This window comes from Sphingomonas degradans (assembly GCF_053502645.1).
Genome location: NZ_CP177172.1, coordinates 280,012 through 505,327, shown reverse-complemented (window position 1 = coordinate 505,327; position 225,316 = coordinate 280,012). Strand labels below are relative to the sequence as shown.

Sequence of the window (225,316 nt, the reverse complement as noted above, 5' to 3'; positions counted from 1 at the left end):
GTGGCGGCGGCGGTGGCCGTCGCGATGCGGACTTCGGCCTCGGCGATGCGCGCCTCGGTCTCGGTACGCGCCGCAGCTGCGGTGGCGGCAGCCGCCTCCGCGCCCCTGGCACGGGCTTCGGCGATGCGCGCCTGCACGGCTTCTCGCGCGGCGTTTTCCTGCGTGCGCCAGCGCGCCTCGGTTTCGTCCGCAACGGTGCGCGCGGCCTCCGCGGCGGCCAGGTCGCCCGAAATGGTGTTGTCGCGTTCGTCGACGGTCGACAGCACCTTGGGCAGGATGCCCAGGCCGACGACGAGGAAGACGAGGCCGAACGTCACCAGCACCCAGAAGATCTGGGACGCATAGGTAGCGGCGATCTGTTCAATCTGAGGCATTGCTATCCTTGCCCGATACGGGCCGGCACACGGGGCCGGCCCGGACGGAAAGTGTTACGCGACGAAGATCAGCAGCACTGCAACGACGAACGCGAGCAGGCCGAGAAGCTCGGCTGCGGCGAAGCCGATGAACATGTTGCCCTGCTGGCTCGCAGCCGCACCCGGGTTGCGCAGCGCGCCTTCGAGGAAGGCAGCGAACACGTTGCCCACGCCCAGTGCCGCCAGGCCCGCACCGATTGCCGCCAGACCTGCACCCAGGAACTTGATCGTGTCACCGTCCATTGATTCAACTCCTTTTAGAATACGAGAAACTTAAAACCTAAATTCGGGATCAATGATGGTCGTGCAGGTGCACGGCGTCATTGATGTACAGCGAAGTGAGCAGCGCGAAGACATAGGCCTGCACGCCCGCCACCAGCATTTCGAGCGCCGACACGCCAGCCATCAGCAGGAAGCTCGGCACGCCGACCAGGATGCCCAGGCCCGCGCCGGCATTGCCCGCGTTGATGATGAAGCCCGCCAGCACCTTGAGCAGGATGTGCCCCGCCGTCATCGCCACGAACAGTCGCAGCGCGAGGCTGAACGGGCGCACCATGAACGACACGAACTCGATCGGCGCCACCAGCAGCAGCACGGGGATCGGCGTGCCCTTGGGCGCGAACAGCGAGAAGAAGCGCAGGCCATGCTTGGCAAAGCCGACGACGAGCACGATCGAGAAGCTCAGGATCGCCAGCACGCCGGTGACGGTGAAGTGGCTCGTCACGGTGAACGGGTGCACGCCGACCAGCCCGAACGGCATCAGGCCGAGGACGTTGGCGAACAGGATGAACATGAACAGCGAGAAGACATAGGGGACGAACTTGCGCCCGTCCTTGCCGACATTCGCCTTGAGCAGATTGTCGATGAAGCCGGTGAAGGTCTCCACCATCATCTGCCAGCGGCCCGGCACCATCTGGCGCTTCAGCCCGCCGAGCATGAACACCCACAGCACTACGGCTGCAACGCACATCCACAGCGCCGAGTTGGTGAAAGCGATCTGATGGCCGGCGATGGAAAAGCCGTCCCAGATCGTCTGCACCTCGAACTGGTGCATGGGGTCGATCTTGCCTGATTGCGCCGCCACGATAGTTCCCTGGGCCCCGTATTAGCCAAAGCGCCCGAAGATCACTCCGAGCGCTGGTTTGAAATCCGTATGATGTTCCTGAACGCACTCGCAATTCCGAGGAAAAGGAGCCCGAGCAGGAGCCAAGGGGTGGTACCAAACAACCGATCGAGCACCCACCCGATCAGCGCACCACCGATCATTCCACCGATCAGTTCGGCCAGCACGCGATTCCCGGTGCGATACTGGGTATCGCCCTCGGGCATTGCGGCGCCGGTCCTGATCGCCTCTTGCGATTTTGCCCGTTTCAGCCGCTCGTCGAGCGAGCTGATCCGCACATCCTCTCGGAGGGGTTCCAGTCCGGGCTCGTTTTCGGCCATACGCTCCTCCCAAACGCCGTCACCGGCAGGGCCTAGCATCTGTGCCTAAGGGCGAGCCCGCCAAGGCAGGGGCCGTTTAGGAAGGGGGGACGCCCGAGTCAACCTTTGCAACAATTCCCTTTCGCGCCCGCATGACGCGGGCCGAATCGCTGCTATAGTCGCGGCCATGCTGACCGACCCCGACAATGCCGGACACCGCGCGCGGCTGCGCCAGAGGCTATTCGACGGGGGCCCCGATGCATTGCTCGACCACGAACTGATCGAATACCTGCTCGCGCTCGCGATTCCCCGCCGCGACACCAAGCCGCTGGCCAAGGCGCTATTGCAGGAATTCGGCGGGATCGCCGGGCTGCTCACCGCCGACGCCGCCGCGCTGGCGCGAATACCGGGCATGGGCGAGACCAGCGCCGCCGCACTCAAGACCGCCCACGCCGCCGCGCTCCGCCTGCTCCGCGCGCAGGTGGCCGAGCGCCCCGTACTGGCCAACTGGCAGGCGCTGCTCGATTATCTGCGCGCCGACATGGCGCACCACGCGATCGAACGCTTCCGCGTCCTCCACCTCAATTCGCGCAACATGCTGATTCGCGACGAGCTGATGAGCGAGGGGTCGATCGACCAGGCGGCGGTCTATGTCCGCGAAGTCATCCGCCGCGCGATCGACCTGGGCTCCGCCGCGCTGATCCTGGTCCACAACCACCCCTCGGGCGACCCCGCCCCCAGCCGCGCCGACATCGACATCACCCGCAGCATCGCCGAGGCCGGCCGGCGGATGGAAATCACCGTCCACGACCACATCATCGTCGGCACCGAAGGCCATAGCAGCCTGCGCGCACAGGGATTGCTGTGAAGGCGCAGGATTCGCTCGCGCGGCGCCTGCTCTGGTTCGCGGGGCTATGGCTGGCGGGCGTGCTGGTGGTCGGCGCGGCGGCGTGGGCAATACGGCTGGTGGTGTAGGGGTTGGGTGGGTGAAAGGCGTAAAATTGGCGGGAGCGGCCATCGGCATGGCGCGCGGAGAGCGCTTTCCTCGATCCTCCCCCGGAGGGGGAGGGGGACCAGCCGCAGGCTGGTGGAGGGGTAGTCTCCGCATGCTTTACCGTATGAATGAAACGCAGGACTTCGCCGGTCAGCTACGCCGGTGAAAGACCGATGGCTGGCTCCCCACGCAGGGCGTTCGGCTATTCCACCTTCCCGCGCGAATGATCGCGCCCGACCCGCAAGCCGTGACCGCCACATCCTAGTAGCCGCCCGGGGAGAATACCCCTCCACCGGCTTCGCCGGTCCCCCTCCCCCTCCGGGGGAGGAACAAGCATCGCGTTTTGCGCGCGCACGGGAGCGCTAAAGGACTTCCCCGGGCCAATCGGCGACAACCTCGAACATGATGTCGTCTGCGCAGTGCGCTGGCACAAATGCAATCGCCTCCGCCACTGCCGCCTCGGGCGTGATGGGACGCACGGAGAGATCAAGGATGAGGTCGAGGCGACCGATATAGCCTTTGGGAATTATCTGAAACCCATCGACTCCCAGCACCTGCCCGCCCGAAGCAGTACAGGACCCGATGCGCGCGATGGCGTCGCCCGCGCTCAGCATTTCAATCGACATTGGCCCCTCCCCTTCCGAGGAGAATGACGAAGGGCAAGCTTGTCGGCAACTGATGCCCCACCCCAAGCAAAACGGCCGCCGATCTTCTTTCGCCCTGACTGTTTTGCGCCCCACTCGGCCCGCGTCAGCAGGGGCCATGCCAGTACATACCCTCGCCTAATTCCGACCAGCACTCGGCGAGCATACCCAGATCGCGCTTGTCCCGCGCAAATCCATAACCCCACCCTCCGTCGAAGAATGGCTTTGTCGTAATCTCCACCGCGCGGTGGCTGACGATCACATATGCCGGCCTCAAGCGGGCGATAGCGGCTGGCCATTTCCCTTTCGGCAGCCACAACGAGCGATCGGATGGACCAAGCGGATAGGCCGCCATCAGGCGTTGGGCATCTGCCGCAATCGCCTTCAATTGCTCTCGATTATGCGTCGGGTGCGGGAACGCGCAGTATATTGCCAGCGCGATCAGGACGAAGATCGGAAGAACAACGCTCAGGCACCCTCTCACCCGCCTTCTCCCTATCCGGCGCTTATCGCGTCTCAAGCGTAGAGTGCATTCGAGTGCGACAAGAAGGCAATGGCGGTTTCATGCTCCAATGCCTCCCTATTCATGCGACGTGCTTCCCACGCAAAACGGCCGCCGGAAATTCCGGCGGCCGCTGGATACCGCGCCCTGCGTGCGGCGCGGTGGAGGGATGCTCGACCCGTGGGTTACTGCGCCTTGGGCGTCAGGAACACCGTGAGTTCTTCCTTGCTCACCGACTGGTTCTTGTCGGTGTCAGTGGCGGCAAAGGCCTGGCCGACCCAGGTCTGGGCTTCGGGCGATCCGGGGGCGAAGGCGGGTTCGGCGGCCTTGCGCAGCGTCACCATCCACATGCCGAATTCGTCCTGGTTCAGCGCGCCATTCGAATCCTTGTCGTAATTGCCGAAGTCGCGCGTCACCGCCTGGCTGACCTGGTCGACCGTCGCCGCCGGGGCTGCCGCAGGCTCGGTCGCGCTCGGCTGCACCGTATCGGCGGCGGGTGCCGTGCTTGCGGCGTCCGCCGGAGCCGCCGCGTCGGGAGTCGCGGCATCGACGGTCCCCGCACCCTGGGTGCCGGTCGCGGCTTCCGACGCGGTCGTCGGGGCGTCGGTCTGTTGCGGCGCAGTCGATTGCGGCGCGGTTTGCATAGTATCCTGCGCGGGCGCTTCCTGCGCAACAGCAGGCGCGGCGACAAGGATAGACGAGGCCAACAGCAAAGTCTTCAACATCGTACCAAACTCCTCTGTAGTTCTATGCCTATAGTGCAGCGTAATTTCGCTGGTCGTCATGCAATCTGCGGTATAAACGGGGATACTGGGCGCGTTGTTCCCGATTTCCGGCGTTGCGGCTTCGGCTCGCCTTTGCTAGGTGGCGCCTCGTCGCATTTCATTTGCCGTGTTGCCGCCGCGCCACGGCCTCCGAAAGGAAATCCATGGTTCCCCGTTATTCCCGCGCCGAGATGACGGCGATCTGGTCGCCCGAGACGCGCTTCGGCATCTGGTTCGAGATCGAGGCGCACGCGACCGAGGCACTCGCCGAGCTGGGCGTGGTGCCCAAGAGCGCCGCCGACGCGCTGTGGAAATGGTGGGCGACCAAGCCCGCGATCGACGTCGCTGCGATCGACGCGATCGAGGCCGTGACCAAGCATGACGTGATCGCCTTCCTCACCTGGGTCGCGGAAAATGTCGGCGAGGAAGCGCGCTACATGCACCAGGGCATGACCAGCTCCGACGTGCTCGACACCTGCCTTGCGGTCCAGCTGGTCCGCGCGTCGGACCTGCTGCTCAAGGACCTGGACCAGCTGCTGGCGGTGCTCAAGCGCCGCGCGCTGGAGCATAAATACACGCCCACCATCGGTCGCAGCCACGGCATCCATGCCGAGCCGACCACCTTCGGGCTCAAGCTGGCCGAGGCCTATGCCGAGTTCAGCCGCAACCGCGACCGGCTGGAGGCCGCGCGCGCCGACATCGCCACCTGCGCGATTTCGGGCGCGGTCGGCACCTTCGCCAATATCGATCCGCGCGTCGAGGCGCATGTCGCCGCCAAGCTGGGCCTGACCCCGGAGCCCGTCTCCACCCAGGTCATCCCGCGCGATCGCCATGCGATGTTCTTCGCCACGCTGGGCGTCATCGCCAGCTCGATCGAGCGCCTCGCCACCGAAGTCCGCCACCTCCAGCGCACCGAAGTGCTCGAAGCGGAGGAATATTTCGCGCCGGGGCAAAAGGGTTCGTCGGCGATGCCGCACAAGCGCAACCCGGTGCTGACCGAGAACCTGACCGGCCTGGCCCGCATGATCCGCGGCTATGTCACCCCCGCGCTCGAAAACGTCGCGCTGTGGCACGAGCGCGACATCAGCCATTCCTCGGTCGAGCGCTATATCGGGCCCGACGCCACGATCACGCTCGATTTCGCGCTGGGCCGGCTGACCGGGGTGATGGACAAGCTGCTCGTCTACCCGGAGCGGATGCAGAAGAATCTCGATCGCATGGGCGGGCTGGTCCATTCGCAGCGCGTGCTGCTGGCGCTCACCCAGGCGGGAGTCAGCCGCGAGGACGCCTATCGCCTCGTCCAGCGCAACGCGATGCAGGTGTGGGAATCCGACGGCCAGCTCTCGCTGCTCGAACTGCTCAAGGCCGATGCCGACGTCACCGCCGCGCTTTCGGTCGCGGAGATCGAGGACAAGTTCGACCTCGCCTATCACTTCGCCCAGGTCGACGCGATCTTCGAGCGCGTCTTCGCTTGACGCCATCGCGGAAGGCGCTGCGGGAGGCCACGGCGGCGGCGCATGACCGCGTCGACGCCGCCTTCGGCGCCTTCGACCTTGGCGATCGCGCAGGCTATGCGGCGTTCCTGCGCGCGCATGCCGATGCGATCGGCCCGATCGAGGCGGCGCTCGACGCGGGCGATGCCGCGCGGCTGTTTCCCGACTGGCCCGAGCGCCGCCGCGCCGGCTTGCTGGCCGAGGATCTGGCGATGCTCGGCCACCGCGCGACACCTGCGCCTGCGCCCCTGCCCCCGCTGTCCGATCCCGCCGCCATCGCCGGGACGCTCTATGTCCTCGAAGGATCGCGGCTGGGCGGACGCTTCCTCGCGCGCCAGCTTCCCGCCGATTTTCCCCGCGCCTATCTTAACGCAGATCAGCGCGCCGAGAAATGGACGCAATTACTGGAGCATATCGAAAAACTCCTGCAAGATGCGTCGGCGCTCGAGGCGGCACGATTCGCCGCGCTTGCGGCGTTCTCGCGTTTCGAGCGTTCTGCGCAGGAGTGGCGGGCGAAAGGGTAAGTTTGGCGCATTCCGATCAGTTCGAGGTTGACCTCACCAATTGCGATCGCGAGCCGATCCACGCATTGGGGGCGATCCAGCCCTTCGGCTTCCTCCTGGCCCTGTCCACCGACTGGCTGGTGCGCCGCGCCTCGGCCAACAGCGAAGCCTTTTGGGGCGTGGCCGCAGAGGATCTGCTCGGCACCTCGGCGATCGACATCTTCGGCGAAGATGCGGTCCACGCGCTGCGTAACCGGCTGGCGGTGCTGCGCGGGGCGGACGCGGTCGAGCGGGTGTTCGGCGTGACCGTCGCCAGCGGGCGCCGCTTCGACATCGCGATGCACATGCACGCCGACGCGGTGATCATCGAAGGCGAAGAGAGCAGCGAAGAAGCCACCGCCGATGCCGGATCGGCGATCCGCGCGATGATGGCGCGACTGGATGAGACCGCCGATGCCGTCGCCTTCTATCGCGAAGGCGCGCGCCAGGTCCGCGCATTGACCGGGTTCGACCGCGTCATGGTCTATCGCTTCGACACCGATGGCGCCGGCGTCGTGGTCGCCGAATCGGCCCGCGCCGGGATCGGCAGCTTCCTCGATCTGCGCTACCCCGCGTCGGACATTCCGCAACAGGCGCGCGCGCTGTATCTGCGCACCCCGTTCAGGATCATCGCCGATGTCGATGCCGAACCCGTGCCGATCCTGCCGCGCCGCGACGAGAACGGCGCCCCCATCGACCTGTCGCTGTCGGTGCTGCGCTCGGTCTCGCCCATCCATATCGAATATCTGAAGAACATGGGCGTCGGCGCCTCGCTGTCGATCTCGATCATCGTCGAGGGCAAGCTGTGGGGCCTGTTCGCGTGCCACCATTACGGCCCGCGCCGCCCCAGTTTCGAGCGGCGCTCGATCGCCGAGCTGTTCGGCCAGATGTTCGCGCTTAAGCTGGAAAGCCGCGAGCGCAAGGAACTGTCCGCCTATGAAACCGCCGCCCGGGCGAACAGCGACCGGCTGCTCGCGGCGGTAGCGGGCGATGCGACGTTGCTCGACAACCCCGAATGGCTGGGCGCGATGCTGCGCGAGACGGTGCGGTGCGACGGCATCGCGATCTGGATCGACGGCAAATGCGCGCACAGCGGCATGACTCCGCCCGACAGCGCGCTGCCCGGCATCGTCCGCCGGCTCAACGCGATGGCGGCGGGACGGATCTATGCCACCGATCGGCTGGCGGAAGCGCTGTCGTCGGCGGAGGACTATGCCGATATCGCCGCCGGGCTGCTCGCCATCCCGATCTCGCGCTCGCCGCGCGACTATGTGCTGCTGTTCCGCCAGGAAAAGATCCGCACGGTCAAATGGGCGGGCGATCCCAACAAGCCCGCCGAATACGGCCCCAACGGCCCCCGCCTCTCGCCGCGCCAGAGCTTCGCGCTGTGGACCCAGGAAGTGCGCGGCCGCTCCGATCCCTTCACCCCCGCCGAAGTGCGCGTGGCGGAGATGCTGCGCGCGTCGCTGATCGAAGTCGTGCTGCGCCTGTCCGACGATGCGCAGGAGGAACGGCGGCGCTTTTCCGAGCGGCAGGAACTGCTGATCGCCGAGCTGAACCACCGCGTCCGCAACATCCTCAGCCTCATTCGCGGGCTGGTGCGCCAGTCGCTCGACCCCGATGCCGATGCGCGCAGCACGATCGCGCTGCTCGAAGGGCGGATCGAAAGCCTGGCGCGCGCGCACGACCAGATCACGCAGGACAATTGGAGCGCCGCCCCGCTCGGCCGCCTGATCGAGACCGAAGCCGCCGCCTATCTGGGCGGCAAGAGCGAGCGGCTGCACTGTTCGGGCACCCCGGTGCTGCTGCACCCCGCCGCCTTTTCCACGCTGGCGCTGGTGTTCCACGAACTGATGACCAACTCGGCCAAATATGGCGCGCTGTCCGACAACGGCGGCGTGGTGATCGGCTGGCATCTGAATGCAGAGGGCGACCTCAACATCGAATGGCGCGAGCGTGGCGGGCCTGCGGTCCAGGCGCCCCGCCGCCAGGGCTTCGGCACCACGATCATCCAGCGATCGATTCCCTATGACCTCGGCGGGCGCGCGACGGTGCGCTATGCGCTGGGCGGCGTGGAGGCCGATTTCTGCGTCCCCGCGCGCCATGTCGTGCCCGACACGCGCACCCGCGTGCCCGCGCCGGTCGCCCCCGGCCCCGAAACGGCGCTGACCGGGCCGGTGCTGTCGGGCACCGTGCTGCTGGTCGAAGACAGCCTCATCATCGCGATGGATGCGGAGGATATCCTGTCCCAGCTCGGCGCAGACCGCGTCGTCACGGCGGGAAGCACGCGGCAGGCGCTCGACGAACTGGGCCGCGATTCCTTCACGATCGCGGTGCTCGACGTCAATCTGGGGTCGGAAACCAGCCTGCCGATCGCCGATCGCCTGCGCGCCGACGGCATCCCCTACGTCTTCGCCACCGGCTATGGCGAACAGCTTCGCCTGCCCGACGACCATGTCGGGGTCCAGGTGATCCAGAAGCCCTATACCCTCGCCAGCCTGGGCAGCGCGCTGGAGCGGCTCGTCCGGGGCTGAGCGCGCATTTTCCTACAGGGGGAAACGCGGCTATACCCATGCCCCGCAGCATCGCGGGGGCGGCGGCATGGCAATCGGGGCTTCGGTCGGCAAGGGCGCGACCAACGAACTGGCGGACGTGCTGGTCGTCCAGCATCTGCTGAACACCTGGCTGGGCGCGACCGGGCAGGCACTGCTGCCCCCGACCGGCACCTGCGGGCCCCAGACCATCGCCGCGATCCAGTCCTTCCAGGCGCGGGTGCTCGGCGCTCCGGCCCCCGATGGCCGCATCGATCCGGGCGGCCGCACGTGGAATGCGCTTACCACCGCCGCCGCGCCACCGCCGCGCAGCGGGGCCGCATGGTGGGATGCCAACCAGGCCAAATACCCCAACAGCGCGGCGCTGGCCGATCTGATCCCGCCCTTTCGCGAAAACGCGACGGCCTTCGTCAAGGCGCTGCGCGACGCGGGCGCCAGCGTCACCATTTCCGCCACGCGGCGCAACCGGACGCGGGCCCAGCTGATGCACTATAGCTGGCGCGTCGCGAACGGCAGCCTCGCGCCGCGCGACGTTCCGGCCCTTCCCGGCTGCCCGATCCTATGGGACCACGGCACCGCCGCCGCTTCGCGCAAGGGCGCGCAGGAAATGGTCGATCGCTTCGCCATCGCGTTCCAGCCCTCGCTCACGTCGCGCCATATCGAAGGGCGCGCGATCGACATGACGATCGGCTGGACCGGCACGATCCAGCCCCGCGACAAGGCCGGCACCCCCCGCCCGCTGGGCACCCCCCGCTCGGGCGAAACCAACACGGACCTGCACAGGATCGGCGCCAGCTACGGCGTGATCAAACTACGCAGCGACCCGCCGCACTGGAGCGACGACGGGCATTGAGGGGGGGGCTGGGATTGTTAATTAGCCGCCGCCGCCAGGTTGCAAAGTGCTTTCGTTAATCCTCCCCCGGAGGGGGAGGGGGACCAGCCGAAGGCTGGTGGAGGGGTAGTCTCCACATGCTCCACGGCCCGAAGAAAACGCGGGATTTTGCCCGGCATCTGCGCCAGCGAATGACCTTGCCCGAAGTTCTCCTGTGGCAGGCGCTTCGAACCCGCCCTGCAGGCTTGCGCTTCCGCCGTCAGCATCCGGCAGGCATCTATGTCCTCGATTTCTTCTGTCCGGCGGTCAAACTTGCTGTCGAAGTCGATGGTGAGGCGCACGCGCGCGGCGATCGGCCAGAGCGAGACGCGGTCCGCGATGGCTGGCTTCGCAGGCAGGGCGTTCGGGTCCTCCGAATTCCCGCGCGGATAATCCTGTCCGACTTGGAAGCCGCGATCCGCCACATCGTCTTTATCGCTCGCGGAGAATACCCCTCCACCGGCTTCGCCGGTCCCCCTCCCCCTCCGGGGGAGGAATGAGTACAGCTTCCAGAGTCCGCAACGCGGCGCAATCGGTCAATCGGCTTTGCCCGCACCCATCGTGTAAAGTGCGGCCCGTCCAACCGCCTCGGCGAGAAACATCCCGATTGCAGCGGCGCGCTCGCCAAGGGCCCAAAGCAACAGCGCGATGACCGCGCCAACGATCAAGCAGGATGCGGCTGGGCCCGGCAGTGTTATACGGTGACAGTGCATCAGTCGTTCAACGCCTGCAATGGGCCCACACTCCCCGCGCTCAAGGGCCGTTTCACACCCCGCGGTTTCCCCAAAGGGGTTGTGACGCACCACCCCCGGCCCCTAGGGTGCCCCCACACAACCGGGGATAGTATTTGGAAGCCGTATCGATCAGCCTTTTCCTGCTGCTGGCCGTCGTCGTCAGCGGCGCCGTCGCGCGGATGTTGCCGGTGTCGATCCCGACGCCGCTGGTCCAGATCGCGCTGGGCGCGGTCATCGGGCTATCGACGTCGTACCGTGTCGTACTCGATCCCGAACTCTTCCTGTTCCTGTTCCTGCCGCCGCTGCTGTTCCTCGACGGGTGGCGCATCCCCAAGGACGAGCTGCTCAAGGATTTGCCCGCCGTGGTCGAGCTGGCGCTGGGGCTGGTGCTGCTCACCGTGGTCGGCATGGGATTCTTCATCCACTGGATGATCCCCGCCATGCCGCTCGCGGTCGCCTTTGCGCTGGCCGCCGTCGTCTCGCCGACCGATCCGATCGCGGTGTCCGCCATCGCGGCGCGCGTGCCGATCCCCAAGCGGATGATGCACATCCTGGAGGGCGAATCGCTGCTCAACGATGCGTCGGGGCTGGTCTGCCTGCGCTTCGCCATCGCCGCCGCGCTCACCGGCACCTTTTCCGCCAGCGGCGCCGCGCTCAATTTCCTGTGGGTCGCCGGCGCGGGGCTCGCGACCGGCGTGTTCGTCACGCTCGTCGTCACCCGCGCCAAGGCGTGGGTCACCCGCCGCTGGGGCGAGGAGACGGGCTCGCAGATCCTGGTCAGCCTGTTGATCCCGTTCGGCTCGTATCTGCTGGCCGAACATTTCCACGCATCGGGCATCCTTGCCGCCGTCGCCGCCGGGGTCACCATGACCTATGCCGAAATCTCGCGCCAGGCGATGGCGGTCACGCGGATGCGCCGCAATTCGGTGTGGGATACGGTGCAGTTCGCGCTCAACGGCATCATCTTCGTGCTGCTCGGCGAACAGCTGCCCGCGATCCTCGCCGGCGCGCAAAAGACGGTGGCGGCGACGGGCCATACCTCGCCCTGGTGGCTGGGGGCCTATGTCCTCGCGATCGTCGCGGGGCTGGCGCTGCTGCGGTTCGTCTGGGTGTGGGCGTCGCTGCGCCTCACCATCCTGCGCACGCGCGGCGCCGCCGATGGCCTGCGCAATCCCGGCTGGCGGCTGGTGGCGGCGATGTCGTTCGCGGGGGTGCGCGGCGCGATCACGCTGGCGGGCGTCGTCACGCTGCCGCTGGCGATGGATGACGGCACGCCCTTTCCCGCGCGCGACCTGGCGATCTTCCTCGCCGCCGGAGTCATCATCGTGTCGCTGCTGCTGGCCAGCGTCGCGCTGCCGGTGCTGCTCAAGGGGCTGACGATGCCCCCCGAACCCTCGAAGCTCGCAGAGGAGAACGCCGCCCGCATCGCCACCGCCGAGGCCGCGATCCGCGCGATCGAGCGGCACCAGCACGCGCTGGCCGAGAATCACGACGACCCCGATCTCTATGCCGCCGCCGGCGCGCGCGTGATGGACACCTATCGCGAGCGGATCGAGGGGCTGGCGGGCGACACGCCCAATCTGGCGCGCGCCCATGACAAACTCACCGCCGAATTCCGCCTGATCGGCGTCCGCGCCGAACGCGCCCGGCTGGTCGATCTGGCCCGCGATCGCCGGATCGGCAGCGAGACGGGACGCAAGCTGCTGCGCGAACTCGACCTGTCGGAGGCGCGGCACAGCGGGTAGGCCGCCGCCTGTTCAGACCAAGGTTCATTGGCATGAACCCATGCACCGCCCGCCCCGCCTCCCCACCCGACCACCATAGCCTGATGGTATCCTTGGTGGTCGGGTGGGGAGGCGGGGCGGGCGGTCTGCGTCGCGGGCACCGCGACTTGGCATCAATCCTTCGGAAAGCGCCCGATGATCGCGCGGCCCACCAGGTCGGGCAGCGCGACGGTCTTCTCGCCGTCGCCGCCATAGGTGGCGCCATAAATATAGTGGAGCAGGTTCTGGTCGCGCACCGGCAGCACCCGGCCGTCGCATTCCATCCATCCGTCGGGGATGGTGTGCCCGGCAAAGGCGATCACTTCGCCGAACACACGCTCGTCCTCATAGAAATAGCCCGAATCGCGGGTGCCGAAGATGCCGTTGATCGCCAGCATATAGTGCATCCCCACGCCCGGAATCGGCCCGTCGACGCGTTGCCCCGCCGTCACCACGCGGTCGCCGCGCGTGCCCACGCCGATCGGCGCGGCACCGCTCAGGTTCGGCAGCGCGAACTTCCGCACGCCGTCGCCACCATATTGGTTGCCGATCACGCTGTACAATTGCTCGTGCCCTCCGATGTCGAGCAGCCGCCCGTCGCACGTCATCCAGCCTTCGGGCACATAGCGCCCGGCAAACGCCATCACCGCGCCCAGCATCGGCGCGCCATAGGCTATGTAGGCACGCGACGCGATCAGATAGCGTACTGGCGCGGCCTCCGCCGGCAGCGCCGCAGGATCGCCGCCCCTGCCCACCAGCACCTTGCCGCGAAAATCGGGTAACTGGAACAGCGGCTTGGTCCAGTCGTCGTCGCGCGGGCCGATCACAGCGTACAGCGCCTGATTACGCTCCACCTTTAGCACCGGCCCGTCGATCGGCGTTTCAAAGATCGAATGGAGCCCCGAATAATGGTGGATCAGCCCCAGGACATAGTTGGCACGCTGCCGGTCGTCGCCGTCATCGTCCCCATGCGGCGGAAACGCCCCTACGGTCTGCATGATATGCACCAGCGGCACGGTATCCATCGTCGCCTCCCTCGCCCGCGCCCCGGATCTTCGGAGCCGAATCACAGGGTCGCAAAGCTAGAGCGACCGGGAAGCCTTTGGAAACACCCGCTGTGTCGAATATCGACATACCGTGGCTTTGAACCCCGTCGCCGGGTGGGCGCGGCGGGGGCGAACGGTTGCCGGCGCGCGATGACGCGCGCCGGCCCGGGTGTTCAGCCCAGCGCCGCCTTCAGCTTCGCGAAAAAGCCGGTGGATTCGGGGCATTCCTCGCCCGTTTCGGTCGCGCGGAATTCTTCGAGCAGTTCGCGTTGGCGCGCGGTCAGCTTGGTCGGCATCTCGACGTCGAGCTGCACCACCATGTCGCCGCGCCCGCGCCCCTGGAGCACGGGCATGCCCGCGCCGCGATGGCGGATCTCGCGGCCGCTCTGGGTGCCCGGCGCGATCTTGATGACATGCTGCTCGCCGTCCAGCCCGGGGATGGTGATGTCCCCGCCCAGCGCGGCAGTGGTGAAGCTGATCGGGGCATGGGCGAACAGCGTCGTCCCCTGCCGCTCGAACAGCGCGTGCTTTTTCACATGGAGGAAGATGTACAGGTCGCCCGCCGGCGCCCCGCGCGCGCCCGCCTCGCCTTCGCCGGTCAGGCGGATGCGCGTGCCCTCGTCCACGCCGGGGGGCACGTTGATCTTGAGCGTCTTGGTCTTGTCGGTGCGCCCCTCGCCGCGACAGTCGCGGCACGGATCGGCGATCACCTGGCCCGCGCCGTGGCAGATCGGGCAGGTCCGCTCGACCATGAAGAAGCCCTGCTGCGCGCGCACCTTGCCATGGCCGTGGCAGTGCTGGCACGTCTTGGCCTGGGTGCCGGGCTTGGCGCCGGTGCCGTCGCACGTGTCGCACACGCCGGACACGTCGACCGTGATCTCGGTCGCCTTGCCGTCGAATGCTTCCTCGAGCGTGATTTCCATGTCGTAGCGCAGGTCGGCGCCGCGCGGATTGGCCCGGCCGCCGCCGCGCCCGCCCATGAACTCGCCGAACACGCTTTCGAAAATGTCGCTGAACGCGCCGAAATCCTGCGCGCCGCCGCCCTGGCCGCCGCCCATGCCGCCATTGCGGAACGCCGCATGGCCGAACCGGTCATAGGCCGCGCGCTTCTGCGGGTCCTTCAGGCAGTCATAGGCTTCGCTGATGGCCTTGAACTTGGCTTCGCTGTCCTTGCACCCGGCATTCTTGTCGGGGTGATAGCGCATCGCGAGCTTGCGGTATGCGGACTTGAGCGTCGCATCGTCGGCGGTCCGCTCGCATTCCAGCAGCTCGTAATAGTCGATTTCGGTGGTCATCTAGTCAGGCCCCCGCCTCTCGCCGTCACCCCGGCGAAAGCCGGGGCCTCAGGCCGCCTCTGGTGCGGCCCGAGATACCGGCGTGCGCCGGCATGACGGAGAAGGCTCATCCAGTTACGCCTTGTTGTTCTCGTCCACTTCGGAGAACTCGGCATCCACCACGTCCTCGGCACCCGCTTCGGGGCCGGCCGCGGCGCCCGACTGGGGCGAGGCATTCTCGGCGGTCTGCTTCTCGTAGATCGCCTGGCCCAGCTTCATCGCGACCTGCGCCAGTTCCTGGCTCTTGGCCGCCATCGCATCGGCGTCGCCGCTCTCGACCGCTGCCTTGGCCGCATCGACCGCCGCCTGGATTTCGGCCTTGAGGCTCTCGTCGACCTTGTCGCCGTTTTCGGCAAGCTGGCGCTCGGTCGTGTGGATCAGGCTCTCGGCGTTGTTCTTCGCCTCGGCCGCCGCACGGCGCTTCTTGTCGTCCTCGGCGAACTGCTCGGCGTCGCGGACCATCTGGTCGATGTCCGCGTCGCTCAGGCCGCCCGATGCCTGGATGCGGATCTGCTGTTCCTTGCCGGTGCCCTTGTCGCGCGCCGAGACGTTGACGATGCCGTTGGCGTCGATGTCGAACGTGACTTCGATCTGCGGCACGCCGCGCGGCGCCGGCGGAATGCCGACCAGGTCGAACTGGCCCAGCATCTTGTTGTCCGCCGCCATTTCGCGCTCGCCCTGGAACACGCGGATGGTGACAGCCTGCTGGTTGTCGTCCGCCGTGGAGTAGGTCTGCGACTTCTTGGTCGGGATCGTCGTGTTGCGGTCGATCATCCGGGTGAACACGCCACCCAGCGTCTCGATGCCCAGCGACAGCGGCGTCACGTCGAGCAGCAGCACGTCCTTGACGTCGCCCTGCAGCACGCCCGCCTGGATCGCCGCGCCGATGGCGACGACTTCATCCGGGTTGACGCCGGTGTGCGGCTCCTTGCCGAAGAAGTCCTTCACGACCTGGCGCACGCGCGGCATGCGGGTCATGCCGCCGACCAGCACGACTTCGTCGATCGCGCTCGCCTTGACGCCGGCATCGGCCAGCGCCTTGCGGCACGGCTCCAGCGTGCGCTGGACCAGGTCCTCGACCAGCCGCTCCAGCTCGGCGCGGTTGATCGTCTTCACCAGGTGCTTCGGCCCATTGGCGTCGGCGGTGATGAAGGGCAGGTTGACTTCGGTCTGCTGCGCGCTGGACAGTTCGATCTTGGCCTTTTCGGCGGCTTCCTTCAGCCGCTGGAGCGCCAGCTTGTCCTTGGTCAGGTCGATGCCCTCGGCCTTGCGGAAATCTTCCGCCAGGAACTGGACCAGCTTGGAGTCGAAATCCTCGCCGCCCAGGAAGGTGTCGCCGTTGGTCGCCTTCACTTCGAACACGCCGTCGCCGATTTCCAGCACCGACACGTCGAACGTGCCGCCGCCAAGGTCATAGACCGCGATCGTCTTGCCGTCGTTCTTTTCCAGGCCATAGGCAAGCGCTGCCGCCGTCGGCTCGTTGATGATGCGCAGCACTTCCAGACCCGCAATCTTGCCGGCGTCCTTGGTCGCCTGGCGCTGCGCGTCGTTGAAGTATGCGGGAACCGTGATGACGGCCTGCGAAACGCTCTCGCCCAGATAGGCCTCGGCGGTTTCCTTCATCTTCTGCAGGATGAACGCGCTGATCTGGCTCGGCGAATATTCCTCGCCGCCGGCGCTGACCCATGCGTCGCCGTTCGAGCCGCGCACGATCGAATAGGGAACCAGCTCGGTGTCCTTCTTCGTCACGGGGTCGTCGAACCGGCGGCCGATCAGGCGCTTCACGGCGAAGATGGTGTTGTCGCCGTTGGTCACGGCCTGGCGCTTGGCCGGCTGGCCGATCAGCCGCTCGCCGTCCTTGGCGAAGGCGACGATCGACGGCGTGGTGCGCGCGCCTTCTGCATTCTCAATTACCTTGGGCTTGCCGCCCTCCATCACTGCAACGCAGCTGTTGGTCGTACCCAGGTCGATACCGATAACTTTTGCCATGGTCCCTCGTTGGCCCCCAAAGTTCAAAATCAAAGACTTGCCCCCCGAGCCCCTGCAATTAGGCGACCCGATGCGGCGATGTGAGTGCGGATATAGGTGCGGTTCCGCTTGCCGCAAGAACCCTGCGATTCTAGGGTGCTTCCCAGATTGGGAGCAAGACAGATGCGTGGATTTCCGGGGATCGTTGCGGCAGCGTTACTGGTGGCCGGATGCCAGCAGCCCGCTGAACTCAAGGCGGAAAAGGCGTGGGTGCGCCTGCCCGCCGTCGCCGGCAACCCCGGCGCGGCCTATTTCACGCTGTCCGGCGGGGACAAGCCCGACACGCTGCTCAGCGTCTCGACGCCCGCCGCGCTCAAGGTCGAGCTGCACGAAAGCATGAAGGGCGAAGGCGGCATGATGGCGATGCGCCCGCTCAAGGATGTCGCGGTCCCCGCGCGCGGCACGATCGCGTTCGAACCCGGCGGTCGCCACGTGATGCTGTTCGGCGTCGGCCCGAATGTGAAGGTGGGGGACAAGCTGCCGCTGTCGCTGGCCTTTGCCGGCGGCAAGACGCTCACCGTGCAGGCCGACGTGGTCGGCGCGGGCGATCCGGCGCCTGGGCACGAAGGGCATTGATCGCGCGGCATTAACCACCCGCACCGCGCTTCTGGGCCCGTCCGGCACCCTCCGGAAAATCCCCTAGACTCGGGGGCTGGGCCCGCCGCGCCTCTATAACACCTGCAGATAAGGGATCGCAGGAGTTATAACTGGTGGCATTTTTGGCGCGGATGAAAATCGGAACGCGCGTCCTGGTAATCGGGGCGGCGTCGCTGATCGGGCTCATATTGGTGCTCGGCCTCTCTATTCAGCGCCTCGACAGCGCGCTGGAAGAAGGGTTCAACAACCGCACCAAGCAGACGCTAGACGTCGCCTATAGCCAGTTCGACCGTTTCTATGCCGAGGAACAGGCTGGCCGCATGACGCGCGCCCAGGCGCAGCAAGCCGCGCAGGACGCGATCCGCGCGATGCGCTTCGGCAAGGGCGGCAAGGACTATTTCTTCATCCTCGACACCAACCACCAGATGCTGATGCACCCGGTCAAGCCGGAGTTGCAGAGCACCAACGTGGCCGACAAGCCCGACGCCAGCGGCAAGTTCCATTATCGCGAGATGGTGGAAAAGGTGAAGGCGACGGGCGAGGGCTTCGTCCAGTATGACTACAAGATGCCCGACGGTTCGGGCAACAAGCCCAAGCTCTCCTATGTCCGTGGCTTCAAGCCCTGGGGCTGGCTGGTGGTCACCGGCGTGTTCAACGAGGAAATCCGCGCGACCGTCAGCGCCGCCGCATGGCGCCTCGGTTCGGTCGTGTTCTTCGTCCTCGTCGCGCTGGTCGGCGTCATCGTCTTCATCAGCCGCTCGATCACCGGCCCGCTCGCCAAGATCACGGCACGGATGCGCGATCTGGCGCAGGGCAATACCGGCGAAGACATTCCCGGCATCGAGCGCCGCGACGAAATCGGCGACATGGCTGCCGCGCTCCAGGTGTTCCGTGAAAACGCCGTCGCCAAGGCCGAGGCCGAATTCGCCAAGGCGCAGTCCGACGCCGACCAGAAGGCGATCGTCACGGTCCTGTCCGAAAAGCTCAAGGCGCTGTCCGAAGGCGATCTGACTGCCTCGATCCCCGGCAACGTCCCCGCCGCCTATCGTTCGCTCGCCGACAACTTCAACACCGCGCTGGTCAACCTGCGCGACCTGATCGCCGCACTGGCCGAAGCGACGCAGAGCATCGAGACCGGCTCCAGCGAAATCGCCGCCGCCTCGGACGATCTGGCCCGCCGCACCGAAAGCAACGCCGCCAGCCTCGAACAGACCTCTGCTGCGCTGTCGCAGATGAACGCCCGGCTCAAGTCGAGCGCCGACGCCGCCGACCGCACCGTGGGCTGCGCCCAGGACGCGATCGGAATCGTCGAATCGGGCCGCGCGACGGCAGAGCAGGCAACTTCGGCGATGGACCGTGTGGCCAACAGCTCCAAGGGAATCGACAGCGTGATCGAGGGCCTCGACAAGATCGCCTTCCAGACCCGCGTTCTCGCCATGAACGCCGCCGTCGAGGCGGGCCGAGCAGGCGAAGCGGGCCGGGGCTTCGCAGTCGTCGCCGACCTCGTCTCGGCGCTCGCGATGCGCTCTGAAGAGGAATCGAAGCGCGCTCGCGACCAGCTCACCGCCACCCAGGCCGATATCGTCGTCGCCGTCAGCGCCGTAAAGAAGGTCGATGAATCGCTCGCCGAAATCACCGGCAGCGTGGGTCAGGTCCACCAGTTCGTCGAAACCATGGCCAGCGACAACCGCGCCCAGTCGTCGACGATCGGAGAGATCGCAACGGCAGTCAACGTGATGGACCAGTCGACGCAGCAGAACGCCGCGATGGTCGAGGAAACCTCGGCGGCCGCGCGCAACCTGAACGGCGAAGTCGCCACGCTGTCGACTCAGGCCGCGCGGTTCAAGGTCGGCAACGACGCAACGCGCCGCGCCGCCAGCCGCGCGACCGCGCCCGCCTACACCCCTGCCCCCGCCGCGAGCAGCCAGCCGCGCGTCACTGCCGTCCCGGCAGCGGCGATGGCAAACGGCTCGGGCGACGACTGGGCCAGCTTCTGATCCCCGCCTGCGGGCGCCGCCCCCACGGCGCCCGCATTGTTTGAACGACCAAGACTGCAAGCCGGGCCGCGTTCTGGGCCCGGACGGGCCTTTGCACCCCGCTGTGGAGAGTGACGATGTACCAGCCGACCCCCCTCACCGCCCTTGGCGTCTCGCTGCTCGCGGCAGGCGCGATTCCCGGCTGTGCCTTTGCGCAGGTCCGCACGGGCGCGGACGCGACGCCGCTGTCCGGCGATGGCGTGACGATGGCATCGACGAACGTACTCCCGGCGGCGCAGGACGCGAACATCATCGTCGTCGGTTTCAAGCCCGGCCAGGACCAGTCGGCGCCCCAGCCCCCCGCACAGCGCGCCGTGCCGCCCAGCGAGAAGACGCCCGAGCGCGCCCCCGCAAACCCCGCCATCCGCACCTATCCCCGCCAGGCCGACGGCCACGGCGTCAAGCTCAGCGGCTATAACCCGTCGCGCTGGGCCGAGGACTGGACGGTCATGCGCAACCCCAAGAAGCGCGACGACTTTCTCGACCGGCTGAAATATCTGCCGATCAACGCCAAGGGCGACATCTACGTCACGCTCTCGGGCGAGGCGCGCGTCCGCACCACGCTGACCAGCAATCCCAGCCTCACCGATTCCCCCTATCGCCGCGAGGACATGCTGCGGCTGGTCGGCGGCGCCGACGTCCATGTCGGGCCGGTGCGCGTATACGGCGAAGTCGTCCATGGCGGGCTGAGCGGCATCAACTACGGCACCGCGACGGGCAAGGCGCGCAACGACCTGATGGTCTCGCAGGCGTTCGCCGAAGTGAGCGGGACGGTGAAGGGCGTGGGCCTGGGCATCCGCTATGGCCGCCAGGAATTTACCGACGGCCCCGCCGCGCTGGTCTCGGTCAAGGACAACAACACGATCCGTACCGTGGAGCAGGGCGTCCGCGTCTGGGGCTCCCTCAGCAAATACCGTATCGACGCCTTCGATTTCCACCATGTCGGGCTCGGCCTGGACGGGATCAGCGACGACAAGATCGACAAGACCACGCGCTTTTCGGGCGTCACCGCCGGCGTCGTGCTGGCCGATACCAAGACCCGCAAGCTGTTCCTCGATCCGTTCGCCTGGCGCGAACGCAACGACAAGCTGAAATGGGGCACCACCACCGGCAAGGAAGTCCGCCATTACTACGGCGCGCGGCTGTGGGGCAGCCTAGACAAGCTGACGATCGACTGGACCGTCAGCCACCAGACGGGCGACTTCAACGGGCGCAAGATCGATGCGTGGAGCGCCTTCGTCGCGCAGACGTACCAGATCTCGCCCAAGGGCCTGGCGCCAAAGCTCGGCATCCATTTCGATTACGGCAGCGGCGGCGGCACCTATGGCAAGGGCACGGTCAAGGCCGCGCGCACCGTCACCGCGGGCACGATCGCGTACAGCTATCAGGGCGCATTGAGCCCGACCAACCTGTTCCAGATCTCGCCCAACGTCACGGTCTCGCCGATCAAGACGCTGGACATCACCGGCGAATATCAGCGCAGCTACCGCGTCACCGATACCGACGCGATCTACAAGGGCAGCGGCAGCGCCTATGCCGGCAGCCAGCTGATGCACGGCGGCCATATCGGCGACGCGGCGCGGCTCCAGGCGAGCTGGAAGATCACGCCGCGCCTGTCACTGACCACGCGCTACGAATATTTCCAGCCCGCCGGCGCGCTGGAAAAGTCGAAGGCGGCCAAGTCGCATTATTTGTCGAGCTGGGTCAGCTTCCGCTTCTGAGCAGGGTAATCGCTTGGCAGCAAACACGCCGTCATCCTGACGAAAGTCAGGATCCATTCGGCGCTCCGTCCGCACTTTTCACCCAGCGGAGCGGAAATGGATCCCAGCCTTCGCTGGGATGACGGAATTTGGGCTTGCCCGCTAGCATAGCCGGTAGTGCGGCGCGGGAACGGCGGGCTTTCCGTTTCCCTCGTCATCCCGGCGCAAGCCGGGATCTCCGGCGGGCCTCTCCAACGCGCGCGGTCACCCCGCGGCGGCCGGATTGCGCCCTCGCAGCATTGTCGCGTCGCGCGACACGATACGCCTCGGGTCGCACCAAGGCGCGCGGGCAGGTGACATGCCTGCCCGCGAACGCCATGATGGCGCGATGTCCGCGCCGCGCCCCCTCACCCCCGGCGAGATCCGCCTGTCCGCCTCGGTGTTCGGCGACGCGATCGACTATGCCCGCGCCCGCGTGGCGCACCGCAAATGGGCATTCTTCCAGCCGGCCAACACCACCATGGCCCCGCGCGGGACGATCCATTTCCATCCGCAGGGCGGGCTGTACCACGATGATTTCAGCCAGGCGCAGCTCGGCGTGCAGGCGCTTTTCATCCACGAGATGGTGCATATCTGGCAGCATCAGTGCGGCATCTTCCTGCCGCTGAAGCGCCACCCCTTCTGCCGCTATGCCTATGCGCTGAAGCCCGGCCAGCGGTTCGAACGCTATGGGCTGGAGCAGCAGGCAGAGATCGTCCGCCACGCCTTCCTCCTGCGCCACCGCGCCGTGGTCCCCGGTGCCCCGCCGCTGGCGCAGTACGAGACGCTCCTCCCCTTCCGCCCCGGCTGACTATTTTCCCTCTCCCCTTGGGGGAGAGGGAGGGAGCCGCACAGCGGCGGAAGGGTGAGGGGGAGTGGACCAGCCCCCCTATTTGTCGTCCACGCGCCCGGGCCGGGTATCGCGTCCCTTGACGCCGCTGTTGACCGGCGGCTGGGCGCGCGGCGGGGGAGGCGGCGCGGGCTGTGCAGCAGGCGCAGGGCGCGGGGGCGGCGGCGCTGCCTGAGCGGGCGCGGGCTGGAAGCTCGGACGCTCGGGGCGTGGCATCGGCGCGCCGTCCTCGGGCTGGAAGCGCCGTCCACGCATCCAGCCACCGTCGGGACGTGGCGCCGGCGGCGCCGCATCGGGCGCGGGCGGGCCGGCCACCGGGCGCGGACGCTCGGGGCGCGGCATCGGCGTGCCGTCCGGCTGGAACCTTGGCCGGCGCATCCATCCACCCTCGGGACGCGGCGGCTGCGGAGTCGCCACGGGAGCTCCCGGCGCGGGCGCAGGCGCCGTCACCGGCACCGGCGGTCCGCCCTCCGCGCGCGCGCGATCGCGCCATCCCCGGAAGCCGTCGCCACGATCCGGACGCGGCAAGGGCGCGGGCCCGGCGTCAGGCGCGGTCTGGACCGGCGGCGGGCCGGGGCGCGGGCGATCGGGCCGCCCCGGACGTCCCGGCGCGGGCTCGATCACGGTCGGCAGGTCGGGCGCGACCCCGCCGTCCGGCTGCTCCAGCCCCGGCTTGGTCGGCGGCATCCCCGGTCGGCCCGGAAAGGGGCGGCCCGGTGCGGGCCTGCCGGGCATCGGGCGTCCCGGTGTCTCCATCCCAGGGCGCGGCCAGCCAGGGCGGCCGGGCGTGCCAGCCCCCGGCTCCGGCGGACGCCCCGCCCCCGGCCACCCCGGACGACCGGGCCGGTCGGGCCGGTCGGGCCGCCCCATGCCGGGCTGGTGCGGGCGTCCGGCGCCGGGCCGGGGGCGATCGGGTCGCCCATAATGCCCCGGCGGCGGCCCCTGAAACCCGCCCTCGCGCCAGCGGCGGAAACGATCCGCCGCGATCAGCCGCAGCGCGCGCTCACGGTCCAGCCGCCGGCGCCATTCGCGCGCCGCATCGCGGTCGCGGTGCTGGCGCCATACGGGATTGCGGTACAGCCCCTCGTCCCATTCCTGGCGGAACCCGAAGATCCACGGCACCGCTTCGACCCAGGCCAGCGTGTCCACCGCCACGCGATTGCGCGCCTCCATCGCGCGCAACAGCCGCCGCCCGCGCTCGTACAGCGCATTGCCCGACGCCAGATACCCGCCCCGCGCGCCCGGCGGCAGCGGCGTGCCATCGGCGCCATAGACCACCGCCACCACGCCGCCGTCATAGCCAAAGCTCAACCCCGGCTCGACCGCCAGGAACGGCCCGCGTGCGCCGGGCTCGAAATAATAGCTGCGGATATCCTGCCCGGTATCCTCGACGACGATGCGCCAGCCATCGGCGGCTTCCCACGCCCAGGGCTCGCGCCCCTCGAAGGCAAAGGCATAGTCGGGCGGCGCGTCGCCGATCGCGTCCCACAGCACGTCCGCCCGGTCGATCCAGGCATAGGCGCCGGTCGCATCCGGCCCGCGCTCGGCCCGCGCCGGCCGCACGCCCTGTGCCTGTGCCGCCATCGGCGCGGCCCCCAGCGCGGCGACCATCGCCACCGCCTGCACTGCCTTCAAATGCGTCCGCACGGGCTTCTCTCCACCTGTTGTTGGCGCCGACTATGCGCACGCCGCGGTGAACGGGCGCTGACTGGCAGGTGTTCCAGTAAAGCCGCTCGCTGATCCTGTGCTGATCTTGGCTAGATCCGGGGTTTAACCCCGCATCGCCGCCAGTCGCTTGCCCGTCACCATCGTCTGGATGACGAACAGCACGATGAACAGCGTGCCCACCGCGCCCACGAACAGGTCATACCCCGAAATCTCGCCAAACCACTCGGGCTGCGGCCCGCGCGCCATCATGGCAAAGGTCATGCCGATCAGGACGAAGCGCAACTCGGTCGGCCCCGCCGACAGATAGGAAAGTTTGAACTCGCCCAGCGCCTGGGTCGACAGATAAGCGTGGATCGACAGCAGCAGATAGCCGGCAAGCGCGACCAGTGCGACGTCCAGCCGCACGAACGGGCTCGCCCCGATCCCCGCCAGGATCAGCAGCGTCGTGATCCCGTCACAGCTATGGTCGATGAAATAGCCGAACTTGGGCCGCTCGATCTTGCGATACCGCGCCAGGCTGCCGTCCAGCGAATCCCCGAACCACTGGATGCAATACCCCGCGATGCTCACCCACAGCCACAGCACGCTGAGCCCGGAGGCCGCATACCCCACAAAGATCGCCCCCGCCCCGGCCACGCCGAGTCCCGTCAGAATGTCGGGCGTCACCCAGCGCGGCAGGCGGGCACACAGCCAGTTCAGCAGGCGGCGTTCAGAGACGGCAAGCACGTTCTGCTGAATACGAACAACCGGCTTCGCAGCGCGGTGGGGGGAGTCTGTCATACGATTGTCTTATCTGCGTCATGTGCGGGATAAGCAACCGGGGTTGCGATGGGTGGGGCCGGGGGGGGGGGGAGGTGGCCGTAAGCACTAATCCCGGCTTTAGGCGCCAAAGAAGGAAAGTGACGAGCGGAATGGTTCCTTCGCGTCTTCTCGCCCACGTAACCGGGCGCCGATGATAGCTCGCCCTTTCATCGCCATTGCGATATGCTAGCAATACGGAATGAAGAAGCCGAATCAGTCAGAATCCTCGCCCTTCCCGGACGTGTTTTATCCGAGCCCTGACACCGTCTGCACCGAGGCTTTCAGTCACTTTCTTGGCGAGTATCACGCAAATTTGGATTTTTTCTTTTTCGTCGTTCAGCTCGTTGGACGGCTTGATGAAAATCGTCTTACCGCATCAAAGGCGCTCCTCACTACTGAGACAGACCCGGTAAAGAGGGCTTACTACGAGCAGAGCATAGCCGCACCCGACGCTACTTTAGATCAGCTTAAGAAGCACTCGACGGTTCAGTCGCGCAATCTCACCAATGGCATTGTGAATGCATTCCAACGCTACTTTTCCGCCATCATAAATGCAGCCGCACTAAAAAGACCAGAATTGATTTCATCATCACAAACTGTTAGAATAGATGATGTCCTTCGTTTTAAAAAACACAAGGATTTGGTTTCTTTCATAATAGATAGAAAAATAAACGATTTATCATACGGTGGCTTATCAGACATGGAGAAGTACTTCAGCGACCGCCTAGGCGTTCGCATGTTTGACAATGATCGCCAAAAGGATCTTTTGCGATTTTTCTTCGAAGTGCGAAATATAAATGTGCACAATGGAGGAGTCGTTAATGATCTATTCTCTAGTCGCGTCAAAACGGTTGACGGATTTCCTTACACTAACGGCCGGGCCCTACACGTTGACATGGAAGCGCTCGTAGCGTTGTCGGATAATGCGATGAGGGTTGCCATGCGCATCGACTCGGCGATTGGAGGCAAGTTTGGCCTGCAACGAAAGGCGCACCGAAGCTGGAAGAGGATGGAAAAAGCGGCAAATGGAAAGACAGCCGAATCTAAATATCAATCTGATGCAGACCAAACAGACTCGAAGCACACATAGAATATTCTCGCTGTAAAATCTAAATTTACCAGAAATACTCATATAACATAGCCTATAATACCCCCTCACCCCTCCCTTAACGCCCCATACAATTCCATCCACCGCGGGTTGATCGCGTCCAGTTTCGCCTGGTCCTCCGGCGTGATTGCGTGGTCCACGCCCGGCTCGCCATAGGCGTTGAGGATCGCGGTGCGCGCGTTCGCCACGGCGATATATTCCGCCGCCGTCGCGTTCCCCGCCTCTGCGCCCAGGATGTTGGGGCGATAGCGTGTCGGGTCGAACACCGCGCCCGGATCGCTCAGGAACAGGATGCGCGTCTGGCCGTACAGCATCGGCGTCACATCGCGCAGAATGCCCTCGGGGCTGCGCCAGATCGCGTGGTGCTCGGCTTCGAAATACCGCCCCGGCCAGCGCCAGATCGCCCAGCCATAGGCGACTTCGCCCCCGGCCCGCGCCGCCTGTTCGGTCGCGTTGGTGAAGCAATAGGCCACGCGCGCGCCCTCGCCGGGCACCACGTCCACATATTCGGGCACTGCCGGCGCGATCGTCGCGCAAAAGGCCAGAACGGCATCATCGATGGTCTTGGGGGTATCGGTCGTCATTCTTCGCCCTTGCTCCTGCACGGTCCGCCACCATCTTGGAGCTTGCCCTTGACCTAACGAACAAATCTGGAACAAACCAGCCTTATGAGCCTAACCCATATCAGCGTTCGCGGCGCGCGCGAACACAACCTCAAGGGCGTGGATATCGATATCCCGCGCGATACGCTGACGGTCATCACCGGGCTGTCGGGCTCGGGCAAGTCCAGCCTGGCGTTCGACACCATCTATGCCGAGGGTCAGCGCCGCTATGTCGAATCGCTGTCGGCCTATGCGCGCCAGTTCCTGGAGATGATGCAGAAGCCCGATGTCGACCATATCGAGGGGCTGAGCCCCGCGATCAGCATCGAGCAGAAGACCACCAGCCGCAATCCGCGCTCGACGGTCGCGACCGTGACCGAGATCTATGATTACATGCGCCTGTTGTGGGCGCGCGTCGGCGTGCCGTACAGCCCGGCAACCGGGCTGCCGATCAGCGCGCAGACGGTCAGCCAGATGGTCGATCGCGTGCTCGCGCTGCCCGAGGGGACGCGCCTCCTCCTCCTCGCCCCGGTCGTGCGCGGGCGCAAGGGCGAGTATCGCAAGGAACTGGCCGAATGGCAGCGCGCCGGCTTCCAGCGCGTCCGCATCGACGGCGAAACCTACCTGATCGAAGACGCCCCCGCGCTCGACAAGAAGTACAAGCACGACATCGAAGTGGTGGTCGACCGCCTCGTCGTGGGCGGCGACATCGCGACGCGGCTGGCGGAGAGCTTCGAGACCGCGCTCAAGCTGGCCGAAGGGCTGGCGTATGTGGATCTGGTGGATAGTACCGTCGCCGAGATTGGCGCTCCCCTCCCGCTCGCGGGAGGGGTCGGGGGAGGGTCAGTGCGGGAGGCCCCCCAGACGTTCACGGTTGAAACCCCGGACACGCCCTCCCCCGACCCCACCCGCGAGCGGGAGGGGAGCAAGAAAGGGATGAAAAACACCGGCATCCCCGACAACCGCATCGTCTTCTCCGAAAAATTCGCCTGCCCCGTCTCGGGCTTCACCATCCCGGAGATCGAGCCGCGCCTGTTCAGCTTCAACGCGCCCCAGGGCGCCTGCCCGGCCTGCGACGGGCTGGGCGAAAAGCTGGTGTTCGACGAGGACCTCGTCGTCCCCAACCACGAACTCAGCCTGAAGAAGGGCGCCGTCGTCCCCTGGGCGAAATCCAACCCGCCCTCGCCCTATTACATGCAGGTGCTGGGCAGCCTCGCGCGCGAATTCGGGTTCAGCCTCGATACGCCGTGGAAGGACCTGCCCGGCGAGGTCCAGCTCATCATCCTCCACGGCACCGGCGGCAAGCCGGTCACGCTCACCTTTGTCGACGGCAAGAAGTCGTACGACGTGCGCAAGCCGTTCGAGGGGGTGATCGGCAACCTCAACCGCCGGATGCTCTCCACCGAAAGCGCGTGGATGCGCGAGGAGCTGTCCAAGTACCAGGCGTCGCACCCCTGCGACACCTGCCACGGCGCGCGCCTCAAGCCCGAGGCGCTGGCGGTCAAGGTCGCGGGCCAGCATATCAGCCACGCCACCCACCTCTCGGTCGTCGATGCGCTCGATTTCTTCAAGACGCTGCCCGAAACGCTCACCCCGCAACAGCGCGAGATCGCCCGCGCGATCCTCAAGGAAATCGACGAGCGGCTCGGCTTCCTCAACAATGTCGGGCTCGATTACCTCAACCTCGATCGCACCAGCGGCACGCTGTCCGGCGGCGAGAGCCAGCGCATCCGCCTCGCGTCGCAGATCGGGTCGGGCCTGTCGGGCGTGCTCTACGTCCTCGACGAGCCGAGCATCGGCCTGCACCAGCGCGACAACGACATGCTGCTCGCCACGCTCCGGCGTCTCCGCGATCTCGGCAACACCGTGCTGGTGGTCGAGCATGACGAGGATGCGATCCGCACCGCCGATTATGTGATCGACATGGGACCCGGCGCGGGCGTCCATGGCGGCCAGGTCGTCGCGCAAGGCTCGCTGGCCGAAGTGCTGGCGACCGAGGGCAGCGTCACCGCCGATTACCTCAACGGCACTCGCGAAGTCCCGGTGCCCGCGAAGCGCCGCAAGGGCAATGGCAAGAAGCTGACGGTGCACAATGCCACCGCAAACAACCTCACCGGCGTAACCGCGTCGATCCCGCTCGGCACCTTCACCTGCATCACCGGCGTCTCCGGCTCGGGCAAGTCGAGCTTCACGATCGACACGCTCTACGCCGCCGCCGCCCGCGCGCTCAACGGCGCGCGCGTATTGGCGGGCAAGCACGACAGGATCACCGGGCTCGAACATCTCGACAAGGTGATCGACATCGACCAGTCCCCCATCGGCCGCACCCCGCGCAGCAACCCCGCGACCTATACCGGCGCCTTCACCAACATCCGCGACTGGTTCGCGGGGCTCCCCGAAGCGCAGGCGCGCGGCTACAAGCCCGGCCGGTTCAGCTTCAACGTCAAGGGCGGCCGGTGCGAGGCGTGCCAGGGCGACGGCGTGCTCAAGATCGAGATGCACTTCCTCCCCGACGTCTATGTCGAGTGCGACGTGTGCCACGGCGCGCGCTACAACCGCGAGACGCTGGAAGTGAAGTTCAAGGGCAAGTCGATCGCCGACGTGCTCGACATGACGGTTGAGGACGCGGTCGAGTTCTTCAAGGCCGTGCCCCCGATCCGCGATCGCATGGCGATGCTCGCCGAAGTCGGCCTGGGCTATGTCAAGGTCGGCCAGCAGGCGACGACGCTCTCGGGCGGCGAGGCCCAGCGCGTGAAACTCGCCAAGGAACTCGCCCGCCGCGCGACCGGCCAGACGCTGTACATCCTGGATGAGCCCACCACCGGCCTGCATTTCGAGGACGTGCGCAAGCTATTGGAAGTGCTCCACGCGCTGGTCGAACAGGGCAACACCGTGGTGGTGATCGAGCACAATCTCGACGTCATCAAGACCGCCGACTGGGTGCTCGACCTCGGCCCCGAAGGCGGCGTCAAGGGCGGCGAAATCGTCGCGCAAGGCACCCCCGAGCAAGTGGCGAAGGAACCGCGCAGCTATACCGGCAAGTATCTGGCGCCGCTGCTGGAAAAGCGGAAGGCGAAGGCGGCATAGCAAAAGCCCTCTCCCCTTCGGTCAGGGCTATCGCATATGGCGGTCGGGCAACCATAAACTCCGTCATCCCGGCGCAGGCCGGGATCCATTACCGCTCCGTTGCAACAACAAGCGCAGGCGGAGCACCCAATGGATCCTGACTTTCGTCAGGATGACGCTGTATTTCATATGCGATAGCCCTCTCCCCTCCAGGGGAGTTTAGGGCCGATCATGCCCCCGGCATGATCTGAATATCACGGGGTGATATTCACCCTAAACTGGTTGGGTGAGGGGGAATGCAGTGCCGACAGGCTATCGCCCGGAATTCGAAGCCGCCCTCCGCCTCTTCGCGCGGGTAAGCGAGGCGATGAAAGCGCGTGGCTTCCTTGCCCCCGTCCTCGTCGGTGGTGGCGCGGTGGAATTCTACTCCGCCAGCGCGATCAGCACGGGCGATTTCGACATCGTCACCGCACGCCAGCCCGAGTTCGAGGAGGAACTGCGCGCGCAGGGCTTCGTCCGCCCTTCGGGACCCGGCGTCGCGACACGCGGCTGGGTACATCCCGATCTCCGCCTCGGCTTCTAAGTCGTCGCGAGCAGCCTCCATGGCGGCATGGCCGATCGCGACCGGGTGGTGCTGGTCGAACTGGGCGCGGATGGCATCGCGGCGATGGTTTCGGTCGAGGACATGATCGCCGACCGCATGGGCCAATACGCCTCGGGAACCGCCCCCGAAATGCTGGATCAGGCCCGTGCGCTGTACCGCCTGTATCCCGACGCCGATCGGGACTATATGGATAGACGTATCCGGCACGAAACGGTGGGCGATTATGGTATCGAAGCGCTTGGGAACTGACGGCGAGCCGGCCACGCTCGAAGCCTTCGCCCGCGACATCGCCGCCCGCCGCGAAGCGCTGGGCGAACCCCTCGTCCTGCCCCGCAACAGCGGCACCCGCCGCACCGCCAGCAAGCGCGCGCTGCTCAAGGCGATCGATGCGGTCGGGGGAAAGTGGTAGCGGCGGCACCGCCAGCGCCCGCCCGATGTGCCGCCACCTTCTCGCGCCACCCGATATCCGCTATAGTATCGCCATGACCAAGCTCTCGCCCATCGAGTCCGAGTTCGAATCGACCGAAGCGGCCGAAGCCTATGACGCATGGTTCCGCGCCAAGGTGGAGAAGGCGATGGCCTCCACTGCCCCGCGCATCCCGCACGACGAAGTGATGGCGCGGATGCAGGCCATTCTTGATCGCCGCAAGGCCGGCTGACGCCCCGGTCGCATATGGGCGGCCAACTGCCATATGCGATAGCCCTGCCCGCAGGCGCAGCCCCTAAAAAAAGAACAAACCAGCAACAAAACCCTGTCCTACAGCCCCCGTTCCGGCATATCTGGCGAGTCCATCCGCCCCGGCGAAAGGACACCGCATCATGACTGCCCATCGCGAAATCCTCCCCGACTATGCCGCCACCCCGTCGCAGCGCAGCGATGGCTGGACTGCCGATCGCCAGCGCGTGTTTCTCCAGGCGCTGTCCGAAGGGTCCAGCGTCACCCACGCCTGCACCCTTGTCGGGCTGTCGATCCAATCGGCCTATGCCTTTCGCCGCGCCGCGCGCGGGGCGGGGTTTGCGCTGGGGTGGCAGGCGGCGCAGCTGCTGTCGCGCGAAGTGCTGGCCGACACGCTGATGGACCGCGCGCTCCACGGCGTCGACGAACGGCGCTTCCACACCGACGGCAGCGAGACGCGCTATCGCCGGCACGACAATGTCCTCGCGTTCAAGATGCTCACGCGCATGGATCGCATGGCCGATACCGCGCATGCCGAAGCGACCCATGCCGCCGCCCGGCTCGTCGCGGGTGAGTTTGACCAGTATCTCGACCTGATCGGGCGCGACGCCGGGCCGGCGCGCGCCGGGCTGTTCCTCGGCGCGCGGCTGGGCGCACCGGGGGTTCCGGCGGGCGAGGACGATCTGGCGCCGATCCGCACGCTGGCGCGCGCCGATCACTGGCTGCGCACGCATACCGATCTGGCCGAGCCGCTGGCGACCGCCGATCTCGATCCCGCCGCCCGCGCAAGCTGGACCGCCGAGCAATGGGCGCGCGCCGAGGCCGCCGGACTGGTGGCGCTCGCACCGCCGCCCGCACCCGAGCCCGCGCCCGCGCCGCTCCCGGAGGACCCTAAACTTCCTCAACATTTCCACCCCGACAATCCGGATGGCGCGCCGGTATGGTGGGATTCGACGCGGCAGGAATGGCGCACCAGCTTCCCCGCCCCGGAGGGGTTTCTCGACTTTGAGGAGGGCGTTTTCGGCGACCCCGACTATGAACGCGCGCTGACGCCGGAGGAAGAGGAAGTGATGGCGCTGGAAGAGGAACAGGACACCGAACTGGCCGAGCGCCGCGCGCGCGAGTCGAACGACCGCGACCGCTGGTTCGGCTTCACGCGCGAGGCCGCGCCCTGCGACACTGGCGACGACGCGCCCGATGCGCCGCCGACCCCATCGACTTTGTTGCTTGCGTCCTGAAGCAGCCCTTGAGCCGATTTCTTGCGGAAACTAACGTGGCATCACTGCTTCTTGCCGAAAAGACTCCGTTACTGATTCCAACCGCCCTAACCGCTGGACGCCCCATGCCCCACCTTCCGACGCACCCCGCGCATCTCGGCCTGTCCGCCACGGCATCGGTGGAACCCGAATTCACCGGCATGGACTGGTACGCCGCCTATGGCGCGCGCCACGCCGCCGACGGGGTCGAGGGGCGGCTGGTGTCGCAATACAGCTTCGCGGAGAGCTGGGACTCATGGGAAATGCACCCGCACGGGGCGGAGCTGGTGATCTGCACGGCGGGCGCGATCACGCTCCATCAGGAGCATGCCGACGGCACCACCGAAAGCGTGACGCTCGCCGCGAACGACTACGCCATAAACCCGCCCGGCACCTGGCACACCGCCGACATAGCGCCGGGCGAGAGTTGCACCGCGATCTTCATCACCCCCGGCATGGGCACCGAACACCGCCCGCGCTAAAGGACTGTCTGGAAATTCGCGGAAGCGCGAATTCCGGGGCGGTGCCGGCCCGCTCCCCCACCCGGCCACCCATAGAATACACTGCCGTTGGGTGGCCGGGTGGGGGAGCGGGCCGGCACCGCGAAATACACTAGAGCCCGCCCTCCGCAACTCACCGGAAAGCCCGACGATGCTCCCGCTTCTCCTCGCCCTGCTCCCCCTCCCCGCCGCACCGGCGCAGGACCAGGCCCAGCCCGACCCCGCGATCGTCGTGCGCCATGCCGGGCCCGACGCCGAAAAGCGGGCGCGCGCGCTGGTCGATGCAGTGTCGCCGCCGCTCCGGTTCGATGAACCGATGCCGCGCTTCACCGATCCGATCTGCCCCGGCGTCGCCGGGCTGCCGGCGGCGGCGGCGCAGGCGATCGTGGATCAGCTGGGGCTTATCGCCGATTCGGTCGGGCTGCGCGTGGGCGAGCCCGGCTGTGCGCCCAATCTGCTGGTGCTGGCGGTCCCCGATGGCAAGGCGGCGGTGCGGCGGATCGAGCGCACCCGCCCCGGCGCGCTCAATGGCAAGCAACCCGCCGACATCGCCCGCATCCTGGCCGAACCCGGCCCCGCCCGCGCCTGGACCAGCACCGAAACGCGCGCCCGCGATGGCGACGCGCCCTCCTATGCGCCGGGCTCGCCGCCGGTGCTCGCGGTGTCCACCTCCAGCCGGATCGCGGCGCCGGTACGCACCGATATCGTCAACGCGATCGTGGTGATCGATCGCGATGCGGTGGCCGGGCGCCCGCTCGATCAGGTCGCGGCCTATGTGGCGATGCGCGGGCTGGGCAATGCCCGGCCCCAGGACGTGGCGGGCGCGCCGTCGGTGCTGACGCTGTTCACGCCAAAGGGCGATGCCGGCGCACCGGCCACGCTGACGGCGTTCGATCGCGCCTATCTCAGCGGGCTCTATGCCTCGCGCGGCGACATGCCCGGGGCATGGGCGCGGGGCGCCATCGTGGCACGCGCGGTGGAGGGCGCCGATTCGCCCCAACCACGCTGAGCCGGGGCGAAGGCACGCCGGGCGCACCTTGTATTTCCCGGCCGATGCGTCCATATGCAATCCGGCTACAGTCGCAAATTGACGGTCTCTGGCGCTTTGCGGCCCTTTTTCCTTCTCTCTGCCCTCGCAGCACGAGGGATTCCGACGCTCGGAATCCCGCCAACAAGAAGGAATTCCGCATGACTATCCAGGGAACCGTAAAGTTCTTCAACGCCGACAAGGGCTATGGCTTCATCGCTCCCGACAATGGTGGCCAGGACGCATTCGTCCACATCACTGCCGTTGAGCGCGCCGGCCTGTCGACGCTGAACCAGAACCAGCGCGTCTCGTACGAGCTGGAAGCCGACAAGAAGGGCAAGATGGCGGCGACCAACCTCCAGGCTGAATAAGCCGGCGGTTATCGCTTGCGATCGGGCGGCGCGCACTGCGCGTGCCGCCCTGTCTTTCTCGGGTTGAAGGAATATGTCGATGGCCGATCTCGTTAACGCCTATCGTGGCCACGCCGAAAAGGCACAGGCCGAAGCCGACGCGGCAACGCTCGACAATGTCCGCAACCGCAATCTGCGCGCCGCAGAGGCCTGGACGCAAATGGCAGACCGCCAGGAGCGCACCGACCGCGCCCGCGCCACGCGTGAGGGGCATGCCCCCGCGAACGAACCCACCCTAGCACAGGAAACTACGTGAACTTTTTCAATAACATCAATGAGACCCAACTGACTCGCCGATCCATTCGGCCGCTTGCAACTTCCCCCTCGCTGCCGCCGCGCTCGCGCCGCGCCAGCCCGCCGCGCCGCTCCGGCCCGGCCGCCCGCATCGCCCGAGCCGCCGTGCTCGAAGTGCTGGGCTGACAGGGGGAACACCCCCCGGCCCCGCCCGTTGATCGCCTCACACCCTATAGTGAAGGAACAACGCGCATGGCCGCACCAACGAAAACCCGATCGACCAGGGGCAGCGCCGCCAAGGCGAAGCCCGCATCGAAATCCGGCGGCACTTCGGTGCTCGCCGGGACGCTGTCGATCGGCGCCGTGCTGGGCGTGCTGGCCGCCGGCATATTCGGCCTGCGCCGCGCCCGCCGCGCGCCCTCGGGCGGCGAACATGTGCCGACCGACCTGCTCGGCGACACCCGCCCCGACCCACAGGACCGCGCGATCGACGCCTTCCGCCCCGATCCCACTGCGCCGGTGCCCGCCAGCGAACGCGACGCCCTCCGCCCCGCGCTGCTCGACGAACGCCCGGTGAACTGATTTGAGGGTTCATTGACATGAACCAGGCGCCACCCGCCCCGCCTCCCACTCGACCACCATAGCCTGATGGTATCCTTGGTGGTCGGGTGGGGAGGCTGGGCGGGCGGTCCGCGTCGCGCCTAGCGCGACTTGGCACGCCCAACGCAACCTTCGCGCGCCCCGCGCATTCACTCGCCATCACAGGCTTTGGGAGACACAGGATGCGCGCGATCGTTCTTGGATTGCTGGCAGCGGCGACGCTGGCCGGCTGCACCGATTATGAAGGCGGCGGACCGCGCCGGATGGGCGGCGGCTATGGCGGCTATGACTATAACCGCCCGGATCCGTCGTACGGCGGCTATTATGCCGATCGCTACTACCGCGACGACCGCCGCTACCGCGAACGCCGCCTCAGCCGCAACGACCGCGTCTATCGCGGCCAGGACGGTCGCTATTACTGCCGCCGTTCGGACGGCACCACCGGCCTGATCGTCGGCGGCGTGGCCGGCGGGTTGCTGGGCAACCTGATCGCACCGGGCGGTTCGGACACGCTGGGCACGCTGCTCGGTGCTGCGGCGGGTGCCGCGGTCGGTCGCTCGGTCGATCGCAACAACAGCGACGTGCGCTGCCGTTGAGCGCGCACCAGACCCGGCGGTCGCTCCGCCGGGTCCGGTTATACCAGGGTGTAGCTTACCGCGCCGGGCACCACGCTCTAGTGCGGGGAAGAGCAACCCAGATGTGAGGATTTCGGCATGACGACACGCACCGCCACCGCCCGCTATGATGGCTTCGGCAAGGCCGGCAAAGGCCATCTGACCAGCCCGTCCGGCGTACTCGATTCGACGCCGTACAGCTTCAACACGCGTTTCGGCGATGAAAAGGGCACCAACCCCGAAGAGCTGATCGCCGCTGCGCATGCCGGCTGCTTCACCATGGCGCTCAGCTTCGCGCTGGCTCAGGCCGGGTTCAGCGACGGCTCGCTGGAGACGACGGCGGCGGTAAAGCTGGACTCGGACGGCCAGGGCGGCTTCACCATCACCGAATCCGCCCTGACGCTGAAGGCGAGCATCCCTGGCATCGCCGAGGAACAGTTCGAGGCATTGGCCAAGGGCGCAGAGGCGAACTGCCCGGTGTCGAAGCTGCTCAAGGCGAAGATCAGCCTCGACTGGTCGCTCGCCTGATCACACCGCGCCGGCCACTGCGCCGGCGAGGATGAGGCCGATGATCGTGGCGAGCAGGGCGACGTTGGTGCGCCGTGACTTGACCACGATCAGCGCCACCAGCAGCGGGATCGGCAGCAGCGCGGAGAGGATCGAGACCAACGCGGCCACGCCCTCCACCTGCGGCTGTCCCGCTCCACTCGCCGCCACGATCGCGCTCAGCCGCTCGTTCATCGCCACCACGATCGAAGTGGCGAACATCAGCAGGTTGATCGCCAGCATACCGCCCAGCACCAGTTCGTTGTGCTGGTCGTACCACAGGTCGAAATCCGGCCACTCCGCCGGGTCGTCGGGAAACACCAGCGTCGCGAACAGATAATACCCCCCGACCAGCGCGAGCATGACCACCAGCGTCAGGTAATTCGCGGCCACCAGGTCGCGATACTCCCATGCCGCCAGCCACAGCGTCATCAGGTCGAGCACCACCAGCACGCCCAACAGCGGCGTCAGCCACCCGATCCGCACCTTGCGCCGCAGCTTCAGCGTGCGCGCAAAACCGCCCAGCACTTCGGCCACGGCCAGCCCCAGCAGCAGCGCGAACACCGCGAAGACCAGCTCGAAGGGCGACATCGTCAGCGCCTTCCCAGCACGCGGCCGATGCCCTCGTGCCGGCTCGGGTCCTCGCGCCCGCATTCGCGCTCCAGCTGGTCGCGGATCGCGATCAGCTCGCGCTCGCCCAGATGCTCGATGCCGATGAACTCGTTGCGCCCGGTGTCGAGCGCGCGGATGATCTCGTCCAGCTTGGCCTGGATCGCGGCGGCGTCGCGGTTCTGGGCGTTCTGGATCAGGAACACCATCAGGAAGGTGATGATCGTGGTGCCGGTGTTGATGACCAGCTGCCAGGTGTCGGACCATTTGAAGACCGGCCCGGTGACGCCCCAGATCACGATGACCATGAACGCCAGCACGAACGCCGGCGGACGCCCCGCCCATCCGGCCACCATCTGTGCAAACCGCTCGAACAACCGCCCCATGCCCGATCTCCCCTTTGCGTCATGGATAGCGGCGGAATGGCCCAATGCAAAAGGGGGCCGGCATTGCTGCCAGCCCCCATGTCGCTCCTGCCGATGGCGCGGGCCGGAAGGTTCCGCGTCGCCGGTTCGGCGGCATGCTCGGCCCGTGCCGGCAAGGGCGACGGGCTCTGCGTCGGCCTCCGCCCGCCGCGGCACTGGCCTTGCGGACAGGGCAGCGCGCCGGCAGTCGAAAGCCCGCTTCACGGCGCCGAAGCGCGTGAAGCCTTGCTGGAGCAGGCATCGGCCCTGCGAATTACGGTCGCCCGCCGCTTTCGCTGGCCGGCATCGGCAATCGCTGTCCCTCATCCCTCGGCAGGACGCTTGCGCATCGGCTCCGGCATCAGGTCGCCCATGGTCGGGTGGTTCGGTGAAACGCTGCCACGCTTGCGCGCCACAGGATTTCAAGGAACGCCGTCTTCCTGGCTCCCGTCTCGTCCGCCTGCGGTTTCCGAATGGCACCAGCATGCGTTCGATCCGTGTAAGAGCTTGATCCTGCTACCGTTTTACCGGAGCCCGATCGCGCCTTACCCCATGATGGTCTCACCCTTGCCGAGTCGCGCAAAGCGGGATTCGCACGGCCGCCCCTGTTGATAACGTGGATAACGGGGACAGAGTCAGCCGCCCGGCGCCCATCCGGCGGGCGCGAGGGTGAATCCCGCAAAGTCGAACCCCGGCACGACGATGCAGCTGACCAGCGCCCAGCCGTGCGGCGCTTCGGTCGCCTGCCACTGCGTCGCGGGCACCAGCAGCTGCGGCGCGTCCCCCGCCAGCACGTCGCCGCCCAGCCGCGTGATCACCGGCGCCGCCCCCTCGTCCGCCGCGACATGCAGCTCCAGCGGATGCCCGGCGTGCCACAGCCACAGTTCGTCGGCATCGACGCGGTGCCAATGCGATCGCTGCCCCGCATCCAGCAGGAAATGGATCGCCGTCCCCGCCGCCCGCGCGCCCGGCCCCGCCGCCGCACGCCACGTCTCGCGATACCATCCGCCTTCGGGATGCGGCGCCAGCCCCAATGCGGCGATGATCCTGCGTGGTTCGTCCATCCTAACCCTCCGATGACTGCCCTGTAGTTTCAGGTTCATGCAACCCCCGCTAAGCCAAGGACGTTACGCTGTCAGTGCAACGAAACCGAATTTGAAAGGGAGTTATCTCCATGCGTAAGGTTATGATGGCGCTCGGCGCCATGTCGCTTCTGGCCCCTGCGGCCATCGCGTTCCCGGCGGCCAAGGCCGAAGCCAAGTCGTATGACTATAAGTACGACACCCAGCGCCGGCATCGCCGCCACGAATATCGCGAATGGCGCGGTCGCGACGGCAAGCGCTATTGCCGCAAGCCCGATGGCACCACCGGCCTGGTGGTCGGCGCGGTCGGCGGCGCCCTGGTCGGCCGCACCATCGACACGCGCGGGGACCGCACCGGCGGCACGGTGCTCGGCGCAGTCGCCGGCGCGCTGGCGGGCCGCGAGATCGAGCGGGCCGGCAGCAATAACCGTCGCTGCCGCTGACACCATCCGATGATGCACGCGGAGCATTAACCTTCCCCTGCTAGGGAAGGGGACATGCTCCGCGTTCTCGTTCTTTCGACGCTGTTTCCCGATGCGTCGCGCCCCAATTTCGGGATCTTTGTCGAGCGCCAGACGCGCGCGCTGGCGGCCCGGCCCGATGTGCAGGTCCGCGTCGTCGCCCCGCTCGGCATCCCGCCCTGGCCGCTCGGCCACTTGCCCCGCTATCGCGCCCTCGCCGCCCTGCCCCGTGCCGAACAGTGGAAGGGCCTGTCGGTCGATCGCCCGCACTTCCTAAATCTTCCCGCGACCGGCGGCCGCTTCCACGCCGCCGCGCTGGTACGTGCCCTCACGCCACGCCTCCACCGTATCCGCGCCGACTTCCCGTTCGACGTGATCGACGCCCAGTTCTTCTTTCCCGATGGCCCCGCCGCGGTCGAGCTGGGGCGCATCTTCGGCGTGCCCGTCTCGATCAAGGCGCGCGGTTCCGACATTCATGGCTGGGGCAAGGACCCGCGCATCGGCCGCCAGATCCGCGACGCCGGCTGCGCCGCCGATGGCTTGCTGTCGGTGTCCGATGCGATGCGCGACGACATGATCGCGATGGGCATGCCCGCCGATCGCATCCAGTGCATCGTCACCGGCGTCGACCTCGATCGCTTCGCGCCGCGCGACCGTGCCGAGGCAAAGGCCGCACTGGGCATCGCCGGGCCGCTCGTCGTCTCGGTCGGCGCGCTGATTACGCTAAAGGGGCATGAGATCGTGATCGACGCCGTGGCGGCACTGCCGGGCGTCACGCTGTGGATCGCGGGTGAAGGGCCGCATCGCCCCGCGCTGGAGCGCCATATCGCCGCCGCCGGGCTGGGGGAGCGGGTCCGCCTGCTCGGATCGGTGCCCCATGCCGACCTCCCCGCCATCCTCGCCGCCGCCGATGCGATGGCGCTGGCGTCGGAGCGCGAGGGGCTGGCCAATGCCTGGCTCGAGGCGCTGGCGAGCGGCACGCCGGTCGTGATCCCCGACATCGGTGGCGCGCGACAGGTGGTGCGCGGCCCGGCGGCGGGCACCATCGTCGCCCGCACGCCTCCCGCCTTCGCCACTGCGCTCGCCGCGCTGCTCGCCGATCCGCCCCCGGCCGACGCCGTCCGCGCGATGGCCGAGCCCTTCACCTGGGCGGCGAACAGCGCGCGCCTCCATGCTTCGCTCCAGCGGCTGGTCGATGCCCGCGCCGTACGGCCCGTCGCGTAGAAGCGCACGCTCGTCGCAAATCCGTCGCGCAGCCGGAACGACTCTCCCCGGCCCCGGTTGTCCCGCGCGAGCCGGGAAACAGAGGAATGACGATGGCCGACCGCTATCTGGTGCAATATGCCCAGCCGATCCGCGTGGATACCACGCGGCCCGATCCGCTCCCGCTCTTCGCGAATGCGGTCGAGGAAGACGATGAAGGCCTCGACATCCTGTTCGAATTCGACCTCGAAGCGCCGACCAACGGCCCCCACTGATTGCGCGATTGACTTTACCTGCCCGTGTCCGTGACACTGGCTGCGGATCGAGTGGAGGCAAGGCGATGGCAGGGAAGAAGAAAAAGGACGACAAGCCCGAGGTGGCCAAGCCTTCGGCGGTGCCCAAGACCATCGCCGGGGTAAAGGTGCCCAAGTCGATCCGCGCCAAACTGACCGAACTTGCCAAGCACCCGGTCGTCTCCGATCTGCTCGCCGCCGGGCTGGTCGCCATCGCCAACCGGCTGAAGCACGAGCCCGAAGTTACCGAACCCGCGCCGGCCCCCGCCGCCGAGCCGGAACCCGCCCCGGCTGCCGAGGCCGCAGCGGCAGCCCCCGCCAAGCCGGTGGCCCGGCGCACGCGCAAGCCCGCTGCGCCCGGCGCCAAGCCCGCCGCCAAGCCGCGCGCCAAGGCGACCGCCGCGCCCGCAAAGCGCACCACCACGCCCAAGGCCGACGCAACGGCGACGCCAGCCCCCGCCCCCAAGCCCCGCGCCAGCCGCCGCGCTACGCCGCGCGCACCCGCCAAGCCAAAGACGCCCAAGGCCGAATAGGCCGCTCGATCAGGCGAGTATGCCCACCCGCGCCGCCCAGTCGAGGAACAGCGCGGGCCAATGTTCGACACTCTTGCCGCGCGCCAGCCGCACGCCGAAGCCATGCCCGCCATCGGGGAACAGGTGCGTCTCGGTCGCGATACCCCTGGCCCGCAGCGCCGCGCGCAGCAGCAGCGTGTTCTCCACCGGCACCACCGCATCGTCCTCGGCATGGAGCAGGAAACAGGGCGGCGCATCGGCGGGCACGTTGCGGTCGGGCGCATGCGCCTGTTCGCGCGCCGCATCGGCGTTCGCGCCGATCAGCTTCTCGCGCGATCCGCCATGCGCCACCGGCGCGGTCATCGAAATGACGGGATAGATGGGTGCGGCGGCATCGGGGCGCGCCGACAGCGCATCGGCGGCATCGACCGGGGCATAGACCGGCACGGCGAACCGCGTCAGCAGATCGGCGCACAGATGCCCGCCGGCGGAATAGCCCATCGCGCACACCCGCGCCGGATCGATGCCATAGGCCCGGGCGCGGTGCCGGATCAGCCGCATCGCCCGCTGCGCATCGGACAGCGACGTGTCGGGCCCCGCCGCCCATCCCTCGCCCGGCAGGCGATAGAACAGCACGAACGCCGTGATGCCCTTGTCCGCGAGCAGGCGGGCCATCTCATAGCCCTCCTTGTCGACCACGATCCGCGAATAGCCGCCGCCGGGCGTAATCAGCACCGCCGCGCCATTGGGCCGCTGCGGGCGGAACACCACCATGCGCGGCCGCGCGACGCCTTGGACAGAGCGGTCGTTATAGGCGGGATCGGCGCTCCGCTCGGTCGTCACTTCGACAGGCAGCGTCGCCGGGGCGCCCGGCGCGGTGCCCGGCCACAGGTCGATCGTCTCGGTCGGATCGGGCAGCGCCAGCCCGCGCCCGGGCGCCGCAGTCGCAGGCGGGCTGGTCTGCGCCAGCACGCCGCTGCTCCATCCCGCGGCGGCAAGCCCCGCGACCAATGCCGTCCGCCGATCGATCACGCGCATATCCTCTCCCCGGGGCGGCTTTGCGCCGCTGCCCTTATTTCGCGCAGGTGGTCAGCGTCGTCGCTGCATCCGACTGCACCGTCGCGGTCCCCGGCTTGACCTGATAGAGCTGCGGCCAGCGCTTGCCCGTCAGGAACAGCCGCTTGCCGCCCGCGTCATAGGCGATGCCGTTGGCCACATCATCCACGCCGCGATTCTGCGGCCCCAGCGTGCTGATGTCGAGGAAGCTGCGCACCGCGCCGCTCGCGGGATCGATCCGCGCGATCAGGTTGGTCTGCCAGACATTGGCCCAGATCTCGCCGTCCACCCATTCCAGCTCGTTCAGGTTGCGCAGGGGGCAGCCATTGGCGGTCACGTTCAGCGTCGAGACCACGGCCTGCGTCTCGGGATCGAGGAAGCGCAGCGTCGCGGTGCCGTCGCTCAGGATCAGCGCCTTGTCGTTGTGCGTCATGCCCCAGCCTTCGCCGGCATAGGTAAAGCTGCCCAGCGGCGTCAGGTCGTCGGCATTGTAGATGAAGCCCGCCTTGTCCTTCCACGTCACCTGGAACAGCCGGTCCTTCCACGCGACGATCCCCTCGCCGAAATAGGGCGCGGGCAGTTCGTCCTGCTGGACGATCTCGCCCGTCTCGGGCTTCACCTTGCGGATGCCCGAGGTGCCGACTTCGCCGGTGCTTTCGTACAGCACGCCGTTGCGGAAAAAGAGGCCCTCGGTGAACGCCTGCGCATCGTGCGGATGCGTCGCGACGACGGACACGCCGTACACCGGAACCGCCTGTGCCGGCGCGCGAAAGAACAGGAACCAGGCCGCAAGGCCCAGCAGCAACAGCGCGACCAGCGCGAGAAGGATGCGTTTCATGGCCGGCGCACAAGAGCCGCCCCCGCCGCGCATGTCAAACCCCGCCGCGAAAAGGGGGGCTCTTCAGTTCCTGCCATGCATGACGGCGGAAACAAATCGTTCTTGCCAGCGGCACGCATTCCCTGCTTTTCCGCAGCCACCCAATTATAGTATTAATTGAAGTCCCGCGCGGCCCCATGGCCGCGACACGCTGCAGCCAAGGGCCGTCCATGACCATCCACACCGTCCCCACCACCACTCCCTCCACGCGCACGGCGCTGATCGCACGGCTGCGGGAAATCGTCGGCGGTGGCCAGGTGCTGGTCGGCGATCGCGCGACGCATCGCTATCGCACCGGCTTTCGCTTCGGCAGCGGATCGGCGATCGCGGTGGTGCGTCCGGGCTCGCTGGTGGAGCTGTGGCGCGCGTTCCGCGCCTGTGCCGATGCCGGGGTGATCCTGATCCTTCAGGCGGCAAATACCGGCCTGACCGGCGGCTCGACGCCCGATGGCGACGCCTATGACCGCGATGTCGTGATCGTCAGCACGCTGCGGCTCACCGGCATCCGGCTGATCCGCGACGGGCATCAGGTGCTGTGCCTGCCGGGCTCGACGCTGTACCAGCTGGAGGACGTGGTCGCCGCCGCCGGGCGCGAGCCGCATTCGCGGATCGGATCGTCGTGCATCGGCGCGTCGGTGCTGGGCGGGGTGTGCAACAATTCGGGCGGCGCGCTGATCCATCGCGGCCCGGCCTTTACCCAGATGGCGCTGTACGGTCGCATCGACGAGAACGGCCACGCCCAGCTGGTCAACCATCTCGGCATCGCGCTCGGCGACGATGCGGAGGCGATGCTGGCGCGGCTGGAGAACGGCGACTTTGCGGAGGCCGACATCGCCGACGACGCCGATCGCCACTGCTCCGACCCGGAATATCAGCAGCACATCCGCGACGTCGATGCCGACACCCCCGCCCGCTTCAACAACGATCCCCGCCGGCTGTACGAGGCGGCGGGCAGCGCGGGGCATGTCGTGGTATTCGCGGTCCGGCTCGACACCTTCCCCAAGCCCGAGCAGACCGCCGATTTCTATATCGGCACCAACGATCCCGCCGAGCTGAACGCGATCCGCCGCCATATCCTCAGCACCTTCGACACGCTGCCGATCCAGGGCGAATATATCCACCGCTCGGCCTTCGATCTCTCCGCGCGCTATGGGAAGGACACGTTCCTCGCGGTGCGCCATCTCGGCCCCGAATGGCTCCCCCGGCTCTACGCGATCAAGGGCAAGGTCGACGCCCTGTGCGCGCAGCTGCCCTTCGTCCCCGATACGCTGGCCGATTGGGTGATGCAGGGCGCCTCGCGGCTGTTCCCCCAGCATCTGCCGGCACGGATGCGCGATTTCCACGCGCGCTACGATCACCACCTGATCCTGCGCATGGGCGGCGCCGGCATCGAACAGGCGCGCGCGCTGCTGGCGCAGACCTTTCCCTCGGCACAGGGTGACGCCTTCGAATGCACGAAGGACGAGGGCGAGCGCGCGTTCCTCCACCGCTTCGCCGTCGGCGGCGCCTCGGTCCGCTACCGCGCGCTGCACCGCAAGCAGATCGTGGACATCGTCGCGCTCGACGTGGCGCATCGCCGCAACGACGATGACTGGGACGAACAGCTCCCGCCCGAACTGGCCGAGCAGATCGTCGGCGTCAGCTATTGCGGGCATTTCTTCTGCCGCGTCTTCCACCGCGACTATCTGGTGCGCACCGGCCATGATCCGATCGCGTTCGAACATGCGATGTGGCGGCTGCTCGACGCGGCGGGCGCCGAATATCCGGCCGAGCACAATGTGGGCCATCTCTATCCGGCAAAGCCGGCGCTGGTGGCGCATTATCGCGCGCTGGACCCGACCAACAGCCTCAACCCCGGCATCGGGCACACGTCGAAACACGCGCACTGGCGCTGAAGGGTCCCGCCGAGATCGTGGGACGGGCATGAACCTAGGTATGAAAGCCGGCGCGCCGCCGCCGCGCTAGAACGGGCACTCGCTTCCCCGATTGCAGAGGCCCGCCATGCGCATCCCGTTCGTCCTGCCCTTCGCCCTCGCCCTCGGCGTGATCGCACTGCCGGCCGCCGCCCAGACCGCCCCGGCGCCCGTCGTCTCGGTCGCCCCGCAATATGACACCACCCATGTCTATGTCGCGCCGAAGGACGTCGATGCGTTCGTCGCCGCCTTCACCGCGACCTTCGGCGGCGCATCGACCGCGCAGCACACCACCAATGTCCTGCCGACCGACAGCAGCACCACCACGCAGCTGGTCCAGACGCCGGTCGGCACGGTATCGCTGTTCGGCTTCCTCACGCCGATCCCCTGGCCGTTCGGCGCGGAGCGCACCGGCTGGCTGGTGACCGACATGGACGCGGCGATCCGCGCCGCCCGCGCGGCGGGGGCCGCCGTCGTCGTCGCGCCCTTCCCCGACCCGATCGGGCGCGACGCGGTGATCCAGTGGCCCGGCGGCGTGACGATGCAGCTCTATTGGCACACGACCAAGCCCAGCTACGCCCCGTTCGCGACGGTCCCGGAAAACCGGGTCTATGTCTCGCCCGACGCGGTCGATGCCTTTGTGCGCAGCTTCGCGCGCTTCGCCCATGCGCGCACCGTGTCGGACGATCGCGCCGCGCCCGGCGTCGAAGTCGGCGCGCCCGGCGCCACCTATCGCCGCATCCGGCTGGAATCGCCGTTCGGGCGGATGCGCATCGCCGTCACCGACGGGCATCTGCGCTGGCCCTATGGCCGCGAGCTGACCGGATACGAAGTCGCCGATCTCGACGCGACGCTCGCCAAGGCCACGGCAGCCGGCGTGGAAACGCTCGTCCCCGCCTTCACTGCCGACGGCCGCCGCAGCGCGATGGTGCGCTTCCCCGGCGGCTATATCGCGGAGATCCACGCCCCCGTGCGGTGAGCCCCTATACGCGGCCCGCGCGCGCTCAGCCGAGCGTCAGCGGCGCCGCGCCATGGGCCGCCGGGTCGGAGAAGGACGGCGCGCCGTCCTCGATATGCCCCGCCAGCCGCAGCGTATCGCCGCCCGCCTCGACCTGCATGTCGTACCAGCCATGGCTGCGCGCCAGATCGAGCGCCACGGCCTTCACGCCGCGCGCCGCCAGCGTCACCACGCGCGGTGCCGCGCCATAGGCCTGGTCGCTGAGCGCGACGCGCAGCGGCTCGCCCGAACGGTTGCGCAGCCATAGCACCGCACGGCTGCCCTGCTGCTCCAGCGCTGCGGAGAACGACGCCGCCTTACCGGTCAGGCGCCGGTGAAATCCGTTCGGCCCGATCAGGAACAGGTCATAGCTGCCATCCGCCGCGCGCGGCAGCGGCGCCGTCACGCTCGCCTTGGCGCCCACGGTATAGCGTGCAGGGTCCGCCTCCAGCGCATCGGTGCGATAGACGTGGAACACCGCCGCCCGCGCCTCGCCAGTGTTGGCCAGGCGCAGCACCGGCCCGCCTTCCGCCTCGGCAATATGCGCGTCGAGCCGATAGGGGGTCGGGCGGCGGCGGCGCAGCCCGGCCTCCTGCACCGGCGCGGCCAGCGCCTCGGGCAGCGGCGGCCTGATTTCCTTGAGCGTCGCCGCCCGCTCGGACAGCGCGCGCGTCGCCGGCAATTGCTTCAGGAAGCTGCGGTCGTCCGGCTTGGCGAAGTCGAAGCACGAGGTCAGGTCGCCGCACACCGCGCGCCGCCACGCGCTGATATTGGGCTCATGCACCCCGAACCGCGTCTCCAGGAAACGGATCACGCTGGTATGGTCGAACACTTCGGACGCGACATGCCCGCCGCTGCTCCACGGTGAGACGACATACATCGGCACCCGCGGCCCCAACCCATAGGGGCGACCCAGATAGGCGGCATCGACGGGGCGCTGCGAATGGCTGTGATACTCGTCCTGCGCCGGCACCGTGGTGGCGCCGATCAGGCGGGTCGGGTCCGCCTTGTCGCGCGCGGGCGGCGCGGGCGGGGGCACATGGTCGAACAGCCCGTCATTCTCGTCGAAATTGATGAGCAGCACCGTCTTCGCCCACACCTCGGGATTGGCGGTCAGCGCGTCGAGCACCTGCGCGGTATATTCGGCGCCCTGGAGCGGCGTCGATACGCTGGGATGCTCCGAATAGGCCGTCGGCGCGACGATCCACGAGACCTGCGGCAGCTTGTCGGCCAGCACGTCTTCCTTCAGCCCGTCCAGCGCGCGGGTGGTCATCGTCCGGCGCACCAGCTCGGCATCGGGGCCGCTCGTCGCCTTGCGCGCCTCGCGATAGCGGCGGAAGCCGACCAGCGGGTTGTCGCTGAAATTGTCCGCCATGTCCTGATAGATCTGGAAGCTGATGCCCGCCTCCAGCAGCCGCTCGGGATAGGTGGTCCAGCCATAGCCGCCATGACCGCGCGGGTCCTCGAACCCGTCATAGTCATTGTCGATCGCCGGGCCGTTGGCGCGCCCCATCGGGTCGTGCGTCGCGGTCCAGATATACAGGCGGTTGGGATTGGTGCTCAGGTGCAGCGCACAGTGATAGGCGTCACACAGCGTAAACGCCTCGGCCAGCGCATATTGGAACGGGATGTCGGCGCGCGTGAAATGCGCCATCGCATGGTTGTGCTTGTGCCGGGGCCACGCGCCCATCCGGCCATTGTCCCATGCCGCCTGGCTGTCGGCGAAGCCATGGGGCGTGCCCAGCGGGCGGATCAGCCGGAAATCGCGCTCGGTATCCAGCCGGAACGGCGCGATCAGCGCCGGGGTGGCGCCATCCTTCTCATTGGGCTGGACGAACACGGTGCGCGCCGGCGCGCCGGGCAGCGCGGGCGCGGGAATCGCGAAACGGTCACCGAAACCGCGCACGCCGTGCATCGTCCCGAAATAATGGTCGAACGCGCGGTTCTCCTGGGTGAGGATCACGACATGCTCGACATCCTGGATCGTGCCGGTCCGCCGGTTCGCGGGAATGTCGAGCGCCCGCGCGATCGACGGCAACAGCCCCGATGCAGCGCCCCCCGCCGCCATCATGGCCTTGATGAAAGCGCGGCGGTCCTGGAGCGAATGCGTCATGTCTGCGTGCCCTGTGTCGGCGGGAAAAAAGAGGAGGAGGCGGGCCGACGCCGCCTCCTCCTGCAAGAGGATCAGAACTTCAAGCCAAAGCCGACGAACACCGTCCGGCCGCTCTGCGTTTCGTTGTGCAGGCGGTGGTAGATGCTGTTGTACTGGACTTCGGTTTCGTTGGTCAGGTTGATCGCGTCGATCGTCACGCGCAGCGTGTCGGTGACGTTGAAGAACGCCGCCGCATCGACATAGACCGTGCCGTCGAAGCCATCCTCGCTGTCCGGCTTCTTGCCGTCATACGACGTGCGCAGGTACGACGAGCGATAGTTCGCCGATCCGCGAATGCCCCAGCGCTTGGTCTCGTAATACAGCGTGCCGTTGGCGTTCGTCTTGGACAGGCCCGGGATCGCGCCGTCGAAGCCGCCGACATTGGTGTTCGAATCGAGCACCGTTACGTTGGCGGAGACGCCCAGCTTGTCGAACGGCGCCGGCAGGAAGCTGAACGCGGTCTGCGCCGCCGCTTCAAATCCGGTGACCTTCGCCTTGGACAGGTTCACGGGCCGCGAGAATTCGGCGACGATCGTGGTCGGCGTAACCCCGGCCAGCGCCCCCAGCGGCAGCCCGGTCTGGCTGAACGGAATGTTGCGCAGCGTCTCGGTGCCGATCAGGTTGGTGATGTCCTTGTGGAACACTCCCAGCGAGACCATGCCGACCTGACCGAAATACCATTCGGCCGACAGGTCCAGCGCAGTGTCCTTGTACGGCTTCAGGTCCGGGTTGCCGGTGCTCGCGGTGATCTTGCCGCTATCGGCATTGGCGCTGCCCGAGCTGGCGAGCGACCCCAGCGACGGGCGGTTGAGGTTCTTGGCCGCCGCGATGCGCACCAGGAAGCTCGGGCTGATCTCCAGCGCCGCGTTCATCGCCGGCAGCACGCCCGAATAGTTCGAGTTGCTGCGATTCTCGCCGATCGGGGTGTCGCTGCTGTTGGTGATGAACCCCTTGCTGGCGATGTCGGTGAAATAGGCGCGCGCGCCCACATTGCCGCGAAAGCGCATGCCGCCCAGCGTGCCGTCCCAGTCGAGCTGGCCATAGCCCGCCTTCGTCGTCTCGGTGACGGTGAAGGTGTTCTCGATATCGGTCGCGCCGGCGGTGGTGTGCTGGGCATTATACTTGGCGAACGCCTTGGCATAATCGCCCGCGATCCAGCTCGCATCGTTGTTCTGCGAGAAGACATAGCCGTAATCGGTCACCGGCGTGCCGGTGAATTCGCGGAACTTGCCGTCGTTATACACTTCCGAACCCGACGTGCTGTACCGGCGATAGCTGCCGCCCGCCCGCAGCTTGAACACGTCGTTCAGCGCCAGGCTGGCATTGCCCGCGCCGGAATGCAGCGTGGTCTTGTTCCAGAATTCGCGGAAGTAAAATTCCTTGAACTCGTACTTCGACGGGTCGGTCGTGTCCCAGTGGTAGACGTTGCTGGCCGAGGTGCCGTCCGCCGCATAGGTGGTCGACATGCCGCCGTACGCGCGCAGGTACAGCTTGTCGTCATACGGCGTGGTGTAGGTCGATTCCTCATAGCCGATATGGCCGTCGAAGCTCAGCCGGTCGTTCGCATCCCACTTGCCGGTCAGCGCGATCTGGTTGAACTTGTTCTTGTTCAGCGAACGGCGATGCTCGCTGGCATAGGTGGCGTTGTTCACGTCGATCGCGTCGACGAAGTTGGTGCTGTCCCAGTGGATCGAATTGATCTTCGACGTGGTGTCGAAAATCACCGAGCCCGACGTGTTGTTGGGCCGCGTCGCCAGGTGGTATTCGTCCCGCTCGGTGCGGAATTCGCCGTGCAGCGCGTCGAGCGTGAACAGCAGATTGTCCGCCGGGCGGAACTGCGCCGCCAGCGTCAGGCCCAGCCGCTCCTGCTTGGCATCCCACACCGACAGGCGGTTGCCCGATGCGAACACCAGGTCGCCCGACTTGAACTTCGCCTGCTGGTCCGCGCTCAGCGCCGAGATGTCGAGGCCCTTGGTCAGATAGCCGGCGATCTGGCTCGCGCTCAGCTGCGTCGGCGAATAGGTGTTGTAGCCCTGTTCCTCGGTCTTGCGCTTGGAATAGGCGGCGGAGACCAGGATGCCGAAGGTGTCGCCCCAATTCTGGCCGATCATCGCGGCAACGCGCGGCTGCGCATCCTTGGTATAGCTGTTGGTGCCCAGCTTCGCCGAAATCGCGCCGCTGATACCCTGTTTGTAATCCAGCGGCTTGGCAGTGAACAGGCCGACCGTGCCGGCCATGCCGCCTTCGTTCTGCGCCGCCTGATAGGTCTTTTCGACTTCGACCTTGGAGAAAAGCTCCGACGCGAAGATGTTGAAATCGAACGCCCGGTCGCGCGAACGCTGGCCACGGCTGTCCATCGCCGAATCGACGTTGCCCAGCACTTCCATGCCGTTCAGCTGGACGCGCGTGTAATCCGGCCCCAGCCCGCGCAGCGTGATGCGGCGGCCTTCGCCGGCTTCGCGGTTGATCGCGACGCCCGGCAGGCGCTGGATCGATTCGGCCAGGTTCAGCTCGGGGAACTTCGCCATGTCCTCGGCGACGATCACGTCCTTGACGATGTTCGCCTCGCGCTTGGCCTCGCGCGCCTTGGCGAGCGACCGGCCATAGCCATAAACGACGATCTCGCCGCCGTCCTCTGCGGGCGCCTGCGCCTGCGCGGCGTCGCCCTGCGGCGCGGTTGCGGTCTGCGCCATGGCGGCGGTCGCCAGGATGCTCGTCCCTGCCGCCAAGAGCGACAGTATCGTCCTGCTGGTCGTTTTCATGTTCTTGCCCCTTTGTCCCTGATCGACGCAGTTCCGCGCCGAACCCGAGCGGGCCTCTAGGTGCATCGCGTGACAGCGATGTGACATTGTGTGGCTTTATGTGGTTTTCATGCCGCTTCGTGTGGGTTCAAATCCCGCTCGGGGTTTGATACGATCCGCGGATGGATAGCGCAGACACGATCGACATCCCCGCCTCGGCGCGCGTCAGCCAAAGCGAGCGGCTCAACCGGATGCTGGCCCTGCTCGACGAGCGGGCCTTCTGGTCGGTCGCCGAACTCGCCGCGCGATTCGACGTGTCGGAAGAGACCATCCGCCGCGACGTCCGCCAGCTCGAACATTCGGGCCGGGTCCAGAAAACCCATGGCGGCGTCAGCCTGCCCAGCGGCGCGATCGAGGCGCCGTACCGCGTACGGATGCGCGAACAGGCCGAGGCCAAGCAGCGAATCGGCCGCGAAGCCGCCCGGCTGGTGACGCCCGGCATGACGCTGCTGCTCGATTCGGGCACTACCAGCTTCTGGCTCGCCCGCGCGCTGGCGCCGATGCGCGACCTCAGCATCGTCACCAACAGCATCGAGATCGCGCACGAAGTGCTGGGGCGCCCCGGCCAGAACCTGTTCTTCGCCGGCGGGCGGATCAACAGCGATTACCATGCGGCATTCGGCGCCGATGCGATCGCCTATGCCCGCTGCTTCGTGCCCGATCTGACGATCCTGTCGATCGGCGCGGTCGAGGCCGAGCGCGGCTTCCTCGATTTCGACGCGGACGAGGCGATGTTCAAGCACGCCCTGCTAGAGCGCGCCCGACGCGTCGTGATGCTGGCGGATGGGACCAAGTTCGACAAGACCGGCTCGCTCCAGGTCGCGGGCTTCGGCCAGGTCAACGATCTGGTCACCGACCGCGCGCCCCCACCCCCGATCGCGCGCGCAGCAGCGGCGGCGGGCACGACGATCCGCGTGGTGAGTCGGGACTGAGCAGCGCCCCAACCGACACCAAAAACGCCTGTCGGGGCTCGCGAATCCTACGTACCTTGTGCCCTTCCAGCAGGAGGCTACACGTGACGACAATCATATTCCGCGGAGTTAGCGAAGCCCAATACGATAAAGGCGAATGGGGGACCCCGAAGGGAATAATCACAAAAGAGCGCCCATTTATGGGTGGCCATAATCCCGATGGCAGGCGAATGACGCACAGCTATTACGGCAGCGGTCAAAAACTCGACTCCAGCATGACAAACTCGATATTTCTACACCAAATAGACTCATCGAAATTTAAAAGAGGCTATGTTTCTTTTTCGACCAAATTTGGGGTGGCAAAAAATTATGCACTCGCAACGGACGATCAGGGCAACCCCAGAAACGAGGTCGGCCACGTCCTTGAGGTGGATATCGCGAAACTACCCCCAAACGTGGGATTTGTGAGTGTAGCCTCCATTTTAGCGAATCCCAAAAAGCCGGAGGACTGCGAGGTGCTCATTTACCCGATCGACGGCACGCCAATCCCCCTGAGCATCTTTGTCAGGCATCATTGGGTCTACGCCAACGACCTGAGTGCAAGGGCCCCCGTCCCGGGGTAGCGCCTCGATATAGCTGAAAAGGTGTGGAATGATTGGTCGGGGCGACAGGATTCGAACCTGCGACCCCCACACCCCCAGTGTGATGCGCTACCAGGCTGCGCTACGCCCCGACCGAGGTTGGGCCCTCTATGCTGGTCCGGCGCGAGATGCAAGCGTCTGTGACAATAGTTGCGTGTATGGACCGCGCATGATAGCGCGCCGCCCTTGTACGGGGCCGTTTCGCGCCTCCTTAATCCAGGCATTTTGAAACCATGTTCGCAACTCCCGCATATGCACAGGCCGCTGGCGCGGCAGCCCAGGGCGGAAGCACCGCAGGCGCGATCGTGTCGCTGCTGCCGCTCGTCCTGATCTTCGTCGTTTTCTACTTCCTGATGATTCGCCCGCAGCAAAAGCGGATGAAGGCCATGCAGAACGCCGTCGCCGCCGTGAAGAAGAACGACACCGTCGTCACCGCCGGCGGGCTGATCGGCAAGGTCACGCGCGTCGAGGACACTGAAGTCGAGGTCGAACTGGCCCCCAACGTCCGCGTCCGCGCGATCAAGAGCACGCTCGCCGAAGTGCGTCCGTTCGGCTCGAAGCCCGCGAACGACTGATGCTCGATTTCCCGCGCTGGAAGGTCCTGACGATCGCCATCGGCCTTGCGCTGATGGTGTCGCTGTCGATCCCGAGCTTCATTCCCAAATCGGTCCGTGAAAGCTGGCCGAGCTGGGTACCGAAGCCTGCGGTGAACCTGGGCCTCGATCTCGCCGGCGGCAGCTATCTGCTGCTCGAAGCCGATACGGCCGACGTCGCCAAGGCCAAGCTCACCCAGATGGAAGAGCAGATCCGCAGCGAAATGCGCCGCGATCCGCGCATCGAGATCGGCGACGTGTCGGTCCAGGGCGGCAAGCTGAGCTTCATGGTGCGCGACGCGACCAAGGTCGATGCGGTGCGCGAGCGTCTGCTGACGATCACCGGCACCGGCGTCGGCACCACCGGCCAGCGCCAGTGGGACATCGCCGTATTCGATACCAGCCGCTTCGTCCTGACGCCGACCGAGGCGGGGCTGAAGGAAGCGGTCGACACCGCGATGAACGACGCGCGCGAAGTCGTGGACAAGCGCATCAACGCGCTCGGCACGCTGGAGCCCACCGTCGTCCGCGAAGGCGGCAGCCGCATCGTCGTCCAGGTCCCCGGCCTGAACGATCCGACCGCGCTCAAGGCGCTGCTGGGCAAGACCGCGAAGCTCGAATTCCGGCTGGTCGATACCACTGCCGATCCCGCGCAGCTGGCTGAAGGCAATGCCCCCGCCGGCTCGATCATCCTCCCCTATGCCGAAGGCGGCGGGCGCATCGCGGTCCAGCGCCAGGTGATGATTACCGGCGACATGCTGGTCAACGCCAGCCAGAGCTTCGATCCGCAATCGGGCGCGCCGGGCGTGACGCTCCAGCTCGACGGCGCAGGGTCCAAGCGCTTCGCCAAGGTCACCCAGGAAAATTCGGGCAAGCCCTTCGCGATCATCGTCGACAACACCGTGATCTCGGCCCCCCGGATCAACGAACCGATCCTGGGCGGCAGCGCGGTCATCAACGGCGGCTTCACCGTTCAATCGGCCAACGAACTCGCCATCGCGCTGCGTTCGGGCAAGCTGCCCGTCGACCTGAAGGTCGTGCAGGAAAGCACCGTCAGCCCCGAGCTGGGCGCCGATTCGATCCGCGCGGGCGTCACGGCGTCGATCATCGCGGTGGTCGCGGTCATCGCCTTCATGATCCTCACTTATGGCCGCTTCGGCATCTATGCGACGTGCGCGGTGGTCATCAACGTGCTGGTCATCCTGGGCGTGATGGGGCTGCTCAACGCCACGCTGACGCTGCCGGGCATTGCCGGTTTCGTGCTGACGATCGGCACCGCCGTGGACGCCAACGTGCTCATCAACGAGCGTATCCGCGAAGAGCGGCGGCGCGGGCGCAGCGTGATGCAGGCGGTCGAGCTGGGCTACAAGGAAGCCAGCCGCACCATCTTCGAAGCGAACGTGACGCACGCCATCGCCGGCTTCATCATGTTGATCCTCGGCTCCGGCCCGGTGCGCGGCTTCGCCGTCGTGCTGCTGATCGGCATCGCGACGTCGGTGTTCACCGCGGTGGTCTTCACTCGCATGCTCGTCTCGATCTGGATTCGCCGTAACCGGCCGTCCGAGATCAACATTTAACGGAAGCGCGAACCCATGCGGCTCCTCAAGATCATCCCGGACAACACGAACATCGCGTTCGTGCGCGTCCGCCACATCGCCTTCGCGATCACGGCGCTGCTCACCATCGCGGCGATCGGCATCACCTTCGCGCGCGGCCTCAACATGGGCGTCGATTTCGTCGGCGGCGTCTCGATCGAGGAAAAGTTCGTCACGGCCCCGCCGCTCGACGAAGTACGCTCGACCGTGAACGCGCTGGGCGTGGGCGAAGCCTCGCTCCAGCAGCTGGGCGGCGCGAACACCGTGACCATCCGCCTGCCCCTGCCCGAATCGGAGGCGCCCGACGCCGTCGACGCGATGGTGGAGCGCGTGAAGACGACGCTGGCGGCGAAGTTCCCCGGCGCCTCGTTCAGCAACTATTCCACCGTCTCGGGCAAGGTTTCGGGCGAGCTGATCCAGAACGGCGTGCTCGCCGTGGTGCTGGCGATCATCGGCATCGCGATCTTCTCGTGGTTCCGCTACGAATGGCAGTTCGGCGTATCGACGGCGGTGGCGATCATCCACGACGTGCTGATGACGATCGGCTTCTTCGCGCTGACCCAGATGGTGTTCGATCTCAACATCGTCGCGGCGGTGCTGACGATCATCGGCTATTCGATCAACGACAAGATGGTGATCGACGATCGTATCCGCGAAAACATGCGTAAGTACCGCAAGATGGGGATGCGCGAGCTGATCGACCTGTCGGTCAACGAAACGCTGCCCCGCACGGTGATGACCTCGCTGACGATCATGCTCGCGCTCGCCGCGCTGCTGATCTGGGGCGGGCATGTGCTGCGCGGCTTCACCGCTGCGATGATGCTGGGCATCGTCGTCGGCACCTATTCGTCGGTCTATGTCTCGTCGTCGCTGCTCATCACGCTGGGCCTCAAGCCCGGCTTCCGCGACGACAAGGCGGAGAGCGACGCCGAGCGCATGGCGCCGAAGCAGCGCCCGTAACCGGCCCGCACCGCACATGAAAATGGAACGCCGCAGCGCCGATGGCCCGGTCATCTCGGGCTTTTCGGGCCGCGGCTTCCGCGTGGACGAGGGCGTGTACGAAGGCCTCCTCATCACGCCCCAGCGCGCCGATGGCTGGGCCCCGCCCCCCATCGCCGAACTGACCGAGGACGCGCTGGCCCCGCTCCTTTCGCTCGATCCCCGGCCCGAATTCCTCCTGCTCGGCACCGGCGCCACGCTGGTCCGCCCGCCGCTTTCGCTGGTCAAGGCACTGGGCGCGCGGGGCATCGGCATCGAATCGATGGACAGCCGCGCCGCCGCCCGCGCCTGGGGCGTGTTGCGCGCCGAACTCCGCTGGATCGCCGCCGCGCTCTACCCGCTGGACTGAGGGCCCCAGTTCACTCGCCGTCCCCAAAAACAGCGTTACCCATTTCTTAGGATGCCGCTGGCATCACTCGTCCCGGCGCAAGGGGAGCGCGACAACAAGGGGCCGGGACCGGGGAATGCACAAGCTACCATTGATCGCGGCGCGGCCGCCCCGGCTCAGCGGCATGGCCGACGCGCTGCTCGAAATCGAGCAATCGGGCATCTACACCAATGGCGGCCCGGTCGTGCGCCGGTTCGAGGCGGCGGTGACCGAGCAGCTGTTCGGCGGCGTGGGCGATTGCCTTGCGGTGCCCAGCGCCACGCTGGGGCTGATGGTCGCGATCCGCCACGCGCGCCAGGGCCGCACCGGCACCTTCGCGCTGATGCCCAGCTTCACTTTCGCCGCCACTGCCCATGCGGCCATCTGGGCCGGCCTCACCCCGCTGTTGATCGACAGCGACGCCGACGACTGGTCCGCCTGTCCGGGCGCGGAAGAATCCGTGCTCGCCCATTATGGCAGCCAGGTCGCGGTGATCGTGCCCTATGACACGTTCGGCACGGGCATCGACCTCGATCGCTATGCGTGGCTGTCGCGCAGGCACGGGGTCGGCGTGGTGGTCGATGCAGCCGCCTCGCTCGGCAACCACGCCGCCGATGGTCGGGGCTTCGGCACCGGCGCGCCCTTCCCCATCGTCTTCTCGATGCACGCGACCAAGCCCTTTGCCACCGCAGAGGGCGGGCTGATCTACAGCGCCGATGCCGAACAGATCGCGGCGATGCGGCGGATGAGCAATTATGGCTTCGGCCCCGATCGCTCGGCGCAGGGGCCGGGCATCAACGCCAAGCTGCCCGAGATACTGGGCGCGATGGCGCTTGCCCGCCTGTCGGAGATCGACGCCGTCGCCGCGCACCGCGCCACGCTGGTCGCGCGCTATCGCGAGCACCTGCGCGGACAGTTCGTGTTCCAGGCAGGGCATGCCCGCCGCCCGATCGCGCAGTTCATGCCGATGCTGCTCCCCCCCGATCTCGCAGCCCACCGCGCGACGATCCTTGCGGACCTTGCGGAGCAGGACATTGGCGGCGGCCATTATTTCAGCCCGCATCTGGCCCAGCAGGCCTATTTCCAGGAAAGCTGCATCGCCGCCGCGACGCCGGTCGCCGATGCGATCGGCGCGCGGATGCTGTCGCTGCCCGTCACCGATGCGATGACGGTCGAGGACGTCGATACCATCTGCACCGCGCTGCTCGATGCCTGTGCCCGCGCCCGCCACGCCCGGATCGCCGCCGCGCCACGCGCGGACGATCCGGTCGCCTCGACGCTGCTCGTCGGCGGCGGCCCCGCCGGCGTGGCGATGCTGATCGCCGCCAGCAAGCAGGACCGCCTCGCCAGCCTCGCCGCATCGGGGCTGGTCGTGGTCGAGCGCAACGTCCGCCTCGGCTGCGGCGAGCTGGGCGACTATGCCATCACGTCGGACAGCACGGCGGAGACGTTCCTCAGCGCGGTCAAGGACAACCCCCATCCCGAAATCGCCGCGCTGGTCGACCATCCCGGCGCGCAGGAGATCGCGCGCCATATCGGCCGGCTAGGCGTGCCGCTGGCGCGCACCGCACCGTTTCTGGAAGCGATGGGCGCCGCCGTGCGCACCGTCGTCGCCGAGCATGGCGGCACGCTTCTCACCGGGCACGACGCGCTCGAATCGCGCCGCACCGCCGACGGCCTGTGGCAGACCCGCGTGCGCGACCGCGCCAGCGGATGCGAGCGCACGGTCCTGTCGCACCATATCGTCGTCGCGACCGGCGGCTATCAGGCGGCGGAGGACGTTGCGGGCACCCTGGTCGCGGGCCAGCCGCTCGGCACCCGGCTGGGCGACCGCCTGCTCCCCTCCGACGCCTTTCTCCGGCTCGGCGGCGTGGCGGCGTTGCGCGAACGGCTGGCGGGAGTCGCCGCGCCGCGCATTGCGATCGTCGGCGCCTCCACCAGCGCGCTGGCCTCTGCCGCGCTGCTGCTCAAATCCGAAATCCCGCTGGGCGCGGGCGCGCTGACGCTGCTCCACCGCGAGCCGCTGCGCCCCTTCTACCCGTCCGCCGAGGCCGCCCATGCCGATGGCTTCACCGATTTCGGCCCCGACGACATCTGCCCCCTGAGCGGCTTCGTCTATCGCCTTGCCGGTTTCCGGCTGGAAGCGCGCGAGCTGGTGCTGCGGATGCTCGGCATCGGCGGGCGCGTGCCCGATCCGCGCTTCCGCCTGCACCGGCTGGGCCCGGACGACGCGGAGGCCGGCGCGTTACTCGACAGCGCGGACATCGTCATCGGCGCCACCGGCTATCGCCCGCACGCGCTGCCGCTGTTCGACGCAGGGGGCCATCGCATCGCGCTGTCCGCCGACGGCCCCGGCCGCCCGCGCATGGTCGACCAGCAATGCCGCGTGATCGACGCGCACGGCACCCCCGTCCCCGGCGCCTATGGCATCGGCCTTGCCGCCGGTTTCGTCCCCGAAGGGCGGCTGGGCGGCGAACCCAGCTTCCGGGGCAAGGCCAACGGGCTGTGGCTGTGGCAGAACGATGTCGGCCAGCTGATCGTCGATCAGCTGCTGGGCGACTCGGCGGTGCAGCGTGCGCGCAAGGCGGCATGAGCACACCCACGGTCAGCATCATCCTGCCCGCCTATAACGGCGCGGCGCTGATCGGCGCGACGATCGACTCGGTGCTGGCGCAGAGCTTCGCCGATTTCGAGCTGGTCGTGGTCGACGATTGCTCGACCGACGATACGTGGGACGTGATCGCGCGTTATGCCGATCCGCGCATCCGCGCCTTTCGCGCGAGCGCCAATGGCGGCCCGGTGCTGGCCCGCAACCGTGCCTTTGCCGAGGCGCGCGGCACCTATATCGCCGGGCTCGACCAGGACGATCTGTGCGCCCCCGATCGCCTCGCGCGCCAGGTCGCGTTCCTCGATGCGCACCCGCAGGTCGCGCTGGTCGCCAGCGATTGCAACCTGTTGAGCGAAGGCAAGATCCGCCCCTGGCCCGGCCCGGGCACGCTCACCCCGCCGGTGATCGACTGGCTGCTGATGCTCCAGAACCCGCTGGTCTGGTCGTCGGTGCTGTTCCGCGCCGATGCCGCGCGGCGCCTGATTCCGTTCGAGCGGCCGCAGGTGCGCTATGCCGAGGATTTCGACCTCTATCACCGCATCCGCGCGCATGGCGAAATCGCGCGGATCGACACGCCGCTGCTCATCTATCGCTGCCACCCCGGCGGCGCGTCGAAGCGGTTCCGCGACGCGATGGCGACCAGCGCGGCGCAGGTGCTCGCCGAACGCTATGTCCCCGTGTTCGCGGGCGACGCCGAAGCCCACGCCGCACTGGTCGTCCGCCACCTGATGGCGCGCGATCCGGTGCCCGATCTGCCGACGCTGGCGCGCGTGCTCGGCACGCTCGATGCGCTCCACCGCCATTTCGGGGACAGCCGCGCGCTCGACGCCGACACGCGCGCGCGGATCGAGCGCGAATATGTCCGCCTGTGGTGGATCGTCGCCCGCCCGGCCCTGCGCCACCGCATCGCCCGCCTGCGCGACCTCCTGCCGCTCCGCCCGCCCCCGGTGCCGCTACGCGCGCCCGACTGGCTGGTGTCGCCGCTGATCGGCCGGGCACGAGCGCTGGCCCGCGGCTGAAGGCGCGCGCGGGCCGCGTCCTTCGAGCCCTCAGGCAGCTGGGATGCTGTCGTCAAGCTCCCGAAGCCGCGCTTCGATTTCCGCTGTCAGGCGATATATCCCGGTCAGTTCCGGCATAAGGTGCCGGGTTTCGTCCTTGCCCTGAAACGTGCCGAAGTGCCGCGTCGTGGAGGAATTGAACCACATCCGCGCGATCGTCTTCCTGTTGTTGTCGTCCAACAGGATCGCGCAATAAGATTTCCCGTCGCGGATAACGACTCGCTTGGGATCGACCAGCCGCGAACAAATCGCCTGTACGATACGAAAGCCGCTGATCTCATCCTCGGTAGTGACGATACCGTCCGCCTCGCCAGCAGCCTCGACCTCCTCCACTGCTTCGACCGCAGGCGCCGTCGCGTTCAGCGCGGATGACAGCCGATCATTCACTCTGTCGCGGATTATGGACGCGATGGTCCCCGGAATCAGGCGCGACACGCTCTCCTTCGCGGCAGGGGTCAGTCGCCCTTCCACCACGCGTGCCGCAAACAGTTTCACGAAATCTTCCGACGGTTCAGCGAATTCCTGCTCCACCGCCTTTCGCAAAAGCGACTGGAGCTTGAGATTGCCGGCCTCCTGTATGATCTTCTCGATGTCGAAATCCGCTTTGACGAACTTCTCCAGCGTACGAACGTCCGTGGTCTTAATCGCATCCATGCTGAAGGTGAAAAAGGGGCGGTCATCCATCTTGTTCGGTTTCTCGACGTCCGAGAAAAACTGATAATTCACGCCATTGGTCAGCACGGCGAGGCGCGCATCGGTGACGCTGAAATATCGAAACAGCTGGCCCGCATGGTTCACGTTCAGCTCCGACGAGGACGGCTTGCACTCGATCAGGATGTTGACCGATCCCTCTGCGCAAATCGCATAATCGACTTTCTCGCCCTTCTTGGTCCCGACATCTGCGGTAAATTCCGGAACCACCTCTTTGGGGTTGAACACGTCATAACCAAGCGCCTGGATAAAGGGCATCACAAGCGCCGTCTTGGCCGCTTCCTCGGTCAGCAATGCTTCGCGGTGTTCAATCGTTCGTTTTTGCAGTTCCGCCAAGCGCGTTGCGAAGTCCATCTTTGCCCCCCAATATCCGACTGCCCAGATTGACCGTCGCAATACAGATGATCAAGATGCTTAATCGACACCTAATCCGACAACAGTTGCGTCCGACTGGGACGATTACAGCCCCGCCCAGTCGATCGCCGCATGCCGGTCCAGGAAGCGCGAATGGTCGGCCAGCGGGTATTTCAGTCCGGTCGCGCAGTTGAACAGCACCGCGCGTTCCTCCGCGTCGACCAGCCCGGTGGCCAGCGCGTCGCGATACGCCGCCAGCGTGGCGCCGCCTTCGGGGCACAGCAGCATGCCGTCGCGCTTCGCGGTGTCGTCCACTGCCTGGACCAGCGCGGCGTCGCTTACTGCCATCGCGCGCCCCCCGCTCGCGCGTACCGCGTCGAGGATCAGGAAATCGCCGACTGCCTGCGGCACGCGGATGCCCGCCGCGACGGTGTGTGCGTCTTCCCAGCGCGTGGCGTGCCGCTCGCCCGCCTCGAACGCGCGGACGATCGGGGCACAGCCTTCCGCCTGCACCGCGTACATGCGCGGGCGCTTGGGCCCGATCCAGCCCAGCGCCTCCATCTCGTCGAACGCCTTCCACATCCCGATCAGCCCGGTGCCGCCGCCGGTGGGGTAAAAGATCGCGTCGGGCAGTTCCCAGCCGAGCTGCTCGGCCAGTTCCAGCCCCATCGTCTTCTTGCCTTCGATCCGATACGGTTCCTTGAGCGTGGACAGATCGAACCAGCAGCGTTCGGCCTTGCCCGCCCCGACGATCTTGCCGCAATCGTCGATCAGCCCGTTGACGCGGTACACCCGCGCGCCCTGCGCGGCGATTTCGCGGACGTTGATCTCAGGCGTGTCGTCGGGGCAGAAGATCACAGCCTCGATCCCCGCCCGCGCCGCATAGGCCGCCGCCGCCGCGCCGGCATTGCCGTTGGTCGGCATCGCGATCGTGGTGACGCCCAGTTCCTTCGCCATCGCGATCGCCATCACCAGTCCGCGCGCCTTGAACGATCCGGTGGGCAGCCGGCCCTCGTCCTTGACCCAGACATTGCCGGGCTCGTTCTCCAGCGGCACGATCGGCGTCGCGGTCTCGCCCAGGCTAACGATATGCGCGGTCTCCCGCACCGGCAGCAGCTCGCGATATTTCCACAGGTCCGCCGGGCGCGCCGCCAGCATCGCGGGCGTCAGCGCCCCCGCCACTCCCGCCAGGTCATAGCGCACCAGCAACGGCCGCCCGGCCCGCGACAGCCCATGCAACTGATCCGCTGCGTACCGCTCGCCGGTCAGCGAACATTCCAGGTGGCTTACGAACGTAGGCCGGTCGGTCGTCAGGTTCTCGTCGTGCATGGCTTTACCGCTTAGGCCATGCGAGCACCGCCACCACCGGAAAATGATCCGACGTCTGCACCGCGCCCTGATGCTCGGTGAGCGTCGTCACCCGCCTTGCCGTGAAGCCGCGCGTGAAGATCCAGTCGATCCGCTTGGTCGGCACGCCGGTAAAGGCATGGAACGTCGCCTCCGGCCCTTGCTTGACCGGCGCCGTCTCGCGCGCGTCCTGCATCTGCGTCGCCAGCAGCGCGTGCGCGGCGCTGCCCGGTTCGGTGTTGAAATCGCCGGTCAGCACCACCGGCAGCGCGCCCGCCATTGCCTGCACCCGCTTCAGGATCAGCGCCGCGCCCTTTTCGCGCGCGCCCTCGTCCTCGGCGCGATAGGGCAGGTGCGTGTTGAACGCATAGAAGCGCCGCTTGTCCGAAATCCGCTCGAACAGGCCCCAGGTGACCATGCGCGGCAGCGGATGGCCCCAGCTGATGCTACCCGCCACTTCGGGCGTGTCCGACAGCCAGAAATTGCCCGACTGCACCAGCGTCAGCCGGTCGCGGCGATAGAACAGCCCCATATGCTCGTCATCGTCGCCGCCCCGACGCCCCACGCCGATCCAGGCATAATCCTTGAGCCGCGCGGCCAGGAAATCGCCCTGCACTTTCAGCAGCTCCTGCGTGCCGATGATGTCGGGCGCGGCCTTGTCGAGCATCGCCGCGGTCACGTCGCGGCGCTTGCTCCACGCATTGGCGCCGTCATTCTCGTTCGCATAGCGGATGTTGAAGCTCATCACCGTCAGCGGCGCCTGCGCCATCGCCGGGGTGGCCGCAGCAAGCATCGCCGCCAGCGCCAGGCCGATCGTCTTCAACACCGTCATCGTGATTCGCTTCCCTCTTGGTTTTACGCGCCGCTTAGGCCCGATGATTGTTTCACCCGCATGGCCCCTTTGCGGCGGCGGCCACCCTACCCATATCGCCTGCCTATGAGCGACAAAAGCAATGCGTGGCACGGCACGACGATCCTCTCCGTGCGCAAATCGGGCAAAGTGGTGATCGCGGGCGATGGCCAGGTCTCGGCCGGCAACACCGTGATGAAGCCCAATGCGAAAAAGGTCCGCCCGCTGGGCGATGGCAAGGTGATCGCGGGCTTTGCCGGCGCCACCGCCGACGCCTTCACCCTGTTCGAGCGGCTCGAATCCAAGCTGGAGCGGCACCAGGGCCAGCTGCTCCGCGCCGCGGTCGAGCTGGCGAAGGACTGGCGCACCGATAAATATCTCCGCAATCTGGAGGCGATGCTGATCGTCGCGGACAAGGACGTGACGCTGGTGGTCACCGGCAATGGCGACGTGCTGGAGCCCGAAGGCGGCGTGGCCGCGATCGGATCGGGCGGCAATTTCGCGCTCGCGGCGGCGCGTGCGCTGGTCGATTACGAAACCGATCCCGAAAAGATCGCGCGCCAGGCAATGAAGATCGCCGGCGAGCTGTGCGTCTACACCAACGACCGGCTGACCGTAGAGACGCTGGACGCGGCGTGACCCTTCTTGGCCCCTCCCCTTCAGGGGAGGGGTCGGGGTGGGGGACTCTCCACGAGCGCCCCGCCCGCTTCCCTGACTGCCCCACCCCCAACCCCTCCCCTGAAGGGGAGGGGCTTGAGAGATCAAAATGAACCAGAACCTGACCCCCAAGACCATCGTCGCCGCGCTCGACGCGCACATCATCGGCCAGACCGATGCGAAAAAGGCCGTCGCCGTCGCGCTGCGCAATCGCTGGCGCCGCCAGCAGCTCTCGGCCGATCTGCGCGACGAGGTGACGCCCAAGAACATCCTGATGATCGGGCCCACCGGCTGCGGCAAGACCGAGATCAGCCGCCGCCTTGCCAAGCTGGCCGACGCGCCCTTCGTGAAGGTCGAGGCGACCAAGTTCACCGAAGTCGGCTATGTCGGCCGCGACGTCGAGCAGATCGCCCGCGATCTGGTCGAAGAAGCGATCCGGCTGGAAAAGGAACGCCGCCGCTCCGCCGTGAAGGACAAGGCCGAGGAAGCGGCGATGGGCCGCCTGCTCGACGCGCTGACCGGCAAGGATTCGAGCACCGCGACGCGGGAGGCGTTCAAGCAGCGCTTCCATGACGGCGTGCTCGACAACACCGAGATCGAGATCGAAGTCGAACAGGCGCCGCAAATGCCCTTCGACATCCCCGGCGGCGGCGCCCAGATGATAAACCTGGGCGAAATGATGAAGGGGCTGGCGGGCACCCCGCTCAAGCGCCGCAAGCTCAACGTGCGCAGTGCCTGGGAAAAGCTGGTCGAGGAGGAAGCCGACAAGCGGCTCGACCAGGACGAAGTCAGCCGCGTCGCGCTGGCCGATGCGGAGGCGAACGGCATCGTCTTCCTCGACGAGATCGACAAGATCGCGGTCAGCGACGTGCGCGGCGGCTCGGTCAGCCGCGAGGGCGTCCAGCGCGACCTGCTGCCGCTGATCGAAGGGACGACGGTCGCGACCAAGTATGGCCCGATGAAGACCGATCACATCCTCTTTATCGCCAGCGGCGCGTTCCACGTCGCCAAGCCCAGCGACCTGCTGCCCGAGTTGCAGGGCCGCCTGCCGATCCGGGTGGAGCTGAAGGCACTGACCGAGGCCGATTTCGTCGCGATCCTGTCGGACACCAAGGCGAGCCTGGTCGCGCAATATGCGGCGCTGCTCGGCACCGAAGGCGTCAGCATCGACTTCACCGAAGACGGCATCCGCGCGGTGGCGAAGATCGCGGCGGAAGTGAACGCGGAGGTCGAGAATATCGGCGCCCGCCGCCTCCAGACGGTGATGGAAAAGCTGCTCGAGGAAGTGAGCTTCGAAGCGGAGGACCGCAGCGGCAGCACGCTGACGATCGACGCCGCCTATGTGAACGCCCAGCTCCAGAGCATCGCCCGCAACACCGATCTCAGCCGCTACGTGCTGTGATCGGGTAGCGCCGAGCCCCTCTCCCCTCCCGCTTGGCGGAGGGGACGAGGGGCAGAAAACACGGCGTCATCCTGACGAAAGTCAGGATCCATTAGGGGCTCCGTCTGCGCTTCTTGCCGCAACGGAGCGCCAATGGATCCCGGCCTTCGCCGGGATGACGGAATTTATGCTGGTCCCGCTACCCTATGCGATAGACCTCCCGCATGCGGAGGGGCCGGGGGAGGGCCAGAGGTGGAAGCAACCCCGTCATCCCGGCGAAGGCCGGGACCTCAGGCCAACACCCGTCATCCCGGCGAAAGCCGGGACCTCAGGCCAAAACCCGTCATCCCGGCGAAAGCCGGGACCTCAGGCCAACACCCGTCATCCCGGCGAAAGCCGGGATCTCAGGCGATCACACCCGCCCTCACCGCGCCTTCACATACGGCACGAACTTGCCCATCCGGCAATACGGCCCCGGGATCGCCACCCCCGGCTGGATCATGCGAAAGCGATCGTTGCGGCACAGCTGCGATCCCTGCATCTCGACGAGCAGCGTATTATACGGCGCCAGGCCGGGGCAGCCGCCTTCCACATCGACGCGGTAGAGCGTCCGCCCGCTCGAATAGAGCAGCGTGCGGTCGCCGATGATACGCGGCCCCGACAGGCCCGTCGGGCTGATGCAATCCTGCGGCGTGCCCGCCACGCGCCCCTCCAGCGCCTTGGTCAGTTCGCGATCGTCGGCGGCGCGGCTTGCGGCTTCGACCTTCGGGTCCACCGTGCATCCCGCGACCATCCCCGCCAGCACCACTGCGCCCGCCGCCATCCAAAGTCCGCGCATCGTGCCTCTCCTTACCGGGTATAGGGAACGAAGCTGCCCAGCGAACAGCTTCCGGTCATCATGCCGCCGTTCGGGCTGCGGGTCTGGAGGATGTCCCCCCGGCAATAGTCGCCGCCACCGCTGCTGAACGACACCACCACATCGTCGCGCTTCAGCCCCGCGCAATGCCCGACCACGTCGTTGCGGTACACGCGGTTGCGCCCGCCAATGTACAGGATCACGCCGTCGGCGGTCTGCATCTCGGTAACGCGCGCGCGGGGCAGGCAGGTCATCGGCTTGCCCGGGGTCAGCCCCGCAAGGGTGCGCTCCACGCGCGCGGTGGCGGCATCGGGCTTGGGCTTTTCCTGCATCGTCGCGGCGGCAACGCCACCGGAGGCGAGCAACAGGGCGGGCAGGACAAGGCGGATCATCGCATTCGCTCCAAAAATACAGCCCCCGGGAACAGGTTACACCCGATCAGCCGCGAAAGACATCCTTCGCCGCGCGGCGCTCGGCCAGCATTTCCACGCTGTCGGCGCGCAGGAACGGGTTGGTCGCCCATTCCTCGGCAATCGTCGTCGGCACGGTCGCCTCACCCGCCGCCCGCGCGCGCTCGACTACCTCCATCCGCGCCGCGATCGCCGCATTGTCCGGCTCGGCGACCAGCGCATAGCGCCCGTTCGACGCGGTATATTCATGCGCGCAATAGACGCGCGTCTCGCCGGGCAGTGCGCCCAGCCGCTGCATATTGGCGAACATCTGTGTCGGCGTCCCCTCGAACAGCCGCCCGCATCCCATCGCGAACAGCGTGTCGCCGACGAACACCACGCCGTCCCCGGCAAAGTGATAGGCGATGTGCCCCGCCGTATGCGCCGGCACCTCCAGCACCACGGCTTCGTGCGCGCCCAGCGTCACCACGTCGCCCTCGCCCACCAGCCGGTCGGCAGTGGGGATCTTCGCGGCTTCGGCGGCGGGGGCGATCACGGTCGCGCCGGTCGCCGCCTTCAGCGCGGCATTGCCGCCGGTATGGTCGGGGTGCCAGTGCGTGTTCCAGATCGCCGACAACGCCCATCCGCGCGCCTCCAGCGCCGCGAGCACCGGCGCAGCCTCCGCCGGATCGACCACCACCGTCGAGCCCGAGGCGGCGTCATGGACCAGCCAGATATAATTGTCGCTCAGCGCCGGGATGCGAACAATCTCCAGCATCACCACTCGCCGGTGTTGGGCATCGATGCCCAGGGCTCCTGCGGCGCCAGATAGCCGTCCTGGAGCAGCTCGATCGAGATATTGTCGGGGGTGCGGATGAACGCCATGTGCCCGTCGCGCGGGGGGCGATTGATCGTCACGCCTGCGTCCATCAGCCGCTGGCACGTCTCATAGATATTGTCGACCTGGTACGCCAGATGCCCGAAATTGCGTCCGCCGCTATATGTTTCGGCGCTGCCGTCCTCGGCGGGCCAGTTATAGGTCAGCTCGACTTCGGCCTTGCCCTCCTCCCCCGGCACCGCGAGGAAGATCAGCGTGAAGCGCCCCTGCTGGCTCTCGATCCGCTTGACTTCCTTCAGCCCGATCAGCTCGAAAAAGCGCACCGTCGCCGCCGGATCGGTGACGCGGATCATGGTATGGAGATATTGCATGGGGGGCTCCGGAATGGCTGTTCGCCCTCCAGATAGGGCGCGGCGCTAGTTCCCGGTAGTCCCGAATTGCGCCAGCGCGCCGTTCGCCGCCGTCGCCAGCGGCGTACCGGGGGCCAGCGTGCCCACGCGCGTCCATGCCGCCCGCGCGCCCGCCTCGTCGCCCGATGCGGCGGCGACATTGCCTGCCTCCAGCTGCACCGATGCGTCGTCGGGGGCCAGCTTCACGGCCTGTGCGATGTCGGTGCGGGCGCGCTCCAGGTCGCTCGCCCGTCGCGCCAGCGTGGCGGAAAGCAGCCACGCCAGCGGATCGTTCGCCGCGTCGCGCAGCGCCGCATCGATGTCCGCCCGCGCGCCGGTAGTGTCGCCGGCGGCCACCAGCACGCGCGCGCGGTCCAGATGCGCCTCGCCCAGCGCCAGCCCCGTCAGCGCGCCCGATGCCAGCGCCGCGTCCAGATCGGCGCGCGCCTTGGCGATATTCCCCGCCGCCAGCCAGGCATTGCCCGCCTGCGCCCAGTAATTGGCGCCGCGCCCGGCATCCTTCGCCGTCTCGGCATCGTGCGCGGCTTCCTCGAACGCCCCCGCCGCCGATTCCCAGCGCTTCTGGTTGGCATAGGACACGCCCAGGCACTGCCGCGCCAGCATCCCGCCGCCCTCGGCCCGCCAGCGCGTCGCGTTCTGCACCCCGCTGGACGGGTCGCCGGTCGCCAGGTCCATGCACTCGGCAAAGCGCGCGGGCTCCTTCGCGGTGCCCTCGGCTACGGCGGGAACGGTCTGGAGGGTCAGGAGCAGGAAGAACATAGGCCGATCACATCCTCTGCGGCGCGCAGCAACAGCGCGATGTCGCTATCGCGCGACAGCCGGTGGTCGCCGTCCTTGACCAGCACTGTCTGCACCGCGTCTGAACGGATCAGCCCGGCCAGCGTCACGGCGCGCTCCCACGGCACTTCCTTGTCGCGCTGGCCCTGGAGCAGACGTACCGGGCCGTCGAAGCCGATCGGCCCGATCATCATCCGGTTCGCCTCGCCCGATGCCCAGAAGGCGCGCGTCGTCACCGTCGGCGCATCGCCATAGTCGTTGGGTTGTTCCAGCCGCCCGTGCTGGAGCAGGTGCAGCTTCTGTTCCTGGGCAAAGCCCCAGTCGGTGAAGTCGGGCGCGGCGGCGATGCCGATCATCCCCACCACCTGCTGCGGCCGCGCCTTGGCGACCATCAGCATGATCCACCCGCCCATCGACGATCCGGCGAGCACCACCGGCCCCGGCACCAGCGCGTCGAGGATGCGCAGCGCATCGTCGCGCCACAGCGCCAGCGTCTGGTCCTCGAACGCGCCCTCGCTAGCGCCGCACCCGGCATAGTCGAACCGCAAAAACGCCTGCCCCCGCGCCCGCGCCCATGCCTCCAGCGCCAGCGCCTTGGTCCCGTTCATGTCCGACGCATAGCCGCACAGGAACACCAACGTCGGCCCGGTGCCGGGCGAGTGGTGATAGGCAAGGTTGGGGCGGGCGGCGGGGGTGCTGGGTTCGGTCATGCCGGGGTCTTAGCCCGGTTGGCGGGCGGCGTCATCCTTGGCGGGCACAGGACGATGCTAGTCCTTTCCACGGTTCGGCATCACGTTAAGGTGTGAGGGCTTAAAACGATTGAAAATGCTCTCCCGCAACGCGGAAAGGGAACGTTTACACCTAGAGCCCCACTGTCCGGATGCTATGATGCACGGCCCAACCGACATGTGGAACAACGATAACGCCATCTACGATGATGGCGAATGGATCACCTGGGACGAGATTAACTCGCGCCTTGAACTGCTTGAGTTTCAAGCTCGTTTCCCCGACCTCGATTGCGATCTCGTGCCAATTTTCCAAGCCCTGCTCGGCGCAGCACAGGAATACCACGACCTCACGGGCAAACACTTACAGGTCTATGGTGATCTTGGAGAACTCTACGGCGCGATTACGCACGGAATCAAACTTCACAAAAATTACGCGCAGGGGTCAGACGGCAGGCTGGGCAACCACTTTGTCGAGGTGAAGACGATCACGTCTTTCAAAAGCGCCGATCAGATCACCTTGAATCTCAAAGGTAATTTCAGCAAGGTTCTGATCGTGAAGATCGATGCGGCCTTTGAGGTGCACGGCAAGCTCATCGATCGAAAGGCCCTGCCGAAGGTCAAGGGCGACAAGCTAACGCTGCATTGGGATGATATTGAGCAACCCAAAGCGCCAACGCCCTGACGTAAAGCGCGCTGGGGTCTCACCCGCGCCGCTTCGCCCCCTCAAAACCGCATCGCGTCGCGCCATCCCTGCTTGGGCCGCCCGGCGCAGATCGTGCGCAGCGCCTGCCACTGCGCCGCCGTCAGCGCCGGAGTATAGGCCCCCTTGGTCGCCGCCTCGAACCGCGCCTTGCGCTCAGACGACATCGGGTGGCTGGAAAGATAGGCCAGCACCGTCCCCGCCCCGCGCACCGTCACTTCGGTCTTGGACAACCGGGCGAAGAACCCCGCCGCGCCGGCGGGCGAGACCCGCGCCGCGTTCAGCGTGTCGATCGCATAGCCGTCCGCCGCGCTTTCCGCCGCGCGCGAATAGCCGGCGGACAGCACTGCGTTGGTATAGCCCCCGACATTGCCGTCCAGCCCGCCCAGCACGACGCTCAGCCCGAACTGGCGCAGCAGCGACTGGAGCACGTCGCGATGCTCGACATGCCCGATCTCGTGCCCCAGCACGCCCGCCACTTCGTCCGAAGACTCGGCCTGATCGATCAGCCCGCGAAACAGCAGCACATGCCCGCCCGGCAGCGTGACGGCATTGACGATCGGGACGTCCACCACACGCACATCGGCTTCCAGCGGCGAAATGCCCAGCCGTGCCGAAAGCGCCATCAGCGCCGCATCGCCCGCTTCGGTGGAACAGGTCCGCCCGCCGAAATCGCCGACCATCAGCGCGCCGATCCGCTGCTCCACCGATTGCGGGATCAGCCGCACGAGCAGCGCGGGCGTCATGCTCACCACGAACACGACGACGGCCGACACCAGCGCAAAGCCGATCGCCGCCGGCCACAGCCCGATCCGGTCGATCACGCCGCCATAGCGCCGCCCCTGCGGCAGCCGCGCGGCAATCTCGGGCGGCGGCGGTGTATCGAACCCGATCCGCCACCCCGGCTGCCCCTTCAGCCCATAGCCCGCGCCCACCTCCGGCTGCGCAGTCAGGTCGGCAAAGGCGAACGGCCCGTCGGCCACCCCCTCCTCGACCAGCAGGAAGCCGTCGCCCTGCGGCACCAGCACCGGCGCGCGCCGCACGGCACTGCGCCCGTCGAAATGCCAGACGCGCGGCGCCTCGGCGTCAGAAGGCGCCGACATCGAACGCATCCAGCAACCCCTCGCCCTGCCCCGGCTTGCGCGTGGTCGACTGGGTCAGTTCGCCCAGGTCGATCTCGCCATAGGCTTCCAGGTGCCGGACGAAGAACGCCCAGTTGCGATAGCCGAGGAAGATCGCGCCGATCCCCAGCGTGCACACCACCAGCGCGAAGCTGCCCAGCACCAGCTTGAGCCAGTCGACCGTGCGCGCGGTGAAAGCGAACTCCAGCTGCCCGAGCGACAGATTGCCCACCACTTCGCGGAAATAGGCCGCGTAGAAGAACAGCGCGATCAGCCCGAACAGCACGAAGAAGATGAGGTAGAACAGCGCGATCCCGACAAACACCGTCGCCTGGATGTCCTCCGGCGTCGTCTCCGGGTCGACGCCGACCGCCATCATCACGACGAACGCGCCGATGAACAGCACGATCGGCAGCAGGTAATAAAGCAGATAGCGCTTCATCAGCGGGCTCGAATCCGCCACCGATTCGAACGCATAGGGGCCGAAGCTCATCGCGTTCCACCGCTTGTTCCAAAGGCTCACCATCGCCCACGGCACCATCAGCCCCAGCGCGAGCGACCCCAGGATCGTGCGCCACACCGACGACCAGGCATAGCGAAAGCCCTGCGCGTCGCTGCCCCCGCGAATGCCCCGCCAATAGGTGCGGCTGAGGCGATAGCGCAGCGCCCGGAACACCGCGAGCCCGATGACATAGAACAGCAGCAGGTAAAGCCCGAGCAGCAGCAGCCCCGCCGCGCCTTCATGCCCACGCAGGATCAGCGCCTGAATCGCGAACTGCAACAGCCCCAGCGGCAGCAGGAACACGAAAAACGCGAGGATATAGCCAATGAACAGCTCCATCCCCGTCCCCGCCCATTCCAGCGGATCGCCGATGAAGCGCGTCCGGCCCCACAAATAGCGCCGCTCGCGCGCGCGTGCCCAGAAGCTGTACACCCCCAGCGTGACGATCGTCAGCAACAGGTTGGTGAACGCAATCGGCGCAAACTCGCGCCACGTCCCGCCGAACGCGAACGCGCTCGAATCCTTAGTGTTGTCGTGCATGAAGTCCCCCCAGCGGCGAACCTGAAGCCGGGGCGGTGCGGCGTCAAGAAGAAGAAGGAAGAAGGCCTCTCCCCTTCTTTCCCCTCTCCCGCAAGCGGGAGAGGGAGGGGCCCACCGCGAAGCGGTGGGAGGGTGAGGGCCCGCGCCCACCGCGCCGCCGCCCGGAAGAAGAAGAAGGCCCTCACCCACCCCTCTCCCGCAAGCGGGAGAGGGCTAAACGAAGCGCCGCCCCAAATCCCCTCTCCCACAAGCGGGAGAGGGAGGGGCCCGCCGCGAAGCGGTGGGAGGGTGAGGGCCTTTCCTTCCCCGATTACATCGCCGAAAACGTATCGCACTGCGCCGGGTCGCCGCTGTCGAGCCCGCGCTTCAGCCACTGCATCCGCTGTGCCGACGTGCCGTGCGTAAAGCTGTCCGGCACCACCTGCCCCTGCGCCTGCTTCTGCAGCGTGTCGTCGCCGATCGCGTTGGCTGCGGTCATGCCTTCCTCGATGTCGCCGGGTTCCAGCCGGTCGCGGTTGCGCGCGGCCCAGACGCCGGCGAAGCAATCCGCCTGCAGTTCCAGCTTCACCGACAGGCGATTGCCCTCGGCCTTGCTGCTCTGCGCCTGCATCCGCGAAACCTGTTCCGACGTGCCGAGCAGGTCCTGGACATGGTGCCCCATTTCGTGGGCAATCACATAGTCGCGGGCAAAATCGCCCTTCGCGCCAAAGCGCGTCGCCAGCTCGTCGAAAAAGCTCGTGTCGAGGTACACGCCGTCGTCGCTCGGGCAATAAAAGGGCCCGACGGCAGAGGTCGCAGCGCCGCACCCGGTCTGCGCGCCGCCCTGGAAGAAGTTGATCGTCGCCGGGGTATAGCGCTGGCCCGATTCCTGGAAGATCTTGGCCCAGGTCTGGTCGGTGCTGGTCATGACCTTGCACGCCTCCAGCCGTTCGGGGTTGACCTGGCACACCGCCGCGCCGCTCTTGCCCGCTGTGGGCGACGTGCCCGCGCCGCCGCCGGTGCTCAGCAGCCCGCCGCCGCCCGACAGCGCCAGATAGGCAAGGCCGACGATCGCCACCAGCGCGATGCCGCCGCATCCCATGCCGCGCCCGAGCAGCAGCGGCAGCAGCCCCAGCAGCCCGAAGCCGCCCCCGCCGCCGCCCGATCCCAGGTCGCGGGCATTGTTGGTCGGGTCCAGATCGTCGAGCCGCATCGCAAAAATCCCCTTGTCGTTCGTTGTCCGCAACAATGCCTCAGCACGCCAAGCGTTGCACGCCGCTATCGCGCGCCCTGCCCCCAACTTTCGCCCACCCCCAACTTTCGTTGGTGCACTGCGGTGGCCGGTTGAACCCCGCCGCGCGATGGCGCAAAGGATCGCCATGGCCGATGCCGAGTCCCGCCCGCGCCGCAAGGCAAACGGCCTTCCCCTGCCGGATACGGTGGCACTGGTGCTTCAGGGCGGCGGCGCGCTGGGCAGTTTCCAGGCCGGCGTGGTCGAGGAACTGGCAAGCACCCATATCGCAATAGACTGGGTCGCGGGGATTTCGATCGGCGCGATCAACGCCGCGCTGTTCGCGGGGAACCCGCCCGAGCGGCGCGTGGCGGCGATGCGCGCCTTCTGGGACGAAGTGACGGCGGCGCTGCCCGACTTTTCCTTCCCGATGCACGACATGCTGCGCGAGGCATCGCACGAATGGTCGGCGGCGATGGTCGCGATCAACGGCGTTCCCGGCTTCTTCAAGCCGCGCCTCGTGCCTCCCACCTTCGCCGTGCCCGGCACGCCCGAGGCGCTGAGCTATTACGACACGGCACCGCTGAAGGACACGCTTGAGCGGCTGGTCGACTGGGATCTGCTCAACAACGGCCCCGTCCGCCTTTCGGTCGGCGCGGTCGAGCTGGGCAGCGGCAATTTCCGCTATTTCGACACGCGCGACGAAGTGCTCGACGTCCGCCACATCATGGCGTCGGGCGCGCTGCCGCCGGGGTTCCCGCCGGTCGAGATCGACGGCAAATATTACTGGGACGGCGGGCTGGTGTCGAACACGCCGCTCACGCATGTGCTCGACCGGCAGGACGCCGACATGCTGGTGTTCCAGGTCGACCTGTTCTCCGCCACCGCGCAATTGCCGCGCACGATCATGGACGTGATGGCGCGCGAAAAGGAAATCCGCTTCTCCAGCCGCACCCGCGCCGTCTCCGACGAACGCATGCGGCTGCGCAAGGCGCGCGAGACGGTGCGCCGCCTGCTCGACAAGGTGCCGCCGGAGGTTGCCGAGGACCCCGATGTCCAGGCCGTGCGCGCGCTGGTCGCGGAACATGCCGTCAGCCTGGTCCAGCTGATCTACCGCGCCGAGGCGTGGGAAGGCGGCAGCCGCGACTATGAATTCTCCGCCCGCTCGATGCACGAGCATTGGCAGGCCGGGCGCACCGCGGTGGCCGAGACCATGGCCAATGCCCAGCTCGTCGCGCAGAACATCCTCAGCGGCACCACCGCCGCGTTCGACCTCACGCACCGCCAAGCTACATCGCAGGAGTAACCCCATGTTCCTCAAGGGCAAGTCCGCCATCGTCACCGGCTCCACCTCGGGCATCGGCCTCGCCTATGCGAAGGCGCTGGCGGCAGAGGGCGCGAGCGTCGTCATCAACGGCTTCGGCGATGCCGCCGCGATCGAGACCGAGCGCGCGAAGCTCGCCGAGACCAGCGGCGCGCAGGCGCTGTACGATGCCGCCGACATGACCAAGCCCGATCAGATCGCGGCGATGGTCGCCCGCGCCGAGGCCGAACTGGGCAGCGTCGACATCGTCATCTCGAACGCCGGCATCCAGCATGTCGCCCCGATCGACGAATTCCCGATCGAGAAATGGGACGCGATCCTCGCGATCAACCTCAGCTCGACCTTCCACCTGATGCGCGCCGCGATTCCGGGGATGAAGGCGCGCAAATGGGGCCGCATCATCTCGACCGCCTCGGCGCACAGCCTGGTCGCCAGCCCCAACAAGGCCGCCTATGTCACCGCCAAGCATGGTCTCGCCGGGCTGACCAAGACCGCCGCGCTCGAAGTCGCGACGCACGGCATCACCGTCAACTGCATCTCGCCGGGCTATGTCTGGACCCCGCTGGTGGAAAACCAGATCCCCGATACGATGAAGACGCGCGGCATGACCCGCGATCAGGTCATCAACGACGTGCTGCTCGATGCCCAGCCGACCAAACAGTTCGTCCTGCCGGAACAGGTGGCGGCGCTGGCCGTATTCCTGTGTCGGGACGAAGCGGCGCAGATCACCGGATCGAATTATTCGATGGACGGCGGCTGGACCGCCGCCTGAAAACGGTGGAAGCGTGAAGGGCGGAAAATCTTGAAAGAGCGTGCGACGATGAAGTGGATGCTGCCCGTTACCGCCCTCTCGGCGATGCTGGTCTCCGGGTGCAGCGTCTATCGCGAGGCGACGTCGGCACGCCCGCCCACCGACGTCCGCTGGGAACGGATCGCCACCGATTCCGATCGCAACCGCATCCGCAACTGGCGCAAGACCTGGGACCTCGCACTGCCGCTCGCGAAACAGGCCGATGGCGGCGCGATCGCGCGCGATCCGGCGCTGTTCGATCCCGATCGCGCGCTGGGGGACGCGTCGCCGCCGCAGGGCGCCTATCGCTGCCGCATGTTCAAGCTGGGCGCGAACGGCACCGCGACCCGCGATTTCAGCGCCTATCCGGCTTTCGATTGCGAAGTCGTCGACGAAGGCCCGGTCAAGAGCATGCGCAAGACCGACGGGCCCCAGCGCCCCTCGGGCCTGCTCTATCCCGACAGCAATGCCCGCGCGATCTTCCTCGGCACCATGGTCTATGGCGACGAGACCGCGGCGCTGCGCTACGGCATCGATTCGACGCGCGACATCATCGGCTATGTCGAACGCATCGCGCCGCGCCGCTGGCGGATGGTGTTTCCCAGCCCCAGTTTCGAATCGCTGCTCGACATCGTGGAGCTGGTCCCGGCGAGCTGATCGCCCTTCCCCTCCGTTGACACGGGGTTCCCGCGCGGGTGACACTCGCGCCTCCATGATACGGGAATCCCTATGCTCCTCCGCACGCTCCTGCTCGCCGGCGCCATGACGCTCGCTGTCCCCGCCGCCGCCGATCCCGTGCACGAAGCCACCACCCGCGCGCTGCCGGCGCTGATGGAGCTGTACCGCGATTTCCACGCGCATCCCGAACTGAGCCTCCACGAAGTCCAGACCGCGGCCAAGCTGGCGGCGGAGGCGCGCAAGGCCGGGTTCGACGTGACCGAAAAGGTCGGCGGCACCGGCGTCGTCGCGGTGCTCAGGAACGGCCCCGGCCCGGTCGTGCTGATCCGCGCCGACATGGACGGGCTGCCCGTGATCGAGGACACCGGCCTCCCCTTCGCCTCCAAGGTCCGCGCCGTCACCGATGAGGGACAGGAAACCGGCGTGATGCACGCCTGCGGCCACGACACGCACATGGCCAGCTGGATCGGCACGCTGCGCAACCTTTCCGCGATGAAGGGCCAGTGGCACGGCACCGTCGTGATGATCGCCCAGCCCGCCGAGGAACGCGGCATGGGCGCGCGGATGATGCTAGAGGACGGGCTGTTCACCCGCTTCCCCAAGCCGCAATTCGCGCTCGCCTTCCACGATGCGGCCAATATCCCGGCGGGGGTCATCGGCGTCCGCTCGGGCTATGCGCTCGCCAATGTCGATTCGGTCGATCTGGTGGTGAAGGGCGTGGGCGGCCACGGCGCCTATCCGCACATGACCAGGGACCCGATCGTCCTCGCCGCGCGCATCGTCACTGCGCTCCAGACGCTGGTGTCGCGCGAAGTCGATCCGCAGCAGCCCGCCGTCGTCACTGTCGGCAGCATCCAGGGCGGATCGAAGCACAACATCATCGGCAGCGAAGTCACCATGCTGCTCACCGTGCGCAGCTACACCCCCGAAGTGCGCCAGCAACTGCTCGACGGCATCGCCCGCATCGCCAAGGGCGAGGCGATCGCGGCGGGCATTCCCGAAGACCGGATGCCGGTGATGCAGGTCAAGGACGAGTTCACCCCCTCCACCTTCAACACCGAACCGCTCACCGGCCGCCTCCAGGCGCTGTGGACCGGCCTCTTCGGCAAGGACCGCGTGATCGAGACGCCCGCCGTGATGGGCGGCGAGGATTTCGGCCGCTTCTATCTGGCGGACAAGAGCATCCAGAGCACGATCTTCTGGGTCGGCGGCGTGCCCCGGGCGAAATGGGACGCGGCGCAGGCGAACAAGACCCCCCTCCCCTCGCTCCACAGCGCCTATTGGGCCCCCGACGCCGAAGCCGTCATCGCCACCGCCACCGAAGCCATGACCGCCGCCGCGCTGGACCTGCTCAAGAAATAAGCGGCCCCTTCTTCCCCCTCTCCCGCAAGCGGGAGAGGGCCTTCTTCTTCCCTCCTTCCCCCTCTCCCGCGCGCGGGAGAGGGCCGGGGTGAGGGCCTTCTTCTACTTCTTCTCCCGGAACAAGGACCCCCATGCCCGCCATCCGCCGCAGGACCAGCCCCCACGCGGCAACCCTGCGCCGCACCGCCACCGACGCCGAACGCGCGCTCTGGGCGATCCTGCGCAACCGGGGGCTCGCCGGCGCGAAGTTCCGGCGCCAGGCATCGATCGAGCCCTATGTCGTCGACTTCCTCTGCATCGAGCACCAGCTCATCGTCGAAGTCGACGGCAGCCAGCACACCGAGGATGTGGACGCGGCGCGGACGGCGTTTCTGGAGGCGAAAGGCTATCGCGTGATCCGTTTCTGGAACACCGATGTGCTGGAAAACCTGGAAGGCGTGGCGACGACGATCGCGGCGGCGCTGGAGGAAAGGTAGAAGAAGGGCCCTCACCCAACCCTCTCCCGCAAGCGGGAGAGGGCAAGAAGAACGCGCCCCACTCCCCCTTCTTCCCCCTCTCCCGCTTGCGGGAGAGGGCCGGGGTGAGGGCCTTCTTCTTCTTCTACCCCCCACCCCACGCCTACCCCGCCAGCCGCCCGATCTCCGCCAGCATCGCCTGGCGCATCGCAGGGCCGCCTGCGGTATCTGCCGGCACCGCCGCGCCGCCGCCAAGGCGCGCGAACACCAGCCGGCGCGCGCCCTTGTCGGCCCATCCGACGAACCAGCCCAGCGGACTGCTGCGATCGATGGCCCCCGCCGTATCCTGCAACCATCCGCTCCCGGTCTTGCCCCGCACGCGCCAGCCGCCCGCCCCCTCGAACGTCGGAATGATCGCCTCCGCCTGCGCATGCGCCGCCGCCGACACCAGCTTGTGCGCCAGCATCCGCCGCAGGAACGCGACCTGCTCGTCGGGCGAAATCTTCAGGCTGCTCATCAGCCACGCCTCGGTCAGCCCGTCATTCTTGCCGGGATTGCCGCGCACGTCGCGATTGCCGTAGCCGAAGCGGTCGATATAGGCTTTGAACCGTGCAGCCCCCAATTTGCGCGTGAGCTGCTGCGAATACCACAGCACCGAATTGGCCTCCCAGCTGGTCGGATCGGTCGGCTGCTTGTCGATCGCGCGCGTCGCCTTGTGCACCGCCGGGTCATAGGGCCAGCGCGGATCGTGCGGCCCCTTCAATATCCCCGCGTCGAACCCCATCAGCGCCAGCGGCACCTTGAAGCTCGAACACGGCGCAAACTGCGCCGCGCAGGCGCCCGAGCGGTGCAGCACCTTGCCGCTCCCCAGTTCCACCACCAGCGTCGCGCGGATCGAGCGGATCGCCGCGACCCGGCCCAGCGTCTCCGCGATCGCCGCCCCCGTACCCGACAGCCCCGCCGCGACCGCCCCCGCGCCCAGCAGCATCGTGCCCGCAAATTTCCGTCGATCCATCGTCATCGCATCGCCTCCTTAGTTGCCATGGGCACATGCCTAGGCGCGACGAGGCCTCACGCACAAAAGATCAAAGCTGGCATCAGCCCTTAGGAAATCTTATGGATAGTGGCATGGTCGCTCAGGGATTTGCCACGCCTGTATCCCGTCATCCCAGCGAAGGCTGGGATCCATTTTCCAGTTCGCTCCGAACAAGAAGCCCAGGCGGAGCACCGAATGGATCCTGACTTTCGTCAGGATGACGACGTCTTTTGATATGCGTCCCCTGCCCCCCAAAGGAGCGGACGGCGCTTGGGTTCATGCCAATGAACCCCAGAGATAAGGATACCCCATGGTCCGCCCCCACCTCCCCCTCAATGCCCTGCGTGCGTTCGAGGCGAGCGCCCGCCACCTCAGCTTCACCCGCGCCGCGATCGAACTGTGCGTCAGCCAGGCGGCGGTCAGCCACCAGATCAAGGGGCTGGAGGCGCGGCTGGAAGTCCAGCTGTTCCGTCGCTTGCCCCGAGGACTGGCGCTGACCGACGAGGGCCACGCGCTGCTCCCCGCGCTCACCGACAGCTTCGATCGCATCGCCGAACTGGTCGAGGGGATTGCCGAGGGCACCGCCGCGCAACTCCTGTCGGTCGCCGCGGTCGGCACCTTCGCGTCGGGGTGGCTGCTGCCGCGCCTTCCCGCATTCCGCAGCGCGCACCCGCGCATCGACCTGCGGCTGTTCACCAACAACAACCGCGTCGATCTGGCCGGCGAGGGGCTGGATTACGCGATCCGCTTCGGCGACGGCGCGTGGCACGGGACCGATGCCGTGCCGCTGATGCAGAGCCCGCTGACGCCACTGTGCACGCCCGCGCTCGCCCGCGATCTCGGCCATCCGCGCGATTTGCTCGCCGTACCGCTGCTCCGCTCGTACCGCGCCGACGAATGGCCGCGCTGGTTCGCCGCCGCCGGGCTCGCCCCGCCGACGCTGCGCGGCCCGGTGTTCGACAGTTCGGTGGTAATGGCGGAGGCGGCGCTGCACGGCGCCGGCGTGGCGCTCGCCCCGCCGCTGATGCTGGCCCGCCATCTGGACAGCGGCGCGCTGGTCCGCCCCTTCCCCGAACAGGTCGCGACCGGCCGCTATTGGCTCACCTGGCTAAAATCGCGCGCCCCCGGCCCGGCGATGACGGCGTTCCGCGACTGGCTGGTCGCGGAGGCAGGCTGAGCGCGGATTGGGAACAGGAAACACCGCTCCCCCCCTCCGTCATGCTGAATTTATTTCAGCATCCAACGCGCAACAGGCTGTAGCATTGCCCGTGGAGGGTTGGCCCCTGAAACAAGGTCAGGCTGACGGGGTAGTTTTTGATCGCCTGGGCCGGGATCTCCATCCGCCGTGAGCGCCTACCCCATCACGACGGCGTCGATCGCGTTCTCGCGCTTTTCGGGGCGGATATAGATCGAAGCGAGCTGCGGCGATTGCGCCTTCAACACGCGCTCCAGCTTCTCGATCAGCGTCTCGGCATCGCCCATCCGCAGCGTATCCTCGAAATCGACGCTGATCGCGGCGAAGACATGGTCGGGCGAGGTGTGGATGGTGCGGACATGGTTGACCGCCGTGATCAGCGGCTCTGCCTCCAGCGTGTTGCGGATCGCGCGGATCAGCGCGGGGTCGGCGCGCTCGCCGATCAACAGCCCCTTGGCCTCGCGCGCGAGCAGCATCGCGACGGCCGCCAGGATCACCCCGATCACAATCGATGCCATCCCGTCGATCCGCGAATCGCCCCAGTAATGGCTCGCCCACACGCCGATGCCGGCCACCACCAGCCCGGCCAGCGCCGCCGAATCCTCGAACAGCACGATGAACCCCGCCGGGTCCTTGGATTCATGGACCGCTTCCCACCAGCCCATGCTGCCGCGCCCGGCATTGAATTCCTTGAGCGCGATGGTCCACGACGTGCCCTCCAGCGCAAAGGCGACCGCAAGCACGATGTAATTGACCACCGGGCTGTGCAGCGGCTCGGGCGCGGCGATGTGCTTCCAGCCTTCATAGATCGACACCCCCGATCCCAGCCCGAAGATCAGGATCGCGACGACAAACGCCCAGAAATACAGTTCGCGGCCATAGCCAAAGGGGTGTTCGGCATCGGGCGGCCGCTTGGCGCGGTGCTGGCCGTACAGCAACAGGCCCTGATTGCCGGTATCGACCAGGCTGTGCACGCCTTCGGTCAGCATAGACGACGAACCGGTAATCGCCGCCGCGATGAATTTCGCGACGGCGATGCCGAGATTCGCCGCCAGCGCGGCATAGATCACGATATTGGCGCGCCAGCCTTCGCCGGCGCTCGGGGCTTTGGACACTTAGGCGCTCAGTCCCTGAAAGGGGGCGGCGCCCATGTGGTTCAGCGCAGCCCGATTTTCGACAGCACCTTGCCTATCACGCCCTGTTCGCCGTCGGCACGCTTCTTTTCGGCGGCGGCGTTGTAGCCGGAGCTTTCGGGCGGCTGGTGGTTGTGGATCGGCTGAGTCGAGGCGGGCGGGTCCGACGCGTCCATCGATTCATCCAGCGCGCGGTCCAGCCGGGCCTCCTTGCTTTCGGGGTTGCGCTCCAGCCGCTCGACGATCGAGCGGTCGGTGCCGGCATCGCTGGAATTGACGACGCGGCGTTCGGGTGCGGGCGCGGCGTCTTCGGGGCCGGGGGCGATCGACATCTTGTCCATCGCGGTTTCGATCGGGTTGGCGGTCATGGTCACTCTCCTGAGCGTTGCCCTGTTGTAACAACCATGGCGGCGTTCGCGTTCCACTGCGCCGACACCAACCGCCCAAAACGCCAACGGCCCGGCGGATTTCTCCGCCGGGCCGCTGTTTTCCCGCGATTGCGGGGGTTTAGTTGCGCTGGCTGCCGAACAGACGCAGCAGGAACAGGAACATGTTGATGAAGTCGAGATAGAGGTTCAGCGCCCCCATGATCGCGACCTTGCCCTGTTCGCGGGTGCCCGCGACATAGGCGTACATGCTCTTGATCTTCTGCGTGTCGTACGCGGTCAGGCCCGCGAAGATCAGCACGCCGATCACGCTGATGACCAGGCTCATCACGCTCGACTGGAGGAACAGGTTCACCAGCGATGCGACGATAAGGCCGACCAGGCCGATGATCAGGAACGTGCCGAACGCCGAAAGGTCCTTCTTCGTCGTATAGCCCCACACGCTCAGCGCCGCGAAGCCGGCCGCCGTGCCGAAGAACACCTGCGCGATCGACATGTCGGTATAGGTCACGAAGATCGTCGAGATCGACGCGCCGAGCAGCCCGGCATAGGCGAAGAACAGCGCCTTGAGCGTGCTTTGCGACATGCGGTTCTGGCCGAAGCTCATCCCGAACACGATCGCCAGCGGCGAGATCATGACGATCCAGCCGAGCAGCGTCGGCGCGAGCGATGCGCCGCGTGCGCTGAACTGCACGGTGAACAGCAGCTGCTGCAGCGCCTCCACCTTGCCGAACGCCAGCGCGACGATGCCCGTCAGCAGCACGCCCGACAGCATGTAGTTGTACACCGAAAGCATGTAGGACCTGAGCCCCGCATCATACGCCTCCGAACGCGCCGCCGAAGCGCCGTAGGTCGCGGCGTTCGCCCGGGGATCCGACCAATTAGCCATTTCAAACTCCATTTGTCCGGCACTCTTCACCGGCTCATCGTGGAATATCGCCCTCGGGGACGGCGTTTTCAAGCGAAACCGCTCCCTTTCGCGCGCAATCCGTGGTTAAACCGGGAACATAATGTATCGTCTTTTTGCTGGATTACGGCTGCCCGCAGCGATTTCCGCGCAACTCCTTGCGACGATGGGCGGAATCGCCGGCGCACGGTGGCAGAGCGCGGAGCAGCTCCATTTGACGCTGCGCTTCATCGGCGAGGTGGACGGGCGCATGGCAGAGGATATTTCCCTCGCGCTCGCGCAGGTCACCGCGCCGCCGGTCACGCTCGCGCTGGACGGCGTGGGCCAGTTCGACAGCCGGGGCCGCCCCAATGCGGTCTGGGCCGGCGTCCGCCCTCACGCCCCGCTCGCCGCGCTCCACCGCAAGATCGACCAGGCGCTGGTCCGCACCGGCCTTGCCCCCGAAGGCCGCGCCTACCTCCCCCACATCACCCTCGCCCGGCTGAACGCCGCCAGCGGCGCGACCGACCGTTTCCTGGAAACCCACGCCGGCCTGACCAGCGCACCGTTCACGATCGGCCATTTCCATCTGTTCGAAAGCACGCTCGGGCACGGCGGGGCGGATTATACCGCGATCGAACGCTATCCGCTGGGGTAGAAGGCAGAAGGGCCCTCACCCCAACCCTCTCCCGCAAGCGGGAGAGGGAGCAGAAAGACCCCCCCCTCCCCCGCTTTCTTCTTCCCCCTCTCCCGCAAGCGGGAGAGGGCCGGGGTGAGGGCCGTCTTCTTCTTCCACCAACAGGAACCGCGCCCATGCAGCACCACGCCGTCGCCATCATCCCCTGCAACGACCTCGACGCCAGCGCGGCATTCTATCGCCGCCTGGGGTTCGCCGTGGCCAGCGATTACGGCCATTACCGCATCCTGGCGGACGGGCGGGGCTGGCACCTCCACCTCACCCACGCCCCCGGCTGGCCGCCGCATATCGAGGGAAATCCGTTCGGCCTGTACCTGTATGTCGAGGATGTCGATGCGGTCGCCGCCCGCGTCGCCGACCTGATCCTCGCGCCCGGCAAGCCCGAGGCCAAGCACTGGGGCACCTATGAATTCGCGCTCAGCGACCCCAGCGGGCTGCTGGTCCGCATCGGCCGAGCGCTCGCGGGCTGAGGCAGAAGGGCCCTCACCCCAACCCTCTCCCGCAAGCGGGAGAGGGCCGGGGTGAGGGCCTTCTTCTTCTTCTCTCTCCCCAATTCCCCCTTTCGTAAACCGGGTATGCTCTGCTAGCCTCACCCCAACCCGTGCGCCACACGCGCACACAAAGGGAGAGGATCATGTCTGACGCCGCAGCGCCCGCCGGGGTGAAGGCCGGGCCGTATTCCTGGTACGTGCTGTTCGTGCTGTTCCTGGTCTATGCGCTCAACTTCATCGACCGCCAGATCCTGACGATCCTCGCCCCGCATATCCGCCGCGACCTGGGGCTCAGCCATGCCGATATCGGCTTTCTCTATGGCACGGCGTTCGGCGTCTTCTACGCGCTGTTCGGGATTCCGCTCGGGCGGCTGGCGGACAATTGGCACCGGGTGCGGCTGATGACGCTGGGCCTTGCGCTCTGGTCCACCATGACCGCCGTGTCGGGCCTCGCGCGCAGCGGCATCCAGCTCGCCGGCGCCCGCATCGGCGTGGGCGTGGGCGAGGCGACCGCCAGCCCGGCGGCCTATTCGCTGATCTCGGACTGGTTCCCCAAACACCAGCGTGCCACTGCGCTCGCGCTCTATTCGGCGGGCATCTATTTCGGCGGCGGCTTCTCGCTGTTCATCGGCGGGTCGATCGCCGAGCATTGGGACGCGGCCTATCCCGGCGGCGGCCCCGGCGGGCTGGTCGGGTGGCAGGCGGCATTCATGGCAGTGGGCCTGCCGGGACTGCTGCTCGCCTTGTGGGTCGCCACGCTGCGCGAACCGTGGCGCGGCCGCTCCGAAGGGCTGCGCACGCCCCCACACCCCGCCCCGTTCCGCGCCTTTGCCGCCGATCTCGTGACGATCCTGCCCCCGCTGACGCTGATCGGCGCGGCACAGACCGGCGCGCGCGCACTCGCCACCAACCTGCTCGTGCTGGGGCTGGTCGTCGCCACCGTCGCGGGGCTGGTCCATCTGGGCGAGCCGCTGCCGCAATGGGCGGCGGTCGGGATCGGAGTCTATGCCGTATTCTCCTGGGCAAGCGCGCTGCGCCGCCGCGATGCCCCCGCCTTCCGCCTGATCCTCGGCACGCCGGCGTTCCTGTGCGTGGTGCTGGCCTATGGGCTCAACACCTTCCTCGCCTATGCCGTCGCCGGGCTCGCCCCCAGCTATGCCGCGCTGACCTTTGGCGTGTCGAGCGCGGAGGCGGGGCTGTGGATCGGCGGACCCGCGATCCTCGCCGGGTTCCTCGGCGTGACGCTGGGCGGGCTGGCGGCGGACCGGCTGCGGCGGCGCTATCCCTCGGGCCGGATCATGGTGGTGCTGTTCGGATCGGTCGCGCCCGTGCTGCCGATGATCGTCGCCTTCACCACCAGCGACAAGACACTGTTCTACGCAATGCTCCCGCTCACCCAGATATTGGCGAGCTGCGCGCTGGGATCGGCGGCGGCGGCGACGCAGGACCTGGTCCTGCCCCGGATGCGCGGCACCGCGACGGCGGCGTTCTTCATCGGCACCACGCTGATCGGGCTGGCGATGGGGCCGTATCTGGCGGGCCGCGTCGCCGACCTGACCGGCAGCCTGTCGACCGGCATCCTCTCGCTGCTGCTCAGCCTCCCGCTGGCACTGGCCGCCGCGATCGCCGCGCTACGGCTGGTCCCCGCAGCAGAAGCCAGCCGCACCGCCCGCGCCCGCGCGGCGGGGGAGCCGGTGTAGGGGGGCACTGGGCAGAATGGGAAGGTCAGGTCACGCCCCAAACTCGGCCATTCGCGGCAAGCATTGCGCTTCCAAATTGCCGACCCGCCATAGGGGTGACATGGTGGTTACATGACAAGCCTCGCTTCCGTGTTGAGCCTGCTGTTTCTCCAAACCGTTCAACCAGAGGCGAAGACGCAGACGCAAAAGACCTCTGTGCTGGTGATAAGTCTTCCGAGCGTGCCAAACCCGCGTGAACATGATCATTACGCCGGACGGCTTTTTCGGGGAACGTGGCGCTGGGTCGATCAGAAAGGCCGACCGGAAGCCGTTGATCCTGTGCGCGCCTTGACGGAGGCAGCATTGAAATGCGGTCAGCGACGTTTTCAGTGGCGCGGCTTAGACACTGACCACGGCAACGAAATGCTTTTCGCAAACGATCAGGCGGGCCAACGCGCGCTCACCTGCATGGGGCGTAAGGTGTCCTTTGACTTCTACGCCCGCGTCGAACGCATCACCGCCAACTAAGCCCGCCGCGATGTCTGAAAGCCGACTGTCCGCTTTCCACCAGAATACGAAATTCCGCACAGGCTGCCGCCTCCCCAGGAGCGGATTTTGCGAGCCGTGCTCATTCCTCCCCCGGAGGGAGCGCCGGGTTGGATTGCCCCCGGCAATCCAAGATCGTGCCGGGGGCACGATCGACCTGCGCTGGGGACCGGCGAAGCCGGTGGAGGGGTAATCTCCACGGGCGACAACGATGATGTAACGGATCGCGACTTCCAGGTCGGACAAGACCACCTGTGCTGGAATGCGAAGTACCCGAACGCCTTGCGCGCGAAGCCAGCTGTCGCGCATCGCGTCTCGCTCTGGCCGATCACCGCGCGCGTGCGCCTCCCCATCGACCTCGACGGCAAGTTTGGCCGCCGGACAGAAGAAATCCAGGACATAGATGCCTGCGGGATGCTGACGGCGAAACCGCAAGCCTGCAGGGCCGGTTCGAAGCGCCTGCCAAAGGAGAACTTCGGGCAAGGTCAACTGCCGGCGCAGATGACGGGCAAAATCCTGCGTTTTCTTCGGGCCGTGGAGCATGCGGAGACTACCCCTCCACCAGCCTGCGGCTGGTTCCCCTCCCCCTCCGGGGGAGGATTAAAGAAAGCGCCATCCGCGCACCCGCGCAATGGCGCCTGGCCACCAACTCCCGCTATCCCCTCCCCCACACGCCCGGCAAAGGGGCCACGCCACCAGCGCGCGCCCCCCCCCCATCACATCGCGTGGAACACCCCACACGCAATCCGCCCGCCCGAATTGCCCGAAGGGTCGGTCTTATAGTCATCCGGCCCGGCATGAACGACCAGCGCCGCGCCGTCCGCATCCAGCAGCCCCTGATACGTCCCGCCCGGCAGGGTGAAGATCGTGCGGTCGCGCCCGTCCTCGCCGACCTGCAGGTTCGGCATGTCGCCCGCGTGCGGGCCCATCGGGTTTTCCTTGCCATGCTGGTGCTGGGTGGGGTTCCAGTGCCCGCCCGCGCTGGCGAAGTCGGGCCCCTCGCACTTGCCGACGGTGTGGACATGCGTGCCGTGCGCGCCCTTGGGCAGGCCGTGCGTCTCCACGATCACGCGGATCGCGCCGTCGACTTCCTCGGCCACGGCCTTGCCGACATCCTCGCCGCTCGGCGTGCGCAGATCGGCCTGGGCGCGGTAATGCCCGGCCATATAGCGCGCATTCTTCTCGGGCGAGGTGCAACCGCCCACCAGCACCGCCGCCGCCACGGCTGACGCCGCCACAATCCGCATGTTCACCATCGATCCAGCTCCTCGAGTCCCTGATCCCCCCTCAATGGACCGTGCGGCGCGCGGTTCCAAGGGGGGCGTGCGTCAGGGCGCGGGCGTGGCCGGACAGGCGCCGCCGCGCACCCCGCTCACGCTGCCGACGCCCAGGACGATCTTGGCCCGCCGCTCGAACGTCAGCGCCTGCCACCGCCCGCTATTGCCCACCGCCGTGCGGCTGCGCAGGAAGGTGAGGTGCAGCATCTCGTATTGCTCGGGCTCGATCATGCCGAAATCGATCATGCAGCCCCATTTCTCGACATTCCACGCCGCGTCGCGCTGCACCCCGTCCTGGTCGATCGTCGCGGCCAGCGCGCCATACCAGCCGAATATCGCGCGCAGCCTGCTCCACCGCTCGCCCGCCGGCATCGCCGCCAGCTTGGTGCGCAGCCGCGCCAGGTCCTCGTCCGAGGGGAAAAATCCCTGCTGCACCTTGGTATCCACCGCCCAGCGCACCTTGCGCATCGTGATCGGCTGGCCGGGAAACACGCGGAGCAAATCCAGCCGCACCGCCTCCAGCAGCGCGACATAGGCGTTGGTCTGCACCTGGAGCATCGCGTCGCTTTCGAAAATCGCGGTCAGCTCGGCGAGGATGACGGGGTTGAGCTTGCCGTCGGCCCCATGCGCCGCAAGGATGCCCGCACGGCATTTGTCGCCCACCGGCACCTTCATGCAGTCCTTGGAAAACAACAGCTTGCCATAGACCGGCGCCAGCGCCTTCAGCCCGCGTTTGAACCGCCGCCGCGATCCGAAACTGTCCTTCCACGCCGCCAGCACCGGCTGGAGGCTGCCGGTGCCATAGTTCCACTGCGACATGCCGACCGAGACGAGCTGGCTGTCGAAATTGCCCACCGGCATCGCCCAGCATCCCATCGTCTCGGGGATCGAGGTTTCGTGCATCAGCGCAAAGATCGCCGCGCGGTCCACGCCGATCTCGCCCAGCCGCGCCGCGCTTTCGGGCGCGATCGTCAGGAACGGCGCATCGCCGACCGGGCGGCAGGGCAGCGGCACGGGGGCTGCGGCGATCATCGGCGGCGGAGGGGGCGCCGCCTGTTGCGCGGCCGCCGTCCCCGCGACCACCAGCCCCATCGCCCCCAGCACTCCGGCCAAAATCCCGCGCAACGCCCGTCCTCCCGATAGCGTCGCCACGCTGGCACAGCCGCACGCGGCCCGCCAATCCTCTCGCGGCTGCCGGCAATAGCGTCAGGCTATGGCGCGGCGCGGCGGGCACCCCTCAAAATATAGCCGTCATCCCGGCGAAAGCCGGGACCTCGTGCCACTAGGCGACGCGCCTCACTCCCCCTCGCCGACCCGCGCCCCAATATGCGCCTGCCCGCGCTTCGCCGCCAAAGTCGCCTGCCGATGCCGCTCGGCATAGCGGGTGCGCTGTTCGTCGGTGCGCGCGTCGTGGCAGGCGGGGCAGCTGACCCCCTCGACATATTCGGGCATCGCGCGCTGTTCGGGGCTCACCGGCATCCGGCATGCGCGGCACAGCGCGTGGCTGCCCGTCGCCAGCCCGTGGAGCACCGACACCCGCTCGTCGAACACGAAGCACTCGCCATGCCAAGTGCTCTCCGCCTCGGGCACCTGCTCCAGATAGGCCAGGATGCCGCCCTTCAGGTGATAGACGTCGTCCAGCCCCTCGGCCTTGACGAACGCCGTCGCCTTTTCGCAGCGGATGCCGCCGGTACAGAACATCGCGACCTTGGGCGCCTTGCCCTGCGCGATCAGCGCGTCGCGCTGCGCCCGGAACCAGGCGGGGAATTCGCGAAAGCTCCGCGTCTTCGGGTCGATCGCGCCGTCGAAGGTGCCGATCGCGACTTCGTAATCGTTGCGCGTGTCGATCAGGATCGTGTCGGGCTCGGCGATCAGCGCGTTCCAGTCCTGCGGCGCGACATAATGGCCGACATCGGCCAGCGGATCGATGTCCGGCTCGCCCATCGTCACGATCTCGCGCTTGAGTCGCACTTTCATCCGGTGGAACGGCATGGTCGCCGCGCGCGAGGTCTTGACCTCGATCCCGGCGCAGTCGGGCAGCGTGCGGACATGGTCGAGCACTGCCTCGATCCCCGCATCGCTCCCCGCGATCGTCCCGTTGATCCCCTCGCGCGCGAGCAGCAGCGTGCCCTTCACCCCGTTCGCCCGGCAGCACGCCTCCAGCGGCCCCTGGAGCGCGGCGGGATCGTCGAAACGGGCAAAGCGATACAGGGCGGCAACGCGAAAAGGGGCAGGCTCGGACACGGAATTTCCCAGGGGTCGCCGGACCACCCGGCGCGCGGCCGCCCTTAGCGCAAACCGGGCCGCCGCGCCAAATCGCCGCGCAGGACCGATGCCGCGCGCCGGGGCTGCCCCGTCGCGCGGCGCCATCGTCCCGGTCGCGCGGTTCAGGGCGCAGTGACGTTGATCGTCGGGTCCCAGGAATAATAGCCCACCGTCGCGGGCAGGTTGTTCGTGGTCGTTACCAGCATGAAATAGATCATGTACTGCTCGGGCGAAGTACCCTCATTGCTCGCGATCGTCGCCTGCATGGTATAGTAATATTGTACGGCGTCGGTATACGCCGGGCCGGTATTCGGAATAGGCACGGTCATGATCGGCATAGACGGCTGAAGCTGGAGCGGGATCGGCGTGGTCATCACATTGGTGCCGCCGAACGTCGTGATCTGATACGGCAACGCGTACATCATCGTTTCTTGCGACAACGTACTGAACGTCCAGCGGATATTGTCGCCGACATTGGCGACGATGCTCAGGTCTGCCGTCGCCTGCGTTGTCGGGGTGGTACTTGCCACATACTGCGGCTGTGTCACCATGTAGATATATTCGTGCGGAATTGGCGTCGGCGTTGCAAATGTTCCGGGATTATTGTCATTGAAAATTGTCTGCGCGTCGATGACGACATCGATATTGATCGTAGCCATGTCATTTCCCCTCACGAGCCCCTGGATCGGCTCGGCATTTTATTTGTCGGGGTATTTATTGCCGGTCAACGCCACCGCTAAAGTGTAAGGTCATCATTGGAGGTTATTATATTTCCGCCAACATTCCGTTAGAGCAATTTCACATTGACCGTTGATATCCAGCGGCCTGGAAGAAGTTGGCACATTCGCAGGGCGGGAAGCGATCAAGGAGTTCGCCGATGCGCTCGACAAGAGCATCGACGGTTCGGGCTGGCTGCTGGCGCAGGAGTGCCTTGAGCTTGGCGAAGGCCATCTCGATCGGGTTCATGTCGGGGCTGTAGGGAGGCAGGTAGAAGAGCTGGGCGCGCCGGGCGGTGATCGCCTCGCGGATGCCGGCCACCTTGTGGGCGGGCAGATTGTCGAGCACCACGACATCGCCGCGCCGGAGCGTGGGGGCCAGGACGTCGCGGACATAGACCCGGAAGGCATCGCCATCCATCGGCCCATCGAGCACCCAGGGCGCGGTCATGCCGGTCAGGCGCAGGCCGGCGATGAACGTCATCGTCTTCCAGTGTCCGAACGGCACGTGATCGCGGCAGCGCTCGCCGACCGGCGCCCAGCCATAGAGCCGCGCCATCTTGGTGTTCACCCCTGTCTCGTCGAGGAAGACGAGGCTTTCAGGGTCGATGAACGGCTGGGCTGCCCGCCACAGCTTGCGACGTGCCGCCACGTCCGGCCGCTCCTGCTCGGCTGCGTGCAGGGCTTTTTTTAAACGACAGGCCGAGCCGCCGAACCGCGTTCCACATCGCGCCGGTGCTGAGCCCGATCCCATGTTCGGCCAGCAGCCACGCCTGCGCCTGCGCCAGCGTGATCCCAGGCCGCGAGCGGATGTGCGCCGCCAGCACCAGTTCCTGTGCCGGGGAGAGTTTGCGCGGAGGACGGCCGCGGTTCGGGTTGATCCCGGCATCACCGGTCAGCCGCCGTCGAATCCGCGCCTTGTAGATATAGGCAATACTGACCTTGAAGATTACTGCTGCCGCGCGGACCGGCATCCCGCTGTCCACCGCCGCCAGCACCCGATCACGCAAATCCTGCGAGTAACTCTGCCCAGGTCGCCAACCCATCGCCGCCTCCTTCGTGACGGCTGCCTATGAATCACACGATCAGCGAAAAGGGAATCCCCCGTGATTCCACCCGTCGTGAACCCGCTCTAGCAATACTTCGCCGCATACTGCGCCGACAGGATCTAAAGATTTACGGTTACCGAACCCTCGATTACGGACGCGATCCTCAATGCCCCGCCCCGCCACGGGGCGCGCCGCGATACCGGGAAATCCTGGCTGTTCAGAACAAATGCGCGCCCCCCCCCCGCCCCAAGCGGCGGAAAACCGCGCCGGCCCAGCGCATTCGCACGTCCAGCAACATAACAAAATCTGGCCCGCAAACCACAACCCGCCGCGATCCCACTATACAGCGTCAATGGGGATTTCTGGCTGCAGTGTCGCCCGCGATGTCCCGCTGACGGTTCGGCTGAAAAGGTAGTTGCAATGCTGTGGTTTGAGAAGAAGGCGCCCATCCGCCGCAAGACGCTTGTCGCGTTCGGGACGATGATCGGGCTGATGGCGCTCGTCGCGCTGGTATCGCTGTTCGGCGACAACTGGATCACCTTCGGCATCCAGCTCGCGCTGGTGGCGACCGCCGCCGTGCTGGCGCACCGTTTCCGCGAAGCGATCTGCGTGCCCTATGTCAACACGGTGGTCCGCATGGAGGCGCTCGCCGCCGGCGACCTTGCCTCGCCCATCGCCTATACCGACTATGAGGACTGCGTCGGTCGCATGACCAAGGCGATGTTCACTTTCCGCGACACCGCGGTCGAGCAACAGCGCCAGGCCGCCATCCAGGCCGAGATCGTCAAGACGCTGGGCGAAGTGCTCCAGCAGCTCAAGCAGGGCGATCTCACCGCGAACATCGACGCCGATTTCCCCGGCGGCTATGCGGCCCTCAAGTCCAACTACAACGACGCGCTCGCCACGCTGCGCACGCTGATCGGCGCGGTGATGGAGTCGACGGAAACGATCCGCACCGGCGCGAGCGAAATCGCGCAGGCATCGGAAGACCTCGCCCGCCGCACCGAAGCCAACGCCGCCAATCTCGAGGAAACCTCGTCCGCCGTGACGCAGATGGACGGCCGGCTCAAGGCGACCGCCGAAGCCGCAATCCGCACCGTGGCGCGTGCCGACGGCGCGATCACCACCGTGTCGGGCGGACGCCAGATTGCCGACGACGCGGTCCAGGCGATGATGCGCGTCAGCGACAGCGCCAAGGGCATCGACAGCGTGATCGAAGGCCTCGACAAGATCGCCTTCCAGACCCGCGTCCTCGCCATGAACGCCGCGGTCGAGGCAGGCCGCGCCGGTGAGGCGGGTCGCGGCTTCGCGGTGGTCGCCGACCTCGTCTCCGCCCTCGCCATGCGCGCCGAGGAAGAGGCCGGCCGCGCCCGCGACCAGCTGACCACCACCCAGGCCGAAATCGGCACTGCCGTCGAAATGGTGCAGAAGGTCGACGGCGCCTTTGCCGGCATTTCGAGCGATGTGGGCGAAGTCCACGCGCTGCTCGGCAACATCGCCTCCGACAACCAGGCGCAATCTTCCGCGATCACCCAGATCAGCGCCACGGTGGGCACGATGGACAACGCCACGCAGCAGAACGCGGCGATGGTCGAGCAGACCTCGGCGGCGGCCCGCAACCTCAGCAGCGAAGTGACGGCGCTGGCCGAGCAGGCATCGGCCTTCACGATCAGCCGGGGCACCCGCCGCGCCGCCCCGCGCCCGTCCCCTGCGCCGACCCGCGCGCTGCCCGTCGCCGCGCTTGCCCATGGCAAGGCACATGCGGAGTGGGCCAGCTTCTGACCGCACGGGCGGCCCACGCGCCGCCCGCCCGTTACTCCCCGCTCCCCTCGCCCTGGCGCGCGGGGAGCAGGGGCCGTCCCCCCGCCCCCTCGCGCGCGATGCGCCCGCGCTCCGCCGCCTGCGCCGCCCGGTGCCGGTACAGCGCGTCGAGCTTCTGCATCAGCGCGGCGTTGGTCTCGTCCTCGGTCGCGCGCGTCGCGAAAATGCCGCCCGCCGCGCGCGCCGCCGCACGGGCCCGCTCGACCAGCCCCTCCTTGTCGCCCGCCTCGACCGCCGCCGCCTGTTCGCGCTGGAGCAACAGCCGCAGCAGACCGTCCGAATAGCGCCGCCGCCGCGACAGCTCCACGCCGTCGCGCGTCACCACATCGTCCCAGCCCTTGACCGCGCGCTCGAACGCGGCCTGCTCGATCGTCGGCACCGCCTGCGCCAGCGCCCGCCGCCACGCCCGCGCGAACTCGGGCGCGGCCCGCCGCAGCCGATAGGCCGAGGTGCTGGAGATCCGCACCCGCGCACAGGCATCGCGCACGCACCCCGTCTCGCTCAGCGCCCGAAGGAACGCGCGCTGGCGCAGCGGCGTCCAGCCATCGTGGCGCACCCGGTAATCCTGCCCGCAGAGACCTTGCGCCGGCAGCCGCGCCTGCATCCGCTCCGCCCGCGCCGCCCGCCAGCGCGCCAGCGCCGCCGCCCATTCCCCCGCAAAGTCCGCATCGCGCCCGCGCAGGGCATAGGCGCTCGCCACCGTCAGCCCGGTGGCCGCACAGGCCCGCCGCACATTCCCCTCCACCGCCAGCCGCGCCAAAAACACGCCCCGCGCCTGCGCATCCCAGTTCGAACTCCGCCCCATCCCGAATCCCTCCGACTCGCCAAGGGGGAATCAGTTATACACGGAAATCCTACTAGTAAAGAACAAATGTAGAACATTTGGAGAGATTTTGTGGATGCGGTGGAAGCAGACGACCATAGACGGTCGTTCAAACCAGGTTTCACGAGTGCCTGCTCCTGAAAGAAGCTGCCGATGGAACGCTCCGAAGCGGAAGGTTCTCCTCAAGCGTCTCACCGCTGCAGTTGCTTACTCGCTTTGTGATTGCCAATCCGGTCGTGCATGGGCATCAAGTCAGACGGGGGATGAATATGACCTTGTCGGCCGACCTTATCAGCAAGCCACTTCGGGAGAAGTCAGCGACTGGAGGGCGTTACGAATATCAAACGATGTGGGGCTTGGCCTTGTTGTTCGAGCAACATGGTACGCAGGATAACTACGCCATCGTTTTCGAGTTTCACGACGATGTCATTCTGCTGAATAGTGCGACGGAGCCGACGACAGCCAGATTCTATCAAGTAAAGTCCAAAGCGACGAATGGCGGTTGGTCGCTGACCAAACTCCTCCAGCGCGAGAAGGTGAAGACTGAGGCGGGGACGAAGGAAAAGCCTTCCCACATTGATAAGATGTTCGACAATGTTGCCAAATTCCCTGACGCGGCCCTGTCAGCGGATTTTATTTCAAATCAGCTTTGCGGCTTCAATACGAACACGACCTTCCGCCTGAAGGAGTGCGAGCCAGCCGACTTCGAGAAAGTCGTCAAGTCTGTCCGGGAGGCCTATCCATCGGCCACCAATGCCCAGATTGGGTTGTTGGGCTTCCAGCACACCAATCTCAGCGTGGGCGACGTCGTTTCGCATACGAAGGGAAAGCTGCAGACCTTCATCACCGAGAATCTGGGCGAAGTATGGTTCAGCCCGGAGGCAGTGTATCGGGCGATCGCCGAAGAGTGCCGACGAAAGGCCAACTTCCAAGGCGAGATAGTTTCGCTGCAACAAGCGATTAAGGACAAAGGCTTGACTAAGGTCAATGTCCAGGAATGGCTCGACGCCATCGCGAACAACAGCAGATCGCCCGAGTGGGGCGAAATTGCTCCGAACCTGACCTACGCATTCTCGGACCAGCGCCTGATTAGCCGAGAATACGGGGTCTATCGGACGGTCGCGCTGAACTCGGCCGATCGAGCCGTACACCGAGTTCGGATGGCGATCACGGCGACGCTGGCACCCGTCATCGAAGATGCGAGCCTGACCCTCACGCAGATGGTTGAGGCGGTTTTCGTGCAAGTGGAAGAAACCGGACAGAAATACCTGTCACCGTTCAGCCCGGCCCGGCTGAGAGCGATGATCATCTATGAAATATATGCGCATTAAGCGGCAGGATCGGTTCAAGCGTCTGGTAAGAAGCCTCAGAAAGAAGTCGTATGAAAAGCTTGAAGTTGCAAAGGCTTCTGCTCCTCTCCCGGATCGAGAAGAAGGCACGTCAGGAGAGGTTTGACGCTGAGTCCACGGTGATTTTCGGCGAAAACGACACCGGCAAATCGCACCTCATGAAATCGATCTATGGCGCATTCGGCGCGGACTCTTCTGTGATCAACGAGAAATGGTCCAACGCCTCGGTCACGATCATGCTGCGATTCTCCGTCGGCGACGAATACTACGCGATCCTTCGCATGGACGACCAAATCGCGCTGTTCGACGGCAATGATGCGTTGCTCTGGAGCGCTTCCGGCCTGGTCAAAGAAGTAGGTCCTAAAATCGCCGAGCTGCTTGATTTCAACATCATGCTTCCGACCAAATATAACGACTTGATCGTGCCGCCCCCGCAATTCTGCTTCCTCCCCTTCTATCAGGATCAGGACCGGGGTTGGGATGACACTTGGGGCTCCTTCAAGGGGCTGTCGATGATCTCGGACTTCAAGCGCGGGATTCTCGAATACCATACCGGCATCCGCCCTCGAGAATACTACGAGGCCAAGGCCAAGCGGGGGGAAGCCCAGCGCGAGCAGAATGAGCTCAAGGCCGAGCGCCGCGCCCTGGACCGCGCGACCGAGCGCCTGCGCAATGGACGGTCTCCGGTCACTGTGACCTTCGCGCCCGAAATGTTTGGCAGCCAGATTGAACAGCTGCTCGCGGAGCTAAACGAGCTACAAGCAGTCTATGAGGGCGTGAAGCGAAAGATTTCCGAACTCCAGTCCCGGCGGGCCGTGCTGGTCGAGGAGATCGAGATTGCACGTGTCGCCCTTCAGGAGCTGGACGCCGACGTGAAGTTCTCGCAGAGCTTGACGGACGAACAGGTTGTTTGCCCGACCTGCAACACCGTTCACGACAACGACTTTGCCAGTCGGTTCAGCCTGATCAACGACGCCGACGCGTGCCGAGGGTTTCTGGCAAGCGCTCAGCATTCGCTAGCCCAAGTCGAGGGGGATGTGGCGCGCCAGATGGAGTCCCTTGCAAGCTATGGGGACAGGATCGCGCGCATCGATAAACTGCTCGATGATACACGCGGCGAGATCAAGCTTCGCGACATGCTGAAGGATGAAAGCGAGCGCATCGTCGATGCGACCATCGCTGCAGAGCGCGACGTGATCGACGTGGGCATTTCAGGCTGGTCCGAGAAGGAAGATACCGCGAACGCTTTGATGAAGGAGCTCAGTGACTCCGAGCGCAAAGCCAAGATCGTGTCATTCTATGCCGAAAAGCTCATCGCATTTGCGTCGGATCTGGGCGTGGACTTCGGAAAGGCAGCGAGGAAGAGCGTCTCACCCAAAATCAACGAAACGGGGAGCTATGGGCCGCGGGCGATCCTAGCCTATCACTTCGCCCTGCTGCACACGATTCGGGAGTTCACGACGTCCTGCCTTTGCCCGATCATCCTGGACACCCCCCTGCAGCAGGACCAAGACGAAAAGAACGCTGCGGCAATAATCTCATTCGCACTGAAGAATCGTCCGAAAGACATGCAACTCGTGCTGGGAACGGTATCGATGCACGGCGTCGAGTATGAGGGCCACTCGATCAATCCAACGGTGAAGGAGTCTCTGCTGCGCCGCGAGGATTTCGATGAGGTCAGCGACTATTTGCGGCCGTTCATCAACAGGATGCTCGGTCAGGATCAAGGCGAGCTGATTTAGGCCGTGAAGCCATCGAGAGCCCAACGCAAATACCGTATGTCCGCTCCCGACTGAACCTGCCGTTCGACGCGTAGCTTGGAAACGGCAGCGAAGTCCCAAACCCCTCCCCCCACCCCACCCGGCGTAGGAAGCCCCCCCCCCAAACCCCACCCCTTCCCCCCACCCCTTCCCCCTGCTATCGGCTCCCTCGAATCTTCGCATTCGCAGCACCCCGGTGCGCCCGCGCGGCCCCATGGCCGCGTCCCCCGAGCGCCCCGGACCGGACAGACAGGGAAGGAACCCGCGCCCCATGACCGCCATCGGCAAGGACAGCCTCGGTACGCGTGACACGCTCACCGTCGGCACCAAGGCTTACGCATTTTACTCGCTGCCCAAGGCGGCGAAGAAGCTGGGCGATATTTCGCGCCTGCCCTTCAGCATGAAGGTGCTGCTGGAAAACATGCTCCGCTTCGAAGACGGCACCACCGTCACGCGTGAGGATGCGCAGGCGATCGTCGACTGGCAGAAGGATGCCCGTTCGAACCGCGAGATCCAGTATCGCCCCGCGCGCGTGCTGATGCAGGATTTCACCGGCGTTCCCTGCGTCGTCGATCTGGCGGCGATGCGCGATGCCATCACCAAGCTGGGCGGCGATGCGGCCAAGATCAATCCGCAGGTGCCGGTGCACCTCGTGATCGATCACTCGGTCATGGTCGACGAATTCGGCACGCCCAAGGCGTTCGAGGACAATGTCGAGCTGGAATATGAGCGCAATGCGGAGCGTTACGAGTTCCTGAAATGGGGTTCGAAGGCGCTCGACAATTTCTCGGTCGTGCCGCCGGGGACGGGCATCTGCCACCAGGTGAACCTGGAATATATCGCCCAGTCGATCTGGTCGTCGGTGGCGCCGGATGGCGCGACGATCGCCTATCCCGATACGCTGGTCGGCACCGACAGCCACACCACGATGGTCAACGGCCTGGGCGTGCTCGGCTGGGGCGTGGGCGGGATCGAGGCGGAAGCCGCGATGCTCGGCCAGCCGGTGTCGATGCTGATCCCCGAAGTCGTCGGCTTCAAGCTGACCGGCGCGCTGGCAGAGGGCATCACTGCCACCGATCTGGTGCTGACCGTGACGCAGATGCTGCGCGCCAAGGGCGTGGTGGGCCGCTTCGTCGAATTCTATGGCCCGGGCCTGCATTCGATGACGCTGGCCGATCGTGCGACGATCGCGAACATGGCGCCGGAATATGGCGCGACCTGCGGCTTCTTCCCGATCGACGACAAGACGATGGACTATCTGCGGCTCACCGGCCGCCCGGAAGAGACCGTCGCGCTGGTCGAGGCCTATGCCAAGGCGCAGGGCATGTGGCACGACGTCGACAGCCCCGAGCCGATCTTCACCGACACGCTCGAACTCGACATGGGCAGCGTGCGCCCGTCGCTGGCGGGCCCGAAGCGTCCGCAGGACCGCGTCAGCCTGGATACCGTCGACGAAGTGTTCAACGGCGACCTGACCAAGGTGTATCACAAGGATCACGCCGTGCGCGTGGCCGTGGAAGGCGCCGCGCATGACATCGGCGACGGCGACGTCGTGATCGCCGCGATCACCAGCTGCACCAACACGTCGAACCCCTCGGTGCTGATCGCCGCGGGCCTGGTGGCGCGCAAGGCGCGGGCGCTCGGCCTGACGCGCAAGCCCTGGGTAAAGACGTCGCTGGCCCCCGGCTCGCAGGTCGTGACCGATTATCTGAACAAGGCGGGGCTGTCCGAGGATCTGGACGCGATCGGCTTCAATCTGGTCGGCTATGGTTGCACGACCTGCATCGGCAATTCGGGCCCGCTGGCAGAGCCGATTTCGGCGGCGATCAACGGCAACGACATCGTCGCCGCGTCGGTGCTGTCGGGCAACCGCAACTTCGAAGGCCGCGTGTCGCCGGACGTGCGCGCGAACTTTCTCGCCTCGCCGCCGCTGGTGGTCGCCTATGCGCTCAAGGGCACGGTGACGCAGGACATGTACGAAACCCCGATCGGCGAAGGCACCGACGGCCCGGTGTACCTGAAGGACATCTGGCCGACCAACGCCGAGGTCGCGGGGCTGATGGCCGCCAACATCGACGACCAGATGTTCCGCACGCGCTACGGCAACGTGTACCAGGGCGACCGCCACTGGCAGAACATCACCGTCGAAGGCTCGGACACCTATAAGTGGCCGGCTTCAAGCACGTACATCCACAACCCGCCCTATTTCGAAGGCATGTCGATGACCCCGGCCCCCGTCCAGGACATCCTCGACGCCAAGCCCCTCGCCATCCTCGGCGATTCCATAACCACCGACCACATCTCCCCCGCCGGCAGCATCAAAGCGGACAGTCCGGCCGGAACTTTCCTGCAAAATCATCAGGTTAGCAAGAAAGACTTCAATTCCTACGGCGCCCGCCGGGGCAATGACGAAATCATGGTTCGCGGGACTTTTGCGAATATACGGATCAGAAACGAGATGGTCCCCGGCGTCGAAGGCGGCATGACCCGCTATGGCGGCCAGGTCATGCCGATCTATGACGCAGCCATGCGCCACAAGGCCGACGGCACGCCGCTGGTGATCGTCGCCGGCAAGGAATACGGCACCGGCTCGTCGCGCGACTGGGCGGCAAAGGGCACCAACCTGCTCGGCGTCCGCGCGGTCATCACCGAGAGCTTCGAGCGTATTCACCGCTCGAACCTGGTCGGCATGGGCATCCTGCCGCTCCAGTTCGCCGAGGGCGTGACGCGCGAGACGCTGAAGCTCAAGGGCAGCGACGTCTTCACGATCACCGGCGTCGCCGGCCTGCGCCCGCGCCAGGACGTCGAAGTCACGCTGACTCGCGAGGACGGCACGGTCGAGACGTTCCTCACCCGCTGCCGCATCGATACCGTCAACGAGCTGGAATATTTCCTCCACGGCGGCATCCTCCAGTACGTGCTGCGCAACCTCGCCGCCTGAGCCGCGCCGTACCGGAACAAGAAAGGGAGGGGTCCGCCCCTCCCTTTTTTTGTGCGCCGTTGCCAAGGCTGTACGCCGGATGAACCAAAAAGGGCGGAGATGCCCCATTGCGCCGCATGGCCCGATCCCTGCCCCAAAAGGTCACGGTATCGCCCCATTGCTGCAACCCGCCGAAACCCGCACGCAGGGTTCGGCCGCAATCTCCTGACCACGCGCCGCCGGCCCCGGCCCTGTGCGGCGCGCAGTTAGTCAGGAGTACCGCAATGAACGCTTTCCGTATCACCCTCGCCGCCACCGCAATGGCCGCCAGCGCCCCCGCCTTCGCCCAGGAAGCGACCGACTTCGCCGGCCCGCGGGTGGACGCCAGCATCGGGCTGGACCAGCTTCGCTTCGATCTCGCCTCGGTCGGGCAGGACGGCCGCGCGAAGCAGAGCGACCTCGGCTATGGCCTGACCATCGGCTATGACGCCGCCGTCGCCCCGCGCGTGCTGCTGGGGATCGAGGGCGGGGTGAACCTGTCCGATAATCACTATGTCACCGGCGACGCCACCACCGGGGGCGAACTGCGCCAGCGCCGCGAACTGACGCTCGCCGGACGCATCGGCACGCCGCTGACCGCGAACACGCTGCTTTACGGCAAGGTCGGCTATGCCAACCTCCAGGTGCGTGAGGACCAGACGGTGGCCGGGGTCACCGCCAGCGACCGGCGCGACCTGGACGGCGTGCTGCTGGGCACCGGCATCGAAGTGAAGATGTCGCCGACCACCTATTGGAAGAGCGAATATCGCTACACCAACTATGCTGACGGCGTCGCAAGCAACAAGGTGACCACCGGGGTCGGCATCCGCTTCTGACCCGGCAGCGGACAAAAAATGGGCGGCCTCCGCAAGGAAGCCGCCCGGAGTTCGCGAGGTACCAAATATCAGAAGCGGAACGACGCCCCCGCGCGGAACTGGCGCCCGATCAGCCCGGCATAGTGCCAGGTGGTCAGGAAGTTCGGCGCGCTGGAATAGGCCGCCGGTGCGATCGGCGCGCGTGCGTCGAGCAGGTTCTTCACATTGACGTAGAAGGTGAAGTCGTCGTTCACACGTACCGTCGCATTCAGATCGTTGCTGATGAACGAATTGACGTAGCAGAACTGGTTGAGATCGGTGGAACGATACAGGCTCGCCGAACATGCCGTGGTGTATGGCGCGGTCGGTGGGCCGGCCTGCTGGTCGGTCGACACTTCCTTGATCCGCCCGACATAATAGCTCGTCAGGCTGAGCGAGAAATTGCCGAAATCGAGCGTGTTCTGCCAATTGCCGCGCCAGCTCGGCGTACCGTTGCCCGACGACAAGTCGTAGGGCCCCAGCGTACCGGCATATTTCTGCACCCCGTTGGCGACGTGCAGATCATAGTTGAACACATGCGTCGCTTCGATTCGGCTGGTGAACTTCACACCCGGCGCGATCTCGAAATTCGCCGTTGCGGCCAGATCGATGCCCGAAGTGATCGCGTAATTGGCGTTCACATAGGGCACGTTGATGATCAGCACGCGGGGCAACGCATTGGGGAACAGCGGATCGGCGCCGTCCACCGTGTTGACCGAATAGCCCGGACCAATGGCCGCGACCGCCGCCTGTGCCCCGGCAAGAGTCGAGGCACCGTAATAGGCGCGGACCGCATCGCTGATCGCAGGACCGGCGATGATGAGCTTGGACTTCTTCACATTATAGTAATCGGCGGTGAAGCTCAGCCAAGGCTGCGGCTGGAAGATGATCCCGCCGGTAAAGCTGCGCGAGGTCTCGGGCTCGAGATCAGGATTACCGGCAACGCCCCGGCCCAGCGAATAGGCAAGGCTGTACGGGTTGGTCGTGCCGCCATGCGCGGTCTGGAAGCTGGACGGCGGCGTGGTCGTCACGAAGCCGGCGTACTGGCTGCGCGGGCCCGATTCCGCGAACGTCGGTGCGCGGAATCCCTGCGAATAGGTGCCGCGCACCGCGAACTGCTTGATGGGCGAAAACTTCACGCCGATCTTGGGCGAGAAATGGCTGAAGCCTTCCGAGTAATGGTCATAGCGGCCAGACGCGCTCACATCGAGCGTGTTGAGCACCGGCGCATCGATTTCGAAATAGGCCGCCGAAACCGTGTGACTGCCGAATGCCGACGCGGTGGTCAGGCCATAGGTGTCGAGCGTGGCATTCTGGTTGTTGTTTTCCAGCTTTTCGTGACGAACCTGGCCGCCGATGGCGAGCTGCAGCGTACCACCCGGCAACTCGGTCAGCGCCTTGCTGATCGACGCGTCCACGCCGTACATTTCGGAGAAGGACGGCGTGGTCTTGTCCGGCGACAGCGCCGCGCGCACCGTCGCGCTGTTCGCCGACGGATTGACGAAATTATAGGAGCCCGTGTTGATCGCGGTGCGCAATGCCGCGATGTTGATCAGCCCGTGCTGGGTGATGCTCAGATTGTCGCGGGCATAGACGCCCTCGACCCGCCAGTCCCAACCTCCATCGAAGCTGCCGTTCAGCCCCGCCGTAGTGCGATAGACTTCGTTGGTGCGCTCGCTGCCCCCGGGAATATCGCTGAACAGATAATAAATGCGCGCGGCACCATTGGCGGGATCGTTGGCATAGGCCTGTGCATAGGGATTGTTCGGATTTAGGCGGCGGTTGGTCAGGTCGGTCGCGCAATTGTTGCCCGTCGGGCAGATATAGACCGGCAGCACGACGCCGGGATTGCTCGTCGCGACCAGCGGATTGGCGCCAAATGGCTGCGTCTGCCGGATTGCCGACGGCAAACCATGGATGCTGACATAGGAACGGCTGTAGCTGCCGGTGACATAGCCTTCGATCGTGTCGGAAACGCGATAGCTTACGCGACCGTTGACCGAATAGCGCTCCTGATAGGGCTGGAGCTGGCGATACATGTCGGTGAGGTTGTATTTGCAGCCCGTGCCGCGCGCGGAGCCGGTAGTCACCGTGAAGGTGCCGCCCGAGCAGTTTGCCAGGCCCAGCGCATCATATTGCGTGGTCGTGGCCGCGCCCGTCTGGCCGGTGAGCGGATTGTTGAGGTCGCTCTGGCTGACGCGCGTCACATAGGCAGTCGGCACGTTGACGGTGAGCGACTGGTCGGCGGAGTTGTTATCTATCCCGCCGATCGAAGAAAGGTCCTGATTATTGTACGGAAAGCCGCGCTTGCTGCTGAGCACGCGGTTATCGCGCTGGTACTCGCCGTTGATATAGACGTTCCAGCCCGCGGTTTCGTAGTCGCCATAGCCTGCGGTCAGTTCGGCGCGAACGTTCCCGGCATCGCCTCTGCCTGCGGCGCCGCCCTCGATCGAGCCCGCCACGCCCGTAAACTGCTTCTTGAGGATCAGGTTGACCACGCCGCCGATCGCGTCGGCACCATAGCTGGACGAGGCACCGTCCTTGAGCACTTCGACGCGGTCGACCAGGCTGAACGGGATACTGTTCAGGTCGACATACGCGTTGTGGCCATCGTCATTGATCGGGAAATTGGTCGAACGCAGGCCATCGACCAGCACGAGCGTGGACGAAACGCCCAGCCCGCGCAGCGATACGGCGGAGCCGCCGGCGGAGAAACCCGTCTGGAAGCCAGTGCCGATCGAGCCAGCGCTGTCGGCCGAGATCGAGCGGATCGCGTCGGCGATCGTCGTGATGCCCGCCTTGTCCAGCGTATCGGCGGTCAGGACCGTCACCGGCGACGGCGTCTCGGTGTCGGTGCGACGGAACAGCGAGCCGGTAACGACGATCGGCTCGTCCGACGTGGTCGTCGCCTGCGCATCCTGCGCCGCGGGCGCCTTTGCGGCGTCCTGCGCCATCGCGGGCTGCGCGACCATCGCAAGTGCGAGGACGAACGGTGCCGCGCTGCGGCTTAAAATGGCGATACGCGAACGATCCAACTGCATGTGAAACTGCCCCCCGAACCGCGCCGAGCGCGGAATCGCTAGTGAAACGGCGCCCGCATCGAGCGCCTTGTTTCCAAGGGTGCAGTTCCAGACACACTCTGTAAAGATACAGACACATTTAAGAACGGAGTGTTGTGCTGGAGCAACACAGCTGGCTAACCCGTTGTTTTCAGGCCAATGCGCGCCCCGCCACAGGGTCCAGCTTCGCCAACAACGCTGCATCCCGCGCGTGCGGCGCCGTGATCAGCGCGGTGTCGAGACATGTGTCGATCGGCGATGCCGGGCGCTCTTCGGGCAGGTTGCGCAGCAGGTGCATCACCATCGCCCGCGCCTTTGCTGCATTTGCGGAAAGCTGGGCGATCACCTGCGCCACATCGACCGCTTCCTCGCCTTCGCGCCAGCAGTCATAATCGGTCACCATGCCGACCAGCGCATAGGGAAGCTCTGCCTCGCGTGCGAGCTTTGCCTCGGGCATCGCGGTCATGCCGATAATGTGGCAGCCCCAGCTGCGATACAGGTTGCTCTCCGCACGGGTAGAGAATTGCGGCCCCTCCATCGCCAGGTATGTGCCGCCGACATGCGTCTGCGCCCCCGCCGCGACCGCGGCCTCCGCCGCCAGCGCCGATAGGCGCGGGCACACCGGATCGGCCATCGAGACATGCGCGACCATCCCCGCGCCATAGAAGCTCGACGGGCGCCCCTTGGTCCGGTCGATGAACTGGTCGGCGATGGTGAAGCTGCCCGGCGGGCGATCCTCGATCAGGCTGCCGACCGAGGATACCGCCAGCACGTCCGTCACGCCCAGGCGCTTGAGCACGTCGATATTGGCGCGCGCGTTCAGATCGGACGGGCTGATCCGGTGCCCCCGCCCGTGGCGCGGCAGGAACACGACGCGGACGTGCCCGACCCGTCCGACGAAGCAATCGTCCGAGGGCGTCCCCCAGGGGCTTTCGCTCGAGACCCATTCGCCGTCCTCGATACCCTCGACGTCGTACAGCCCCGAACCGCCGATGATCCCGATCGTCCAACCTGCCATGTCGCCCTCCGCTGTTGCTGCCTCGCGCCATAGAGGAGCAGTGGGGACGCACCAAGCCTTTGGTTGACGGCGGCCTGCCTGCCCGGCCATGCCAGCGGCGAACCAGCGAAAAGGCTCTTGGCGATGGCACAGGTGATCCAGTTTTCCCGCACCGGCGGCCCCGAGGTGCTGGAATGGGCAGAGCGCGAAATCGCGCCGCCCGGGCCCGGCGCGGTCACTTTCCGCACGTCTGCGGTCGGGCTGAACTTCATCGACACCTATCATCGCTCCGGCCTGTACGCCGTGCCGCTTCCCAGCGGGCTCGGGCTCGAATCATCCGGCGTCGTCACTGCCGTCGGCGAGGGCGTGACCGGCTTCGCACCGGGGGACCGCGTGGCGAGCTTCGGGCCCGAACTCGGCGCCTATGCGACCGAGCGCACCGTGGCCGCGACCGGCCTGTTCAAGCTGCCCGATACGATTTCGGACGAAGTCGCCGCCGCCGCGCTGCTGAAAGGATGCACCGCCGAATTCCTGATCGAGCGCGCCGCCCAAGTGCAGCCGGGCTGGACCGTGCTGGTCCATGCCGCGGCGGGCGGCGTCGGGCAGCTGCTGGTGCAATGGCTCAGCCATATCGGCGCGACGGTGATCGCCACTGTCGGCACCGAGGAAAAGGCGGCGCGCGCAAAGGCCGCCGGCGCCGCGCATATCCTGTTCTCACGCCAGGATGACATCGCCGCGCGGGTGCGGGAGATTACCGGCGGCACGGGGGTGCAGGCAGTGTTCGACGGCGTCGGCGCCGCGACATGGGAAGCATCGCTCGCCGCCACTGCGCGGCGCGGGCTGATCCTCAGCTATGGCAATGCCAGCGGCCCGGTGCAGGGCGTGAATCTCGCGACGCTCAACCAGCATGGCTCGCTCTTCGTCACCCGGCCCAAGCTGGGTGACTATTATGTCACGCCCGAAGAGCGGGCCGCAGGATCGCAGCGCGTGTTCGACCTGATCGCCGCGAACGTCCTGCGCCCCGAGATCGGCCAGCGCTTTGCCCTGCGCGAAGCGGCAGAGGCGCATCGCCAGCTGGAAGCGGGCAAGACCGAGGGATCGACGATCCTGCTGCCTTGAGGCGGGTTCAGCCGCGCCCGGCGGCGCGCTCGGCCATCCATTCCTCCAGATTGGTATAGCCGTCGCCATTGCGGTCGGCATTACCGTCGGCGGCATTGCGCGGGTTCAGGCGATGTGCCCGCTCCCACGCATCGGGGATGCCGTCGCCGTCGCGGTCCGGGGGCGCGGGCAGCCTGCGCAGCGCGGGCCAGCCGCCCATGTCGCGCTGGCTGTCGATCTGGCGCCCGGTGCGGTCGCGCACCCCGGCGACGATCGCCGTGTCGATCGCATCGCGCGCCAGCGACGCCCCCGCCCCGGCCAGCACGCGCGTATAGGCGATGTCGGCCGGATCGGCCGTGACCGGCGGCATCGCGACCGGCGCGGTCAGCACATATCCCTCGGGCCGCACCCCGGTGACGAGGCTCCACGGATCGGGCGGGATCACGCCGTTCATGCTGTTGCCCGCGAAATAGGCCCGGGCGAGCAGGTTCGATTCATCGAATGCGATCGGTTTTCCCGAGTTCGGCCCGGCGACATAGGCGTTGTCGACGAAATTGTACCGGGCCAGCGTCGCCTTGTCGGCATTGTACCCCGAATGCCCGCCGCCCCAATTGTAGAACAGGTTCGATCGGAAATCGAAAAAGGCGCCGACGGGATCGACATCCGGCCCGCTATAGTTGCCGGGACGCGGCATCCGGGCGGCGTGGTTGGCCCAGAGATTGTGGTGGAAGCTGATCCGCGCACCCCGCCCGCCCCGGATCAGGCTGCCATAGCCATGCTCGCCCTTGGCATGGAGCGAATGAGTGAGCGAATTGGCGATGATCGACCATTGCACGGTCAGGTCGAAATAGCCCTGTTCGGGATCGTCATAGCGGGCCGATGCCGACAGCGTCTCGTCCACCGACCAGCTGGCGGAGACATGGTCGAGGATGATCCGGCGCCCCTTGTTGATCCAGATCGCGTCGGATTCGGTGCGCGATTCGTCGCCCAGCCGCGACCGGACATAGCGGATGACGACATCGTCGGCGGACACGACCAGCGGATGATCGCGCAGCGTGATGCCATCGCCCGGCGCCGACTGGCCCGCGATCGTGACACGCGGCTCGCGGATCACCAGCGGCTTTGTCAGCGCGATCGTGCCCGATATGCGGAACAGGATCGTGCGCGGCCCCTTTGCCTCCACCGCCACGCGCAGGCTGCCCGGGCCCGCATCGTTGAGATTGGTGACGAACAGCACCCGCCCGCCGCGCCCGCCGAGCGCGCTCGCCCCTGCGCCCTCGGCACCGGGAAACGCGGGTATATCCGCCGCCTGCGCAGGCACCGCCACGCACAGCAACGCCGCCCCCGCAAATGCTGTAGAACGCCTGCCCATCGATCCTGCCTTTCGCCAGAGCGCGGTCGGCGAGGCCGGAGCCCCGCCGTCCGCCGCGATCAGAATACCAGCCGCACGCCGCCGGTGATGATCCGCCCGGTGCTGCCATAGGTCTGCGTGACCGGGTTGGCCGCGTACATGGTCCGGTATTGCGGCTCGTTCGTCATGTTGCGGCCTTCCAGCGTCAGCTTGGCGAATTTGGTCACGTTGAGCGCGATCGCGAAGTCGATGTTCAGCTGGTCCTCGTTATACCCGAAATCGCCGATCACCGGCGAGTTGCACGCCGCGCCTGCATTGGTGGTCGTACCCACCGAACAGGTGCCGCTCGAAAGCGGGAAGCGATTGACGTAGCGGGTGCGATACGCGCCGGACACGCGCGCCGAGAACACGCTGTCCTCGTAATAGAGCGTCGCGTTGAACGAATCCGGCGAGGTGTTGAGGAACGGCCCCTCCGCATAGGTATTCGTCGCGGTGGATCCGCCGGTCTGGGTGGTGTTGAGCACTGCGCCGGTCAGGTAATTCAGCTTCGAATCGATATGGGTGTAATTGGCCGTGATGCCGAACTTGTCGAACGGCGCGGGCAGGAAATAGAAGTCGCTCTGGACGTTGACTTCGATGCCCTTGATCGTGCCGCCGGGCGCGTCCTTGAACTGGCGGATCGCCCACACGCCGCCCCGGCGGGTGTAGTCGAGCAGCGTCGGGCTGGTGATCGAGGTCAGTATCTGCTGGTACACCGCCGGCTCGAACACCGTCGACAGCGCCGCCTCGCCCGCGATCTGCTGCGGGAAACTGTCGATGTCCTTCTTGAAAAAGGCCACGCCGATCAGACCGTTGTGCGAGAAATATTTCTCGAAGCTCAGGTCGAGGTTGGTGGCGCGGAACGGGTTCAGATAGGGGTTGCCCACCGTGACCGCCGGCGCCGCGCCGTTCGCGTTCAGCCCGTTGGCGAATGACGTGGTGCCGGGGGTTAGACTCGACAGCTGGGGACGCGACATCACCTTGGCGGCGGCGAAGCGGACCAGGAAATTGTCCGCCACTTCCCAATTCGCGTTCATCGCCGGGAGCCAGTCCCAATATTCGTTCTTGGCGGTCACGGCGAGCCCGGCGACACCGTCGCTTCCGCCGACATTGCCCTGCCCGGTCACGCGCGTATTCGCGACGCGCATGCCCACATTGCCGCGCAACGGACGCCCGAGCAGGTCGACATTGTAATCGACCTGGAAAAAGCCCGAGAAATCCTTCTCGGTGATCGCCGAGCGCTGGCGCCCGTCCACCACGGCGCGGAAATCGCCCCATTTGTTCACGCAGTTGCAGTCGATGCCGAACTGGTTGACGAACTTGTTCAGGTCCGGCGCATAATAGCTGGTGGGCGTGCCCGACGACACGTTCAGCCCCTGACCAAAGCCGATCGTCTGGCCCAGATCGGTGATGTTCAGCTTGGCTTCCGCCAGCGTCGGGTTGATCGCCTCGATCGTCTGGTTGCGCCTGCCCTGGTCCGCGGCATAGTCGAACTGCTTGGCCGTGACGCCGAACTTGATCGACATCTCGGGCAACGGTTCATAGGTGAAGTTCAGCCGCGCGACCTTGAACTCGTTTTCGACGATATTGTTGAAATAGCGGATCGTCGACAGGCCCTTGACCAGCGTCCAGCTGTTCGGGTTCGCCACGTCGAAGCCGGGGTTGAACACCGGCATGATCCCGTCGCCGCGCGCATCGAAGGTGTAGCCGTCGCGGTCGATCGCGTTGAACTCCGCCAGCAGCCCGGTGGCGCGGAATTCGGACTTGGACCAGCCCAGCGTGCCGTCGACGTACAGCCCGTCGAGCAGGTCCTGATGCACGTTCATCGTCGCCTGCTTGAACGTCGTCGAGCCATATTGGGCATCCGACGAGCTGCGCCAGTCGACATCGTCGAGCACCAGATAATCGGCCTGCCCCGCGCTGTTGACGTTGGCGGCGCGGATCTTGGTGTTGGGGCGGCCGATCAGCTCGGCATAATAGCCCGTGCCGTTCGACGTCGCGACATAGCCGGGCGACGCCGGGTTGTTGTAATAGTCATAGGGATTGAGATTGTTGGGATTCATGCTGTTGTAATAGCCGGGCAGCACGGCGTTGCCGGTCGCCGTCCCGTCGCAATCGATCACCGCGCTCGGCACGCAATTGGGATAGAGCGCGACGCGATCGGTGTAATAATTGGCGTTGCCCACGGGGCGCAGCCCCGCGCTGCCCGTCTGGGCCGCGCGGGTGTTGGTGCCGTTGCGGTTCAGGCCGATCGTGGTGATGCCGGTGGTGGTGCTATCCTGGTCATATTTGGAATAGACGCCGTCGAACGTGATTTCGGTATGCTCGCTCGGCTTCCACTGCGCCGTCGCCGTCGCGCCGATCCGCTCGTAGCTGAGCCATTGGCGCCCGATCGTGGGAAGTCCCGGGATGATCGTGGTCGGCGTGACCGCGGCATAAGCCGCCGGGTCCGAGCCGAACGTGGCGCCCGTCCCACCGGGCCGGGCAAAGCCATAGGTCAGCGGCGTGACGCCGTTCAGCTGCGAATTGCGATAGGCATATTCGAACGAACCGATGCCGCGGCTATAGCGATCGAGCTGCTGCTCCTGCTTCTGGTACGCGCCCGAGACGAGGACGCCGAACGTGTCGCTGAGCTTGATCGACGCGAGCCCGGTCAGGCGGGGATTCCATTTCTTGCCGTTCTCGCGATATTCGCCCTCGGCGCCCAGCGCGAAGCGATTACCCTTGTACGCCAGCGGACGCCCGGTGGTGAGGTCGATGATCGCGCCCAGCGAGCCTTCGTCATTCTCCGCCGCGGTCGATTTGGTAATCTTGATCCCGCCGAACAATTCGGAGGCGAAGGTGTTGAAATCGAACCCGCGCGAGCGGTTCGCGCCCGAATCCGATGCGTTGCCGCCCGCGACGTTCTGCGCGTCCGCGCCGTTCAGCCGCACCGCCTGGAAATCGCCGCCCAGCCCGCGCACGGTGATCGAGCGGCCCTCGCCATTGTCGCGGTCGATCGAGATGCCGGGCAGGCGCTGGATCGATTCGGCCAGGTTGGCATCGGGAAAATCGGCGATGTCCTCCGCCGTGATCGCATCGACGATCTGGTTCGATTGGCGTTTCAGGTTGAGCGCATTCTGGAGCGAGGCGCGGAAACCGGTAACCACGATCTCTTCGTTGGCCTGGACGTCCTGCGCGGGCTCGGCCTCCTGCGCATGGGCTGCCAGCGGTGCCGCGAGCGCAATGATGATCGCACCCAGCGCGGAAGTCGCGCGAAGTGCACGGCCAGTTATGGCGCGCGATGCTGCGCCAGACCCGCCAAATACCTGATAATATGGAAACATAACGACAATCCTCCCCAGCCCATCGTAAAGGGCCAAGCCAGGTCATCGCGTCACGCAGCCGGACGAATTGGTCACTTTGGAAACGCGCCCGGGCGCCATCGCGCCTGGACTTCCCCCTCATCCACTCCCACTGCCCACGGATCTATGCCCGCTGGACGCAAGCCTGTTGCTTGGTTGCGTGGATATTGTTCGCAACGATACGGCTTAGTCAACCGGTGTCATAAACCCGACGCGAGAAAGCGCAGACTGCGGCAAACGTGCAACACCCGTCGATTGGCCCGGCGTCAGCCCTCGCGCGGGGGCGCGACCGACGCGCGGTGGATCAGCGTCGAGGGGAACAGCGACGGCTCTTCCACGGCATGGCCATCGCCGAAAAAGTCGGCGAGCAACTTGAGCGCGGCGGAGCGACCCATCGAAATGATCGGCCAGTGCACCGTCGTCATCGGCGGCCAGATGTGCGAGGCGATCGCGGTATCGTCGAACCCGATGATCGACAGGTCGTCGGGCACGGTCATGCCCCGGCGCCGCGCCGCGTGCAGCGTCGCCGCCGCCATTTCGTCGTTCGACGCGAAGATCGCGGTGGGGCGCGGCGACAGGTCGAGCAGCCGGTCGGCCGCCGCCAGGCCGCTTTCGAACGTATAGTTGCCGTCCGCGATCAGGCTGCGCGGCAGGCGGATTCCCGCCGTCGCCAAAGCCTGCTCGAACCCTTTTCTCCGCTCGCGCGCGGAGCGAAAGCCATGCGGCCCGGCAATCAGTCCGATCCGCGTGTGCCCCAAGGAAATCAGATGGTTGACCGCTTCGGTCACGACGTCGCTGTCGTTGGACGCGACCATATGTTCGGCGGTATCGAGCGCCGTCGAGCCCATGCGGACATAGCGGCACCCGACCTCGCGGCACACTTGCGCCAGCATGTCGTTTTCCGACACCGGCGGCAGGATCAGCACGCCGTACAGCCGCTGCCGCTCCAGGAAGTTGCGCACGTCCGCCAGCATCGTCGAGGAACCGCGATCCACCGGGCGCACGATCAGTTCGAACTCGGTGTCGCGGATCGCCTCCAATATGCCCGCCTGGACGTTCATCACCATCTGGGCATTGGGGTTGTCGTGGATCAGCCCCAGCAGGAAATTGCGCCGCAGCGCCAGCGCACGCGCCTGGACATTGGGGACATAGCCCAGGTCCGCAATCACTGCCTCGACCTTGGCGCGGGTATCGCCGTTGAGCAGCGGCGAGTGGTTGATCACCCGGCTGACGGTCTTTTTGGAGACGCCGGCCAGTCGGGCGACATCGTTGATCGTGGGCTTGCCGGGGCGGTGCATCATGGCGCTATACTGGCTCACGGGACAAAAGGATACTGTCCACGAGACAAGAGATGTATCCGCGCATCAGCTGCCCGGCTGGATATACGGGACGCGCGCGAACAGCTCGCGCTCCCATTTGCGCGGGTCGTTGACGGCGCGGCTCTTGGCATCGAACACCATGGTCGCCCGCTCCGGCACGCGATAGGCGGGCCAGGCCGGAGCCCCCCGCACCGCCGGGCTGCCGGAGCGCGCCAGCGCGGCAAAGGCGCCCATCATCTGCCGGCTCAGCCGTTGGGCCACCGCGCCGGTTCCCGTCAGCGAGCCCTCCGCCGCGAGCGTGCCGAACACCAGCGGGATATCATGGGTGTGAAACGCGCCGCGCTCGGGCTTAACCGGCGAGGGGAAGTCGAGCTGATACACCCATGTCGCCGCCGCGCCCGCCGCCGCGCGCGCGTCCGCTTCGATCACTTGCCCGCGCCAGCTGCGCCCGGCGGTGGTCGCTCGGTAGAAGATGTCGGACGGGCTGTCGGACGGGAAATGCGCGCGATACTGGGCCACCACCCATTCGGGCAGGATGTCCACGCGCATGTCGGGCGCGATTTCGGCGGCCAGATTGTCCCAGGTCAGCGCCTTGATCCGCGCCGAATCGGGCGCGATGAACCCGCGCGTCTCGTCGCGGACATTGCCGAGGAGCATCGGAATCGCGTTCGATTGCGGATTGGCATCGGGCCAGAACGGGTGGCGCGTCAGCCATTTCATGTCGAGCACCGGCCCGAAATACACGCCCCCGCCCAGGATCGGATCGGTCGCGCCCAGCGCATCGACCAGCTTCTCCACCGGCATGTCGAGCAGCGGCGCCAGATTGTCCTCGCGCACGCCCAGCCGGTTCAGATAGGCGCGCGCCCGCGCCGTCGCGTTCAGCGGTCCCGATGCGGTGACCTGCTGCCCGCTCATCGTCGCGGCGGCATGGAACAGCCCCCTGGCCGCCGGCATCCCCATCAGCGTCGCGATCTTTGCGCCGCCGCCCGACTGGCCGAACAGCATCACGCGCCCGGGATCGCCGCCGAACGCCGCGATGTTCCGCCGCACCCATTGCAGCGCGAGGATCAGGTCGAGCTGCCCCAGATTGCCGCTATCGGCAAAGCGCGCGTCGAACCGCGCGAGATAGAGATAGCCCAGCGCGTTGAGCCGGTGGTTGACCGTGACCACCACGACATCCTCGGTCGCGGCCAGCGCGGCGCCATCGTTCAGCGGATCGGTGACGCTGCCGTTGGAATAGGCGCCGCCATGGATGTAGAGCATCACCGGGCGCCGCGCGCGCGCATCCGCCCCCGGCGTCCAGATATTGAGGAACAGGCAATCCTCGGACTGGGGGGCGTAGTTGCCCTTTTGCGGCGCGACCGGGCCAAAGCCGCGCACCTCCACCGGCACGCCCGGCGTCGATACCGCCACCGGCGCGCGGAACCGCTCGGCCCGGCCATAGCGGATGCCGCGAAACCGCCGCACGGCGCCGGCGCTGTCGCCCAGATAATCGCCGTCGGGCGCGCGCACCGGCGTGTCGGCGCTCGCGCGCGCCGAGCCGGCGAGGATCAGCGCCGCACCGGCGCCGATCAGCGTCCGGCGGTCCAGCTCAGCGCCGGACATCCATCCCGCCCGCCTCGAACGCGGCCAGATCGGCGCGGCTGAACAGGCTGGCATCGCCCGGCAGCGAATGCTTGAGGGCGGTCAGCGCCAGCCCCGCCTCCGCCGCCGCGCGCGCATCGCCGCCGTCGAGCAGCGCGTGCAGCACGCCGGTCGCAAACGCATCGCCCGCACCCAGCCGGTCGACGATACCGGCGACCAGCGTCTCTGCCGTCTGGTATCCATTCTCGCGCGTGTCGATCCGCGCGGCGATGCGATGGCTGTCGGCATCGTCAACATGCCGCGCCGTCGATGCGATCAGCTGGAGCTTGGGGAAGGCCGCGAACGCCGCCTCCGCCGCCTCGCGCCGCCGGTCCGCCCCCTCGCCCGAAAACTCGCGGCCGAGCAGCAGCGATATGTCGCGGTGGTTGCCGAACAGGACATCGGCATGGCCGATCAGCCGCGTCAGCACGGTGCGCGGGTCGCTGTCCCATGCTTCCCACAGCCGGGCGCGGTAATTGCCGTCGAACGACACCGGAATCCCGCGCGCGCTGGCCGCTTCGGCGGCGGCGATGGCGGCATCGGCGCTGTTCGGGCCGATCGCGGGGGTGATGCCCGACAAATGCAGCCGCTGGCACCCGTCGAGCGCCTTGTCCCAGTCCCAAGCATCTGCCGGGCGATCCGCGAACACCGAATGCGCGCGGTCGTAAATGACTTCGGAGGCGCGCAGCCCGGCGCCGGGCTGGAGGAAATACAGCCCCTGGCGGCCCGGCGCGACCTCGATCGTGGACGTGTCCACCCCGCGCCCGCGCAGTTCGCGGATCACCGCCTGCCCCAACTGGTTGTCGGCCACTGCCGTCACCATGCGCGTGGCATGGTCCAGATTGGCGAGCCCGGTCGCGACATTCGCCTCGGCCCCGCCGACATGGATCTGGAGCTGGTTGGTCTGGAGCAGCAGCTCGCGCCCCGGGGGCGACAGCCGCAGCATGACTTCGCCGAAGAACGCGATGGGCCGGGTGTCGATCATCGCGCCAGCCACCCGCCATCGACTGCGAGCACATGGCCCTGGACATAGTTGGACGCCGACGAGGCAAGGAACACCGCCGCCCCACCCATGTCGTCGGGCGATCCCCAGCGGCCTGCCGGGATGCGTTCCAGGATCGAACGGTTGCGGTCCGGGTCAGCCTGCAGCGCCGCAGTGTTGTTGGTGGCGATATAGCCCGGCGCGATCGCGTTGACGTTGATGCCCTTGCCCGCCCATTCATTGGCCATCAGCTTGGTCAGCCCGCCAATGCCCGATTTGGACGCAGTATAGCTCGGCACCCGGATGCCACCCTGGAAAGTCAGCATCGACGCGATGTTGATGATCTTGCCGCCGCCGTTGGCAACCATGTGGCGCGCCGCCGCCTGGCACAGGAAGAACACCGATTTCAGATTGGTATCGATTACTGCGTCCCAGTCTTCCTCGGTGAAGTCGAGGCTGTCGTTGCGGCGGATGATGCCGGCATTGTTGACCAGGATGTCGAGCCCGCCGAGCTTATCCACAGCCTCGTCCACAACCCTGTTCACAGGTTCGATGGTCGACAGATCGGCGGAAATGATCTCGGCGCGGCGGCCGAGCGCGCGCGCCTTTTCCACCGTCTCCTCGGCGGGCGAGCGGCCCACGGCGGCGATGTCGGCGCCCGCTGCGGCCAGCGCCAGCGCGATGCCCTGGCCGATGCCGGTATTGGCGCCGGTGACGACCGCGACGCGGCCGGTGAGGTCGAAGGGGTTCTGCATACACTCTCCCATACCCGCCGCCTGCGCTCCCCTCCCGCTTGCGGGAGGGGTCGGGGGAGGGCCTGAACAATTCGGGACAGGGCGTCGCGTCGCGCCCTCCCCCAGCCCCTCCGCCAAGCGGGAGGGGAGCAAAGATTTACGCCAGCTGGCAGATGTCCAGCACGTTCATGTCGGTATAATCTTGGTTCTCGCCCGCCATCGCCCAGATAAAGGCATAGGCCTTGGTCCCGGAACCCATGTGGATCGACCAGGGCGGGCTGATAACGGCTTCCTCGTTCGCCATCACGATGTGCCGCATCGCCTCGCCTTCGCCCATGTAATGGAAGACGCGGTCATTGGGGCCGTCCAGCTCGAAGTAGAAATAGATCTCGCTGCGGCGCTCATGGATGTGCGGGGGCATGGTGTTCCACACGCTGCCCGGCTTGAGCACGGTCAGGCCCATCACCAGCTGCGCGCTGTCGCAGATGCCGGGGATCACCATCTGATAGATGGTCCGCTCGTTCGATTCCTCCAGGCTGCCGCGCTCCAACGTGGTGGCGTCGGCGACCGAGATCACGCGCGTGGTGAACGCCTTGTGCGCCGGGCACGACGCCAGATAGAAGCGCGCGCCCTCGCCCGAGAACTGCACGTCCTTGGCGCCCATCGTCACGTACAGGCAGTCCTTGTTGCCCAGCGTGAAGGTCTCGCCGTCCACGGTCACGGTGCCGGTGGTCTTGCCGACATTGACCACGGCCAGTTCGCGCCGCTCCAGGAACGGGTGCCCCGCCGCCGATGCCGGCGCGGTCTGGTCGGGCAGCTTCACCGCCGCATCGCCCACTGCCACGCCGCCGATCACGAAGCGTTCGGCATGGGTATAGTTGAGCACGCATTCCCCGGTGCGGAACAGGTCGCCGATCAGATAGCGGTCGCGCAGTTCCTCGTTCGAGACGCACTCCATCATATCGGGGTGCGTGGCATAATAGGTGCGATCGAACATCACAGGCTCCGTAGGTTCAAGAGGATTCAGGCCGCAGCGGCGACGGGCGCCGGCGCGGGAGTATCGAGTTTGTAGGCGCGCCGGACCAGGCCGTTGGTCAGTTCATAGGCCAGCTCGGCAGCTTCCCAGTCGAGCAGCCGCCCTTCGGCGACCAGTCGCGCCAGGAACCCGCAATCGACGCGGCGCGCGACATCGTGCCGCGCCGGAATCGACAGGAAGGCGCGAGTATCGTCGTTGAAGCCGACGGTGTTGTAGAAGCCCGCCGTCTCGGTCACTTGCTCGCGGAAGCGGCGCATCCCCTCCGGGCTGTCGTGGAACCACCAGCTCGGCCCCAGCTTCAGGCACGGATAGTGCCCGGCCAGCGGCGCGAGTTCGCGGGCATAGACCGTCTCGTCCAGCGTGAAGAGGATGATCGACAGCCGCGTGCTGGTGCCGAACCGGTCGAGCAGCGGCTTGAGCGCATGGACATAATCGGTGCGCATCGGGATGTCGGCGCCCTTGTCGCGTCCATGGCTGGCGAACAGGCCGCCATTATGGTTGCGGAAGCTGCCCGGATGGATCTGCATGACCATGCCATCCTCTTCGGACATGGCCGCCATTTCGGTCAGCATCTGCGCGCGGAACAGCTCGGCATCCTGCGGCGTCCAGCTGTCGGACAGGATCGTGCGGAACAGCCGCTCGGCCTCTTCGTAGGATAGGTTGGCGGTCTGCGCCGTGGGGTGGCCATGGTCGGTCGCAGTGGCGCCCGCCGCGCGGAAATCGGCCCGGCGCTTGCGGTGCGCGGCCAGATAGCCGTCCCACGAATACACGTCCTCGCCAGTCTTTTCGGCAAACACCTTCATCGCGCCGGCGAACTGCTCATGCTCGACATCGATCACGGCGTCGGGGCGATAGGTGGTGACGACGCGCCCCTTCCAGCCCGAAGCGTGGATCGCATGGTGCGGCGACAGATCGTCCTGCGGCCCCTCGGTCGTGGCGAGGAAGGCGATGTTGAAGCGATCGAACAGCGCGCGGGGGCGGAACGCATCGCTCGCCAGCTTGGCGTTGATCGTGTCGTAATAGAGATCGGCAGTCGACGCATCCAGCGCAACGTCGAACCCGAACACTTCGCCGAACACATGGCCCAGCCACATCGCCGACGGCGTACCCCGGAACAGGTGGATATGCTCGGCAAAGGTGCGCCATGCCGCGCGCGGATCGGTGGCCGGCATGCCCGCCTTGCTCGGCACGCCCAGATCGTCGAGCGCGACACCCTGCGAATAGAGCATCCGGTACAGATAATGGTCCGGCGACAGCAGCAGCTCAGTCGCGTTCGACCAGTTCGCATTGGTCGAGAACCAGGTCGGGTCGGTGTGCCCGTGCGGGCTGACGATCGGCAGCCCGGCGACGTCGCGGTACAGCGCCCGCGCGATCGACCGGGTCCGCTCGTCGGCGGGGAACAGGCGATCGGGGTCGGGCTTCAGCGGCTTGGTCATGACAGTCTCACAGGGCCTTTTTACGCACGAAGATGTTGGCCAGGATCGCCAGCACGACGACGGCGGCACAGGCAAGCAGCATCGTATAGTAGGTGCCCGGCGCGAAACAGGGCGACGTCGCCCCCATCCACACGGGAATGCACCCTTCCGCCGCTTTCTTGCCCGATGCGAGGAAGATCACCACGCCGACCAGCCCGGCGGCCACCGACACGATCACTGCCCAGGGCGTCGATGCGCGGAACCGCTCGACCCGCGCCAGGCGCGGCGAGAGCAGGTGGACCGCCAGCAGCGCGAGGAAATAGGCAGCACCCGCCGAGATGAACATCGGCGCATAGCTGCCCACCCGATCGAGGATGTCGCCAGAGTATTTGGAGAACAACGCCCCGCCGATCGCGCCCAGCGTACCGCCGATCCCGATCACTGCGCCCACCGCAAAACGCGGGAAGGTGTCGGACGGCAGCGTGTAGAGGTTGGCGGAAAAGCCCTGGTGCGCGGCGGCGGCGATGCCGATGATGAGCACGCTCAGCCACAGGCTCGGCACCGACGTGGCGAACACCACCGGCAGCACGCAGAACGCGCAGATCAGCATGGTCAGCTTGCGCGCCTTGTTGACGCTCATTCCCGCCTTCATCAGCCGGCCCGACAGCCAGCCGCCCGCGACGCTGCCAACGTCCGAAATCAGATAGATCGCCCCCAGCGCCAGCGCGGCGGTGGGCGTCGACCAGGTCTTGAGGTCCAGGCCATATTGCGCGCCCAGATAGCCCGGCAGCCAGAACAGGTAGAACCACCAGATCGGGTCGATGAAGAACTTGCCCAGCGCGAAGGCCCAGGTCTCGCGCGTTGCGAGCAGGCGCAGCCACAGGCCCGGCGTCTTCACTTCGGGGTCGGCCGGGTCCTGCGTGATGTGCGCGACTTCCGCCGCGCCGACGCGCGGATGGCTGGCGGGATCGTCGCGATAGATGGCGAGCCACGCGACCAGCCAGATCGCGCCGAACACGCCCGTCAGAATGAAGGTCATGCGCCAGCCCACGGCCGGCACCATCAGGAAGCACAGCAGCGGCGCGGCGATGGCGCCGACGTTCGATCCGGCATTGAACACGCCGACCGCGAAGGCGCGCTCCTTTTGCGGGAACCAGGTGGCGACCGATTTGACGCCGGCGGGGAAGTTGCCGGATTCGCCGATGCCCAGCCCGAACCGGGCCAGCGCGAACTGGGTGACGCTGTACGCGCCGCCATGCGCGACGTGCGCAATGGTCCAGATCACGACCGCGACGGCATAGCCGATCCGCGCGCCGATCATGTCCACCACCTTGCCAAAGCCCAGATAGCCGACGGCATAGGCGACCTGGAACCACACGACGATGTCGGCATAGGTCCGCTCGTCCATGCCGAGCGCGGGGTCGCTCATCATCGTCGGCTTGAGCAGGCCGATCATCTGACGATCGATATAGTTGATGGCAGTCGCGGCGAACAACAGCGCCACGATCATCCAGCGATACCGCCCTACCCGTTCGCTCGCTTTGGCGATGATCGCCTCACCCGATGCCGGCATTACCCTCTCCCTTAATCGCTTCGCCGGCTCAGTCGCGGCGATTGTCGCCGATCGTGCACCGCACCCGCATGGCTTCACCGAAACGCGCCTCCACCAGCGCGCCGGGGCGCACCGGATGGACGCCCGTCACGGCTCCCGTCGAGATCCACTGGCCCGGCGCCAGCGGCAGCGGGCGGCTGGCGGCCAGCTCGAACAGGAAGCGCACTGCGCCGAACGGCCCGTCGAGCATGTTGCTGGCGATTCCCGTGCCGGCGGTCTCACCGTCGATTGTTAGCGCTACCGGCCACGCTTGGAAATCCTCCCCGCGCGACAATTCCGTCCCGATTACAAGGCCGTTGTTATTGCCGAAATCCGATATGGTGACGGCGGGGCCGTGATCGTTGATCCCGACAAAGGGCGAGCTGGCGATTTCGATGCCGACATGGATCACGTCGACATAGGGCGCCACGTCCTCGTTGGTCCATGCGCGGTCGAAGCGCTCGGGCAGGTTGCCGACGCGGAGCAGATACTCGGCCTCCGCCGCGGCGAACCCGCCGGCGAAGACCGGCATTTCGGGGACATCATCGGGGCCCGCGGTCACGACGCTGCCCGCGAAAATCGGCCCGGCCAGCCGGTTGTTGCCATAAGTGGCGACCAGCGGATCGGGGATGCGGCCGACTTTCCATCCGACGATCTGCGTGTCGAACAGGCGGATCGCATGCTCCTGGATGGCATAGGCATCCTCGAGCGAGCCGGGTATCGCGCCCGGATAGTCCGTCAGCGCACCGCTCGCCCGGCGGGCCTGGACAAACGCCTCTGCAATCTCGTCGGCGGCACTCTGGGCGCTCATCGGCTTCCCCTCCCCTTCACAAATCGGAGCCCGGCGGGTCTCGGGGGAAAGGCGCGCAGGGAAACGACCGACCCAGGCACAGCCAGGGCGCGTCGATCATGGCACGGCAACACCTTCATCATCCTCGAAAACCGTCACTTTTCGCCGAAGACGCGCGCCTTCGGCCACAAAAATCCCACGGAAGCGAGGTGTCGGATCGACGCATCATGCACCGGTTCGGCGCAGGGCTGCGCACGCTCGGCGCATCATCGACCACCCTCTCCCTCCGTAGTTCCGCCGAGTTCAATCCCGGCTGTGAACGCTGTACTGCTACCGGTGTCAAATTGTCGCGTCAATGCGTTGACACGCGGAAAATGAGGCGATAGCGTTAATTTGACACCGGTTACCAGCGAAACCGGTTTTGGGTGAGTCGCCGCAGAAGCGACCTCCCAGGGGAGGCTTAATTACGCTGGGAATCATGCGCCTCCCTTTCGAGCCAGGGTCCTGTGCCATTCGTGCGCAGGCCCCGAAAGAACCGCCGTACCCGGCGTCTAGGAGGGAAGTATGCGATCCACGGTTTCCACGCCCGTCAACACGCTGATCCGCAGCGCCGGAGGCGCCTCGATGGCAGCGCTCGCGCTCGGGCTCTTGCTGCCGTCCGCCGCCCATGCGCAGGACACCGCCGCCCCCGCAGCCGCCACAACGCAGGACGATAGCGCGCAGGACGAGATCATCGTCACCGGCTTCCGCCAGTCGCTCCAGGCCGCGCTCAACGTGAAGCGCGACTCCGTCTCCGCCGTCGACGCAATCGTCGCGGAGGACATCGCCAAATTCCCCGACCAGAACCTGGCGGAATCGCTCCAGCGCATCCCCGGCATCTCGATCCAGCGCGACGCCGGCGAAGGCCGCGCGATCACCGTGCGCGGCCTAGGTGCGCAATATACGCGCGTCCGGCTGAACGGCCTGGAAACGGTCGCCACGTCCACCGACGGCGCCAGCGCCAACCGTGACCGCGCGTTCGATTTCAACGTCTTCGCGTCCGAACTGTTCACCTCGATCGTCGTCCACAAGACCGCAGAGGCATCGCTGGACGAAGGATCGCTGGGCGCGGTGGTCGACCTCAACACCGGCAATCCGCTGGGCGGCAAATACGGGCTGACACTCGTTGCGTCGGGCCAGGCGAGCTACAACGATCTGTCCAAGAACTGGGGCCCGCGCCTTGCCGGTCTCCTCTCGTGGAAATCGCCCGATGGCAGCTTCGGCGCCGCCGTGTCGGCCGCCTATCAGAAGACCAACAATCTCGAACTCGGCAACAACACCGTCCGCTGGGCACAGGCGCAGTTCGATTCGGTGAACGGCACGCCGTGCTTCTACAACACCACCGGCAGCGGCTCGACGCTGGCCTATACCAATGTCGCGCGCCCCAACAGCGGCGGGCGCTATCTGCCCAGCGCCGCCTGTGACAAGGCCACCCTGTCCTTCCACCCGCGCATCCCGCGCTATGGCGAGGTGCGCCACGATCGCGAGCGGCTGGGCATCACCGGCAGCGTGCAATGGGCACCGACCGAAGCGACCAAGATCTCGCTCGACGCGCTCTATTCGCGGTTCAGCGAAGTGCGCGAAGAGAAGTGGGGCGAAGTGCTGCTGCGGTCGAACGAGCGCTCGATCGACGTGGTCAACCCGGTCTATGATTCCAACAACAACATGATTTCGGCGACGCTCAACGACGCCTGGGTCCGCACCGAGCATTACTGGCGCGAGTCCAAGACGACCTTCTACCAGATCGGCGGCAGCTGGGATCAGGAACTGGGCGACAATTTCCGCTTCACCCTGCTCGGCGGCCTGTCCAAGTCGAACGCGGACATCCCGGTCGAGACGACGATCGTGTTCGACGATCGCGACGCCCAGGGCTATTCGTTCGACTATACCGACTCGCGCTCGCCGAAGCTGACCTTCGGCACCAGCGTCACCGATCCGGCCAATTTCCAGCTTGCCGAGATCCGCGACCGCCCGTCGAACGTGGTCAACAAGTTCCGCACCGCGCAGCTGCGCACCGAATGGGATGTGACCCAAGGGTTCACGCTCAAGACCGGCGGCATGTACCGGCGCTTCGACTTCGACGTCGAATCCTATCAGCGCGATACCGCAGTGTGCGGCAATGGCGGCAAGGATCTGGTGCTGGGCACGCTCAATTGCTCCACCACCAGCACCTTCGGCCCCACCGCCGTTTATGGCTTCCCGGCGACCGCGCAGCTGTCCGAACTGTTCACGCTGGGCAATGCCGGACAGCCGAGCGGCAACACCAACAGCTGGCTGATACCCAACATCCCCGCTGCGGCCGCCTACACCAATCTGTACAGCCGCCCCAAGGTGCTCGACGTCGGCAACAACCGCAGCGTGACCGAAGAGGTCAAGGGCGGCTATTTCCAGATCGACGCCAACGGCGAATCCATGGGGCTGCCGGTCCGCGTCAATCTGGGCGTGCGCTATGCGCATACCGACCAGTCCTCGACCGGGATCAACAGCGGCCAGACCGTCACCGTGAAGCGCAACTATGACGACTGGCTCCCCGCCGCGAACGTTGCGGTGGACCTGACGCCGAAGCTGGTGTTCCGCGCCGCTGCGGCAAAGGTCATGACGCGCCCGACGCTGGGATCGCTCACGCCGGGCGGGTCGGCCGATGGCTTCAACTACCGGGTGAGCTTCGGCAACCCGTTCCTGGAGCCTTATCGCGCCACCTCCTATGACGCCGGGCTCGAGTGGTATTTCGCGCCGCAATCGATCGCCTCGGTCGCGGTGTTCAAGAAGGAAGTGAGCAGCTTCCCGGTATCGCGCACCCTGACCGAACAGACCTTCCTGTCCACCGGCCTGCCCGCCTCGGTGCTCGCCGCCTCCTCGCCGGCGGCGCTCAACCCTGCGCAGCAGGCCGCGCCGATCTGGTCGGTCACAACGACGGTGAACGGCACCGGCGCGACGCTGGAGGGGATCGAATTGTCGCTCCAGGCGCCGTTCCGCTTCCTGCCCGGCTTCCTGCGCAACTTCGGCGGCATCGCCAACGCCACGTTCATCCGGTCGAAGGCGGATTACACCCAGACCGGGCCGTTCACCTCCGCGTGCAGCGGTGCGAACTGCACCATCGGCGGCGCCAGCTCGATCACGCGCGAGTCCACGTTGCAGGGCCTGTCCACCCGCGCGTTCAACGCGACGCTCTATTACGAGGACAGCCGGTTCAGCGCGCGCGGCTCGGTCAGCTATCGCGGCGGGTTCTTCGATGCGCTGTCGGGCACGGGCAATTTGTTCGAAGGCTATAACGCGATCACCAATGTGGATGCGTCGATCCGCTACAAGCTGACGCCCCAGATCGAGCTGTCGATCGAAGGCAACAACCTGACCGATGCGTATCGCGATCGCTACGTCGATATGGACGCCAACCGCGCGTACGAGAACAACCATTTCGGGCGCACCTTCTTGATCGGCGCGCGCTTCAAGCTCTGATCGCTTCTCCACGAGCCGACTGGGCCGTCGCAACCTTGCGGTGCGGCGGCCCTTTTCTTTGGGGGCGACCGTGCCTCACCGATCGGCGAGCGGCGCGGGGTCGATCGCGAGCAGCAACCGCGTCTCGCCCGTCTGGGCGATCGGCGGCGAACGGTGGAGTATTCCGGGCGGGTCCGCCGCCAGCACGCCCTTGAAGATCGCGACATCGCCGGTGCGCATCTGCCGGATCGGGCCTGCCCCCTCGGGGTCGCCCAGCACCCATTGGGTGCCCGGCCCGACCAGTGTCGTCAGCAACCGCGCGGTCACATAATCCGCATGGAATTTGCGGCAGGCGTCGGTTTCGACCACCTCAAGCCGGATCGCCACCGCTGCCACCGACAGGATCGCCGCAAACCGCCGGGCCAGCGCGACGATCTCGTTGCGCAGCACCCCGCACGACGGGGGATAGCCTGCCTCGACCAATGCCGCCTCCACCGACGTCGGCAGCGCGTCTAGCGCAGCCACGAAATCGAGATCGGCGATCGTCGACCAATCGAGTTCGGCCAGCCAGCCCAGCGCCCCCGGCAAGCGCCGGTTCCACAGCGCAAGGTGCACGTGCGGCCTGCCCGCCAGGTCCAGAATGGCCGGGTCCGCGCGTTCGGCAGCAATCCCGCACGGCGCCCGCACGATCGTTTCAAACGCGCTCATTCGGCCGCCTCGACCACCCGCTCGCCCCAGGCGGGGAACGGATCGCGCATCCCCATCCACAGCGCGGGGGTGAAGGCCTTTACCGGCAACAGGCACGCGTCCAGCGCGCGGCGGATGCGCGCTTCGTCCATGTCGATGCCGATGAACACCAATTCCTGGCGCCGATCGCCCCAGACCATATCCCAATGCCCGGCGACGAAGCGCTCGAACCGGTCGTCGTCGGGCCACTGGTTCTTGGGAATGCTCCCCCACCAACGGCCCATGCGCGACGTCATCGTCTGGCTGCCCGCCACTGCCAGCTCGCCCACCCAGTCGGGGCGCGTTGCCAGCCAGAAATGCCCCTTGGCCCGCACCACCCCATCCAGCCCGCCTTCGGTGAGGAAGGCGTAGAATTTGCTCGGATCGAACGGCGCGCGGGCACGATAGACAAAGCTCTCAATGCCATATTGCTCGGTCTCGGGCGTGTGGCTGGCATAGCCATAGAGTTCCTTGGCCCAGAGCGGGTGCTGCGCGGCCTTCTCTTCGTCGAACAACCCGGTGTCGAGGATCGCATCCAGCGGCACCCGGCCATGGTCGCAGGTCAGGATACGCGCATCGGCGTTGAGGCTGGCGACCAGCTTCTTCACCGTCGCAAGCTGCTCGGGCGCAACCGCGCTCGCCTTGTTGACGATGACGACATCGGCGAACTCGATCTGCTCGACCAGCAGGCTCACCAGGCTGCGATCATCCTCCTCGCCAAGCGCTTCGCCGCGATCGGCCAAGAAATCCCGGCTCGAATAATCGTTGAGCAGATTGAGCGCATCGACGACGGTGACCATCGTATCCAGCCGCGCCACGTCGCCCAGCGACACGCCCGCCTCGTCACGGAACGAAAAGGTGCTGGCGACCGGCAGCGGCTCCGAAATCCCGGTGCTCTCGATCACCAGATAGTCGAACCGCCCCGCCTCCGCGAGCGCGCGCACTTCCTGCAACAGATCGTCGCGCAGCGTGCAGCAGATGCAGCCATTGGTCATCTCGACCAGCGCTTCCTCGCTGCGGGACAACGCCGCGTCGCCGCCGCGCACCAGATCGGCGTCGATATTCACTTCGGACATGTCGTTGACGATCACGGCCACGCGCAGCCCCTCGCGATTGGCCAGGATGTGGTTGAGCAACGTGGTCTTGCCCGCGCCGAGAAAGCCCGACAGCACCGTCACGGGCAAGGGGGATGCTGTCGCGACCTTCGGGGATTCGCTTTCGGACACGATCGGCTCCTTGAAAAGATGCGATGTTGTATCATCTCTTACGCAGCTTGTCCGTCAGGCTCAAGCCTCTCCCGCCGAAGGAACCACGGAATGCGATATGACGGCTGGCGCGATGCGCGCTGGGAACAGCGACTGGACGGCTTTGCCCTGTGTGCATCGACGCTGTGCATGCTCCACTGCCTGGCGCTGCCGCTGGTGCTGGCCGCGTTGCCCGCGCTGGCGACGCGGCTGGAGGTCGGCGAGTCCTTCCACGCGATCGTGCTTGCCTTTGCAGTTCCCACCAGCGCGCTGGCGTTGATCGGCGGCTGGCGCCGGCATCGCGCCGCCGCGCCGATGCTGGTCGGTGCGGTCGGACTGACGCTGATGGCATCGGGCATTGCCTTTGCCACGCGCGAGGCGCTGGAGACCGGGCTGACGGTGGCGGGCAGCCTGTTCGTCGCGGGCGCCCATATCGGCAACTGGCGGCAACGGCGCGCGCACTGCCGGGTGGACGGCCAGCGGGCCGCTACAGCCCCATCCGCTTGAGCTTGGCGTCGATCGCGGCGGAGACGGCAGTGCCGCGCGATGCGCGGTGGAGCAGCGTGCGAATGCGCGACGCCGCGTTGCGATAGGCCTGCCACCGCGTCCGGCGCGCGGTGCGCGTGACATAGGGCGCGGGCGATTCCAGCTTGCCCGCTTCCGCCTCGATCATGGCCTCAACGAGCGCCAGCGCGTCGCGAAGCCCCTCGGCCCGGCCCGCCCGGAAATCGGCGCTTTCCATCAGCCCAGCTTGGCGGTGAGCATATAGCGCGCCCGGCTCTCCGCCGCGCGCTGCTTGAGTTCAGCGATGTCGCGCTGTTCGGTCACGTCGAGCATGACTTCCAGCAGCCGGCTGAAATGCTGGCGCATCGCCTGGCGCGCCGCCTGCGGATCGCGGCGGGCGAGCGCATCGACGATCGCGCCATGTTCGTCGCGCCGCTGGTTGCTGTCGTGATGGCACACCGACGAATGCGTCAGCCGCACCTCGGGCAGTTCGGTGCGCAGCCGCCACAGGGACTCGACGACGTGGATGATCGCCTTGTTGCCCGATACCGACGCGATGGTCAGGTGGAACGCGCGGTCGACGGCGGTGACTTCCTCATCGCTCATATTGTCGCGCGACATCTGGTCGAGCAGGTCGCGCAGCACGGCAATATCGGCATCGGTGATGATCGGCGCGGCCAGTGCCGCCGCCTCGGATTCGAACAGCGCCCGCGCCTCGGTCAGTTCGAATGCGCTGACGGTCGGCAGATGATCGCCGCCGTTCGCGCCCTGGTCGGCGACATAGACCCCCGACCCCGTCTTGATCCGCAGCCGCCCGCTCGCCTGCAGCGCGATTTCCGCCTCGCGGATCGTCACGCGGCTGACGCCGAACCGCTCCGAAAGCTCGCGCTCGCCGGGCAGGCGCGATCCGGGGGGGAACGCGCCCTGTTCGATCAGCGCGACGATCTGCTCGGCGACATCCTGGAAGAGGCGGCGGCTGGTCATTCGGACTAACAATTCCCTGCAAGGTGACTGGAATTGTCATACCACTCGCCGGGACGGACGCAAGCCGCCCCGGCGGGGCGCGGTTACAGTCGCACGCGGGCGCCGATGAAGTATTTGGCGCCGTAATAATGATATTGCCGGCTGCTGCCATAGACCGGCATGTCGGTGATCTTGGGATCGTTGAACACGTTGAGCGCTTCAAACCGCAGCGCGACATTGCGGTTCAGATTATACGACGCGCGCAGGTTCACCAGGTTCGACGGCCGCACGAAGCGCAGCTGCGAATTGCCGCCGACAAAGTCCTGATAATAGCTCGACCGATAGGTATAGACGCCCGACAGCGTCACCGGCCCGTTCTGATAATAGAGCTGCCCCGACGCCACATGCTTGGACGATCCCGACAGTCCCGCCGGCGCGATAAGCCCGGGGGTGACGGTGCCGCTCACCGGATCGAGCACGTCGCCCAGCCGGATGTCGTAATTCTTGAACCCCACATCGGCATAGCTGTAGCTCAGCTTCACGCCGAAACCGTCGAGCGGTTTGGGCAGCCAGGTGAAGCGGTTGGACAGCGTGAAGTCGAAGCCCAGCACGCGGCTCTGCTCGTCGCTGTTGGTGCGCTGGGTCACGGGCACGGTGACATCCTGCCCGTCGATCGCGAACTGCTCGTCGATCAGCACCGGCACGAAACCGCCGCCGAACCGCTTGTAGAAGAAGGTCGCGGCGACGATCGTGTCGCGATTGGGATACCATTCCAGCGACAGGTCGCCGTTCCACGACATGATCGGCTTCAGGCTGGGCGAGCCATCGGCAACGATCTCGCCGATCGCGTCCTGGATCGAGGTGAAGGCCGTGCCGTCCTCCAGCGTGATCGTCCGCCCCGCCGCCAGGTCGCTGGGCGCCGGACGCGACATGCCGCGATAGCCGGCGACGCGCGCGATCAGCTTGGGCGTCAGCTCGAAATTGGCGTTGATGCTCGGCAGCACGCGGAAATAGCTGTTGGTGAGAACCTGTGTGTCGAAATCGCCGTTTTCGACCAGCCGGATCGAACCGTCCGAATTGTTGATGACATCCAGCCCCGATCGCAGCCCGACGGAACGCAGGTCCGTCTGCACAACGCGGACGCCGAAATTGCCGCGGATCGGCAAGTCGCCGAGCGTGCTGGCATAGGTGCCCATCACATAGCCCGCCCAGACCTTTTCCGTCACATCGGCATTGTCCACCGCGCGCAGATCCTCATGGGCCCCGGGATCCTCGGTGCCCAGATAGCCCCGGAACTGGCAAAGCGTGTCGAAGGTCGCCCACTGGGTGATCGACTGCGCCGGCGCATCCTCCAGATACCCCGTCTGCGGGAAGGCGCGGCGGCACGCGAGGTTGACGTCGCGATCGACCGTGCGGGTATCCTGGGTAATTTCGACCAGGTCGTTGATGTTCTGATAGCGCCGGTGCGAATAGCGCCCGCCCAGCTCGACGCGCTTCAGGAAGCCGCCATCGACGTCATAGGCCGCGTCCACGCGCGTCGCGAAGATCTTGTCTTCCTTATATTCCAGGTCGCGCCGCAACCGCGCGTCGTCGCTGTACAGCGACCAGTTGTTGACGTCGAAGCGCGGATCGAGCGTGATGATTGCCGCATAGCCGCCGCTCGCGTCATAGGTGAACGGCACGCGCTGGTTATTGATCGGCGTGCGGACATTGTCGATGTCGAACGGATCGGTGCGCAGCCGGGTGCTGCGCTGGAGCGTCGTGCGCTTGGTCTGCGAATAGGAAATGTCGGTCGACAGCGTCAGCCGATCGGTCGTCTTCCACGACACCGATCCGCCGCCGCCCAGATATTCCTCGTTGCGGTCCAGCACGGTGCCGTTGGCCTCAAGCGAGGTCAGCCCCGACATCGAGATCAGCCGGTGCTGGTCGTCATACACCAGGTTGCGCAGCTGATAGCGGGTTTCCGACAGGTTCAGGTCGTGCCGGTCCTCGCGATAGTCGCGGTTCGAATATTGCAGGTCCAGGTTGATGTCGAACCGGTCGCTGGGCTGCCACTGGACCGATCCCATGAACGCATCACGCTTGTCGCTCTCCGTGATCTGGCGAAAGGTGATCGAATTGGGCACCAGCACGAACGGGGTGCCGGCATTGCCCTGTGCCCGCGTCACTTCGGTGCAGTTGCCCGATGCATTGATCGTCGGATTGCACGCGACCCAGGTGCTGCTGGCGGCATAGGTTTCCTCGGGATTGTTCACCTGGTTGCGCTGGAAGCCCAGCGCCACGCCGAACTCGCCCAGGCTGCCCAGATTGAACTGGTCCACATAGGAAATCGTGCCGCGCCAGCCCCAGGCGCTCTGGCCGGTGATCTTGTCCTGATAGGGGTTGTAGTTGGCCTTGGCCTCGGCCTGGATCGAGCGCTTGCCATAGTCGAGCGGGCGGATCGTGCCGAGTTCGATCGTCCCCGAAACGCCGCCTTCGATCAGATTGGCCTGTTGCGACTTGTAGATCTTGATGTCGTTGACCAGCTCGGACGGGAACTGGTTGAAGTTCACCGCGCGGTCGCCGCTGCCGTTGCTGGCTTCACGCCCGTTGAAGGTCGTCGCGCTGAGGAACGAGCCGAGCCCGCGCAGCGAAATCTCGGTGGCGCCGCCCTTTTCCTGGTGGCTGGTGGCGCCGGTGATCGTCTGGATCGCCTCGCCGATCGACAGCGCGGGAAGGTCGCCGATCTCGGTCGAGCTGAGTGCGTCGACGATCGCATTTTCCTCGCGCTTGACGGCGTTCGACGTCTCGATCGTCTCGCGAATGCCGGTCACGACGATCGCGTCATTCTCGGCCGCCTGTTCCTCCGCGGCCGGCACGGTCTGCGCCAGCCCCGGCGCAGCTGCCGCCAGGCACCACAGCGCCGCGCCGCCCGCGAACATCGCCTTGATCGCGACAGGTCGCCGCTGCTGGGTTTCGCCCCTCATCCTATCTCTCCACGTTATTTTTATGGCCACTGGATTGATGAATCCCACTCGCAATGTCAAGGCGGATTTGCATACCAATCATCAGGCCAACTGGTATGCACATTAGGCAGGAGAGTGTATTGCGGGACGCAGCCTTGATAGGATTTGGGGAGATATTGCTACGGCTGAACCCGTGCGATCATGCACCGCTGGCGCAGGTCGACCGGTTTCAGGTCCATGCCGGCGGCGCCGAGGCCAATGTCGCCGGCGCGCTGGCCGCGCTGGGGCATCGGACGGCGATGATCAGCGCGGTCGCCGATCAGCCGCTGGGCGAGCGGGCACTGCGCGCACTGCGCGCCGCGGGGGTGGACAGCCAGCGCGTGCGGCGCGGCCCCGGCCGACAGGGCCTGTATTTCCTGAACCCCGGCGCATCGCTGCGCGCGTCGGAAATCCTCTACGATCGCGACGCCAGCAGCTTTGCCCATGCCGACTGGTCCACCGCCGACTGGCCGGCGCTGCTTGCGGGGCATGACTGGCTCCATGTCTCCGGGATCACGCCCGCGCTGGGGCCGGCACTGGCCGATGCGACGCTCGCGGCGATGCGCGCGGCGCGGGCGGCGGGGATGCACGTCTCGTATGACGGGAATTACCGGCCACAGCTCTGGGCGCGCTGGTCCGATGCGCCTGCCCCGATCCTGCGCGCGCTGGTGGCACAGGCCGACCTGTTCTTCGGCAACCACCGCGATTTCAGCCTGTTGCTGGAGCGCGATTTCCCGGGCGACGGCCTGAACCGCCGGCGCGAGGCGGCCGAAGCCGGGTTCGCGGCCTTCCCCAACCTGCGCTGGATCGCGTCGACCGCGCGGCATGTCGAGAGCGTCGGCGAACACCGCCTGCGCGCCCGGATCGACACGGTGGAGCAGGCCTTCGTGACCGAAGAGCGGGTGATTCCCGGCATCATCGACCGGATCGGCACCGGCGACGCCTTTGCCGCAGGCGTGCTCCACGGCCTGATGCGCGGCACGGATGCGCAGACGGCAGTCGAGCATGGCCTTGCGCTGGCCTGCCTAAAGCACAGCGTGCCCGGCGACATGACGCTGTTCGACAGCGCGGCGCTGGCGGCGTTCGACGCAGGGATGGACGTGCGCCGCTAAAGGCGTGGCGCGCCCGGCTGCGGGCGCGCCACCGATTTTCAGGGCACCAATTGCCCCCGCAGCGCGGGCACGGCCTTTGCCAGCCCGTTGGCGACCACCCGCGCGAACACGCGCGCGCCGGCATCGCCGACATGGGTATAGTCGAACTTGCGCGTGATCTGCCCGCGCGGCCCCTCCGGCGTGGTTGCCACATCGGGCAGCCGCGCCGCCTCGGCCGGGCGCGGCTTCATCGTGGTGCCTGCCTGCGCCGCCGCCAGTTCCTCGGCATTGGGCTCCGCCTGGGCCAGCTTCGTCGCCGCCACGGGGCCCAGCTTCTGCACCAATGCCGCGCTGTCGGCGTTCAGGTCGACCAGCGGCGCCTTGGTCGCCGCCGCCACCTTGCGCACCTGCGCCGACCACGCATCGAGCGTGTTGTTGAGCTTGCCGCCCTTGAAGTCGCGCCGGGCCAGCGGCGTCAGCAGCACCGGGATGCCCCCCGCTGCGCGGACTTCCTCGACATAGCGTGTCAGGTTCGCCGGAAACTCGGTCTCGATATGCGTCCAGCGCTCGCTGGCGGAGGACTGGTCGTTGTGGCCGAACTGGATCAGCACATAGGTGGCGTCATAGCCCTTCACGCCGATTTCGCCCCGGACGATGTCCCATGATCCTTCCTGGCGATAGCTGCGCGTCGATCGCCCGCCGCGCCCCATGTTGAGGCACGCGACGGTGGACTTCACATGCTGGGCGCAGAATGCCGATGCCCAGCCGCTGCCGGTCGCCATCGTCGAATCGCCGACTAGGATGAGCTTGATCGCCTTGATCGGCGGAGCATCGGTGCGCGTCTTGGGCACTTCGCCCGCCGCGCGCGGCTCGGCCGGCGCGGTCTGGGCTTGCGCCGCCGGCACGGCCAGCAGCGCCAGCGGGAACAGGATCTTCAGCATCCACAGCTCCTATGGTTTCGCGTCATGAAAAGAACAGCCCGCCATTGATGTCGAGGTTCACCCCGGTCAGGAACGACGCCTCCTCCGACAGCAGATACGCGACCGCCGCCGCGACTTCGTCCGGGTGCCCCTCGCGGCGCAGCGGGGTGTTGCCGGCCACGGCCTTGCGCCCCTCGGGCTTGGAGAAGATGTCGTGGAAGCTGGTGCCGATCAGCCCGGGGCACAGCGCGTTGACGCGGATGCCCTGCGGCCCCAGCTCCTTCGCCCAGCCGCGCGTCAGCGTCATCAGCGCGCCCTTGGCCGCCGCATAGATCGTCGCCCCCGGCCCGCCGCCGTCGCGCCCGGCAAGCGAGGCGAGGTTGACGATCGCGCTGCCGCTTTTCAGGTGCGGTGCCGCCGCCTTGGTGACGAGGAACGCGGACTTGAGGTTCAGGTCCATCACCAGGTCGTAGAACGCCTCGTCCATCTCGGCGAGCGTCTTGCGTGCGACCATCCCGCCGGCGCAATTGACCAGCAGGTCGATCGTGTCGCCATAGGCCCCGGTCGCGGCGGCGATCAGCCCGGCGACCTCTTCCGCCTTGGTCACGTCGGCGCGGTGGAGCAGCGCAGTGCCGCCGGCGTTGACGATGGCGTCGGCGGTCGCCTGGGCCGAGGCGGCGTCGCTGCGATAATTGACGACGACCTTCGCCCCCTCTGCCGCGAGCCGCATCGAGATCGACTTGCCGATGTCGCGCCCGCCGCCGGTGACGATCGCCACCTTGTTCTTGAATTTCACTGCTTAACCCCTTGGTTGGAAATGATAGTCGGATCGCTCAGCGGTGCCTCGCGCCCGCCGAGCAGCCAGATCGCGGCCACGCCCAGCGGCACGATCGCCGCCGCCAGCGCAAAGATCGGCGCATAGCTTTGCGCCGTCATCGCCGGGACCAGCCAGGTAGTGACCAGCGTACCCGCAACCGCCGCCGTCCCGCCAATCCCGGCGAGCGAGCCCACCGCGCCGCCGGCGAAATAGTCGCTGGGCAGCGTCTGGATGTTGTTGATCGCGACCTGGAACCCGAACAGGATGACTGCGATCAGCAGCACCGCGTACAGCGGGTCCGCCGCCTGCATCGTCAGCAGCAGCGGCGGCAGCATGATCGCGCCGCCCGCCGTGATCGCCGCCCGCCGCGCGCGCAGCGCGGGCCAGCCGCGCCGGATTAGCGCGCCCGATGCCCAGCCCCCCATCAGGCTGCCCAGCATCGCCCCGACGAATGGCACCCAGGCGAACAGCCCGATCTGCTTCACGTCGAACCCGAAGGTCTCGGACAAATAGATCGGCAGCCACGACACGAACAGCCACCAGACCGGATCGAGGAAGAAGCGGCTGACCAGGATCGCCCAGCTCTGCTTGTGCCGCAGCAGCGCCGCCATGCCGGGCGCATAGCCCGCGACCGGGCGGCCCGTGCTTTCGCCGGCCCCCACAATATGCGCGCGCTCCTCGGCGCTCAGCCACGGATGCGCGTCGGGATCGCTGCGATAGACGAACAGCCAGGGCAGCAGCCACAGGAAGCCCAGCACGCCGATCACCACGAACGTCGCGCGCCAGCCGATCGCGACGAAGAGCAGCGCCACCAGTGGCGCCGACACGATCGCGCCGATCGCCGCACCGGCATTGAAGATACCCTGCGCCAGCGCGCGCTCACGCGGGGGGAACCAGGTGGCGTTGGCCTTGGCCGCGCCAGGCCAGTTGCCCGCCTCGCTCACGCCCAGCGTCAGCCGCAACAGCGTCAGCAGCCCCAGCGAGCGGACCAGCGCATGGCCCGCGATCGACAGCGACCAGATGCCGATCGACACGACGAAGCCCAGCCGCGTCCCGATCACGTCGAGCACGCGCCCGAACAGCGCCTGTCCCACGGCATAGGCGATCATGAACATCGTCACGAGCAGCGCGTAATCGTTCTTGTCTGCGCCGATGTCCTTCGACACGGCGGGCCACATCACGGCGAGCGCGTTGCGATCGATATAGTTGATGACCGTCGCGACCGCGATCAGGCCGATCACCAGCCAGCGCAGCCCGGCAATTTTGCGGCTCAATTCGCGTCTCCGTCAATGCGCGCGAAGTGTCCGGTCCAGCGGATCGTGCGGCCGTCGATCGTGGCGCTGTGGGTCTTGGCCGGATCGACATCGTCGGCGATCGCGACGATCACCGACGCGCCCTTGATCGGTTCGATCCGCACCAGATCGCCGTCGCTGCCACGCACATGGCGCAGCGCCTTGACCTGGCTCTCGCTGCCGATGGTCGTCTCCGCCGCCGGATCATAGGCGCCGTGCGGCTCGAGCAGCGACACGAAGGTCGCCTCCGCCCTGCCGGCCGCGCGCTGGAGCAGCATCGGCTCGCGGCGCAGGTTGAAGCGGGGATCATTGGCCCCCGTCTCGCCCAGGAACAGCTGCGTGCCCTCGGGCGGGAGCATGCGATAGGTGTAGAAACGCTCGCCGTTGATCCAGGTCAGCGTGGTGCCGCCGGCGCCCGTCGTGCCCACCGCATCGACCCAGACATGCTGATACCCGTTGGCCGCGCCCAGCACGGGGCGCTCCGCCGCGTTCGCCTTGGTCGGGAACCCCACTTCGACGATATGCCCGGCATAATGGAGCGGCAGGTCATAGGTCGCCGGCTTGTCGCCCCTGGCGCGCAGCAGGTCGAGCACCAGCGGGCTGCCCTTGCCCAGCGGCAGCTGGACGAGCGTGCGGCGGAAGGTAACGCCCGGATAGGCGTCCGCCATCTCGGCGGTGCTCACCTTGGTCGACCCGTCGCCGGCGAAGAACAGCTGGCGCGGCGCGTATTTCTCGCCATCGCGCCACTTGCCCGCGAAATGCGATGCCTGGTTCACCACCAGCGTGTTGTGCGCGACGGTCTGCTTGGCCCAGCTCTCGTTTTCCCTGAGGTAGCGCCCGCCGTCCTTCGCCTCGATATTCAGGAAGCGCGCCGATCCATAATCGGTGACGATCGTCTTGCCCGCGTCGTACAGGATCCAGTTGAGCTTGTCGAAATGGCCATGGCCCATGCCCATCGCGCTGTTCTTTGCCACCAGCACTTGGGCATCGTCGCCCTCCCCGCTGCGCATCACCGCCAGCGCGCCGCGATTGCCGTCCGGCCCGTCGCGATACAGCCGTGAGGGAAAGGGAAAGGGCGTGGCCTTGCCCGCCGCCAGGTCGCGCGCCACGGCGATGCCGTCTGGCGTCAGCGTGCTGCGCCCCTGCCACTGCGCGATCGACAGGAAGCTGGGGTCGCGCGTCGCGGCATAGCCGATCGCTACGGCCTGATAGAGTTCGTCGGTCTTCAGGCTCTTGTCGCGCATCGCGTCGTTGAGCGGGAAGAAATAGCCGCCCTGCGTCAGCTCGATCGTCGTGCGGATCGCGCGGGGCAGCACGCCGTCGCGCCGCTTCCAGATGCCCAGTTCGGGCTGGTTCGCCGCAATCGCCGCCGCGAACACGACAAAGGGCTGGATCGCGTAGCGCTGGTAATAGGGGCCTTCGGTATAATAGCCGTCGGGCGAAAAGAGCTGGTCGACCTGTGCCAGGAAGCCCGCCTTGCCGGTCTTGTCGGTGCCCTTCAGCGCGCGGGCGACCAGTTCGGGATCGCGCAGCACGTAGCCGGTCATCCCTACCCCCGCCGCGGCCCAGGTCGCGTGGTTGTGGATGCGATCGAACGTCGCCGCATTACCCACCGACAGGAAATCGGCCATCGGGCGGAACACCTTGTCGTCGATCGTCTTGCGATCGGCGGGGCTCAGCGTGTCGCGGATCGCGTCATAGCCCTGCACCCCGTACACCAGCCACACGCTGTCGTTCAGGCTCTGCCAGAACAGCCGGCCCGCCGCCTCGTTCGCCTTGGCCGGGTGCGGCCCCAGCGTCGGGTACAATTCGGCATAGGCGAGCAGCAGCCGGCGGCCATAATCGGCATAGGCCGCGTCGCCAGTGATCCGGTACAACAGCCCGGCGCCGTACAGCGCCATATAGTTCCGCTTGTGCTGCTCGTGCGTGGCGCCGCCGCCCGCATCCTTGGGCACGGGCACCTGGATCGGCGCGCGCATCGCGGCATCGACCTGCGCCTTCACGCGCTTCAGCTCGCGCGCGAACAGCGGCGGCGGCGCGGTGCGCACGCCCGCATAGGCGGCCGGATCGAGCAGCACCGGCGCGGCGGACTGGGCGAGCGCGGGCGCCGCCGCGACGATGGCCGTCACGGCCAGCAGGGAACGGATCACAGGCACGTCTCCATCACATTGTCTTGCAGCACGGCGCGCGGCGCGCCCCGATAGTGTAGCTCGCGCACCTCCGGCGCCGGAGTGGCGGCAAAGCGATTGCCCTCGATCCGGGTATCGGGCGCGCCGACGCTGTGCGTCACCTGCACGCCCGCGCTGCGCGTGAACTGGTTGCCACGCAGCGCCGCCGTCTGCACGCCCGACAGGACCACCGCGCCGCTATCGGTCACGCTCGATCCGGTCATCGCAAAGCGCGGGCCGAAGGTGCTTTCGTCGGTGCCGCCGCGAAACAGATCGGCGACCGTGCCGACCCGGTCGAACCGGCTGTCGGCAATCGCGACCTGCTCGGCGCTGTACAGCCCGGCGCTGCCGGTCTCGGCATGGGCGGCCACCACGGTGCCGGCGACGCGCTGGAAATCGGCGTCCTCAATCTCGATCGTCGCCGCCAGCGTGGCCGGGGTGGTCGCGATCACGTCGCCCGGCACATCGGCGATGCGGCTGTGCGCGATCCGCACGCGATAATTGCCCAGCATCGGCCGCGTGCTCGCGCGGATCACGGTGCTGCCCGCCGGCGCGCCGCTCCCGTCAATCGCCACGCCATCGAGCATCAGCGAACCGCCCTCTTCCAGCTGGAACAGCGCCCCGCCCATCCCGATCGTCGCGGTGCCCGGCGTCGCGCGCAGCGTAAGCGGCCGATCGATCACGATCGGCTGCACGACCGTATAGCGTCCCGCCGCCAGCCGCAGCGCATCGCCCGGCGCTGCCCGCGCGACCGCCTCGCCCAGCGTCGCGCCGGCGCGCACGTCGATCGTCGCGCCGCTGTCGAACGCCACCGTGCGCCGCGCGGGCCTGGCATACCAGCGGACGCCCACTTCCTCGCGCGTCACGGGGCGCAGGTCGCGCCGCACGCCCACCGCCAGCGTCCGGTCGCGCGGATAGAGCAGCCCGTTGGCGGCGCGCTCCATCGGCACGGCACGGGCATCGATCCCGGCGACGGCGCTCTTCGCGCCCGCCAGCACATTGCCCGCGAACGTCACGCCCGAGGCATCGGCTTCGATCCGCACCGGATCGCTGCCCTTCGCACCCGAAAGCAGGTTGCCCGCAAAGCGCACGTCGCGCGGCGGCTGCGAACGCTCCGCATCCGCGCCCGCGCCGATCGTGATGCGTGCGACATCGACGATCGTGTTGTCCTCGATCACCACGTCGCGCACCGGCATGTAGCGGTTGACCGGCGAATTGGGCACGCCGTTCATCACTGCGATCGCGCTGGTGAAGCTGGTGCCCGCGAGCCCCTCCAGATAGTTGTTCCGGATCAGCTGGCGTTCGTTGATTACGCGGATGCCGCCGCTGTGCGCGACGCCGCGCCCCAGGAACACATTGTCCTCGATCACATTGCCGCTGCCGTGGCGCAGCACGAGCGAACCCTGCGATTCCAGGAACAGGTTGCGCCGGACGATGTTGCCGCCCGACTTTACCGAGACGATCTCGACTTCGCCGTCGCACCGCTCGAACAGATTGTCCTCGACCACCGTGCCCGAATCGCTGCCCGATTCGGTGCTGGTGCCGATACGGATAGTCTCGCCGCCATTGGACCCGAGGGGCGGTCTGGGACCGAAATAATTGTGATCGATGCGCGCGCGGTTATCGAGCGGCATGCCCGCCTGCCGGATCACCACCAGCATCGCGCCGGCATTCGCCTTGCCTTCGAAATGCGACTGGTCGACGCGGTTGCCCCGGCCATAGATCGCGACCCAATGATCTTCCTTGCGCCGGTCGGGCTGGTTGAAGCCGTCGATCACGATCCCGGTGACGCGGCTGTCCTCGGCCCATGCCTTTGAACTGGTACGGAACGCCACCACGCTGTCGTCAGGCGAATGGCCATCGCGGAAGATCAGGCCAGACACTTCCAGATGGCGCCCGCTGAGCTTCAGGTTGGATGCGCCGGTCAGCACGACCCGGCCCGGCGTCTGTGCGGCGAGGCGGATCGGCGCGTCGCTGCGCCCCTGCCCGGTCAGCCGGATCTGGAAATCCTTCCACTCGCCATCCGCCAGCAGGATGCGATCCCCCGGCACGACGCGCTTTGCTGCCGCTTCATATTCGCCCGGATTGTGGACCAGCCAGTCGCGCGCCTCCGCCGGCACGCTGGCCGCCGCGACGATACCCAAGGCGATAAAGGAAATTACGCGCACCGATCCTCACCCTTGCTCGCGGCCTGTATCGACCGTCTGTCGCCAATGTCAGACCGGACTATCGCCGAATGATAGCATCATGTCTATACCAATTGCGGTGACCAGTTGCAGGCATGGCGCGCGGGTCCGGCCCGCAGGCGCGCGATGCGCGCGCAGCCGGGTGTCTGTTGAGGGTCTGGGGAAAGTCGCCAATGGTCCGCGAAACGCGCGCGGCAAAACCACCGGCCGTATGCAAAGGCACGCGAATCCGATGGTGCGAGATGCCCTTGACCCCATCTGGATGAAAACCCCAGAAACGGCTCGCAGGGCATTGCAGCGCATCAGGACCGCGTTGGACTACGCCCATATCCGCAGCCGACCTGGCGCTCATGCGGCGGATCGACGAGTTGCACCTGCTTTAGCGTCGCCGCAACGGACAGATGCGGCGCAATATGGTAGCCGAATTCTGCGGTGATCGTCGTGTTGTTCGAAAGCCTGCCGTCGGCACCCACCAGGGGGTGCCTGGCAACCTGAATCCTCGCCTTTTCATCGAACGTTATCCTGCCGAGGGCAACGCGGGCATACCAGCTTGGCGACGCAACGATCGCTTCCCGCGCCAGCGCGCCGGTCGGCAGGCAAGTGACGACAAGCGCTACGCCCGCCAAGATCGGCAGCTTCATATCTTCCTCTCCCTTGTGCCCATACGGGCATAGCTTCGGCCGATGGGTCGGCTCCTGGAGTGAAGTTTGCGGATCTGGGTTTGACGGGCCCAAGACTGTATCGATATCCTCGCGATACCTTCAAGGTGTGGGAGTATCCGGCATGGCGAGAGCGTCAGCGCTCAAGCCAGCTAGTTTCAGAACCTTGTCCGGCACCGGATAGTCCCACCGGCTGTACATGCGCGCGACGATCTCGGCCATGAGCGCGAGTTCTGGCGTATGGTCCTCCGCGCGATGGCTCATGATGATCGGCGAGGTCGCGGGTTCAGCAAGATCGTGGAAAGTAACGCCGTCGATCAGCGACTTCCGCACCGATTCCGGCACGATGCATAGGCCTTCCTCGGCAGCGACCAATCCGATCGCGATCTGCAACTCACGCGCTTCATGGGTCACGCGCGGCGAAATGCCGTGGTCCCGGAACAGGCTCAGCACCTGGTCCGCGTAACTGGGTCGGGGTTGGCGCGGATAGAGAATGAGGGGTTCGCCAGACAGCGCTTCGAAGGACAAGGGTGAGGTCGCGGTTGCTAGCGGGTGCCCGGATGGAACCGCCACGACCAGCCGCTCCTCGCGCAGTACGATCCGCCGCACGGCGTCATCCTCGAACCGGATGCGGCCGAAGCCGACATCGATCCGCCCCTCCTTGAGAGCGGCGATTTGATCGAGGCTGACCAGTTCTCCGAGCGAAAGATCCACGTGCGGCGCTCTCCGGCGGAACTCGCGGATCAGCGGGGGCAGTCGCGCATAGATGGTGGAAGCAACGAAGCCGATCGCGAAGCGACGTTGCTCGGCCTTCACCGCGCGGGCCACCATATCGCGCATTTCGCCCATTCTTCCCAGCAATTGCGTGGCCTGTTCGAAGACCAGCCGCCCGACCGCGGTAAGCCGCAGAGGCCGCGCCGCGCGGTCGAATAGCGGGGCGCCGATTTCGGCCTCGAGCTGCTGGATCTGCCGGCTGAGCGGCGGCTGCGCGATGTGCAGCCGCTCTGCCGCGCGGGTGAAGTTCCGCTCTTCGGCGACGGCCACGAAATAGCGGAGCTGGCGAAGGTCCATCATACGATCATACCTAATAGGTATCATGTGAAGACTGCAATAGTCTTGGGCTCCGCCTCTTTCACCACTTACCTGTTCCACATCGACGCGCAGTACAGGAAACGCACGTGAAGCTTGCCCTTGAGTCGATCGAAGCCATTCTCGTCGATCTGCCGACGGTCCGCCCGCATGTGCTGGCGATGGCCACGATGCACAGCCAGACCATCGTACTGGTCCGTATCCGTACCGACGACGGTATCGAGGGCATCGGCGAAGGCACGACGATCGGCGGCCTCAGCTATGGCGAGGAAAGCGCCGAGGGTATCAAGCTCGCGATCGATACCTATGTCGCGCCCGTGCTCGCAACCTGCGATCCCAGCCGGGTTGCGGAGACGATGGGCGCGATCGGTCGCCATGTCGTCGGCAACCGCATCGCCAAGAGCGCGGTGGAGAGCGCGCTGCTCGATGCGGCGGGCAAACGCCTGGGCATTCCGGTTTCGGCCTTGATCGGCGGGGGGCGCGTGCGCGACAGCCTGCCGGTCGCCTGGACGCTGGCCAGTGGTGATACCGGGCGCGATATCGAGGAAGCCGAGGCGATGATCGCCATGCGGCGCCACAACATCTTCAAGCTGAAGATCGGCAAGCGCGATGTGCGCGCGGACGTGGCGCATGTCGCCGCGATCAAGCGCGCGATCGGCGATCGCGGCAGCGTGCGCGTCGACGTCAATCAGGGCTGGGACGAGACACAGGCCGATCTGGGCATGGCGCTGCTCGCCGACGCGGGATGCGATCTCGTCGAGCAACCGGTGGCAAGGGATGCGCTGGCGGCGATGGCGCGCCTTTCCGCACGCCATTCGGTTCCGTTGATGGCGGACGAGGCATTGCACGGGCCGCGCTCGGCCTTCACGATCGCCGCCCAGGCCGGCGCCCGCGTCTTTGCACTAAAGATCGCCCAGTCGGGCGGGTTGTTGCCGGCGCGCGACGTCGCTGCGATCGCCGATGCTGCTGGCGTAGGCCTGTATGGCGGCACGATGCTGGAGGCGGGCGTGGGAACGGCGGCTTCCGCGCAGCTCTTCGCCACGCTGCCGCGCCTGGCCTGGGGGACCGAATTGTTCGGGCCGCTGCTGCTCACCGAGGAGATTCTCGAAGCACCGTTGGCCTATGCCGATTTCGCCTTGCAGGTTCCTGATGGACCGGGCCTTGGCGTCGCCATCGATGCGGACAAGCTTGCCCGCTTCCGGCGCGATCGCACGGCACCGTTGCTCCATGCCGTCGAGGGGCGCCGCTGATGCTGTTCCAGGTAGAAATGGATGTCGCCATCCCGCTGGGGTTCGATCCCGCGGAAGCACAGCGGCTGAAGGACGCGGAGAAGGCGCGGTTCCAGGAGCTGCAGCGCGCGGGGACCTGGCGGCATATCTGGCGCGTGGTCGGGCGCTACGCGAACGTCAGCATCTTCGACGTCGAGAGCAACGCCCACCTGCACGATCTGCTGATCACGCTGCCGCTCTACCCCTTCATGACGATCCGCGTGACGCCGCTCTGCCGGCATCCATCCTCGCTGCACGACGACGATCGCTGATCCACGACCAAATGACGGGCGTCTCAGGCGCCGGACGACAAGGAGAGAGAAATGGACGCAAGTTTCGTCAAGACCCCGGAGGTCCAGGCCCTGTTTGAAACGGCGGCGGGCATCGCCAGCGCAGACGGGTCGCCGCGCGCCAAGGCGATCCTGCGCGACATCCTCGAAGCTGCCGGTGCGATCATCGTCCGTCATGATGTCAGCGAAAGCGAATTCTGGCGCGCCGTCACCTTCCTGCAGCAGGGTGCGGACGAGTTCGGCCTGCTCGTCGCCGGCATCGGGCTGGAGCATTTTCTCGATCTCTTCATGGACGCCAAGGATGCCGAGGCGGGACTTACCGGCGGCACGCCGCGGACGATCGAGGGGCCGCTCTATGTCGCCGGCGCGCCGCTGGTGGAAGGCGACGTCAACCTGAGCAAGGATCCGGACGAGACCGGCGCGCTCTACATGAGCGGGCGTGTCGTCGGTCCGGACGGCGAACCGGTGCCAGGCGCGATCCTGCATGTCTGGCATGCGAACTCCAAGGGCTGGTATTCGCATTTCGACCCGACAGGCGAGCAGACGCCCTTCAACAATCGTGCTCGCATCAAGCTGGGCCTGGACGGGCGCTACAGCTTCCATTCGCGCATGCCCAACGGCTACAGCGTGCCGCCGGGCGGCGCGACCGACGTACTGATGCGCGCGCTGGGCCGCCACGGCAATCGCCCCGCCCATGTCCATTTCTTCATCGAGGCGCCGGGCTATCGCACGCTGACGACGCAGATCAACTTCGGCGACGATCCGTTCGCCAAGGACGATTTCGCCTTCGGCACCCGCGAGGGGCTGCTGCCGGTGCCGCAGCGCCAGGGCGACAGCGCCTATATCGCCTTCGATTTCCATCTCCAGCGCGCCGCGGGGGCCGAGGACGAGCAGCTCTCCGCCCGCAGCCGCGCGGCTGCCGAGCCCGCGCTGGCCTGAGAGGAGTAGGATCGTGACTTCGACCCTTGCCGAACGCATCGCCAGCGCGGTTATCGACGACCCCGAGGCAGGCCTGTTCCGCTGCCGCCGCGACGTCTTCACCGATCCCGCGCTGTTCGATCTGGAGATGACGCACATCTTCGAGGGCAACTGGGTGTATCTGGCGCATGAAAGCCAGATCCCCGAGCCGAACGACTATTTCACCACCTGGATCGGGCGTACCCCGGTCGTCGTAACCCGCGACAAGGGCGGGGAATTGCACGCGTTCGTCAATGCCTGCGCACATCGCGGCGCGACCTTGTGTCGCCGCAAGCATGGCAACAAGGGCAGCTTCACCTGCCCGTTCCACGGCTGGACCTTCAGCAATACCGGCCGGCTGCTCAAGGTGAAGGACGGCAAGAGCGGAGGCTATCCCGAGGCTTTCGACACCGGCGGATCGCACGACCTGACACGGATCGCGCGCTTTGAAAGCTATCGCGGTTTCCTGTTCGGCAGCCTGCGCGCCGAGGTGCAGCCGCTCGCCGACTATCTCGGCGCGACGCGCACCATCATCGACCAGATCGTCGACCAGGCGCCGGACGGTATCGAAGTGCTGCGCGGCAATTCGACCTATGTCTATGACGGCAATTGGAAGCTCCAGATCGAGAACGGCGCCGACGGCTATCACGTCAGTACGGTCCATTGGAATTACGCCGCGACCATGGCGCATCGGGATTACGATGCGGAAGGCACGCGCACGGTGGATGCCAATGGCTGGTCGAAGAGCGTCGGCGGTGTCTATGGCTTCGAGAACGGTCATATCCTGCTGTGGACACGACTGCTGAATCCCGAAGTACGGCCGATCCATGCGCATCGCGAGGCGCTTGCCGCGCGGCTGGGGGAGGAACGCGCGGGGTTCATCGTCAAGCAGACCCGGAACCTTTGCCTCTATCCCAATGTCTATCTGATGGACCAGTTTTCCACCCAGATCCGGGTGGTGCGGCCGATCGGCGTGGATCGCACCGAAGTGACGATTTACTGCTTCGCGCCGAAGGGCGAGAGCGCCGCCGAGCGCGCGTTGCGGCTGCGCCAATATGAGGATTTCTTCAACGTCAGCGGCATGGGTACGCCGGACGACCTGGAGGAATTCCGTGCCTGCCAGACCGCCTATGCCGGCGCAGGCGCGCTGTGGAACGACCTGAGCCGCGGCGCCACGCGCTGGATCGAGGGGCCGGACGACAATGCCCGGGCGATGGGGCTCGAACCGATCCTCAGCGGCGAGCGCAGCGAGGACGAGGGCCTGTTCGTGCGGCAGCACGAATATTGGGCGAAGGCACTTCTTGCCGCGATCCAGGCGCAGGGCGGCGGAGGCGGCGATGGCGCGGCGGTGTCCCCCGTCGCCAGCTTGAGGGCCGTGGCATGACCGCCCTGCTGCAACGCCCGATCACGCGCGAGGACGTGCTCGCATTCCTCCACCGCGAAGCGCGGCTGCTCGACGATCGCGAATGGGACGCATGGCTCGATTGCTATGCGCCGGATGCAACGTTCTGGATGCCGGCCTGGGACGACGACGATCGCCTGGTCGAGGATCCGCAGCGTCATATCTCGCTGATCTACTATCCCAATCGCCAGGGGCTGGAGGACCGCGTCTTCCGCATCAAGACCGAGCGGTCGGGCGCGAGCACGCCCGAACCGCGCACCTGCCACATGATCGCCAATGTCGAGCTGCTGGCCCAGCGGGACGGCGCGGTCGATCTTCGCTTCAACTGGCACACGCTCAGTCATCGCTACGCGACGACGAGCCAGTTCTTCGGCACCTCCTTCTACACGCTCGACGTGGCGGGCGAGACGCCGGTCATCACCGCCAAGAAGGTGGTGTTGAAAAACGATTATATTCACCAGGTCGTGGACATTTATCACCTGTGATCCGCGACGCTGGCCCGGAGAGGCTGGAATGACCTATCGCATCGCGCTCACCTTCGAGGATGGCGCCACCCGCATCATCGACTGCAATCCCGGTGAGACCGTGCTCGACGCGGCCTATCGGCAAAAGGTGAACCTGCCGATGGACTGTTCGGACGGGGTCTGTGGCACCTGCAAGTGTCGCTGCGAGCAGGGACGCTACGATCTCGGCGACGACTATATCGAGGAAGCGCTGAGCGCCGACGAAGCCGGCGAGGGGCTGGTGCTGACCTGCCAGATGGTGCCCGCCTCGGACTGTATCGTCGCGGTGCCGGTGCCCTCGCAGGCGTGCAAGCTGGCGCCGGCGACGCACGACGGCACGGTGGTTGCGGTCGAGCTCGTATCCGACAGCACGATCCAGTTCCGCGTCGCGCTGGATCGTCCCGAGGCGCTGGCCTTCCTGCCGGGGCAGTATGTCAATCTGTTCGTACCCGGCACCACCGAGTCCCGCTCCTACTCGTTCAGCTCGAAGCCTGGAGCTGCCGAAGCGCAGTTCCTGATCCGCAACGTGCCGGGCGGGCGGATGAGCCGCTGGCTGGTGGAGACGGCCCGCGCCGGCGACCGGCTGTCGATGGTCGGCCCGCAGGGCAGCTTCTTCCTGCGCGATGTCACCCGGCCGGTGCTGTTCCTCGCCGGCGGCACCGGGCTCGCGCCGATCCTGTCGATGCTGGAGGTGCTGGCAGACCGCGGGTGCGGCTCGCCGCTCCATCTCCTTTACGGGGTCACCGAGGATCGCGATCTGGTGGAAACCGATCGGCTCGCCGCACTCGCCGCGCGGCTGCCCGGCTTCAGCTGGAGCGCCTGTGTCAGCAGCCTCGATGCCGGGCATCCGCGCAAGGGCTATGTCACCGACCACCTCGACGGCTTGCCTTTCGACCTGGGGAATTGCGACCTGTATCTGTGCGGCCCGCCAGCGATGGTGGAGGCGGTGCGCTCCGCGCTGCGCAACGGGGGGACGACACCGGCCCATTTCCACTACGAGAAGTTCGCGCCGACCGAAGCGGTGCCGGCATGACCGTCCAGCCGCGCTTTGCCGGCAAGGTTCTGGTGGTAACCGGCGCGGCGCAGGGTATCGGCCGCAGCGTCGCGGAACGGGCTGCCCTGGAAGGCGGGCGCGTGCTGTTCGTCGATCGCGCGCCATTCGTGGACGAGGTCGCCGCAGCGGCCGGCGGCGAAACCGCGGCGCTGGTCGCCGATCTGGAAAGCCACGAAGGCGCGTCTGCGGCGATGGCCGAGGCGATCGCCCGGTTCGGGGCGCTCGATATCCTCATCAACGGCGTCGGCGGCGCGATCCGGATGCGGCCCTTCGATGCATTCGAGCCCGCGCAGATCGAGGCCGAGATACGGCGCTCGCTGATGCCGACCTTGTGGTGCTGCCACGCCGTGCTGCCGCATTTCCTTGCGCGCGGGGGCGGCACGATCGTCAACATCTCGTCCAACGCGACGCGGGGCATCCACCGTGTTCCCTACTCGGCTGCCAAGGGCGGGGTGAACGCGCTGACCCAGAGCCTGGCGATGGAATATGCCGCGCACAACATTCGCGTCGTCGCCACCGCCCCGGGCGGGACCGAGGCGCCGCCGCGCCGGGTGCCGCGCAATCCCGAAGGCGATACACCGCAGGAACGCGCCTGGATGGCGGACGTCGTCGAGCAGGTCACGCAATCCGCGCTGCTCAAGCGCTACGGCACCATCGCGGAGCAGGTCGCGCCAATCCTGTTCCTCGCCTCGGACGAGGCTTCCTTCATCACCGGAACGGTGCTGCCCGTCGCGGGCGGCGATCTCGGATAACGGATCGGATCATGACCAGCAAACTCTATGACAGCCCGGCCGCCGCCCTGGAGGGGCTGCTGTCCGACGGCATGACGATCATGTCGGGCGGCTTCGGCCTGTCGGGCAATCCCGAAAGCCTGATTCCCGTCATCCGGGCATCGGGGGTCCGGCAGCTGACCGTCATCTCCAACAATGCCGGTGCCGACGGGTTCGGGCTGTGGATGCTGCTGGAAAGCCGGCAGATCCGCAAGATGATCTCGTCCTATGTGGGCGAGAACAAGCTGTTCGAGCAGCAATATCTCTCCGGCGACCTGGAGCTGGAACTGACCCCGCAGGGCACGCTGGCCGAACGCATCCGCGCCGGCGGCGCTGGGATCCCGGCCTTTTATACGCGCACCGGCGTCGGCACCGTCGTCGCCGAGGGCAAGCCGGTCGAGACGTTCGAGGGCGAGGACTATGTGCGCGAAACCTGGCTCCGCGCCGACCTTTCGATCGTCAAGGCCTGGCGCGCCGACCCGGCAGGCAATCTGATGTTCCGCAAGACCGCGCGGAACTTCAATCCGAACATGGCGACCGCGGGCCGCGTGACGGTCGCCGAAGTGGAGGAGATCGTGCCTGAAGGCAGCTTCGATCCCGACTGCATCCATACGCCGGGCATTTATGTCGATCGCATCGTGCGGGCGACGATAAACGAGAAGCGAATCGAGAAGCTGACCACGCGCGAAAGGGAGGACGCCTGATGCCCGGCGACACGAACGGCTGGGCCCGCGATGCGATGGCGGCGCGGGCCGCGCAGGAACTGAAGGACGGCTACTACGTCAATCTCGGTATCGGCATCCCGACACTGGTGGCCAATCATGTGCCTGCCGGGATCACCGTGACGCTCCAGAGCGAGAACGGGATGCTGGGCATCGGCCCCTTCCCGTATGCCGGCGAACAGGATCCTGACCTGATCAATGCCGGCAAACAGACGGTGACCGCACTGCCGACCTCCAGCTTCTTCTCCTCGGCGGACAGTTTCGCGATGATCCGCGGCGGGCATATCGACATGGCGGTGCTCGGCGCAATGGAAGTGGCGGCCAATGGCGATCTCGCCAACTGGACGATCCCGGGCAAGATGGTGAAGGGCATGGGCGGGGCGATGGATCTTGTCGCCGGCGTCCGTCGCGTCGTGGTGATCATGGATCATGTCGCGAAGAACGGTGCCCCGAAGATCCTCGAACGCTGCACCCTGCCGTTGACCGGCCGCGCCTGCGTCGACCTGATCATCACAGACCTGGGCGTCCTGGAGGTGGATCGGCGACAGGGTAGACTGACCCTGACCGAGATGGCGCCGGGCATTACAGTCGAGGAGATTTTCGCGAAGACCGCGGCACCGCTGAGGGTCGGACTCAAGCCGGAGGCCACGCTTTGAAGGCCGCGTTCCTATGCGATGCGCGCCGGACGCCGATCGGACGCCATGCGGGTGCGCTATCGTCCATCCGGGCCGACGACCTCGCCGCGATTCCGATCGCCGCGCTGATCGAGCGCGCCGCCATCGATCCCGCTGCGTTCGACGACGTGATCCTAGGCTGTGCAAACCAGGCCGGGGAAGACAATCGTAACGTCGCGCGCATGGCAGCTTTGCTTGCCGGGCTGCCCGAAACAGTGGGCGGCGCGACGATCAATCGCCTGTGCGCCTCGGGCCTGGACGCGGTCGGCACCGCCTCGCGTGCGATCCGGGCGGGTGAGGCCGACCTGCTGATCGCGGGCGGCGTGGAGAGCATGAGCCGCGCGCCGTTCGTCCTGGCCAAGGCCGAAAGCGGCTTCTCGCGACAGGCTGAGATTCACGACACGACGATCGGCTGGCGGTTCGTCAACCCGCGGATGCGGGCGCAATATGGCGTCGACTCGATGCCCGAGACCGGCGAGAATGTCGCCACCGACTTTGGCATCTCGCGGTCGGATCAGGATCTGTTCGCGCTGCGCAGCCAGCAGCGCGCCGCCGCGGCACAGGCCGCCGGCTTCTTCGCGGATGAAATCGTGGCGGTGACGGTCACCGACCGCAAGGGCCGCGAGACGCGTGTCGACACCGACGAGCATCCCCGCGCGGACACCACGATCGACACGCTGTCCAGGCTCCGCCCCGTGGTCCGTGCCGACGGAACGGTCACGGCGGGCAATGCCTCGGGCGTGAACGACGGCGCGGCGGCGATGATCATCGCCAGCGAGACGGCGGTGCAGGACCATGGCCTTACGCCGCGCGCGCGCATCCTGGGCATGGCGAGCGCAGGCGTCCCGCCACGGATCATGGGCATCGGCCCCGTGCCTGCGACGCAGAAGCTCCTCTCCCGGCTCGGACTGTCCCTGGCGGCGATCGACGCGATCGAACTGAACGAAGCCTTCGCCGCGCAGGGGCTTGCGGTGCTGCGCGGATTGGGGCTGGCGGACGATGACCCTCGCGTCAATCCGAACGGGGGCGCCATCGCGCTGGGGCATCCGCTCGGCATGTCGGGCGCGCGTCTTGCCATGACGCTGGTGCACCAGCTCGAAGCCTCGGGCGGCAAATTGGGGCTGGCGACGCTGTGCGTTGGTGTCGGCCAGGGCCTGGCGCTGGCGGTCGAGCGGTTATGAACGCGCAGCACCTCGTGCTGGGCGACGGCTGTCGCCTCGCCTGGACCAGCGATGGCAATCCGGCCAAGCCGGCGCTGGTCCTGTCCAACTCGCTCGGCACCGATCGCGCGATGTGGGCGCCGCAGATGGAGGCGCTGGTGCAGCGCTTCCGTGTGATCCGCTACGATACGCGCGGGCATGGTGCGTCGGACGCACCGAAGGGCGACTATGGCCTAGACCGGCTGGGTCGCGACGTGCTCGAACTCGCCGACGCCCTGGAGCTCGACCGGTTCGCCTTTTGCGGCCTCTCACTCGGCGGCATGACGGCGCAGTGGCTGGGGGTTCAGGCGGCGGGCAGGCTGAGCCGACTCGTCATCGCCAACAGCGCGCCGTGCATGGGCCCGGCCACGGCGTGGGACGCACGGATCGCGACCGTGCGCAGCCAAGGCATGGCGGCGATCGCGGACGCCGTGGTCGAACGCTGGTTCACCCCGGACTTCCGCGCCGATCCGGCCAATATCGCGGCTATCCTGGCGACGCTGCACGCCACCGATCCGGAGGGGTATGCCGGCTGCTGCGCGGCAATCCGCGACATGGACATGCGCCCGCTGCTGGGGCTGATCCGCACGCCCACGCTGGTGATCGGCGGCACGCGCGATCCGGCGACGCCACCGGTGCAAACGACAGCGCTGCTCGAAGGCATCCCGCGCGCGACCTGCGTGATGCTCGATGCGGCGCATCTGTCCAATCTTGAACGGCCCGAAGCCTTCACGGCCGCGCTGCTCGATCATCTCAAAGGTACCAGCGGAGAGTGATATGACGTCCCTGTTCGACGATGAACATCTTGACGGCCGCCTGTTCGACGGCGGCTGGGTGAAGGCGGACGAAACCTACGATGTGCTCGAGCCAGCGACTGGCGCAGTGCTGGCACGCGCCGGCTCGGCGGATGCGGCCATCGTCGCTCGCACGACGGCGACGGCACGCGCCGCGCAGGCGGGTTGGGCCGCCGCCGCACCGGATGCGCGCGCGAACATCTTCCCGAAGGCCGCCGCGCTCGCCCGCGCACACTGGGACGCGATCGTTACCTGGATCATGCGCGAAAGCGGCTCCGTGCGCGCCAAGGCCGAATTCGAGCTGTCGATCACGGTCAAGGCGATCGAACTGGCCGGTGCGATGCCGCATCAGGCGCAGGGGCTCGTCCTGCCCAGCGAAGCGGGGCGTCTGAGCCTCGCCCGGCGTCGTCCGCTTGGCGTGGTCGGCGTGATCGCTCCGTTCAATTTCCCGCTCTACCTCGCGATGCGGGCGGTGGCGCCGGCCCTCGCCGTCGGCAACGCAGTGGTGCTCAAGCCCGACCCCCGCACGGCGGTGTGCGGAGGCTATGTGATCGCGCGCCTGTTCGAGTTGGCCGGGTTGCCGGCCGGCGTGCTCGCGGTGCTTCCGGGCGGCGGGCCGGCCGGAGCAGCGCTGTGCGAGGATCCGAATGTGGCAATGATCCAGTTCACCGGATCGACCGGTGCCGGACGGAAGGTGGGTGAGGTAGCGAGCCGGCATCTCAAGAAGGTTTCGCTCGAACTCGGCGGAAAGAACGCCCTGATCGTCCTCGACGATGCCGACCTCGATCTGGCCGCACGCAACGCCGCATGGGGTGCCTGGCTGCACCAGGGCCAGATCTGCATGACGACCGGGCGGATCCTCGTCCATCGCGCCATCTTCGATGCCTTCGCGGTAAGGCTGGTCGAGAAGGCGCGGGCACTCCCGGCGGGCGACCCGATGTCCGACGCGGTGGCGGTTGGCCCCCTCATCAATCAGTCGCAGCTCGACCATGCCCGCGGGATCATCGAGCGCAGCGTCGCGTCGGGGGCGCGGGTGGCGGCGGGCGGCACCGTCGACGGGCTTTGCATGGCGCCTACCGTGCTGGAGGGCGTCCTGCCTGGCATGGCGGCGTTCGACGAGGAGATCTTCGGGCCGGTTGCCGTGCTGGTTCCCTTCGATACCGACGAACAGGCGATCGCGATGGCCAACGACACCGACTATGGCCTGTCCGCAGCGGTGATCTCGAACGACGTCGGTCGCGCCATGGCGATCGGCGAGCGGCTCCGCGCCGGGCTGGTCCACATCAACGATCAGACCGTGAACGACGAGGTGGTCAATCCCTTTGGCGGCGTCGGCGCGTCCGGCAACGGATCGTCGATCGGCGGCCCGGCCAATTGGGAGGAATTCACGCATTGGCAGTGGCTGACCGTGAAGGGCGCCGCCCCCGCCTATCCGTTCTGACCGCCTCGAAAACGGGCCAGAATTTCCAGGAGATGACGATGACTGAATTGCGTGAAATCACCGCCGCCGTAACCCGCGAGCAGGGCGCTCCCTTCGCGATCGAAACGGCGACGATCGCCGCGCCTTGCCCGGGCGAAGTGCTGGTCCGTATCGTCGCGGTGGGCGTCTGCCACACCGATATCATCGTGCGCGACCAATATTATCCGGTGCCGCTCCCCGCAGTGCTCGGTCATGAGGGATCGGGCGTGGTCGAGGCGATTGGCGCCGGCGTGACCGCGGTCGCACCGGGTGACCATGTCGTCCTCAGCTTCGCTTCGTGCGGTGTCTGCCATCCGTGCCTCTCCGGGCACCCCGCGCATTGCGCCGAGTTCTTCGGTTTGAACTTCGGCGGCGGGCGGAAGGACGGCTCCACTGCCACCTGCGATGCCCACGGGCATGTGCTGCACGATCATTTCTTCGGTCAGTCGTCGTTCGGCAGCTTTGCGATCGCGCAGGAACGCAACGTCGTCAAAGTCGCGAAGGACGCGCCGCTGGAACTGCTAGGTCCGCTGGGCTGCGGCATCCAGACCGGCGCGGGAGCCGTGCTCCGCGCGATGAAGGTGCCGGCCGGTGCCCGTTTTGCCGCCTTCGGCTCAGGCGCGGTCGGCCTGAGCGCGATCATGGCAGCGCGTGTGGCCGGTGCGACGCAGATCATCGCGGTCGACGTAACGCCGAGCCGGCTGGAACTGGCGAGAGAACTCGGGGCTACCCACATCGTCAACAGCCGGGAAACAGACCCGGTGGCTGCGATCCAGGATATCACCGGCGGCGGCGCCGATTTCACGCTCGAGAGCAGCGGGCGGCCCGATGTTCTGCGCCAGGCGATCGATGCTCTCGCCATCCTCGGGACCTGCGGGATCGTCGGTGCACCAAAGCTCGGCACCGAAGCCAGCTTCGACGTGAATATGGTGATGGTGCCGGGCAAGCGGATCATGGGCATCGTGGAGGGGGACGCGGTGCCGCAGGTCTTCATCCCGGAACTAATCGCGCTCCACGCCCAGGGGCGGTTCCCGTTTGACCGGCTGGTCAAATTCTACGACTTTGCAGACATCAATCAGGCGGTCGCCGACAGCGAGAGCGGGAAGACGATCAAGCCGATCCTTCGGCTGCCGGCCTGACCGAAGCGGCGAGGCTGCCCTGCGCAGCCTCGCCAGCCCCGAATGCGCAGATCAACCGATTCAAGGTGCCCGATATGTCGATTAACCCGACGAATTCCCCCGATCTTCTCGTCGAGACCCGCTCGGGCGTGGTACGCGGCGTCGTTGAAGACGGCGTCCGCACCTGGCGCGGCATCCCCTTTGCCGCGCCACCGATCGGCGATCTGCGGTTCCGGGGGCCGCGCCCACCAGCGCCTTGGCAGGGTATCCGCGATGCGCGGGCATTCGGACCGCTCCCCATGCAGAAGCGCGGTTTCGAGGCGATCGGCGGCGCTGGGGCAGCGGCACCGATGGACGAGGACTGCCTCAGCATCAACGTATCGGCGCCGCTCGACGCACGTAAAAGTCCGCGGCCAGTCGTGGTCTGGATCTATGGCGGCGGCTTCTCGTTGGGCGGGAGCCGCGCGCCGCTCTATCGCGGCCAGCATCTCGTCGACCACGGGGATGTCGTCTTCGTCAGCTTCAACTACCGTGTCGGCATTTTCGGCTTTTCAGATTTCAGTGGCTGGTCGACCGACGCGTACCCGATCGACAGCAATCCCGGTCTACGCGACCAAGTGGCTGCGCTCACCTGGGTGCAGGAGAATATCCACGCCTTTGGCGGCGATCCCGGCAACGTCACGATCGTAGGGCAGTCTGCGGGGGCGATGTCGGTGGTTACGCTGATGTGTGTTCCCGCAGCACGGGGGCTGTTCCACCGCGCATTCGCGATGAGCGCCGCCGGCATAAGCGTCAATGGGCCGGGGCGACACCAGCAGTTCGCACACGAGCTTTTGACGATGCTGGGCATCGATGCGGGGGACAAGGACGCGGCGGCGCGTGCGCTCCGGCACCTGCCGGCGGAAGACTTGAACGCGGTGGCCGCGCGTTTCTTCTACGACGTCGCGCCAGACCGGTACCCTGGCTTTCTGCCGAGTTCCCCGGTGGTCGACGGTGATTTCCTCCCGCAGCATCCTATCGACGCCTTTCGGGACGGCACCGCCCATCCCATCCCTTTGGTGATCGGTACCATGTCGCGCGAAGGCGCCATGCTGGACAAGGCCCTGCCCGTGCTCTGCAGCCGGGTGAACCGACTGGAGGCAATGTTTGCGCGCGAAGCGCCGGCGCTGCGCGCTCGCATCGCGGCGGCCTATCCCGGGTATCCGTCGCCGCGTACAGCTATCGATATCGCCGGAGACCTCAATTTCTGGGTGCCAGCCATCCTGATCGCGGAGGGACATGCGCGGTTTGCCGATTGCTGGGTCTATCGTTTCGATTACGCCACGCCCCTGACGCGCTTGTTGTTCGGGAAGGCCACGCACGGCCTCGATCTTCCGATGTTGTTCGGCACCACCGGAGAGGGGGAACTGGGTCGCCTCGATCTCCTCCGCTGGCGGCGCTCAAGGACGGTGAGCCAACGCTTCCAGCGAGCCTTCCTGCTTTTCGCACAAGGCAATCCTCCCGCATGGCGCCGATACGATGCGGCATACCGAGTCACGCATGTCTTCGACGCCCGCGACCGAGACGAAAACGATCCCCAAAAGGCGCGGCGAATCGCATGGGGTGGGTATCGCGGGCCAGAGTAGCGGGCGATATCAGCGTCTCTGAGACACTCCTAACGCTCGATCCACCCGGTCTTCCGAACGGCCCGATCCGGTCGCCATAAGAATCTGTGAACGTGGTGACCAGCGTCAAACTGGGGCGTTGCGAGGTAGTCGCCACCCGCCGACCCCATTTCGCATTGACATGGGATAAGCCCCGCACTGCGGGAGGTCTCCTTGACGCGACGATGCGCAAAATGGAACATGGTTTGCGTAGCTGGAGCCATCTCCTCATCTTGAAGCACGCAGGGCCGAACGTGTTCCTCGCCAAGTCGATCGAGATGCACGGATCAAGTCTCGAACCGAGAAAGATGGTGGGGCATTCGGCGGAGATGCCACGCTCAAACCTCCAGTCTCCAGCGATACACTCGAAGGTGCTGTCGCGAACGTAGAAGAGGAAGTGCCGCTGCCCTGGTGTCGTCGGCGCAAGCTCGTGCCGGAGCGGTGGGCGCGAGGCGACGGTCATCTTCGCCGAGCAGCGCGTAAAACTCGCCCCTAGCCGGAGCAGCTTCGTCATAGGTGCACTTGGCCAGCATACCAGCCCTCGTCACTGGTTGCGCCCAGCCGCCACATCGAGCAATGCTCGAAGGTCAGGCATCCCTTTTCGTCCTATTCCAGCTCGTAAGCCCACGGATTTAGGAAGAACGTCAGCCTCACGGCGGTGCGCTCACCGTCACCTCTTGGTGAGCCGCCTTTCGGTGGTGGAGACCTGTGGTTGGTGAGATCTCCGCACATGGGCGGGAGCCGCCAGTGCGGAAATCGATGCCCGGGCACACCACCTAACAAGCGATTGGAGAAGCGAATGGCCGCTTTCGGCCCGAGCGGTCGTTCCAAACCGGCATGGGAACGGCGTAAGTTGATCGACTGCTGTCGGAAGCCACCGAGCATAATTGCGCTAAACCACAGGGCGCAATCGGAGTACCAATCAACGATTTTTCGCTGACCAGCTAATATCCCACACCGGTGCACTGAAGCCCACCGTTTGTGGTACGAAAATGTGGGACGGACTTGATGGGGTCCCCGAAGGGACTGCTTATTCAAGCATTTTTTGGTGGCGTGGTGGAGCTGAGGGGAATCGAACCCCTGACCTCTGCAGTGCGATTGCAGCGCTCTCCCATCTGAGCTACAGCCCCGCCACCGTTCCGGCGATGCCGGAAGGCGCCCATTAGCGGCAGCCGAACCGGGATGCAACTGGGTTTGACGATCGGTTTTCGCGCTTCGACCAGCCGCCGCGAAGCCGCGCCGAACCGCCCCAGCGCCCGGAACTCCGACACGCATTCACTCGCTTTACTCCCCGGAAGGCGCGGCGATGCCCATGCATGCCGACGCGCCTGTGTCCGAGAGAAAGCAGGAGAGCGAAGATGAACGATCGCAATCGGCGCTATGGCCGCGAAAATGGCAGCGACTATCAGGAGTATGGCCGCGATTTCGGGTCGGGCCGCGACTATACCTATTCCAGCGCGCGCGACTATGCCGCCGCCGGCGAACTGGGCCGGGGCCGGCGCGACCGCGCTGCCTATGGCGCGGGCGCACACCGCGACGACGACCAGTGGAGCAGCCGCGACTACACTCAGGCGCGCGACACCGGTGCGCGCGGCCAATGGCGCGACGGGGACCGCGAGCGCAGCGGCTATGGCCGTGAAACCTATGCCAATCGTGCGCAGCGCCCGGACGACGATCGCGGCTTTTTCGAGCGCGCGGGCGACGAAGTCCGTTCGTGGTTCGGCGACGAAGAGGCGGAGCGCCGTCGCGAGCGCGATGCCCGCTATGACGCGCAATATGGTGGGGACCGCGACGGGGACGGCCATTATTCGTCCTGGCGCCGCCAGCGGATCGCCGAGCTGGACCGCGACTATGACGAATATCGCCGCGAAAACGCCCAGCGTTTCCACAACGAGTTCACCGGCTGGCGGACCGAGCGCCAGACCCAGCGCGACAGCCTGGGCCGCATTGCCGAGCATATGGACGTGGTGGGGTCGGACGGCACGCATGTCGGCACCGTCGACAAGGTGCGCGGCGACCGTATTGTGCTGACCAAGTCGGACAGCGCAGCCGGCGGGCATCACCATTCGATCCCGTCGCGCTGGATACAGTCGGTCGACGACAAGGTGACGCTGCGCAAGACGGCGGACGAAGCCAAGGCGCATTGGAAGGACGAGGAGCGCGGCGCGCTGTTCGGCGAGGACCGGAACGAGACGGCCGGCGACCGCGATGCACAGTGGCGCGGCGGCAACCTCAGCCGGAGCTTCTCCGGCACCTATTGAAGCCAGGACGGGCCCGGAACCGCAGTTCCGGGCCCGTTTCGGTTCAGCGCAGGAACGCGGCCAGCGCGGCGCGGAATGCCTCGGGCTGGTCGAGCATCACGAAATGCCCGCTTTCCGGCACGCCCTGGATCGTGAGATTCGGGGTGCCGCCATATTGGGCGCGATAGAAGTCCAGCGTCGCCGCCTCGCCGCGCGCGGCGCTCCAGGGCACCATCACGGTGATCGGCGCGGCGATTTTGGGCAGGTCGGCGCGCACATCGGTGGTCATGTCCTCATAAACCGCCTGCCCGCTCACCCGCATGTCGGCCTGCATGGACCAAACCGCCACCTTTTCGCGAGCGTCGGGCTTCAGCGCCATCTGCTGCGCGAGCATCTGGGCGACCTGCGCCGGAAAGGGCTTGCCGTAAAAGCCCGTCATCTGCGCGCGCATCATCTCGGCCTGTGGCTTGATGGATTCCGCCGTAGCGGCGGGCGCGAATACGACGCTGTAGAAGGGTAGCGCATCGACGATCAGTGCCTTCTGCACGTCCCCCGGATGCGCGCGCGCCAGCATCAGAGACACCAGCCCGCCCATCGAATGCCCGACCACCGCCGTGCCGGTGAGCTTTTCCTGCGCGATCAGCGCACGGAGTTCCTCGACTACGCCCGCCAGCACCCCCGGCTTCAGATTGGCGCGCGGTTCGTCGCCGCCAAAGCCGTTGACCTGGATCACGTACACGCGGTGCGTCTTGGCCAGTTCGGGTGTCACGCCCTCCCACACCGCGCGGGGGCTCGACAGGCCCGGGATCAGGATCACCGGGCTGCCGGTGCCGACCACTTCGGCGGAGATATGCTCCATCTGAATGATGCGCGCCGGCGTGGTCGCCTGGCACATCGCCGGCGCCGGATGGAGCAGGGCGGGAAGCGTGACGGCGGCAAGCGCGGCATAGGCAAGCTGGCGGATCACTGGTCATTCTCCTTGGAAGGATTCTCGAAAATCGCCTCGATCGGCATGCCGAACAGGTCGGCGATCCGGAAGGCGAGCGGCAGCGAGGGATCGTAGCGCCCGGTCTCGATCGCATTCACGCTCTGGCGCGACACCTCGAGGCGTTCGGCCAGATCCTGCTGGCTCCACACGCGCTCGGCGCGCAGGACACGCAGGCGGTTTTTCATGCGCGCCTTCCCGCCAGCAGGTCGCGCAGCGCGAGCACGCCCTGCGACACGCCCAGCCCGAACGCCCAGAAGGGAAACGCCACCCACAGGGGCAGATGCCCGACAACGCCACCTTCCTCCAGAAAGCCCCAGACGGTCGCCACCGCCAGCAGAAGCCCCAGCGCACCCAATGCCGCCGTGGCGTTCCGGCTGCGAATGAACTCGTCCTTCTCCTCGGTGAGATAGAGTCCGATCGCCGCGATCGCCGCGAGCAGCGGCAATGCCGGCGCCAGCGAAACGAGGAGCAATAGCGCCCCTTCCGGATGCCAGGCGCGCATCGCGAAACTGGAGCCGACAATGACGACCGAATACACCCCCATCGCCGGGAGGAAACGCCACATGTACCGGCGCTGGGCAGCGTTCATGGACCCGCATTGCATGTCAAGTCTCCTTTCGAATCAGACAAGCACGCTTTACGTAAATGACCCTTTACATGTCAAGGGTGGTTTACATGCTCTCGCAGCCACAAAAGTTCCCCTCCCGCTTGCGGGAGGGGCTAGGGGAGGGTCAGTGAGGGCACGACTACGCCGCAGCCCATGTTCGCGCGAACGCCGACACACGCCCTCCCCCGACCCCTCCCGCAAGCGGGAGGGGGGCGAAAGAGTCGCAGAGGATCGTTTACCGGAGAGGGCTGCGCGTCAGCCGCGCAGCTGCGCGACCATTTCCGCCGCCAACAGGCTGAGCGTATCGTCGCGCGCGCCCATCACGACGATGCGATCGCCGTCGCGCGCCTGCGCCACCAGATGCGCCGCCGCCGCCGCGCGTTCGGGGATGTGGATCGCGTTGGCGCCCGTCACCGCGATATCCGCCACGATGTCCGCGCTCGTCACCTCGCGGCTGACGGTGCCGCCTTGATACACCGGGTCCGGCAGGACCAGCAGGTCGTCCGGCTTCAGCCGCCCCGCGAACATCGCGACCAGCTCGGCGCGCATGACCTTCAGCGGGCCATAGCCATGCGGCTGGAACAGCAGCAGCAACCGCCCCGGAAAGGCGTGGAGCGTGTCCAGCGTCGCGGCGATCTTGTCGGGGTTGTGCCCGAAATCGTCGATCACGGCCACGCCGCGCGCCTCGCCCACCAGCTCGAAGCGGCGCTTCAGCCCCGCAAACCCCGCAATCGCACGCACGGCATCGTCCAGCGCCACGCCCGCCGCCCGCACCGCGCCGATCGCCGCCAACGCATTGGCGACATTGTGCCGCCCCGGCACCGCCAGCGTCACGCGCACCGGCGCGCCGTCCCGCTCGACCAGGTCGAACGCCACGCCGAACCGCTGCTCCGCGATTGCCCGCGCGACCAGATCGGCCTCGCCCTCGATCGCGAAGGTCAGCAGCCGGTCGCGCGGCAGCGCCATCGCCAGCGCCGCGCCCTCGGCATTGTCGAGATTGACCACCGCCGTCGCCGCATGGCCGATGAACCCGCCGAACAGCGCTCGCAGTTCCTCCAGCGATTTATGGTCGTGGCTGACATTGTTGAGCACCGCGATGGTCGGGCGATACAGCGCGATAGAACCGTCGCTTTCGTCGACTTCGCTGACGAAATCGCCGCCCTGCCCCACCAGCGCGCTGGCAAAGGGCGCGTCGGGCGTCGCAAAGTTCTTCATCACCGCGCCGTTCATCACGGTCGGATCGCGGCCCAGCGCGTGCAGAATCCACCCGATCATGCCGGTCACGGTCGATTTGCCGCTGGTCCCCGCCACCCCGATCGGTCGCGGCGCGGCGTTGAACAGCGCGGACAGCAGCTCGGGCCGCGTCATCCGCTGCGCGCCCACCGCGTCGGCGGCAACCATGTCCGCCACGGTCGGCTCGATCGCGGCAGAGGCGACCACGATCTGCTCCGCAGACGTGATCCCGCTGCCGTCCTGCGCGAACAATGCCACGCCCCGGCGGCGCAAATCGTCGAACTTGGCGGGCAGCCGCGCCTGGTCCAGGCTGCGATCCGATCCCGCCACCGTGGCGCCCTGTCCGGTCAGGATCATCGCCAGCGGCATCATGCCCGATCCGCCTATCCCGACGAAGAAGTAAGGTTTGCGATGCTCCATGACCTCGCGCTATCGCCAGTTTAGGCAGAAGGGGCAAGCACATGCGTATCGGAGTCGTCGCACCGGCAAGGACGGTCAGCAAGGAATCCTCGCTGCGCCTCGCCGCGTTCATGGCGCTGACCTATCCCGAGCACGAAATCGTGTTTCACCCGCAATGCTATCTGGTCGACGGGCATTTCGCCGGATCGGATGCCGTGCGCGCCGCCGCCTTCCTCGAATTCGCCAACGATCCCGGCTTCGACGCGATCTGGTTCGCGCGCGGCGGCTATGGCTCGAACCGCATTCTCGAAACGGCGATGCCCCAGCTCGGGCCGGCGGCGCGGCACAAGACCTATGTCGGTTTTTCTGACATGGGATTCCTGCTCGGCGCGCTCTATGCCCGGCGGATCGGGCGGCAGGCGCATGGGTCGATGGCGAGCAGCCTGGGCCGCAACGACACGGGCGAATCGACCGGCTGGGTGCTCGGCTGGCTGATCGACGGCGACAAGCGCGGGCTGGAGCCCAGCATCCTGACCGATCGTCGCCCGACCGCCGCGTTCAACCTGGCGATCCTGACCAGCCTGATCGGGACGCAGTGGCTGCCCGACCTGACCGATCATGTCCTGATGATCGAGGAAGTCGATGAACCGCTCTACCGGATCGACCGGATGCTGTTCCAGATGGCGCACGCCACCCAGCTGAAGGGGATTGCCGGCATCCGGCTGGGCGCCGTCACGTCGATCACCGACAATGGCGAGAAGGCGGGCAACTACAGTTTCGGCGAGACGATCGACCAGATGATCGTCCGCTGGTGCCGCGAAATGGGCGTCCCCTATCTGGGCCGGGCCGAGATCGGCCATGTCGAGCTGAACCGCGTCGTGCCATTCGGGCTCGCCTGAAACGCTATTCCAGCTCGAGAATCCAGCTGCGCGCCGGCGCGCGGGCATCCAGCCCGGCAAACCCCTCCAGCCCCAGCCGGTCGGCAAAGCTGCGCGCCAGCATCATTCGTCGTTCTGCACCCGCCGGCGTCACGGCGCGACGTGCGCCTGCCAGCTCTTCGTGGAAACGACGGCGGTAATAGCGTTCGTCCGACTCCATCGCGATGTATCCGTGCGGCCCGTTTGGCGTCTCATACCAAAGGAGAACTGCAAAATCGTTACGGCATCGCAACACGGCCGTCCGATTTTTGGGCATTTCCAAGCACGCTTGCCTATATTGCGTCGGCGAAGGCATAAGCCGCGCTTCGTTTCACACCCAACAGAAGGGTTCTTCCCGTGTCCGAGATGTTCCGCATTACGCTGCCCGACGGTTCCGTCCGCGAGGTAGCCCCGGGGACTACCCCGGCGGACATCGCCGCGGCGATCGGCCCCGGCCTCGCCAAGGCGGCGCTCGCCGCGCGCGTCGATGGCGAGCTGCGCGACATCGGCCGCCCGTTCGAGGGCGACGCCCAGCTTGCGCTCGTCACCGCCAAGGACGAGGCCGACGCGCTCGAACTCGCGCGCCACGATTATGCGCATATCCTGGCCGAAGCGGTGCAGCATCTGTTCCCCGGCACGCAGATCACCTTCGGCCCGTCGACCGACGACGGCTTCTACTACGACTTCGCCCCCAAGGACCGCCCCTTCACCGAGGAGGATCTGCCGGCGATCGAGGAAGAGATGCGCCGCATCATCGCCAAGGATGAGCCGCTGATCCGCGAAGTCTGGTCGCGCGCCGATCTGATCGCGCGCTGGACCGCGCAGGGCGAGACCTTCAAGGCCGAATGGGCCCAGGAACTGCCCGAGGGCGACGAACTCACCGTCTATCGCGCCGGCAAGGGCGAAGACGCCTGGCTCGACATGTGCCGCGGCCCGCACCTCGCCTCCACCGGCAAGGTCGCGGCGGATGCATTCAAGCTGACGCGCGTGTCGGGTGCCTATTGGCGCGGCGACCAGAACAACGCGATGCTCAGCCGCATCTACGGCACCGGCTGGCTGAACAAGAAGCAGCTTGCCGAGCATCTGATGCGGCTGGAGGAAGCCGCCAAGCGCGACCACCGCAAGCTCGGCGCGGAGATGGACTTGTTCCACCTCCAGGCCGAGGCGCATGGCTCGGTGTTCTGGCACCCGCACGGGTTCACCATCTGGCGCGCGCTCGAGGCCTATATGCGCCGCGCGATCGACGGCGCCGGCTATCGCGAGGTCAAGACCCCGCAGGTGATGGACGCGCGCCAGTGGGAGCAGTCCGGCCACTGGGGCAAGTATCGCGAGAACATGTTCGTGATTCCGGACGAAGTGCCCAACGTCGAGGATGAAGGCCCGATCGTCTCGAACGACGCGCAGTGGATGGCGCTCAAGCCGATGAACTGCCCGGCGCACGTGCTGATCTTCCGCCAGGGCATCAAGTCGTATCGCGACCTGCCGATGCGCCTGTACGAAAACGGCTGCTGCCACCGCAACGAGCCGCACGGCGCGCTGCACGGGCTGATGCGCGTCCGCCAGTTCACCCAGGACGACGCGCACATCTTCTGCCGCGAAGATCAGATCGTCGACGAAGTGAAGGCGTTCTGCGCGCTGGCGGACCGGATCTACAAGGACTTCGGCTTCACCTATTCGATCAAGCTGGCGCTGCGCCCCGAGAAGCGCTTCGGCACTGAGGAAATGTGGGACATGGCGGAGAACGAACTCCGCAACGCGGTGGTCGCCGCCGGCCTCGCCACGCCCGAATATGGTTGGGAAGAGCTGCCCGGCGAAGGCGCCTTCTACGCGCCGAAGCTGGAATGGCACCTCACCGACGCGATCGGCCGCACCTGGCAGGTCGGCACCATCCAGTCGGACCGGGTGCTGCCCGAGCGGCTCGATGCGAGCTATGTCGGCGAGGATGGCGAGCGCCACCGCCCGGTGATGCTCCACCGCGCGATCTTCGGCTCGTACGAGCGCTTCATCGGCATCCTGATCGAGCATTTCGCCGGCAAGCTGCCGACCTGGCTCGCGCCGGTGCAGGCGGTGGTCGCGACGATCGTGTCCGACGCGGACGACTATGCCCGCGAGGTGGTGGCGAAGCTCCAGGCGGCGGGCATTCGGGTCGAGAGCGATCTGCGCAACGAGAAGATCAACTACAAGGTGCGCGAACACTCGCTCGCCAAGGTGCCGAACCTGCTGGTGGTGGGCAAGCGCGAGGCGGAGGAGAGCACCGTTGCGCTCCGCGTGCTCGGCAGCCAGGGCCAGCAGATGCTGAGTCTCGACGAAATCGTGGCGCGACTCGTCGAGGAAGCGACTCCGCCCGATCTGAAATAAGCGCGGGGCGGGCCTCTTTCGGGCCCGCCCTTGCGGAAACGGGGCGAAAATCCGATATAATGGCGTGCCGGTGCGTGAAAATGCCCGGTATTTCGCGCGCGCGGGCGGTTCCGGGGCTACCGGATCGGCTCGCCGTGCGTTATCTAGGCCCGTTGTACGAACTGCTACAGGAGAAACACCTATCCGTCCGCCCATGTCCCGGCGCCCCCTGGCCCCGCCGCCGATGAACGGCCCGCGCTTCAACGAATTCATTCAGTCGCCCAAGGTTCGGGTGATCGACCAGGACGGCGAGAATCTCGGCGTCATGTACACGCGCGAGGCGATGGAGCAGGCGCGCGAGGTCGGACTCGATCTGGTCGAGGTGTCGCCGAACGCGGATCCGCCCGTCGCGAAGTTCCTCGACGTCGGCAAGTTCAAGTACGAGGCCCAGAAAAAGGCGAACATCGCCCGCAAGTCGCAAAAGACGCAGGAGATCAAAGAGATCAAGATGCGTCCGAATATCGACGATCACGATTACGACGTGAAGATGCGCGCGATCCACAAATTCATCGGCGAAGGCGACAAGGTCAAGGTGACGTTGCGCTTCCGTGGCCGCGAACTTTCGCACGGCCAGCTCGGCATGGTGCTGCTCAAGCGCGTCCAGGAAGATACCGCCGAAGATGCGAAGGTGGAAAGCCACCCCCGTATGGAAGGCCGCCAGATGCTGATGGTGCTCGCACCCAAGTAACCGGCGCGGCTCCAGCCCGAACGACAAAAGGCCCCTGCCGGAATGGCGGGGGCCTTTTTCGTTTGGTGGCGCGCACTGCGCTACGCAGACCGCCCGCCCCACCTCCCCACCCGACCACCAAGGATACCATCAGGCTATGGTGGTCGGGTGGGGAGGCGGGGCGGGGGGCGCAGAAATATCGCTGGTATCAATCCTTGAGCGGCAACATCAGGTCGATCACCGCTTCATGCTCGGGCACATCGGGGAAGAAGCGGATGCGCTGGCCGAAGAACGGAAAGTCGCGCAGTTCCTCGCCGCTGACCGGCAGCCATTCGCCATAGAGCCACGCCGCCGCCGGGCGCAGCGCCGCGTCGGGGCCGGTCACGCGCAGCACCGCGCAGCGTCCGGCAGGGATCGTGTCGATGCGCAGGTCCGCCTGATCGGGCACAAACCCCGCGCCCACCGTTGCGGCTAGGCCGAGCCGATACTCGGCGGCGGGCACCTGTTCGGGGTCGGTGTAAAACAGGTTGAACGTCGCGCTGCGGCTCGGGTGGAGACCGGTGCGGCGGCGCCAGTCGATGAAGCGGCGGATCGTGTCACCCAGCAGCGACGGATCGCCGCGATGCTCCATCACTGCGATTCGGGTTTCGGGAAAATCGACGATCGCAACATCGTCCAGGGCGAAATGCGTCTTCATGGTGAGGCTCCGGGCATGAGTCAGCGGCGCCATTGCCGCCTGCCACGGAGTCCAATCGGGCGCGTCCCGAAACGCGCTGGGCGGCTGGCCGAACGCCTGGCGAAAGGCGCGCGTGAAGCTTTCGGGCGCGGCATAGCCGGCGTCATAAGCGATGTCGGTCACGCGTGCGTCGGGGCGAAAGGCTAGCCGCCACGACGCACGCTTCATCCGCGCCAGCTGGACATAGCGCTGGACGGGAAGCCCGCACATCGCCGTAAACTGCCGGTGGAAATGAAAGCGCGAAAACGCCGCGACGCCGCTCAGCCGTTCGACGTCCAGCGCTTCGTCGAGATGCGCGTCGATGTGATCGAACACGCGCTCCATCCGGGACTGGTATCGTTGGCGGGCATCGGGCGTCATGGGTTCCTCCGTGGCAGCGTCTGCCTAGGGCACGCTTGCGCGCCGCGCCTGACCGCGCTTGCGGAAGGTTCAATCCCCGCCGCACCCGCCGCCGCCACAGCCGCTCCCGCAACCCTGCGCACCATCGCCGCCATGACTCGCGTGGCCGGACTGGTTTCCCTCGCCCCCGGTCGAGCATCCGCCGGTGCCACAGCCGCCCCCGTCCTTCCCGCCCCGCCGCCGGGCCGGATCGCGCATCTGATAGGCCACCGCGACCACGATCGCGGCAATCGCGATAAGAACGCCGTAGCCGACCAGCGCGCTACCCCCGCCGCCATTGGCCGCAAGCAGCCCGCACCCTGCGAGCACGGGCACCCCGAGCAACGGCGCGGCCAGCGCGCGGGGCACTATCCAGTTGCGGTTCCGATCCACCCGGACGAAGCCGGCATCGAAACGGCGGGCAGCGGGGGGCCACACGTCACCCGGCGCGTCTGCGCCGAATATGCGGCGATAGGCATCGAGCGTTGCGTCATATTGCGCGCGATAGCGGCGATCCTCCGCTTCCCCGCCAGACGTGGGCCCATGGTGCAGCGCGCGCCCCAGGACGCTGCCGCAAAGATCGTCCCAATAGCTGCGTGTGTAGGCGAGATGGAGGTGCCAGGCCTGATCCACTGCGTCCGATGGCGTCACGGCATGCGGCGCGGTGGCCGCAAGGAACAGGAACCGGCGATATTCCCGATCGACGCGTTCTGCATAGGCCCGCGACCAGCCATTCTCCCGCGCGAGCCGCACGGCGAACGGCAGGGCGGCGCCCGGCGCATCGATCGCCAGCGCCGCGATCCGCGCCATCAGCGCGGCATCCTCCGGACTCATCCGACCGGCGGCTCCCACAATTCGATCGGGTTGCCTTCGGGGTCGTGGATGCGGGCGAAGCGGCCGGTTTCGGGGGTGTCCCATTCGGCCTTGGTCGTGATCTCCACGCCCAGCGCGTTGAGCTGTTCGAGCATGCTGTCGATGTCGCGCACGCGCAGGTTGAGCATCACTTGCTTGTCGGCGGCGAAATAGTCGCTGTCCGCCTTGAAGGGTTCAAACACCACCGGGCCGGGCTCGGGATACCAGAACCAGTCGCTCGACTGGCCATTCTCGTCCTTGCCGAAACCGCCGCCGACGCCCAGCACGTCGCGATACCAGGCCTTGAGCCCTTCCGGGTCCTTCGCGCGAAAGAAATAACCGCCAAATCCGATCACCGGCATGCGTGTCTCCCCCCGTTTCAGGCGGCGTCCTGGTCGATCTCCTGACCGCCCGCCGCTTCCAGCAGGCGCCGCTCGATCGCGCGCAGCCGCCCGCCGCTTTCGATCTTATCACCGATCAGGTCGGTCAGATAGAAGGTGTCGACCGCGCGCTCGCCATAGGTCGCGACATGCGCCGAATGGATCGTCACCTTCGACTGGAACAGCGCGTGCGCAAGACCATGGAGCAGCGCAGGGCGATCGCGCGCATGGACTTCAATCACGGTGAAGCGGTTCGACGCGGCATTGTCGATGAACACATTGGGCTCGATCGTGAAGGCGTCCGCGCGCGGGCGCGACAGCGGACGGGTGCGCAGCCTTTCGGACAGCTTGGCACGGTTAGCCAGCGCATCGGTGATGCTGGTCTTGAGCCGGTTGAGCCGCGATTCCTCGTCGAACGGGCGGCCCAGCGGGTCCTGGACCAGGAAATTGTCGAGCGCCATGCCGTCGCGCGTGGTGTGGATGCGCGCATCGATGATGTTGCCCCCGGCGACATGGATCGCGCCGGCGATGCGATAGAATAGCCCCGGATGGTCGGCGGCATAGACGGTGACCAGCGTCGCCCCGCGCTCTGGGTAAACCTGCGCCTCGATCGAGAGCCGCGCGTCGCCCGCCGCATCGACCAGCCGGGCGTTGCGCTCCAGCACGTCCTGCGGCTCGGCGATCCAATAGGGTTCGGGCAGCCGCCGCTTGAGCGCGTCCATCCGCGCCGGGTCCCACCCCAGCGTCGCGGCCAGCGCCGCCTGCTTCGCGGCGATCCGCTCGGTCCGGCCCTTTTGCTTGTGGCCCAGCCGCAGCACCTCCTCCGCCGCGTCGAACAGGTCGGCGAGCAGCTGGCGTTTCCAGCTGTTCCACACCCCCGGCCCCACCGCGCGAATATCGACGATGGTCAGCACCAGCAGCAGCCGCAGCCGCTCGGTGCTCTGCACCGCGCCGGCAAAATCCAGGATCGTCTTGAAATCGGCGAGGTCGCGCTTGAACGCCGTTGCCGACATCAGCAGGTGCCAGCGCACCAGCCACGCCACCGTCTCGGTCTCCGCCGGAGTCAGCCCCAGCCGGGGACACAGCCGCTCGGCGACTTCGGCGCCCAGCACCGAATGATCGCCGCCGCGCCCCTTGGCGATGTCGTGCAGCAGCACCGCGACATACAGCGCTCGCCGCGACACGATCTGGCGGAAGATGCCGGTCGCCAGCGGATGATCCTCTTGCAGGTCACCCTTCTCGATCTGGTTGAGCAACCCGATCGCGCGGATCGAGTGCTCGTCGACCGTGTAGTGGTGGTACATGTCGAACTGCATCTGCGCGACGACGCGACCGAAATCGGGCACGAAGCGCCCGAACACGCCCGCTTCGTTCATCCAGCGCAGCACCGTTTCCGGGTCACGGGGCGAAGTGAGCACATCGAGGAACAGCGCGTTGGCGCGCGGATCTTCCCGAACATCGTCCACAAGCTTGGCGTCGCGCGCCGCCGCGCGCATCGCCAGCGGGTGGATTTCAAGGCCGTGCAGGTCCGCCAGCTGGAAGATCTCGACCAGCCGCACCGGGTCTTCGGCGAAAAACGTCTCGCGCGGCAGCGCCAGCCGCCCGCGATCGAGCCGGAATCCGTGGAGGCGGCGCGGGCTGCGGAACAGCTTGGGAAAACCGAAGCGGCGCCCGCGCGCGGCGAATTTCTCGTCCAGATGCGCCAGGAACACGCCGGTCAGGTCGCCCACCACCTTCGCCTGAAGGAAGTAGAAGTGCATGAACCGCTCGACCTTCGACTTCCCCGGCCGGTCCGAATAGCGCATCCGCTCGGCAATCTCGCGCTGGACGTCGAAGGTCAGCCGGTCCTCGGCCCGCCCGCTGATGAGGTGGAGCTGGCAGCGCACCGCCCACAGGAAATTCTCGGCCCGGCGAAACTGGCGAAGTTCCTGCCGCGTGAGCAGCCCCACCTCGACCAGCTCGGCGGTTTCGCGCACGTTATAGGCGTATTTGCCGATCCAGAAGAGCGTGTGGAGGTCGCGCAGCCCCCCCTTGCCTTCCTTCACATTGGGTTCGACGACATAGCGGCTGTCGCCCATCTTCTTGTGCCGGGCGTTCCGCTCTTCCAGCTTATCGGCGATGAAGGCGCGGGCGGTGTCGGCCTGGACCTCGCTCTTGAAGCGCACCGCAGCCTCTTCGTACAGCTCGGTATCGCCCCAGACATAGCGCGCCTCGAGCAGCGCGGTGCGCACCGTCCCGTCGGCCTTGGCCTGACGCACCATATCGTCGAGCGAGCGCGACGAATGGCCGATCTTCAGCTGCATGTCCCACAGCGAATAGAGCATCGATTCGATGACCTGCTCGCACCAGCCATTGACCTTCCACGGGGTGAGGAAGCCGATGTCGATGTCCGAATGCGGCGCCATCTCGCCCCGGCCATAGCCGCCGACCGCGATCAACGTCATGCGTTCGGACGTGGTGGGATTGGGATTGGGGTGCAGCCGCTGCGTGGTGAAGTCCCAGAGCAGCCGCAGGATCTGGTCGGTCAGGAACGCGCCCGACGCGGCCGCCTCCAGCCCGCGCGAGGGGTGCTCGATCAGCCGCCGGGCGATTTCGGCATGGCCCGCGTCGAGCGCAGCCTTCAGTTCCAGCGTCGCCGCCTTGCGCAGCGCCGCCGCATCCGGCGCCTCGATCGCGGCCAGCCGATCGGCGACGCCCCGGCGATCGATCAGCGCGCGACGGTGGGGGACGGAATCGAAGCGGGAAGCCATGGTGCGGAGATAAGGGCGGGCGCCGGTCCGCGCCACCGCTATCTCGTTGCGCCGCAACGTGCCGGTTTGGAAATGCGTCGGTGGCGCATTTCCAAACCGGCACCGGACGTGTCAGGCGACATGCGACAGCCGCTCGATCTGCGCGGTCAGCGCGTCGATCTTTTCGTGCAGCCCCTCGATCTGCGCCTCGGCGCGCAGGTTGGTCTCGTAATCCAGCCGCGCCTCGAACCGGTCCTTCGCGGCCTGGCGGTTCTGGCTCATCATGATGATCGGCGCCTGCAATGCCGCCAGCATCGACAGCATCAGGTTGAGGAAGATGAAGGGAAACGGATCGAAGGCGTGCGCCGCCAGGATGACCGTGTTGAGCACCGCCCAGGCGGCCAGGAACACACCGAAGCCGATGATGAAGCTCCACGAGCCGCCGATGGTGGCGACACGATCCGCCAGCCGCTCGCCAAAGGTGAGGCGCGCATCGAACAGCGCATGGGGATCGCGCACCGCCGGACGACGGAGATCGATCAGGAAACGAATTGCTGCGTTCATAAAAACCTCGCTGCCGACCGGCCGTCACGGCCGGGCGCGAGGTGAGCGGGTCAGCTCAGCTGCGTACGGGCCATGGACGGCGCGGTCGATCTACTGTGATCGTTGCTGGACATAACCCTCTGGGTTGTTCGAATGGGCGGAAGCGGAGGTCCGTTTCCGAGAGTGCACATGTGCACCGGGGCGCCGAAGTGCAAATGAAAAAGACGTCATGTTTGCCGGGCACGGAAAAGGCCGGCCCGCGTGGCGGGAACCGGCCTTTTCGCGAACGCCCCGGTCGGAGCGTGACGATCAGTCGGGCTTCTTGGCGACGCCCACCAGCGCCGGGCGCAACAGCCGGTCGCGGATCATGTAGCCCGCCTGGATTTCCTGCACCACGGTGCCCGGCTCGACATCGGCGCTCGGCATTTCCATCATCGCCTGGTGGCGATTGGGGTCCAGCGCCTCGCCGACCGACACGATCTTGGAAATGCCATGGCGGGCGAACACCGAATCCAGCTCGCGGCCCGTGGCTTCGAGCCCGACGACCAGCGCCTTGAACTTGTCGTCCTCGCGCAGTTCGGTCGGGATCGTCGCCAGTGCGCGCGTCAGATTGTCCGCAACCGACAGCACGTCGCGGGCAAAGCCGGTTGCGGCATAGGTGCGCGCGTCGGCTGCTTCCTTCTCGGCGCGACGGCGCACATTCTGCGTTTCCGCCTGGGCATAGAGCACCGCAGCCTTCGCCTCGGCGACCTGTGCCTCCAGCTCGGCAACGCGGTCCTGCTGCGCCACTTCGGGCGCCTGCTCGGCGGTTTCCTCGCGCACGGTGTTTTCGGTGTCCTGCACGTCCGCGCTCATCTTTTCATTCTCGTTCGACATAGTTCCCTGTTTCATCTTCAGGCCATCAATCGGGCCAGTGTGGCCGCCGTGAAATCCACCATGGGCACGACGCGGGCATAGTTCAACCGCGTGGGGCCGATCACGCCCACCACGCCGACCACGCGCCCATCGAGCGCACGCACCGGCTTGGCGATCACCGACGAGCCCGACAACGCAAACAGCTTGGTTTCCGATCCGATGAAGATCCGGGTCGCCTCGCCATCGCGCGCGCTGTCGAGCAGGCGGGCGATTTCCTCCTTGCCCTCCAGCTCGTCGAGCAGCTGGCGCACCCGGTCCAGATCCTCGGCGGCGGCAGTGTCGATCAGCCGCGCCTGGCCGCGCACGATCAGCACCGGGCGGCGCCCGCTATCCTCGCTCCAAACCGCAAGCCCGCGTTCGACCAGCGCCGCCGCCGCGCTGTCGAGCGCCGCGCGCTGCTGATGCAGGTCGCGCTCGACTCGCGCCAGCGCCTGGGCGAGCGTGAGCCCGGTCAGCATCGCGCTCATGTAATTCGCGGCCTGTTGCAGCGAGAGCGGGTCGATCCCGCCGGGCAATTCGACGACGCGGTTCTCGACCGATCCATCCTCGCCCACCAGCACCGCCAGCGCGCGGTCCTCGCTGAGCGGCACGAAGCCGACCTGGCGCAGCACCGGCTCCGCCTTGGGCACCAGCACCAGCCCGGCGCAGGCGGACAGCCCGGAAAGCGCGGCAGTGGTCCCGGCCAGCGCCTCTTCCACCGGCCCCACCTGCCCCGCCCGCGCCTCGATCGCGGCGCGTTCCTGCGCCGAGGGTTCGCTGGCCTGCATCATGCCATCGACGAACAGCCGCAGCCCGCTCTCGGTCGGCATCCGCCCCGCGCTGGTATGCGGCGCGGCGAGCAACCCGGCCTCTTCCAGGTCCTGCATCACGTTGCGGATCGACGCGGGCGACAGGTTGAGCGCCGAAATCTTGGAAATCGTCCGCGACCCCACCGGCGCGCCGGTATCGAGATAGGATTCGACCACGATCCGGAAGACGTCACGGGCGCGATCGGTCATTTCGTTGATGGGGGGTGTGGTCATGCGCATGATGTAGGCGGCGCGAGGCCAAGCCTCAACGGGGTACAGGGCGACGGGTGGGTGTTGTTCCCCTGCGAAAGCAGGGGTCCAGAGTCGCAAGCGCCCTGCTCGGAACTCTGGACCCCTGCTTTCGCAGGGGAACCGGGATTCCCTGGCCGCGAAACGGGCGCCATCCGCAACCGGCGACGCGCTTGCCGGTCTTTCGGGCGGGTGGCGCGCGCCTATGCTGCTCGTTCCCCTGCGAACGCAGGGGTCCAGAGCCACAAGCATCGTCCTCGGAGCCCTGGGCCCCTGCTTTCGCAGGGGAACGGGAATTTGCGGGGAACGGGGCCCTGCCCCTGTCAGGGCCGCTCGCCGATCATCGCCGCGATCGGCAGCGCGTCGGGCGCCTGTCCCAGCGCATCGGCGATGGGGCGTTTGGTGCCGAGGTTGCAGCCGAAATAATAATAGAGCCCCTGGCTGTCGCCGATCGCGCGGGTCCAGCGGACCTCGACGCTGGGCATGTCGGTGGCGGCGTTGGCGCAGCGCGGCTCGCCGGGGGCGTAGCGCACATCGCCGCTTGCCGGGCGATACGGGGCGAGCGCAGCGGCAAAGGCGTCATATTGCGCGCGGGTGAGCGTGAAGGCGCGCTCGCCGGTCACGGCGGTGAAGCGCTTGCCGGTGAACACGCCGGTGCCGTCGGGCCGCACCGTGACGGCATAGACCGGACAGGCGCCGAAGCACGGGCCGGTTTCGTAGGTGATCGAATCGCCTTCGATCGGCACCGGGCCGCCGGGCCGCGACGGCGCCACGCACCCGGCCAGCGCCACCGCCGCCGCCCCCATCGCCATCCATTGCTTCATCGTGTCTCTCCCCTGGATCGTCCGCCACCACTGGCGCGTTCGTAACGCACGGTCTAGGTGCCCGGGCCAACCTTGCAGGAGACTGAAGCAGATGCGCCCATCCGGCCGCGCCCCCGACGAAATGCGGGCAATCACGATCGAGCCCAACTTCACCCGCCACGCCGAAGGATCGGTGCTGATCGGGTTCGGCGACACCCGCGTGCTGGTGACCGCCAGCATCGAAGAACGGATTCCGCCCTGGCTGCGCGGCAAGGGCGAGGGCTGGGTCACCGCCGAATATGGCATGTTGCCCCGCGCCACGCACACGCGCGGCCAGCGTGAGGCGGCAAAGGGCAAGCAATCGGGCCGTACGCAGGAAATCCAGCGGCTGATCGGCCGTTCGCTGCGCGCCGTGACCGACCTGAAGGCACTTGGCGAGCGCCAGATCACGCTCGACTGCGACGTGCTCCAGGCCGATGGCGGCACGCGCACGGCGGCGATTTCGGGCGCGTGGGTCGCGCTGCGGCTGGCGACGAACAAGCTGCTGGCGGCGGGCCAACTGGAAAAGGACCCGATCCTGACGCAGGTGGCAGCGGTAAGCTGCGGCATCTATCAGGGCACGCCGGTGCTCGACCTCGACTATGACGAGGATTCGAATGCCGATGCCGACGCCAATTTCGTGCTGCTGGCCGACGGCAAGATCGCCGAGGCGCAGGCCACCGCCGAGGGCGCGACCTATGACGAAGAGGGCCTGCTGCGCCTGTTGCGGCTTGCGCGCATCGGCTGCACCCGTATCTTCGACGCACAATTGAAGGCGATTGCATGACCCCAGGTGACGAAGGAATCGGCGGCACGGCGGGGAGCGGCGACGCCCCCCAGGCGATCCGCAAGCTCACCCCCGGCAAGCTGGTGATCGCCAGCCACAATGCCGGCAAGGTGCGCGAGATCCGGGCGCTGCTCGGTCCCTATGGGATCGAGCCGGTGTCCGCCGCCGAGCTGGACCTCCCCGAACCGGAGGAGACCGGCACCACCTTCGTCGCCAATGCCGAGTTGAAGGCGCTGCAGGCCGCAGACCTGTCCGGGCTCCCCGCCCTGGCGGACGACAGCGGCCTGTGCGTCGAGGCGCTGGGGCTGGAACCCGGCATCTTCTCCGCGCGCTGGGCCGGGCCGGACAAGGACTTCGCGCTGGCGATGCAGCGCGTCGAGGATCGCCTCGCCGCACTGCCGCCGGAAACGGGACGCGACGCGCATTTCATCTGCGCGCTCGCGCTCGCCTGGCCCGACGGGCATGTCGAATGGTTCGAGGGGCGCGTGGACGGCACGCTGGTCTGGCCGCCGCGCGGCGATCGCGGCTTTGGCTATGACCCGATGTTCGTGCCGCTGGGCTACGACCAGAGCTTTGCCGAGATGGACCCGCAAGCCAAGCATGCGATGAGCCACCGCGCCCACGCCTTTGCCCAATTGGTGCAGGCGGTGCTCTGACTCCCCTCCGCGCGTAAAAGCCCCAATTGCCTGTGCCTAAGGAGTTATTTACCATGGCTGGCATCGGGGCGAGATAATCGGGGGGCGACAGGGTGGATCGGATAGGCTTTGGGGCGACGCTCGACGATGGCGCGATGCGCGACATCGGCGCGCGCACGCATGTACGGGCGATGGGCAGTACCACCGGGCTGGGGATTCCGGCGATCGCCCGCGAAGCCCCCGCGCCCGCCAAGGTCGAACTGGCCCGCTGGCTGCTCGTCGCGCGCGACGCGCTGGGCAGCCATGTGGGCGAGGACCTGTTCGCCGATCCGGCGTTCAACATCCTGCTGGACCTGTATGTCCATCATGCCGAGGGGCGCCGCGTCACGACATCCTCCGCCTGCATCGCATCGGGAGTGCCGACCACGACGGCGCTGCGCTGGGTCAATGTCCTGGTGAAGCGCGGGCTGGTGGTGAAGCGGGACGATCCGTCCGACCGGCGCTTCACCTTCCTGGAACTGAGCCCGAACGGGCTGGACCGAATCGATTCGTTCCTGGCCGCTATGCGCGCGAAGCTGGATCGCCTGGGCGGGGCGTAGCTTCCCGCAGCGTCCGCAGCCGATCGAGCACCATCGCGAGCGACGCCGCCTCGACATCCATACCCGCCGCATCCAACAGCGTCATCGCCTGCTCGATAAAGACGCAGGCAGTTTCGATACGGTCGCTCTCGCGCGCCATATGCCTGCTTTCCGTAGATCCCCTTATGTCCATTATGGACCTTATCCCGGCTCACATACAAGCCGGGGCAACTACGCGCAGGGAAAGACCGGAGTCGGGGGCGGAGCGCGCGCGCTAAACGGCTCGCCGCGTGGCGTTTTTTCTGGCGAGGATCTGAAGGGAGGTCTTCGCTCGACGCGGCGGTGGTGGACAGGGCTAGATTCGAACTAGCGTAGGGCGGACCCGGCAGATTTACAGTCTGCTGCCTTTAACCACTCGGCCACCTGTCCCCAGGCGCCGCGTCGAGCGAGGGCGGTCCATTGCCGAAGCGAACGCGACCTGTCAACGCCTTGCGCATACTCTGTGCGACGCATAGCGTCTTTCCACAGCTTTTCCTCGATCCAGGAACTTCATGCGCACCCTAACCGCCATTGCCGCCGTCATGATGATCGCCACCCCTGCCGCCGCGCAGAGTGTCGATCGTGCGGAAATCGCCCGAATCATCGATGAGGGCTTCAACCACTCGCAAATCATGCAGACCGCCGAACAGCTGATGGACGGCATCGGCCCGCGCCTCACCAACTCCCCTGGCATCCGCAAGGCCGAGGACTGGACGATGGCGCGCTATCGCGACTGGGGCCTGAAGAACGTCCACAAGGAAGGGTTTGAGTTCGGCCGCGGCTGGTGGGCCGAGCGGTTCAGCGCGCGCATGGTGAGCCCCCGCCCCATCGACCTGACGGCGATGGCGATCACCTGGACCCCCGGCACGCCGGGCAAGATCAGCGCGCCCGTGTTCGTCGCCCCGATCAGCAGCGTCGAGCATTTCGCCCGCTACAAGGGCAAGCTGGCGGGCAAGATCGTGATGGTCACGCTGCCCGACAATGGTTCCGAGCCCGGCGAGGCGCCGTTCCGCCGCCTGAACGGCGACGACCTGTCCAAGCTCGACGTCTATGAACCGCCCAAGCACGATCCCGAATCGACCGATCGCCGCATCAAGCGCCTCGACTTCGCCTCCAAGCTCGACGCCTTCCTGAAGGCCGAGGGCGCCGTCGCCTATGCCACCATGTCCTCGCGCGACGGCAAGCTGCTGCACGGCACCGGCTATCTGTTCGGCACGGGGGAGACGCAAGCGGTGCCCGGCTTCGAAATCGCGGCAGAGGATTATCGCCGCCTCGCCCGGCTGGCCAAGGTCGGCCCGGCGCCGGTGATCGAGCTGGACAGCGTCGTCCATTTCGAGGACGCCGACACCAAGGCGTACAACGTCATCGCCGACATCCCCGGCACCGATCCCAGCGGCGCCTATGTCATGGCCGGCGCGCATCTCGACAGCTGGACCGCCGGCGACGGCGCCGTCGACAATGGCGCGGGCGTGGCGATGGTGATGGAGGCCGCGCGCATCCTGCAATCGATGGGGGTGAAGCCCAAGAGGACGATCCGATTCGCGCTGTGGGCGGGCGAGGAACAGGGCCTGCTGGGCTCGATGGCCTATGTCGAACAGCATATCGCCACGCGCCAGCGCGCGGCGAACGCGCCGACATCGGGGCTTGCCCGCTTCTATGGCTGGGCCAATCGCTGGCCGATCGTGCGCCAGCCGGGCTATGACAAGCTGGCCGCGTACTTCAATCTCGACAACGGCTCGGGCCGGATTCGCGGCATCTATGCCGAGAAAAACGTCGCTGCGGTGCCGATGCTGCGCGACTGGTTCGCGCCGTTCGCGACGCTGGGCGCAAGCACGGTGGCGATCCGCACCACCGGCGGCACCGATCACATGTTCTTCTCCGCCGTCGGCATCCCGGCGTTCCAGTTCATCCAGGACCCGCTGGATTATGGCAGCCGGCTGCACCACACGAGCATCGACACGTTCGATCACCTGAAGGCCGCGGACATGCGCCAGGCCGCCGTGATCCTGGCGTCGATGCTGCTGCAATCGGCGAATGCGGAAAAGGCGCTGCCCCGCCAGCCCTTCCCCACCGAACCGACGCCGACCGATCCGTTCGCCTATCCCGATCCGAGCGACGACTGATGGCACGTCGTGGACACCGGCCGAGCCAGGCCCCCGCATCGCGCCCGCGTTTTTACGGACGGCACGCCGTCCTTGCCGCGCTGGCAAATCCCGAACGCACCGTGCGCAAGCTGTGGGGCACGCGCGAGGCGCTGGCCGCGCTCAACATTCCGCCGGTGATTCCCATTACCTACGCGGATGTCGCCGATCTGGCGCGGCTGGTGCCCGGCGACGCGCCGCACCAGGGCATCGTCGCCGAAGTCGACCCGCTGGAGGAAATCTGGCTGGGCGACCTGCTGGCACAGGGTGAAGGCGACCAGCGCCCGCTGCTGGTGCTGGATCAGGTGACCGATCCGCACAATGTCGGCGCGATCCTGCGCTCGGCGGCGGCGTTCGACGCGCTGGGCATCGTGACGCAGGACCGGCACGCACCGCCCGAATCGGGAACGGTCGCGCGCGCGGCATCGGGCGCGCTGGAAACCGTTCCCTGGGTGCGCGTGGTAAACCTGGCCCGCGCGCTCGACGAAATCGCAGAGGCCGGTTTCTGGCGCATCGGGCTGACCGGCCATGCCAAGGGCACGCTGGCGCAGGTGATGGGCGAACAGCGAATCGCGCTGGTGCTCGGTGCCGAGGGCGAAGGAATGCGCCAGAATACCGAGGCGCATTGCGACGAACTGGCCAAGCTGCCGATTTCGCCCAAGGTCGAGAGCCTGAACGTATCCAATGCGGCCGCCGTGGCGCTCTACGCCATCGCCGCGCGCAGCTGACCCGAACGGAGAAGATCATGACGCAACATTGGCGCAAGGCGCTTGCCGCCGCGATTGTCGTGCCCCTCGCGCTCGCGCTCGCGGCGTGCCTGTTCGTGCCAGGCCGCTTCCAGTCCACGCTGACGATCAAGGCAGATCGCAGCTTCACCTTCACCTACAAGGGCGAAGTCGTGGCGATGGATCTGGAAGGGATGATGGGCAAGGGCCTGTCCGATCTGGCGGATTCGGACGACGAGGCGGATGGCGAGAACAAGAAGCCCTCGACCGACGCGGACAAGGCCAAGAAGGACGCCGACAAGCGGGCGGAGAAGGACGCCGAGTATCGCGCGCTCGCCGATCAGGTCCGCAAGGAAGCGGGCTACAGCCTGGTCGAATATCGCGGCGACGGCGTATTCTATGTCGAATATGCGCTGTCGGGTAAGCTGACGCACAACTTCCTGTTCCCGTACAATCAGGACGCGGAAATGATCTTCCCGTTCGTCGCAGTCGAACTGCGCGGCAAGGACGGGGTCCGCGTCAAGGCGCCGGCCTTCGCCAAGCAGCAGGACAGCGGCAAGACGATGGGCGCCGGCGATCAGGCGGCATCGAAGCTGGACGGCAGCTTCACGCTCATCACGGACGCACAGATCGTCAGCCAGAACAACGAGGACGGCGCCACGTCTGTCCCCGGCGGCAAATCGATCACATGGAAGGTCAATGCCCGCTCCGCCGACGCACCGATGGCGATGCTGAAGGTGGCGGGGCTTTAAGCGTGTGATGACGCCGGGCTGATCTACCCTTCCCGTTCGCCCTGAGCTTGTCGAAGGGCAGTGAAACTCACCGTACTTCGACACGCTCAGCACGAACGGATTTAACGACCGGGCCAAGAGGGGATGCGCCAGCGGCGCATCCCCAGACGACACTCCGATCAATCCTCGGCGGCGATGGTGACGCGCAGGCCGTCGAGATCGTCGGTGAACGGGATCTGGCACGACAGGCGCGACAAGTCGTTGCGGTCCATCGAGCTGTCGAGCAGATCGTTCTCGTCCTCGCTCATCGGCGGCAGTTTGGCCGCAAATTCCGGGTCGACATGGACGTGGCAGGTCGCGCAACTGCAGCAGCCGCCGCACAGGGCGAGCAGTTCGTCAAAGCCATTGTCGCGGATCACTTCCATCACGCTAAGGCCGGCATCCCCCGTGACCGTGCGTTCTTCTCCTTCACGGGTGACGACAATAAGCTTGGGCATCGTTATCTCCTGGTGGCGGCGCGAGCATTGCCGCCGATCGCCAACCAGCGCAAGGACCGCCTGAAAGGGGCCTGAAATGGGATTGAGCGCCGACCAGCTCCGCACGTCGATCGATGCACTCGCTGCGCAGGAGCCCGCCTTTGCAGCCGCGCTTGCCCGCGCGGGCTATCCCGAGCCGCGCCTGCGCGACCGGGGCTATGAAACGCTGCTGCGCACGATCGTGGGGCAGCAGGTGAGCGTGGCGGCGGCGCAATCGATCTGGAACAAGCTTGCCGCCGCGCTGGGCGACCTGACCGATCCGGCCACCGTCGCCGCCGCATCGGACGAGGCGCTGCGCGCCGCCGGCCTGTCGCGGCAAAAGGCGAGCTATGCGCGCAGCCTGGCGGAGGAAGTGTCGAGCGGCCAGCTCGACCTGGCCAACCTGCCCGCCGACGACGAGGACGCGATCGCCGCGCTGACCCGCATCAAGGGGATCGGGCGCTGGTCCGCCGAAATCTATCTGCTGTTCGCCGAAGGTCGCGTCGATGTGTGGCCGGCGGGCGACCTGGCCGTGCAGATCGAGATCGGCCGGATACTGGGCCACCCGGAGCGCCCGTCGGAAAAGCAGCTGCGCGAATGGTCGCTGGCGTGGAGCCCGCATCGCGGCGCTGCGGCGATCTTTGCGTGGCACCACTACAAGATCGACATGGACGTCATCTGAGGGCCTGCCGGCCTCAGCCGCGCGTGACCAGCATCGTCTCGCGCAGTTCGATCACCGGCACTTCCCACGGGTGCGCCGTCATGATTGCATCGATCGCGTGCGCCAGGGCCTCCGCCGGTGCATCGCCGGGGATATACAGCGTAAGGATCGCGGTCGGCGAAACCGCCCCACTGCCTGCCTTGCCCAGCGTCGGCACCGCATCGGCACCCGGCGTGAACAATTCCCATCCCGGCGCGAGTTCGACGACCGAGCGATAGGCCCCGAAATCGCCGAGCGGGGTGTCGCTGCGCACGATCGCCAGCATCGCAGCGAGCACCGGGTCCGCCTCGATACAGGCCGTCCGCCCGGCCAGCAGACCGGCCAGCGTGGCCGCTTCGATCGGGCAATGGACGCGCAGCGCGCGGGCCGGGAGCAGCGCGTGGTGCGTGCCCGGCGTCATGCCCCCAGCGCCTCCAGCCCCATCGCGATCGCGCCCAGCGGGCCCGCCATCGTGCCCAGCCCCGGCGCGCCCAGCCGCCAGTCGAGTTCCTCGGCATAGGCCGCCAGCGCGCCATAGCCGCCCAGATTGTCGCGCAGCTGTGTGCGGATGCGGGGGAACAGATGCTCGCGCGCGGCGATCACGCCGCCGCCGATCGCGATGCGCTCCGGCGCGAAGGCGACGACAAGATTGTGGAGCAGCCCCGCCAGATCGTGGACGAACAGCGCCCATTCGGGGCCGTCCTGCGGCAATTCCGCGCCGGGGCGGCCAAAGCGCGCGGCGATCGCCGGGCCGGCAATCAGCCCCTCGATGCACGCCCCGTGATAGGGGCACCAGCCGGCATAGGTGTCGCCGGGCGCGCGCGGCACGCGCATGTGCCCGGCCTCGCCATGGGCATAGCCCTGGACCGGGCGGCCATTGGCGACCATGCCCACGCCCACCCCGGTACCGATCGTGATATAGGCGTGCGTCGCCATTCCGCGCGCCGCGCCCCAGCGCGCCTCGGCCAGCGCGGCGCCGTTCACGTCGGTCTGGATCGCGGTCGGCTTCGCATAGCGGCGCGACAGGCGCTGGAACAGGTCGGTGCCGGTCCAGCCGGGCTTGGTCGTCGCGGTCACCGATCCGAACTGCGGATGCGCGCGGTTCAGCTCGAGCGGGCCGAAGCTGGCGATGCCGAGCGCGTCGAAGGCCCAGCCGTCGAGCACCGCCTCGATCGCCGCCAGCGTCGTGGCGGGATCGGTGGTCGGGATCACATGCCGTTCACGCACGTCGTCGGGCCCGGTGGCGAGCGATGCCACACACTTGGTGCCGCCCAGCTCAAGGCCGGCGATCAGGGAGGGTGTCGAAGTCATCCGCGCCCGCTAGCGCAGCCGGGCGGACGAGGGAAGCCGTGCGTCAGGCGTCGCGGGCGCGCAGTGCGTCGAACACGCTGACGGCGGCCAGCACCGCCATGAAGGCGACCATCGCGCCGCCGACAAGGTAGACATAGTTGCTGCCGATCAGATCGAGCATCGGAACTCTCCCGGTGTGAAAGGCGCCATCATCGCCGCCCCCGCCCCGCCGGCATTGATCCTGGTCAAAGAAGCACGCGCGCCCGCCGCCCATGCGTGTGCCCATGACTCACCGCTTCCTGCCCGCACTCGCCGAGCGTTCCGTGCCGCGCTACACCAGCTACCCCACGGCCGCCGAATTCCACGCCGGCGTCGGCGCGCGTGAACAGGGCGAGGCGCTGGCGGCGATCGCGCCCAAGACGCCGGTGTCGCTGTACCTGCACATCCCGTTCTGCCACGAAATCTGCTGGTATTGCGGATGCAACACCGGGGCGGTGGGTCGGGCCGACCGGGTGACGGCGTATCGCGACGCCCTGCTGCGCGAGATCGAGACGGTCGGCGCGCGGATGCGCGGCAGCGTGGTGAGCGTCCACTTCGGTGGCGGCAGCCCCAACGCGCTGGCGCCCGACGACCTGGTGGTGATCGCCGCCGCGCTGCGAAGCAATTTCGCCATCGCATCCGATTCGGAATGGGCAGCCGAACTCGATCCGCGCACGCTCGACGCCGACTATGCCGCCGCCCTCGCCACTGCCGGCATCGGTCGCGCGAGCCTGGGGGCGCAGACCTTTGCGCCGCATGTCCAGCGCCGGATCAACCGCGTGCAGCCGTTCCGCGACGTCGCCCGCTCCGCCGAGCAGCTCCGCGCTGCCGGCATCGCGCGCGTCAACCTGGACCTGATGTACGGCCTGCCCGGCCAGACGCTGGACGATGTCGCGGCGACGATCGACCAGGCGCTGGCGCTGACGCCGGATCGCATCGCGGTGTTCGGCTATGCCCATATGCCGCGTATGCTGCCGCGCCAGCGGATGATCGACGAATCGCTGCTGCCCGATGCCCGCGCCCGCTTCTGGCAAAGCGCGTTGGCGCACGACCTGCTGGTCGAGGCCGGGTTCCAGGCGATCGGCTTCGATCACTTCGCGCAACCCGACGACAGCATCGCCATCGCCGCGCGCCAGGGCAGCCTGCGCCGCAATTTCCAGGGCTTTACCGACGATCCCGCCGCGACCGTGATCGGGCTCGGCGCGTCGGCGATCAGCCAGTATGACGGGCTGCTCGTCCAGAACGAGAAGCATGTCGGGCGCTATCGGATGCTGGCGGGCAACGGGATGCTCAGCGGCGTGCGCGGCGTGGCGCGCACGGCGGACGACCGGCTGCGGACCGAAGTGATCGAGCGGCTGCTGTGCGACGGCACCGTCGATGCCGCCGCGATCGCCGAGCGCCACGGCCAGTCGCCCCAGGTCTTTGGCGACGCGCTGCCCACGCTCGACGCGCTGGCGCAGGAAGGGCTGGTGACGCGCGACGGCTGGCGGATCGCCATCCTGCCGCAGGGGCGCCCCTATGCCCGGCTCGCCGCCTGCGCGTTCGACAGCTATCGCGTCGCGGCGCACCAGCGCTTCAGCCGGGCCGTATAGGAAAGGCCCCATCGGTATCATTCCCGATACCGAGCCACCGGCCCCGGACCTAGCCTTCACCCATCCTCAAGGACGTGGAGGCGATCATGAAGAACGTACTGCTGCTGATCCATGACGATCCGGGCCAGGAGGCCCGGCTGCAGGTCGCGCTGGACCTGACCCGGGCGCTGAACGGCCATCTGTCGTGCGTCGATGTCTCGATCGTGCCGGTGATGGTGGACGATTATGTCCCCAATGGCGGCAGCGCGCTGCTCCTCGCCGACGAACAGGCGCGCGAGGGCGAGAATCGCAAGGCGATCGAGCGCCGGCTGGCGCATGAGGACGTCGCCTATGACTGGCGCGACGTGACCGGCGACCTGCGCGGCGCGCTGCGCGATGCGGCGGGGCTGGCCGATGTGATCGTGGTCAACCGCCAGCTCGACGGCATCGCCTTTCCCGACATGCGCGGGCTGGTCGGCGACTTGCTCGCCTGTGCCGAGACGCCGATCCTGGCGGTGCCCGAAAGCGCCCGCGCGCTCGATCTGCGCGCAAAGGCGCTGGTCGCATGGGACGGGTCGAAGGCGGCCGAGGAAGCGCTTCAGGCGGCAGTGCCGCTGCTCGCGCTCGCCCGGCAGGTGACGATCGTCGAGATCGACGACGGATCGGTACGGGTCCCGGCCAGCGAGGCCGCGCAATATCTCTCCCGCCACGGGATCGAGCCGGTGGTGCGCCACATCCCCACCGCGTTCGAGCGGACCAGCGACACGCTGCTCTCCGAGATCAAGGCCAGCCACGCGGCCTATGTGGTGATGGGCGGCTATGGCCACAGCCGGATGCTCCAGGCGGTGTTCGGCGGCGTCACCCGCAGGATGCTGAGCGAAAGCCCCGTTCCTCTTTTCCTGGCGAACTGAGATGATTGCGGCCCCCGTTCCCACGCCGACGCCCGAACCGCTACGGCATCTGGTGGTGCTGGGCCACCCTTCGCCCAACAGCTTCAATCGCGCGATCGCGGAAACCTATTGCGCCGCGACGCGCGACTGCGGCCAGATTCCGATGCTGCGCGATCTGTATGCGCAGGGGTTCGATCCCCGGTTGCAGGCAGACGAGCGGCTGGCGGCGGAGATCGAGCATCGCCCCGATGTCGCCGCCGAACTCGAACTGGTGCATTCCGCTGATGCGATCGTGCTGGTCTATCCGATCTGGTTCGGGATGCCGCCTGCGATGATCAAGGGGTATATCGATCGCGTATTGGGCGCCGGGTTTCGCGCCGAGGCGCTCAAGGCGCGGCGCCCGCACCCGTTGCTGGCGGGCAAGCGGCTGCTGATCCTGTCCTCCTCCGCCACCACGCGGCCCTGGCTCGAGCAAAAGGGGCAATGGCTGGCGCTGCGCCAGGCATTCGACAATTACCTGGTCGAGGCGTTCCAGATGCATTCCTCGCACCATGTCCATTTCGATGCCGTGGTGGAGGGGATGCCCGAATCCGCCGTGTACGAGCATCTGGAGACCGCGCGCGGCGCCGCGTTCGAATTGTCGAGCCAGTTGCTGCACGAACGGCACGCGGCACAGGCCCAGGCCGCCGTCGCCCGTCGCCGCGCGGCGCAGGCGCTGGCTGCGGAAACGGTCGCGCACGATTCCTGATCTGCAAGGGGTCGATGCACCCGAGCTTTGTCTGTAGCATGGCGTAATGAACCGACCCGAAGCCCTGGCGCTGTTCGTCGAGACCGCGACGGACCGCGCACTTTTCCTGCTGGACGCAACGGGCACGGTACTCACCTGGAACCGGGGTGCCGAGCTTTTGACCGGCTGGTCCGCCGCCGAGATGGTCGGGCGGCCGGGCGCGGACCTGTATCCCCCGGCGGACAGCGCGGCGGGCAAGCCCGGTGCCGACCTCGCAGCGGCCACGGTCAGCCGGCTGCGCGAGGAAACGTGGCGCGTGCGTCGCGACGGATCGGAATTCCTCGCCGATGTGACGATCGCGCCGCTGCACCATCCCGATGGCTCGCTGCGCGGCTTTGGCCAGATCGTGTACGACATCACCGATCGCAAGGCATCGGAATCGGCGCTGGAACGCAGCGCGCTGCACCTCCGCTCGATCCTGGCGACCGTGCCCGACGCGATGATCGTGATCGACGAACGCGGCGTGATCCTGTCGTTCAGCGCCGCCGCCGAGCGGCTGTTCGGCTATGCCGAGGCCGATGTGACCGGGCGCAACGTCAGCATGCTGATGCCCTCGCCCGATCGCGACCGCCACGACAATTATATCGCGCGATACCTGACGACGGGCGAGCGCCGGATTATCGGCATCGGCCGAATCGTCGTCGGCCAGCGGCGCGACGGCACGGCGTTTCCCATGGAGCTTTCGGTCGGCGAGGCCAGCACCGAGGGGCATCGCATCTTCACCGGCTTCATTCGCGACCTGACCGACCAGCAGCGCGCCGAACTGCGGCTGAAGGAGCTGCAATCCGAGCTGATCCACGTCTCGCGGCTGTCGGCGATGGGGACGATGGCATCGACGCTGGCGCACGAACTGAACCAGCCGCTGACCGCGATCGCCAACTATCTGGAAGCGGGGCGCGACCTGCTCGATCAGGGCGCCACGCCCGACACGCTGGAGATGCTGCGCGAAGCCGTGGACGAATCGGCCAAGGAAACGCTGCGCGCGGGCAATATCGTGCGGCGGCTGCGCGATTTCGTGTCGCGCGGCGATGTCGACAAGCGCGTCGAGGACCTGCCCCATCTGGTCGACGAAGCCAGCCGGCTGGCGCTGATCGGGGCAAAGGAGCGCGGCGTGCGCGCCTTTTACGATCTCGATCCCTCGGTCGCCGGGGTGTTGGTCGATCGGGTCCAGATCCAGCAGGTGCTGGTCAATCTGGTCCGCAACGCGATCGAGGCGATGTGCGACAGCCCGGTGCGCGACGTGACCGTGGCGAGCGCGCCCGACGCGCGCGGCATGGTGCGCGTATCGGTGGCGGATACCGGCCCGGGAATCGACCCGGCGCTGGCGCCAAAACTGTTCGAGGCCTTCACGAGCACCAAGGATCGGGGCATGGGACTCGGACTATCGATCTGCAGGACGATCGTGGAAGCGCATGGGGGCCGCATTTGGGCGGATGCGCGCCCGGGCGGGGGTACGATCTTTCATTTCACGGTCATGGGAGTGGGAACAGAGGAAGCCAATGATGGAAAAGCGGACAATCCATCTCGTTGACGACGAGGAATCGATCCGCCGTTCGGCGGGATTCATGCTGCGGACGTCGGGATATGATGTGAAGGCCTATCCTTCCGGGGTAGAGTTTCTGAAGGAAGCCAGGACCGCCGAGCCCGGCTGCATCCTGCTCGACGTGCGGATGCCCCAGATGGACGGGCTGGAGGTGCAGGCCGAGTTGAACGCGCGCGGCGTGGCGATGCCGGTGATCGTGCTGACCGGGCATGGCGACATCAATACGGCCGTCGCCGCGATGAAGCAGGGCGCCGTCGACTTCATCGAAAAGCCGTTTGAAAAGGCCGTGCTGCTCCAGGCGATCGAGACCGCGTTCCGCCGGCTCAACCACACCGCCGATGTCGTGTCGTCCGAGCATGAGGCGCAGGTGCGGATCGCCGGGCTGACCGCGCGCGAACAGGATGTGCTGCGCGGGCTTGTGCGCGGGCACCCGAACAAGACGATCGCGTTCGACCTGGGCATATCGCCGCGCACCGTGGAAGTGCACCGGGCGAATGTGATGACCAAGCTGGGCGTGCGCAGCCTGTCCGAAGCGCTGCGCATCGCCTTTGCCGCCGGGCTGGAAGGCGACGGCGAGGGCTGATCTGCCCGATCGATCCGCTTGCCGGCGCCGCCGCGCCGGCAATACGGATCATCACGTAACGACCGCCGCCTCCGCGTACGGCACACACCTGCGATCCACTGTAGGTCGCCATGCCAAGTACGACACTGCCTTCCCGTCCCCGCGTGCTCCTGGTCGAAGACGATGCCGGCGTACGCCGGTCGATGCACCTGATGCTGCACGGGCGCGGCTATGACGTGCGTTCCTATTCCGCCGCCGGCCCGCTGCTGGCCGACCCGACGATTGGCGAGGCGAAATGCCTGATCGCCGATTATCGCCTGCCCGACAGCGACGGCTTCGGCGTGCTGCGCGCGCTCCACCGGATCGGCTGGGAAGGGCGTTCGATCCTCATCACCGCCTATCCCTCCGGCACGCTGCGCGAGGCGGCGATGGCATGCGGCTATGACGTGATCCTGGAAAAGCCGATTCGGCAGCACGAGCTGCTCGGCGCGATCGATGGCGGAGGGAAATGACATGTACCTTCAACCGATGATGCGCGAAGGCGCAGGCGCCGGGGGCAGCATCGGGCGCAGCTGCACCGGCTGTGCCGCGCGCGAGCGGGCGATCTGCAGCCAGTTGTCGCAGCCCGTGCTCGACGCGATGTACCGCATGGGCCGCACCGAATTGCTCCGCCGGGGCGAGACCCTGGTGTGGGAAAGCGACGAGGCGCTGGTCGTCGGCACCGTCCGCTCCGGCCTGCTCAAGCTCACCGCATCGCTGGGCGACGGGCGCGAGCAGATTTTGGGGCTCGCCTTTCCCGGCGATTTCGTCGGCCGGCCTTTTGCGGCGCGCACCGGACACTGCGTCACGGCGCTGGCCGACACGCGGCTGTGCGTGTTCCGCCGCCCCAGCTTCGACACGTTCGCGCGCGAGCATCCCGAAGTCGAGCATGCGCTGTTGGGCCGCGTCCTCGACGAGCTGGACCGTGCCCGCCGCTGGATGCTGCTGCTGGGCCGCAAGACCGCGTGCGAGCGCGTCGCCAGCCTGTTGCTCGAAATCGCCGAACGCAGCGGCGCCGCACCGGGCGAGAGCGTGGAACTGCCGATCACGCGCCAGCAGATGGCCGACCTGCTGGGCCTGACGATCGAGACGGTCAGCCGCAACATGACCCGGCTCAAGACCGGCGGCACGATCCGCCTGCCCGATGTGCGCAGCTATGTAATCGCCGACCGCGCGGCGCTGGAGTTGCTGGCTGGGGGGTGATTGTGGGGTGGGTCATGGCGGTGGCCAACGGACTCTGAAAGCCGTGCTCATTCCTCCCCCGGAGGGGGAGGGCTATCGCATATGGCTGTTTGTCCCCCTCACCCTTCCCACCGCCTTCGGCGGCGGGCCCCTTCCCTCTCCCACAAGGGGAGAGGGAGAGACGGCGCCACGCTCCCTCTCCCCTTGTGGGAGAGGGAGGGAGCCGCGAAGCGGCGGAAGGGTGAGGGGGACTTCAGTTCAACTGCGATAGCCCTGCCCTCCGGGGGAGGATCAAAGAAAGCAACATCCGCGCACCGCGCAATGGTCCGCCCCCCCCAGACCACGCCGTTCTGGCAATCGGCGGAGGAAGGCGGCCCTTCCGTAGCCGACCACCGCCGCAAGCGCAGCCTCGTCACGATAACGCTCCCCTCCGCGCCCACACCCTAAACCGCGCGCGCCCGTTGCGCCGGCGCCTGCCCGACCACATCTCTGGGGCGTCCCCCCCATCCTGCTGAAGGCTTCCCCCATGCGCTATAACCAACTCGGCCGTACCGGCCTGATCGTCTCCGAACTCTGCCTGGGCGCGATGACCTTTGGCGGCAATGGCGGCATGTGGTCCAAGATCGGCGAGCTGGGCCAGGACGAGGCCGATGCACTGGTCAGCGCCGCGCTCGATGCGGGCATCAATTTCTTCGACACCGCCAATGTCTATGCCGGCGGCCGTTCGGAGGAAATCCTGGGCCAGTCGCTGCGCAACCTGGGCGTGCCGCGGCACGAAGTGGTGGTCGCGACCAAGGTACTGGGTCGGATGCACCCCGGCCCCAACGGCGCCGGCGCCGGACGCGGCCATATCCACGACCAGGTCGAGGCGAGCCTTGCGCGGCTGCAGGCCGACCATATCGACCTGTACCAGATCCACGGCTTCGACACGGTGACTCCGATCGAAGAGACGCTGTACGCGCTCGACAGCCTCGTGCGGCGCGGCGTGGTGCGCTATATCGGCTTGTCCAACTGGGCGGCGTGGCAAGTGGCCAAGGCGGTCGGCATCGCCGCGGCCAAGGGGTACGCCCCGATCGCCTCGCTCCAGGCCTATTACACGCTGGCCGGGCGCGATCTGGAGCGCGAGGTGGTGCCGATGCTGCGCTCAGAGGGCGTCGGGCTGATGGTGTGGAGCCCGCTGGCCGGGGGCTTCCTGTCGGGCAAATATACGCGCGAGGGCGAAGGCGAAGGGCGCCGCGCCGAATTCGATTTCCCGCCGGTGGACAAGGATCGCGGCTATGCGGTGATCGACGTGCTGCGCGAACTGGCCGCCGCCAAGGGGCATTCGGTGCCGCAGCTCGCGCTGGCGTGGCTGCTCCACCAGCCGGCGGTGTCGAGCGTGATCCTGGGCGCCAAGCGGCCGGACCAGCTGGCCGACAATCTGGGCGCAGTGGACGTGACGTTCACGCCCGAGGAACTGTCCGCGCTGGATGCCGTGAGCAAGCTGCCCGCCGAATATCCGGGCTGGATGCTCGAGCGGCAGGGCGATTATCGCGGCGCCCCCTCGCCCCGGCGCTGAGGGGTTCCCCCCGCGAAAGCGGGAGAACGGAGCCGCAACGCGCACCGCCCGTAACCCTGGGCCCCTGCTTTCGCAGGGGCCCAGGGGTCAGCCATATTCGACCACCAGCCGCTCGGCGAAGCCCCCGCGCTTGGACAGCCGACCCGCCTTCCCCGGCGCTAAGCCGCTCCCCCGCGCACGCGGGGGTCCAGGGCCCAAGGCCGCCCGCCCGGCACCCTGGGCCCCTGCTTTCGCAGGGGAACAAGCCGCCTTAGTGTCGTTCAGCCATATTCCACGACCAGCCGCTCGGCGAAGCCCCCGCGCTTCGACAGCCGACCCGCCTTCCCCGGCGCTAAGCCGCTCCCCCGCGCACGCGGGGGTCCAGGGCCCAAGGCCGCCCGCCCGGCACCCTGGGCCCCTGCTTTCGCAGGGGAACAGGGTTCAGCCATATTCGACCACCAGCCGCTCGGCAAAGCCCCCGCGCTTGGACAGCCGCCCCGCCTTACCCGGCGCGCGGCGGAGGTTCGGGCGCTGGAGCAGCGGCTTGAGCATCAGGTGCAGCGTCGCGTTGTTGATGTGCAACCCGAAGCATTGGTGCAGCCCATAGCCGAAATGGATATAGTCGCTCGGCGGGCGTGCGGGATCGAAACGGCGCGGATCGGCGACCCGGCGCGGGTCCATCATCGCCGAGGCAAAGGCCGCCAGCACCGTATCGCCCTTGCGGATCTGCGCCGCATGCCCGGTGCCGCGCGCCAGCGTCCAGTCGGACAGCGCCGTGCGCGGCAGCCCGGGCGCCAGCGGATCGAAGCGCATCGCTTCGCGAACATAGCCGGCCAGCAGCACGTCGTCTCCGGCACGCGCCGCCGCCTGCGCCTCTGCCAGCACCTGCGGGCGGCGCAGCAATTGCTCCATTGCCTGCGGCACCACCATCGGCGGCTGCGGCGGCCCGCCGACGACGAAGCCCATCAGCGCAGTGCGGATCTGGTCGTCGCTGAAGCCCGGCTCGCCCGCCGCCTGCAGCGCCAGACACCGGCCGAGCACGTCGTCGCCCCCCGGCCTGGACCGCCGCCGCACGATCTCCCGCTGGATATGGTCGCGCAGCGCAGGGGCGATCACGTTCACTTCGGCGCGCAGCGCCGGGTCGTTGCCGGCATCGGCGAACTGGAACTCGAACAGGCGCGTCGCCCAGACGTCGAGATGCGCGCCCGGCACCGGCGGGACGCCGAAATAGCGCGCCAGCACGTCGAAGGTCACCCGCCGCACCAGCGTGTCGACCACGTCGATCCGCCCGCCCGCGCCGGCGACGATCCGCGCCGCCTCCACTTCCACCGCCGCCGCCAGCCGGGGCAAGTCGTCGCGGCGGATCACCTTGCGCATCGCCGCCGTATCGTCGCGATATTGCTGGGTGTCGCCCATGCCGAGGAAAAAGGGCTGGCCGCCCATGATGACGTCGAGCTTGCCGGCATATTGCACGCCGAACACCGGATCGGTCGCAAACACTTCGCGCACATCGTCATAGCGCGAGGTCAGCACCATGCCGCCGAACCGCGCGACCGGCTTGACCCGGCGCAGCACCGAAAACACCCAGGGCAGCGCCGCCATCATCCAGCGCTGGAGCATCCCCTTGATCCCGCGCGGGGCGGGGCGCAGCACTTCGCTGCTGTCGAGCACGCTCATAGCGTCTCCAGATAGCGCAGCGCCGGCATGCTCGGCAGGAAGAAATACTCGCCTCCCGCCATCTGGACGAAGGTTTCGACCGGGATGATCCGGCGCAGCGGCGTCTCTGGAATCGTGAGCGTGCCCGCCGGGCCGATCAGCGGATCGGTTTCGTCGAACAGCGTCGCGAAATTGGGGTTGAGCATCCAGGTCTGCTGGACGAACTCGAACTGGCGGGTGATGTCGGTGTTGAGGCACACGAACAACAACCCGCGCTCGGCGCCGTCATCGACCAGCGGATCGACGATCGTCGGGCCATATTTGCGCCCGCGCCGCAGGATGCGGTGGTTGTTCGCGGCATCGAGCAGCGTCTGCTTGTCCGCCGGCTTGGGCGCCAGCCCGTCGCGCGGATTGCCCCGGCGCACATGGCTCCCCATCGGACAGCCATGGCCGTGCTGGTCGCGATCGTAGAAGCCGAAATCATTCGCCGGCTGGTCATACTGGTCGGGCGGCAGCGTGCCGCCGGGGCACAGCAGATTGCCGTCCAGGTCGCGTCCGATCACGCGATCGGCGATCCAGTTCGCATCGACATGGCCTGCGCCGGGGTCCGACGCGCCGATCGCCTTGGCGGAGGCGGCCATGGATTGCCAGAAGGCGGTTACATACTGGCGAAGCTCGCGCACAACCATGTAGCTGCCGTCGAGCCCAAGGTCGAGGAACCCCTCGCCGCGCGGGTGCGGGGCCAGCCCGGCGGCGCGGCCCTGGGGCGTATCGGGGACCACGGGCCCCGGCGCGACTTCATGGTGGCCGTTGACATGGCCCATCAGGATTTCGCCCAGCGGCACGCCGTTCCACGGGTCCTGCGGCGCGTCCACGCCCCCCCGCGTCACCACGCCGGGAGCATAGGGCTCAGGCTGCGACACGCCATCGGCGAAACCGAAATGCTCGCGGGCGATGCCGCGCGCGTCGGTGCGCAGATCGAGCGGCAAGTGGTGGACGATCGCAACCTGATGCGGGGCCAGCGCCGCCCCCACCTGTACGCAGCGTGCCTCCGCCGCCGCTTCGTCGGCGTCGTAGAGCAGCAGCAGCGCATGGACGGTCACCGGCGTGCGGACGCGGGTCTCCGCAGGCTCGCCTTCGTCCTCGGCAAAGGCGTGGACCTCGTCATCGGTCGCGGCATCGTCCAGCGGGGTGTTGCCGCTCCATTTAGGCCCCTTGGGGATCACGGTCGGCAGCCAGTCGTGCCCGCGCCGGTCGCCCAGCCGGCGCAGGCGATCCTCCTGGAACATCCCCTCCTTGAACGGGCGATCGAACGAGGCGAGCGTGTTCGCGCCCAGCCCCATCCGCCGCAACCCTTCGCAGGTGAACGCCAACGACGCCGCATTGGGATCGCGCCCATCGGCGTCGGTGATCGGCGCGATGGCGTGGAGCGCCTGCATCCACGCGCCGCCCTTTCCGTCCGCCGCCACGCCCGGCCACTGGAATTCAAGGAACAGCGCACGCCCCGTCGGCAGCGACGCAAAGCCGCTGACCACCATGCCCTGCGCCAGCTTGTCGTGCGGCGCCGCCAGCTTCCAGCTCGGCGGCCCCTTTGCGGCGGGCGCGCCGCTCACAGGTCGTTGATCCACAGCGCGGCCTCCTTGGCGGTGAGTTTGGGTTTTCGCAGGCCCAGGGCGATGCGATAATTGCGCTCGATCTGGTCGGCGGTCAGTTCCTGATATGCCGAGTACCAGAAGCGGCTGACGGTCATCGAATGCCGCGCCCATTCCTTGAACTGGCGGCCATGGCTGGCGCCGTCCTTAACCAGGAAGCGCGTCGGCGGGAACCCGACGCCACAGCTCCACGCCAGCGTCAGCCCGGCATGCGCCTTTTCGATGAAGTCATCGAGATAGCTTTCCCAGGTCTGGTCGAAGTTCGAGAAGAACATCAGCCGGCTGCGGTTGTTGACCATCGCCCAGTGCGCGAAATGGATCGTGCGCATCGACCCCAGATAGCCGTTGCGCGCGATGATCCGCAGCAGCAGCCCCAGCCCCAGATGCCCCGCGCGGATCAGGATCATGCGCAGCACGCCGGGCTTGATGAGCACCACCGAGCCCATGTGATTCTGCGGTATCCAGTCCTCGCGCCGCGCCATTTCGCGCAGCATCGTCGCATCGACCGGCGGCGCGTCCTGCGAGCTGTCGGCACGTTCCAGCGTGCGCAGCCACAGCACGATGCCCGCCACCGTCACCGGCAGGCTGAGCAGCCCCCAGCCCAGCCAGATCAGCATCCCCTCCCACGCGGCGGGCAGCGTGCGGGCCGTCAGCAGGATCGAGAAGGGCGTACCGATCGCCCCGGCGACGACCAGGTACAGCGCGACGAACAGCGCGAGCGGAAGCAGCTGGCGGAAGAACAGCGTCAGGAAACTGAACCGCGTCGGCGTTTCCGTACCCGGCAACGCCACGCCGATCCGCTTGAGCAGCACCGCGAAGACCACGAACACCACCGCAAGCAGCGCCGCATAGCGTTCCCACGGCATTTCGAGCTTGAGGATCATCCCCGGCAACGAGAGCAGGAAGATCGCCGTCACCACGAACGCGCTGAGCCGCACCCAGTCGCCGATATTCTGTTGCCACGGGATGCGCGCCGGCGCCTTCTCCGCCAGCCAGCCGAAGCCGGGGAGCAGCGCGGCGCGCACCTTTGCGTGCACCTCCGCCGGGGCCAGCCCGCGATACGCGCTGGGGGCATAGAGATCGGGCCCGTCGACTTCGCGCCGGATCGCAAGGAACAGCGCCGCCTCGGACAGGATGCGATCGCGCGACATGCCGCGATTGCCATGGTGGTACACCGTCGGCGTCAGCGCGCGTGCCGCCAGATAGGGCGCGATCGGCGTGCGGGAATCGGGCGCAGTGACGGCGTCGAACAGCGGCCCGTCATTGTCGAGCGGCCGCTTGCAACAGCGCAGCATCGCGCGCAGCTCGGCCCCGATCGCCGCCTCCAGCTGCGCCCAGAACGGCCCGCGCTCGCCATCGAAATTCGCCTCGATCACGAACAGCGGGTCATAATCGAAGCCGGGGAACACGCTGAGCGACAGGAAGTGCAGCACGGGCACGCTCGACAGGAACTCGGCAAACGGCCCGACGCCCCCGGCGGGATCGGGATTGCGCCGGTCGCGAAGCCGGTCGAGCAATGCCGATAGATGATCGTAGCTCTCTGGCTTTACCTCGAGCGCGACCGACAAGGTCGTCTGGCGCATATAGTCCCCCCTCGACACGCGGCACAGTGACGGCACTGCGAATCGTGAGCGAGTTTCACACGTAAAATGTTACAGCGATAGGGAAATACTTTCCGTTACGGTTGTATCGCGCCCGCTGGCGGTTCTTTTCTTTACCGTAACGAGTGCAAAATGACGTGTGGCGCGCCGGATACGACAAGAGCCGCGACGGTATCCCGTCGCGGCTCTTGTCGGTTGATCCGTTCCCCTGCGAAAGCAGGGGCCCAGAGCCAAGAGCGCATCGCGCGTGGCCCTGGGCTCCCGCTTTCGCGGGAGAACAGCGACAGCGCCCTTAGAACTTTGCCTCCGCCGAGATGGTGAAGCTGCGGCCGCGCGGATCGGCGACGCGGGGTTCCCACGAACCGCCGGCACCCGAGTTGCCGTCATAGGTGATCGCGAAGGGCGGATCGGTGTTGAACACGTTCCGCACGCCCATGGTCAGCTTGTACCCCGGAATGCCGAGATAGCTGAGCGAGGCGTTGTAGACGATATAGTCCTTCACATACTTGTTATATTCGGGCCGCGTGATCGTGCCCGCCGCGATGCCGGGCAGCGCGCCGTTGCGATACCCCTTGCGGAAGATCTGGCTGAACGAGAGCGCGACGTCCTTGTCCGAATAGCTGATGAAGGCGGTGTGCTTCCACTTGTTGCCCAGATCGCCGGCATAGCTGAACACGCCGATCAGGCTGGGGCCATATTGCGCATTGGCGGTCAGCTTCTCGCGCTTCTTGAGCAGCAGCGTGCCGTCGAGCCCGGCGGAGAACCGCCCGCCCAGCGCTTCCACCGCGCCGCGCAGCGTCACATCGAGGCCCTGGGTCCGCCGGGCGCCCGCATTGACCCAGCGATCGTCGATGGAGACAACTTCGTTGGTGGCCGGATCGCGCACGAAATTGTCGGCGAACAGCGACGCATTGTCGATCAGCTGGCGCAGCGTCAGCAGCTGGATGGTGTCGTCGACGCTGATCGACCACCAGTCGACCGAGGCGCTGAAGTTGCGCGTCGGCTGCAGCACGACGCCCATGTTGAGGTTCTTCGACTTCTCCGGTCCGAGGTCCGAACGACCGCCGGTCAGGATTTCCGGCCGGATATAGCCGCAATTCGGATTGGTCGTGTTGGGCACGCCGCCCGGACATTTGACCGGATCGGCGAGGTCGCTGCCCAGATAGGGCGATTCGGTGACGCCGTTGAAGATCTGGTTGAAGGTCGGCACACGGAAGCCCGTGCTGTACGACGCGCGGAACATGATCGGGTCCCAGGGGCGGAACTTGACCGCGACCTTCGGATTGGTGGTCGCGCCGAAGCCGGTATAGTCGTCGACGCGCGCCGCCGCCGTGATCTCCAGTCCGGGCAGCAGCGGCACCAGCATTTCGGCATAGGCCGCCTTGACGGTGCGCTCCTTCTTCTTGAGCGCGTTGACGTTGTCGAACGCGGCGAGGAAGATCACCGGTGCCGCCGCCGCAGCCGCATCCGAACCGTTGAACGAATAGACTTCGCGGCGATAGTCGACGCCCGCCGCGACCTTCACATCGCCGCCCCAGACGGGGAAGAGCGAGCCCGAGATCGACCCGTCGAACTGCTTCACTTCATATTGGCCGCCGTACAGCGTCGCACCATAGGCTGAGACCGATTCGAGCGCAGCGAGCCCCGCCGCCGACTGATCGACGCTGAACGGATTGATGAGGCCGCTGTTCATCACGCCGACTAGGCCATAGCCGTTGGTGCCAGCCGCCTTCGGCGCCGTTGTGTCCCACGCGCCGGTGCCGGTGGTGCCGCGATAATAATAGCCGGTGCCCAGCGTCGAGCGCGACTCGCTGCGCGCATAGGACCCGCCGGCGCGATAGTCCCAGTCGCCCCACAGCGGCCCTTCGAACGCCAGCGTCGCGCGGACGGTTTCGGTGTCGGTAATGTACTCGCGCGGCCCGCAGACCTCGCAGCGCCAGCGATACGCGATCGGCAGCCCATAGCGCGCGTCCAGCGCCGCCGTCTGTGCGGCGTTGCCCGCGAAGGTCGAGCGGATCGCGTTGAACACGCTGTTGTAGGTGGTCGCCGTGGTCGCGTTGAGCGGATAGGCGATCGGCAGGTTGGTGGTGTTCGCGCTGAGCTGCGCGTTCGAGAAGCTCTTGGCCGAATGCGCGTCCGACCCGGTCACCTCGAACGAAACCTGATGGTCGCCGGTAAAGCGCCACACGCTGCGCGCATAATAGGTCAGCGTCTTGATCGGCTGCTGGATCACCGCGACGCGGCCCGTGTCCCAGGCGCAGGCATAATAGGCGGTCGGCGCGTTCCACAGCGCATAATCGTAGTTCAGGCCGCCATCCATCGATTCGCAGCCCGCGCCGCCCGGCAGGTCGAGCGGGTTGATGCCGCCCGCCGCCGCATTGGCGCCATTGGGGGCCGTCAGCGTGAGGCCGGTGAGCAGCGTGCCGCGCGGGTTCTGTGCGGCATTGGCGCCGATGTTGAACGCAGTCGCCACCGGCGTGCCGCGCGTATCGATCGTCAGGCCGCGATCGGGCTGGTTGCCGTTGACGAAATCGCGCTGGCGCCCGCGCAGGATGTTGTTCCAGCTATAGGCGACTGCGCCCATCACGTTGAAACCGTCTTCGTCGATGTCGCCGAAACCGGCGACGCCCGACAGGCGATAGATATTGCCGCCGCCCTGTTCGGTCGTGTCGGTGAAGCCCTGGACGCTCAGGCCCTTATAGTCCTTGCGCGTGATGAAGTTGATGACGCCGCCGATCGCGTCGGTGCCGTAGATCGACGAGGCGCCGTCCTTCAGGATTTCGATGCGCTCGATCGCGGCGAACGGAATCTGGTTCACGTCGACCGCCGAGCCCGACAGGCCGTGCGCCGCAACGCGGCGGTTGTTGAGCAGAATCAGCGTGGCGCCGGAGCCCTGGCCGCGCAGGTTCGCTGCCGACAGGCCGTTAGTGCCGCGCTGGGCACCCGTGGTCACGTCGGCGTTGGACGCGAGATTGTCCGCGCCCGAGCCGTTGCTGTTCAGGAACATGACGAGCTGTTCGGGGCTGGAAATGCCCTCGCGCTCGATTTCCTTGTTGCTGATGATCTGGAGCGGCAGCGCGCTGTTGTTCGGGTCCTGACGGATGCGCGATCCGGTGACGAGGATCTCGTCGCGACGGCTGCGGCGCTCATCCTCTTCGCTGACCTGGGGCACTGCGCCGGTGGGCGTCGTAGCCTCGGGCGTGGTGTCGCTGGTCTGCGCCTGGGCAATGCCCGGAAGCGCCGCGAGCGCGGCGAACGCCGTCCCCGAAACCAGCAGAGTCTTGAACGCGTAACCAGCCATTATATTCCCCCAATTTTGGCTCCGCGTTGCCCGCGCGGAAATCCACGACATTAAGTAACAAGAATGTTGCAGCGCGCCATAGTTTCTGTTGCAGCAGCCATAGCCCGCTGGAATGTTCGCCCTTGAAACGTGCCCTTGGGGCAACAATCGAGGGCATTGACTGGAAAATCGCGAAGGGCGACCCAAGGGACGATGCCGCACCCTGGGGGATTTTCGATGCCGAGCCACCTGCCGCCTGCCTGCATGGGCGTGATGTCTTGACCGCTTCCCCCGCCGGCGCCGCCGCGCCGATCGCGCCGGGACTGCCCCGGATGCTGCTGTACACCCTGCTCGGCTTTTCCGCCGGGCTGCCCTTTTACATGTTTTCCACTGTGCTGTCGGCGCGGCTGACCGAACATGGCGTGGCGCTGACGCTGATCGGGTTCTTCGCCTGGGTCCAGCTGCTGCCGACCTTCAAGTTCCTGTGGGCGCCGCTGCTCGATCGCCATGACGTGCCGGGCTTTGCGCGCTTCTGGGGCAAGCGGCGCGGGTGGATCATGCTGTCCCAGCTGGGCATCTTTACGTCGATGCTGGCGATGACAGTGACGGCGTCGGACGCGAACCTTTCGGTCACGGCGCTGTTCGCGGTGCTGCTGGCGTTCTGGACCACCACGCTGGAAGTCGCTGCCGATGCCTGGCGCATCGAACTGGCGCCAACACCCGAGGAACAGGGGCCGATCGCGGCATCGAACCTGTGGGGATACCGCACCGCGATGGTCGCGGCGGGCAGCGGCGCGCTGCTCATCGCCGACATGCCCACGCTGGGGTGGCCGGGCGCCTATCTGGCGATCGCGGTGGCCGCGTTCCTGCCCTTCCCCATATTGTGCGCGATGCGCCCCGATCCGCAGCACGGCGGCGGCCGCTGGGTCGCGCTGGGCACCGGGCTGCTCGCCAGCGCGCTGATCCTGGGTGCGGCGGTGCTGGTGACGGCGGGGGTCGGATGGGCGCTGTTGTCGGGCGCGTCGGGCATCGGTTTCGACCAGAATACCGATGTGAAGCCGCTGGTGTTCACGGTCGCGATGGCGCCGTTCCTGCTGATGGCGCTGGCGCTGCCCCGGATCATCAAGGCGCCCCCCACCTCGCCGCTGCGCAGTTCCGCCGCGATCGGGCCCTATGTCGATTTCTTCTGGCGCTATGGTTTCATGGCACTGGCGGTGCTGGGCTTCGTCTCGGTCTATCGGATGGGCGACGTGCTGGCGCTCAACCTGTCCAAGCCGATGATCCTGGGCCTTGGCTATACCAAGACCGAGATCGGGCGCGCGGACGGCGTGGTGGCGCTGGCCGCCAGCGTGATCGGCGTCGGGCTGGGCGGGTGGATGGTCACGCGCTGGCGCTGGGGCGTCACGCTGACGATCGGCGCGTTCTTTGCTGCGCTCGGCAATTTCGGGTTCGTGTGGCTGGCGCACATGCCCAAGAACGAACTGACCCTGTACGTCGCCACCGCGCTGGACCAGTTCGGCAACGGCATGGCGGGGGCAGTGTTCGTCGTCTATCTCTCGATGCTGGTGAACCCGCGCTATCCGGGGGCGCAATATGCGTTCCTGTCGGGTTTCGCGTTCCTGCTCTCGCGGCTGTTGTCGGGCGCGGCGGGCAAGGTGGTGACCGACCTCGACCGGGCCGGCTATAGCGGCTTCGACATGTTCTTCCTCGCATCGGGCATCATCAGCCTTGCCGCGCTGGCATTCCTGCCGTTCCTCGCGCGGACAAAGCCGCGCCCCGACGACCGCCCCGCACAGGACCCCGCATGATCGACGCCGCCTTTGCCCCTGCCGCCGCCGCCATCGCCGCCGGGCGCATTCCCGGCGCGACGCTGGGCGTCGTCACCGCCGGGGGACAGCGCCATGTGACCCATGCCGGCATGGCCGCGCTGGTGCCCGAGGCGGAGCCGCTGACCCGCGCGCATTGGTTCGACCTCGCTTCGGTGTCCAAGGTGGTGGCGACCACCACGATGATCCTGCAACTGGCCGACCGGGGGCTGCTCGACCTCGATCGCCCGTTGCCCGATGCGATCCCGGACCTGCGCCAGTACGACGTCGCCAACGCGTCCGAGCGGCGGCTGACCTTTCGCGACTGCCTGGCGCATCGCAGTTTCTTTCCGGCGGTCGAGCCGATCTACACCTATGGCGACGATCCGGCGCGGCTGCGCGCGTTCGTGCTCCAGCGCGAATGGCGCCACGGGCCGCCGGTCTATTCGGACATCAACTTCCTGCTGCTCGGCATCGCGATCGAACGGATCACGGGCAAGCCGCTGGGCGAATGGCCGCTCGGGCCGGGTCTCAGCTATGGCCCGCCCCCCGGCCCGGCGGTCGCGACCGAGCGCTGCATGTGGCGGGGCCGCGTGCTCAAGGGCGAAGTGCATGACGAGAATTGCGCCGCGATGGGCGGGCAGACCGGCCATGCCGGGCTGTTCGGCACGGTCGACGGGGTGCTCGATTTCGCCGCCGGTCTGCTCGACGGCAGCGGCGCGAGCCCGGCGATGCTCGAGGCGATCCGCACGCCCTTCTACGAGCACCGCACCTGTGGCTGGGAGCGCAAGTTCGCCGGCTGGTCGGGCGGGCAGGCCTGTTCGGACGAGACGATCGGCCATACCGGCTTTACCGGCACCGGGCTGTGGGTGGATTTCGGGCGCGGGATCGCGTGGACGCTGCTGACGAACCGGGTGCATCCGACGCGGCATTTCGACAGCGGAATCTTCGTGCTCCGGCCCGAGACGGGGGACGCGGTGGCGGCGGCATTTGGGTGAGGCGCCGACAGAAGCAGCAGCTGCAATAGCGAGCGTTTGACGAAAGGCTGATGCTGCGCATAGCTTCGCGTCGCAGGTATTCAGCCTCGAAGCTGCGTCATCACACCAGTGGCGAAGAAGGGAATAAGAGCAGTGAGTCAGCTACAGCAAAAAGGCTTTCCGCTGATCGGCGTGATTTTTCTCGCGCTGGGCATCTTCAACTTCCTTCGCGGTGACAATTGGGTCGTGTGGATACTCCTGGGCGTGCTGTTCGGCGGTTTGGGCGCAGTGAGCATATTCAAGCGCTCCTGACGCGCCGCGCACAGGCATCGCGCGCCGGTCAACGCCCCCCCAGCTGCCATCCCTCAATTGCGGAACGCACGGCATAAGCGCATCATGCTATCCGTGCTCGCACCCAGTTAAGGATTGGCACGCATGAAGTCCGCCTTGCCCGAAAAACTGGGCCTCGCGTTTTGGCTAGGCCTACCGATGATCGCGACTTCGCTTTGGTTCGCTTATCTCGGGTACATGACGGGAAGTGGACGAAACCTGCTCGGCTCGCTGCTGGTAGCTGCCATTTTTGCCTGGGGAATGTTCGACAGGGCTCAGAAAGTGCGCCTCGCGCGTCTGTTGAAACAAAATCCGCGCGTGCGTCAGAGCTACGAATCGGTCGAGCGGTCGGGCTAACCGCGCTTCCCCTACCGCCCGTCGGCGCGCAACGTCAGCACTTCCACCCCCGTCGCCGTCACCGCGACGGTGTGTTCGAACTGCGCCGACAGCTTGCCGTCGCGGGTCACGACCGTCCAGCCATCGTCCTGCGTCTCCACCAGCCGCGAGCCCTGGTTGAGCATCGGTTCGATCGTGAACACCATGCCCTCGCGCAGTTTCAGCCCGGTCCCCGGCTTGCCGAAATGCAGGACCGAGGGTTCCTCGTGCATCTCGCGGCCGATGCCGTGGCCGCAATAGTCGCGGACGACCGAATAGCCGTGCTTCTTCGCATGCCGCTCGATCGCGAAGCCGATGTCGCCCAGATGCGCGCCGGGGCGGACTGCGCCGATCCCCTTCCACAGCGCCTCCTGCGTCACCTGCACCAGCCGACGCGCGGCGGGGGCGACAGTGCCGACAAGGTAGGTCTTGCTCGAATCGGCGATGAAGCCGTTCTTTTCCAGCGTGATGTCGAGGTTGATGATGTCGCCGTCGCGGATGATCGCCTCCGCATCGGGCACGCCATGGCACACGACATGGTTGATCGAGCAGTTCAGCACATATTTGAAGCCATACTGCCCCTTGCTCGCCGGGCGCGCGGCGAGGTCGGCAGTGATGAAATGCTCGACCAGGTCGTTCACTGCCATGGTCGCCATGCCGGCCAGTTCCACGCGGTCCAGCATCTCGAACACCGAGGCGAGCAGCCGCCCCGAAATCCGCATCAGCGCGATTTCGTCCGGAGTCTTCACCATGTCAGCGAGCCAGCGCCGCCGCGTCGCACGCCTGCGCGGCATCGAGTTGCGCCTTGACGATGTCATTGAACGACAGCGCGGGATTGGCCTCGGCCAGCATCCCGATTTTCATCCAGAATTCGGCCTGGGCATTGATCGAACGGCACATGACCGCGCTGGCCCGCCGGGCCTCTTCATGCAGCGCGTCGTCGATTTTCACGATACCCATGGGAGGCCTTTACAAGATGGAATATACGAAACGTATATGGTTCGTATATCGGTGGGTCAATAACAGGATTCCAGCTCCTCTTCCCCCTCACCCTTCCCACCGCCTGCGGCGGCGGGCCCCCTCCCTCTCCCACAAGGGGAGAGGGAGGGGGCCGCGAAGCGGCGGAAGGGTGAGGGGGACGTCGGGACGATGCGACTATCTCGCCTTCACGGGAAGGGGCAGCCCCCTAATTCGCCTCCGCCACCAGCACGAGTGCTGCGTCCATGATCCGCGTGGCGGGCACGCCGGGGGCGACGTCGTTCGCCAGCATCGAGAACGTCAGCGTCCGGCCACTTTTGGCGATCATATAGCCCGACAGCGTGTTGGTGGCATTGAGCGTGCCGGTCTTGGCGAAGACCTTGCCCTCCAGCGGCGTGCCCTTGAACCGGCGGTTCAGCGTGCCGTCGACGCCGCCCACCGGCAGCGTGTCGCGCCACGCCGCACCCCAGGGCTGGGCGGCGATCCAGCGCAGCATCTTCACCGTCCCGCGCGGGGCGATGCGGTTGTAGCTCGACATGCCCGAGCCGTCGGAAAAGTCATAGGCGGTACGCGGCACCCCGGCGGCGTCGAGCATCGCGCGGACCTGGACCTGGCCGTCGGCGATCCCGCCGGTGCCCACCCGCTTGCCGACGCGGCGCAGCAGCAGTTCGGCGTGGAGGTTCTGGCTGACCTTGTTGATGTGGCGAATATCCTCGGCAAGCGGCGGCGGAACCAGCCGGGCGAGCGCCGGTTCCTCAGGCGGGCGCGGCACGGGGGCGCCGCCACGCTGCTCGGGGTCATCCTCGGGCATGGTCGGGCGGTGCCGCACCTCGACATTGCCGGTCACGGCCACGCCCCGCGCGCGCAGCATCTGCGCCAGCCGCCACGCGGCATGATGCGCCGGATCGTCGATGCCCAGGCTGAGCCTGCGCGGCTCGGCGCCTGCCGCGATGCTGCCGGTGATCCGCAGCGTGCGGCTGTTGGGATCGCGATCATAGCCGATCCCGGTCGCGCCCGACGCGACGGTCAGCGCGCGATTGTCGATCGTGAAGTATTCGGCGCCCGTCACCATCGGCGGCGCCCCCACCGGCCCCGGCACGACGCGCAGCGCCAGTTCGTTGTCGTCCAGCGTCAGCGCGGAGACGCCGGTGCCCGACGCGCTGGGGATGTTGTTCCAGCTCATGCCGGGGCTCCAGCGCTGATCGGGGAAGATTGTGTCGTCGCCCACCACGTTGCGCACGCGGCGGGTCTTCGCCGCGATCGCGTCGGCAAGGTCGCGCAGGCAATTCACGGTGCAATCGTCGGCACCGGAGAGGCGGGCGTCGCCCCGCCCCTCCAGGATCACGTCGCCGCCCTCCAGCCGCACCGAAGCGCCCCCCGCGACGTCGGGCTGGTCGAGCCCGGGCAGCGTGAACCAGGCGGCGGCAGTCGTGAACATCTTGGTATTGGACGCGGGGATGAAGCGCCCGTCGGGGTTGATTGCCACGATCTCGCGCCCGTCCGCATCGGCGACCACCAGCCCGAAGCGCGTGCCCGCCGGCGCCTCGGCCAGCTTTGCCTGGACCTGCGCGGACAGGTCCTGCGGCGCCTGTTGGGCGAAAGCGGGCGATGCGGCGACCAGCGCGAGCGCGAAAAGCGGGGTTCTCATGGGGGGAGAGCCTAGCGCCGCGTGCGCGCGGGGCAACCACGGCGCGTGCATTCAGAGCGTTGGCGCGGGCATAACCCTGCGGAATGCTGGGGTTCGCAGGCGGTTGTGGGCAGCGGACCAGGCCTGCAAGATTGGACCATGGCGAAATGGATTGGGCTGCTCTGCGCGGCGGGACTGGCGCTTGGCGCGCCGACAGCATGGGCACAGGATCGGCTGGCGGAGGCGCTCGCGCTGCCGCTCGCCAGCGAGTTGACCGGCGCGCGCGACGTGGCGCGCTTTGCCTGGGTGGAAAATAGCGGCGGCGCGCGCAGCCTGTGGGTGGCGGACAAGGGCGCGCCTGCCCGCCGGATCGTGGCCGAGCCTTCGGACGACGGCCAGTTGCTCTACGACCCCGCGCTCAGTGCCGATGGTGCGCGCCTTGCCTATGTGCGCGGCGGCGATGAGGAGTTCCCCGACGGGTCGATCCCCAACACCGCCGCCGATGCGCTGCCGCCCCGGCAACAGGTGCTGCTCGCCACCCTGACGGCAGCGGAGCCGCCGGTGGTGCTGGGCGACGGGCATTCGCCGGTGTTCTCGCCCGATGGCAAGCAGGTGGCATTCAGCCGGCGCGGCGAGCTGTGGCTGTGGGACGGCGCCGCCGTGCGCAAGGTCGCGAACCTGCCCGGCACGATCGCGCGGCTGCAATTCTCGCCCGATGGCACCCGGCTGTTGTTCGTGGAGAGCCGGGGCGATCACGCCTTTGTCGCGCTGTTCGATATCGCGGCGGGGACGCTGCGCTATTTGGAGCCCGGCCTGGGCTATGCGGTCGAGCCGGTGTTCTCGCCCGATGGCGCGCAGGTGGCGTTCATCCGCTATCTCGACCCGCCCGCCGATGCCGTGGCGGGCCCGGGCAGCTATTGGTCGGTACGCGTCGCCGATACTGCGACCGGCGCGACGCGCGTACTGTGGACGGCTCCTGCGGGCACTGGCGGGCGATATGCCGGCACGCGCAGCCGCAACCTGTTCTGGAGCGCGGACGGCCAGCTGGTGTTTCCCTGGGAGCGCAGCGGCTGGCTGCATCCCTATGCCATCGACGCGGCGAAGGGCGGCACGCCGCGCGAACTGACGCCGGGCGCGTTCGAGGTCGAGACCTTCCTGCTCGCCCCCGATGGCCGCGCGCTCGTCTATGCCGCCAATGCCGGCGATATCGACCGGCGGCATCTGTGGCGCGTGCCGCTCAAGGGTGGCGCGCCGGTGGCGATCACGCGCGGCACGGGGATTGAGAGCTTTCCCACCTTCGCCGGCGACACGCTCGCGCTGATCGCCAGCGACGTATCGCATCCGGCGCATGTCGCACTCGCCGACCGGCTGGCGCCGCTGCACGCCGCGCCGGTGCTGCGCGGCGCGATTCCGCCCGAGGCAGTGACCTATCGCGCCGAGGATGGGGTGGAGGTTCATGCCCAGCTGTTCCGGGGTGCGGGCAAGGGCAAGCGTCCGGCGCTGATTTTCGTCCATGGCGGGCCGCGCCGGCAGATGCTGCTCGGCTTCCACCCGATGGGCTATTATTCCAATGCCTATGCGATGAACCAGGCGCTGGCCGCGCGCGGCTATACCGTGTTGTCGATCAACTATCGCAGCGGCACCGGCTATGGCCTGGCATTCCGCGATGCGCCGGGCATCGCCCGCGACGGCGCCAGCGAATATCGCGACGTGCTGGCCGGCGGGCGCTGGCTGGCGGCGCGGGGCGATGTGGATGCGGCAAGGATCGGCATCTGGGGCGGCAGCTGGGGCGGATACCTGACCGCGCTGGCGCTGGCCCGCAACAGCGACCTGTTCAAGGCCGGCGCCGATTTCCACGGTGTCCACACGCTGGTGCGCCCGGTCGACAAGGCATTGTCGCCCGAAGCGGAGACGGCGGCGCGCGCGCTGCAATGGCAATCCTCGCCGATGGGGGCGATCGACCAGTGGCGCTCGCCGGTGCTGATCGTCCACGGCGACGACGACAAGAATGTCGATTTCGCGCAGTCGATGCTGCTCGCCCGCGCGCTCAGCGCACGCGGCGTGCCCTATCGCGAGCTGGTGTTCCCCAATGAGCGCCACGAATTCTTCCGCACTGCCGACTGGCTGGCGGCCTATCGCGCGACGATCGCGCTGTTCGACGAGGTGCTGGCGAAATGAACTGGATTAAGCCGCTGTGCGCGACGATCGCCGCCGCGCTGCTGATGGCCGCCGCGCCCGAGCCGGAGACGCTGATCCGGGGCGCCCGCGTGTTCGACGGCAGCGGCAGCCCTGCGCGCGTGCGCGACGTGCTGGTGCGCGGCGACCGGATCGCGAAGGTCGGCACCCGGCTGAAGGCGCCCGCCGGCGCGACGGTGATCGACGGTACGGGCAAGACCCTGCTCCCCGGCCTGCACGACCTGCACATCCACACACCCTCCGAGGCGTTCGCGTCGCCCGCCGCGCTCAGCGCGACCTACCGCCCCTATCTGGCGCACGGCATCACGTCGGTGAACGAATTTTCGGTCAGCGGGCCGATGCTGGCGGGCATCCGCGCGCTGGAGGCGACGGGCGCCGCGGCGCCACACCTGATGCTCGCGATCCGGCTGGGCGTGCCGCACGGGCATGGCACCGAAAGCGCCTTCACCAATGGCATCACGCTCCAGGTGACCACCCCGGCGGAAGCCCATGCCGCGATGGCGCAGGCGCTGCCCTATCGCCCGAACCTTATCAAGGTGTTTGCCGATGGCTGGCGCTATGGCCGCGACGCGGATCGCCCGTCGATCGACGAGCCGACGCTCGCCGCCATCGTCGCCGACGCGCACCGCGCAGGCATCCCGGTGATGACGCACACCGTCACGCTGGAAGGCGCGAAGATCGCGGCCAGGGCGGGCGTGGACTCGCTTGCGCATGGCGTGGGCGACGCGCCGGTGGACGCCGAACTGATCCGCCTGATGCGCCGCCACCACACCGCCTATGTCGCGACACTGGCGGTGTACGAGCCGCAGAGCGACCGCGCATTCCTGCCACAGGAATGGGCGATGCTCGATCCCGCCGCACTGGCACGCGAACAGGCGCGGCTGGCCAAGCCGATCGTGCCGCCAGGCGCGCTGGAGGCACGGCGCTGGGCCATCATGCGCGACAATATCCGCACGCTGAAGGCAGCGGGCATCCGCATCGGCATTGGCACCGACACCGGCATTCCCGGCGTGTACCGGGGATCGGCAGCGCTGCGCGAGATCCGGCTGCTGGTGCAGCTCGGCTGGACGCCCGCCCAGGCCCTGCGCGCCGCGACGAGTGACAGCGCCCGCATCCTCAGCCGCCACCCCGACCATGGCCGCATCGCCCGCGGCCAGCGCGCCGACCTGGTCCTGATCGACGGCCAGCCGGACGCGCGGATCGAGGATCTATACCGCGTGGCGCGGGTGTGGGTTTCCGGGCGGGACGTGGCGCTGCGGTAGGTTTTGTTCCCAGCCGAATGGCGGGGTTGGTGGGAAGCTGACGTTGACGATCAACACTGGGGCTCGCATACTTTCTGCATGAAACGTTCCGGTAAAAGCTGGCTGCCAAGCGGCGGAGCAGTCGCCGGTGTGCTTGCAACGTTCGCGGTCTTCCTGTTCATCGGGTTACCGATGATGGTGATCGTCCTACAATCAGGAGGAGGATGCGAGGGACGACCGCGTCCCTGTGAGCCGGACAACACGGCCCTCTATGTTGCCTTAGCTGCGCTAACGCTTCTGCTGGCAGGAACGTGGTGGGGGGTGCGCAAGCTAGTCAATTTCTTCGCTGACGGAGGCTGAACCACCTCAACGAACGCCGGCAACTGGGGCGACAGCCGCCGCCACCGTTATGGCCTGACACCCCAACCGCCCTGTCCCGACCGCCCCCCTTTGCGCGGTCCGAACAATGCCGGACTCCATCCGCCAGTCCGTGTCAGAAGTCCCCAAATATCCCCGCGATCTTCACCTTCAGCGTCTCGGCGTTGAACGGCTTCACGATATAGCTGCTGGCACCCGCATCCTTGGCGGCGATGATATTGCTGGTATTCGAGTCCGCCGTCACGATGATGAAGGGCAGGTCCTTGAGCTTGGGGTCGCTGCGGATCTCGTGGAGCAGCTGGAGGCCGCTCATCGGCTCCATGGTCCATTCGGCGAGAACCAGGCCATAATTGCCTTCGCGCAGCATCGCGAGCGCCTCCACCCCGCCACTCGCCTGGTCGATATTGTAGAATCCGATCTGCATCAGTAGGTTACGCATGATCCGTCGCATCGTCGCAGAATCGTCTACGACCAGGATTTGCATGTCCCGATTTACTGCCATCGCCCTGTCCCTCCGCCTGTGTGGGTCGAGCATAGCGGCACCGCCGCGCGATGGGCGTGCCATTACCGCCAAATCGGTTTTATGCCGCGTCGGGCGCCCGGTACACGCCTTCGTCCAGTTCGCCTTCCCAGCGCGCCACAGTCGTCGCCACCACCAGATTGGCGCTCGCACTCGGCACGGTGCGGGTCATGTCGAGCAGCCGGTCGAACGGCAGGACGAAGCCCACGACCAGCGCAGTCTGCTCCGGGGCGATGCCCACCGCCGACAGCACCGCCGCTAGCATAAACAGCGAGGCGGAGGGCACCGGCGCCGTCCCGAACGCTGCCAGCGCGCCGGTCAGCAGCACCGTGCCATAGACCTGCGGTGTCATCGGGGTGCCGAACGCCTGGAGCGCGAATATGCTGAGCAGGCCGACATACATCGCCGTCCCGTCCTTGCCGATGCTCGCCCCCAGCGGGAGCACGGTGGAAAATACGCCCCGCCCCACGCCCAGATTCTTCTCCGCCACGCGCATCGCCACGGGCAGCGTGGCCGAGCTGGAGGCCGTCGAAAAGGCAACGACCAGCGCATCGACGATGCCGCGAAAGAAGGGCAGCACGGGCAGCCGGGCGAGCAGCCGCAGGATCAGGCTGTGGACCAGCACGATCTGGATCAGCGAGCCCAGCACCACCGCCAGCGCCAGCCAACCGACATGAACGAACACCGCCGCGCCGTTGGCCGCCACTGCATTGGCGATCAGCGCGAACACGCCGAACGGCGTCGCCTCCATCACCAGCCCGACGATCTTGAGCAGCACCGCCGAGGTCGACTGGAGCAGCGCGGCAAAGGGCTTGGCCGGTTCACCCGCAAGCACCGTGCCCACGCCCACCAGGATCGCGACGAAGATCAGCGCGAGCATGTCGCCCTTGGCCAGCGCATCGACGATGTTGAGCGGGATGATGTTGATCAGTTGCTGGTACGGCGTCACTGCCTCGCCCAGCGCGTGCGGCGCGGCGGTGCCGAGCGGCGCGCCGATGCCGGGGCGCACGATCGCCGCGACCAGCATCCCGACCGACACCGCGATCGCCGTCGTCGCCGCGAACAGCCCGACGGTACGCCCGCCCAGCCCGCCCAGCCGCTTCGGGTCCGCAAGCGAGGTGATTCCCGCCGCGATCGTCACCAGCACGATCGGCGCCACCAGCATCCGGATCGCGCGGACGAACAGGTCGCCCATGAACTGCACGGCGGGGGTGGCGGAGGGCCACACCAACGCAAATACCAGCCCGAGCAGCAGGGCGCCCAGCACGCGCTTCCACAGCGGCGTGGCGAACCAGTGTTTTAGCATTTCGCTCACCCTCACCCTTCCCATTGGGAGAGGGAAGGAGGCGCGAAGCGTCTGAAGGGTGAGGGTGAAACCTCCAGCATCACCGGCACGTGCCCGGCGTCGGCGTGTGCGGCAGCGCGCGGCCCGCCGCCTTGCCGGTCATCGCGCCCTTGTCCACCGCCAGCACGCCGTTGACCACCACGGTCTGCACGCCCGCCGCCAGCTCGGTCGGCGCTTCATAGGTCGCACGCGACGCATAGCTCCGGGGATCGAACACCACGACATCGGCGAAATTGCCCTTGCGCAGATGTCCCCGCCCGGTGAGCTGGAACGTGTCGGCGGTCAGCGCCGAACTGCGTTCGATGAACTGGCGCAGCGTGATCGCGTGATCGGCAACGACATATTTCGCGTATTTTCGCGCAAAGCTGCCATAGACGCGCGGGTGGCCGCCGGATGCGTCGGAGCTGGTCATCACCCAGGGCTGCTGCATGAATGCCTGGATGTCGGCCTCGCTCTGGTTGAACGAGACGACGCCCGCGTCGCCGATGCGGATCGCGGCGATCGCTGCCGTCACCGCGTCTTCGCCACGCGCCTTGGCCACGTCGGCCAGCGTCTGGTTGCGGTATTTGCCGCCGACGATCAGCAGCTTGTCCGCGCCGCCGCGCTTGCGCATGTTCTCGGTAATTCCCGCGCGCATCTTTTCGGTAAGCGCCGGGTCGTCGAACCGCTTGAGCAGCGCGGGCCGCCCGCCATCCTGTGCCCAGAGCGGAATCAGCGACGCGACCAGGCTGGTGCCGCTGGCGGACCACGGATACTGGTCCGCCGTCACTTTCTGCCCCGCCTTGCGCGCGGCCTCGATCGTGGCGATGATCTGCGGCGCCTGGCCCTGCACGTCGACGCCCAGCGCCTTGATATGCGCGATATGCGCGGGGATGTGCGCCTCGCGTCCGATGCGCAGTTCCTCGTCGATCGCCGCCTTCAGCCCGACGGTGTAGCTCGATTCGTCGCGGATATGGCTGTCATAGGTGCCGCCGCGCTTGCCCGCTTCCTTGGCGAGTTCGATCACTTCCTCGGTCTTGGAAAAGCTCTGCGGGGCATAGAAGAGCCCGGTCGAGAAACCGATCGCGCCCTGGCACATGGCAGTGGAGACCAGGCCCTTCATCGTCTCCAGCTCGGCGGGCGTGGGCGCGCGGTCGTCCTCGCCGATCACCTTTTCGCGCACCGCGCCAAAGCCGACATAGGTGGCATAGTTGATGCCGACCGGCTTTTTCACCGCACTTGCCAGCGTCGCGGCGACATCGGGATCGCCGCCGCCGTCATTGCCGATGAACGCGGTGGTCACGCCCTGCATCAGAAAGGCGGGGATCAGCCGCTTGGCGGGATCGTCCGACGCCAGATCGGCGCCCATATGGGTGTGCGCGTCGATGAAGCCGGGGGCGACGATCATCCCCTTGGCATCGACGGTGCGCGTGGCGCTGGCATCGACATGCGGCGCCACCGCGACGATGCGGTCGCCCCGGATCGCGACATCGCCGACGAACGGCGCGTCGGATCCGGTATAGATCGTGCCGCCCCGGATCAGCAGGTCCACCTTCTCCGGCGGCACCGGCGCCGCGCCCAGCGTCAGCGCCGCAATTCCCGTCAGCAGCACAGCTTTCATGGCGTTCCCCAAAATCCCGATACCGGCGGCGACAACATGCCGTGATCGTCACGCACGCCGCCCGGATAGTCCTCCGCGAGCCAGATCGGCCCGTCAAGGTCCACGAAATCGCTCATCCGCGCGACATGCAGCGCCGGGGCGATCGACAGCGACGAGCTGACCATGCACCCCGTCATCAGGCCCAGCCCGCGCGCCCGCGCCGCATGGGCCAGTTCCAGCGCGGCGGTGAGGCCGCCCGCCTTGTCGAGCTTGACGTTCACATGGCTGTAGCGCCGCGCGATCACGTCCAGGTCGGCGGCGACATGCACCGCTTCGTCGGCGCAGATCGGCACCTGCGACGGGAATCCCTCCAGCCACGCATCGTCGGCGGCGGGCACCGGCTGTTCGAGCAAATCGACGCGCAATTCGACCAGCAGCGCCTGCACCCCCTCCAGCAGCGCGCGGTTCCAGCTTTCGTTGGGATCGACGATCAGCCGCGCATCCGGCGCCGCATCGCGCACCGCGCGGATCTGCGCGTCGGGCGCCGTCGCATCGACCTTGACCTTCAGCAGCGGCGCGTCCGCGACGGCGCGCGCCGCTGCTCCCATGGCCGGGGGACTATCGATTCCGATCGTCAGCGCGCTGGCCAGTGCCACGGGCTCGGGTGCGCCGATCAAGTGCGCGACACTGCGCCCCGCCTGCCGCGCCTCCAGGTCCCACAGCGCGCAGTCGAGTGCGTTGCGTGCGGCGCCGGGGGGCAGCAGCGCCTCTAGCCCCGCGCGGTCCACGCCCTCCTCGATCGCGCCGCGTACGCTCTCGATTGCGGCCAGCGCGGTGTCGATGCTCTCGTCATAGCGGGCATAGGGCACGCCCTCGCCGCGCCCGATCACGCCGTCCTGCTCGATCGCCACCGTGACCACATCCGCCTGGGTCTTTACCCCACGCGAGATGCGGAACGGACGGCTCAGCGCGAAGCTGCGGTGCTGCGCGCGGAGGGTTCTTGGCACAGAAGCTCGTCCAGGATGGGATCGACGCCAAAGGCGATCGGATCGGTGCAGGGCAGGTTGAGTTCGTCCTCGATGCTGTCGAACAGCGCGCGCGCGGCGGCGGCATCCAGCGTCGAGGTGTTGAGGCACACGCCCACGGCGCGCACTGCGGGGCTGGTCAGCCGCGCCATGTGCAGGTTGAGCGCCAGGCATTCGGCCAGGCCCGGCAGCGCACGCCCCGGAATCCCGCGCATATGCTCGCGCGCCGGATCGTGGCACAACACCAGCGCCTCGGGCTGCGCGCCGTGGAGCAGCCCGGTGGAAACCCCGGCGAACGAGGGGTGGAACAGCGACCCCTGCCCTTCGATCAGGTCCCAGCCATCGTCGGTGCGCGCGGGCGCCAGCTGCTCGATCGCGCCCGAGATGAAATCGGCGACCACCGCGTCCACGGGCACGCCCGCGCCGGCGATCAGGATGCCGGTCTGGCCGGTCGCGCGAAAATCGGCAGGGATGCCGCGTTGGCGCAGGCGCTGGGTCAGCGCCAGCGTGGTGTACATCTTGCCAACCGAGCAATCGGTGCCGACGGTGAGCAGCCGGTGGCCGGCGCGGGCATAGCCGTTACCGACCTTCAGGTCCGCCGGGGCATCGCGCACGTCGAACAGCTGGAGCCCCAGTTCGCGGGCACGCGCCGCCAGTTCGGGCACGTCGCGCAGCCGCTGGTGCAGCCCCGCCGCGACGTTCATCCCCGCCTCCAGCGCGGCGAGCGCGTCGGCGACCAGATCGGCCCCCATCGTGCCACCCGAATTGGCGATGCCGAGCACGAGCGTCCGCGCGCCCGCCGCCGCCGCTTCCATTATGGTCAGGCGCGGCAGGTCGAGCGTCAGCCGACAATCGTCATAGCGGAATTCGCCGACGCAATCCTCGGGACGGAAGATGGCGAGGCCACGCGAAGTCTTGATCCCGACAGCGTCGTTGCTGTGGCCAAGATAGAGGAGATAGGGAGCAGGTATCATGGTTCGCAAACCCTATCGCCGGAGCCCATTACTCTGCGCATAGCGTGTGCGCGCCGGACCATAGCCGGGTGTTATGGCCAGTTTTCAGGGGACGTCGATCACGCTGCGCAGCGTCTTGAGGAAATCGGTCGCCAGCGCAGTCAGCGGGCGGTTGTGCAGGAACATCGCGTGCACACCGAAGGTGAGCGGCGGGCGCAGCGGGCGCATCGACAGGCCGGGGACGAGCGAAGCCTGCGCGGTGAAGCTGTCCACCACCGTCATCCCTACGCCCTGCTGCACCAGCGCGGCGGCGATGTAGAAGGTCCGGGCCAGCACGACGTCGTCGAGCGGAATCCCCTGTCGCTGGACTTCCTGGCTGAACAGCTGGCCGATCGGGCCGCTGGTCGCGAGGCTGATGAAGCGTTGCCCGCGCAGGCACTCCAGATCCACGCGCGGCGGGGCAGCGGGCATGTCCTGTTCGCGGTACAGCACCACCAGCTCGCCTTCGCCCAGCGCGCGATGGTCGATCGGCGCGGCGGGGGGAACTTCATAGGCGATGGCAATATCGGTCTCGCGTTCGAACAGCTTGCGCAGCAGGTCGTCGTGATGGACCGTCTGGAGATCGAACTGCACATTCTGGTGGGTGCGCAGGAATCGCGCGACGGCGGTGGGCAGCGCCTGGAGCGCGAGCGAGGGCAGCGCCGATACGCGGAGCATGCCGCCCGTGCCGCGCCGCAGATTCTTGCCCGCCTCGCGCAGCGCATAGACCCGGTCCTGGATCTCGGCGACTTCGGTGAACAGGACATGCGCGTCCTCGGTCGGCACCAGCCGGCCATTGGTGCGCTGAAACAGCTGGAAGCCCAGCAGCGATTCGGCGTGGCGCAGCATCTTGGACACCGAAGGCTGCGAGACGTTGAGCGCGCGCGCCGCCCCGCTGACCGACCCGTTCACATAGACGGCGTGGAAAATCTCGATATGGCGAAGGTTCATGGCTCCCCACCCTATCGCTATTTGCGCAAAGGGGAAGCGCCGGGCATCGTGGCGCCATGTTGCTCCCCGCGCTGCTGCTCGCCGCCCTGCCCCAGACCGCGCCGGTTCCCGCCGCCACGGTGCGTGTCGCGTTTGACCGGAAGGGCGAGGTTTCGGTGGTCGCCGAAGGGCTGGCCGATGCCGCCGCCAATCGCGCGGTGACGCCCGACGATCCGGTGCGGGTGGCGTCGATCTCGAAGCTGGTGACGGCGATCGGCGTGTTGCGGCTGGTGGAGGCGGGGACGCTCGATCTGGACGCCGATGTTTCCACCATCCTGGGCTGGCGGCTGCGCAACCCGGCCTTTCCCGACGCACCGATCACGTTGCGGCTGCTGCTGTCGCACCGATCGAGCCTGACCGACACGCTGGATTACGTCCTGCCGCTCGACGCCGACATGCGCGCGGTGTTGCAAGACCCGCGCGCATGGGACCGCGACCACGCGCCCGGCAGCTATTTTCGCTACGCCAACTTCGGCTTCCCGGTCGTCGCCGCCGTGATGGAGCGCGCGACGGGCGAGCGGTTCGACCGGCTGATGGACCGGCTGGTGCTGCGCCCGCTGGGGATCGCGGGATGCTATAACTGGGCGGCATGCAGCCCGGAGACGGCGGCGCGCGCAGTGGTGCTGTACCGCGCGGGCGTGGCCGTGAAGGACGACCACCACGGCGCCCCGCCCGCCTGCCCGGTCACCCCGGCGCGCGACGGCAGCTGCGACCTCGGCCAATGGCGCGCCGGCGCCAATGGCGCGATCTTCGCGCCGCAGGGGGGCCTGCGCATTTCCGCGCGCGGGCTGGCGCGGATCGGGCAGATGCTGCTGGGCGAGGGCAAGGTGGGCGGCGTGCGGCTGTTGTCGCGTCGATCCCTGCGCCTGCTGGAGACGCCGCTCTGGACCTTTGACGGCAGCAATGGCGACACGACCGGCGGGTTCTATTGCAGCTATGGGCTGGCGGTGACCTTCCTGCCGACCGCGCGCGCCGGGTGCCGGGACGGCCTGTTCGCCGACGGGCGCGCACGGATGGGGCATGCGGGCGAGGCCTATGCGCTGCGGTCCGGGCTGTGGGTCGATCGCGCGGACGGCACCGGCGTCGCCTATTTCGCGACCGACGTGCCCGAACGGCCCGGCGCACGATCGGCCTTCACCCCCACCGAAGAGCGGCTGTCCGGTTCGTCGCAAAACTGACTTCCGTCCTTGTACGGAATTGAAAACACGGCACTATGCCGGGGATACGCGGCGTATCGCGTTGTCGCTTTGACCGGGGGGTCGGGGGCCATGAAGTCGTATCTGTTGCCATTGTCCGCGCTGCTCTGCGCCGCCGCACCCGGCGAGCCGGTGGCGCCCCTCCCCCGCGTCGCGATCATCGACAGCGGGGTTGCGAAGACCGCCGAACTCGCCCCGCTGGTGATCGCCGAATATGACATGGCGTCGCAGCCCGGACGCCCGGCGTTCCAGCCGCGCTACGATCACGGCACGATGGTCGCCACGATCCTGGCGCGCGCGGCGAACCGGCAGGTGCAGATCGTGTCGCTGCGGATCGACGATCCCGCCGGCTGCCCCGCCGGCGCCAATCCGCCGTGCCAGCCGAGCGCCGCGCCGCTGGTCGCCGCGATCCGCCGCGCGACCGAACTGGGGGTGGATGCGATCAACATCTCGCTCGCGCTCGATTCCGATCCGGCGATCACTGCCGCGATCCAGGATGCCGCGGCGCGGGGGATTCCGGTGATCCTGGCAGCGGGCAACCAGGGGCTCGACCACCCGTCGAACCTGGCACCGGCCCGCGCGGCCTATCCCAGCGCCGTGCTGGTCGGCGCGATCGACGGCGAGGGAAAGGTGTGGAGCGGGACCAACCGCCCCGACGCGAAGCCCGAAGGCTATAATTATGCGTGGCAGCGCGGCGTGCGCGTGCCGACCGCTACGGCCGAGGGGCGCGAAGTGACGGCCACCGGCACGTCGTTCGCCGCCCCCATCGAAACCGCGCATCTGCTGGCGCGGCGCACCACCGCCGCCAACTGACGCGGCAGGCCTGTTTGAAAATGCGCCGCGGCGCATTTCGCGGTGCCGGCCCGCTCCCCCACCCGACCACCCATAGAATACTGCCGTTGGGTGGCCGAGTGGGGAAGCGGGCCGGCGCCGCCTGGTCTCTCAGACCTTCGCAGTCGCCGGGGTCTTGGCGCCCCAGACCGCGTAGAACAGGATGTACAGCTCGCACACCGCCGTCAGCAGGAACGACAGCTGCAGGCCATAGGTGTCGGCCAGCCAGCCCTGCACCACCACCAGCGAACCGCCGGCGATCGCCATGATGAGCAGCCCCGAACCCTCTTCGGTCAGCGGGCCCAGGCCCTTGATGCCGAGGGTGAAGATCGTCGGGAACATGATCGAGTGGAACAGGCCGACCGAAATCAGCGCCCACATCGCGACGTGGCCGGTGGTGAACACCGCGATCAGCATCACGACGAACGCGCCGATCGAGAAGGCGGCAAGCATCACTTCGGCCGAAATGCGCTGCATCAGCGCCGATCCCAGGAACCGGCCGACCATCATGCCGCCCCACAGGAAGGTGAGGTAGCGCCCGGCCTCTTCATGGGTCAGGTTGGCGATGTTGGGCTGGCTGACGAAATTGACGAACAGGTTCGCCACGCCGATTTCGGCAATCAGGTAGATGAAGATCGCGGGGATGCCGAACACCAGGTTGCGGTGCTTCCACAGCGAGTGCTTCTTGCGCTCTTCCTTGGCGACGCGGCTGGTGGCCGAACCCATCGCCGGCAGCGGGAAGCGCGCGATCACGACTGCCAGCACCACCAGCACCACGGCGACCAGTATATAGGGCAGGATCACCGACTGGGCATCGGCCAGCCGCTCGGCATCGGTCAGCACCGTGCCGGCCTTGGCCGTGCCGCTGACCGAACGGCCGAGGATCAGATAGGCGCCGAACAGCGGCGCCAGCATCGTGCCGAGCGAATTGAGCGCCTGGACCAGGTTGAGCCGCGACGACGCCGTCTCGGGCGGGCCGACCACCGCGACATAGGGGTTGGCCGCGACCTGGAGCAGCGTGATGCCGCTGGCGATCACGAACAGCATCGCCAGCGTCACGCCGTACGACGGCAGGCTGGCGGCCAGCACCATGCCCAGCGCGCCCGCCGCCATGACGAGCAGCCCGACGACCAGCGACTTCTGATACCCGATCCGCTCGATCAGCTTGGCGGAGGGGATCGATGCGACGAAATAGGCGATGAACCACACGCTCTCGATCAGCGTCGTCTGGGTGTAGTTCAGATCGAACACGCTGCGCAGGTGCGGCAGCAGCGTGTTGTTGATGACGGTGATGAAACCCCACATGAAAAAGAGCGTGGCGAGCAGCGTCAACGCCTTGCCATAGCTCCCATACCGTCCGGCGCCGACACCGGGCGACACCGCGCCCGCCGGCGATCCAATTCCAGCCATCCCACCGCTCTCCTTGGCGAATCTGTGATTTATATGACTTAAATCCCACGCCATCCGGCGCGTCAACTGCGCTAGTGGCACGACGCATCGAATTGGGAAAGAGCCGGACGGCGGCTGGCCGCTGATACCACGTCGCGTTGAGCGCGACGCAGGCCACCCGCGATCAGTGCAGGCGCGTGGCCGGTGCCGGGGGGCGGGGCGCCGCGCCGGCGCGGTTGGGGGTGCCCATGTCGCACACGCCAAGGTCCTGCAACGCCAGTTCCAGCAGGTCGGTCATCGCATTGCGCGCGGCGCCGGGATTGCCCTCGCGAATGGCGTCGTACACGCGGACATGATCGGGCACCGTATCGCGGGGAATCCGCTGGCGGCGATGCGCGTGGCGCGTCGTCCAGCGCACGGCGGCGCCGATCCCGCCCGCAAGCGACGCCAGCACTTCGTTCGCCGCCCCGTCGAGCACCGCGCGGTGAAACCGCTGCGCGGCGACCAGCCCGCTGCCATGCGCCAGCCCGTGGCGCCGCATTTCGTCCAGCGCCGATGCCATCGTGTCCAGATGCTGTTGCGGGCAACGCCGCGCGGCAAAGCCGGCAGCGGCGGATTCGATCACGTCGCGCGCCTCGAACAAGTCGCGCAGGAACGCCTCGCCCGGTTCGGCCTCGAACATCCATTCGATCACTTCGGGATCGACCAGCCGCCACGCCTCGCGCGGGGTGACGCGCGTGCCCAGCTTGGGGCGGCTGTCGATCAGCCCCTTGGCCGCCAGCGTGCGCATCATGTCGCGCCAGGCATTGCGCGATACGCCGAGCGCCGCCGCCTGCTCGGTTTCGCTCAGGAACACATGCCCCGGCGGATATTCGCCCGACAGGATGGCAACACCCAGTGCCCGCGCCGTCGCGCCCTGTTGGCGGGGACGGAATGGCACAAGCGTGATTTGATTCACTCGACTTCCCTCTGCACTGCAGCCCCGCTCGCCCGAGGGCCGCCTTCAGGGCATTTTAGAGGGATGGCGCCGCAAGCTGGGGCGGAGGGCGAAAATTCCCGCGCGCACCGCCGCGCCCATACCAACGCATGGCCTTACCCACCCCCCTGCATGATGGTGTCGGGGCGCCAGGTACGAAATACCGGACATGCGTATCGCTGCCCTCTGCCCCTCTGGCGCGATACGGCGCACCGCGACGCCCCCTCGCGCTGCGCACGAGCGGGCCGGCACGTTCCCAGCCGGCCCGCTCGCTGCGGTGATTGGCGTTGGCGGGGGCGGGCGGTCTGCGCCCACACCGCAAGCCGATATCAGGCGCGCGGATGGGCGTTGCGGTACACGTCGAGCAGATGCGCGGCGTCGACCGCCGTATAGATCTGCGTCGAACTCAGGCTGGCATGGCCCAGCAATTCCTGGAGCGCGCGCAGATCGGCCCCCCGCCCCAGCAGATGCGTGGCGAAGCTGTGGCGCAGCGCGTGCGGCGTGGTGCGTTCCGACAGGCCCAGCGTGGTGCGCGCGGCGCGCACCGCTTTACGGATGGCACCGGGGGGCAGCGGCCCGCCCTTGGCCCCGCGAAACAGCGGCGCGTCGCGCGCCACGCCGTAAGGGCACAGCGCGGCATAGGCCTCCACTGCCGCGCGCACATCGGGGAGCAGGGGCACGGTGCGCGTCTTGGCACGCTTGCCCGTCACGCGCAGCGTCTCGCCCAGCGGCAGCACCGCGCCATCCAGCGCCACGGCCTCACCGATGCGCAGCCCCGCGCCATAAAGCAGCAGCAACACCGCCCAGTCGCGCGCGGCGATCCAGGGTTCCTCGGCATCCTCCGACACGGTTTCGGCCAGCGCGACGGCCTCGGCGGGGGAAATCGGCCGGGGCACGCCCTTTTTGACGCGGGGGCCCCGCAGGCGCGGCAGTTCGGCGGCATCCCCCACCGCGAATTTCAGGAACCCGCGCACCGCCGAAAGCTCCCGCGCGGCAGAGGCATTGCCCAACCCCTCGGTCCGCCGCAGCGCCAGGAACGCACGCAGATCGGCAGTCGAGATCGCCGCCAGCGCCTCACGCGTCACGGCCCCGCCCCAATGCCCCTGGAGAAACGCCACCAGCCGCACCGCCGTCGCCTCATACGCCCGCACCGTATGCACCGACCGCCGCCGATCACGCGCAAGATGGCGGGCATAGAGCAGGGGCAGCGCGGGTTCGGTCATGGGCGGGGTTGTAGCATGGGCGGGGTGGGCAAACAGCGGCTCGCTATAGCGCTGAGCGCAGCCTTCGGAGAAGTTCACGAATATACGCAAAGACATGGTCGAAGCTGGCGAACTAAGCCCCACCGTCGTCTAAGTCGAGTCTAGTTTGAAGGATCGGATCCGGAATATCGCCCTTTAAAACCCGATCCACGAGGCGGCTAAACAAGTTTGTATCCAAAAAGTAGTTTGGATAGGCGCGCTTTAGGGCGTTGATGTTATCAACCGACACGAGAACGATTTGATTCGGCGAACTTTCTGGAAGTTTACTTTCTAAATCCGTATATATCCTGTTTGCCTCCTCCGATTGCTTTGCCTTGTATCGCCTAACAGTGATCTTCAGCGCCTCGGGATCCACCTCAACAATGAAATACTTTTCATCCTTCGCAGAGCCAAGCGTGGTGATAGTGGCATTGTAGACTTGAAGCATCTCCTTAACGTGCAGCTTGTGAGCGAGCGCTTCGATCTCTGCGACCAAGCTCCTCTTCGCCGTAGGCGTGCTAGGGACTGGAGTAGTTTTCTCGATTGCCGCGATAGCCGACCCCATGAGCGCGAAAAATCGCAGCCAGTCTTCATCGCCTTGGTTAGATTTTAGCGCTTGTTTTGTGAAGATGCCGACCGCTTCCACGGCCGTTGCCCACGCGTGCTGCATTTGTGTTCGAACCTGCACCTCGACCCGGAGCCCAGTGTAGGCAGACGTGTCAGCGGTCCCACAATATTCGTAGACCAAGTGATAGCAACGGTAGCCGTCGGCCTTAGGCTGATTGATGTAGTCCTTCTCGCTGCGGAATTTGTGGTCGAATTTGCTGGCCTTGTATCCCTGAACAAGCCGATAAACGCTAGTTAGGCGGGTAAAAACTGCGCGGCAACCGGCAATGTCCTGCATCTGCGTCATGCGCATCGTTGGCTTAGCGACCAGCTTTTTATGGATTGATTCCAACCGTTTCGACCGCTGTGCCACAATCACGGAGCGCTCAACCTTCCGCGCCTTGTTGCGAAGAGTGATCTGGAACGTGTTCAGCGGGTAGGCGTGCGCCGATCTCCAGTTGTTGAGGATTGCGAGTGCATGCAAGCCTTCGCGCGTAACTACTGGGAACTCCATTTTCTGAAGCGCCTTGCCCGCCGCATTGACCTCTTCTGGCTTAAACTCCGGCACCGCCCACGCCATTACTTAACCCTCAAACCACGGGGTTGATCCTAGCGCACTTTCACCAGAGTGGGTACGCCAAATATAATAACCCCAAACGAAATAGGGCCGGAGCATCGCTCCGACCCTTCCCGTATCGCATGCCGAAGCGGCGGTGATCAGCAGATCGACTGGCCGGTCTTCGCCCAGTCGGCGAGGAAGCCTTCGATGCCCTTGTCGGTCAGCGGGTGCTTGACGAGCTGGCGGATCACGGCGGGGGGGGCGGTCATCACGTCGGCGCCGATCTTGGCGGCCTGGAGGACGTGGACCGGGTGGCGGACGCTGGCGACGAGGATTTCGGTGCCGAAATCGTAATTGTCGTAGATGGTGCGGATGTCTTCGATCAGGTCCATTCCGTCGAAGCCGATATCGTCGTGACGGCCGACGAAGGGCGAGATGAAGGTCGCGCCAGCCTTTGCCGCGAGCAGCGCCTGATTGGCGGAGAAGCACAAAGTCACGTTCACCATCGTGCCGTCGTCGGTCAGCGCCTTGCAGGTCTTGAGGCCATCGATCGTCAGCGGCACCTTGACCGCGATGTTGTCGGCGATCTTCCGGATGACTTCGGCTTCCTTCATCATCGTCGCGTAATCGAGCGCGACGACTTCGGCGGAGACCGGCCCTTCGACGATCTCGCAGATTTCGGCGACGACTTCGAGGAAGTTGCGGCCCGACTTGTGGATCAGCGAGGGATTGGTGGTCACGCCGTCCAGCAGGCCGGTTTCGGCCAGGTCGCGGATGTCGGCAATGTCGGCGGTGTCGGCGAAGAACTTCATGGAGTCGGCCCTTTCGGAAGGATTTGGCGCCCGCCTAGCCGAGCGCGGCGCGCGGGGCAAACGGGTTGGCGCACATCCCGGCGCGAGCGGCGCGGTCGCGCGAGCTACCGCGCTCGCTTGCAAAAGCATGGAATCCAGGGCCAGCGCGGGAAAGGCGACCTTGGGTTCCTGCTTTCGCAGGAAAACAGATCGCCTCAGCGTCGTCGCGACGGCGCCTCGCCATGCACCAGCATCACCCGTACCGCCGGCGCGGTCAGCCGCGACACCGCGACACGATAGGTGCCGGGTTGCAGGCGATAGCGGATGATTTTCCGAATCGTAGAACATCGCGGCCCGCGCGCCTCCGACGCCATGCGCAGTGCCCGGCCATTGTCGCGATACAGGTCGATCCAGCCGTCCTGATCCGCCGCGATCCCGAACACGCCGGCCTTGCGGATCGTCACGCGCGCCTCGGCCTTGCCGCCCCGGGCCGCGAGCACCATCGCATGGCGGGTATCCAGCCCCTTGCCGGTACGGGTCCATCCGGCCAGCGGGCGCGGCAGGGCCGCTTCCTGGCCCCGGCATTGCGGAGCCGCCATGGTGAGTACAAGCGCGGTCAGCAGCATGTTCACTTCCCCCCAAAAAGGACGACGATGTTCTATCTTCGTTCCGCGTTCCGGGTCAAGCTGGGGAATACGGGATTCACCTTTGCCGCAAAATCCCCATATGAGGGCCGCCTATGTCGCGCGTCCGCGTTCTCGTCCTCCACCCCGCGCTCGGCCCCCTCGACTATCGCGTGCCGCATGGCATGACGGTCGAGCCGGGGTCGATCGTCGTCGTGCCCATCGGCCCGCGCCAATATGCCGGCGTGGTGTGGGAGCCCGAGCGGCTGCCGACCGAGGAGATCGGCGACAACCGGCTTCGCAACCTGCTGGCGGTCGCCGACGCGCCGCCGCTGCCCGAATCGGTGCGGCGGCTGGTCGAGTGGACGGCGGACTATTATCTCGCCCCGCCCTCCGCCGTGCTGGCGATGGCGGTGCGATCGACCGCCGCGTTCGAGAGCGCGCCGACGGTGGTGGAATATCGCGCGACCGGGCTGGTGCCGGATCGGATGACGGCGCAGCGCGAGCAGGCGCTGGAGCGGATCGGCGACCGCCAGGGGCTGGTGCGCGAGCTGGCCACCATCGCCGACGTGTCCGACGCAGTGATCCGGGGGCTGATCAAGGTCGGCGCGATCGAAGGGGTGACGGTGGATACCGACAGCCCCTATCCGGTGCCCGACCCGGCATTCGGCCCGCCCGTGCTCAATCCCATCCAGTCCGGCGTCGCCGCCACGCTGCGCGACGCCGTGGATGCGCGCGCGTTCCAGCCCTTCCTGCTCGATGGGGTCACCGGATCGGGCAAGACCGAAGTCTATTTCGAAGCAGTGGCGGCGGCGATCGCGGCGGGGCGGCAGACTCTGGTGCTGCTCCCCGAAATCGCGCTGACCGAGCCGTTCCTCAAGCGGTTCGCCCAGCGGTTCGGCGTCGAGCCGGTGGCATGGCATTCGGGGCTGCGCACGTCGCAGCGGCGGCGGGCGTGGCGCGCGATCGGGCGCGGCGAGGCGCTGGTCACGGTGGGGGCGCGCTCGGCGCTGTTCCTGCCCTATCCCAATCTCGGCCTGATCGTCGTCGACGAGGCGCATGAATCGAGCTTCAAGCAGGAAGACGGCGTACATTACCACGCCCGCGACGTGGCGGTGATGCGCGGGAAGTTCGCCGGGTGTCCGGTGATCCTCGCCTCTGCGACTCCCGCTATTGAGACGCGGTATCAGGTTGAGCGGGGGCGCTATGCGGAACTCAAGCTGCCGGGGCGCTTCGGCGCGGCGGAGCTTCCCGAGATCGAACCCATCGATCTTATCAAGGAGCCGCCGGAGCGCGGCCGCTGGCTGGCGCCGCGGCTGGTGCTGGCGATCGACGCGGCTTTGGAGCGGGGCGAGCAATCGCTATTGTTTCTCAATAGGAGGGGCTATGCTCCGCTGACGCTGTGCCGCAACTGCGGGCATCGCTTCCAATGCCCCAATTGCACGGCGTGGATGGTCGAGCACCGGCTGACCCGGCGGCTGGCGTGCCACCATTGCGGGCACACCGTCCCCACGCCCGAAATCTGCCCCGAATGCGAGGAGCCGGACAGCCTGGTCGCGTGCGGCCCCGGCGTCGAGCGCATTGCCGATGAAGTCGCGGCGCTATGGCCCAATGCGCGCACCGCGATCGTCACGTCGGACACGCTCTGGTCCCCCGCCAAGGCCGCCGAGTTCGTCCACCGGATGGAACAGGGCGAGATCGACATCGTCGTCGGCACCCAATTGGTGACCAAGGGCTATCATTTCCCCAACCTGACGCTGGTCGGCGTGGTCGATGCCGACCTTGGCCTGGACGGCGGCGATTTGCGCGCGTCGGAGCGGACCTTCCAGCAGATCATGCAGGTGTCGGGGCGCGCCGGGCGCGGCGAAAAGCCCGGCACGGTCTATATCCAGACCCATTCCCCCGATGCCCCGGTGATGCAGGCGCTGGTGAGCGGCGATGCCGAGAGCTTCTACGCCGCCGAAACCGAGGCGCGGCGCGAGGCGGAGGCACCGCCCTTTGGCCGCTATGCCGCGATCATCGTGTCGAGCGAGGATCGCGCGGCGGCCGAGGAAATCGCCCGGATGATCGGCCGCACCGCGCCGCGCATGGAGGAAATGCACGTCTATGGCCCCGCCCCCGCCCCGCTGGCGATGCTGCGCGGGCGCCATCGCTATCGCCTGCTGGTCCACGCCCGGCGCGCGTTCGATGTGCAGGACGTGATCCGCGAATGGCTGGGCGCGCTGGAATGGAGCGCCAAGGTGCGCGTGGCAGTGGACGTCGACCCGTATAGTTTCCTGTAGGCACCCGCACCCCACTTTACTTGGCGCCTTCCCCCTTTACCTTCCGAAGAAGAGGGAGAACGGGGCATGATTCGGAAAATTCTGGCGCTGGCGCTGCTATTCGCGCCCGGCATTGCGCGTGCCGACTGGCATGAGGCGAGTTCGGCGCATTTCCGCGTCTATTCCGAACAGCCGGTCGAGCGGCTGCGCAGCTTCGCGACCGAGCTTGAGCGGTTCGACAAGGCGATCCGGATGCTGCGTGGCGACCCAGACAAGCCGGTGGGGCCGGCGAACCGGGTCACCATCTATGTCGTCGACGATACCGATGCCGTGCAGGCACTGATCGGGCGCGACGGCGTGGCGGGGTTCTATGTGCCGCGCGCGGGCGCATCGATGGCGATCGTCCCGCGCTTCTCGGGCGCCGCGCGTGCCGAGGATCTGCGCCCCCAGACGGTGCTGCTCCACGAATATACCCACCACCTGATGTTCACCATGGCGCCCAACGCGGTCTATCCGCTGTGGTATTCCGAAGGCTTCGCCGAATTGCTCGCGCCGACCAGCTTCGAGAAGGACGGCGCCGTCCTGATCGGCAACATGCCGCAATATCGCGCGCATTCGATCATGGGCGCCAACCCCCTGTCGGTGGAAAAGCTGCTGCTATCCGATCCCCGCGACTTCGACCGGGCGCAGATGGATGCGCTGTACGGCCAGGGCTGGCTGCTCACCCATTACACGATGCTGGGCAAGGCGCGGCAGGACCAGCTTGGCGCCTATCTGCTCGCGATCAACCGGGGTAAGTCGCGCGCAGAGGCGGCGGCGGCCTTTGGCGGCCTCGACACGCTCAGCGGCGAACTGGCGCGGTACAAGGTGTCGCGGCTGAAGGGGCTGCGCGTGCGGGCGGACGCGCTGGCGACCGGCCCGGTCACGATCCGCGCCCTCACCGCTGGCGAGGCCGCGACGATGGACCTGCGCATCCGATCGCAGAACGGCGTCAGCGCGGCGGACGCGCCCGCCCTGTACGCCGCGCTGCAAAAGGCGGCGGCGCCCTATCCCGACGACACGGTGGCGCAGACGATCCTGGCGGGCGCGGCGCTGGACGCACGCGACCCCGTCGGCGCCGAGGCGGCGGCGGCGCGTGCGCTCGTCGTCGATCCGGGGAATGTGGGCGCGCTGGTGTTTCAGGCAAAGGCGCGGATGGCCGCCGCCGTGCGCGACCGCGACACCCGCGCCGCCAGCTGGGAAGCGGTCCGCGCCCCGCTGCTGGCCGCGATCGCCCGCGACGCCACCGATCCGCGCCCGTGCATCGCCTATTACCGCAGCTTCGCCGCAGCGGGCCAGGCGCCGGACAAGGCTGCACAGGACGGGCTCTACACCGCCTTCCTCGCCGCGCCGCAGGACAGCGGGCTGCGATTGCTGACGGCGGGAATGCTGCTGCGCGGCGGCGAGCCTCGCAACGCCCGCGCGCTGCTCGCCCCACTGGTCGGCGCACCCCATGCGGGCGCACGCGGCACGCAGGCGGCGGCGATCCTCGCGCGGATCGACGCGGGGGATCTGGCGGGGGCAGTGGCGCTGCTGGACAAGAGCGCGGGCTGAGCGTCCCCCCAGCTGCTGCCGCAACACCTCTTGCGCCGGGCGCGATCTTCCCCCTAGACTGTGCAAAGTCTGGGGGGATTTGCTTATGATACGCAAGGCGTTGGCGACCATTTCACTGCTTGTCGCACCGGTCGCAGCCCATGCCGACTGGTATGAGGCAAGTTCCAAGCACTTCGTCGTCTATTCGGATGACAGCGAAGACCGGGTGAAGGTCTTTACCGAGCGTCTGGAGCGGTTCGACCAGGCGCTGCGCAAGCTGACCGGGACGCCGGACAAGCCGCTTAGTCCGAACAGCCGAGTTACCGTGTTCATGGTGGCGGATGTCGCGTCGGTACGAAAGCTCTATGGAAACGGCGGAGGTAACGTTGCCGGATTCTATCAGCCCCGCTCGTCCGGTCCCGTCGCGTTCGTCCCGCGTAGCAGCAACAGCGATCTGGATGCCCAGACCATCCTGATGCACGAATATGCGCACAGCTTCATGTTCTCGACCTGGCCGGACGTGGTCTTTCCGAAATGGTTCGTGGAGGGGTTCGCCGAATTCGTGGGCACTACGTTCTTCCGCGATGACGGGACGATCGTGCTGGGCAAGAACCCGGATTTCCGTAAATACTCTGTCGCCAAGTCGAACGTCCTGCCCGCCGAACGGCTGGTGCAGCTGAATACCGGCAAGCTCGACATGTACGAAACCGACGCGCTGTATTCGCGCGGGTGGTTGCTGACCCATTACCTGCTGATGGACAAGGACCGCGCCGGCCAGCTCGGTCGGTATATCGGGGCGCTCAACAGCGGCAAATCGGTTGCGGAGGCGACGAAGGAACTGGGCGACATCCAGGGGCTGGATGCGAAGCTGACGGGGTATGGCAAGCGGCCCTCGCTGCCGATCATCCAAATTCCGACGTCGCAGCTTCCGATCGCACCGGTCACGATCCGCAAGGTATCGCCCGGCATGGCGGCCATCATGCCCGCGCGCCTGATTTCGACCCGCGGTGTGGATGAAAAGCTCGCCGTCACTGCCGTGGAACTGGCGCGCCGCCTTGCCGCGCCCTATCCCAACGATCCCGGCGCCCAGAACGAGCTGGCAGAGGCCGAGTTCGACGCCAAGAACTACGCCGCCGCCGCTGCTGCTGCCGACCG

Annotated in this window: 206 protein-coding genes, 3 tRNA genes and 1 pseudogene (2 of these 210 running past the window's edge); 105 read left to right on the top strand and 105 right to left on the bottom strand. The window is 67.0% G+C overall.

The features are described from left to right. The 4 genes from ACG3SL_RS02380 to ACG3SL_RS02365 all read right to left on the bottom strand — a co-directional run. A protein-coding gene (locus ACG3SL_RS02380) for a F0F1 ATP synthase subunit B family protein (RefSeq protein ID WP_448663539.1) crosses the window boundary here: on the bottom strand, nt 1-374 show its 5' portion. It extends 118 nt beyond the left edge of the window; only the first 374 of its 492 coding nucleotides appear in the window; it begins with the start codon at nt 372-374; the stop codon falls past the left edge of the window. A 54-nt stretch (nt 375-428) separates the two neighbouring features. Beyond that, the gene (locus ACG3SL_RS02375; protein ID WP_448663538.1) at nt 429-656 is read right to left on the bottom strand and encodes a F0F1 ATP synthase subunit C; all 228 of its coding nucleotides are present in this window, start codon (nt 654-656) and stop codon (nt 429-431) included. Between the two features lie 49 nt (nt 657-705). Then, a complete protein-coding gene (locus tag ACG3SL_RS02370) occupies nt 706-1,467 on the bottom strand; it encodes a F0F1 ATP synthase subunit A (protein ID WP_448665225.1) in 762 nt (253 codons plus the stop codon). A gap of 71 nt (nt 1,468-1,538) precedes the next feature. Beyond that, nucleotides 1,539-1,856 (bottom strand): AtpZ/AtpI family protein, encoded by a 318-nt coding sequence (locus tag ACG3SL_RS02365; RefSeq protein WP_448663537.1) that lies wholly within the window; start codon nt 1,854-1,856, stop codon nt 1,539-1,541. A 166-nt stretch (nt 1,857-2,022) separates the two neighbouring features. Here ACG3SL_RS02365 and radC point away from each other — a divergent pair, with 166 nt between their 5' ends. Further along, nucleotides 2,023-2,703 carry a RadC family protein gene (gene radC, locus ACG3SL_RS02360; RefSeq protein ID WP_448663536.1) on the top strand — a complete coding sequence of 227 codons (681 nt, stop codon included), beginning with the start codon at nt 2,023-2,025 and terminating at the stop codon, nt 2,701-2,703. Then, nucleotides 2,700-2,810, top strand: coding sequence for a DUF2474 domain-containing protein (locus tag ACG3SL_RS02355; RefSeq protein WP_448663535.1), 111 nt, complete (start codon nt 2,700-2,702; stop codon nt 2,808-2,810). Before radC ends, ACG3SL_RS02355 begins: the two co-directional genes overlap by 4 nt. Nucleotides 2,811-3,191: 381 nt before the next feature. Here ACG3SL_RS02355 and ACG3SL_RS02350 read toward each other — a convergent pair whose 3' ends face one another. The 3 genes from ACG3SL_RS02350 to ACG3SL_RS02340 form a co-directional block, all read right to left on the bottom strand. Further along, the gene (locus tag ACG3SL_RS02350) at nt 3,192-3,455 is read right to left on the bottom strand and encodes a hypothetical protein (RefSeq protein WP_448663534.1); all 264 of its coding nucleotides are present in this window, start codon (nt 3,453-3,455) and stop codon (nt 3,192-3,194) included. Between the two features lie 124 nt (nt 3,456-3,579). Continuing rightward, on the bottom strand, nt 3,580-3,861 hold the full coding sequence (locus ACG3SL_RS02345; protein ID WP_448663533.1) for a hypothetical protein: 282 nt from the start codon (nt 3,859-3,861) through the stop codon (nt 3,580-3,582). 299 nt (nt 3,862-4,160) lie between these two features. Further along, complete coding sequence (locus ACG3SL_RS02340; RefSeq protein WP_448663532.1) at nt 4,161-4,700, bottom strand: hypothetical protein; 540 nt, start codon at nt 4,698-4,700, stop codon at nt 4,161-4,163. A 203-nt stretch (nt 4,701-4,903) separates the two neighbouring features. Between ACG3SL_RS02340 and purB the strand changes: the two genes are divergently transcribed. The 6 genes from purB (at nt 4,904) to ACG3SL_RS02310 (ending at nt 12,676) form a co-directional block, all read left to right on the top strand. Then, complete coding sequence (gene purB / locus ACG3SL_RS02335) at nt 4,904-6,214, top strand: adenylosuccinate lyase (protein WP_448663531.1); 1,311 nt, start codon at nt 4,904-4,906, stop codon at nt 6,212-6,214. Further along, nucleotides 6,211-6,756, top strand: a complete 546-nt coding sequence (locus ACG3SL_RS02330) for a biliverdin-producing heme oxygenase (protein ID WP_448663530.1) — start codon at nt 6,211-6,213, stop codon at nt 6,754-6,756. The genes purB and ACG3SL_RS02330 overlap by 4 nt, the downstream gene beginning before the upstream one ends. Before the next feature lie 2 nt (nt 6,757-6,758). Beyond that, nucleotides 6,759-9,308 carry an HWE histidine kinase domain-containing protein gene (locus ACG3SL_RS02325; RefSeq protein WP_448663529.1) on the top strand — a complete coding sequence of 850 codons (2,550 nt, stop codon included), beginning with the start codon at nt 6,759-6,761 and terminating at the stop codon, nt 9,306-9,308. Between the two features lie 67 nt (nt 9,309-9,375). After that, a complete protein-coding gene (locus tag ACG3SL_RS02320) occupies nt 9,376-10,179 on the top strand; it encodes a peptidoglycan-binding domain-containing protein (protein WP_448663528.1) in 804 nt (267 codons plus the stop codon). A 116-nt stretch (nt 10,180-10,295) separates the two neighbouring features. After that, nucleotides 10,296-10,697: an endonuclease domain-containing protein gene (locus ACG3SL_RS02315; protein WP_448663527.1), complete on the top strand. Its 402-nt coding sequence runs from the start codon at nt 10,296-10,298 to the stop codon at nt 10,695-10,697. Between the two features lie 347 nt (nt 10,698-11,044). Continuing rightward, the gene (locus ACG3SL_RS02310; RefSeq protein ID WP_448663526.1) at nt 11,045-12,676 is read left to right on the top strand and encodes a Na+/H+ antiporter; all 1,632 of its coding nucleotides are present in this window, start codon (nt 11,045-11,047) and stop codon (nt 12,674-12,676) included. Nucleotides 12,677-12,828: 152 nt separating this feature from the next. On the opposite strand, the gene ACG3SL_RS02305 is transcribed toward ACG3SL_RS02310, so the two are convergent. The 3 genes from ACG3SL_RS02305 to dnaK all read right to left on the bottom strand — a co-directional run bounded on the left by ACG3SL_RS02305 (nt 12,829) and on the right by dnaK (nt 17,063). Then, nucleotides 12,829-13,719 carry a tail fiber protein gene (locus tag ACG3SL_RS02305; RefSeq protein ID WP_448663525.1) on the bottom strand — a complete coding sequence of 297 codons (891 nt, stop codon included), beginning with the start codon at nt 13,717-13,719 and terminating at the stop codon, nt 12,829-12,831. 194 nt (nt 13,720-13,913) lie between these two features. Then, the gene (gene dnaJ, locus ACG3SL_RS02300; protein WP_448663524.1) at nt 13,914-15,035 is read right to left on the bottom strand and encodes a molecular chaperone DnaJ; all 1,122 of its coding nucleotides are present in this window, start codon (nt 15,033-15,035) and stop codon (nt 13,914-13,916) included. Nucleotides 15,036-15,149: 114 nt separating this feature from the next. Beyond that, the gene (dnaK, locus tag ACG3SL_RS02295) at nt 15,150-17,063 is read right to left on the bottom strand and encodes a molecular chaperone DnaK (protein WP_448663523.1); all 1,914 of its coding nucleotides are present in this window, start codon (nt 17,061-17,063) and stop codon (nt 15,150-15,152) included. Nucleotides 17,064-17,225: 162 nt separating this feature from the next. Here dnaK and ACG3SL_RS02290 point away from each other — a divergent pair, with 162 nt between their 5' ends. From ACG3SL_RS02290 to ACG3SL_RS02275, 4 genes are all read left to right on the top strand, one after another. Next, nucleotides 17,226-17,678 carry a copper chaperone PCu(A)C gene (locus tag ACG3SL_RS02290; RefSeq protein ID WP_448663522.1) on the top strand — a complete coding sequence of 151 codons (453 nt, stop codon included), beginning with the start codon at nt 17,226-17,228 and terminating at the stop codon, nt 17,676-17,678. 134 nt (nt 17,679-17,812) lie between these two features. Next, nucleotides 17,813-19,696, top strand: coding sequence for a methyl-accepting chemotaxis protein (locus tag ACG3SL_RS02285; RefSeq protein WP_448663521.1), 1,884 nt, complete (start codon nt 17,813-17,815; stop codon nt 19,694-19,696). Nucleotides 19,697-19,812: 116 nt separating this feature from the next. Then, nucleotides 19,813-21,456, top strand: a complete 1,644-nt coding sequence (locus ACG3SL_RS02280) for an alginate export family protein (protein ID WP_448663520.1) — start codon at nt 19,813-19,815, stop codon at nt 21,454-21,456. 337 nt (nt 21,457-21,793) lie between these two features. Beyond that, nucleotides 21,794-22,285, top strand: a complete 492-nt coding sequence (locus ACG3SL_RS02275; protein ID WP_448663519.1) for a vgr related protein — start codon at nt 21,794-21,796, stop codon at nt 22,283-22,285. Nucleotides 22,286-22,363: 78 nt separating this feature from the next. Here ACG3SL_RS02275 and ACG3SL_RS02270 read toward each other — a convergent pair whose 3' ends face one another. Further along, the gene (locus tag ACG3SL_RS02270; protein WP_448663518.1) at nt 22,364-23,971 is read right to left on the bottom strand and encodes a hypothetical protein; all 1,608 of its coding nucleotides are present in this window, start codon (nt 23,969-23,971) and stop codon (nt 22,364-22,366) included. A 123-nt stretch (nt 23,972-24,094) separates the two neighbouring features. Further along, nucleotides 24,095-24,772, bottom strand: a complete 678-nt coding sequence (locus ACG3SL_RS02265; protein WP_448663517.1) for a CDP-alcohol phosphatidyltransferase family protein — start codon at nt 24,770-24,772, stop codon at nt 24,095-24,097. A gap of 220 nt (nt 24,773-24,992) precedes the next feature. Between ACG3SL_RS02265 and ACG3SL_RS02260 the strand changes: the two genes are divergently transcribed. Then, nucleotides 24,993-25,883: a hypothetical protein gene (locus ACG3SL_RS02260; protein WP_448663516.1), complete on the top strand. Its 891-nt coding sequence runs from the start codon at nt 24,993-24,995 to the stop codon at nt 25,881-25,883. Nucleotides 25,884-25,948: 65 nt separating this feature from the next. Here ACG3SL_RS02260 and ACG3SL_RS02255 read toward each other — a convergent pair whose 3' ends face one another. After that, nucleotides 25,949-26,485, bottom strand: coding sequence for a hypothetical protein (locus ACG3SL_RS02255; protein WP_448663515.1), 537 nt, complete (start codon nt 26,483-26,485; stop codon nt 25,949-25,951). An 84-nt stretch (nt 26,486-26,569) separates the two neighbouring features. Here ACG3SL_RS02255 and uvrA point away from each other — a divergent pair, with 84 nt between their 5' ends. From uvrA to ACG3SL_RS02190, 13 genes are all read left to right on the top strand, one after another. Continuing rightward, on the top strand, nt 26,570-29,590 hold the full coding sequence (gene uvrA, locus ACG3SL_RS02250) for an excinuclease ABC subunit UvrA (protein WP_448663514.1): 3,021 nt from the start codon (nt 26,570-26,572) through the stop codon (nt 29,588-29,590). Between the two features lie 280 nt (nt 29,591-29,870). Next, on the top strand, nt 29,871-30,152 hold the full coding sequence (locus ACG3SL_RS02245) for a hypothetical protein (protein WP_448663513.1): 282 nt from the start codon (nt 29,871-29,873) through the stop codon (nt 30,150-30,152). Nucleotides 30,153-30,179: 27 nt separating this feature from the next. Continuing rightward, complete coding sequence (locus ACG3SL_RS02240; RefSeq protein ID WP_448663512.1) at nt 30,180-30,422, top strand: hypothetical protein; 243 nt, start codon at nt 30,180-30,182, stop codon at nt 30,420-30,422. Continuing rightward, entirely contained in the window at nt 30,412-30,582 is a 171-nt protein-coding gene (locus tag ACG3SL_RS02235) for a hypothetical protein (RefSeq protein ID WP_448663511.1), read from the top strand. Before ACG3SL_RS02240 ends, ACG3SL_RS02235 begins: the two co-directional genes overlap by 11 nt. Before the next feature lie 73 nt (nt 30,583-30,655). Continuing rightward, nucleotides 30,656-30,832, top strand: a complete 177-nt coding sequence (relB, locus tag ACG3SL_RS02230) for a type II toxin-antitoxin system RelB family antitoxin (RefSeq protein WP_448665224.1) — start codon at nt 30,656-30,658, stop codon at nt 30,830-30,832. 160 nt (nt 30,833-30,992) lie between these two features. After that, a complete protein-coding gene (locus tag ACG3SL_RS02225) occupies nt 30,993-32,087 on the top strand; it encodes a hypothetical protein (protein WP_448663510.1) in 1,095 nt (364 codons plus the stop codon). Between the two features lie 104 nt (nt 32,088-32,191). Continuing rightward, entirely contained in the window at nt 32,192-32,587 is a 396-nt protein-coding gene (locus ACG3SL_RS02220; protein WP_448663509.1) for a cupin, read from the top strand. Between the two features lie 169 nt (nt 32,588-32,756). Further along, on the top strand, nt 32,757-33,614 hold the full coding sequence (locus ACG3SL_RS02215; RefSeq protein WP_448663508.1) for a hypothetical protein: 858 nt from the start codon (nt 32,757-32,759) through the stop codon (nt 33,612-33,614). A 179-nt stretch (nt 33,615-33,793) separates the two neighbouring features. After that, complete coding sequence (locus ACG3SL_RS02210; RefSeq protein WP_448663507.1) at nt 33,794-34,003, top strand: cold-shock protein; 210 nt, start codon at nt 33,794-33,796, stop codon at nt 34,001-34,003. A gap of 79 nt (nt 34,004-34,082) precedes the next feature. Beyond that, nucleotides 34,083-34,298, top strand: coding sequence for a hypothetical protein (locus tag ACG3SL_RS02205; RefSeq protein ID WP_448663506.1), 216 nt, complete (start codon nt 34,083-34,085; stop codon nt 34,296-34,298). A gap of 230 nt (nt 34,299-34,528) precedes the next feature. Next, nucleotides 34,529-34,858: a hypothetical protein gene (locus tag ACG3SL_RS02200; protein ID WP_448663505.1), complete on the top strand. Its 330-nt coding sequence runs from the start codon at nt 34,529-34,531 to the stop codon at nt 34,856-34,858. 200 nt (nt 34,859-35,058) lie between these two features. Beyond that, complete coding sequence (locus ACG3SL_RS02195) at nt 35,059-35,472, top strand: glycine zipper 2TM domain-containing protein (protein ID WP_448663504.1); 414 nt, start codon at nt 35,059-35,061, stop codon at nt 35,470-35,472. A 117-nt stretch (nt 35,473-35,589) separates the two neighbouring features. Next, on the top strand, nt 35,590-36,018 hold the full coding sequence (locus ACG3SL_RS02190; protein ID WP_448663503.1) for an OsmC family protein: 429 nt from the start codon (nt 35,590-35,592) through the stop codon (nt 36,016-36,018). Here ACG3SL_RS02190 and ACG3SL_RS02185 read toward each other — a convergent pair whose 3' ends face one another. The 3 genes from ACG3SL_RS02185 to ACG3SL_RS02175 all read right to left on the bottom strand — a co-directional run bounded on the left by ACG3SL_RS02185 (nt 36,019) and on the right by ACG3SL_RS02175 (nt 38,113). Then, nucleotides 36,019-36,627, bottom strand: a complete 609-nt coding sequence (locus ACG3SL_RS02185) for a hypothetical protein (RefSeq protein ID WP_448663502.1) — start codon at nt 36,625-36,627, stop codon at nt 36,019-36,021. Between the two features lie 2 nt (nt 36,628-36,629). After that, nucleotides 36,630-37,031, bottom strand: a complete 402-nt coding sequence (locus ACG3SL_RS02180) for a low affinity iron permease family protein (RefSeq protein WP_448663501.1) — start codon at nt 37,029-37,031, stop codon at nt 36,630-36,632. 653 nt (nt 37,032-37,684) lie between these two features. Beyond that, entirely contained in the window at nt 37,685-38,113 is a 429-nt protein-coding gene (locus ACG3SL_RS02175; RefSeq protein ID WP_448663500.1) for a cupin domain-containing protein, read from the bottom strand. A gap of 110 nt (nt 38,114-38,223) precedes the next feature. Between ACG3SL_RS02175 and ACG3SL_RS02170 the strand changes: the two genes are divergently transcribed. From ACG3SL_RS02170 to ACG3SL_RS02155, 4 genes are all read left to right on the top strand, one after another. Further along, entirely contained in the window at nt 38,224-38,574 is a 351-nt protein-coding gene (locus ACG3SL_RS02170; RefSeq protein ID WP_448663499.1) for a glycine zipper 2TM domain-containing protein, read from the top strand. Between the two features lie 54 nt (nt 38,575-38,628). Then, a complete protein-coding gene (locus ACG3SL_RS02165) occupies nt 38,629-39,816 on the top strand; it encodes a glycosyltransferase (protein WP_448663498.1) in 1,188 nt (395 codons plus the stop codon). Between the two features lie 86 nt (nt 39,817-39,902). Further along, nucleotides 39,903-40,070 carry a hypothetical protein gene (locus ACG3SL_RS02160; RefSeq protein ID WP_448663497.1) on the top strand — a complete coding sequence of 56 codons (168 nt, stop codon included), beginning with the start codon at nt 39,903-39,905 and terminating at the stop codon, nt 40,068-40,070. Nucleotides 40,071-40,135: 65 nt separating this feature from the next. Further along, entirely contained in the window at nt 40,136-40,621 is a 486-nt protein-coding gene (locus ACG3SL_RS02155) for a hypothetical protein (protein WP_448663496.1), read from the top strand. A 9-nt stretch (nt 40,622-40,630) separates the two neighbouring features. Here ACG3SL_RS02155 and ACG3SL_RS02150 read toward each other — a convergent pair whose 3' ends face one another. Beyond that, a complete protein-coding gene (locus tag ACG3SL_RS02150; RefSeq protein WP_448663495.1) occupies nt 40,631-41,638 on the bottom strand; it encodes an alpha/beta hydrolase in 1,008 nt (335 codons plus the stop codon). A gap of 34 nt (nt 41,639-41,672) precedes the next feature. Further along, entirely contained in the window at nt 41,673-42,494 is an 822-nt protein-coding gene (locus ACG3SL_RS02145; protein WP_448663494.1) for a glutaminyl-peptide cyclotransferase, read from the bottom strand. A 209-nt stretch (nt 42,495-42,703) separates the two neighbouring features. On the opposite strand from ACG3SL_RS02145, the gene dld reads away from it, so the two are divergent. Next, on the top strand, nt 42,704-44,428 hold the full coding sequence (gene dld, locus ACG3SL_RS02140) for a D-lactate dehydrogenase (protein WP_448663493.1): 1,725 nt from the start codon (nt 42,704-42,706) through the stop codon (nt 44,426-44,428). Nucleotides 44,429-44,534: 106 nt separating this feature from the next. After that, on the top strand, nt 44,535-45,425 hold the full coding sequence (locus ACG3SL_RS02135; RefSeq protein ID WP_448663492.1) for a VOC family protein: 891 nt from the start codon (nt 44,535-44,537) through the stop codon (nt 45,423-45,425). 25 nt (nt 45,426-45,450) lie between these two features. On the opposite strand, the gene ACG3SL_RS02130 is transcribed toward ACG3SL_RS02135, so the two are convergent. Then, entirely contained in the window at nt 45,451-47,556 is a 2,106-nt protein-coding gene (locus ACG3SL_RS02130) for a phosphocholine-specific phospholipase C (protein WP_448663491.1), read from the bottom strand. A gap of 71 nt (nt 47,557-47,627) precedes the next feature. Further along, nucleotides 47,628-50,357 (bottom strand): TonB-dependent receptor, encoded by a 2,730-nt coding sequence (locus tag ACG3SL_RS02125; RefSeq protein WP_448663490.1) that lies wholly within the window; start codon nt 50,355-50,357, stop codon nt 47,628-47,630. Nucleotides 50,358-50,518: 161 nt separating this feature from the next. Between ACG3SL_RS02125 and ACG3SL_RS02120 the strand changes: the two genes are divergently transcribed. Both ACG3SL_RS02120 and ACG3SL_RS02115 read left to right on the top strand, forming a co-directional pair. Further along, nucleotides 50,519-51,328 carry a DeoR/GlpR family DNA-binding transcription regulator gene (locus ACG3SL_RS02120; protein ID WP_448663489.1) on the top strand — a complete coding sequence of 270 codons (810 nt, stop codon included), beginning with the start codon at nt 50,519-50,521 and terminating at the stop codon, nt 51,326-51,328. Between the two features lie 83 nt (nt 51,329-51,411). Continuing rightward, entirely contained in the window at nt 51,412-51,930 is a 519-nt protein-coding gene (locus ACG3SL_RS02115; RefSeq protein ID WP_448663488.1) for a hypothetical protein, read from the top strand. A 33-nt stretch (nt 51,931-51,963) separates the two neighbouring features. Here ACG3SL_RS02115 and ACG3SL_RS02110 read toward each other — a convergent pair. Further along, nucleotides 51,964-52,040, bottom strand: a tRNA-Pro gene (locus ACG3SL_RS02110). A 141-nt stretch (nt 52,041-52,181) separates the two neighbouring features. Here ACG3SL_RS02110 and yajC point away from each other — a divergent pair. The 6 genes from yajC to ACG3SL_RS02080 all read left to right on the top strand — a co-directional run bounded on the left by yajC (nt 52,182) and on the right by ACG3SL_RS02080 (nt 59,129). After that, nucleotides 52,182-52,523 carry a preprotein translocase subunit YajC gene (gene yajC, locus ACG3SL_RS02105; RefSeq protein ID WP_448663487.1) on the top strand — a complete coding sequence of 114 codons (342 nt, stop codon included), beginning with the start codon at nt 52,182-52,184 and terminating at the stop codon, nt 52,521-52,523. After that, nucleotides 52,523-54,118 carry a protein translocase subunit SecD gene (secD, locus tag ACG3SL_RS02100; RefSeq protein ID WP_448663486.1) on the top strand — a complete coding sequence of 532 codons (1,596 nt, stop codon included), beginning with the start codon at nt 52,523-52,525 and terminating at the stop codon, nt 54,116-54,118. The genes yajC and secD overlap by 1 nt, the downstream gene beginning before the upstream one ends. A 15-nt stretch (nt 54,119-54,133) precedes the next feature. Continuing rightward, a complete protein-coding gene (gene secF, locus ACG3SL_RS02095; RefSeq protein ID WP_448663485.1) occupies nt 54,134-55,096 on the top strand; it encodes a protein translocase subunit SecF in 963 nt (320 codons plus the stop codon). Nucleotides 55,097-55,112: 16 nt separating this feature from the next. Then, nucleotides 55,113-55,484 (top strand): Mth938-like domain-containing protein, encoded by a 372-nt coding sequence (locus tag ACG3SL_RS02090; RefSeq protein ID WP_448663484.1) that lies wholly within the window; start codon nt 55,113-55,115, stop codon nt 55,482-55,484. Between the two features lie 115 nt (nt 55,485-55,599). Continuing rightward, nucleotides 55,600-58,095: a DegT/DnrJ/EryC1/StrS family aminotransferase gene (locus ACG3SL_RS02085; RefSeq protein WP_448663483.1), complete on the top strand. Its 2,496-nt coding sequence runs from the start codon at nt 55,600-55,602 to the stop codon at nt 58,093-58,095. Then, on the top strand, nt 58,092-59,129 hold the full coding sequence (locus ACG3SL_RS02080) for a glycosyltransferase family 2 protein (RefSeq protein ID WP_448663482.1): 1,038 nt from the start codon (nt 58,092-58,094) through the stop codon (nt 59,127-59,129). The genes ACG3SL_RS02085 and ACG3SL_RS02080 overlap by 4 nt, the downstream gene beginning before the upstream one ends. Before the next feature lie 30 nt (nt 59,130-59,159). On the opposite strand, the gene ACG3SL_RS02075 is transcribed toward ACG3SL_RS02080, so the two are convergent. From ACG3SL_RS02075 to ACG3SL_RS02065, 3 genes are all read right to left on the bottom strand, one after another. Continuing rightward, a complete protein-coding gene (locus ACG3SL_RS02075) occupies nt 59,160-60,233 on the bottom strand; it encodes a type I restriction endonuclease (RefSeq protein WP_448663481.1) in 1,074 nt (357 codons plus the stop codon). 105 nt (nt 60,234-60,338) lie between these two features. Beyond that, on the bottom strand, nt 60,339-61,562 hold the full coding sequence (locus ACG3SL_RS02070; protein ID WP_448663480.1) for a threonine synthase: 1,224 nt from the start codon (nt 61,560-61,562) through the stop codon (nt 60,339-60,341). Nucleotides 61,563-61,566: 4 nt separating this feature from the next. After that, the gene (locus tag ACG3SL_RS02065; protein ID WP_448663479.1) at nt 61,567-62,412 is read right to left on the bottom strand and encodes an endonuclease/exonuclease/phosphatase family protein; all 846 of its coding nucleotides are present in this window, start codon (nt 62,410-62,412) and stop codon (nt 61,567-61,569) included. 105 nt (nt 62,413-62,517) lie between these two features. Between ACG3SL_RS02065 and hslV the strand changes: the two genes are divergently transcribed. Then, nucleotides 62,518-63,069, top strand: coding sequence for an ATP-dependent protease subunit HslV (gene hslV, locus ACG3SL_RS02060; RefSeq protein WP_448663478.1), 552 nt, complete (start codon nt 62,518-62,520; stop codon nt 63,067-63,069). Nucleotides 63,070-63,196: 127 nt separating this feature from the next. Further along, entirely contained in the window at nt 63,197-64,489 is a 1,293-nt protein-coding gene (gene hslU / locus ACG3SL_RS02055) for an ATP-dependent protease ATPase subunit HslU (RefSeq protein WP_448663477.1), read from the top strand. 403 nt (nt 64,490-64,892) lie between these two features. Here the strand turns inward: hslU and ACG3SL_RS02050 are convergent, their stop codons facing one another. From ACG3SL_RS02050 to ACG3SL_RS02025, 6 genes are read right to left on the bottom strand one after another with little or no spacing between them, the layout of a single operon-like run. Then, the gene (locus ACG3SL_RS02050) at nt 64,893-65,306 is read right to left on the bottom strand and encodes a hypothetical protein (protein WP_448663476.1); all 414 of its coding nucleotides are present in this window, start codon (nt 65,304-65,306) and stop codon (nt 64,893-64,895) included. A gap of 11 nt (nt 65,307-65,317) precedes the next feature. After that, nucleotides 65,318-65,716: a hypothetical protein gene (locus ACG3SL_RS02045; protein ID WP_448663475.1), complete on the bottom strand. Its 399-nt coding sequence runs from the start codon at nt 65,714-65,716 to the stop codon at nt 65,318-65,320. Nucleotides 65,717-65,762: 46 nt separating this feature from the next. Beyond that, nucleotides 65,763-66,491 (bottom strand): hydroxyacylglutathione hydrolase, encoded by a 729-nt coding sequence (gene gloB / locus ACG3SL_RS02040; protein WP_448663474.1) that lies wholly within the window; start codon nt 66,489-66,491, stop codon nt 65,763-65,765. Further along, a complete protein-coding gene (locus tag ACG3SL_RS02035) occupies nt 66,491-66,922 on the bottom strand; it encodes a VOC family protein (RefSeq protein WP_448663473.1) in 432 nt (143 codons plus the stop codon). Before ACG3SL_RS02035 ends, gloB begins: the two co-directional genes overlap by 1 nt. A 45-nt stretch (nt 66,923-66,967) precedes the next feature. Beyond that, the gene (locus ACG3SL_RS02030) at nt 66,968-67,720 is read right to left on the bottom strand and encodes a tetratricopeptide repeat protein (protein ID WP_448663472.1); all 753 of its coding nucleotides are present in this window, start codon (nt 67,718-67,720) and stop codon (nt 66,968-66,970) included. Next, nucleotides 67,702-68,448, bottom strand: coding sequence for an alpha/beta fold hydrolase (locus tag ACG3SL_RS02025; protein WP_448663471.1), 747 nt, complete (start codon nt 68,446-68,448; stop codon nt 67,702-67,704). Before ACG3SL_RS02025 ends, ACG3SL_RS02030 begins: the two co-directional genes overlap by 19 nt. Before the next feature lie 178 nt (nt 68,449-68,626). Here ACG3SL_RS02025 and ACG3SL_RS02020 point away from each other — a divergent pair, with 178 nt between their 5' ends. Further along, nucleotides 68,627-69,148 (top strand): hypothetical protein, encoded by a 522-nt coding sequence (locus ACG3SL_RS02020; protein WP_448663470.1) that lies wholly within the window; start codon nt 68,627-68,629, stop codon nt 69,146-69,148. A gap of 41 nt (nt 69,149-69,189) precedes the next feature. Here ACG3SL_RS02020 and ACG3SL_RS02015 read toward each other — a convergent pair whose 3' ends face one another. From ACG3SL_RS02015 to ypfJ, 3 genes are all read right to left on the bottom strand, one after another. Further along, complete coding sequence (locus ACG3SL_RS02015; protein WP_448663469.1) at nt 69,190-70,269, bottom strand: M48 family metallopeptidase; 1,080 nt, start codon at nt 70,267-70,269, stop codon at nt 69,190-69,192. Beyond that, a complete protein-coding gene (locus ACG3SL_RS02010) occupies nt 70,253-71,329 on the bottom strand; it encodes a YjgN family protein (protein ID WP_448663468.1) in 1,077 nt (358 codons plus the stop codon). Before ACG3SL_RS02010 ends, ACG3SL_RS02015 begins: the two co-directional genes overlap by 17 nt. A 310-nt stretch (nt 71,330-71,639) precedes the next feature. Further along, on the bottom strand, nt 71,640-72,521 hold the full coding sequence (gene ypfJ, locus ACG3SL_RS02005) for a KPN_02809 family neutral zinc metallopeptidase (protein WP_448663467.1): 882 nt from the start codon (nt 72,519-72,521) through the stop codon (nt 71,640-71,642). A gap of 166 nt (nt 72,522-72,687) precedes the next feature. Between ypfJ and ACG3SL_RS02000 the strand changes: the two genes are divergently transcribed. The 5 genes from ACG3SL_RS02000 to ACG3SL_RS01980 all read left to right on the top strand — a co-directional run bounded on the left by ACG3SL_RS02000 (nt 72,688) and on the right by ACG3SL_RS01980 (nt 77,169). Then, nucleotides 72,688-73,845: a patatin-like phospholipase family protein gene (locus ACG3SL_RS02000; RefSeq protein ID WP_448663466.1), complete on the top strand. Its 1,158-nt coding sequence runs from the start codon at nt 72,688-72,690 to the stop codon at nt 73,843-73,845. Nucleotides 73,846-73,849: 4 nt separating this feature from the next. After that, nucleotides 73,850-74,635 (top strand): 3-hydroxybutyrate dehydrogenase, encoded by a 786-nt coding sequence (locus ACG3SL_RS01995; RefSeq protein WP_448663465.1) that lies wholly within the window; start codon nt 73,850-73,852, stop codon nt 74,633-74,635. 30 nt (nt 74,636-74,665) lie between these two features. Beyond that, nucleotides 74,666-75,310: a DUF4893 domain-containing protein gene (locus ACG3SL_RS01990; protein WP_448663464.1), complete on the top strand. Its 645-nt coding sequence runs from the start codon at nt 74,666-74,668 to the stop codon at nt 75,308-75,310. 72 nt (nt 75,311-75,382) lie between these two features. Further along, nucleotides 75,383-76,693, top strand: coding sequence for an amidohydrolase (locus ACG3SL_RS01985; protein ID WP_448663463.1), 1,311 nt, complete (start codon nt 75,383-75,385; stop codon nt 76,691-76,693). Nucleotides 76,694-76,824: 131 nt separating this feature from the next. Beyond that, nucleotides 76,825-77,169, top strand: coding sequence for an endonuclease domain-containing protein (locus ACG3SL_RS01980; RefSeq protein ID WP_448663462.1), 345 nt, complete (start codon nt 76,825-76,827; stop codon nt 77,167-77,169). 142 nt (nt 77,170-77,311) lie between these two features. Here ACG3SL_RS01980 and blaOXA read toward each other — a convergent pair whose 3' ends face one another. Next, complete coding sequence (gene blaOXA / locus ACG3SL_RS01975) at nt 77,312-78,136, bottom strand: class D beta-lactamase (protein WP_448665223.1); 825 nt, start codon at nt 78,134-78,136, stop codon at nt 77,312-77,314. Between the two features lie 358 nt (nt 78,137-78,494). Between blaOXA and ACG3SL_RS01970 the strand changes: the two genes are divergently transcribed. After that, nucleotides 78,495-79,361 (top strand): LysR substrate-binding domain-containing protein, encoded by an 867-nt coding sequence (locus tag ACG3SL_RS01970; RefSeq protein ID WP_448663461.1) that lies wholly within the window; start codon nt 78,495-78,497, stop codon nt 79,359-79,361. A gap of 176 nt (nt 79,362-79,537) precedes the next feature. On the opposite strand, the gene ACG3SL_RS01965 is transcribed toward ACG3SL_RS01970, so the two are convergent. From ACG3SL_RS01965 to ACG3SL_RS01955, 3 genes are all read right to left on the bottom strand, one after another. After that, nucleotides 79,538-80,494: a cation diffusion facilitator family transporter gene (locus ACG3SL_RS01965; protein ID WP_448663460.1), complete on the bottom strand. Its 957-nt coding sequence runs from the start codon at nt 80,492-80,494 to the stop codon at nt 79,538-79,540. A 41-nt stretch (nt 80,495-80,535) separates the two neighbouring features. Further along, entirely contained in the window at nt 80,536-80,880 is a 345-nt protein-coding gene (locus tag ACG3SL_RS01960; protein ID WP_448663459.1) for a hypothetical protein, read from the bottom strand. A 139-nt stretch (nt 80,881-81,019) separates the two neighbouring features. After that, nucleotides 81,020-81,787 (bottom strand): Bax inhibitor-1/YccA family protein, encoded by a 768-nt coding sequence (locus ACG3SL_RS01955; protein ID WP_448663458.1) that lies wholly within the window; start codon nt 81,785-81,787, stop codon nt 81,020-81,022. 121 nt (nt 81,788-81,908) lie between these two features. Here ACG3SL_RS01955 and thpR point away from each other — a divergent pair, with 121 nt between their 5' ends. The 3 genes from thpR to ACG3SL_RS01940 all read left to right on the top strand — a co-directional run bounded on the left by thpR (nt 81,909) and on the right by ACG3SL_RS01940 (nt 84,672). Beyond that, entirely contained in the window at nt 81,909-82,442 is a 534-nt protein-coding gene (thpR, locus tag ACG3SL_RS01950) for an RNA 2',3'-cyclic phosphodiesterase (RefSeq protein WP_448663457.1), read from the top strand. Between the two features lie 155 nt (nt 82,443-82,597). Next, nucleotides 82,598-82,951 carry a VOC family protein gene (locus ACG3SL_RS01945; RefSeq protein WP_448663456.1) on the top strand — a complete coding sequence of 118 codons (354 nt, stop codon included), beginning with the start codon at nt 82,598-82,600 and terminating at the stop codon, nt 82,949-82,951. A gap of 164 nt (nt 82,952-83,115) precedes the next feature. Beyond that, complete coding sequence (locus ACG3SL_RS01940) at nt 83,116-84,672, top strand: spinster family MFS transporter (RefSeq protein ID WP_448663455.1); 1,557 nt, start codon at nt 83,116-83,118, stop codon at nt 84,670-84,672. A 378-nt stretch (nt 84,673-85,050) separates the two neighbouring features. On the opposite strand, the gene ACG3SL_RS01935 is transcribed toward ACG3SL_RS01940, so the two are convergent. From ACG3SL_RS01935 to ACG3SL_RS01910, 6 genes are all read right to left on the bottom strand, one after another. Beyond that, the gene (locus ACG3SL_RS01935; protein WP_448663454.1) at nt 85,051-85,740 is read right to left on the bottom strand and encodes an endonuclease domain-containing protein; all 690 of its coding nucleotides are present in this window, start codon (nt 85,738-85,740) and stop codon (nt 85,051-85,053) included. Between the two features lie 173 nt (nt 85,741-85,913). After that, a complete protein-coding gene (locus ACG3SL_RS01930; RefSeq protein WP_448665222.1) occupies nt 85,914-86,444 on the bottom strand; it encodes a superoxide dismutase family protein in 531 nt (176 codons plus the stop codon). A gap of 81 nt (nt 86,445-86,525) precedes the next feature. After that, entirely contained in the window at nt 86,526-87,599 is a 1,074-nt protein-coding gene (locus tag ACG3SL_RS01925) for a hypothetical protein (RefSeq protein WP_448663453.1), read from the bottom strand. 171 nt (nt 87,600-87,770) lie between these two features. Continuing rightward, a complete protein-coding gene (gene trhO / locus ACG3SL_RS01920; protein ID WP_448663452.1) occupies nt 87,771-88,718 on the bottom strand; it encodes an oxygen-dependent tRNA uridine(34) hydroxylase TrhO in 948 nt (315 codons plus the stop codon). Nucleotides 88,719-88,861: 143 nt separating this feature from the next. Continuing rightward, complete coding sequence (locus tag ACG3SL_RS01915) at nt 88,862-89,398, bottom strand: AidA/PixA family protein (RefSeq protein ID WP_448663451.1); 537 nt, start codon at nt 89,396-89,398, stop codon at nt 88,862-88,864. A gap of 139 nt (nt 89,399-89,537) precedes the next feature. After that, a protein-coding gene (locus tag ACG3SL_RS01910) for an IS630 family transposase (protein ID WP_448663449.1) occupies nt 89,538-90,501 on the bottom strand; the annotation gives its coding sequence in 2 pieces (ribosomal slippage) (nt 89,538-90,149 and nt 90,151-90,501; 963 coding nt in all). Nucleotides 90,502-90,924: 423 nt separating this feature from the next. On the opposite strand from ACG3SL_RS01910, the gene ACG3SL_RS01905 reads away from it, so the two are divergent. Beyond that, nucleotides 90,925-92,286: a methyl-accepting chemotaxis protein gene (locus ACG3SL_RS01905; RefSeq protein WP_448663448.1), complete on the top strand. Its 1,362-nt coding sequence runs from the start codon at nt 90,925-90,927 to the stop codon at nt 92,284-92,286. A 31-nt stretch (nt 92,287-92,317) separates the two neighbouring features. Here ACG3SL_RS01905 and ACG3SL_RS01900 read toward each other — a convergent pair whose 3' ends face one another. Continuing rightward, nucleotides 92,318-93,130, bottom strand: coding sequence for a hypothetical protein (locus tag ACG3SL_RS01900; RefSeq protein WP_448663447.1), 813 nt, complete (start codon nt 93,128-93,130; stop codon nt 92,318-92,320). A gap of 287 nt (nt 93,131-93,417) precedes the next feature. On the opposite strand from ACG3SL_RS01900, the gene ACG3SL_RS01895 reads away from it, so the two are divergent. The 4 genes from ACG3SL_RS01895 to ACG3SL_RS01880 all read left to right on the top strand — a co-directional run bounded on the left by ACG3SL_RS01895 (nt 93,418) and on the right by ACG3SL_RS01880 (nt 100,052). Then, entirely contained in the window at nt 93,418-94,479 is a 1,062-nt protein-coding gene (locus ACG3SL_RS01895) for a dsDNA nuclease domain-containing protein (protein WP_448663446.1), read from the top strand. A gap of 50 nt (nt 94,480-94,529) precedes the next feature. Further along, on the top strand, nt 94,530-96,239 hold the full coding sequence (locus tag ACG3SL_RS01890) for a hypothetical protein (RefSeq protein WP_448663445.1): 1,710 nt from the start codon (nt 94,530-94,532) through the stop codon (nt 96,237-96,239). 289 nt (nt 96,240-96,528) lie between these two features. Beyond that, nucleotides 96,529-99,198: an aconitate hydratase AcnA gene (gene acnA, locus ACG3SL_RS01885; RefSeq protein ID WP_448663444.1), complete on the top strand. Its 2,670-nt coding sequence runs from the start codon at nt 96,529-96,531 to the stop codon at nt 99,196-99,198. Between the two features lie 263 nt (nt 99,199-99,461). After that, a complete protein-coding gene (locus ACG3SL_RS01880; RefSeq protein ID WP_448663443.1) occupies nt 99,462-100,052 on the top strand; it encodes an outer membrane protein in 591 nt (196 codons plus the stop codon). A gap of 68 nt (nt 100,053-100,120) precedes the next feature. Here the strand turns inward: ACG3SL_RS01880 and ACG3SL_RS01875 are convergent, their stop codons facing one another. Both ACG3SL_RS01875 and mtnP read right to left on the bottom strand, forming a co-directional pair. Continuing rightward, complete coding sequence (locus ACG3SL_RS01875) at nt 100,121-103,111, bottom strand: TonB-dependent receptor domain-containing protein (RefSeq protein WP_448663442.1); 2,991 nt, start codon at nt 103,109-103,111, stop codon at nt 100,121-100,123. Between the two features lie 169 nt (nt 103,112-103,280). Continuing rightward, entirely contained in the window at nt 103,281-104,147 is an 867-nt protein-coding gene (gene mtnP, locus ACG3SL_RS01870; RefSeq protein WP_448663441.1) for an S-methyl-5'-thioadenosine phosphorylase, read from the bottom strand. Nucleotides 104,148-104,270: 123 nt separating this feature from the next. Between mtnP and ACG3SL_RS01865 the strand changes: the two genes are divergently transcribed. After that, nucleotides 104,271-105,245 carry a quinone oxidoreductase family protein gene (locus tag ACG3SL_RS01865; protein ID WP_448663440.1) on the top strand — a complete coding sequence of 325 codons (975 nt, stop codon included), beginning with the start codon at nt 104,271-104,273 and terminating at the stop codon, nt 105,243-105,245. A gap of 7 nt (nt 105,246-105,252) precedes the next feature. Here ACG3SL_RS01865 and ACG3SL_RS01860 read toward each other — a convergent pair whose 3' ends face one another. From ACG3SL_RS01860 to ACG3SL_RS01815, 10 genes and pseudogenes are all read right to left on the bottom strand, one after another. Continuing rightward, a complete protein-coding gene (locus ACG3SL_RS01860; RefSeq protein WP_448663439.1) occupies nt 105,253-106,596 on the bottom strand; it encodes a pectate lyase family protein in 1,344 nt (447 codons plus the stop codon). Between the two features lie 59 nt (nt 106,597-106,655). Continuing rightward, nucleotides 106,656-109,940, bottom strand: coding sequence for a TonB-dependent receptor domain-containing protein (locus ACG3SL_RS01855; RefSeq protein WP_448663438.1), 3,285 nt, complete (start codon nt 109,938-109,940; stop codon nt 106,656-106,658). Nucleotides 109,941-110,224: 284 nt separating this feature from the next. Next, a complete protein-coding gene (locus ACG3SL_RS01850; protein WP_448665221.1) occupies nt 110,225-111,256 on the bottom strand; it encodes a LacI family DNA-binding transcriptional regulator in 1,032 nt (343 codons plus the stop codon). A 66-nt stretch (nt 111,257-111,322) separates the two neighbouring features. Further along, entirely contained in the window at nt 111,323-112,882 is a 1,560-nt protein-coding gene (locus ACG3SL_RS01845; RefSeq protein ID WP_448663437.1) for a carboxylesterase/lipase family protein, read from the bottom strand. Continuing rightward, nucleotides 112,869-113,885 carry a sugar kinase gene (locus ACG3SL_RS01840; protein WP_448663436.1) on the bottom strand — a complete coding sequence of 339 codons (1,017 nt, stop codon included), beginning with the start codon at nt 113,883-113,885 and terminating at the stop codon, nt 112,869-112,871. Before ACG3SL_RS01840 ends, ACG3SL_RS01845 begins: the two co-directional genes overlap by 14 nt. Then, a complete protein-coding gene (kduD, locus tag ACG3SL_RS01835) occupies nt 113,882-114,637 on the bottom strand; it encodes a 2-dehydro-3-deoxy-D-gluconate 5-dehydrogenase KduD (protein WP_448663435.1) in 756 nt (251 codons plus the stop codon). The genes ACG3SL_RS01840 and kduD overlap by 4 nt, the downstream gene beginning before the upstream one ends. 136 nt (nt 114,638-114,773) lie before the next feature. Continuing rightward, nucleotides 114,774-115,613 (bottom strand): 5-dehydro-4-deoxy-D-glucuronate isomerase, encoded by an 840-nt coding sequence (gene kduI / locus ACG3SL_RS01830; protein WP_448663434.1) that lies wholly within the window; start codon nt 115,611-115,613, stop codon nt 114,774-114,776. A 26-nt stretch (nt 115,614-115,639) separates the two neighbouring features. Then, the gene (gene uxaC / locus ACG3SL_RS01825; RefSeq protein ID WP_448663433.1) at nt 115,640-117,088 is read right to left on the bottom strand and encodes a glucuronate isomerase; all 1,449 of its coding nucleotides are present in this window, start codon (nt 117,086-117,088) and stop codon (nt 115,640-115,642) included. A 244-nt stretch (nt 117,089-117,332) separates the two neighbouring features. Beyond that, a pseudogene (locus tag ACG3SL_RS01820) lies at nt 117,333-118,640 on the bottom strand (MFS transporter); the annotation flags it as partial. A 28-nt stretch (nt 118,641-118,668) separates the two neighbouring features. Continuing rightward, nucleotides 118,669-119,469, bottom strand: coding sequence for a 2-keto-4-pentenoate hydratase (locus ACG3SL_RS01815; RefSeq protein ID WP_448663432.1), 801 nt, complete (start codon nt 119,467-119,469; stop codon nt 118,669-118,671). A 543-nt stretch (nt 119,470-120,012) separates the two neighbouring features. Between ACG3SL_RS01815 and ACG3SL_RS01810 the strand changes: the two genes are divergently transcribed. Continuing rightward, entirely contained in the window at nt 120,013-122,943 is a 2,931-nt protein-coding gene (locus ACG3SL_RS01810) for a TonB-dependent receptor (protein WP_448663431.1), read from the top strand. 75 nt (nt 122,944-123,018) lie between these two features. On the opposite strand, the gene ACG3SL_RS01805 is transcribed toward ACG3SL_RS01810, so the two are convergent. Both ACG3SL_RS01805 and ACG3SL_RS01800 read right to left on the bottom strand, forming a co-directional pair. Further along, a complete protein-coding gene (locus ACG3SL_RS01805) occupies nt 123,019-123,630 on the bottom strand; it encodes a DUF1826 domain-containing protein (RefSeq protein WP_448663430.1) in 612 nt (203 codons plus the stop codon). Continuing rightward, a complete protein-coding gene (locus tag ACG3SL_RS01800) occupies nt 123,627-124,874 on the bottom strand; it encodes a GTP-binding protein (RefSeq protein WP_448663429.1) in 1,248 nt (415 codons plus the stop codon). The genes ACG3SL_RS01805 and ACG3SL_RS01800 overlap by 4 nt, the downstream gene beginning before the upstream one ends. A 90-nt stretch (nt 124,875-124,964) precedes the next feature. On the opposite strand from ACG3SL_RS01800, the gene ACG3SL_RS01795 reads away from it, so the two are divergent. Continuing rightward, on the top strand, nt 124,965-125,399 hold the full coding sequence (locus tag ACG3SL_RS01795; RefSeq protein ID WP_448663428.1) for a MerC domain-containing protein: 435 nt from the start codon (nt 124,965-124,967) through the stop codon (nt 125,397-125,399). Here the strand turns inward: ACG3SL_RS01795 and ACG3SL_RS01790 are convergent. The 3 genes from ACG3SL_RS01790 to ACG3SL_RS01780 all read right to left on the bottom strand — a co-directional run bounded on the left by ACG3SL_RS01790 (nt 125,380) and on the right by ACG3SL_RS01780 (nt 129,325). Further along, a complete protein-coding gene (locus tag ACG3SL_RS01790; protein WP_448663427.1) occupies nt 125,380-125,634 on the bottom strand; it encodes a hypothetical protein in 255 nt (84 codons plus the stop codon). The genes ACG3SL_RS01795 and ACG3SL_RS01790 overlap by 20 nt on opposite strands. Beyond that, nucleotides 125,634-126,380, bottom strand: coding sequence for a FadR/GntR family transcriptional regulator (locus ACG3SL_RS01785; RefSeq protein WP_448663426.1), 747 nt, complete (start codon nt 126,378-126,380; stop codon nt 125,634-125,636). Before ACG3SL_RS01785 ends, ACG3SL_RS01790 begins: the two co-directional genes overlap by 1 nt. An 83-nt stretch (nt 126,381-126,463) precedes the next feature. After that, nucleotides 126,464-129,325, bottom strand: coding sequence for a TonB-dependent receptor (locus ACG3SL_RS01780; protein WP_448663425.1), 2,862 nt, complete (start codon nt 129,323-129,325; stop codon nt 126,464-126,466). Between the two features lie 95 nt (nt 129,326-129,420). On the opposite strand from ACG3SL_RS01780, the gene ACG3SL_RS01775 reads away from it, so the two are divergent. Next, nucleotides 129,421-130,455 (top strand): sugar kinase, encoded by a 1,035-nt coding sequence (locus ACG3SL_RS01775; protein WP_448663424.1) that lies wholly within the window; start codon nt 129,421-129,423, stop codon nt 130,453-130,455. Between the two features lie 38 nt (nt 130,456-130,493). On the opposite strand, the gene ACG3SL_RS01770 is transcribed toward ACG3SL_RS01775, so the two are convergent. From ACG3SL_RS01770 to ACG3SL_RS01740, 7 genes are all read right to left on the bottom strand, one after another. Continuing rightward, complete coding sequence (locus ACG3SL_RS01770) at nt 130,494-131,375, bottom strand: rhamnogalacturonan acetylesterase (protein ID WP_448663423.1); 882 nt, start codon at nt 131,373-131,375, stop codon at nt 130,494-130,496. Between the two features lie 22 nt (nt 131,376-131,397). Continuing rightward, complete coding sequence (locus ACG3SL_RS01765) at nt 131,398-132,150, bottom strand: SDR family NAD(P)-dependent oxidoreductase (protein ID WP_448663422.1); 753 nt, start codon at nt 132,148-132,150, stop codon at nt 131,398-131,400. Then, complete coding sequence (locus ACG3SL_RS01760; RefSeq protein WP_448663421.1) at nt 132,147-133,445, bottom strand: MFS transporter; 1,299 nt, start codon at nt 133,443-133,445, stop codon at nt 132,147-132,149. The genes ACG3SL_RS01765 and ACG3SL_RS01760 overlap by 4 nt, the downstream gene beginning before the upstream one ends. Then, a complete protein-coding gene (locus ACG3SL_RS01755) occupies nt 133,442-135,613 on the bottom strand; it encodes an alginate lyase family protein (protein WP_448663420.1) in 2,172 nt (723 codons plus the stop codon). The genes ACG3SL_RS01760 and ACG3SL_RS01755 overlap by 4 nt, the downstream gene beginning before the upstream one ends. Continuing rightward, nucleotides 135,610-137,799 (bottom strand): chondroitinase-B domain-containing protein, encoded by a 2,190-nt coding sequence (locus tag ACG3SL_RS01750; RefSeq protein WP_448663419.1) that lies wholly within the window; start codon nt 137,797-137,799, stop codon nt 135,610-135,612. The genes ACG3SL_RS01755 and ACG3SL_RS01750 overlap by 4 nt, the downstream gene beginning before the upstream one ends. A gap of 320 nt (nt 137,800-138,119) precedes the next feature. Then, nucleotides 138,120-138,458 carry a hypothetical protein gene (locus tag ACG3SL_RS01745; RefSeq protein WP_448663418.1) on the bottom strand — a complete coding sequence of 113 codons (339 nt, stop codon included), beginning with the start codon at nt 138,456-138,458 and terminating at the stop codon, nt 138,120-138,122. 120 nt (nt 138,459-138,578) lie between these two features. Next, a complete protein-coding gene (locus ACG3SL_RS01740) occupies nt 138,579-139,547 on the bottom strand; it encodes a LysR family transcriptional regulator (RefSeq protein WP_448665220.1) in 969 nt (322 codons plus the stop codon). 107 nt (nt 139,548-139,654) lie between these two features. On the opposite strand from ACG3SL_RS01740, the gene ACG3SL_RS01735 reads away from it, so the two are divergent. The 14 genes from ACG3SL_RS01735 (at nt 139,655) to ACG3SL_RS01670 (ending at nt 153,400) form a co-directional block, all read left to right on the top strand. Then, nucleotides 139,655-140,815 (top strand): muconate/chloromuconate family cycloisomerase, encoded by a 1,161-nt coding sequence (locus tag ACG3SL_RS01735; protein ID WP_448663417.1) that lies wholly within the window; start codon nt 139,655-139,657, stop codon nt 140,813-140,815. Further along, nucleotides 140,815-141,105, top strand: coding sequence for a muconolactone Delta-isomerase (gene catC / locus ACG3SL_RS01730; RefSeq protein ID WP_448663416.1), 291 nt, complete (start codon nt 140,815-140,817; stop codon nt 141,103-141,105). The genes ACG3SL_RS01735 and catC overlap by 1 nt, the downstream gene beginning before the upstream one ends. Before the next feature lie 51 nt (nt 141,106-141,156). Beyond that, entirely contained in the window at nt 141,157-142,062 is a 906-nt protein-coding gene (locus ACG3SL_RS01725) for a dioxygenase family protein (protein ID WP_448663415.1), read from the top strand. Between the two features lie 13 nt (nt 142,063-142,075). After that, on the top strand, nt 142,076-143,464 hold the full coding sequence (locus tag ACG3SL_RS01720; protein ID WP_448663414.1) for a Rieske 2Fe-2S domain-containing protein: 1,389 nt from the start codon (nt 142,076-142,078) through the stop codon (nt 143,462-143,464). Then, nucleotides 143,461-143,967: a benzoate 1,2-dioxygenase small subunit gene (gene benB, locus ACG3SL_RS01715; RefSeq protein WP_448663413.1), complete on the top strand. Its 507-nt coding sequence runs from the start codon at nt 143,461-143,463 to the stop codon at nt 143,965-143,967. The genes ACG3SL_RS01720 and benB overlap by 4 nt, the downstream gene beginning before the upstream one ends. Before the next feature lie 28 nt (nt 143,968-143,995). After that, on the top strand, nt 143,996-145,018 hold the full coding sequence (gene benC / locus ACG3SL_RS01710) for a benzoate 1,2-dioxygenase electron transfer component BenC (RefSeq protein WP_448663412.1): 1,023 nt from the start codon (nt 143,996-143,998) through the stop codon (nt 145,016-145,018). Next, entirely contained in the window at nt 145,015-145,791 is a 777-nt protein-coding gene (gene benD, locus ACG3SL_RS01705; RefSeq protein ID WP_448663411.1) for a benzoate diol dehydrogenase BenD, read from the top strand. The genes benC and benD overlap by 4 nt, the downstream gene beginning before the upstream one ends. A gap of 11 nt (nt 145,792-145,802) precedes the next feature. Beyond that, nucleotides 145,803-146,513 (top strand): CoA transferase subunit A, encoded by a 711-nt coding sequence (locus ACG3SL_RS01700; RefSeq protein ID WP_448663410.1) that lies wholly within the window; start codon nt 145,803-145,805, stop codon nt 146,511-146,513. Further along, a complete protein-coding gene (locus ACG3SL_RS01695; protein WP_448663409.1) occupies nt 146,513-147,187 on the top strand; it encodes a 3-oxoacid CoA-transferase subunit B in 675 nt (224 codons plus the stop codon). The genes ACG3SL_RS01700 and ACG3SL_RS01695 overlap by 1 nt, the downstream gene beginning before the upstream one ends. Next, nucleotides 147,184-148,386: a 3-oxoadipyl-CoA thiolase gene (pcaF, locus tag ACG3SL_RS01690; protein ID WP_448663408.1), complete on the top strand. Its 1,203-nt coding sequence runs from the start codon at nt 147,184-147,186 to the stop codon at nt 148,384-148,386. The genes ACG3SL_RS01695 and pcaF overlap by 4 nt, the downstream gene beginning before the upstream one ends. Then, on the top strand, nt 148,383-149,180 hold the full coding sequence (gene pcaD, locus ACG3SL_RS01685) for a 3-oxoadipate enol-lactonase (protein ID WP_448663407.1): 798 nt from the start codon (nt 148,383-148,385) through the stop codon (nt 149,178-149,180). The genes pcaF and pcaD overlap by 4 nt, the downstream gene beginning before the upstream one ends. Nucleotide 149,181: 1 nt before the next feature. Further along, nucleotides 149,182-150,639 carry a benzaldehyde dehydrogenase gene (locus ACG3SL_RS01680; RefSeq protein ID WP_448663406.1) on the top strand — a complete coding sequence of 486 codons (1,458 nt, stop codon included), beginning with the start codon at nt 149,182-149,184 and terminating at the stop codon, nt 150,637-150,639. Further along, nucleotides 150,597-151,796 (top strand): NAD(P)-dependent alcohol dehydrogenase, encoded by a 1,200-nt coding sequence (locus tag ACG3SL_RS01675; RefSeq protein WP_448665219.1) that lies wholly within the window; start codon nt 150,597-150,599, stop codon nt 151,794-151,796. Before ACG3SL_RS01680 ends, ACG3SL_RS01675 begins: the two co-directional genes overlap by 43 nt. Before the next feature lie 74 nt (nt 151,797-151,870). Next, on the top strand, nt 151,871-153,400 hold the full coding sequence (locus ACG3SL_RS01670) for a carboxylesterase/lipase family protein (RefSeq protein WP_448663405.1): 1,530 nt from the start codon (nt 151,871-151,873) through the stop codon (nt 153,398-153,400). A gap of 1,072 nt (nt 153,401-154,472) precedes the next feature. Here ACG3SL_RS01670 and ACG3SL_RS01665 read toward each other — a convergent pair. After that, a tRNA-Ala gene (locus tag ACG3SL_RS01665) sits at nt 154,473-154,548 on the bottom strand. A gap of 228 nt (nt 154,549-154,776) precedes the next feature. Between ACG3SL_RS01665 and ACG3SL_RS01660 the strand changes: the two genes are divergently transcribed. Then, nucleotides 154,777-155,679, top strand: coding sequence for a DUF2171 domain-containing protein (locus tag ACG3SL_RS01660; RefSeq protein ID WP_448663404.1), 903 nt, complete (start codon nt 154,777-154,779; stop codon nt 155,677-155,679). Nucleotides 155,680-155,722: 43 nt separating this feature from the next. On the opposite strand, the gene ACG3SL_RS01655 is transcribed toward ACG3SL_RS01660, so the two are convergent. From ACG3SL_RS01655 to ACG3SL_RS01640, 4 genes are all read right to left on the bottom strand, one after another. Continuing rightward, nucleotides 155,723-156,625, bottom strand: coding sequence for an alpha/beta fold hydrolase (locus ACG3SL_RS01655; protein WP_448663403.1), 903 nt, complete (start codon nt 156,623-156,625; stop codon nt 155,723-155,725). Next, nucleotides 156,622-156,831 carry a helix-turn-helix transcriptional regulator gene (locus ACG3SL_RS01650; RefSeq protein WP_448663402.1) on the bottom strand — a complete coding sequence of 70 codons (210 nt, stop codon included), beginning with the start codon at nt 156,829-156,831 and terminating at the stop codon, nt 156,622-156,624. Before ACG3SL_RS01650 ends, ACG3SL_RS01655 begins: the two co-directional genes overlap by 4 nt. Further along, nucleotides 156,828-157,235, bottom strand: a complete 408-nt coding sequence (locus tag ACG3SL_RS01645) for a hypothetical protein (RefSeq protein ID WP_448663401.1) — start codon at nt 157,233-157,235, stop codon at nt 156,828-156,830. Before ACG3SL_RS01645 ends, ACG3SL_RS01650 begins: the two co-directional genes overlap by 4 nt. A gap of 273 nt (nt 157,236-157,508) precedes the next feature. Then, nucleotides 157,509-158,906: a UDP-N-acetylmuramate--L-alanine ligase gene (locus ACG3SL_RS01640; protein WP_448663400.1), complete on the bottom strand. Its 1,398-nt coding sequence runs from the start codon at nt 158,904-158,906 to the stop codon at nt 157,509-157,511. 41 nt (nt 158,907-158,947) lie between these two features. Between ACG3SL_RS01640 and ACG3SL_RS01635 the strand changes: the two genes are divergently transcribed. Then, entirely contained in the window at nt 158,948-159,784 is an 837-nt protein-coding gene (locus ACG3SL_RS01635) for an LD-carboxypeptidase (protein ID WP_448663399.1), read from the top strand. Between the two features lie 4 nt (nt 159,785-159,788). Here ACG3SL_RS01635 and ACG3SL_RS01630 read toward each other — a convergent pair whose 3' ends face one another. Beyond that, nucleotides 159,789-159,983 (bottom strand): hypothetical protein, encoded by a 195-nt coding sequence (locus ACG3SL_RS01630; RefSeq protein ID WP_448663398.1) that lies wholly within the window; start codon nt 159,981-159,983, stop codon nt 159,789-159,791. 185 nt (nt 159,984-160,168) lie between these two features. On the opposite strand from ACG3SL_RS01630, the gene thrS reads away from it, so the two are divergent. Further along, nucleotides 160,169-162,160: a threonine--tRNA ligase gene (gene thrS, locus ACG3SL_RS01625; RefSeq protein WP_448665218.1), complete on the top strand. Its 1,992-nt coding sequence runs from the start codon at nt 160,169-160,171 to the stop codon at nt 162,158-162,160. Between the two features lie 193 nt (nt 162,161-162,353). Next, nucleotides 162,354-162,887 carry a translation initiation factor IF-3 gene (gene infC / locus ACG3SL_RS01620; protein WP_448663397.1) on the top strand — a complete coding sequence of 178 codons (534 nt, stop codon included), beginning with the start codon at nt 162,354-162,356 and terminating at the stop codon, nt 162,885-162,887. Between the two features lie 187 nt (nt 162,888-163,074). Here the strand turns inward: infC and ACG3SL_RS01615 are convergent, their stop codons facing one another. The 8 genes from ACG3SL_RS01615 to ACG3SL_RS01580 all read right to left on the bottom strand — a co-directional run bounded on the left by ACG3SL_RS01615 (nt 163,075) and on the right by ACG3SL_RS01580 (nt 171,260). After that, on the bottom strand, nt 163,075-163,962 hold the full coding sequence (locus tag ACG3SL_RS01615; RefSeq protein ID WP_448663396.1) for an AraC family transcriptional regulator: 888 nt from the start codon (nt 163,960-163,962) through the stop codon (nt 163,075-163,077). Nucleotides 163,963-164,031: 69 nt separating this feature from the next. After that, nucleotides 164,032-164,814 (bottom strand): glycine-rich domain-containing protein, encoded by a 783-nt coding sequence (locus tag ACG3SL_RS01610; protein WP_448663395.1) that lies wholly within the window; start codon nt 164,812-164,814, stop codon nt 164,032-164,034. Further along, nucleotides 164,811-165,194 carry a VOC family protein gene (locus tag ACG3SL_RS01605; RefSeq protein ID WP_448663394.1) on the bottom strand — a complete coding sequence of 128 codons (384 nt, stop codon included), beginning with the start codon at nt 165,192-165,194 and terminating at the stop codon, nt 164,811-164,813. The genes ACG3SL_RS01610 and ACG3SL_RS01605 overlap by 4 nt, the downstream gene beginning before the upstream one ends. 17 nt (nt 165,195-165,211) lie before the next feature. After that, entirely contained in the window at nt 165,212-167,962 is a 2,751-nt protein-coding gene (locus ACG3SL_RS01600; RefSeq protein ID WP_448665217.1) for a [protein-PII] uridylyltransferase, read from the bottom strand. 111 nt (nt 167,963-168,073) lie between these two features. Further along, on the bottom strand, nt 168,074-168,505 hold the full coding sequence (locus ACG3SL_RS01595; RefSeq protein WP_448663393.1) for a DUF1003 domain-containing protein: 432 nt from the start codon (nt 168,503-168,505) through the stop codon (nt 168,074-168,076). Between the two features lie 288 nt (nt 168,506-168,793). Then, the gene (grpE, locus tag ACG3SL_RS01590; RefSeq protein WP_448665216.1) at nt 168,794-169,360 is read right to left on the bottom strand and encodes a nucleotide exchange factor GrpE; all 567 of its coding nucleotides are present in this window, start codon (nt 169,358-169,360) and stop codon (nt 168,794-168,796) included. Nucleotides 169,361-169,377: 17 nt separating this feature from the next. Further along, complete coding sequence (hrcA, locus tag ACG3SL_RS01585; RefSeq protein WP_448663392.1) at nt 169,378-170,421, bottom strand: heat-inducible transcriptional repressor HrcA; 1,044 nt, start codon at nt 170,419-170,421, stop codon at nt 169,378-169,380. Nucleotides 170,422-170,759: 338 nt separating this feature from the next. Next, nucleotides 170,760-171,260, bottom strand: coding sequence for a DUF6438 domain-containing protein (locus ACG3SL_RS01580; protein ID WP_448663391.1), 501 nt, complete (start codon nt 171,258-171,260; stop codon nt 170,760-170,762). A 91-nt stretch (nt 171,261-171,351) separates the two neighbouring features. Here ACG3SL_RS01580 and rph point away from each other — a divergent pair, with 91 nt between their 5' ends. The 3 genes from rph (at nt 171,352) to ACG3SL_RS01565 (ending at nt 173,299) form a co-directional block, all read left to right on the top strand. Beyond that, nucleotides 171,352-172,065 (top strand): ribonuclease PH, encoded by a 714-nt coding sequence (gene rph / locus ACG3SL_RS01575; protein WP_448663390.1) that lies wholly within the window; start codon nt 171,352-171,354, stop codon nt 172,063-172,065. Further along, a complete protein-coding gene (gene rdgB, locus ACG3SL_RS01570) occupies nt 172,062-172,721 on the top strand; it encodes an RdgB/HAM1 family non-canonical purine NTP pyrophosphatase (protein ID WP_448663389.1) in 660 nt (219 codons plus the stop codon). Before rph ends, rdgB begins: the two co-directional genes overlap by 4 nt. 92 nt (nt 172,722-172,813) lie before the next feature. Then, nucleotides 172,814-173,299, top strand: coding sequence for a transcriptional regulator (locus ACG3SL_RS01565; protein ID WP_448663388.1), 486 nt, complete (start codon nt 172,814-172,816; stop codon nt 173,297-173,299). Between the two features lie 322 nt (nt 173,300-173,621). Here ACG3SL_RS01565 and ACG3SL_RS01560 read toward each other — a convergent pair. After that, a tRNA-Tyr gene (locus tag ACG3SL_RS01560) sits at nt 173,622-173,707 on the bottom strand. A gap of 122 nt (nt 173,708-173,829) precedes the next feature. On the opposite strand from ACG3SL_RS01560, the gene ACG3SL_RS01555 reads away from it, so the two are divergent. From ACG3SL_RS01555 to ACG3SL_RS01545, 3 genes are read left to right on the top strand one after another with little or no spacing between them, the layout of a single operon-like run. After that, a complete protein-coding gene (locus tag ACG3SL_RS01555) occupies nt 173,830-175,440 on the top strand; it encodes a M20/M25/M40 family metallo-hydrolase (protein ID WP_448663387.1) in 1,611 nt (536 codons plus the stop codon). After that, on the top strand, nt 175,440-176,186 hold the full coding sequence (gene rlmB / locus ACG3SL_RS01550) for a 23S rRNA (guanosine(2251)-2'-O)-methyltransferase RlmB (RefSeq protein WP_448663386.1): 747 nt from the start codon (nt 175,440-175,442) through the stop codon (nt 176,184-176,186). Before ACG3SL_RS01555 ends, rlmB begins: the two co-directional genes overlap by 1 nt. A 17-nt stretch (nt 176,187-176,203) precedes the next feature. After that, the gene (locus ACG3SL_RS01545; RefSeq protein WP_448663385.1) at nt 176,204-176,935 is read left to right on the top strand and encodes a hypothetical protein; all 732 of its coding nucleotides are present in this window, start codon (nt 176,204-176,206) and stop codon (nt 176,933-176,935) included. A gap of 158 nt (nt 176,936-177,093) precedes the next feature. On the opposite strand, the gene ACG3SL_RS01540 is transcribed toward ACG3SL_RS01545, so the two are convergent. After that, nucleotides 177,094-177,411, bottom strand: coding sequence for a 2Fe-2S iron-sulfur cluster-binding protein (locus tag ACG3SL_RS01540; protein ID WP_448663384.1), 318 nt, complete (start codon nt 177,409-177,411; stop codon nt 177,094-177,096). A 76-nt stretch (nt 177,412-177,487) separates the two neighbouring features. Here ACG3SL_RS01540 and ACG3SL_RS01535 point away from each other — a divergent pair, with 76 nt between their 5' ends. After that, a complete protein-coding gene (locus ACG3SL_RS01535) occupies nt 177,488-178,111 on the top strand; it encodes a DNA-3-methyladenine glycosylase family protein (protein ID WP_448663383.1) in 624 nt (207 codons plus the stop codon). Between the two features lie 13 nt (nt 178,112-178,124). On the opposite strand, the gene ACG3SL_RS01530 is transcribed toward ACG3SL_RS01535, so the two are convergent. Together ACG3SL_RS01530 and ACG3SL_RS01525 are read right to left on the bottom strand one after the other, a co-directional pair. Beyond that, entirely contained in the window at nt 178,125-178,550 is a 426-nt protein-coding gene (locus ACG3SL_RS01530; RefSeq protein WP_448663382.1) for a hypothetical protein, read from the bottom strand. After that, entirely contained in the window at nt 178,547-179,440 is an 894-nt protein-coding gene (locus ACG3SL_RS01525) for an ROK family protein (protein ID WP_448663381.1), read from the bottom strand. The genes ACG3SL_RS01530 and ACG3SL_RS01525 overlap by 4 nt, the downstream gene beginning before the upstream one ends. 263 nt (nt 179,441-179,703) lie before the next feature. Here ACG3SL_RS01525 and hemN point away from each other — a divergent pair, with 263 nt between their 5' ends. The 8 genes from hemN to ACG3SL_RS01485 all read left to right on the top strand — a co-directional run bounded on the left by hemN (nt 179,704) and on the right by ACG3SL_RS01485 (nt 187,590). Continuing rightward, nucleotides 179,704-181,050, top strand: coding sequence for an oxygen-independent coproporphyrinogen III oxidase (hemN, locus tag ACG3SL_RS01520; protein ID WP_448663380.1), 1,347 nt, complete (start codon nt 179,704-179,706; stop codon nt 181,048-181,050). An 86-nt stretch (nt 181,051-181,136) separates the two neighbouring features. Continuing rightward, nucleotides 181,137-181,940 (top strand): universal stress protein, encoded by an 804-nt coding sequence (locus ACG3SL_RS01515; RefSeq protein ID WP_448663379.1) that lies wholly within the window; start codon nt 181,137-181,139, stop codon nt 181,938-181,940. A 1-nt stretch (nt 181,941) separates the two neighbouring features. Then, complete coding sequence (locus ACG3SL_RS01510; protein WP_448663378.1) at nt 181,942-182,667, top strand: NAD(P)H-dependent oxidoreductase; 726 nt, start codon at nt 181,942-181,944, stop codon at nt 182,665-182,667. A 46-nt stretch (nt 182,668-182,713) separates the two neighbouring features. Next, nucleotides 182,714-184,237, top strand: a complete 1,524-nt coding sequence (locus ACG3SL_RS01505) for a PAS domain-containing sensor histidine kinase (RefSeq protein WP_448663376.1) — start codon at nt 182,714-182,716, stop codon at nt 184,235-184,237. Next, nucleotides 184,206-184,832, top strand: a complete 627-nt coding sequence (locus ACG3SL_RS01500) for a response regulator transcription factor (RefSeq protein ID WP_448663375.1) — start codon at nt 184,206-184,208, stop codon at nt 184,830-184,832. Before ACG3SL_RS01505 ends, ACG3SL_RS01500 begins: the two co-directional genes overlap by 32 nt. A 110-nt stretch (nt 184,833-184,942) precedes the next feature. After that, nucleotides 184,943-185,323, top strand: coding sequence for a response regulator (locus tag ACG3SL_RS01495; protein ID WP_448663374.1), 381 nt, complete (start codon nt 184,943-184,945; stop codon nt 185,321-185,323). A 1-nt stretch (nt 185,324) separates the two neighbouring features. Then, on the top strand, nt 185,325-186,053 hold the full coding sequence (locus ACG3SL_RS01490) for a helix-turn-helix domain-containing protein (RefSeq protein ID WP_448663373.1): 729 nt from the start codon (nt 185,325-185,327) through the stop codon (nt 186,051-186,053). A gap of 505 nt (nt 186,054-186,558) precedes the next feature. Further along, entirely contained in the window at nt 186,559-187,590 is a 1,032-nt protein-coding gene (locus ACG3SL_RS01485; protein WP_448663372.1) for an aldo/keto reductase, read from the top strand. Nucleotides 187,591-188,010: 420 nt separating this feature from the next. Here the strand turns inward: ACG3SL_RS01485 and ACG3SL_RS01480 are convergent, their stop codons facing one another. The 4 genes from ACG3SL_RS01480 to ACG3SL_RS01465 all read right to left on the bottom strand — a co-directional run bounded on the left by ACG3SL_RS01480 (nt 188,011) and on the right by ACG3SL_RS01465 (nt 195,779). Beyond that, entirely contained in the window at nt 188,011-189,246 is a 1,236-nt protein-coding gene (locus ACG3SL_RS01480) for a cytochrome P450 (protein WP_448663371.1), read from the bottom strand. Continuing rightward, entirely contained in the window at nt 189,243-190,853 is a 1,611-nt protein-coding gene (locus ACG3SL_RS01475) for a Dyp-type peroxidase (RefSeq protein ID WP_448663370.1), read from the bottom strand. The genes ACG3SL_RS01480 and ACG3SL_RS01475 overlap by 4 nt, the downstream gene beginning before the upstream one ends. Continuing rightward, entirely contained in the window at nt 190,835-192,460 is a 1,626-nt protein-coding gene (locus tag ACG3SL_RS01470) for a hypothetical protein (protein ID WP_448663369.1), read from the bottom strand. Before ACG3SL_RS01470 ends, ACG3SL_RS01475 begins: the two co-directional genes overlap by 19 nt. 310 nt (nt 192,461-192,770) lie before the next feature. Then, complete coding sequence (locus ACG3SL_RS01465; RefSeq protein ID WP_448663368.1) at nt 192,771-195,779, bottom strand: TonB-dependent receptor domain-containing protein; 3,009 nt, start codon at nt 195,777-195,779, stop codon at nt 192,771-192,773. A 257-nt stretch (nt 195,780-196,036) separates the two neighbouring features. Here ACG3SL_RS01465 and ACG3SL_RS01460 point away from each other — a divergent pair, with 257 nt between their 5' ends. The 4 genes from ACG3SL_RS01460 to ACG3SL_RS01445 all read left to right on the top strand — a co-directional run bounded on the left by ACG3SL_RS01460 (nt 196,037) and on the right by ACG3SL_RS01445 (nt 199,227). Continuing rightward, nucleotides 196,037-197,566, top strand: a complete 1,530-nt coding sequence (locus ACG3SL_RS01460; RefSeq protein WP_448663367.1) for a permease — start codon at nt 196,037-196,039, stop codon at nt 197,564-197,566. Further along, complete coding sequence (locus ACG3SL_RS01455; RefSeq protein WP_448663366.1) at nt 197,563-198,561, top strand: serine hydrolase domain-containing protein; 999 nt, start codon at nt 197,563-197,565, stop codon at nt 198,559-198,561. Before ACG3SL_RS01460 ends, ACG3SL_RS01455 begins: the two co-directional genes overlap by 4 nt. 132 nt (nt 198,562-198,693) lie before the next feature. Beyond that, entirely contained in the window at nt 198,694-198,852 is a 159-nt protein-coding gene (locus ACG3SL_RS01450; RefSeq protein WP_448663365.1) for a hypothetical protein, read from the top strand. Between the two features lie 123 nt (nt 198,853-198,975). Continuing rightward, complete coding sequence (locus ACG3SL_RS01445; protein WP_448663364.1) at nt 198,976-199,227, top strand: hypothetical protein; 252 nt, start codon at nt 198,976-198,978, stop codon at nt 199,225-199,227. 11 nt (nt 199,228-199,238) lie between these two features. On the opposite strand, the gene map is transcribed toward ACG3SL_RS01445, so the two are convergent. From map to dacB, 3 genes are all read right to left on the bottom strand, one after another. Then, the gene (gene map, locus ACG3SL_RS01440) at nt 199,239-199,997 is read right to left on the bottom strand and encodes a type I methionyl aminopeptidase (RefSeq protein WP_448665215.1); all 759 of its coding nucleotides are present in this window, start codon (nt 199,995-199,997) and stop codon (nt 199,239-199,241) included. 1 nt (nt 199,998) lies between these two features. Beyond that, complete coding sequence (locus ACG3SL_RS01435) at nt 199,999-200,205, bottom strand: ParD-like family protein (protein WP_448663363.1); 207 nt, start codon at nt 200,203-200,205, stop codon at nt 199,999-200,001. 226 nt (nt 200,206-200,431) lie between these two features. Next, a complete protein-coding gene (dacB, locus tag ACG3SL_RS01430; protein ID WP_448663362.1) occupies nt 200,432-201,871 on the bottom strand; it encodes a D-alanyl-D-alanine carboxypeptidase/D-alanyl-D-alanine endopeptidase in 1,440 nt (479 codons plus the stop codon). Nucleotides 201,872-202,009: 138 nt separating this feature from the next. Here dacB and ACG3SL_RS01425 point away from each other — a divergent pair, with 138 nt between their 5' ends. Together ACG3SL_RS01425 and ACG3SL_RS01420 are read left to right on the top strand one after the other, a co-directional pair. Next, nucleotides 202,010-204,028, top strand: a complete 2,019-nt coding sequence (locus ACG3SL_RS01425) for a S9 family peptidase (RefSeq protein ID WP_448663361.1) — start codon at nt 202,010-202,012, stop codon at nt 204,026-204,028. Beyond that, nucleotides 204,025-205,308 carry an amidohydrolase family protein gene (locus ACG3SL_RS01420; protein ID WP_448663360.1) on the top strand — a complete coding sequence of 428 codons (1,284 nt, stop codon included), beginning with the start codon at nt 204,025-204,027 and terminating at the stop codon, nt 205,306-205,308. Before ACG3SL_RS01425 ends, ACG3SL_RS01420 begins: the two co-directional genes overlap by 4 nt. A 472-nt stretch (nt 205,309-205,780) precedes the next feature. Here ACG3SL_RS01420 and ACG3SL_RS01415 read toward each other — a convergent pair whose 3' ends face one another. The 6 genes from ACG3SL_RS01415 to ACG3SL_RS01390 form a co-directional block, all read right to left on the bottom strand. Continuing rightward, nucleotides 205,781-206,149, bottom strand: coding sequence for a response regulator (locus ACG3SL_RS01415; protein ID WP_448665213.1), 369 nt, complete (start codon nt 206,147-206,149; stop codon nt 205,781-205,783). Nucleotides 206,150-206,246: 97 nt separating this feature from the next. Then, nucleotides 206,247-207,491 (bottom strand): dicarboxylate/amino acid:cation symporter, encoded by a 1,245-nt coding sequence (locus tag ACG3SL_RS01410; protein WP_448665212.1) that lies wholly within the window; start codon nt 207,489-207,491, stop codon nt 206,247-206,249. Nucleotides 207,492-207,570: 79 nt separating this feature from the next. Then, nucleotides 207,571-209,130: an N-acyl-D-amino-acid deacylase family protein gene (locus tag ACG3SL_RS01405; protein WP_448663359.1), complete on the bottom strand. Its 1,560-nt coding sequence runs from the start codon at nt 209,128-209,130 to the stop codon at nt 207,571-207,573. After that, entirely contained in the window at nt 209,127-210,116 is a 990-nt protein-coding gene (dgcA, locus tag ACG3SL_RS01400; RefSeq protein ID WP_448663358.1) for an N-acetyl-D-Glu racemase DgcA, read from the bottom strand. The genes ACG3SL_RS01405 and dgcA overlap by 4 nt, the downstream gene beginning before the upstream one ends. Continuing rightward, entirely contained in the window at nt 210,074-211,108 is a 1,035-nt protein-coding gene (gene dgcN, locus ACG3SL_RS01395) for an N-acetyltransferase DgcN (protein ID WP_448663357.1), read from the bottom strand. The genes dgcA and dgcN overlap by 43 nt, the downstream gene beginning before the upstream one ends. A gap of 84 nt (nt 211,109-211,192) precedes the next feature. Next, a complete protein-coding gene (locus ACG3SL_RS01390) occupies nt 211,193-212,077 on the bottom strand; it encodes a LysR family transcriptional regulator (RefSeq protein ID WP_448663356.1) in 885 nt (294 codons plus the stop codon). 56 nt (nt 212,078-212,133) lie between these two features. On the opposite strand from ACG3SL_RS01390, the gene ACG3SL_RS01385 reads away from it, so the two are divergent. Both ACG3SL_RS01385 and ACG3SL_RS01380 read left to right on the top strand, forming a co-directional pair. Then, nucleotides 212,134-213,294: a serine hydrolase domain-containing protein gene (locus ACG3SL_RS01385; RefSeq protein WP_448663355.1), complete on the top strand. Its 1,161-nt coding sequence runs from the start codon at nt 212,134-212,136 to the stop codon at nt 213,292-213,294. Nucleotides 213,295-213,384: 90 nt separating this feature from the next. Then, nucleotides 213,385-214,125, top strand: a complete 741-nt coding sequence (locus ACG3SL_RS01380) for a S8 family peptidase (RefSeq protein ID WP_448663354.1) — start codon at nt 213,385-213,387, stop codon at nt 214,123-214,125. 129 nt (nt 214,126-214,254) lie between these two features. Here ACG3SL_RS01380 and ACG3SL_RS01375 read toward each other — a convergent pair whose 3' ends face one another. The 6 genes from ACG3SL_RS01375 to ACG3SL_RS01350 all read right to left on the bottom strand — a co-directional run bounded on the left by ACG3SL_RS01375 (nt 214,255) and on the right by ACG3SL_RS01350 (nt 220,331). Further along, complete coding sequence (locus ACG3SL_RS01375; protein WP_448663353.1) at nt 214,255-215,553, bottom strand: sugar MFS transporter; 1,299 nt, start codon at nt 215,551-215,553, stop codon at nt 214,255-214,257. A 163-nt stretch (nt 215,554-215,716) separates the two neighbouring features. Beyond that, nucleotides 215,717-216,490, bottom strand: coding sequence for a FadR/GntR family transcriptional regulator (locus tag ACG3SL_RS01370; protein ID WP_448663352.1), 774 nt, complete (start codon nt 216,488-216,490; stop codon nt 215,717-215,719). A gap of 347 nt (nt 216,491-216,837) precedes the next feature. Then, nucleotides 216,838-217,731 carry a tyrosine recombinase XerC gene (locus ACG3SL_RS01365; RefSeq protein ID WP_448663351.1) on the bottom strand — a complete coding sequence of 298 codons (894 nt, stop codon included), beginning with the start codon at nt 217,729-217,731 and terminating at the stop codon, nt 216,838-216,840. Nucleotides 217,732-217,843: 112 nt separating this feature from the next. Then, nucleotides 217,844-218,935 (bottom strand): RelA/SpoT domain-containing protein, encoded by a 1,092-nt coding sequence (locus tag ACG3SL_RS01360; RefSeq protein WP_448663350.1) that lies wholly within the window; start codon nt 218,933-218,935, stop codon nt 217,844-217,846. Between the two features lie 137 nt (nt 218,936-219,072). Further along, complete coding sequence (fsa, locus tag ACG3SL_RS01355) at nt 219,073-219,726, bottom strand: fructose-6-phosphate aldolase (protein WP_448663349.1); 654 nt, start codon at nt 219,724-219,726, stop codon at nt 219,073-219,075. Nucleotides 219,727-219,920: 194 nt separating this feature from the next. Further along, nucleotides 219,921-220,331, bottom strand: coding sequence for a hypothetical protein (locus tag ACG3SL_RS01350; RefSeq protein WP_448663348.1), 411 nt, complete (start codon nt 220,329-220,331; stop codon nt 219,921-219,923). Nucleotides 220,332-220,444: 113 nt separating this feature from the next. On the opposite strand from ACG3SL_RS01350, the gene ACG3SL_RS01345 reads away from it, so the two are divergent. From ACG3SL_RS01345 to ACG3SL_RS01335, 3 genes are all read left to right on the top strand, one after another. Next, the gene (locus tag ACG3SL_RS01345) at nt 220,445-222,610 is read left to right on the top strand and encodes a primosomal protein N' (RefSeq protein WP_448663347.1); all 2,166 of its coding nucleotides are present in this window, start codon (nt 220,445-220,447) and stop codon (nt 222,608-222,610) included. Between the two features lie 66 nt (nt 222,611-222,676). After that, the gene (locus tag ACG3SL_RS01340) at nt 222,677-224,182 is read left to right on the top strand and encodes a DUF1570 domain-containing protein (RefSeq protein ID WP_448663346.1); all 1,506 of its coding nucleotides are present in this window, start codon (nt 222,677-222,679) and stop codon (nt 224,180-224,182) included. Nucleotides 224,183-224,267: 85 nt separating this feature from the next. Beyond that, nucleotides 224,268-225,316 carry the 5' portion of a hypothetical protein gene (locus ACG3SL_RS01335; protein ID WP_448663345.1) on the top strand. It continues 508 nt past the right edge of the window, so the window shows 1,049 of its 1,557 coding nt (coding positions 1-1,049); it begins with the start codon at nt 224,268-224,270; the stop codon falls past the right edge of the window.

What these genes read in the sequence shown, in the direction of transcription:
- ACG3SL_RS02375 (WP_448663538.1), bottom strand. Translation starts at nt 656, where the DNA reads ATGGACGGTGACACGATCAAGTTCCTGGGTGCAGGTCTGGCGGCAATC.
- ACG3SL_RS02370 (WP_448665225.1), bottom strand. Translation starts at nt 1,467, where the DNA reads ATGCACCAGTTCGAGGTGCAGACGATCTGGGACGGCTTTTCCATCGCC.
- ACG3SL_RS02365 (WP_448663537.1), bottom strand. Translation starts at nt 1,856, where the DNA reads ATGGCCGAAAACGAGCCCGGACTGGAACCCCTCCGAGAGGATGTGCGG.
- radC (WP_448663536.1), top strand. Translation starts at nt 2,023, where the DNA reads ATGCTGACCGACCCCGACAATGCCGGACACCGCGCGCGGCTGCGCCAG.
- ACG3SL_RS02350 (WP_448663534.1), bottom strand. Translation starts at nt 3,455, where the DNA reads ATGTCGATTGAAATGCTGAGCGCGGGCGACGCCATCGCGCGCATCGGG.
- ACG3SL_RS02340 (WP_448663532.1), bottom strand. Translation starts at nt 4,700, where the DNA reads ATGTTGAAGACTTTGCTGTTGGCCTCGTCTATCCTTGTCGCCGCGCCT.
- purB (WP_448663531.1), top strand. Translation starts at nt 4,904, where the DNA reads ATGGTTCCCCGTTATTCCCGCGCCGAGATGACGGCGATCTGGTCGCCC.
- ACG3SL_RS02320 (WP_448663528.1), top strand. Translation starts at nt 9,376, where the DNA reads ATGGCAATCGGGGCTTCGGTCGGCAAGGGCGCGACCAACGAACTGGCG.
- ACG3SL_RS02315 (WP_448663527.1), top strand. Translation starts at nt 10,296, where the DNA reads ATGCTCCACGGCCCGAAGAAAACGCGGGATTTTGCCCGGCATCTGCGC.
- ACG3SL_RS02305 (WP_448663525.1), bottom strand. Translation starts at nt 13,719, where the DNA reads ATGGATACCGTGCCGCTGGTGCATATCATGCAGACCGTAGGGGCGTTT.
- dnaJ (WP_448663524.1), bottom strand. Translation starts at nt 15,035, where the DNA reads ATGACCACCGAAATCGACTATTACGAGCTGCTGGAATGCGAGCGGACC.
- dnaK (WP_448663523.1), bottom strand. Translation starts at nt 17,063, where the DNA reads ATGGCAAAAGTTATCGGTATCGACCTGGGTACGACCAACAGCTGCGTT.
- ACG3SL_RS02290 (WP_448663522.1), top strand. Translation starts at nt 17,226, where the DNA reads ATGCGTGGATTTCCGGGGATCGTTGCGGCAGCGTTACTGGTGGCCGGA.
- ACG3SL_RS02280 (WP_448663520.1), top strand. Translation starts at nt 19,813, where the DNA reads ATGTACCAGCCGACCCCCCTCACCGCCCTTGGCGTCTCGCTGCTCGCG.
- ACG3SL_RS02275 (WP_448663519.1), top strand. Translation starts at nt 21,794, where the DNA reads ATGCCTGCCCGCGAACGCCATGATGGCGCGATGTCCGCGCCGCGCCCC.
- ACG3SL_RS02265 (WP_448663517.1), bottom strand. Translation starts at nt 24,772, where the DNA reads ATGACAGACTCCCCCCACCGCGCTGCGAAGCCGGTTGTTCGTATTCAG.
- ACG3SL_RS02260 (WP_448663516.1), top strand. Translation starts at nt 24,993, where the DNA reads ATGAAGAAGCCGAATCAGTCAGAATCCTCGCCCTTCCCGGACGTGTTT.
- ACG3SL_RS02255 (WP_448663515.1), bottom strand. Translation starts at nt 26,485, where the DNA reads ATGACGACCGATACCCCCAAGACCATCGATGATGCCGTTCTGGCCTTT.
- uvrA (WP_448663514.1), top strand. Translation starts at nt 26,570, where the DNA reads ATGAGCCTAACCCATATCAGCGTTCGCGGCGCGCGCGAACACAACCTC.
- ACG3SL_RS02240 (WP_448663512.1), top strand. Translation starts at nt 30,180, where the DNA reads ATGGCCGATCGCGACCGGGTGGTGCTGGTCGAACTGGGCGCGGATGGC.
- relB (WP_448665224.1), top strand. Translation starts at nt 30,656, where the DNA reads ATGACCAAGCTCTCGCCCATCGAGTCCGAGTTCGAATCGACCGAAGCG.
- ACG3SL_RS02225 (WP_448663510.1), top strand. Translation starts at nt 30,993, where the DNA reads ATGACTGCCCATCGCGAAATCCTCCCCGACTATGCCGCCACCCCGTCG.
- ACG3SL_RS02220 (WP_448663509.1), top strand. Translation starts at nt 32,192, where the DNA reads ATGCCCCACCTTCCGACGCACCCCGCGCATCTCGGCCTGTCCGCCACG.
- ACG3SL_RS02215 (WP_448663508.1), top strand. Translation starts at nt 32,757, where the DNA reads ATGCTCCCGCTTCTCCTCGCCCTGCTCCCCCTCCCCGCCGCACCGGCG.
- ACG3SL_RS02210 (WP_448663507.1), top strand. Translation starts at nt 33,794, where the DNA reads ATGACTATCCAGGGAACCGTAAAGTTCTTCAACGCCGACAAGGGCTAT.
- ACG3SL_RS02205 (WP_448663506.1), top strand. Translation starts at nt 34,083, where the DNA reads ATGGCCGATCTCGTTAACGCCTATCGTGGCCACGCCGAAAAGGCACAG.
- ACG3SL_RS02200 (WP_448663505.1), top strand. Translation starts at nt 34,529, where the DNA reads ATGGCCGCACCAACGAAAACCCGATCGACCAGGGGCAGCGCCGCCAAG.
- ACG3SL_RS02195 (WP_448663504.1), top strand. Translation starts at nt 35,059, where the DNA reads ATGCGCGCGATCGTTCTTGGATTGCTGGCAGCGGCGACGCTGGCCGGC.
- ACG3SL_RS02190 (WP_448663503.1), top strand. Translation starts at nt 35,590, where the DNA reads ATGACGACACGCACCGCCACCGCCCGCTATGATGGCTTCGGCAAGGCC.
- ACG3SL_RS02185 (WP_448663502.1), bottom strand. Translation starts at nt 36,627, where the DNA reads ATGTCGCCCTTCGAGCTGGTCTTCGCGGTGTTCGCGCTGCTGCTGGGG.
- ACG3SL_RS02180 (WP_448663501.1), bottom strand. Translation starts at nt 37,031, where the DNA reads ATGGGGCGGTTGTTCGAGCGGTTTGCACAGATGGTGGCCGGATGGGCG.
- ACG3SL_RS02175 (WP_448663500.1), bottom strand. Translation starts at nt 38,113, where the DNA reads ATGGACGAACCACGCAGGATCATCGCCGCATTGGGGCTGGCGCCGCAT.
- ACG3SL_RS02170 (WP_448663499.1), top strand. Translation starts at nt 38,224, where the DNA reads ATGCGTAAGGTTATGATGGCGCTCGGCGCCATGTCGCTTCTGGCCCCT.
- ACG3SL_RS02165 (WP_448663498.1), top strand. Translation starts at nt 38,629, where the DNA reads ATGCTCCGCGTTCTCGTTCTTTCGACGCTGTTTCCCGATGCGTCGCGC.
- ACG3SL_RS02160 (WP_448663497.1), top strand. Translation starts at nt 39,903, where the DNA reads ATGACGATGGCCGACCGCTATCTGGTGCAATATGCCCAGCCGATCCGC.
- ACG3SL_RS02155 (WP_448663496.1), top strand. Translation starts at nt 40,136, where the DNA reads ATGGCAGGGAAGAAGAAAAAGGACGACAAGCCCGAGGTGGCCAAGCCT.
- ACG3SL_RS02150 (WP_448663495.1), bottom strand. Translation starts at nt 41,638, where the DNA reads ATGCGCGTGATCGATCGGCGGACGGCATTGGTCGCGGGGCTTGCCGCC.
- ACG3SL_RS02145 (WP_448663494.1), bottom strand. Translation starts at nt 42,494, where the DNA reads ATGAAACGCATCCTTCTCGCGCTGGTCGCGCTGTTGCTGCTGGGCCTT.
- dld (WP_448663493.1), top strand. Translation starts at nt 42,704, where the DNA reads ATGACCATCCACACCGTCCCCACCACCACTCCCTCCACGCGCACGGCG.
- ACG3SL_RS02135 (WP_448663492.1), top strand. Translation starts at nt 44,535, where the DNA reads ATGCGCATCCCGTTCGTCCTGCCCTTCGCCCTCGCCCTCGGCGTGATC.
- ACG3SL_RS02130 (WP_448663491.1), bottom strand. Translation starts at nt 47,556, where the DNA reads ATGACGCATTCGCTCCAGGACCGCCGCGCTTTCATCAAGGCCATGATG.
- ACG3SL_RS02125 (WP_448663490.1), bottom strand. Translation starts at nt 50,357, where the DNA reads ATGAAAACGACCAGCAGGACGATACTGTCGCTCTTGGCGGCAGGGACG.
- ACG3SL_RS02120 (WP_448663489.1), top strand. Translation starts at nt 50,519, where the DNA reads ATGGATAGCGCAGACACGATCGACATCCCCGCCTCGGCGCGCGTCAGC.
- yajC (WP_448663487.1), top strand. Translation starts at nt 52,182, where the DNA reads ATGTTCGCAACTCCCGCATATGCACAGGCCGCTGGCGCGGCAGCCCAG.
- secD (WP_448663486.1), top strand. Translation starts at nt 52,523, where the DNA reads ATGCTCGATTTCCCGCGCTGGAAGGTCCTGACGATCGCCATCGGCCTT.
- secF (WP_448663485.1), top strand. Translation starts at nt 54,134, where the DNA reads ATGCGGCTCCTCAAGATCATCCCGGACAACACGAACATCGCGTTCGTG.
- ACG3SL_RS02090 (WP_448663484.1), top strand. Translation starts at nt 55,113, where the DNA reads ATGAAAATGGAACGCCGCAGCGCCGATGGCCCGGTCATCTCGGGCTTT.
- ACG3SL_RS02085 (WP_448663483.1), top strand. Translation starts at nt 55,600, where the DNA reads ATGCACAAGCTACCATTGATCGCGGCGCGGCCGCCCCGGCTCAGCGGC.
- ACG3SL_RS02080 (WP_448663482.1), top strand. Translation starts at nt 58,092, where the DNA reads ATGAGCACACCCACGGTCAGCATCATCCTGCCCGCCTATAACGGCGCG.
- ACG3SL_RS02075 (WP_448663481.1), bottom strand. Translation starts at nt 60,233, where the DNA reads ATGGACTTCGCAACGCGCTTGGCGGAACTGCAAAAACGAACGATTGAA.
- ACG3SL_RS02070 (WP_448663480.1), bottom strand. Translation starts at nt 61,562, where the DNA reads ATGCACGACGAGAACCTGACGACCGACCGGCCTACGTTCGTAAGCCAC.
- ACG3SL_RS02065 (WP_448663479.1), bottom strand. Translation starts at nt 62,412, where the DNA reads ATGACGGTGTTGAAGACGATCGGCCTGGCGCTGGCGGCGATGCTTGCT.
- hslV (WP_448663478.1), top strand. Translation starts at nt 62,518, where the DNA reads ATGAGCGACAAAAGCAATGCGTGGCACGGCACGACGATCCTCTCCGTG.
- hslU (WP_448663477.1), top strand. Translation starts at nt 63,197, where the DNA reads ATGAACCAGAACCTGACCCCCAAGACCATCGTCGCCGCGCTCGACGCG.
- ACG3SL_RS02050 (WP_448663476.1), bottom strand. Translation starts at nt 65,306, where the DNA reads ATGCGCGGACTTTGGATGGCGGCGGGCGCAGTGGTGCTGGCGGGGATG.
- ACG3SL_RS02045 (WP_448663475.1), bottom strand. Translation starts at nt 65,716, where the DNA reads ATGATCCGCCTTGTCCTGCCCGCCCTGTTGCTCGCCTCCGGTGGCGTT.
- gloB (WP_448663474.1), bottom strand. Translation starts at nt 66,491, where the DNA reads ATGCTGGAGATTGTTCGCATCCCGGCGCTGAGCGACAATTATATCTGG.
- ACG3SL_RS02035 (WP_448663473.1), bottom strand. Translation starts at nt 66,922, where the DNA reads ATGCAATATCTCCATACCATGATCCGCGTCACCGATCCGGCGGCGACG.
- ACG3SL_RS02030 (WP_448663472.1), bottom strand. Translation starts at nt 67,720, where the DNA reads ATGTTCTTCCTGCTCCTGACCCTCCAGACCGTTCCCGCCGTAGCCGAG.
- ACG3SL_RS02025 (WP_448663471.1), bottom strand. Translation starts at nt 68,448, where the DNA reads ATGACCGAACCCAGCACCCCCGCCGCCCGCCCCAACCTTGCCTATCAC.
- ACG3SL_RS02020 (WP_448663470.1), top strand. Translation starts at nt 68,627, where the DNA reads ATGCACGGCCCAACCGACATGTGGAACAACGATAACGCCATCTACGAT.
- ACG3SL_RS02015 (WP_448663469.1), bottom strand. Translation starts at nt 70,269, where the DNA reads ATGTCGGCGCCTTCTGACGCCGAGGCGCCGCGCGTCTGGCATTTCGAC.
- ACG3SL_RS02010 (WP_448663468.1), bottom strand. Translation starts at nt 71,329, where the DNA reads ATGCACGACAACACTAAGGATTCGAGCGCGTTCGCGTTCGGCGGGACG.
- ypfJ (WP_448663467.1), bottom strand. Translation starts at nt 72,521, where the DNA reads ATGCGGCTCGACGATCTGGACCCGACCAACAATGCCCGCGACCTGGGA.
- ACG3SL_RS02000 (WP_448663466.1), top strand. Translation starts at nt 72,688, where the DNA reads ATGGCCGATGCCGAGTCCCGCCCGCGCCGCAAGGCAAACGGCCTTCCC.
- ACG3SL_RS01995 (WP_448663465.1), top strand. Translation starts at nt 73,850, where the DNA reads ATGTTCCTCAAGGGCAAGTCCGCCATCGTCACCGGCTCCACCTCGGGC.
- ACG3SL_RS01985 (WP_448663463.1), top strand. Translation starts at nt 75,383, where the DNA reads ATGCTCCTCCGCACGCTCCTGCTCGCCGGCGCCATGACGCTCGCTGTC.
- ACG3SL_RS01980 (WP_448663462.1), top strand. Translation starts at nt 76,825, where the DNA reads ATGCCCGCCATCCGCCGCAGGACCAGCCCCCACGCGGCAACCCTGCGC.
- blaOXA (WP_448665223.1), bottom strand. Translation starts at nt 78,136, where the DNA reads ATGCTGCTGGGCGCGGGGGCGGTCGCGGCGGGGCTGTCGGGTACGGGG.
- ACG3SL_RS01970 (WP_448663461.1), top strand. Translation starts at nt 78,495, where the DNA reads ATGGTCCGCCCCCACCTCCCCCTCAATGCCCTGCGTGCGTTCGAGGCG.
- ACG3SL_RS01960 (WP_448663459.1), bottom strand. Translation starts at nt 80,880, where the DNA reads ATGACCGCCAACCCGATCGAAACCGCGATGGACAAGATGTCGATCGCC.
- ACG3SL_RS01955 (WP_448663458.1), bottom strand. Translation starts at nt 81,787, where the DNA reads ATGGCTAATTGGTCGGATCCCCGGGCGAACGCCGCGACCTACGGCGCT.
- thpR (WP_448663457.1), top strand. Translation starts at nt 81,909, where the DNA reads ATGTATCGTCTTTTTGCTGGATTACGGCTGCCCGCAGCGATTTCCGCG.
- ACG3SL_RS01945 (WP_448663456.1), top strand. Translation starts at nt 82,598, where the DNA reads ATGCAGCACCACGCCGTCGCCATCATCCCCTGCAACGACCTCGACGCC.
- ACG3SL_RS01940 (WP_448663455.1), top strand. Translation starts at nt 83,116, where the DNA reads ATGTCTGACGCCGCAGCGCCCGCCGGGGTGAAGGCCGGGCCGTATTCC.
- ACG3SL_RS01935 (WP_448663454.1), bottom strand. Translation starts at nt 85,740, where the DNA reads ATGCTCCACGGCCCGAAGAAAACGCAGGATTTTGCCCGTCATCTGCGC.
- ACG3SL_RS01930 (WP_448665222.1), bottom strand. Translation starts at nt 86,444, where the DNA reads ATGCGGATTGTGGCGGCGTCAGCCGTGGCGGCGGCGGTGCTGGTGGGC.
- ACG3SL_RS01915 (WP_448663451.1), bottom strand. Translation starts at nt 89,398, where the DNA reads ATGGCTACGATCAATATCGATGTCGTCATCGACGCGCAGACAATTTTC.
- ACG3SL_RS01905 (WP_448663448.1), top strand. Translation starts at nt 90,925, where the DNA reads ATGCTGTGGTTTGAGAAGAAGGCGCCCATCCGCCGCAAGACGCTTGTC.
- ACG3SL_RS01900 (WP_448663447.1), bottom strand. Translation starts at nt 93,130, where the DNA reads ATGGGGCGGAGTTCGAACTGGGATGCGCAGGCGCGGGGCGTGTTTTTG.
- ACG3SL_RS01895 (WP_448663446.1), top strand. Translation starts at nt 93,418, where the DNA reads ATGACCTTGTCGGCCGACCTTATCAGCAAGCCACTTCGGGAGAAGTCA.
- ACG3SL_RS01890 (WP_448663445.1), top strand. Translation starts at nt 94,530, where the DNA reads ATGAAAAGCTTGAAGTTGCAAAGGCTTCTGCTCCTCTCCCGGATCGAG.
- acnA (WP_448663444.1), top strand. Translation starts at nt 96,529, where the DNA reads ATGACCGCCATCGGCAAGGACAGCCTCGGTACGCGTGACACGCTCACC.
- ACG3SL_RS01880 (WP_448663443.1), top strand. Translation starts at nt 99,462, where the DNA reads ATGAACGCTTTCCGTATCACCCTCGCCGCCACCGCAATGGCCGCCAGC.
- ACG3SL_RS01875 (WP_448663442.1), bottom strand. Translation starts at nt 103,111, where the DNA reads ATGCAGTTGGATCGTTCGCGTATCGCCATTTTAAGCCGCAGCGCGGCA.
- mtnP (WP_448663441.1), bottom strand. Translation starts at nt 104,147, where the DNA reads ATGGCAGGTTGGACGATCGGGATCATCGGCGGTTCGGGGCTGTACGAC.
- ACG3SL_RS01865 (WP_448663440.1), top strand. Translation starts at nt 104,271, where the DNA reads ATGGCACAGGTGATCCAGTTTTCCCGCACCGGCGGCCCCGAGGTGCTG.
- ACG3SL_RS01860 (WP_448663439.1), bottom strand. Translation starts at nt 106,596, where the DNA reads ATGGGCAGGCGTTCTACAGCATTTGCGGGGGCGGCGTTGCTGTGCGTG.
- ACG3SL_RS01855 (WP_448663438.1), bottom strand. Translation starts at nt 109,940, where the DNA reads ATGTTTCCATATTATCAGGTATTTGGCGGGTCTGGCGCAGCATCGCGC.
- ACG3SL_RS01850 (WP_448665221.1), bottom strand. Translation starts at nt 111,256, where the DNA reads ATGCACCGCCCCGGCAAGCCCACGATCAACGATGTCGCCCGACTGGCC.
- ACG3SL_RS01845 (WP_448663437.1), bottom strand. Translation starts at nt 112,882, where the DNA reads ATGTCCGGCGCTGAGCTGGACCGCCGGACGCTGATCGGCGCCGGTGCG.
- ACG3SL_RS01840 (WP_448663436.1), bottom strand. Translation starts at nt 113,885, where the DNA reads ATGATCGACACCCGGCCCATCGCGTTCTTCGGCGAAGTCATGCTGCGG.
- kduD (WP_448663435.1), bottom strand. Translation starts at nt 114,637, where the DNA reads ATGCAGAACCCCTTCGACCTCACCGGCCGCGTCGCGGTCGTCACCGGC.
- kduI (WP_448663434.1), bottom strand. Translation starts at nt 115,613, where the DNA reads ATGTTCGATCGCACCTATTATGCCACGCACCCCGATATGATGGAGTGC.
- uxaC (WP_448663433.1), bottom strand. Translation starts at nt 117,088, where the DNA reads ATGACCAAGCCGCTGAAGCCCGACCCCGATCGCCTGTTCCCCGCCGAC.
- ACG3SL_RS01815 (WP_448663432.1), bottom strand. Translation starts at nt 119,469, where the DNA reads ATGAGCGCCCAGAGTGCCGCCGACGAGATTGCAGAGGCGTTTGTCCAG.
- ACG3SL_RS01810 (WP_448663431.1), top strand. Translation starts at nt 120,013, where the DNA reads ATGCGATCCACGGTTTCCACGCCCGTCAACACGCTGATCCGCAGCGCC.
- ACG3SL_RS01805 (WP_448663430.1), bottom strand. Translation starts at nt 123,630, where the DNA reads ATGAGCGCGTTTGAAACGATCGTGCGGGCGCCGTGCGGGATTGCTGCC.
- ACG3SL_RS01795 (WP_448663428.1), top strand. Translation starts at nt 124,965, where the DNA reads ATGCGATATGACGGCTGGCGCGATGCGCGCTGGGAACAGCGACTGGAC.
- ACG3SL_RS01790 (WP_448663427.1), bottom strand. Translation starts at nt 125,634, where the DNA reads ATGGAAAGCGCCGATTTCCGGGCGGGCCGGGCCGAGGGGCTTCGCGAC.
- ACG3SL_RS01785 (WP_448663426.1), bottom strand. Translation starts at nt 126,380, where the DNA reads ATGACCAGCCGCCGCCTCTTCCAGGATGTCGCCGAGCAGATCGTCGCG.
- ACG3SL_RS01780 (WP_448663425.1), bottom strand. Translation starts at nt 129,325, where the DNA reads ATGAGGGGCGAAACCCAGCAGCGGCGACCTGTCGCGATCAAGGCGATG.
- ACG3SL_RS01775 (WP_448663424.1), top strand. Translation starts at nt 129,421, where the DNA reads ATGCACATTAGGCAGGAGAGTGTATTGCGGGACGCAGCCTTGATAGGA.
- ACG3SL_RS01770 (WP_448663423.1), bottom strand. Translation starts at nt 131,375, where the DNA reads ATGCTGAAGATCCTGTTCCCGCTGGCGCTGCTGGCCGTGCCGGCGGCG.
- ACG3SL_RS01745 (WP_448663418.1), bottom strand. Translation starts at nt 138,458, where the DNA reads ATGAAGCTGCCGATCTTGGCGGGCGTAGCGCTTGTCGTCACTTGCCTG.
- ACG3SL_RS01740 (WP_448665220.1), bottom strand. Translation starts at nt 139,547, where the DNA reads ATGGACCTTCGCCAGCTCCGCTATTTCGTGGCCGTCGCCGAAGAGCGG.
- catC (WP_448663416.1), top strand. Translation starts at nt 140,815, where the DNA reads ATGCTGTTCCAGGTAGAAATGGATGTCGCCATCCCGCTGGGGTTCGAT.
- ACG3SL_RS01725 (WP_448663415.1), top strand. Translation starts at nt 141,157, where the DNA reads ATGGACGCAAGTTTCGTCAAGACCCCGGAGGTCCAGGCCCTGTTTGAA.
- benB (WP_448663413.1), top strand. Translation starts at nt 143,461, where the DNA reads ATGACCGCCCTGCTGCAACGCCCGATCACGCGCGAGGACGTGCTCGCA.
- benC (WP_448663412.1), top strand. Translation starts at nt 143,996, where the DNA reads ATGACCTATCGCATCGCGCTCACCTTCGAGGATGGCGCCACCCGCATC.
- benD (WP_448663411.1), top strand. Translation starts at nt 145,015, where the DNA reads ATGACCGTCCAGCCGCGCTTTGCCGGCAAGGTTCTGGTGGTAACCGGC.
- ACG3SL_RS01700 (WP_448663410.1), top strand. Translation starts at nt 145,803, where the DNA reads ATGACCAGCAAACTCTATGACAGCCCGGCCGCCGCCCTGGAGGGGCTG.
- ACG3SL_RS01695 (WP_448663409.1), top strand. Translation starts at nt 146,513, where the DNA reads ATGCCCGGCGACACGAACGGCTGGGCCCGCGATGCGATGGCGGCGCGG.
- pcaD (WP_448663407.1), top strand. Translation starts at nt 148,383, where the DNA reads ATGAACGCGCAGCACCTCGTGCTGGGCGACGGCTGTCGCCTCGCCTGG.
- ACG3SL_RS01680 (WP_448663406.1), top strand. Translation starts at nt 149,182, where the DNA reads ATGACGTCCCTGTTCGACGATGAACATCTTGACGGCCGCCTGTTCGAC.
- ACG3SL_RS01670 (WP_448663405.1), top strand. Translation starts at nt 151,871, where the DNA reads ATGTCGATTAACCCGACGAATTCCCCCGATCTTCTCGTCGAGACCCGC.
- ACG3SL_RS01660 (WP_448663404.1), top strand. Translation starts at nt 154,777, where the DNA reads ATGAACGATCGCAATCGGCGCTATGGCCGCGAAAATGGCAGCGACTAT.
- ACG3SL_RS01650 (WP_448663402.1), bottom strand. Translation starts at nt 156,831, where the DNA reads ATGAAAAACCGCCTGCGTGTCCTGCGCGCCGAGCGCGTGTGGAGCCAG.
- ACG3SL_RS01645 (WP_448663401.1), bottom strand. Translation starts at nt 157,235, where the DNA reads ATGAACGCTGCCCAGCGCCGGTACATGTGGCGTTTCCTCCCGGCGATG.
- ACG3SL_RS01640 (WP_448663400.1), bottom strand. Translation starts at nt 158,906, where the DNA reads ATGGAGCATCGCAAACCTTACTTCTTCGTCGGGATAGGCGGATCGGGC.
- ACG3SL_RS01635 (WP_448663399.1), top strand. Translation starts at nt 158,948, where the DNA reads ATGCGTATCGGAGTCGTCGCACCGGCAAGGACGGTCAGCAAGGAATCC.
- ACG3SL_RS01630 (WP_448663398.1), bottom strand. Translation starts at nt 159,983, where the DNA reads ATGGAGTCGGACGAACGCTATTACCGCCGTCGTTTCCACGAAGAGCTG.
- thrS (WP_448665218.1), top strand. Translation starts at nt 160,169, where the DNA reads ATGTTCCGCATTACGCTGCCCGACGGTTCCGTCCGCGAGGTAGCCCCG.
- infC (WP_448663397.1), top strand. Translation starts at nt 162,354, where the DNA reads ATGTCCCGGCGCCCCCTGGCCCCGCCGCCGATGAACGGCCCGCGCTTC.
- ACG3SL_RS01615 (WP_448663396.1), bottom strand. Translation starts at nt 163,962, where the DNA reads ATGACGCCCGATGCCCGCCAACGATACCAGTCCCGGATGGAGCGCGTG.
- ACG3SL_RS01610 (WP_448663395.1), bottom strand. Translation starts at nt 164,814, where the DNA reads ATGAGTCCGGAGGATGCCGCGCTGATGGCGCGGATCGCGGCGCTGGCG.
- ACG3SL_RS01605 (WP_448663394.1), bottom strand. Translation starts at nt 165,194, where the DNA reads ATGCCGGTGATCGGATTTGGCGGTTATTTCTTTCGCGCGAAGGACCCG.
- ACG3SL_RS01600 (WP_448665217.1), bottom strand. Translation starts at nt 167,962, where the DNA reads ATGGCTTCCCGCTTCGATTCCGTCCCCCACCGTCGCGCGCTGATCGAT.
- ACG3SL_RS01595 (WP_448663393.1), bottom strand. Translation starts at nt 168,505, where the DNA reads ATGAACGCAGCAATTCGTTTCCTGATCGATCTCCGTCGTCCGGCGGTG.
- grpE (WP_448665216.1), bottom strand. Translation starts at nt 169,360, where the DNA reads ATGTCGAACGAGAATGAAAAGATGAGCGCGGACGTGCAGGACACCGAA.
- hrcA (WP_448663392.1), bottom strand. Translation starts at nt 170,421, where the DNA reads ATGACCACACCCCCCATCAACGAAATGACCGATCGCGCCCGTGACGTC.
- ACG3SL_RS01580 (WP_448663391.1), bottom strand. Translation starts at nt 171,260, where the DNA reads ATGAAGCAATGGATGGCGATGGGGGCGGCGGCGGTGGCGCTGGCCGGG.
- rph (WP_448663390.1), top strand. Translation starts at nt 171,352, where the DNA reads ATGCGCCCATCCGGCCGCGCCCCCGACGAAATGCGGGCAATCACGATC.
- rdgB (WP_448663389.1), top strand. Translation starts at nt 172,062, where the DNA reads ATGACCCCAGGTGACGAAGGAATCGGCGGCACGGCGGGGAGCGGCGAC.
- ACG3SL_RS01555 (WP_448663387.1), top strand. Translation starts at nt 173,830, where the DNA reads ATGCGCACCCTAACCGCCATTGCCGCCGTCATGATGATCGCCACCCCT.
- rlmB (WP_448663386.1), top strand. Translation starts at nt 175,440, where the DNA reads ATGGCACGTCGTGGACACCGGCCGAGCCAGGCCCCCGCATCGCGCCCG.
- ACG3SL_RS01545 (WP_448663385.1), top strand. Translation starts at nt 176,204, where the DNA reads ATGACGCAACATTGGCGCAAGGCGCTTGCCGCCGCGATTGTCGTGCCC.
- ACG3SL_RS01540 (WP_448663384.1), bottom strand. Translation starts at nt 177,411, where the DNA reads ATGCCCAAGCTTATTGTCGTCACCCGTGAAGGAGAAGAACGCACGGTC.
- ACG3SL_RS01535 (WP_448663383.1), top strand. Translation starts at nt 177,488, where the DNA reads ATGGGATTGAGCGCCGACCAGCTCCGCACGTCGATCGATGCACTCGCT.
- ACG3SL_RS01530 (WP_448663382.1), bottom strand. Translation starts at nt 178,550, where the DNA reads ATGACGCCGGGCACGCACCACGCGCTGCTCCCGGCCCGCGCGCTGCGC.
- ACG3SL_RS01525 (WP_448663381.1), bottom strand. Translation starts at nt 179,440, where the DNA reads ATGACTTCGACACCCTCCCTGATCGCCGGCCTTGAGCTGGGCGGCACC.
- hemN (WP_448663380.1), top strand. Translation starts at nt 179,704, where the DNA reads ATGACTCACCGCTTCCTGCCCGCACTCGCCGAGCGTTCCGTGCCGCGC.
- ACG3SL_RS01515 (WP_448663379.1), top strand. Translation starts at nt 181,137, where the DNA reads ATGAAGAACGTACTGCTGCTGATCCATGACGATCCGGGCCAGGAGGCC.
- ACG3SL_RS01510 (WP_448663378.1), top strand. Translation starts at nt 181,942, where the DNA reads ATGATTGCGGCCCCCGTTCCCACGCCGACGCCCGAACCGCTACGGCAT.
- ACG3SL_RS01505 (WP_448663376.1), top strand. Translation starts at nt 182,714, where the DNA reads ATGAACCGACCCGAAGCCCTGGCGCTGTTCGTCGAGACCGCGACGGAC.
- ACG3SL_RS01500 (WP_448663375.1), top strand. Translation starts at nt 184,206, where the DNA reads ATGATGGAAAAGCGGACAATCCATCTCGTTGACGACGAGGAATCGATC.
- ACG3SL_RS01495 (WP_448663374.1), top strand. Translation starts at nt 184,943, where the DNA reads ATGCCAAGTACGACACTGCCTTCCCGTCCCCGCGTGCTCCTGGTCGAA.
- ACG3SL_RS01490 (WP_448663373.1), top strand. Translation starts at nt 185,325, where the DNA reads ATGTACCTTCAACCGATGATGCGCGAAGGCGCAGGCGCCGGGGGCAGC.
- ACG3SL_RS01485 (WP_448663372.1), top strand. Translation starts at nt 186,559, where the DNA reads ATGCGCTATAACCAACTCGGCCGTACCGGCCTGATCGTCTCCGAACTC.
- ACG3SL_RS01480 (WP_448663371.1), bottom strand. Translation starts at nt 189,246, where the DNA reads ATGAGCGTGCTCGACAGCAGCGAAGTGCTGCGCCCCGCCCCGCGCGGG.
- ACG3SL_RS01470 (WP_448663369.1), bottom strand. Translation starts at nt 192,460, where the DNA reads ATGCGCCAGACGACCTTGTCGGTCGCGCTCGAGGTAAAGCCAGAGAGC.
- ACG3SL_RS01465 (WP_448663368.1), bottom strand. Translation starts at nt 195,779, where the DNA reads ATGGCTGGTTACGCGTTCAAGACTCTGCTGGTTTCGGGGACGGCGTTC.
- ACG3SL_RS01455 (WP_448663366.1), top strand. Translation starts at nt 197,563, where the DNA reads ATGATCGACGCCGCCTTTGCCCCTGCCGCCGCCGCCATCGCCGCCGGG.
- ACG3SL_RS01445 (WP_448663364.1), top strand. Translation starts at nt 198,976, where the DNA reads ATGAAGTCCGCCTTGCCCGAAAAACTGGGCCTCGCGTTTTGGCTAGGC.
- map (WP_448665215.1), bottom strand. Translation starts at nt 199,997, where the DNA reads ATGGTGAAGACTCCGGACGAAATCGCGCTGATGCGGATTTCGGGGCGG.
- ACG3SL_RS01435 (WP_448663363.1), bottom strand. Translation starts at nt 200,205, where the DNA reads ATGGGTATCGTGAAAATCGACGACGCGCTGCATGAAGAGGCCCGGCGG.
- dacB (WP_448663362.1), bottom strand. Translation starts at nt 201,871, where the DNA reads ATGAGAACCCCGCTTTTCGCGCTCGCGCTGGTCGCCGCATCGCCCGCT.
- ACG3SL_RS01425 (WP_448663361.1), top strand. Translation starts at nt 202,010, where the DNA reads ATGGCGAAATGGATTGGGCTGCTCTGCGCGGCGGGACTGGCGCTTGGC.
- ACG3SL_RS01420 (WP_448663360.1), top strand. Translation starts at nt 204,025, where the DNA reads ATGAACTGGATTAAGCCGCTGTGCGCGACGATCGCCGCCGCGCTGCTG.
- ACG3SL_RS01415 (WP_448665213.1), bottom strand. Translation starts at nt 206,149, where the DNA reads ATGCAAATCCTGGTCGTAGACGATTCTGCGACGATGCGACGGATCATG.
- ACG3SL_RS01410 (WP_448665212.1), bottom strand. Translation starts at nt 207,491, where the DNA reads ATGCTAAAACACTGGTTCGCCACGCCGCTGTGGAAGCGCGTGCTGGGC.
- ACG3SL_RS01405 (WP_448663359.1), bottom strand. Translation starts at nt 209,130, where the DNA reads ATGAAAGCTGTGCTGCTGACGGGAATTGCGGCGCTGACGCTGGGCGCG.
- dgcN (WP_448663357.1), bottom strand. Translation starts at nt 211,108, where the DNA reads ATGATACCTGCTCCCTATCTCCTCTATCTTGGCCACAGCAACGACGCT.
- ACG3SL_RS01390 (WP_448663356.1), bottom strand. Translation starts at nt 212,077, where the DNA reads ATGAACCTTCGCCATATCGAGATTTTCCACGCCGTCTATGTGAACGGG.
- ACG3SL_RS01385 (WP_448663355.1), top strand. Translation starts at nt 212,134, where the DNA reads ATGTTGCTCCCCGCGCTGCTGCTCGCCGCCCTGCCCCAGACCGCGCCG.
- ACG3SL_RS01380 (WP_448663354.1), top strand. Translation starts at nt 213,385, where the DNA reads ATGAAGTCGTATCTGTTGCCATTGTCCGCGCTGCTCTGCGCCGCCGCA.
- ACG3SL_RS01375 (WP_448663353.1), bottom strand. Translation starts at nt 215,553, where the DNA reads ATGGCTGGAATTGGATCGCCGGCGGGCGCGGTGTCGCCCGGTGTCGGC.
- ACG3SL_RS01365 (WP_448663351.1), bottom strand. Translation starts at nt 217,731, where the DNA reads ATGACCGAACCCGCGCTGCCCCTGCTCTATGCCCGCCATCTTGCGCGT.
- ACG3SL_RS01360 (WP_448663350.1), bottom strand. Translation starts at nt 218,935, where the DNA reads ATGGCGTGGGCGGTGCCGGAGTTTAAGCCAGAAGAGGTCAATGCGGCG.
- fsa (WP_448663349.1), bottom strand. Translation starts at nt 219,726, where the DNA reads ATGAAGTTCTTCGCCGACACCGCCGACATTGCCGACATCCGCGACCTG.
- ACG3SL_RS01350 (WP_448663348.1), bottom strand. Translation starts at nt 220,331, where the DNA reads ATGCTGCTGACCGCGCTTGTACTCACCATGGCGGCTCCGCAATGCCGG.
- ACG3SL_RS01345 (WP_448663347.1), top strand. Translation starts at nt 220,445, where the DNA reads ATGTCGCGCGTCCGCGTTCTCGTCCTCCACCCCGCGCTCGGCCCCCTC.
- ACG3SL_RS01340 (WP_448663346.1), top strand. Translation starts at nt 222,677, where the DNA reads ATGATTCGGAAAATTCTGGCGCTGGCGCTGCTATTCGCGCCCGGCATT.